Source organism: Algibacter sp. YIN40 (genome assembly GCF_057219435.1).
Map to the genome: position 1 here is coordinate 865068 of NZ_JBXVVC010000001.1, position 230686 is coordinate 1095753.

At 32.9% G+C, this 230686-nt stretch carries 210 protein-coding genes and 4 tRNA genes (2 of these 214 only partly in view); 118 read left to right on the forward strand and 96 right to left on the reverse strand.

Annotated elements, in window-relative coordinates:
- From AC2D6V_RS04125 to AC2D6V_RS04140, 4 genes are all read right to left on the reverse strand, one after another.
- Nucleotides 1-1419, reverse strand: partial view of a S8 family peptidase gene (locus AC2D6V_RS04125; RefSeq protein WP_484646785.1) — the 5' portion only. The gene continues 189 nt to the left of window position 1, outside the view; 1419 of the gene's 1608 nt are visible here — the first part of the coding sequence; its start codon is at nucleotides 1417-1419; its stop codon lies beyond the left edge, outside the window.
- A gap of 9 nt (nucleotides 1420-1428) precedes the next feature.
- Nucleotides 1429-2289: an MBL fold metallo-hydrolase gene (locus AC2D6V_RS04130; RefSeq protein ID WP_484646786.1), complete on the reverse strand. Its 861-nt coding sequence runs from the start codon at nucleotides 2287-2289 to the stop codon at nucleotides 1429-1431.
- Between the two features lie 91 nt (nucleotides 2290-2380).
- The gene (locus tag AC2D6V_RS04135; RefSeq protein WP_484646787.1) at nucleotides 2381-4579 is read right to left on the reverse strand and encodes a SulP family inorganic anion transporter; all 2199 of its coding nucleotides are present in this window, start codon (nucleotides 4577-4579) and stop codon (nucleotides 2381-2383) included.
- Nucleotides 4576-5424: a universal stress protein gene (locus tag AC2D6V_RS04140; RefSeq protein ID WP_484646788.1), complete on the reverse strand. Its 849-nt coding sequence runs from the start codon at nucleotides 5422-5424 to the stop codon at nucleotides 4576-4578. Before AC2D6V_RS04140 ends, AC2D6V_RS04135 begins: the two co-directional genes overlap by 4 nt.
- Nucleotides 5425-5524: 100 nt before the next feature.
- On the opposite strand from AC2D6V_RS04140, the gene AC2D6V_RS04145 reads away from it, so the two are divergent.
- The gene (locus AC2D6V_RS04145; protein ID WP_484646789.1) at nucleotides 5525-7390 is read left to right on the forward strand and encodes a cation:proton antiporter; all 1866 of its coding nucleotides are present in this window, start codon (nucleotides 5525-5527) and stop codon (nucleotides 7388-7390) included.
- Nucleotides 7391-7516: 126 nt separating this feature from the next.
- On the opposite strand, the gene AC2D6V_RS04150 is transcribed toward AC2D6V_RS04145, so the two are convergent.
- The 7 genes from AC2D6V_RS04150 to glgA all read right to left on the reverse strand — a co-directional run bounded on the left by AC2D6V_RS04150 (nucleotide 7517) and on the right by glgA (nucleotide 19220).
- Entirely contained in the window at nucleotides 7517-8380 is an 864-nt protein-coding gene (locus tag AC2D6V_RS04150) for an aldo/keto reductase (RefSeq protein ID WP_484646790.1), read from the reverse strand.
- Between the two features lie 208 nt (nucleotides 8381-8588).
- Nucleotides 8589-10991, reverse strand: a complete 2403-nt coding sequence (locus tag AC2D6V_RS04155; RefSeq protein WP_484646791.1) for a glycoside hydrolase family 31 protein — start codon at nucleotides 10989-10991, stop codon at nucleotides 8589-8591.
- Between the two features lie 140 nt (nucleotides 10992-11131).
- Nucleotides 11132-13039, reverse strand: coding sequence for a 1,4-alpha-glucan branching protein GlgB (glgB, locus tag AC2D6V_RS04160; protein WP_484646792.1), 1908 nt, complete (start codon nucleotides 13037-13039; stop codon nucleotides 11132-11134).
- A gap of 3 nt (nucleotides 13040-13042) precedes the next feature.
- On the reverse strand, nucleotides 13043-14671 hold the full coding sequence (locus AC2D6V_RS04165; RefSeq protein ID WP_484646793.1) for a trehalose synthase: 1629 nt from the start codon (nucleotides 14669-14671) through the stop codon (nucleotides 13043-13045).
- 3 nt (nucleotides 14672-14674) lie between these two features.
- Nucleotides 14675-16612 (reverse strand): alpha-1,4-glucan--maltose-1-phosphate maltosyltransferase, encoded by a 1938-nt coding sequence (locus AC2D6V_RS04170; protein WP_484646794.1) that lies wholly within the window; start codon nucleotides 16610-16612, stop codon nucleotides 14675-14677.
- A gap of 105 nt (nucleotides 16613-16717) precedes the next feature.
- Complete coding sequence (locus AC2D6V_RS04175; protein ID WP_484646795.1) at nucleotides 16718-17983, reverse strand: glucose-1-phosphate adenylyltransferase; 1266 nt, start codon at nucleotides 17981-17983, stop codon at nucleotides 16718-16720.
- A 34-nt stretch (nucleotides 17984-18017) separates the two neighbouring features.
- Nucleotides 18018-19220 (reverse strand): glycogen synthase, encoded by a 1203-nt coding sequence (gene glgA / locus AC2D6V_RS04180; RefSeq protein WP_484646796.1) that lies wholly within the window; start codon nucleotides 19218-19220, stop codon nucleotides 18018-18020.
- 579 nt (nucleotides 19221-19799) lie between these two features.
- Between glgA and AC2D6V_RS04185 the strand changes: the two genes are divergently transcribed.
- Nucleotides 19800-20072, forward strand: a complete 273-nt coding sequence (locus AC2D6V_RS04185) for a hypothetical protein (protein WP_484646797.1) — start codon at nucleotides 19800-19802, stop codon at nucleotides 20070-20072.
- Between the two features lie 50 nt (nucleotides 20073-20122).
- Here AC2D6V_RS04185 and lepA read toward each other — a convergent pair whose 3' ends face one another.
- The gene (lepA, locus tag AC2D6V_RS04190) at nucleotides 20123-21919 is read right to left on the reverse strand and encodes a translation elongation factor 4 (protein ID WP_484646798.1); all 1797 of its coding nucleotides are present in this window, start codon (nucleotides 21917-21919) and stop codon (nucleotides 20123-20125) included.
- A 126-nt stretch (nucleotides 21920-22045) separates the two neighbouring features.
- Here lepA and dusB point away from each other — a divergent pair, with 126 nt between their 5' ends.
- On the forward strand, nucleotides 22046-23041 hold the full coding sequence (gene dusB, locus AC2D6V_RS04195; RefSeq protein WP_484646799.1) for a tRNA dihydrouridine synthase DusB: 996 nt from the start codon (nucleotides 22046-22048) through the stop codon (nucleotides 23039-23041).
- A gap of 9 nt (nucleotides 23042-23050) precedes the next feature.
- On the opposite strand, the gene AC2D6V_RS04200 is transcribed toward dusB, so the two are convergent.
- Nucleotides 23051-24268 (reverse strand): ABC transporter permease, encoded by a 1218-nt coding sequence (locus AC2D6V_RS04200; RefSeq protein ID WP_484646800.1) that lies wholly within the window; start codon nucleotides 24266-24268, stop codon nucleotides 23051-23053.
- A complete protein-coding gene (gene rbfA / locus AC2D6V_RS04205) occupies nucleotides 24269-24664 on the reverse strand; it encodes a 30S ribosome-binding factor RbfA (RefSeq protein ID WP_484646801.1) in 396 nt (131 codons plus the stop codon).
- Nucleotides 24665-24787: 123 nt separating this feature from the next.
- Between rbfA and mce the strand changes: the two genes are divergently transcribed.
- The 3 genes from mce (at nucleotide 24788) to AC2D6V_RS04220 (ending at nucleotide 25932) form a co-directional block, all read left to right on the forward strand.
- A complete protein-coding gene (gene mce, locus AC2D6V_RS04210) occupies nucleotides 24788-25192 on the forward strand; it encodes a methylmalonyl-CoA epimerase (protein ID WP_484646802.1) in 405 nt (134 codons plus the stop codon).
- Between the two features lie 51 nt (nucleotides 25193-25243).
- Nucleotides 25244-25317, forward strand: a tRNA-Ile gene (locus tag AC2D6V_RS04215).
- A 402-nt stretch (nucleotides 25318-25719) separates the two neighbouring features.
- A complete protein-coding gene (locus AC2D6V_RS04220; protein ID WP_484646803.1) occupies nucleotides 25720-25932 on the forward strand; it encodes a PID-CTERM protein-sorting domain-containing protein in 213 nt (70 codons plus the stop codon).
- Here the strand turns inward: AC2D6V_RS04220 and AC2D6V_RS04225 are convergent.
- Complete coding sequence (locus AC2D6V_RS04225; RefSeq protein WP_484646804.1) at nucleotides 25929-26528, reverse strand: riboflavin synthase; 600 nt, start codon at nucleotides 26526-26528, stop codon at nucleotides 25929-25931. The genes AC2D6V_RS04220 and AC2D6V_RS04225 overlap by 4 nt on opposite strands.
- A gap of 65 nt (nucleotides 26529-26593) precedes the next feature.
- Between AC2D6V_RS04225 and pdxA the strand changes: the two genes are divergently transcribed.
- The 8 genes from pdxA to AC2D6V_RS04265 all read left to right on the forward strand — a co-directional run bounded on the left by pdxA (nucleotide 26594) and on the right by AC2D6V_RS04265 (nucleotide 33343).
- On the forward strand, nucleotides 26594-27655 hold the full coding sequence (pdxA, locus tag AC2D6V_RS04230; protein WP_484646805.1) for a 4-hydroxythreonine-4-phosphate dehydrogenase PdxA: 1062 nt from the start codon (nucleotides 26594-26596) through the stop codon (nucleotides 27653-27655).
- Between the two features lie 94 nt (nucleotides 27656-27749).
- Nucleotides 27750-28289, forward strand: coding sequence for a YceD family protein (locus AC2D6V_RS04235; RefSeq protein WP_484647512.1), 540 nt, complete (start codon nucleotides 27750-27752; stop codon nucleotides 28287-28289).
- Nucleotides 28290-28298: 9 nt separating this feature from the next.
- Nucleotides 28299-28502 (forward strand): 50S ribosomal protein L32, encoded by a 204-nt coding sequence (gene rpmF, locus AC2D6V_RS04240; protein ID WP_298237291.1) that lies wholly within the window; start codon nucleotides 28299-28301, stop codon nucleotides 28500-28502.
- A gap of 179 nt (nucleotides 28503-28681) precedes the next feature.
- Nucleotides 28682-29674: a beta-ketoacyl-ACP synthase III gene (locus AC2D6V_RS04245; RefSeq protein ID WP_484646806.1), complete on the forward strand. Its 993-nt coding sequence runs from the start codon at nucleotides 28682-28684 to the stop codon at nucleotides 29672-29674.
- 31 nt (nucleotides 29675-29705) lie between these two features.
- Nucleotides 29706-30188, forward strand: a complete 483-nt coding sequence (gene accB, locus AC2D6V_RS04250) for an acetyl-CoA carboxylase biotin carboxyl carrier protein (protein WP_484646807.1) — start codon at nucleotides 29706-29708, stop codon at nucleotides 30186-30188.
- 83 nt (nucleotides 30189-30271) lie between these two features.
- Nucleotides 30272-31624 carry an acetyl-CoA carboxylase biotin carboxylase subunit gene (gene accC, locus AC2D6V_RS04255; protein ID WP_484646808.1) on the forward strand — a complete coding sequence of 451 codons (1353 nt, stop codon included), beginning with the start codon at nucleotides 30272-30274 and terminating at the stop codon, nucleotides 31622-31624.
- A gap of 157 nt (nucleotides 31625-31781) precedes the next feature.
- Nucleotides 31782-32894 carry an NAD(P)/FAD-dependent oxidoreductase gene (locus AC2D6V_RS04260; protein WP_484646809.1) on the forward strand — a complete coding sequence of 371 codons (1113 nt, stop codon included), beginning with the start codon at nucleotides 31782-31784 and terminating at the stop codon, nucleotides 32892-32894.
- Complete coding sequence (locus AC2D6V_RS04265; protein WP_484646810.1) at nucleotides 32894-33343, forward strand: GreA/GreB family elongation factor; 450 nt, start codon at nucleotides 32894-32896, stop codon at nucleotides 33341-33343. The genes AC2D6V_RS04260 and AC2D6V_RS04265 overlap by 1 nt, the downstream gene beginning before the upstream one ends.
- Before the next feature lie 5 nt (nucleotides 33344-33348).
- Here AC2D6V_RS04265 and AC2D6V_RS04270 read toward each other — a convergent pair whose 3' ends face one another.
- The 6 genes from AC2D6V_RS04270 to AC2D6V_RS04295 form a co-directional block, all read right to left on the reverse strand.
- Complete coding sequence (locus tag AC2D6V_RS04270; RefSeq protein WP_484646811.1) at nucleotides 33349-34263, reverse strand: ABC transporter ATP-binding protein; 915 nt, start codon at nucleotides 34261-34263, stop codon at nucleotides 33349-33351.
- Between the two features lie 177 nt (nucleotides 34264-34440).
- Nucleotides 34441-36513, reverse strand: coding sequence for a prolyl oligopeptidase family serine peptidase (locus tag AC2D6V_RS04275; RefSeq protein ID WP_484646812.1), 2073 nt, complete (start codon nucleotides 36511-36513; stop codon nucleotides 34441-34443).
- A gap of 177 nt (nucleotides 36514-36690) precedes the next feature.
- Entirely contained in the window at nucleotides 36691-37680 is a 990-nt protein-coding gene (locus AC2D6V_RS04280) for an aspartate-semialdehyde dehydrogenase (protein WP_484646813.1), read from the reverse strand.
- Nucleotides 37681-37818: 138 nt separating this feature from the next.
- Nucleotides 37819-38229: a large conductance mechanosensitive channel protein MscL gene (mscL, locus tag AC2D6V_RS04285; protein ID WP_484646814.1), complete on the reverse strand. Its 411-nt coding sequence runs from the start codon at nucleotides 38227-38229 to the stop codon at nucleotides 37819-37821.
- Nucleotides 38230-38299: 70 nt separating this feature from the next.
- Nucleotides 38300-39421: an alanine racemase gene (gene alr, locus AC2D6V_RS04290; protein ID WP_484646815.1), complete on the reverse strand. Its 1122-nt coding sequence runs from the start codon at nucleotides 39419-39421 to the stop codon at nucleotides 38300-38302.
- Complete coding sequence (locus AC2D6V_RS04295; protein WP_484646816.1) at nucleotides 39414-40061, reverse strand: thymidine kinase; 648 nt, start codon at nucleotides 40059-40061, stop codon at nucleotides 39414-39416. Before AC2D6V_RS04295 ends, alr begins: the two co-directional genes overlap by 8 nt.
- Before the next feature lie 211 nt (nucleotides 40062-40272).
- On the opposite strand from AC2D6V_RS04295, the gene AC2D6V_RS04300 reads away from it, so the two are divergent.
- The 3 genes from AC2D6V_RS04300 (at nucleotide 40273) to AC2D6V_RS04310 (ending at nucleotide 42336) form a co-directional block, all read left to right on the forward strand.
- Nucleotides 40273-41016 (forward strand): hypothetical protein, encoded by a 744-nt coding sequence (locus AC2D6V_RS04300; RefSeq protein ID WP_484646817.1) that lies wholly within the window; start codon nucleotides 40273-40275, stop codon nucleotides 41014-41016.
- A complete protein-coding gene (rsmI, locus tag AC2D6V_RS04305) occupies nucleotides 41016-41687 on the forward strand; it encodes a 16S rRNA (cytidine(1402)-2'-O)-methyltransferase (RefSeq protein ID WP_484646818.1) in 672 nt (223 codons plus the stop codon). The genes AC2D6V_RS04300 and rsmI overlap by 1 nt, the downstream gene beginning before the upstream one ends.
- 76 nt (nucleotides 41688-41763) lie before the next feature.
- Complete coding sequence (locus tag AC2D6V_RS04310; protein ID WP_484646819.1) at nucleotides 41764-42336, forward strand: uracil-DNA glycosylase family protein; 573 nt, start codon at nucleotides 41764-41766, stop codon at nucleotides 42334-42336.
- Nucleotide 42337: 1 nt separating this feature from the next.
- On the opposite strand, the gene AC2D6V_RS04315 is transcribed toward AC2D6V_RS04310, so the two are convergent.
- The 3 genes from AC2D6V_RS04315 to AC2D6V_RS04325 are packed head-to-tail and all read right to left on the reverse strand — an operon-like array spanning nucleotide 42338 to nucleotide 43717.
- A complete protein-coding gene (locus AC2D6V_RS04315) occupies nucleotides 42338-42607 on the reverse strand; it encodes a hypothetical protein (RefSeq protein ID WP_484646820.1) in 270 nt (89 codons plus the stop codon).
- 41 nt (nucleotides 42608-42648) lie between these two features.
- Nucleotides 42649-43155 carry a toxin-antitoxin system YwqK family antitoxin gene (locus AC2D6V_RS04320; protein WP_484646821.1) on the reverse strand — a complete coding sequence of 169 codons (507 nt, stop codon included), beginning with the start codon at nucleotides 43153-43155 and terminating at the stop codon, nucleotides 42649-42651.
- The gene (locus AC2D6V_RS04325) at nucleotides 43127-43717 is read right to left on the reverse strand and encodes a carboxymuconolactone decarboxylase family protein (RefSeq protein ID WP_484646822.1); all 591 of its coding nucleotides are present in this window, start codon (nucleotides 43715-43717) and stop codon (nucleotides 43127-43129) included. Before AC2D6V_RS04325 ends, AC2D6V_RS04320 begins: the two co-directional genes overlap by 29 nt.
- 59 nt (nucleotides 43718-43776) lie before the next feature.
- Between AC2D6V_RS04325 and AC2D6V_RS04330 the strand changes: the two genes are divergently transcribed.
- The 3 genes from AC2D6V_RS04330 to AC2D6V_RS04340 are packed head-to-tail and all read left to right on the forward strand — an operon-like array spanning nucleotide 43777 to nucleotide 47195.
- Nucleotides 43777-44199: an OsmC family protein gene (locus tag AC2D6V_RS04330; RefSeq protein WP_484646823.1), complete on the forward strand. Its 423-nt coding sequence runs from the start codon at nucleotides 43777-43779 to the stop codon at nucleotides 44197-44199.
- 30 nt (nucleotides 44200-44229) lie between these two features.
- Nucleotides 44230-45924, forward strand: coding sequence for a single-stranded-DNA-specific exonuclease RecJ (gene recJ, locus AC2D6V_RS04335; RefSeq protein ID WP_484646824.1), 1695 nt, complete (start codon nucleotides 44230-44232; stop codon nucleotides 45922-45924).
- 2 nt (nucleotides 45925-45926) lie between these two features.
- Complete coding sequence (locus AC2D6V_RS04340; RefSeq protein ID WP_484646825.1) at nucleotides 45927-47195, forward strand: MFS transporter; 1269 nt, start codon at nucleotides 45927-45929, stop codon at nucleotides 47193-47195.
- Here the strand turns inward: AC2D6V_RS04340 and AC2D6V_RS04345 are convergent.
- From AC2D6V_RS04345 to AC2D6V_RS04365, 5 genes are all read right to left on the reverse strand, one after another.
- Complete coding sequence (locus AC2D6V_RS04345; RefSeq protein WP_484646826.1) at nucleotides 47192-47944, reverse strand: UDP-2,3-diacylglucosamine diphosphatase; 753 nt, start codon at nucleotides 47942-47944, stop codon at nucleotides 47192-47194. The two genes, AC2D6V_RS04340 and AC2D6V_RS04345, sit on opposite strands and share 4 nt — an antisense overlap.
- A 409-nt stretch (nucleotides 47945-48353) precedes the next feature.
- Entirely contained in the window at nucleotides 48354-48809 is a 456-nt protein-coding gene (locus AC2D6V_RS04350) for a 6-pyruvoyl trahydropterin synthase family protein (RefSeq protein ID WP_484646827.1), read from the reverse strand.
- A gap of 107 nt (nucleotides 48810-48916) precedes the next feature.
- On the reverse strand, nucleotides 48917-49087 hold the full coding sequence (locus AC2D6V_RS04355; RefSeq protein WP_484646828.1) for a hypothetical protein: 171 nt from the start codon (nucleotides 49085-49087) through the stop codon (nucleotides 48917-48919).
- A 26-nt stretch (nucleotides 49088-49113) separates the two neighbouring features.
- A complete protein-coding gene (locus AC2D6V_RS04360; RefSeq protein ID WP_484646829.1) occupies nucleotides 49114-50448 on the reverse strand; it encodes an MATE family efflux transporter in 1335 nt (444 codons plus the stop codon).
- Nucleotides 50445-50945: a GNAT family N-acetyltransferase gene (locus AC2D6V_RS04365; RefSeq protein ID WP_484646830.1), complete on the reverse strand. Its 501-nt coding sequence runs from the start codon at nucleotides 50943-50945 to the stop codon at nucleotides 50445-50447. Before AC2D6V_RS04365 ends, AC2D6V_RS04360 begins: the two co-directional genes overlap by 4 nt.
- A gap of 60 nt (nucleotides 50946-51005) precedes the next feature.
- On the opposite strand from AC2D6V_RS04365, the gene AC2D6V_RS04370 reads away from it, so the two are divergent.
- The gene (locus AC2D6V_RS04370; RefSeq protein WP_484646831.1) at nucleotides 51006-51800 is read left to right on the forward strand and encodes a universal stress protein; all 795 of its coding nucleotides are present in this window, start codon (nucleotides 51006-51008) and stop codon (nucleotides 51798-51800) included.
- 5 nt (nucleotides 51801-51805) lie between these two features.
- Nucleotides 51806-51882: transfer RNA gene (locus tag AC2D6V_RS04375), tRNA-OTHER, on the forward strand.
- A gap of 92 nt (nucleotides 51883-51974) precedes the next feature.
- On the opposite strand, the gene AC2D6V_RS04380 is transcribed toward AC2D6V_RS04375, so the two are convergent.
- The 4 genes from AC2D6V_RS04380 to AC2D6V_RS04395 form a co-directional block, all read right to left on the reverse strand.
- Entirely contained in the window at nucleotides 51975-52310 is a 336-nt protein-coding gene (locus AC2D6V_RS04380; RefSeq protein ID WP_484646832.1) for a hypothetical protein, read from the reverse strand.
- Between the two features lie 740 nt (nucleotides 52311-53050).
- Nucleotides 53051-54361, reverse strand: coding sequence for an NAD(P)-binding domain-containing protein (locus tag AC2D6V_RS04385; RefSeq protein ID WP_484646833.1), 1311 nt, complete (start codon nucleotides 54359-54361; stop codon nucleotides 53051-53053).
- Nucleotides 54362-54704: 343 nt separating this feature from the next.
- Entirely contained in the window at nucleotides 54705-55271 is a 567-nt protein-coding gene (locus tag AC2D6V_RS04390; RefSeq protein ID WP_484646834.1) for a sigma-70 family RNA polymerase sigma factor, read from the reverse strand.
- Nucleotides 55272-55674: 403 nt separating this feature from the next.
- On the reverse strand, nucleotides 55675-56436 hold the full coding sequence (locus AC2D6V_RS04395; RefSeq protein WP_484646835.1) for a DUF6090 family protein: 762 nt from the start codon (nucleotides 56434-56436) through the stop codon (nucleotides 55675-55677).
- A gap of 243 nt (nucleotides 56437-56679) precedes the next feature.
- On the opposite strand from AC2D6V_RS04395, the gene AC2D6V_RS04400 reads away from it, so the two are divergent.
- The 4 genes from AC2D6V_RS04400 to AC2D6V_RS04415 are packed head-to-tail and all read left to right on the forward strand — an operon-like array spanning nucleotide 56680 to nucleotide 61584.
- Nucleotides 56680-57249 (forward strand): TetR/AcrR family transcriptional regulator, encoded by a 570-nt coding sequence (locus AC2D6V_RS04400; RefSeq protein WP_484646836.1) that lies wholly within the window; start codon nucleotides 56680-56682, stop codon nucleotides 57247-57249.
- A 57-nt stretch (nucleotides 57250-57306) separates the two neighbouring features.
- Entirely contained in the window at nucleotides 57307-58134 is an 828-nt protein-coding gene (locus AC2D6V_RS04405; protein ID WP_484646837.1) for an N-acyl homoserine lactonase family protein, read from the forward strand.
- 56 nt (nucleotides 58135-58190) lie between these two features.
- Nucleotides 58191-61067: a M61 family metallopeptidase gene (locus tag AC2D6V_RS04410; protein ID WP_484646838.1), complete on the forward strand. Its 2877-nt coding sequence runs from the start codon at nucleotides 58191-58193 to the stop codon at nucleotides 61065-61067.
- A gap of 58 nt (nucleotides 61068-61125) precedes the next feature.
- Nucleotides 61126-61584 (forward strand): carboxymuconolactone decarboxylase family protein, encoded by a 459-nt coding sequence (locus tag AC2D6V_RS04415; protein ID WP_484646839.1) that lies wholly within the window; start codon nucleotides 61126-61128, stop codon nucleotides 61582-61584.
- A gap of 232 nt (nucleotides 61585-61816) precedes the next feature.
- On the opposite strand, the gene AC2D6V_RS04420 is transcribed toward AC2D6V_RS04415, so the two are convergent.
- The 10 genes from AC2D6V_RS04420 to AC2D6V_RS04465 form a co-directional block, all read right to left on the reverse strand.
- Complete coding sequence (locus AC2D6V_RS04420; RefSeq protein WP_484646840.1) at nucleotides 61817-62653, reverse strand: hypothetical protein; 837 nt, start codon at nucleotides 62651-62653, stop codon at nucleotides 61817-61819.
- 40 nt (nucleotides 62654-62693) lie between these two features.
- Nucleotides 62694-63743: a tetratricopeptide repeat protein gene (locus AC2D6V_RS04425; protein ID WP_484646841.1), complete on the reverse strand. Its 1050-nt coding sequence runs from the start codon at nucleotides 63741-63743 to the stop codon at nucleotides 62694-62696.
- 386 nt (nucleotides 63744-64129) lie between these two features.
- Nucleotides 64130-65692, reverse strand: coding sequence for an amidohydrolase family protein (locus AC2D6V_RS04430; protein ID WP_484646842.1), 1563 nt, complete (start codon nucleotides 65690-65692; stop codon nucleotides 64130-64132).
- A gap of 174 nt (nucleotides 65693-65866) precedes the next feature.
- On the reverse strand, nucleotides 65867-66286 hold the full coding sequence (locus tag AC2D6V_RS04435; RefSeq protein ID WP_484646843.1) for a hypothetical protein: 420 nt from the start codon (nucleotides 66284-66286) through the stop codon (nucleotides 65867-65869).
- 193 nt (nucleotides 66287-66479) lie between these two features.
- A complete protein-coding gene (locus AC2D6V_RS04440) occupies nucleotides 66480-66665 on the reverse strand; it encodes a hypothetical protein (protein ID WP_484646844.1) in 186 nt (61 codons plus the stop codon).
- Nucleotides 66666-66700: 35 nt separating this feature from the next.
- Nucleotides 66701-67513 carry a DUF2971 domain-containing protein gene (locus AC2D6V_RS04445; RefSeq protein ID WP_484646845.1) on the reverse strand — a complete coding sequence of 271 codons (813 nt, stop codon included), beginning with the start codon at nucleotides 67511-67513 and terminating at the stop codon, nucleotides 66701-66703.
- A gap of 325 nt (nucleotides 67514-67838) precedes the next feature.
- Nucleotides 67839-69260: a TolC family protein gene (locus AC2D6V_RS04450; protein WP_484646846.1), complete on the reverse strand. Its 1422-nt coding sequence runs from the start codon at nucleotides 69258-69260 to the stop codon at nucleotides 67839-67841.
- Between the two features lie 24 nt (nucleotides 69261-69284).
- Complete coding sequence (locus AC2D6V_RS04455; protein ID WP_484646847.1) at nucleotides 69285-71621, reverse strand: ABC transporter permease; 2337 nt, start codon at nucleotides 71619-71621, stop codon at nucleotides 69285-69287.
- Nucleotides 71622-71633: 12 nt separating this feature from the next.
- Nucleotides 71634-72317, reverse strand: a complete 684-nt coding sequence (locus AC2D6V_RS04460; protein WP_484646848.1) for an ABC transporter ATP-binding protein — start codon at nucleotides 72315-72317, stop codon at nucleotides 71634-71636.
- A 5-nt stretch (nucleotides 72318-72322) separates the two neighbouring features.
- Complete coding sequence (locus AC2D6V_RS04465) at nucleotides 72323-73579, reverse strand: efflux RND transporter periplasmic adaptor subunit (RefSeq protein WP_484646849.1); 1257 nt, start codon at nucleotides 73577-73579, stop codon at nucleotides 72323-72325.
- A 205-nt stretch (nucleotides 73580-73784) separates the two neighbouring features.
- Between AC2D6V_RS04465 and AC2D6V_RS04470 the strand changes: the two genes are divergently transcribed.
- From AC2D6V_RS04470 to AC2D6V_RS04495, 6 genes are all read left to right on the forward strand, one after another.
- The gene (locus AC2D6V_RS04470; RefSeq protein WP_484646850.1) at nucleotides 73785-75131 is read left to right on the forward strand and encodes a sigma-54-dependent transcriptional regulator; all 1347 of its coding nucleotides are present in this window, start codon (nucleotides 73785-73787) and stop codon (nucleotides 75129-75131) included.
- A gap of 193 nt (nucleotides 75132-75324) precedes the next feature.
- Nucleotides 75325-76488 (forward strand): sensor histidine kinase, encoded by a 1164-nt coding sequence (locus AC2D6V_RS04475; RefSeq protein WP_484646851.1) that lies wholly within the window; start codon nucleotides 75325-75327, stop codon nucleotides 76486-76488.
- Nucleotides 76489-76943: 455 nt separating this feature from the next.
- Nucleotides 76944-77017 (forward strand) — tRNA-Ala (locus AC2D6V_RS04480).
- Nucleotides 77018-77185: 168 nt separating this feature from the next.
- A complete protein-coding gene (locus tag AC2D6V_RS04485; protein WP_484646852.1) occupies nucleotides 77186-80491 on the forward strand; it encodes a DUF1553 domain-containing protein in 3306 nt (1101 codons plus the stop codon).
- Between the two features lies 1 nt (nucleotide 80492).
- A complete protein-coding gene (locus tag AC2D6V_RS04490) occupies nucleotides 80493-81914 on the forward strand; it encodes a DUF1501 domain-containing protein (protein WP_484646853.1) in 1422 nt (473 codons plus the stop codon).
- On the forward strand, nucleotides 81914-83323 hold the full coding sequence (locus tag AC2D6V_RS04495) for a DUF2231 domain-containing protein (RefSeq protein ID WP_484646854.1): 1410 nt from the start codon (nucleotides 81914-81916) through the stop codon (nucleotides 83321-83323). Before AC2D6V_RS04490 ends, AC2D6V_RS04495 begins: the two co-directional genes overlap by 1 nt.
- A gap of 39 nt (nucleotides 83324-83362) precedes the next feature.
- Here AC2D6V_RS04495 and AC2D6V_RS04500 read toward each other — a convergent pair whose 3' ends face one another.
- The 4 genes from AC2D6V_RS04500 to AC2D6V_RS04515 all read right to left on the reverse strand — a co-directional run bounded on the left by AC2D6V_RS04500 (nucleotide 83363) and on the right by AC2D6V_RS04515 (nucleotide 89884).
- Nucleotides 83363-84928 carry an FG-GAP repeat domain-containing protein gene (locus AC2D6V_RS04500; protein ID WP_484646855.1) on the reverse strand — a complete coding sequence of 522 codons (1566 nt, stop codon included), beginning with the start codon at nucleotides 84926-84928 and terminating at the stop codon, nucleotides 83363-83365.
- Between the two features lie 114 nt (nucleotides 84929-85042).
- Nucleotides 85043-86719: a glycerol-3-phosphate dehydrogenase/oxidase gene (locus AC2D6V_RS04505; RefSeq protein ID WP_484646856.1), complete on the reverse strand. Its 1677-nt coding sequence runs from the start codon at nucleotides 86717-86719 to the stop codon at nucleotides 85043-85045.
- 10 nt (nucleotides 86720-86729) lie between these two features.
- A complete protein-coding gene (glpK, locus tag AC2D6V_RS04510; protein ID WP_484646857.1) occupies nucleotides 86730-88211 on the reverse strand; it encodes a glycerol kinase GlpK in 1482 nt (493 codons plus the stop codon).
- Nucleotides 88212-88228: 17 nt separating this feature from the next.
- Nucleotides 88229-89884, reverse strand: a complete 1656-nt coding sequence (locus tag AC2D6V_RS04515) for a solute:sodium symporter family transporter (RefSeq protein WP_484646858.1) — start codon at nucleotides 89882-89884, stop codon at nucleotides 88229-88231.
- A gap of 370 nt (nucleotides 89885-90254) precedes the next feature.
- Here AC2D6V_RS04515 and pgmB point away from each other — a divergent pair, with 370 nt between their 5' ends.
- The 5 genes from pgmB to AC2D6V_RS04540 all read left to right on the forward strand — a co-directional run bounded on the left by pgmB (nucleotide 90255) and on the right by AC2D6V_RS04540 (nucleotide 98982).
- Nucleotides 90255-90920 carry a beta-phosphoglucomutase gene (gene pgmB / locus AC2D6V_RS04520; protein WP_484647513.1) on the forward strand — a complete coding sequence of 222 codons (666 nt, stop codon included), beginning with the start codon at nucleotides 90255-90257 and terminating at the stop codon, nucleotides 90918-90920.
- 5 nt (nucleotides 90921-90925) lie between these two features.
- Nucleotides 90926-93235 (forward strand): glycoside hydrolase family 65 protein, encoded by a 2310-nt coding sequence (locus AC2D6V_RS04525; protein ID WP_484646859.1) that lies wholly within the window; start codon nucleotides 90926-90928, stop codon nucleotides 93233-93235.
- An 18-nt stretch (nucleotides 93236-93253) separates the two neighbouring features.
- The gene (locus tag AC2D6V_RS04530; protein WP_484646860.1) at nucleotides 93254-95371 is read left to right on the forward strand and encodes a glycoside hydrolase family 97 protein; all 2118 of its coding nucleotides are present in this window, start codon (nucleotides 93254-93256) and stop codon (nucleotides 95369-95371) included.
- Nucleotides 95372-95481: 110 nt separating this feature from the next.
- Nucleotides 95482-97323, forward strand: coding sequence for an alpha-amylase family glycosyl hydrolase (locus AC2D6V_RS04535; protein WP_484646861.1), 1842 nt, complete (start codon nucleotides 95482-95484; stop codon nucleotides 97321-97323).
- A gap of 3 nt (nucleotides 97324-97326) precedes the next feature.
- Nucleotides 97327-98982: an alpha-amylase family glycosyl hydrolase gene (locus AC2D6V_RS04540; protein WP_484646862.1), complete on the forward strand. Its 1656-nt coding sequence runs from the start codon at nucleotides 97327-97329 to the stop codon at nucleotides 98980-98982.
- Nucleotides 98983-98985: 3 nt separating this feature from the next.
- Here the strand turns inward: AC2D6V_RS04540 and AC2D6V_RS04545 are convergent, their stop codons facing one another.
- The 4 genes from AC2D6V_RS04545 to AC2D6V_RS04560 form a co-directional block, all read right to left on the reverse strand.
- Complete coding sequence (locus AC2D6V_RS04545) at nucleotides 98986-99825, reverse strand: alpha/beta hydrolase family protein (protein WP_484646863.1); 840 nt, start codon at nucleotides 99823-99825, stop codon at nucleotides 98986-98988.
- 1 nt (nucleotide 99826) lies between these two features.
- Nucleotides 99827-102583, reverse strand: a complete 2757-nt coding sequence (locus AC2D6V_RS04550; RefSeq protein WP_484646864.1) for a PD-(D/E)XK nuclease family protein — start codon at nucleotides 102581-102583, stop codon at nucleotides 99827-99829.
- Nucleotides 102584-102662: 79 nt separating this feature from the next.
- A complete protein-coding gene (locus AC2D6V_RS04555) occupies nucleotides 102663-104039 on the reverse strand; it encodes an OmpA family protein (protein ID WP_484646865.1) in 1377 nt (458 codons plus the stop codon).
- A 197-nt stretch (nucleotides 104040-104236) separates the two neighbouring features.
- Entirely contained in the window at nucleotides 104237-107374 is a 3138-nt protein-coding gene (locus AC2D6V_RS04560; RefSeq protein WP_484646866.1) for a UvrD-helicase domain-containing protein, read from the reverse strand.
- Nucleotides 107375-107498: 124 nt separating this feature from the next.
- On the opposite strand from AC2D6V_RS04560, the gene AC2D6V_RS04565 reads away from it, so the two are divergent.
- Nucleotides 107499-108107 carry a superoxide dismutase gene (locus AC2D6V_RS04565; protein WP_484646867.1) on the forward strand — a complete coding sequence of 203 codons (609 nt, stop codon included), beginning with the start codon at nucleotides 107499-107501 and terminating at the stop codon, nucleotides 108105-108107.
- A 683-nt stretch (nucleotides 108108-108790) separates the two neighbouring features.
- On the opposite strand, the gene AC2D6V_RS04570 is transcribed toward AC2D6V_RS04565, so the two are convergent.
- Complete coding sequence (locus AC2D6V_RS04570; protein WP_484646868.1) at nucleotides 108791-110689, reverse strand: amidophosphoribosyltransferase; 1899 nt, start codon at nucleotides 110687-110689, stop codon at nucleotides 108791-108793.
- A gap of 51 nt (nucleotides 110690-110740) precedes the next feature.
- The gene (locus AC2D6V_RS04575) at nucleotides 110741-111667 is read right to left on the reverse strand and encodes a PfkB family carbohydrate kinase (protein ID WP_484646869.1); all 927 of its coding nucleotides are present in this window, start codon (nucleotides 111665-111667) and stop codon (nucleotides 110741-110743) included.
- 142 nt (nucleotides 111668-111809) lie between these two features.
- Between AC2D6V_RS04575 and AC2D6V_RS04580 the strand changes: the two genes are divergently transcribed.
- On the forward strand, nucleotides 111810-112430 hold the full coding sequence (locus AC2D6V_RS04580) for a hypothetical protein (RefSeq protein WP_484647530.1): 621 nt from the start codon (nucleotides 111810-111812) through the stop codon (nucleotides 112428-112430).
- Here the strand turns inward: AC2D6V_RS04580 and AC2D6V_RS04585 are convergent, their stop codons facing one another.
- On the reverse strand, nucleotides 112431-113072 hold the full coding sequence (locus AC2D6V_RS04585; protein WP_484646870.1) for a ribonuclease H1 domain-containing protein: 642 nt from the start codon (nucleotides 113070-113072) through the stop codon (nucleotides 112431-112433).
- A complete protein-coding gene (purN, locus tag AC2D6V_RS04590; protein ID WP_484646871.1) occupies nucleotides 113065-113631 on the reverse strand; it encodes a phosphoribosylglycinamide formyltransferase in 567 nt (188 codons plus the stop codon). Before purN ends, AC2D6V_RS04585 begins: the two co-directional genes overlap by 8 nt.
- A 185-nt stretch (nucleotides 113632-113816) precedes the next feature.
- Here purN and AC2D6V_RS04595 point away from each other — a divergent pair, with 185 nt between their 5' ends.
- From AC2D6V_RS04595 to pyk, 5 genes are all read left to right on the forward strand, one after another.
- The gene (locus AC2D6V_RS04595) at nucleotides 113817-114050 is read left to right on the forward strand and encodes an acyl carrier protein (protein WP_007647141.1); all 234 of its coding nucleotides are present in this window, start codon (nucleotides 113817-113819) and stop codon (nucleotides 114048-114050) included.
- 12 nt (nucleotides 114051-114062) lie between these two features.
- Complete coding sequence (gene fabF, locus AC2D6V_RS04600; protein WP_484646872.1) at nucleotides 114063-115313, forward strand: beta-ketoacyl-ACP synthase II; 1251 nt, start codon at nucleotides 114063-114065, stop codon at nucleotides 115311-115313.
- Nucleotides 115314-115320: 7 nt separating this feature from the next.
- Nucleotides 115321-116061 (forward strand): ribonuclease III, encoded by a 741-nt coding sequence (gene rnc / locus AC2D6V_RS04605; RefSeq protein ID WP_484646873.1) that lies wholly within the window; start codon nucleotides 115321-115323, stop codon nucleotides 116059-116061.
- A 116-nt stretch (nucleotides 116062-116177) separates the two neighbouring features.
- Nucleotides 116178-116663 (forward strand): IPExxxVDY family protein, encoded by a 486-nt coding sequence (locus AC2D6V_RS04610; protein ID WP_484646874.1) that lies wholly within the window; start codon nucleotides 116178-116180, stop codon nucleotides 116661-116663.
- Complete coding sequence (pyk, locus tag AC2D6V_RS04615; RefSeq protein WP_484646875.1) at nucleotides 116663-118105, forward strand: pyruvate kinase; 1443 nt, start codon at nucleotides 116663-116665, stop codon at nucleotides 118103-118105. The genes AC2D6V_RS04610 and pyk overlap by 1 nt, the downstream gene beginning before the upstream one ends.
- A gap of 95 nt (nucleotides 118106-118200) precedes the next feature.
- On the opposite strand, the gene dinB is transcribed toward pyk, so the two are convergent.
- Entirely contained in the window at nucleotides 118201-119313 is a 1113-nt protein-coding gene (gene dinB, locus AC2D6V_RS04620; protein WP_484646876.1) for a DNA polymerase IV, read from the reverse strand.
- A 111-nt stretch (nucleotides 119314-119424) separates the two neighbouring features.
- On the opposite strand from dinB, the gene AC2D6V_RS04625 reads away from it, so the two are divergent.
- From AC2D6V_RS04625 to AC2D6V_RS04635, 3 genes are all read left to right on the forward strand, one after another.
- Nucleotides 119425-119895 (forward strand): CYTH domain-containing protein, encoded by a 471-nt coding sequence (locus AC2D6V_RS04625; protein WP_484646877.1) that lies wholly within the window; start codon nucleotides 119425-119427, stop codon nucleotides 119893-119895.
- Nucleotides 119896-119905: 10 nt separating this feature from the next.
- Nucleotides 119906-120448, forward strand: a complete 543-nt coding sequence (locus tag AC2D6V_RS04630; RefSeq protein ID WP_484646878.1) for a YciI family protein — start codon at nucleotides 119906-119908, stop codon at nucleotides 120446-120448.
- A 176-nt stretch (nucleotides 120449-120624) separates the two neighbouring features.
- Nucleotides 120625-123309, forward strand: a complete 2685-nt coding sequence (locus AC2D6V_RS04635) for a T9SS type B sorting domain-containing protein (RefSeq protein WP_484646879.1) — start codon at nucleotides 120625-120627, stop codon at nucleotides 123307-123309.
- Here AC2D6V_RS04635 and pbpC read toward each other — a convergent pair.
- Both pbpC and AC2D6V_RS04645 read right to left on the reverse strand, forming a co-directional pair.
- Entirely contained in the window at nucleotides 123306-125669 is a 2364-nt protein-coding gene (gene pbpC, locus AC2D6V_RS04640; protein WP_484647514.1) for a penicillin-binding protein 1C, read from the reverse strand. The genes AC2D6V_RS04635 and pbpC overlap by 4 nt on opposite strands.
- A gap of 247 nt (nucleotides 125670-125916) precedes the next feature.
- Nucleotides 125917-126255, reverse strand: a complete 339-nt coding sequence (locus AC2D6V_RS04645) for an antibiotic biosynthesis monooxygenase family protein (RefSeq protein WP_484646880.1) — start codon at nucleotides 126253-126255, stop codon at nucleotides 125917-125919.
- Nucleotides 126256-126472: 217 nt separating this feature from the next.
- Here AC2D6V_RS04645 and AC2D6V_RS04650 point away from each other — a divergent pair, with 217 nt between their 5' ends.
- Nucleotides 126473-128320, forward strand: a complete 1848-nt coding sequence (locus AC2D6V_RS04650; RefSeq protein WP_484646881.1) for a T9SS type B sorting domain-containing protein — start codon at nucleotides 126473-126475, stop codon at nucleotides 128318-128320.
- Nucleotides 128321-128605: 285 nt separating this feature from the next.
- Here AC2D6V_RS04650 and AC2D6V_RS04655 read toward each other — a convergent pair whose 3' ends face one another.
- From AC2D6V_RS04655 to AC2D6V_RS04665, 3 genes are all read right to left on the reverse strand, one after another.
- Nucleotides 128606-130057, reverse strand: a complete 1452-nt coding sequence (locus AC2D6V_RS04655; RefSeq protein ID WP_484646882.1) for a serine hydrolase domain-containing protein — start codon at nucleotides 130055-130057, stop codon at nucleotides 128606-128608.
- Nucleotides 130058-130206: 149 nt separating this feature from the next.
- Nucleotides 130207-135765 (reverse strand): alpha-2-macroglobulin family protein, encoded by a 5559-nt coding sequence (locus AC2D6V_RS04660; RefSeq protein ID WP_484646883.1) that lies wholly within the window; start codon nucleotides 135763-135765, stop codon nucleotides 130207-130209.
- 123 nt (nucleotides 135766-135888) lie between these two features.
- Entirely contained in the window at nucleotides 135889-136938 is a 1050-nt protein-coding gene (locus AC2D6V_RS04665) for an isoaspartyl peptidase/L-asparaginase family protein (protein WP_484646884.1), read from the reverse strand.
- 121 nt (nucleotides 136939-137059) lie between these two features.
- Between AC2D6V_RS04665 and amaB the strand changes: the two genes are divergently transcribed.
- Nucleotides 137060-138613, forward strand: coding sequence for an L-piperidine-6-carboxylate dehydrogenase (amaB, locus tag AC2D6V_RS04670; protein WP_484646885.1), 1554 nt, complete (start codon nucleotides 137060-137062; stop codon nucleotides 138611-138613).
- A gap of 129 nt (nucleotides 138614-138742) precedes the next feature.
- Here the strand turns inward: amaB and AC2D6V_RS04675 are convergent, their stop codons facing one another.
- Together AC2D6V_RS04675 and AC2D6V_RS04680 are read right to left on the reverse strand one after the other, a co-directional pair.
- The gene (locus AC2D6V_RS04675; protein ID WP_484646886.1) at nucleotides 138743-139876 is read right to left on the reverse strand and encodes a DUF5929 domain-containing protein; all 1134 of its coding nucleotides are present in this window, start codon (nucleotides 139874-139876) and stop codon (nucleotides 138743-138745) included.
- 39 nt (nucleotides 139877-139915) lie between these two features.
- Nucleotides 139916-140674, reverse strand: coding sequence for an SDR family NAD(P)-dependent oxidoreductase (locus AC2D6V_RS04680; RefSeq protein ID WP_484646887.1), 759 nt, complete (start codon nucleotides 140672-140674; stop codon nucleotides 139916-139918).
- Nucleotides 140675-140941: 267 nt separating this feature from the next.
- On the opposite strand from AC2D6V_RS04680, the gene AC2D6V_RS04685 reads away from it, so the two are divergent.
- From AC2D6V_RS04685 to AC2D6V_RS04725, 9 genes are all read left to right on the forward strand, one after another.
- Nucleotides 140942-142039, forward strand: a complete 1098-nt coding sequence (locus tag AC2D6V_RS04685; protein WP_484646888.1) for a DUF4382 domain-containing protein — start codon at nucleotides 140942-140944, stop codon at nucleotides 142037-142039.
- 186 nt (nucleotides 142040-142225) lie between these two features.
- Nucleotides 142226-143227 carry an AAA family ATPase gene (locus AC2D6V_RS04690; RefSeq protein WP_484647515.1) on the forward strand — a complete coding sequence of 334 codons (1002 nt, stop codon included), beginning with the start codon at nucleotides 142226-142228 and terminating at the stop codon, nucleotides 143225-143227.
- A gap of 77 nt (nucleotides 143228-143304) precedes the next feature.
- A complete protein-coding gene (locus AC2D6V_RS04695) occupies nucleotides 143305-144171 on the forward strand; it encodes a DUF58 domain-containing protein (protein ID WP_484646889.1) in 867 nt (288 codons plus the stop codon).
- Between the two features lie 39 nt (nucleotides 144172-144210).
- Nucleotides 144211-145824, forward strand: a complete 1614-nt coding sequence (locus AC2D6V_RS04700; protein WP_484646890.1) for a BatD family protein — start codon at nucleotides 144211-144213, stop codon at nucleotides 145822-145824.
- Nucleotides 145824-146828 (forward strand): vWA domain-containing protein, encoded by a 1005-nt coding sequence (locus tag AC2D6V_RS04705; RefSeq protein ID WP_484646891.1) that lies wholly within the window; start codon nucleotides 145824-145826, stop codon nucleotides 146826-146828. Before AC2D6V_RS04700 ends, AC2D6V_RS04705 begins: the two co-directional genes overlap by 1 nt.
- Before the next feature lie 79 nt (nucleotides 146829-146907).
- Nucleotides 146908-147945, forward strand: coding sequence for a VWA domain-containing protein (locus tag AC2D6V_RS04710; RefSeq protein WP_484646892.1), 1038 nt, complete (start codon nucleotides 146908-146910; stop codon nucleotides 147943-147945).
- 57 nt (nucleotides 147946-148002) lie between these two features.
- A complete protein-coding gene (locus AC2D6V_RS04715; RefSeq protein ID WP_484646893.1) occupies nucleotides 148003-148833 on the forward strand; it encodes a tetratricopeptide repeat protein in 831 nt (276 codons plus the stop codon).
- A 65-nt stretch (nucleotides 148834-148898) separates the two neighbouring features.
- Nucleotides 148899-150668: a BatD family protein gene (locus AC2D6V_RS04720; RefSeq protein WP_484646894.1), complete on the forward strand. Its 1770-nt coding sequence runs from the start codon at nucleotides 148899-148901 to the stop codon at nucleotides 150666-150668.
- 7 nt (nucleotides 150669-150675) lie between these two features.
- Nucleotides 150676-151419, forward strand: a complete 744-nt coding sequence (locus tag AC2D6V_RS04725) for a tetratricopeptide repeat protein (RefSeq protein ID WP_484646895.1) — start codon at nucleotides 150676-150678, stop codon at nucleotides 151417-151419.
- A gap of 4 nt (nucleotides 151420-151423) precedes the next feature.
- Here AC2D6V_RS04725 and AC2D6V_RS04730 read toward each other — a convergent pair whose 3' ends face one another.
- A complete protein-coding gene (locus AC2D6V_RS04730; protein WP_484646896.1) occupies nucleotides 151424-151945 on the reverse strand; it encodes a CvpA family protein in 522 nt (173 codons plus the stop codon).
- A gap of 73 nt (nucleotides 151946-152018) precedes the next feature.
- Here AC2D6V_RS04730 and AC2D6V_RS04735 point away from each other — a divergent pair, with 73 nt between their 5' ends.
- The 4 genes from AC2D6V_RS04735 (at nucleotide 152019) to pheS (ending at nucleotide 154506) form a co-directional block, all read left to right on the forward strand.
- Nucleotides 152019-152375, forward strand: a complete 357-nt coding sequence (locus AC2D6V_RS04735) for a hypothetical protein (protein ID WP_484646897.1) — start codon at nucleotides 152019-152021, stop codon at nucleotides 152373-152375.
- A 93-nt stretch (nucleotides 152376-152468) separates the two neighbouring features.
- A complete protein-coding gene (locus AC2D6V_RS04740; protein WP_484646898.1) occupies nucleotides 152469-152873 on the forward strand; it encodes a lipocalin-like domain-containing protein in 405 nt (134 codons plus the stop codon).
- A gap of 87 nt (nucleotides 152874-152960) precedes the next feature.
- Complete coding sequence (locus AC2D6V_RS04745) at nucleotides 152961-153386, forward strand: lipocalin-like domain-containing protein (protein ID WP_484646899.1); 426 nt, start codon at nucleotides 152961-152963, stop codon at nucleotides 153384-153386.
- Nucleotides 153387-153486: 100 nt separating this feature from the next.
- Nucleotides 153487-154506, forward strand: a complete 1020-nt coding sequence (pheS, locus tag AC2D6V_RS04750; protein ID WP_484646900.1) for a phenylalanine--tRNA ligase subunit alpha — start codon at nucleotides 153487-153489, stop codon at nucleotides 154504-154506.
- Here the strand turns inward: pheS and AC2D6V_RS04755 are convergent.
- Complete coding sequence (locus tag AC2D6V_RS04755; protein ID WP_484646901.1) at nucleotides 154501-155493, reverse strand: serine/threonine dehydratase; 993 nt, start codon at nucleotides 155491-155493, stop codon at nucleotides 154501-154503. The genes pheS and AC2D6V_RS04755 overlap by 6 nt on opposite strands.
- 77 nt (nucleotides 155494-155570) lie before the next feature.
- Here AC2D6V_RS04755 and AC2D6V_RS04760 point away from each other — a divergent pair, with 77 nt between their 5' ends.
- On the forward strand, nucleotides 155571-155966 hold the full coding sequence (locus tag AC2D6V_RS04760; RefSeq protein ID WP_484646902.1) for a hypothetical protein: 396 nt from the start codon (nucleotides 155571-155573) through the stop codon (nucleotides 155964-155966).
- Nucleotides 155967-156067: 101 nt separating this feature from the next.
- On the opposite strand, the gene AC2D6V_RS04765 is transcribed toward AC2D6V_RS04760, so the two are convergent.
- Nucleotides 156068-157069, reverse strand: a complete 1002-nt coding sequence (locus tag AC2D6V_RS04765) for an NAD(P)H-dependent glycerol-3-phosphate dehydrogenase (protein ID WP_484646903.1) — start codon at nucleotides 157067-157069, stop codon at nucleotides 156068-156070.
- Between the two features lie 131 nt (nucleotides 157070-157200).
- Here AC2D6V_RS04765 and AC2D6V_RS04770 point away from each other — a divergent pair, with 131 nt between their 5' ends.
- A complete protein-coding gene (locus AC2D6V_RS04770; RefSeq protein ID WP_484646904.1) occupies nucleotides 157201-158148 on the forward strand; it encodes a nicotinic acid mononucleotide adenyltransferase in 948 nt (315 codons plus the stop codon).
- Nucleotides 158149-158239: 91 nt separating this feature from the next.
- Here AC2D6V_RS04770 and AC2D6V_RS04775 read toward each other — a convergent pair whose 3' ends face one another.
- From AC2D6V_RS04775 to AC2D6V_RS04790, 4 genes are read right to left on the reverse strand one after another with little or no spacing between them, the layout of a single operon-like run.
- Nucleotides 158240-159130, reverse strand: a complete 891-nt coding sequence (locus AC2D6V_RS04775) for a hypothetical protein (RefSeq protein WP_484646905.1) — start codon at nucleotides 159128-159130, stop codon at nucleotides 158240-158242.
- Between the two features lie 22 nt (nucleotides 159131-159152).
- Nucleotides 159153-159731, reverse strand: coding sequence for a nicotinate (nicotinamide) nucleotide adenylyltransferase (gene nadD / locus AC2D6V_RS04780; RefSeq protein ID WP_484646906.1), 579 nt, complete (start codon nucleotides 159729-159731; stop codon nucleotides 159153-159155).
- Between the two features lie 9 nt (nucleotides 159732-159740).
- Complete coding sequence (gene gmk, locus AC2D6V_RS04785; protein ID WP_484646907.1) at nucleotides 159741-160331, reverse strand: guanylate kinase; 591 nt, start codon at nucleotides 160329-160331, stop codon at nucleotides 159741-159743.
- 57 nt (nucleotides 160332-160388) lie between these two features.
- Nucleotides 160389-161246: a YicC/YloC family endoribonuclease gene (locus AC2D6V_RS04790; RefSeq protein ID WP_484646908.1), complete on the reverse strand. Its 858-nt coding sequence runs from the start codon at nucleotides 161244-161246 to the stop codon at nucleotides 160389-160391.
- 455 nt (nucleotides 161247-161701) lie between these two features.
- Between AC2D6V_RS04790 and AC2D6V_RS04795 the strand changes: the two genes are divergently transcribed.
- The 9 genes from AC2D6V_RS04795 to AC2D6V_RS04835 all read left to right on the forward strand — a co-directional run bounded on the left by AC2D6V_RS04795 (nucleotide 161702) and on the right by AC2D6V_RS04835 (nucleotide 168509).
- Entirely contained in the window at nucleotides 161702-161932 is a 231-nt protein-coding gene (locus AC2D6V_RS04795; protein ID WP_484646909.1) for a hypothetical protein, read from the forward strand.
- A gap of 763 nt (nucleotides 161933-162695) precedes the next feature.
- On the forward strand, nucleotides 162696-163088 hold the full coding sequence (locus AC2D6V_RS04800; protein ID WP_484646910.1) for a hypothetical protein: 393 nt from the start codon (nucleotides 162696-162698) through the stop codon (nucleotides 163086-163088).
- Between the two features lie 38 nt (nucleotides 163089-163126).
- Nucleotides 163127-163513: a DUF7670 domain-containing protein gene (locus tag AC2D6V_RS04805; protein WP_484646911.1), complete on the forward strand. Its 387-nt coding sequence runs from the start codon at nucleotides 163127-163129 to the stop codon at nucleotides 163511-163513.
- A gap of 395 nt (nucleotides 163514-163908) precedes the next feature.
- Nucleotides 163909-164232 carry a hypothetical protein gene (locus tag AC2D6V_RS04810; protein ID WP_484646912.1) on the forward strand — a complete coding sequence of 108 codons (324 nt, stop codon included), beginning with the start codon at nucleotides 163909-163911 and terminating at the stop codon, nucleotides 164230-164232.
- A gap of 565 nt (nucleotides 164233-164797) precedes the next feature.
- Nucleotides 164798-165850, forward strand: a complete 1053-nt coding sequence (locus AC2D6V_RS04815; protein WP_484646913.1) for a site-specific integrase — start codon at nucleotides 164798-164800, stop codon at nucleotides 165848-165850.
- 52 nt (nucleotides 165851-165902) lie between these two features.
- Nucleotides 165903-166469 carry a hypothetical protein gene (locus AC2D6V_RS04820; RefSeq protein WP_484646914.1) on the forward strand — a complete coding sequence of 189 codons (567 nt, stop codon included), beginning with the start codon at nucleotides 165903-165905 and terminating at the stop codon, nucleotides 166467-166469.
- A 278-nt stretch (nucleotides 166470-166747) separates the two neighbouring features.
- Entirely contained in the window at nucleotides 166748-166990 is a 243-nt protein-coding gene (locus tag AC2D6V_RS04825) for a helix-turn-helix domain-containing protein (protein WP_484646915.1), read from the forward strand.
- Entirely contained in the window at nucleotides 166987-167136 is a 150-nt protein-coding gene (locus AC2D6V_RS04830) for a hypothetical protein (protein ID WP_484646916.1), read from the forward strand. The genes AC2D6V_RS04825 and AC2D6V_RS04830 overlap by 4 nt, the downstream gene beginning before the upstream one ends.
- A gap of 101 nt (nucleotides 167137-167237) precedes the next feature.
- Nucleotides 167238-168509 (forward strand): hypothetical protein, encoded by a 1272-nt coding sequence (locus AC2D6V_RS04835; RefSeq protein ID WP_484646917.1) that lies wholly within the window; start codon nucleotides 167238-167240, stop codon nucleotides 168507-168509.
- Between the two features lie 600 nt (nucleotides 168510-169109).
- Here the strand turns inward: AC2D6V_RS04835 and AC2D6V_RS04840 are convergent.
- The 8 genes from AC2D6V_RS04840 to AC2D6V_RS04875 form a co-directional block, all read right to left on the reverse strand.
- The gene (locus tag AC2D6V_RS04840) at nucleotides 169110-170792 is read right to left on the reverse strand and encodes a hypothetical protein (protein WP_484646918.1); all 1683 of its coding nucleotides are present in this window, start codon (nucleotides 170790-170792) and stop codon (nucleotides 169110-169112) included.
- A gap of 15 nt (nucleotides 170793-170807) precedes the next feature.
- On the reverse strand, nucleotides 170808-170987 hold the full coding sequence (locus AC2D6V_RS04845; protein ID WP_484646919.1) for a hypothetical protein: 180 nt from the start codon (nucleotides 170985-170987) through the stop codon (nucleotides 170808-170810).
- A 53-nt stretch (nucleotides 170988-171040) separates the two neighbouring features.
- Nucleotides 171041-171181, reverse strand: a complete 141-nt coding sequence (locus tag AC2D6V_RS04850; protein WP_484646920.1) for a hypothetical protein — start codon at nucleotides 171179-171181, stop codon at nucleotides 171041-171043.
- A gap of 33 nt (nucleotides 171182-171214) precedes the next feature.
- Complete coding sequence (locus AC2D6V_RS04855) at nucleotides 171215-171745, reverse strand: DUF4160 domain-containing protein (protein ID WP_484646921.1); 531 nt, start codon at nucleotides 171743-171745, stop codon at nucleotides 171215-171217.
- A gap of 16 nt (nucleotides 171746-171761) precedes the next feature.
- Nucleotides 171762-172526 (reverse strand): DUF6090 family protein, encoded by a 765-nt coding sequence (locus tag AC2D6V_RS04860; RefSeq protein ID WP_484646922.1) that lies wholly within the window; start codon nucleotides 172524-172526, stop codon nucleotides 171762-171764.
- Between the two features lie 167 nt (nucleotides 172527-172693).
- Nucleotides 172694-173596, reverse strand: a complete 903-nt coding sequence (locus tag AC2D6V_RS04865; protein ID WP_484646924.1) for a hypothetical protein — start codon at nucleotides 173594-173596, stop codon at nucleotides 172694-172696.
- A 114-nt stretch (nucleotides 173597-173710) separates the two neighbouring features.
- Nucleotides 173711-174841, reverse strand: coding sequence for a hypothetical protein (locus AC2D6V_RS04870; RefSeq protein WP_484646925.1), 1131 nt, complete (start codon nucleotides 174839-174841; stop codon nucleotides 173711-173713).
- A 42-nt stretch (nucleotides 174842-174883) separates the two neighbouring features.
- The gene (locus tag AC2D6V_RS04875) at nucleotides 174884-175135 is read right to left on the reverse strand and encodes a hypothetical protein (RefSeq protein WP_484646926.1); all 252 of its coding nucleotides are present in this window, start codon (nucleotides 175133-175135) and stop codon (nucleotides 174884-174886) included.
- Nucleotides 175136-175506: 371 nt separating this feature from the next.
- On the opposite strand from AC2D6V_RS04875, the gene AC2D6V_RS04880 reads away from it, so the two are divergent.
- From AC2D6V_RS04880 to AC2D6V_RS04900, 5 genes are all read left to right on the forward strand, one after another.
- Nucleotides 175507-175773: a hypothetical protein gene (locus AC2D6V_RS04880; RefSeq protein ID WP_484646927.1), complete on the forward strand. Its 267-nt coding sequence runs from the start codon at nucleotides 175507-175509 to the stop codon at nucleotides 175771-175773.
- A 302-nt stretch (nucleotides 175774-176075) separates the two neighbouring features.
- The gene (locus AC2D6V_RS04885) at nucleotides 176076-177131 is read left to right on the forward strand and encodes an endonuclease (RefSeq protein ID WP_484646928.1); all 1056 of its coding nucleotides are present in this window, start codon (nucleotides 176076-176078) and stop codon (nucleotides 177129-177131) included.
- Nucleotides 177131-177361: a hypothetical protein gene (locus AC2D6V_RS04890; RefSeq protein WP_484646929.1), complete on the forward strand. Its 231-nt coding sequence runs from the start codon at nucleotides 177131-177133 to the stop codon at nucleotides 177359-177361. Before AC2D6V_RS04885 ends, AC2D6V_RS04890 begins: the two co-directional genes overlap by 1 nt.
- 17 nt (nucleotides 177362-177378) lie before the next feature.
- Nucleotides 177379-177549, forward strand: a complete 171-nt coding sequence (locus tag AC2D6V_RS04895; protein ID WP_484646930.1) for a hypothetical protein — start codon at nucleotides 177379-177381, stop codon at nucleotides 177547-177549.
- A 60-nt stretch (nucleotides 177550-177609) separates the two neighbouring features.
- Nucleotides 177610-177840, forward strand: a complete 231-nt coding sequence (locus AC2D6V_RS04900) for a hypothetical protein (protein ID WP_484646931.1) — start codon at nucleotides 177610-177612, stop codon at nucleotides 177838-177840.
- A 203-nt stretch (nucleotides 177841-178043) separates the two neighbouring features.
- On the opposite strand, the gene AC2D6V_RS04905 is transcribed toward AC2D6V_RS04900, so the two are convergent.
- Nucleotides 178044-178631, reverse strand: coding sequence for a hypothetical protein (locus tag AC2D6V_RS04905; RefSeq protein WP_484646932.1), 588 nt, complete (start codon nucleotides 178629-178631; stop codon nucleotides 178044-178046).
- 227 nt (nucleotides 178632-178858) lie between these two features.
- Nucleotides 178859-178996 (reverse strand): hypothetical protein, encoded by a 138-nt coding sequence (locus tag AC2D6V_RS04910; protein ID WP_484646933.1) that lies wholly within the window; start codon nucleotides 178994-178996, stop codon nucleotides 178859-178861.
- A gap of 558 nt (nucleotides 178997-179554) precedes the next feature.
- Here AC2D6V_RS04910 and AC2D6V_RS04915 point away from each other — a divergent pair.
- The 6 genes from AC2D6V_RS04915 to AC2D6V_RS04940 all read left to right on the forward strand — a co-directional run bounded on the left by AC2D6V_RS04915 (nucleotide 179555) and on the right by AC2D6V_RS04940 (nucleotide 185142).
- Nucleotides 179555-180058, forward strand: a complete 504-nt coding sequence (locus AC2D6V_RS04915; RefSeq protein ID WP_484646934.1) for a DUF4242 domain-containing protein — start codon at nucleotides 179555-179557, stop codon at nucleotides 180056-180058.
- Between the two features lie 220 nt (nucleotides 180059-180278).
- Nucleotides 180279-181961 (forward strand): tetratricopeptide repeat protein, encoded by a 1683-nt coding sequence (locus AC2D6V_RS04920; protein WP_484646935.1) that lies wholly within the window; start codon nucleotides 180279-180281, stop codon nucleotides 181959-181961.
- Between the two features lie 272 nt (nucleotides 181962-182233).
- The gene (locus tag AC2D6V_RS04925) at nucleotides 182234-183001 is read left to right on the forward strand and encodes a hypothetical protein (RefSeq protein ID WP_484646936.1); all 768 of its coding nucleotides are present in this window, start codon (nucleotides 182234-182236) and stop codon (nucleotides 182999-183001) included.
- A gap of 65 nt (nucleotides 183002-183066) precedes the next feature.
- Nucleotides 183067-183360 carry a hypothetical protein gene (locus AC2D6V_RS04930; RefSeq protein ID WP_484646937.1) on the forward strand — a complete coding sequence of 98 codons (294 nt, stop codon included), beginning with the start codon at nucleotides 183067-183069 and terminating at the stop codon, nucleotides 183358-183360.
- 6 nt (nucleotides 183361-183366) lie between these two features.
- Nucleotides 183367-183606, forward strand: a complete 240-nt coding sequence (locus AC2D6V_RS04935; protein ID WP_484646938.1) for a hypothetical protein — start codon at nucleotides 183367-183369, stop codon at nucleotides 183604-183606.
- 228 nt (nucleotides 183607-183834) lie between these two features.
- Nucleotides 183835-185142 carry a hypothetical protein gene (locus AC2D6V_RS04940; RefSeq protein ID WP_484646939.1) on the forward strand — a complete coding sequence of 436 codons (1308 nt, stop codon included), beginning with the start codon at nucleotides 183835-183837 and terminating at the stop codon, nucleotides 185140-185142.
- 107 nt (nucleotides 185143-185249) lie between these two features.
- Here AC2D6V_RS04940 and AC2D6V_RS04945 read toward each other — a convergent pair.
- Nucleotides 185250-185331, reverse strand: a tRNA-Leu gene (locus AC2D6V_RS04945).
- A gap of 190 nt (nucleotides 185332-185521) precedes the next feature.
- On the opposite strand from AC2D6V_RS04945, the gene AC2D6V_RS04950 reads away from it, so the two are divergent.
- From AC2D6V_RS04950 to AC2D6V_RS05075, 26 genes are all read left to right on the forward strand, one after another.
- Nucleotides 185522-186463 (forward strand): ribose-phosphate pyrophosphokinase, encoded by a 942-nt coding sequence (locus AC2D6V_RS04950; protein WP_484646940.1) that lies wholly within the window; start codon nucleotides 185522-185524, stop codon nucleotides 186461-186463.
- A 44-nt stretch (nucleotides 186464-186507) separates the two neighbouring features.
- The gene (locus AC2D6V_RS04955; RefSeq protein ID WP_484646941.1) at nucleotides 186508-187155 is read left to right on the forward strand and encodes a 50S ribosomal protein L25/general stress protein Ctc; all 648 of its coding nucleotides are present in this window, start codon (nucleotides 186508-186510) and stop codon (nucleotides 187153-187155) included.
- Nucleotides 187156-187236: 81 nt separating this feature from the next.
- Nucleotides 187237-187863: an aminoacyl-tRNA hydrolase gene (pth, locus tag AC2D6V_RS04960; protein WP_484646942.1), complete on the forward strand. Its 627-nt coding sequence runs from the start codon at nucleotides 187237-187239 to the stop codon at nucleotides 187861-187863.
- Between the two features lie 92 nt (nucleotides 187864-187955).
- Nucleotides 187956-189905, forward strand: coding sequence for a T9SS type A sorting domain-containing protein (locus AC2D6V_RS04965; protein WP_484646943.1), 1950 nt, complete (start codon nucleotides 187956-187958; stop codon nucleotides 189903-189905).
- A 78-nt stretch (nucleotides 189906-189983) separates the two neighbouring features.
- Nucleotides 189984-190919: a bifunctional riboflavin kinase/FAD synthetase gene (locus tag AC2D6V_RS04970; protein ID WP_484646944.1), complete on the forward strand. Its 936-nt coding sequence runs from the start codon at nucleotides 189984-189986 to the stop codon at nucleotides 190917-190919.
- Nucleotides 190909-192225, forward strand: a complete 1317-nt coding sequence (locus tag AC2D6V_RS04975) for an HTTM domain-containing protein (protein WP_484646945.1) — start codon at nucleotides 190909-190911, stop codon at nucleotides 192223-192225. The genes AC2D6V_RS04970 and AC2D6V_RS04975 overlap by 11 nt, the downstream gene beginning before the upstream one ends.
- A gap of 44 nt (nucleotides 192226-192269) precedes the next feature.
- Complete coding sequence (gene serS, locus AC2D6V_RS04980) at nucleotides 192270-193541, forward strand: serine--tRNA ligase (RefSeq protein WP_484646946.1); 1272 nt, start codon at nucleotides 192270-192272, stop codon at nucleotides 193539-193541.
- A gap of 158 nt (nucleotides 193542-193699) precedes the next feature.
- Nucleotides 193700-193822, forward strand: a complete 123-nt coding sequence (locus tag AC2D6V_RS04985) for a hypothetical protein (RefSeq protein WP_484646947.1) — start codon at nucleotides 193700-193702, stop codon at nucleotides 193820-193822.
- Nucleotides 193823-193991: 169 nt separating this feature from the next.
- Nucleotides 193992-195767 (forward strand): tetratricopeptide repeat protein, encoded by a 1776-nt coding sequence (locus AC2D6V_RS04990; RefSeq protein ID WP_484646948.1) that lies wholly within the window; start codon nucleotides 193992-193994, stop codon nucleotides 195765-195767.
- 4 nt (nucleotides 195768-195771) lie between these two features.
- Nucleotides 195772-196281: a GNAT family N-acetyltransferase gene (locus tag AC2D6V_RS04995; RefSeq protein ID WP_484646949.1), complete on the forward strand. Its 510-nt coding sequence runs from the start codon at nucleotides 195772-195774 to the stop codon at nucleotides 196279-196281.
- 49 nt (nucleotides 196282-196330) lie between these two features.
- Nucleotides 196331-196654, forward strand: a complete 324-nt coding sequence (locus AC2D6V_RS05000; protein ID WP_484646950.1) for a DUF4286 family protein — start codon at nucleotides 196331-196333, stop codon at nucleotides 196652-196654.
- A gap of 9 nt (nucleotides 196655-196663) precedes the next feature.
- Nucleotides 196664-197119: a GNAT family N-acetyltransferase gene (locus AC2D6V_RS05005; RefSeq protein WP_484646951.1), complete on the forward strand. Its 456-nt coding sequence runs from the start codon at nucleotides 196664-196666 to the stop codon at nucleotides 197117-197119.
- A gap of 19 nt (nucleotides 197120-197138) precedes the next feature.
- Nucleotides 197139-197915: a 16S rRNA (adenine(1518)-N(6)/adenine(1519)-N(6))-dimethyltransferase RsmA gene (gene rsmA / locus AC2D6V_RS05010; RefSeq protein WP_484646952.1), complete on the forward strand. Its 777-nt coding sequence runs from the start codon at nucleotides 197139-197141 to the stop codon at nucleotides 197913-197915.
- Nucleotides 197916-197974: 59 nt separating this feature from the next.
- Nucleotides 197975-199348, forward strand: a complete 1374-nt coding sequence (gene mgtE, locus AC2D6V_RS05015) for a magnesium transporter (protein ID WP_484646953.1) — start codon at nucleotides 197975-197977, stop codon at nucleotides 199346-199348.
- Between the two features lie 64 nt (nucleotides 199349-199412).
- The gene (locus AC2D6V_RS05020; protein WP_484646954.1) at nucleotides 199413-199778 is read left to right on the forward strand and encodes a cupin domain-containing protein; all 366 of its coding nucleotides are present in this window, start codon (nucleotides 199413-199415) and stop codon (nucleotides 199776-199778) included.
- Nucleotides 199779-200723, forward strand: coding sequence for a 2-hydroxyacid dehydrogenase (locus AC2D6V_RS05025; RefSeq protein ID WP_484646955.1), 945 nt, complete (start codon nucleotides 199779-199781; stop codon nucleotides 200721-200723).
- 70 nt (nucleotides 200724-200793) lie between these two features.
- Nucleotides 200794-201204 (forward strand): response regulator transcription factor, encoded by a 411-nt coding sequence (locus AC2D6V_RS05030; RefSeq protein ID WP_484646956.1) that lies wholly within the window; start codon nucleotides 200794-200796, stop codon nucleotides 201202-201204.
- A 114-nt stretch (nucleotides 201205-201318) separates the two neighbouring features.
- On the forward strand, nucleotides 201319-201690 hold the full coding sequence (locus AC2D6V_RS05035) for a VOC family protein (RefSeq protein WP_484646957.1): 372 nt from the start codon (nucleotides 201319-201321) through the stop codon (nucleotides 201688-201690).
- Nucleotides 201691-201786: 96 nt separating this feature from the next.
- Nucleotides 201787-202293, forward strand: a complete 507-nt coding sequence (locus AC2D6V_RS05040) for a DUF4199 domain-containing protein (protein WP_484646958.1) — start codon at nucleotides 201787-201789, stop codon at nucleotides 202291-202293.
- A gap of 7 nt (nucleotides 202294-202300) precedes the next feature.
- Nucleotides 202301-202765 carry a DUF1801 domain-containing protein gene (locus tag AC2D6V_RS05045; protein WP_484646959.1) on the forward strand — a complete coding sequence of 155 codons (465 nt, stop codon included), beginning with the start codon at nucleotides 202301-202303 and terminating at the stop codon, nucleotides 202763-202765.
- The gene (locus AC2D6V_RS05050; RefSeq protein ID WP_484646960.1) at nucleotides 202762-203148 is read left to right on the forward strand and encodes a VOC family protein; all 387 of its coding nucleotides are present in this window, start codon (nucleotides 202762-202764) and stop codon (nucleotides 203146-203148) included. The genes AC2D6V_RS05045 and AC2D6V_RS05050 overlap by 4 nt, the downstream gene beginning before the upstream one ends.
- Nucleotides 203149-203180: 32 nt before the next feature.
- Nucleotides 203181-203945: a sulfite exporter TauE/SafE family protein gene (locus tag AC2D6V_RS05055; protein WP_484646961.1), complete on the forward strand. Its 765-nt coding sequence runs from the start codon at nucleotides 203181-203183 to the stop codon at nucleotides 203943-203945.
- Nucleotides 203946-204055: 110 nt separating this feature from the next.
- On the forward strand, nucleotides 204056-204505 hold the full coding sequence (locus tag AC2D6V_RS05060) for a TM2 domain-containing protein (RefSeq protein WP_484646962.1): 450 nt from the start codon (nucleotides 204056-204058) through the stop codon (nucleotides 204503-204505).
- 99 nt (nucleotides 204506-204604) lie between these two features.
- The gene (locus AC2D6V_RS05065; RefSeq protein ID WP_484646963.1) at nucleotides 204605-204928 is read left to right on the forward strand and encodes an ArsR/SmtB family transcription factor; all 324 of its coding nucleotides are present in this window, start codon (nucleotides 204605-204607) and stop codon (nucleotides 204926-204928) included.
- Nucleotides 204929-204997: 69 nt separating this feature from the next.
- Nucleotides 204998-205492 (forward strand): DUF6428 family protein, encoded by a 495-nt coding sequence (locus AC2D6V_RS05070; RefSeq protein WP_484646964.1) that lies wholly within the window; start codon nucleotides 204998-205000, stop codon nucleotides 205490-205492.
- 12 nt (nucleotides 205493-205504) lie between these two features.
- Entirely contained in the window at nucleotides 205505-206128 is a 624-nt protein-coding gene (locus tag AC2D6V_RS05075) for an arsenate-mycothiol transferase ArsC (RefSeq protein WP_484646965.1), read from the forward strand.
- Here AC2D6V_RS05075 and AC2D6V_RS05080 read toward each other — a convergent pair.
- The 3 genes from AC2D6V_RS05080 to AC2D6V_RS05090 are packed head-to-tail and all read right to left on the reverse strand — an operon-like array spanning nucleotide 206125 to nucleotide 209726.
- Complete coding sequence (locus tag AC2D6V_RS05080) at nucleotides 206125-207957, reverse strand: GNAT family N-acyltransferase (RefSeq protein WP_484646966.1); 1833 nt, start codon at nucleotides 207955-207957, stop codon at nucleotides 206125-206127. The two genes, AC2D6V_RS05075 and AC2D6V_RS05080, sit on opposite strands and share 4 nt — an antisense overlap.
- A 22-nt stretch (nucleotides 207958-207979) precedes the next feature.
- Nucleotides 207980-209245, reverse strand: a complete 1266-nt coding sequence (locus AC2D6V_RS05085; RefSeq protein WP_484646967.1) for an aspartate kinase — start codon at nucleotides 209243-209245, stop codon at nucleotides 207980-207982.
- 1 nt (nucleotide 209246) lies between these two features.
- Nucleotides 209247-209726 (reverse strand): GNAT family N-acetyltransferase, encoded by a 480-nt coding sequence (locus AC2D6V_RS05090; protein ID WP_484646968.1) that lies wholly within the window; start codon nucleotides 209724-209726, stop codon nucleotides 209247-209249.
- Between the two features lie 124 nt (nucleotides 209727-209850).
- Here AC2D6V_RS05090 and fbp point away from each other — a divergent pair, with 124 nt between their 5' ends.
- Nucleotides 209851-210858: a class 1 fructose-bisphosphatase gene (gene fbp, locus AC2D6V_RS05095; protein WP_484646969.1), complete on the forward strand. Its 1008-nt coding sequence runs from the start codon at nucleotides 209851-209853 to the stop codon at nucleotides 210856-210858.
- Nucleotides 210859-210924: 66 nt separating this feature from the next.
- Here the strand turns inward: fbp and AC2D6V_RS05100 are convergent, their stop codons facing one another.
- From AC2D6V_RS05100 to AC2D6V_RS05110, 3 genes are all read right to left on the reverse strand, one after another.
- Nucleotides 210925-213414 carry a ribonucleoside-diphosphate reductase subunit alpha gene (locus AC2D6V_RS05100; RefSeq protein WP_484646970.1) on the reverse strand — a complete coding sequence of 830 codons (2490 nt, stop codon included), beginning with the start codon at nucleotides 213412-213414 and terminating at the stop codon, nucleotides 210925-210927.
- 240 nt (nucleotides 213415-213654) lie between these two features.
- Entirely contained in the window at nucleotides 213655-214638 is a 984-nt protein-coding gene (locus tag AC2D6V_RS05105) for a ribonucleotide-diphosphate reductase subunit beta (protein ID WP_484646971.1), read from the reverse strand.
- 281 nt (nucleotides 214639-214919) lie between these two features.
- The gene (locus tag AC2D6V_RS05110; RefSeq protein WP_484646972.1) at nucleotides 214920-215489 is read right to left on the reverse strand and encodes a DUF3109 family protein; all 570 of its coding nucleotides are present in this window, start codon (nucleotides 215487-215489) and stop codon (nucleotides 214920-214922) included.
- A gap of 104 nt (nucleotides 215490-215593) precedes the next feature.
- Between AC2D6V_RS05110 and AC2D6V_RS05115 the strand changes: the two genes are divergently transcribed.
- The 3 genes from AC2D6V_RS05115 (at nucleotide 215594) to AC2D6V_RS05125 (ending at nucleotide 217083) form a co-directional block, all read left to right on the forward strand.
- The gene (locus AC2D6V_RS05115) at nucleotides 215594-216175 is read left to right on the forward strand and encodes a MarC family protein (protein ID WP_484646973.1); all 582 of its coding nucleotides are present in this window, start codon (nucleotides 215594-215596) and stop codon (nucleotides 216173-216175) included.
- A 92-nt stretch (nucleotides 216176-216267) separates the two neighbouring features.
- Nucleotides 216268-216471: a hypothetical protein gene (locus AC2D6V_RS05120; RefSeq protein ID WP_484646974.1), complete on the forward strand. Its 204-nt coding sequence runs from the start codon at nucleotides 216268-216270 to the stop codon at nucleotides 216469-216471.
- A gap of 3 nt (nucleotides 216472-216474) precedes the next feature.
- Nucleotides 216475-217083: an FAD-dependent oxidoreductase gene (locus AC2D6V_RS05125; RefSeq protein ID WP_484646975.1), complete on the forward strand. Its 609-nt coding sequence runs from the start codon at nucleotides 216475-216477 to the stop codon at nucleotides 217081-217083.
- Here the strand turns inward: AC2D6V_RS05125 and AC2D6V_RS05130 are convergent, their stop codons facing one another.
- The 3 genes from AC2D6V_RS05130 to AC2D6V_RS05140 form a co-directional block, all read right to left on the reverse strand.
- Nucleotides 217084-218673, reverse strand: coding sequence for a S41 family peptidase (locus AC2D6V_RS05130; protein WP_484646976.1), 1590 nt, complete (start codon nucleotides 218671-218673; stop codon nucleotides 217084-217086).
- Nucleotides 218673-219104 carry a deoxycytidylate deaminase gene (locus AC2D6V_RS05135; protein WP_484646977.1) on the reverse strand — a complete coding sequence of 144 codons (432 nt, stop codon included), beginning with the start codon at nucleotides 219102-219104 and terminating at the stop codon, nucleotides 218673-218675. Before AC2D6V_RS05135 ends, AC2D6V_RS05130 begins: the two co-directional genes overlap by 1 nt.
- A gap of 97 nt (nucleotides 219105-219201) precedes the next feature.
- Nucleotides 219202-219792 (reverse strand): HupE/UreJ family protein, encoded by a 591-nt coding sequence (locus AC2D6V_RS05140; protein ID WP_484646978.1) that lies wholly within the window; start codon nucleotides 219790-219792, stop codon nucleotides 219202-219204.
- Between the two features lie 227 nt (nucleotides 219793-220019).
- Here AC2D6V_RS05140 and AC2D6V_RS05145 point away from each other — a divergent pair, with 227 nt between their 5' ends.
- Together AC2D6V_RS05145 and AC2D6V_RS05150 are read left to right on the forward strand one after the other, a co-directional pair.
- Complete coding sequence (locus AC2D6V_RS05145; protein ID WP_484646979.1) at nucleotides 220020-220538, forward strand: hypothetical protein; 519 nt, start codon at nucleotides 220020-220022, stop codon at nucleotides 220536-220538.
- 5 nt (nucleotides 220539-220543) lie between these two features.
- On the forward strand, nucleotides 220544-224005 hold the full coding sequence (locus AC2D6V_RS05150) for a T9SS type A sorting domain-containing protein (protein WP_484646980.1): 3462 nt from the start codon (nucleotides 220544-220546) through the stop codon (nucleotides 224003-224005).
- Nucleotides 224006-224053: 48 nt separating this feature from the next.
- Here the strand turns inward: AC2D6V_RS05150 and AC2D6V_RS05155 are convergent, their stop codons facing one another.
- Both AC2D6V_RS05155 and AC2D6V_RS05160 read right to left on the reverse strand, forming a co-directional pair.
- Nucleotides 224054-224767, reverse strand: a complete 714-nt coding sequence (locus AC2D6V_RS05155; protein ID WP_484646981.1) for a hypothetical protein — start codon at nucleotides 224765-224767, stop codon at nucleotides 224054-224056.
- Nucleotides 224768-224841: 74 nt separating this feature from the next.
- Nucleotides 224842-227124: a M28 family peptidase gene (locus tag AC2D6V_RS05160; RefSeq protein ID WP_484646982.1), complete on the reverse strand. Its 2283-nt coding sequence runs from the start codon at nucleotides 227122-227124 to the stop codon at nucleotides 224842-224844.
- A 123-nt stretch (nucleotides 227125-227247) separates the two neighbouring features.
- Here AC2D6V_RS05160 and AC2D6V_RS05165 point away from each other — a divergent pair, with 123 nt between their 5' ends.
- On the forward strand, nucleotides 227248-227715 hold the full coding sequence (locus AC2D6V_RS05165) for a CBS domain-containing protein (RefSeq protein WP_484646983.1): 468 nt from the start codon (nucleotides 227248-227250) through the stop codon (nucleotides 227713-227715).
- Nucleotides 227716-227717: 2 nt separating this feature from the next.
- On the opposite strand, the gene AC2D6V_RS05170 is transcribed toward AC2D6V_RS05165, so the two are convergent.
- The 4 genes from AC2D6V_RS05170 to AC2D6V_RS05185 are packed head-to-tail and all read right to left on the reverse strand — an operon-like array spanning nucleotide 227718 to nucleotide 230255.
- Nucleotides 227718-228068 (reverse strand): hypothetical protein, encoded by a 351-nt coding sequence (locus tag AC2D6V_RS05170; RefSeq protein ID WP_298237684.1) that lies wholly within the window; start codon nucleotides 228066-228068, stop codon nucleotides 227718-227720.
- Nucleotides 228061-228600: a GNAT family N-acetyltransferase gene (locus AC2D6V_RS05175; RefSeq protein ID WP_484646984.1), complete on the reverse strand. Its 540-nt coding sequence runs from the start codon at nucleotides 228598-228600 to the stop codon at nucleotides 228061-228063. Before AC2D6V_RS05175 ends, AC2D6V_RS05170 begins: the two co-directional genes overlap by 8 nt.
- Nucleotides 228597-229733 (reverse strand): serine hydrolase domain-containing protein, encoded by a 1137-nt coding sequence (locus AC2D6V_RS05180; RefSeq protein WP_484646985.1) that lies wholly within the window; start codon nucleotides 229731-229733, stop codon nucleotides 228597-228599. The genes AC2D6V_RS05175 and AC2D6V_RS05180 overlap by 4 nt, the downstream gene beginning before the upstream one ends.
- 12 nt (nucleotides 229734-229745) lie before the next feature.
- Nucleotides 229746-230255, reverse strand: a complete 510-nt coding sequence (locus AC2D6V_RS05185; protein WP_484646986.1) for a DinB family protein — start codon at nucleotides 230253-230255, stop codon at nucleotides 229746-229748.
- 182 nt (nucleotides 230256-230437) lie between these two features.
- On the opposite strand from AC2D6V_RS05185, the gene AC2D6V_RS05190 reads away from it, so the two are divergent.
- A protein-coding gene (locus tag AC2D6V_RS05190; RefSeq protein WP_484646987.1) for a single-stranded DNA-binding protein crosses the window boundary here: on the forward strand, nucleotides 230438-230686 show its 5' portion. Its footprint extends 84 nt past the window's final position; the window shows 249 of its 333 coding nt (coding positions 1-249); its start codon is at nucleotides 230438-230440; its stop codon lies off the right edge, out of view.

Genomic DNA, 230686 nt, shown 5'->3' on the forward strand with positions numbered 1-230686 from the left:
TCGCACTAATGCCGCAACACCTGCAAGAGCAGGAGCAGCCATAGATGTTCCTCCTTGGTATTCATATTCGTTTTCTGGCATTGTTGAATAAATCTCTCCTCCTGGCGCAAAAACATCTACATTCTGTTTCCCATAATTAGAGAAGTTAGCGACCATATTAGTGCCATATTTTGGTGCTAATGCGGCTACTCTAATATAGGTGTTTGAAACTTCAACGCCGTTTACATTATCATCTGGAAAATTTGGTTCAACATCTACATTGTTGCTATCGTTTCCTGATGCATGAACAAAAAGCACATCTTTATTGCTTGCATATTTAATAGCCTCTCGAACCCAATCACTATGTGGGGAATAACTTTTTCCAAAACTAGCATTGATAACTTTAGCGCCATTATCTACGGCATAGCGAATAGCTAAAGCGACATCTTTGTCGTATTCATCACCACGAGGTGTGCTGCGAATAGCCATGATTTTCACATTATTTGCAACACCTTTAATACCTTTATTATTTTTACGTTCGGCTGCGATTATACCCGCAACATGTGTGCCGTGACTTTCTGTTTTTTTCTTAGGCTTTACATTACCATCACCATAAGGTTTGTCGTTAATATCGTCTGGGTTGTCGCCTGTTAAACGACCTTTATGGTCAACATTTAAATAATAATTTAAGCGATCATTATATTGTTCTAACCCATCTTTTAGCTGTTGTTTAAATTCACTTACTGTACCAGCGTCTAAACTGTAAACATATTGAATTATGGATTTGGACTGTTGAAGCCCTTTATCTTCTGTTTTAATTGCATTAACCTCTGCTTTGGTATAGTCTTTTTTGCCTAAATGTTTTGAGATAGTCTCATCTGCACTAGAAAGCTGTACTAAAAATTGATCGTAATTAGTTTTATACTCAAGATACTTTTGACGCTCTTTTTCAAGTTCTGCTTTTGCTTCTTGAAATCTTGGGTTACTCGCATCTCCTTTCGCAACAATGCGGACATATTCTAGTTGTTCGTAATAGCCATCTCCAACAAAATTCCAGCCATGGATATCATCAACATACCCATTGTTGTCATCGTCTTTTCCGTTATTAGGCACTTCGTCGTTGTTTGTCCAAATAACATCATCTAAATCTTCATGATCGATATCAATTCCTGAATCAATTACAGCAACAATAACCGTTTTCCCTTTTTTGTTTTTAATAATTTCAGAATACGCCTTATCAACACTCATACCAGGAATAGTGTCTCGTATTAGATCTAAATGCCCCCATTTCTGTTTTTCGGATTCAGTAAGCTCCGAAACTTTTAAAGGAAGTTTGTCAATATTTTCTACAGGTGTTGCCAAAATATCGGCTGTACTTCCGCAGCTTGAGACTAAAACAGCAACAATAGTTAATAAGGGTAAAAATTTTAGTGTCTTCATTTTTAATATTTAGTTAAAGAACTCTTTTGTAGTATAAGCGTCTTTTAATCTGACCCCTTTTTCAGTATGAGTCACAGTTATAATTTCATTATGCGCATCGTGTTCTAGGAATAGATAATAATTTTTGTCTGCAGCTAAATTTAGAAACTTTTCTTTTTCATTTAGCGTAAGCAAAGGTCGTGTGTCGTAACCCATAACAAAGGGTAACGGCAAATGCCCAACGGTTGGTAACAAATCCGCCATAAAAGCAATGGTTTTCTCTTTGTAATGAATTAATGGAATCATTTGTTTTTCGGTATGCCCATCGACAAAAAAGATATCAAAACCCAGAGCGGAATTTTTTAATAAATCATTTTCGGGAAGTACCGTAAATTTTAATCGCCCAGTTTCTTCCATAGGAAGTATGTTCTCTTTTAAAAAGGACGCTTTTTCTCTTTTGTTAGGCTTTGTTGCCCATTCCCAGTGATTTTTATTGCTCCAAAAGTGTGCGTTTTTAAAAGCTGAATCATAACCAGTCCTATTTTTATTCCATTTTATGCTTCCGCCGCAATGATCGAAGTGCAGGTGCGTCATAAACACATCGGTAATATCATCAGGATGAAAGCCATGTTGTTTTAATGAGTTATCTATGGAATCGTTTCCCCATAAATGATAATAGCCGTAAAATTTTTCGGATTGCTTATTTCCCATTCCCGTATCAATCAGGATAAGACGATTACTTTCTTCAATAAGTAAACACCTTGCGGCAATATCGATCATGTTATTGGAATCGGCGGGATTGGTTCTTTGCCATAAAGATTTTGGCACAACGCCAAACATGGCACCACCATCTAGCTTAAAATTGCCTGCATTAATTGGGTATAAATTCATAAGGATTGCAAATTAAGAAATCTCTTTAAAACACTACGAATTGTTAAGAATATATTAAGAGTAGCACCAAAATTTCTTTTAGTATAAAAACTTAAGTCTTTGCAATAACATCTTTAAGTCGCTTACCGAAATCGAATAATGCCTTTATTTCTTTAACACTTGCTAAACGTTCTTTTCCAAAAATCAATAAAGCGTCACCATTGGACTCAACATGAAAATAAGGGTTGCTTTCAAAAAAGTGCGTTATCTCATCATTAAAAAACGCACCAATTTCTACTACATTTTCGCCTAACAAATAAAAGCGCTTAGAAAAATCTTCATGATTTTCTATAGGGATATCTTTAAAGCCAGCAAAAGCCGAAACTTTCTCTAAAAAACCTTCTCGGTCTAGGGTGAATTCTGGAATGTTTTGTTTTAAATCAATGTAAAGCATAGTGGTTCGCACAACTTCTTTCGCGATAAATTCACCTTCAGAAAATTCAATGTCAAATAGTTTAATTGCTTTATCACTGTGCGATAATTCGTTGTAGATGTGGTTGATTTGTTTGGTTCTAAAAAAGAAAAAACGATTTAAAAAGGACACTTCTTTTTTCTTTTCAGCACGATAATTTAGATCATAGTCTTTTGCTAAAACCTCCATACTTGTTTGACGCCTTGTAAGGCTGTTTTTTATGATTTTTGGTACAGGCAACAATCGTCTGGAAGCAAAAGGGTGTTTAGAATCGGTATCGTGTAAGTCCAAGCCAATAACATCAAAATGACCACCACGTTTTGCAAACAGCTCTTGATAGTTATTGATGTTTTCCATGATGGTGTCGTCCACAAACTCACACATCGAAAAATCAACGATAACATCCTCATCCTCTGGAACTGCATCTAAATGTTTTTTTAGCCTGAAATAGTTTAAAAAACTACAAAAATGTTTAACGCTTACATAGAAGTTGCCGCCTGTTTCTTCTTTAAACATGAGCACATTTGGTTTTAATACATTTCGCAAAAACAATCCTGCGCTTTTGTTTAAAACAATGTGAATGATTAGGGTTGTTATAACGCCTGCGACAATACCTGTAATTAAACCAATTTTTAAGGTAACAATAAGCGTCGCAAAAAATATAATTAGCTGTTCTTTTCCTATAGAGAACATTTTTGTAACAACTTTAGGTGACGCTAATTTGTAACCTGTATAAACCAAAATTGCCATTAAAGCAGGAAGCGGAATTCTTGTTAGTTGTGTACTAAAAAAGATTATAAATATTACTAAAAATAAGGCATGAAAAAAATTGGAAGAGCGATTGCTTGCCCCGTTATTAACGTTTACCGAACTACGGGCAATAACCGTTACCACGTTTAAGCCGCCTAAAAACCCACTGCCTATAGTTGCGACACCAAGAGCTTTTAGATCTTTATTTACATTAGAACGCCTTTTTTCTGGATCTAATTTATCAACTGCTTTTATACTGAGTAGCGATTCAATACTAGAGATTAATGTGAGCGCCATAACACTGCCTAAAAAAGACAGACTTAAAATCCCACTAAAATCTGGACGAGGGATATCTGCAATAATTTTTTGAATATTTGGAATACCAGAAATCATATATTCTTGTGCTATGGGGTTAGGTTCATGAAGTCCTAATTCGAAATAGTAACTAAACCCAATAGAAAGTATCACTATCCACATAGGAGCAGGAATAAGTTGTAGATATTTATTTCTAATTTTAGAATAAAACATCATGATAGCCAAACTTAAGACACCTGCTAGCGCAGCATATATTAGACTTTTATTTCCATAATGAAGCGCATCGTTTATGGTGTATGGGATTTCTAAAAGATAATCGACAGTGTCCTCTCTGTTTATTTTATGCGCTAGCATTATATGGAATTGTTTCCCGAGAATAATTAACCCAATAGCGGCTAGCATGCCTTGAATTGCTGAAGATGGAAAGAAGTCTGCCAAAGCCCCCATTCTAAAAACCCCTAGCAATAAAAGTAAAACACCAGAACAGATAATGGCGACGTAAGCACTTTCTAGTCCCAAAGTAGAAATAGCAATAAGGAGTACGCCAACAAGCCCGTTACCAGGACCCGCTATTGTAACATGACTACCACCTAATATAGAAACTATAATACCACCAACTATTGCGGCAATAACACCGGAAATGGGAGGTGCGTCGCTCGCCATAGCAAGACCTAATCCTAAGGGCAAAGCAATTAGGCTTACTACAAAACCAGAGAATATGTTTTTGGGTAAGGACTTAAAAAAGTCTTTTATGTTGTTTTTTCTCGGGCTCATTGAAGGATTAGCACATCGGTTGGTAATTCGGTTAAAATATGCTCTATGTCATGTGGAAATAGTCTGTCCCAAAACGTCATTTTTGAGGGCGCATTCATCACTAATAAATCTGCACGAGTTATTTGAGCATAATGACCAATAGAATACCCTTTTTTACCAAATATAGGCTGTAATTTTATGGTCTTTTTATTTGTAAATTCTTCTGGGATATGACTAATAATTTCCTTTATTCTTGAATTTTCTCTTAGCTTGATACGCTCTTTTATAATATTCGCTCGCCTTAAAGATTTATCGTCTTCTACCTTTACTGAAATTTGATCTTGCTTAATTTCTTCAACAATTGTAATTTTTTCAGAATTTAACTTGTTGGCAACATAAAAAGCAGTTTTTATGGTTTGTTCGGTTTTAGGATCTTTTAATCCGTTTACAACAATATGTTGACAAGCTATTCGGTCGACAGACGGTTTAATAAGAAGTAACACAGAACAATTAGCACGGCGCGTAATTTTTCTAGCAATAGAGCCTAAATAGTACCTTAATAAGCGCTCTCTTTGGACGGCGCCCAAAATCAATAAATCTATTTTTTTTTCTTCGGACGTTGATAAGATAACGTCAACGGGGTCGCCAGTTTTAAAAACAACTTCGTAATCGAGATTATCTTTCTTAAAAGTGTTAAGTATAACTTTTAAGGTCTTTATTTTGTCTTCGGAAGACGCGCCGACATGTATTAGAAATAGTTTGGACTGAAAAAACACCGATAGTCTTGCGGCCTCATAAAGGTTTGCTTTTAGGTTTGGCGAAAACGCAATCCCAATCCCGACACTACTAAATGGTTTTAAAGACACACAATACTCATTTATTGAAAAAGTTGAAAGATAGCATTTTTTAAAAACATGGAATCATCAGTTTTGCTTAAATTAGTCTTTTTAAAAAACAAAACAATCTATGTTAGAATTAGCAGGCATTATTATTTTAGGCATATTAGCTCAATGGTTTGCATGGAAATTTAAGATACCAGCTATATTACCATTAATATTAATAGGCTTATTGGTTGGACCAATTGCGGCCGAATTTCTATCTGATGATGGTGCCAAATGGATTGAACCGATTTGGAATGGTGAAAAAGGCCTGTTTCCTGGCGAGGGGCTTTTTTATTTTGTGTCACTTGCAATAAGTATTATACTTTTTGAAGGTGGTTTGACTCTAAAACGTTCAGAAATTAAGAATGTGGGTCCAGTCATTACCAAGTTAATTACTTTAGGTTCGGCGGTCACATTTTTTGGAGCGGGCCTGTTGGCTCACTTTATTTTTAATTTAAGCTGGGATTTGTCGTTTTTATTTTCAGGACTAATCATTGTAACTGGACCAACTGTTATAACGCCAATTCTTAGAAATATACCTCTTAAAAAAGACGTTTCGACAGTTTTAAAGTGGGAAGGAATTTTAATAGATCCAATAGGGGCTTTAGTAGCAGTATTGGTCTTTGAATTTATTAGTGTTGAAGGCGATAGCGGATTTACTAAAACAGCACTAATTGAGTTTGGAAAAATTATACTTTTTGGAACCACTTTCGGGTTTACTTTTGCTCACGCCTTAGCGTTTGCGATTAATAAAAAACTTATTCCGCATTATCTTTTAAATGTAGTTTCGCTTTCAACGGTATTATTAGTTTTTGTTGAATCTGAAATTTTTGCTCATGAATCGGGGTTATTGGCCGTGGTAGTTATGGGAATGGTTTTAGGAAACGGAAAATTGAAAAACATAAAAGAGCTTCTTTATTTTAAGGAATCTTTGAGCGTCCTACTTATTTCAATTCTCTTTATTTTACTGGCAGCCAATATTAACATTGAAGACTTGTTGCTATTATATACTTGGAAAACAGCTATTATATTTGCTATCATTGTATTTGTTATTAGGCCTTTAGGTGTTTTTTTAAGCACATCTGGATCGAAACTAAAGTTTAATGAAAAGCTTTTTATAAGTTGGGTTGGACCACGAGGAATTGTTGCCGCTGGAATTGCTTCACTTTTTGGAAGTAAATTAATTAAACAAGGGGTAGAAGGCGCAGAATATATTACACCACTAGTTTTTACCATTGTATTAGGAACCGTTCTACTTAATGCTACAACAGCTCGCTTATTTGCTAAATGGGTAGGTGTATTTTTGACAAAATCTGATGGAATATTAATTGTTGGTGGCTCACAAATTTCCAGATTATTAGGAAGTTATCTGGAATCTAACGGAAGACATGTTGTTATTATTGATAGTAACGAGAAAAACATAGAAAAAGCGCAAGAAATGGGATTAGAAGGAATTAGTACTAATATTTATTCAGACACCTTAATGGATAATATTGAATTGAATGACATGGGTTATTTAATGGCGTTAACAGGCAATTCGGATATTAATAAGTATGCCATTAATAAATTTGGCAAGCAATTTGGAGAAAACGGATCCTTTAGATTGGTTACCTCTCAAGAAATGTTGGACGACACAAATAATCCTAAAGAAGGTTTGTTTTCGCATACAGATGACTATAACACCCTATTGGATTTAACCGATAGTTACCCTTCGATACAAGAAAGCTACCTTCAAGACAAACAACATTACCTGAACCTAATAGAAATAACGAATAAGGATAACGATATAATTCCTTTGTTTATTAAAGATACGGATGGAGAACTTCATATTATATCGTCATATAACCTAGATGTTAAAAATATTGAAGCGGGTTACCAGCTTGTTTATCTGGGAAAACCTTTTGATATTGAAAATGTACCAACTGCAAAAACTAAAGTGTCAAAAGAATAATAGAAGGTATAGTTTTATTTGATGAATTTTAAAGACGCGTTTAAAGTTGTTCTGCACAAGGTTGATTGTGCAGTTAAGTCTTTAATTCTTGAGGAATGTTTAATGAAAAGGTATGGGTTTATTATTTTAGGCAACTTCATGGCCTTCAGCTTCAGCTAAAAGCATAAACCAATCTTCCAATTCAAGTTGAATTTTCAATGCTGTATTTGCGTTCTTAATACGTTCTTTATTTGTTGTTCCTATTACAGGAGAAACGCTCGCAGGATGTTTTAATATCCAACTTAAAAGTATAATTTCTTCAGGAGCCCTATATTTTTCTGATAATTTTTTTAGCGCTTTTTTTATTCTTAATGTTTGTTCATTTTCTTCTTTAAAAACATTTCCTAAAGGACTCCAGCACATAGGCTGAATGTTGTTTTGAAGCATTTGATCTAAAGCGCCATTTAACATTGCTTTATGTTGTGTTAGCGAAAACTCAACTTGATTTACTGAAACTTTAATTTTATCTGAAATTAAATCCACTTGAGATGGCGTGAAATTTGATACTCCAAATTGAAAAATTTTCCCGCTTTCTTTTAAATGGACAATTGCTTCAGCAATTTCATCAGGTTGCATTAAAGGGCTTGGTCTATGTAGTAAAAAAGTGTCTAAATAATCTGTTTTTAAGCTCTTTAAAGATTGCTCTGCGCTCCAAATAATATACTCTTTAGAATAGTTATAGTGTTTTATCTTATTATTACGAGTTTTTCCAACATGTTGAATTCCACATTTAGAAATTAACTGAATTTCTTTTCTAGAGATACCGCTTTCAGTTAATGCTTTTCCAAAATCAGCTTCAGTTGTATAATCACCATAAATATCTGCATGATCAAAAGTCGAATTACCATTTTCTATGCAAAACTGAATCATTTCAGCTTGCTCTTTGATAGATAATTTTTTTCCCCAAACACCCCAAGACATGCAACCTATAATTATTTTTGAACTCTTCACTATACTAATTTTTAAGTTTTTGAATTTAAATTTTTGATTTTGAGTTGTTTGTATAAAATTATTAGCAATGTTATTTACGGGTTTAAATTGTATTAATATTGTTTACGCCTAATGTTAAACGAAATTAGTAGAATTTTTCACAAAGTTAATAGCGCCTAAAGTTTTTCGTTTATAAGAAAGTATAGCTTTATTTTATATTGTTGTTTTTTTAAGCCATAATATGAAGTTCTGTAAACTCTTTATTAAGCACTAAAGTATTATCTCCATTTAGCTTAAGGTCTTTAAACGGAATAACGACATTATCAACTTCAACTTTAGAAATCTTAAACGGCAAACCGTGTAAGTTTAACATAAAGGTTTTATAGGTAGTAACAAATTTACCAGATTTATGCTGCTGAATAATAAGCTCGTCTTTTTTACCATGTAGCTTAAAGTTTCTTAAACTATACCGTCCTTTAATATAATCATAGCCATCTGTAGCATCTTCATAAACCATTGAGGTTTCTTTTCCTTGTTTATAAAACACATCAAGCAACAACTCGTCAATAGTTTTTTCACCTACATATTGCTGAATAGGGTATTTGGGTATGATAGCACCTTCTTTAATAAAAATTGGCATGCTATCTAAATCTGCATCAACCCATTGTTCCGAACCACCTTCAACTATCGTGTCATTCCAGAAATTATACCATTTGCCAAGCGGAAAATACATACGTCTTCCTTTTTGGTTTGGGCCCGTTATTGGGCAAGCCAAGATCTTTTCTCCAAACACAAACTCATCATTTCTATAATGCGTTTGAGGATCGTGCTGATCATATAATACAAGTGATTTTAAAATAGGAATACCTTCTTCAGCATATCGCCAAAAAGCAGTATATAAGTAGGGTAGTAGTTGATATCTTATTTCAATAAATTTTCTAACCACATCTGTAATGGTTGTTCCAAAAGCCCAAGGCTCTTGATCGCCATGATCACCAGATGAGTGAGTTCTACAAAAGGGATGGAAAATACCTAGCTGAATCCAACGAGCATACAACTCTCCGTTTGGCTGTTCTGCAAAACCACCAATATCAGACCCAATAAATGAGAACCCCGACATGCACATACGTTGTGCTTGTAAATTTGCAATGGATAAATGATCCCAAGTAGCGACATTATCTCCTGTCCAGCTTGAAGTATAGCGCTGTGTTCCGGAGTAAGCGGCTCTTGTAATTACGAAAGGCCTTTTAGGGTATGAGAATTTTTTTAACCCTTGATAAGTTGCTCTAGCCATTTGCATGCCATAAACATTATGTGCTTTTCTGTGACTACAAGGATTTCCATCATAATCATGTCTTACATCGTTCGGGAATGTTTTCCCCGGAACATCCATTACAGCAGGCTCGTTCATATCATTCCAAACACCTTTGACGCCTATATCTTCAATTAATTCTTTGAATAAATTAGACCACCAATCTCTAACCTCAGGTCTTGTAAAATCTGGAAAATAACATTCCCCAGGCCAAACCTTGCCTTTCATATAAGGTCCGTCTGCACGTTTGCAGAAATAATCTTTTTCAAGACCTTCTTTAAACACAGAATACTCCATATCTATTTTAATTCCTGGATCTATGATAACAATGGTTTTAAAACCGTCGTCAGCAAGCTCCTTTACCATTCGTTTTGGGTTAGGGAAATATTCATCACTCCATGTAAAACACCTAAAGCCTTCCATGTAGTCAATGTCTAAATATATGGCATCGCACGGAATTTGCAATTCTCTAAATTTCGCAGCGACTTCTTTAACGTTAGATTCTGGATAGTAACTCCATTTACATTGGTGATAACCTAAAGTCCAGAGAGCAGGCATAGCATGAGGCTTACCTGTTAAATCAGTATAATTTGCTACAACCTCAGACATTTCAGGTCCGTAAATGAAATAATAATTCATTTCACCGCCATGTGCCCAGAAGCTTGTTATGTTTCTGCGCTCATTACAAAAATCAAAGAACGATCTAAAGGTGTTGTCGAAAAATATACCGTAAGCTTTTTTATTATGTAAAGCTGTGTAAAATGGAATTGCTTTATAAATAGGGTCAGTGTCACGACCATAAGCGTAAGAATCTGTTACCCAGTTTTCAAAACGCTTCCCTTTTAAGTTGTTGTCAACAGGCTTATCTCCTAGTCCGTAGTAACTTTCTCCTAGTTGTGCGGTTTTTGACATTTTGACAACATCTCCACCGTATTCATAACTTTCTTCCCAGTGAAAACCAAGTTCGTCCTCACAAATCAAACTTTTGTCCTTAGCGTCAAAAATAGAGATTCTCAAATCCTCTTTTGAAACATTACAGATTAGTTTTTTTGTCGTTATAATATAATTTGTATCGTCTTCGGTTACTTCAAGGTGATTATATCCTCTACTGGCATATTTTGTTATAGCATATGAAAAATCATTCTCAAAAATACCTGTGGTAGTATATCGAAATCTTAAAATACTATCTCTGCGCACGGTTACTTGTAAAAGAACGCCGTTTTCCGCCTCAAAAGAAAGGACATTTAGGTTCTTTTCGTGCTTAATGATTTTAGAAGGGAATAAGTTTCCTTTATATTCTAATTCGGTATTTAATATCATAAACTCGTAAATTTATCAATCAACGAAAATAACAAATATATTAAGCATAAAGCGCTTATTTTATGCAAAAATACCATTGATTATTTATGTAAAAAACAAACAAACAATGGTATAATTATAAAAATGCTAATTTATGGTCTTTATTGAAATTTAAAGACCGTTACGGCTAATGGCGGAAGTGTAATTTCTACAGAATAATCTTTACCATTCCAATCCTGTTTTTTTATTTTGATGACTTTTTTGTTTGAAATACCGCTGCCTCCAAATTCTTCCAGATCACTATTAAAAATTTCTTTAAGTGAACCTTTTAAAGGAACGCCTATTTTGTAATTTTCTCTAACCGTGGGTGTTAAATTGCAAACTACAGCCACATAGTCTTTAGGGTCTTTTCCTTTTCTAATATAGGAGATAACGCAATTTTGATGGTCGTCGTAGCTAATCCACTCAAACCCTTCTTGACTAAATTGTTTTTCAAAAAGCGCAGGTGTTTCTCTGTAGAATTTGTTTAGATTTTTAAAGTAATTTTGAAAATTTTTATGAGAATCAAATTCTAATAAATTCCAATCTAAACTACCCTCAAAGTCCCATTCACTATATTGTCCAAATTCACCGCCCATAAAGAATAAGTTAGTGCCCGGATGTGTAAACATATAGCCATAAAGCAAACGAAGGTTTGCAAATCGTTGCCACTCATCGCCAGCCATTCTTCCTAATATAGAGTTCTTTCCGTAAACAACCTCGTCGTGAGACAATGGAAGCATGAAATTTTCTGTAAATGCATAAGCTAAACTAAAGGTGATATCGTTTTGGTGATATTGTCTGTAAATAGGGTCTTTTTTAAAATACTCTAAAGTATCGTGCATCCAGCCCATCATCCATTTCATTCCAAATCCAAGACCACCTAAAAAGACTGGCTTAGAAACACCTGAAAATGCGGTAGATTCTTCGGCAATGGTTTGTGTATCCGGGAATGATTTGTAAATTTCTTCATTAAGCTCTTTTAGAAATTCAATGGCGTCAAGATTTTCTCTACCACCATAAATGTTTGGTTCCCATTCACCCTCTTCTCTGGAATAATCTAAGAAAAGCATAGAGGCAACAGCGTCTACTCGTAAGCCATCTGCGTGGTATTGATCCATCCAGAAAGCCGCATTGCTTATTAAGAAAGATTTCACCTCATTTCGACCGTAATTAAAAATTAAACTTTTCCAGTCTTGATGATATCCTTTTCTTTTATCTGGGTGTTCATATAGGTTTGAACCATCAAAAAATCCTAATCCATGAGCGTCATCCGGAAAGTGTGACGGCACCCAATCTAAAATGATTCCAATGTCGTTTTGATGTAATTTATCTACTAAATATTTGAATTCTTCGGGATAACCAAACCTGGATGATGGCGCAAAATAACCAGTAACTTGATAGCCCCATGAAGGATCATAAGGAAACTCCATAATTGGCATAAGCTCCACGTGTGTAAAATTCATTTCTTTTATATAGCTAACCAGCTCTTCTGCAAGCTCGAAATATGAAAGAAAGCGATTTTCTTCTACATGTTTTTTCCAGGAACCTAAATGGACTTCGTAAACTGAATAAGGCGCGTCTAAAGCGTTATGGTCCTTACGCTTTTTCATCCACTTAGTATCTTTCCATTTATAGGAGTCGTCCCAAACTATTGAGCCCGTTTTTGGAGGGTGTTCCGCACGACGTGCATAGGGATCGGCTTTTTCGGTTTTTATATCATTATTGTGGCTCTGTATTTTGTATTTGTAAATATTGCCTTTTCCAACTGCAGGAATAAAACCTTCCCAAACACCACTTTCGTCCCATCGAACATTCAATTGATGTTCACCTTCAATCCAATAGTTAAAGTCTCCAATTACAGAAACTTGCTTTGCGCTTGGCGCCCAAACCGCAAAATATGTACCCTCAATGCCGTTTACGGTTACTAAATGCGAACCAAATTTTTCATAAAGACGATAGTGCTTACCCCCTTTAAAAAGGTTGATATCGAATTCTGAAAATAAACTATAAGGTGTTACTTGTGCCATAAATTAATGATTTATTATGTTAGATATTCCTTTTAATGGAATAACAGCCCATTGAGGGCGGGAGTTAAGCTCGTAACCTAACTCATAAACTGCTTTTTCTAGTAAGCAGTATTTTAAAATGAAAATACGTTCTTGATTGTAGCCTAAATTTAAATTGGCATTTTGTGTTTCTGTCACATATGTGCCTAAAAACAAGCCTGTAATATAGCGATATAGAATTTCACCAGCTTTAAATAATTGATTTTGACCAGCAGGATAATTTTCTTCGTTGTTAAATATTGTAGCATAAATAGCATAGTGGAATGACCTAAATAGCCCCGCAACATCTTTTAAAGGTGGTTGTTTTACTTTTCTGTCTCTAATGGTGCTCTCTGGTTCTCCTTCGAAATCTAAAATATAAAAATCATCATCTTTAACTAATACTTGGCCTAAATGGTAATCGCCATGGATTCTAATACGCTCACCCTTAAGCATGGTCCAATCAAAATCTACAAAACTTTTTCGAATACTATTTTTTTTGCTAAGAAATTCGTTAGCCAATTCTAGAGCTAGCCCGTCAATTTTATGCATGCTATTTTCAACGGTATTCAACCTATTTTGAAATTGATAAAGCATTTTGTTTTTTAACCAAACTTCGTAATCACCATTATAATGTGCTGGTGTAAAAGCAGTTTCCTCAAACTCAGACCCTAGAGCAATATGCATTTCTGCAGTTCGTTTTGCGAGTGTTTGTGTTTTTAAAAATAGATCTAAACCTACCCAATCTATAATTTGAGGAGGTACATCATGAACCGTTAAACGTTGATACAGCTCAGTGTTTGGAAGCGCATCAACATCAATTTTTTTATACTCTAAATTCGAAAACACTTTATTTAATTCATTCAGCATATAATCCCATGCATCCCCTTGGTTGGGAATCATTTCTTGCATAAGGCCTATGGTAATATTAGTATTTTCAGAATCAACCAAATTAATACTACCAAGGTAAGACGGGGTGTTTTGGTATTCCTTTTTTTCAGATAAAAAGCGGCTCATTTCATAGTCTGGATTCTTATTCGCAAAAATTCGCCTAAAGAATTTCAAAACATATTTTTCATTATAAACTAAAGAGGTGTTGCTTTGTTCAAGCCCCATAAATCTGGAAGACTCATAGGTCTTGTTTTCAAACAAATGACTTTTATGATATTGTACTTTTGTCTTGTCTATTGGTTGCGCAGTTGCAATTCGTTCAAAAACCAATTTCCTAAATGCCTCTAAATTGATAGCATCAATTATATAACCGTGTTGGTCATTAATTTCAATAGGCAGAATTCTGTTTTTGTGTGCAAAATTCTCATCGGTTACAAACGCAATTGGCAAAAAGTAATGTTGATAAAATGCTTCAACAAAATTGACTTCTAAAATAAGCCCGTAATAGACTTCTCCTTTTTGTTGAATTTTAAAAAACTCAGAAAGTTCAATATATTTTAATTGACTCGCTTTACCCCCGTACCAGCGTTGTTTGATGATATAATCTTCTAAAACGTCCGACAAAAAAACTTTCACAAAGTCGTTATTATCTAACAACTCTTCCCATGTTTTTTTAAACTTAAAAGGAGTGTTCTTGTTTGCCGCTGACGCTTCTATTGTCATTTATTATTTATTAATTTGAAAGATATGAAACGGGAGTGTTGGATGCAATTCCACAAAATTCCATTCATTATGCCAATTGTAGCGACTATCCGTGATTAAGTCATGCATTTCTATGTGATGGCCTGCATTTAACCCCAATTCATGAAGCGGCAATCTCACCGTGCCTTGCTGCGAGTTATAAGCGTCTAAACTAATAATTACAAATATTTCGTTCGTTTTGTCGTCATTCCATTTGTAAAAAGCAATAAGGTTATCGTTTTCTATGTGACAAAATTTAATATTGTTGGTTTGCTGTAAGGCTTCATTGTGATTTCTTATATAATTAATCTTAGCAATTATCATAATAAGTTTATTTTGAAGTGTCCAATCGTAATTTGTTATTTGGAATTTTTCCGAATTCAAATACTCCTCTTTTCCTAATAGGGAGTCTGACAACATATATTCAAAAACAGGCCCATAAATCCCAATACTGGAACTTAATGTTGCCGCAAGAGCGTACCTTTGAATATGTTTAGACTCATTAGAACCTTGAAGGTGATAAGGATTAATATCTGGTGTGTTTGGCCAGAAGTTAGGTTGCATATATTCTTTTAACTCACTTTGTGTAAGCTCGGTCATGTACTCTATTAACTCGTGCTTAGAATTACGCCAAGTGAAATAGGTATAAGATTGGGTGTAACCTTGTTTTGCTAATTGCTGCATTACTTTAGGAGCAGTAAACGCTTCGGCTAAAAAAATAACATCAGGATGGTTGGCTTTAACGTTTTTAATAATCCAGTTCCAAAACACAAAAGGCTTTGTATGTGGGTTATCAACTCTAAAGATCTTGATACCACAATCTATCCAGTATAATAAAATATCTAAACACTCGTTCCAAAGAGCTTTGTAGTCTTCACTTTCCCAATAAATTGGTAAAATATCTTGGTATTTTTTAGGTGGATTTTCAGCATATTGAACGGTGCCATCTGGTCGCCACTTAAACCACTTAGGATGATCTTTTACCCAAGGATGGTCTGGAGCTGCTTGCAAAGCATAATCCATGGCAATTTCGAGGTTGTTTTCTTTTGCTTGTTGAATTAAAGATTTAAAATCGTCAATCGAACCTAATTGGGGATGGATATCTTTATGTCCGCCAAACCGAGACCCAACACCCCATGTAGACCCAACATCACCTTCTTTAGCTTCGGTTGTGTTGTTTTTGCCTTTTCTATTAACCTCCCCTATTGGATGAATAGGAGGTAAGTAAACAACATCGAACCCCATATTTTTTACTCGCTCAAGTAAACGCTCACAATCTTTAAACGTTCCATGCCCCCCTTCTGTTTTTGAAGCAGAGCGCGGGAAAAATTCATACCAAGTACTAAATCTAGCACGTTTTCTATCTACATAAACTTGATACTCTGCAGACGCATTATCAAGGACTTTTATTGGGTTATTAAAAAATAGTTGATATAATTTATCTGAAACGGCTTCTGTTATTGACTCACTATAGTCATTTTCAATTTTAAAAATATCATACAAGCGATCTAAGTAAGCTTTATCCTTGACGTTTACTTTTTTAGAGATGGATTTTACATACTCTGCTCCTTCTAGCAACTCTGATGACACGTGTTGTCCATCATCAATTTTTCTAATAAGTCCGTGCCTCCAATTAAGAGCATAATCCACCCATGCTTGAACTTTATAGCTGTAAAAACCTTGCTTTTCAACTTTAAAGGAGGCTTGCCATTCATCATTTGAATCAAGCGTCATTCTAATTTCTTTCCAAGCCTTGCTACTTTCGTGTTTAAATAATACTGAAGCAGCTAGCACATCGTGTCCGTCTGCAAGAATATGAGCCTCAACATTAACTATTTCATTAACTACACGTTTAACGAAAAATTTACCGCAATTAATGCTTGGCGACACATAATCAATTACAACCCTTTTTTGGTCTTTCATACTTTATTTAATTGGTTTTACAGAGTGCAAAAATAGTACATTCTACATATGCGTTTTTTAATGCAAAAAGATAAAAAACAACGAAAACGTTTGATTGTTAAAAAGTTATATAACAGTTCCTTTAGGGATTGTTGCGTCTTTCTTGATAACAACAATACCATCTTTTACTAAATAGTTTTCCGTTTCTGTATCTGCTAAATGCTTACCGCCATTAATTCTTACATCATCACCAATGCGGCAGTTTTTATCTATAATAGCATTCTTTATAAAGCAACGCTGTCCTATCCCCATAAGAATATCTATTTTGTTACTATCAATTTCGGCCAATGTTTCGTAATAATCACTTCCCATCATGTAGGTATTGATTATAGTAGATTCGTCTCCAATTCTTGAACGGATACCAATTACAGATTGTTCAATTTTTGCGGCGCTAACAATACACCCTTCTGAAATCACTGCTTTTTCTAACATGGTTCCAGAAACTTTAGTAGTTGGTAACATTCTTGCTCTGGTGTAAATGCGTTTTTTCTTGTCGTATAAGTCAAACTTTGGGATATCATCGGTCAAGCCAAGATTGGCTTCGAAAAAGGATTCAATATTTCCAATATCTGTCCAATAGCCTTCATATTGATAACTTACTGTTTTATGTTTATCAATAGCCTGAGGAATAATTTCTTTTCCAAAATCATTCGTGTCCGGGTTTTTCATTAAATCTTTTAACAAATCTCTATTAAAAACATAAATACCCATAGACGCTAAGTAGCGTCGTCCTTCTTTTTTCATTTCATCACTTACATCTGATGTCCAATCTGGTAATAAGCTAGAATCTGGTTTTTCTATAAAGGAAGTGATAACATTTTTATCATCTGATTTTAAAATACCAAATTGAGTAGCGTCTTTTGCGTTTACTGGAATAGTGGCTATAGATATTTTGGCATTACTTTTTTCGTGCTCATTAATTAAGTGATCGTAGTCCATTTGATATAATTGATCACCAGAAAGAATTAAGAAATAATCAAATTCATGACTTAAAAAATGATGCATACTTTGGCGAACAGCATCTGCTGTTCCTTGAAACCAAGTTTTATTATCCGGTGTTTGCTCTGCTGCAAGCACATCTACAAATGCACTGCTAAAGAAACTGAAGTGATACGTGTTTTTTATATGTTTATTTAGGGACGCCGAATTAAATTGTGTTAGAACAAACATGCGTTTAATATCAGCATTAATACAATTAGAAATTGGGATATCCACCAATCTGTATTTCCCCGCTATGGGAACTGCGGGTTTAGATCTTTGCTCTGTTAATGGATATAGTCTAGAACCTTGACCGCCGCCTAAAATTATGGCTAAAACCTTATTGTTTATCATGTTTTTTAGTTTTAATTCGTATAAATGTTTGTTCTTATAGTAAAGTCTTGTATAATTCTTCAACTTGTTTCGCAATAGCAACCCAGTCAAAATAATCTTCCACGCGTTTTCTGCCATTTCTTGCCATAGATTCCCTAAGGGCTTTATCGTTAATTACTTTGTTGACTCCATTAGCTAAGTCTCTTGAAAATGTATCAGGATTAATAGGCTCAAAAGGCGCTTCTTTTTGTTGTTCTAACGGTATTAAAACACCTGTTTCTCCATCTACAACAACCTCTTTAATACCTCCCACAGCACTGGCAACAACAGCTGTGTTACACGCCATGGCTTCAATGTTTATTATACCGAAAGGCTCATAAATAGAAGGACAGCAAAACACATCTGCATGAGAGTAAAGTTGTATAATTTCTTCTTTGGTAACCATTTTATCAATCCAAATCACATTGTCACGAGTCATTTTAACGTCGTTTACAGCCTCCTCCATTTCTTTACCTATTTCAGGTGTGTCAGGCGCTCCTGCGCACAATACAATTTGAGTGTCTGGGTCTATATACTTAATAGCGTTTACCAAATGAATGATTCCTTTTTGGCGCGTTATTCTTCCGACAAAAAGGACATATGGTTTAGCTTTATCAACGCTATATTCGTCTAAAGTTGAAGTTTCAGGTGTGGCAATATATTGCTGAAGATTGATGCCATTATAAATAACATGAACCTTACTTTCGTCTACATTAAAGTGTTTAATTACGTCTTCTTTTGTTTCTTCTGAAACCGCAATCAAAGCATCTGCCATTTCGATGGCTGTTTTTTCAATCCACGAGGACGCGTCATAGCCTCTGCCTAGTTGCTCACGTTTCCATGGCCTTAAAGGTTCAAGAGAATGTGTGGTTATAACCAAAGGAATACCATAACATAATTTAGCCATTATACCAGCAAAATGAGCATACCACGTATGACAATGTACAACATCTGCATCAATGGTGTCGGCATTCATATGAAGACAAGTGCTGAGGGTTTTGAAAACTGATTTTAATTTATCGTCAGCATTTTCAAATACGCCATCTTCAAACGGAAAACCTCTTACTGATAAGTTTTCAGATTTATCCTTTTGATCCCCAAAACACCTCACTTCCATCTCTATTAATTTAGCCAACTCTTCCGCTAAATATTCAACATGCACTCCAGCTCCGCCATAAACGTAAGGAGGAAATTCTCTAGTATAAAAAAGTGCTTTCATATAAAATCTTCAAAATTTAAGGAGTAAATACCTTGTTTGCTTGTTTAGTTAAAAAGCAAGACCTAAGTTTATAAACATACAAAAATATTGTTAATAACTTTGTTGAAATAATATTTTTGAAGAAAAAAGATGATTATTGTGAATATTCAAAATAATCACTAATAAAAAACAAGAAACAGCCCTTTTTAGTTTTAATTTTTAAACAAATATAAAGACACTAACCTTTATCAATTAAACAAAATATCTTAAAAAGAATAATAATTAGAGGATTTTAAAAAACAAAGCTACTTCAGCTTAATACGAAACCGTTATTTTCATATTAAACAAATAATCAAATTAAAACATATATTTTATTGTTTTACTTAAAAGAGTATAGATTAAAGTGAGCGTTGAGTTTTAACAAATTCTTTAAACAGTAGTAAATTTTAATAAGGGACTCGGTTTTCATAGTTAAATATAAAATTCTCACTGAAATAGTTTCAAAATGCAGATTTCGCAAAACAGCTAAAATTAGTTAGATCATATCATACTATATGATTAAAAAGGGTTTAATTGTAGATTAATTTTAAAACCAACCACATGAAAAAGTTAGCTTTAGGTTCATTCGTAATTGGATCACTATTATTTAATTCTTGTAGTAGTGATGATGATAAAAACTCCTCAATCGAAGAATGCCAAACCTGTAATTTAGAACTTCTAGGGGAGTCTATAACTTCAGAAATTTGCGATAATGGAGATGGAACAATAACACTTACAACATTCGGTCAGGAAGAAGTTCAGGAGCTTGATGAAGGCGTTACATTTGCTCAATTTATTACTGCTTATAAAGAATTTGGTGCTACCTGTAATTAATAATTTATTGTTTTAAAAAATCCATCAATTATTGGTGGATTTTTTATTTATTAATCATTCAACTTCAATACAGCCATAAATGCTTGCTGTGGGATTTCCACATTACCCACTTGACGCATGCGTTTTTTTCCTTTTTTTTGTTTTTCAAGTAATTTACGCTTACGAGAAATATCACCACCATAACATTTTGCTGTAACGTCTTTTCTCAGTGCTTTTATGGTTTCACGAGAAATAATTTTAGCACCAATGGCGGCTTGAATTGGAATATCAAATTGTTGGCGAGGAATCAATTCTCTTAATTTTTCACACATTTTTTTACCAATATTTTGAGCATTATCAGCGTGTATTAAAGCAGAAAGCGCATCAACAGGTAATGCGTTTAATAATATGTCTAAACGGACAAGTTTAGAGGTTTTCATTCCTATTGGGTGATAATCAAAAGAAGCATAACCTTTAGAAACTGTTTTTAAACGATCATAAAAATCAAATACAATTTCTGCCAGAGGCATTTCAAAAGTTAACTCTACTCGCTCGGTCGTTAAATAGGTTTGATTTAATACAATTCCTCTTTTTTCAATACAAAGAGACATCACGTTACCAACAAAATCAGCTTTAGTAATTATAGTAGCTTTAATATATGGTTCTTCAACGCGGTTCACGGTTGAAGGGTCTGGCAAATCTGATGGATTATTGACAATAAAAGCTTCATCAGGGTTTTTGTTTGTAAATGCATGGTAAGATACATTGGGCACGGTTGTTATAACCGTCATATCAAATTCTCGTTCTAAGCGTTCTTGGATTATTTCCATGTGAAGCATTCCTAAAAATCCACAACGAAAACCAAACCCAAGAGCTGCAGAACTTTCTGGAGCAAATACCAACGACGCGTCGTTTAATTGCAGTTTTTCCATAGAGTTACGAAGCTCCTCATAATCTTCAGTATCCACAGGGTAAATACCTGCAAAAACCATAGGTTTTACATCTTCAAAACCCTCAACAATATTTGTTGTTGGTTTTGCAAAGTCTGTTATGGTATCACCAACTTTTACTTCTTTAGCAGTTTTAATACCAGTGATTAAGTAGCCAACATCACCCGTTTTCACACTCTGTTTAGGAACTTGAGTTAATTTTAAAGTACCAACTTCGTCTGCATAATATTCTTTATCTGTAGCAACAAATTTAATTTTTTGGCCCTTCCTAATTTCTCCATTAAACACTCTGAAATAAGTTTCAATACCTCTAAAGGTATTGTAAACGGAATCGAATATTAATGCTTGTAGTGGCGCATCTGGATCTCCTTTAGGTGCTGGAACTCGCTCGATAATTGCGGCTAAAATATTTTCAACACCAAAACCTGTTTTTCCACTGGCATGAATAACTTCTTCTGGATCGCAACCTAAAAGATCCACAATATCATCGGTCACTTCTTCAGGGTTAGCACTCGGTAAATCTACTTTATTAAGAACAGGAATAATCTCTAGGTCGTTTTCTAAAGCTAAATATAAATTAGAAATGGTTTGGGCTTGTATACTTTGCGCGGCATCTACAATTAACAGCGCGCCTTCACAAGCAGCAATAGACCGCGACACTTCGTAACTAAAATCTACATGGCCAGGTGTGTCGATTAAGTTCAAAACATATTCTTCGCCCTTATAAGTATATTCCATTTGGATGGCGTGTGATTTAATGGTTATACCACGTTCGCGTTCCAAATCCATACTATCTAATAATTGGTCTTGTTTTTCTCTAGCAGTTACCGAGCCTGTAAAATCTAATAAACGATCTGCGAGTGTGCTTTTACCATGATCTATATGTGCAATAATGCAAAAATTTCTAATGTGCTTCATAAAAGGAATCTATACCTAGATTTAAGGTGCAAATATAGATAATTTCTAATGCTAAAACCCTTATCATTATTAGGGATTATTCAATTCTTGAAAAAAGATGTAATTTTGCGCCAAAATTAATTTTACTTGATAAAAATAGATAAAATACAACTACCTGATTTTCCACTTCTATTAGCACCAATGGAAGATGTAAGCGATCCTCCGTTTCGTGCTTTGTGCAAGGAGCAAGGAGCCGATGTTGTATATACTGAGTTTGTCTCTAGCGAGGGCTTAATACGAAATGCCGCGAAGAGTGTTATGAAACTTGATATTTATGAAAAAGAACGACCTGTAGGGATTCAAATATTTGGAGCAAATCTAGACAGTATGCTTCAAACTATTGATATTGTTGAAAAGTCAAATCCAGATATTATTGATATTAATTTTGGTTGCCCCGTAAAGAAGGTAGTTAATAAAGGTGCTGGTGCTGGTATTTTAAAAGACATCTGCTTGATGGAAAAATTGACTGCTGAAATGGTTAAACGAACTAATTTACCTATCACTGTTAAAACCCGTTTGGGTTGGGATCATGATTCCATTAAAATTGTTGAGGTTGCAGAAAGATTACAGGACGTTGGATGTAAAGCGATAGCAATTCATGGTAGAACACGAGCTCAAATGTATAAAGGCGATGCAGATTGGAAACCTATAGCACAAGTAAAAAACAATCCAAGAATGCATATTCCTGTATTTGGAAATGGGGATGTAGACACTCCAGAAAAAGCAATGGAAATGCGTGATAGCTATGGGTTAGACGGTGCCATGATAGGAAGAGCGTCTATTGGCAACCCATGGTTTTTTAAACAAGTAAAATACTTTTTTGAAACAGGGAAACAGTTAGCTCCAATTTCGTTGGAAGAACGTGTTGAGGCTGCTCGTAGGCACTTGCAAATGGCTATTGATTGGAAAGGAGAAATCCTAGGTGTTTTTGAAACTCGCCGCCACTATACGAATTACTTTAAGGGCATTCCTCATTTTAAAGAATATCGCATGAAAATGGTAACTAGCGATCATTCTGAAGATGTTTTTGCCGCTTTTGATGAAGTTTTAGAAAAGTTCTCAGATTATCAGTTTACTAAATAAAATCTAATACTAACTTGTTCTAACCAAGTTTTTGGTAATTCTAGAAGACGCTATTCTAGAAGCGATTATTCCCAGAACGGAAATTGTAACAAATACTATCAGTAAATTACTAATTTTCACTTTAACTGGATAAGGAAGTGAAGGTGTAATAAATATTTTTAATGTTTCTGGACCGTAAATTTGATTTAAAGTGAGCAAAAGGCCAATACCAATACCAATCAATCCGCCCAAAACGCTCATTAAACTACCTTGATAAAAAAATATTTTTCTAATATCTTTAGTTGTAACTCCAATATTAAAAAGGGTATTTAGGTTTTTCTTTTTATCTAAAATCATCATGATTATAGAGCCTATAACATTAAAAAGAGCAATTATTAACACCAGAGTAAAAATAAGATAGACAGCTAAATTTTCAGTATTTAGCATTTTATATAATGCATCATTAAGTTGCGCTCTATTTTTTAATACAACAGAATCCCCTAGAATGACAAGGATTTTTTCTCGAGCTATAGCTTCATCAACTCCTTCGTTTAGCTTAAATTCTATTGCAGAAATTTGATTGGCGTCATAACCTAAAAGGTGCTGCGCTAATTCAATAGGCGCATAAACATAAGTATCGTCTAATTTTTCGTTTATCGAGAACACCCCAACATTAATCGCTCCAACAGTATTAAAAGCTTTTTTTGTTGAGGTTATAGCTCCTTTTCCTGGTTTGGGCACATAAATATTAATTGATTTAGCATAGTCTAAAACACCAAAAGACAGATTTCTAGAAATGCCAGAGCCAACAACTATTTGGTTGGTTTTCTCATTTAACCAACCTCCCTGTTCAATAATGGAATCAACTGGGTTAACTTTTTCAAAATTAGAATCTACCCCCTTAATAAATGCGCTAGGATATGTCTTATCGTCTGCTACAATGAAAACCCGTTCTTCAATAATTTTTGAAAACAAAGCAACTTCGCTAATGTTTTCTAGTTTTGAAATTCTTTCCTCGGTTAATAAAAAAGATTTACCAGTAGTAGTTTCAGCTTTTAAATCGGGATCAACAATAGTAGAAAATTGAAGTGTAAAATCTTTTAATCCTGCAAAACCAGAAAGCACAATAAATAAGGAAGCAGCACCCAAAATAACACCTATAATAGCTATGATGGTAATAAAATTAATAGCATTGTTACTGCTTTTAGATCGCAAATAACGTTTCGCTATGTATAGTGAAAAATTCAACTAAGATTTTTTTCTTTTGTCAAGTAGGTCTGGATTGCTAAGCGGGTTTTCTTTTCCTTTTAAAGACTGCTCAATTTTGTCTATGTACTCTAGAGAATCATCAATAAAAAATTCTAATTGTGGCATGCGTCTTAATTGATGTTTGGTTCGTTGAGCCAGCTCATGCTTTATAAGGGAGCTATTAGACTTTATTCCTGTTAGAATTTCGGCGCCTTTATTATTTGGAAAGACACTCAGGTAAACTTTAGAAACAGATAAATCTACCGTAACTTTTACTTTGGTTACAGATATTAAAATGCCTCGCATACCACCTTGAGTTGCGGCGTTTTGAAGCACTTCTGCTAAATCGCGCTGCAATACCGATGCAATCTTTCTTTGTCTTTGACTTTCCTCCATGTTGCAAAAATAAAGGATATTTAAAGATTATGTTACTTTTACTTTGCTATTTTCATATCTTGATAAAGAATTTGAGTTAAAACGATAAAATTTCTGTTAACACAGAAAAAATAGAACACATTGATGAAAAAAATAGAACACATTGGAATTGCTGTAAAGAATATTGAAAATTCCAATGATTTGTTTTCTAAGTTGTTTGGTAAACCTCACTATAAAACAGAAGTTGTTGAGAGTGAAGGCGTAAAAACCTCTTTTTTTAAAGTTGGTAGAAATAAAATCGAACTACTAGAAGCCACTAATAAGGAAAGTCCAATTGCTAGGTTTATAGAAAAAAAAGGAGAAGGTATACATCATATAGCTTTTGAGGTTAGTGATATTGAATCTGAAGTAGAAAGACTCAAAAATGAAGGCTTTATTGTATTAAATGATAAACCAAAAAAAGGAGCCGATAATAAGTTGGTAGTTTTTTTGCATCCAAAATCAACGAACGGCGTTTTAGTTGAACTATGTCAAGAGATAAAGAAATAGTTTTTTCTTGCTAACAATTAAAATAAGTATTAATATTGCACTCCAATTTCGGGTCCTATAACTCAGTTGGTTAGAGTATCTGACTCATAATCAGAAAGTCCCTGGTTCGAGCCCAGGTGGGACCACTAATAGAAATTGTAAAGCCTTGTAAATTTAAAGTTTACAGGGCTTTTTTAATTGTTGATTTATTTCTCAAAAAAATCTTATATTTATCCTAACGAAATAGGTAGCTCTATTTTTTCTCCCTAGAAAGAATCTTTTTAATAGCAAACAGATGGATACTTAATATTAATTTAATTAGTATGTATTAATTAAATGATATATTTGTTACGTAATTGTAAAAAAAGAGGGATTACTTTTTTATCAAGACAAATCTTTTTGTTTAACAATGTTGTTTTAAAAAAATGACCATTAATATTAATAATATTGCATTTTGTCGATGATTAATGTTTTTTGTCGGTGTTTTTTTTATGAAAAGCGATGAGATTTTTTAGTTAGACCGCTTTTTTTTATACATTTGCCACCCCATGACGCTACAAAATAAAAGAATATTTGCCTCAATCTTATTTGTTTTAATAAGCGTTGTGTGTATTGCCCAAACTAAAGACGGTGATATTCCGCCGCCACCACCACCTACACCACCACCTGGTCTTTCTGTTGGGGTTGACGCAACATTCCTAATATGTTTAGCGCTAATTTATGGCACTTGGAGATTATTAAAAAAAGAAGCAAAAATTTAAGTAGCATTTTGGTTTAACGACAAAAGTTTAGCTACATATTTTCCTAAAACATCAAATTCTAAATTAACAGTTGTTCCTATTTCAAATTGATTGAAATTGGTATGTTCGTAAGTGTAAGGGATAATTGCAACACTAAACTTGTTTGTTTCAGAATTAATTACCGTAAGACTAGTGCCATTAATAGTAATAGATCCTTTTTCAATAGTTATATTATTGAGACTAGCATTATAACTAAAGCTAAACACCCAACTACCGTCAGTAGGTTTTATGCTTGTACAAGTAGCCACTTGATCTACATGCCCTTGTACTATATGGCCATCAAGTCTATCGCCCAATTTCATAGCGCGCTCTAAGTTTACTTTATCATTAATTTTTAAAAGCCCTAAATTGGTTTTATCTAGGGTTTCTTTTATTGCTGTAACGGTATACTCATCTGCATCAATCGAAACAACTGTTAAGCACACACCGTTGTGGGCCACACTTTGGTCAATTTTCAGTTCAGAAGACACATCGCTTTTAATAGAAATATGTAGATTTTCTAATTCGTGTTCCAATCGTGTTACAGTACCAATAGACTCAATAATTCCGGTAAACATATTATTATCTGTTTATTTGGTTAAATTTGCCACATCAAAATTACAAACAAAACTTATCATTTTTAATGGAGAAAGCAGAAAATATTATTGTAGGAATATCTATTGGCGATTTAAATGGTATCGGTGGCGAAATAGTTTTAAAAACTTTTGAAGACCAACGAAGCTTAGAATTTTGCACGCCAGTAATTTTTGCTTCAATAAAAACTACGACCTTTTTAAAGAGCCATTTTAAATCTGAAATTAACTTTAACAGCATAAATGCTATAGAGCAATTAGCTCAAGGAAAAGTGAATGTTCTTAATTGCTGGAAAGAGCCTGTTAATATAGACTTTGGTAAAGAGGATCCTAAAATTGGAGAACATGCTATAAAGTCTTTAGAATGTGCCACCAAAGCTCTAAAAAACAAAGAGATTGATGTGCTTGTAACAGCGCCAATTAATAAACATAATATACAATCTGAAAAGTTTAATTTCCCTGGACATACAGATTATTTAGCAGAGCAATTAGAAGGAGAAAGCTTAATGTTTATGATTACCGATACCTTACGTGTTGGGTTGTTAACAGACCATGTTCCAGTTAAAGATGTTTCAAATCACATCACTGAAGACCTAATAAACAGAAAACTTAACATTGTCTATGAGTCACTAAAAAAGGATTTTAGAATTAGAAGACCTAAAATAGCCGTGCTTGGCATTAATCCACATACTGGAGATAATGGTGTTATTGGAAATGAAGATGATGAGGTTATGCGACCAGCGTTGAAAAAAATTCAGGAATCAGGAAAATTAGTTTATGGACCTTATGCTGCAGATAGTTTTTTTGGCTCCAATAACTATAAAAACTTTGATGCAGTTATAGCATCATATCATGACCAAGGTTTAATTCCTTTTAAAACACTCTCATTTGGTCAAGGTGTTAATTTTACAGGAGGGCTTAATAGAGTACGTACTTCTCCAGATCACGGTACTGCTTATGAAATTGCAGGAAAAGGAATTGCAGACGAAAACTCCTTTAAAGAAGCTGTGTTTGCTGCAATAAGAATATTTAAAAATAGATTTGATTTTGAGGAACTTACTTCAAACCCATTAAAAAAAGCACCAAGAAATATACGCAAGGAAAGCAGGTAAATAGGGGCATAAAAGATATAAACAAAAAAATGTTTATAAGTAATGTAACGTAAATAAAAATTTATATATTTGCAGGCTCAAAATAGATGTGATGATGAAGGCATTGAAAGAGTTTACAATTCCATTTGTAGGGCTAAAAGAAGCGATACATCATTTTGAGTATAAGATAGAACAATCGTTCTTTGAACATTTTGAGTATGAAGACTTTAACAATGTAGAAGTTGATGTAAAAGTTGATTTAACAAAAAAATCAACTTTATTAGAACTGCATTTTAAAGTATCAGGAGCAGTTAATATTAATTGTGATGTAACAAACGAACCGTATAATCAAAACATAGAAAATGAGTTTGAATTGGTTGTAAAGTTTGGTGATGAATATAATGACGAGAATATAGATATTCTTATTGTGCCACATGGTACGTACGAAATCAATATTCAGCAATATATTTATGAACTGATTATTTTAGCTGTACCAATTAAGAGAATTCATCCTGGTGTTGAAGATGGCACCTTGGATTCAGATATACTTGAAAAATTAGAAGAATTAAGCCCAAAGCTTAAAGAAAATAGAAAAACCAAAGAAGATATAGATCCTCGTTGGGATACATTAAAAAAATTATTAACGGATAAATAAAGACATAAAATGGCACATCCTAAAAGAAAAATCTCGAAAACAAGAAGAGATAAAAGAAGAACACATTATAAAGCAACTGCGCCACAGATTGCAACATGTCCTACAACAGGAGAGGCTCATTTATATCATAGAGCGCATTGGCATGAAGGAAAATTGTATTACAGAGGTCAAGTATTAATTGACAATTCTGAAGAAATAGAAAATTTAGCATAATTATTATGCAAGCATATTATAAAACGCTCACATGTGAGCGTTTTTTTTATGAACAATTTTTCAAAAAAACAAAAACGCATAATTTTGCGTATTATTACATTAAAATTTAGTAGTTTTCACAAAAATTTGGGCTGTTTAGCCCAATTTTTATGATTTTTTGGTCAAATTAACTATAAGTTATGAGTAAAATCTCAGCGGCAATTACAGCTGTAGGCGCTTATGTGCCAGAATACGTATTAACCAATCAAATACTTGAAACGATGGTTGATACAAACGACGAATGGATTACTTCTCGTACGGGAATTAAAGAGCGTCGAATCCTAAAAGATGAAGGCAAGGGAACTTCTTTCCTCGCAATTCAAGCAGCAAAAGATCTTATAAACAAAAAGGGAATTGACCCAAAAGGTATCGAATTGGTTATTGTTGCCACTGCTACACCAGACATGAAGGCGGCTTCAACAGCGTCCTATACTGCTTCAGAAATTGGAGCTACAAACGCATTTTCATTCGATATGGATGCCGCATGCTCAAGTTTTTTATATGGCATGTCTGTAGCTGCAAGTTATATTGAATCTGGCAGGTATAAAAATGTATTACTTATTGGAGCTGATAAGATGTCATCTATAATTAATTATAAGGATAGAGCGACATGTATTATTTTTGGAGATGGAGCAGGAGCTGTTTTATTTGAACCTAATACTGAAAATTTAGGGTTTCAAGACGAGTATTTAAGAAGTGATGGCAGTGGAAGAGAGTTTTTACAAGCTACTTACGGAGGGTCCTCATTTCCTCTTACTCACGAAGCCATGGATGAAGGTGGTCAATATGCTTTTCAAGAGGGTAGAACGGTTTTTAAAAATGCTGTTTTTAATATGGCAGATGCCACAGTTAAAATATTAGAACGAAATAACCTGACCAAAGAAGACGTCAATTGGCTAGTTGCTCATCAAGCAAACAAACGTATTATTGATGCAACAGCGCAGCGTATAGAATTAGAAGAAGAAAAGGTAATGATGAACATACATAAGTATGGTAATACAACATCAGCCACCTTACCATTACTTTTAAGTGATTATGAATCTCAACTAAAGAAAGGCGATAATTTAATATTTGCTGCTTTTGGAGGAGGGTTCAATTGGGGTTCCATTTATTTAAAATGGGCATATAATTAATTAAACTAACCATTAACTAATTAGCATAATTATGGATATTAAAGAGATTCAAAACTTAATCAAGTTTGTCGCAAAATCTGGGGCAAGTGAAGTTAAATTAGAGATGGATGATATTAAAATCACCATAAAAACAGGATCTGATTCAGAAACAACAATTCTTCATCAAGCTCCCGTAGCTCAGATGCCACAAATAGCAACACCGGCACCAGCAGCAGCAGGATCTGAAGCACCGGCACCTGCAGCGCCAGTAGCAAGTGGACAAGACGATTCAAAATATATTACAATTAAGTCACCAATCATTGGTACGTTTTACAGAAAACCATCCCCCGATAAACCTTTATTTGTCGAGGTAGGGCAAACCATTGCAGAAGGTGATGTGTTGTGTGTTATTGAGGCTATGAAACTTTTCAATGAAATTGAATCTGAAGTTTCAGGTAAGATAGTTAAAGTATTAGTTGATGATTCTTCTCCAGTAGAATTTGATCAGCCATTATTTTTAGTAGATCCATCTTAATATAAATCCCAATTTTCAATTCCCAAATTTTAATATATAGATTTTGAAATTTGTTTTTTGAATATTGAAAATTTGAAGAATTTATGTTTAAAAAAATATTAATAGCCAATAGAGGAGAAATAGCACTACGTGTTATTAGAACCTGTAAAGAAATGGGCATAAAAACAGTGGCTGTATATTCCACTGTTGATGCAGAAAGTCTACATGTTAAGTTTGCAGATGAGGCCGTTTGTATTGGGCCAGCTGCTAGTAGTGAGTCTTATTTAAAAATGTCAAACGTTATATCTGCTGCAGAAATTACTAATGCAGATGCGATTCATCCAGGGTACGGATTTCTATCAGAAAACGCTAAGTTTTCAAAAATTTGCGAAGAACACGGAATAAAATTCATAGGTGCTTCAGCAGAAATGATTGATAGAATGGGCGATAAAGCGAACGCAAAAGAAACCATGAAAGCGGCAGGTGTGCCATGTGTACCAGGAAGCGATGGCATTATTAAGGATTTTGCTGAGTGTCAAAAATTAGCTAAAGAAACCGGTTACCCATTAATGCTTAAAGCTTCTGCTGGCGGCGGCGGTAAAGGTATGCGTGGCGTTTTTAAACCAGAAAACCTTAAAGACGCATGGGATTCTGCAAGACAAGAATCTAAAGCAGCATTTGGAAATGATGATATGTATATGGAGAAGCTTATTGAAGAGCCAAGGCATATCGAAATTCAAATAGTTGGGGATTCTCGTGGTAAAGCATGTCATTTATCAGAGAGAGATTGCTCGATTCAACGTCGCCATCAAAAACTAACCGAAGAGACACCATCTCCATTTATGACGGATGTACTCCGTAAAAAAATGGGAGATGCTGCAGTAAAAGCTTCAGAATATATTAAATATGAAGGCGCTGGGACTGTCGAGTTTTTAGTTGACAAACACCGTAATTTCTATTTTATGGAAATGAATACGCGTATTCAAGTAGAGCACCCAATTACCGAGCAGGTTATAGATTTCGATCTAATACGGGAACAAATATTAGTAGCTGCGGGTGTTCCAATATCTGGTAAAAACTACACACCTAAATTACACTCTATTGAGTGTCGTATAAATGCAGAAGACCCGTATAATGGGTTTAGACCATCACCAGGAGTTATTCAAACGTTGCATGCCCCAGGAGGTCATGGTGTTCGTTTAGATACGCATGTTTATGCAGGTTACGCGATTCCACCTAACTATGATTCAATGATTGCTAAGTTAATTACTACAGCGCAAACAAGAGAGGAAGCTATAAATAAAATGAAGCGTGCTTTAGATGAGTTTGTAATAGAAGGAATTAAAACAACCATTCCATTTCACAGACAACTCATGGATCATCCAGATTATTTGGCTGGTAATTATACCACGAAATTTATGGAAGATTTTGTGATGAAGCCGCAAACAGAAGAATAGACAAAAACTCCGGAAGTAATTTCGGAGTTTTTTTATGGTGTTACTGCGCCGAAAATGACGATCAGGCTATTCATTATATATTTTTGTAAAAAAAAATGACGCCATTTCTATCCTTAACACAGAGTAAAACTTCAATTTAAAATTTTAACTTAGCTCAATGAACTTTTCATATTGGGAAATAAAAACGTGGCTTTCAAAAACAGATTTCTGCATTGTTGGAAGTGGTATTGTTGGTCTTAATTGCGCACTTCATTTAAAAGAACGTTTTCCAAAAGCTAATATTCTTGTTTTAGAGAAAGGAGTGTTACCACAAGGAGCAAGCACAAAAAATGCAGGGTTTGCTTGCTTTGGAAGTCTTAGTGAGATTCTAGATGATTTACAATCGCATTCTCAAGAAGAAGTTATAAAATTGATTAAAAAGCGATTCGACGGATTAAAATTGCTAAGAAAAACATTAGGAGATAATGTAATAAATTATCAAAATAATGGCGGATTTGAGCTCTTTACCAAAGAGGATATCGAGTTATTTGAAAGTTGCTTGGAAAATAGAGAAGCAATTAATAAAATGCTGTTTCCAATTTTTAAAGAGGATGTGTTTTGTATGAAAGAGAATGTTTTCAATTTTAAAAATATTAATAATCAATATATTTTTAATGCTTTCGAAAGTCAATTGGACACTGGAAAAATGATGGAGGCTTTGTTGCAGAAAGCACAATTAAATAGGATTAAAATTTTAAATAATACAGCCGTAGAAGAATTTATCGAAAAAGATGGTTCAGTAAAAATAAAAACGAACCAATTTGAAATTTCAACGGCTAAGCTTCTAATTGCTACCAATGGTTTTGCCTCAGAACTCATTGGTCAAAAAGTTAAACCAGCAAGAGCTCAGGTTTTAATTACGAAACCGATTGAAGGTTTGCACATAAAAGGCACATTTCATTTAGATAAAGGGTATTATTATTTTAGAAATATTGAGAATAGAATTCTATTGGGTGGAGGACGAAATCTTGACTTTAATGAAGAAGAGACTGTAAAGTTTGGATTAACAGATCTAGTTCAAAACAAACTAGAAAACCTTTTAAAAACTACAATTCTGCCAGAAACCCCTTTTGAAATAGAGCATAGATGGAGTGGAATTATGGGAGTTGGTAATAAAAAGGAAGCTGTTGTAAAGCAAATTAGTAATCATGTATATTGCGGGGTTCGACTAGGCGGGATGGGTGTTGCCATAGGCAGTATAGTTGGTAAAGAATTATCTGATTTAGTATAATGTCTATAAAGCAAGAACTATATAATCAATGTCTGGAGTTTATAGATAATCGTCTTCAAACTGTTCAAAACACCATTAAAGACATTCAAAAATCTTTATTATCCGAAACTAAAAGTAGTGCAGGCGATAAACACGAAACTGGTCGCGCTATGTTACAACTTGAACGCGAAAAAGCAGGCCATCAATTAGCCGAAATCACTAAAGTAAAAGAAATGCTTTCTAGAGTTAATATTGAAAAACCCTCTCAAATTATAGGCTTGGGTAGTGTTGTTTACACATCTAGTACAAATTATTTCATTGCTATTAGCACTGGAGAATTGATAGTTAATAATGAAAAATTTTATGCAATTTCGCCAAGCACACCAATTGGTCAATTATTGATTGGGAAACAAGTTGATGAGGTCATTGTTTTTAGGCAGCAGAAGTTTATTGTTCAGAAGCTATTTTAGGGAAGTTACTTTAAAACAGAAAGGCAAATAGACAACCCTTTTTTTAATTCTTTATCATGTTCAAAAAACACCGTTTTACCATCCAAATCGGCTTCAATCAAACAATAATGGCCTTTGTAATAAGAACGTTTTACAATGGCTTTTAAATGGGACTTTTCAACCACTTTTAGTTGATGCGCATAAACCATACCCTCAGCTTTCAATTCGTTAAACTCACCAAAAAAAGAAGCGATAAGCTTGTCTTTTGGGTTGTTGTATAAGTGTTTAGGAGTGTTGTTGGCTAAAATTTTAGTGTCATGCAAAACAAGCATTTTATCTGCAAACCCTAGCACATCTTCTTTGTCATGGGTTGCGACAATACAAGTAATGTTTTTATCTTTTAAGTATTTAAAAACACTACGCCTAAGGCTTTGCTTCTTAAAATTATCAATATGACTAAAAGGTTCGTCAAGCAATATGATTTCAGGTTGTTTAGCTAAGGCACGAGCTAATGCCACACGTTGTTTTTGGCCACCGCTCAAGGTTTTTACTTTCGTTTTTGCCAAAGAGGTAAGTTCAACTACCTCAAGTAATTCCTTAGTGCGCCTTTGTTTTTCTTCAGGATAAAAATTAGAAATGAATTTACCAATATTTTCTGCGACACTTATAAAAGGCATTAAATCAAATTCCTGTGCAACATACTTCATAAAGTTGTAACCGACAACCAAGTTATATTTTGGCCCTAGAATCTCGTTATCATTCCAAAATATATTTCCTTCGTCTAAATCGTATTCGCCGTATAGAACTTTTAATAATGTGCTTTTGCCAGAACCACTTTCGCCTATAACAGCTATGTTTTCACCTGTTTTAACTTTAAAAGAAACAGCTTTTAAAACAGGTGTTTTGTGATAAGAAAAACTCAGGTTTTTAACGTCTAACATGGTGTTGCTAAAATAGTATAAAAAAAGAGATTGCCATAAAAGTCATTTGCTCTTAATTTGTCAGGTTGAGCTTGTCGAAACCGATATTGATTATCAGTATAATAAAATATTTCGACAGGCTCAATATGACATAGAATTAGACTTTAAGGCAGCCTCTTTTAAGAGGTATATTTAATTTTAAACTTTAATTTTTTCAGTTGCTTTACTAGGTAAAACCTTAAAGCCCATGTTGTATAATGTAAATCCAAAAATATCAGCATATTGTTCAATAGTTTTACTCACAGGTGTACCTGCTCCGTGTCCAGCATCTGTTTCTATACGAATTAATGTCGGGTTACTACCTGTTTGTTTGCTTTGTAATTCCGCAGCAAATTTAAAACTATGTGCTGGTACCACACGGTCATCATGGTCTCCAGTTGTAACTAAAGTTGCAGGGTATTCCACACCAGATTTTACATTATGAACTGGTGAATACCCTTTTATATATTCAAACATCTCTTTACTGTCCTGTGCAGTTCCATAATCGTAAGCCCAACCTGCTCCAGCCGTAAATGTGTTATAACGTAGCATGTCTAAAACACCAACAGCGGGTAAAGCTACTTTGGCTAAATATGGGCGTTGTGTCATAGCTGCACCAACTAACAAACCACCGTTTGAACCACCGCGAAGAGCTAAATAGTCTGATGAGGTATAATTGTTTTCAATTAAATATTCTCCAGCAGCAATAAAATCATCAAACACGTTTTGCTTTTGCATTTTTGTTCCAGCATCATGCCATGCTTTGCCATACTCACCACCACCTCGTAGATTAGGAACGGCGAGAATACCACCTTGTTCCATCCAAACAGCATTAGTAATGCTAAAACTTGGGGTTAAACTAATGTTGAAGCCACCATATCCGTAAAGAATTGTTGGGTTTTTACCATTAAGTTCTAATCCTTTTTTATGGGTAATCATCATGGGTACCTTAGTCCCATCTTTTGATGTGTAGAACACCTGATTGCTTTCATAATCAGCATTATTGAAGGCTATGGCTGGTTTCCAGTATAGTTCTGATTCACCCGTTTCAATATTCAATTTATAAATACTTGGTGGCGTGTTATAATTTGTAAAAGAGAAATAATCTGTTTTCTCTTCTTTTTTGCTTCCAAATCCGCTAGCTGTTCCAGAACCAGGAAGTGTAATGTCTCTAACTAAAGTTCCGTCATAATTATACTGTTTTACTTTTGAAATGGCATCAACCATATAATGAGCAAACAAAGAACCTCCGCTAGTGGACGGAGACAATACGTTACCTGTTTCTGGAATTATATCTAACCAGTTTTCTGGCGTTGGGTTTGACACATCTACTGTAACTATTTTTTTATTAGGAGCGTTTAAATTGGTAACGAGGAATAATTTAGTAGCATCATTATCTAAGATATAGGTGTCACTATTTGTATGGTCTAAAATGGTAATTAATCCACTGTTAGGAGTCGATAAATCTTTAATGAATAATTTGTTTCCCGAGGTTGATACGCTCGGTGTTATGACTAAATAGTTGTCGTCTTCAGTAACATTCGCATAGATATAGCGATGTTTTTCCTCTGGCGTTCCACCATAAATTAGGGCATCTTCTTTTTGAGGTGTTCCTAATTTGTGATAATATACTTTATGCTGATCTGTTTTTGCAGAAAGTTCGCTTCCTTTAGGCTTATCATAGCTTGAGTAATAGAAGCCTTCGTTTTTATACCATGAGATCTGTGTAAATTTTACATCGATTAGCGTGTCTTTGACAATTTCTTTAGTTTCGGTATTCATGATTAGAATTTTCCGCCAATCACTACCGCTTTCAGAGATAGAATAAGCTAATTTTTTTCCGTTTTTTGAAAAACTCAAACCACCTAAGGAGATCGTTCCGTCTTCTGAAAATGTATTTGGGTCTATAAACACTTCAGCATTGCCATTATCTTTTTTTCTATATATAACATTCTGATTTTGTAAACCGTCATTTTTAGAAAAGTATGTATAATCGCCTTCTACAAAAGGAGCTCCTACTTTTTCATAATTCCATAAACTAGATAAGCGCTCTTTTAAATCTTCGCGAAAGGGAATCTGGTCTAAATAGCTATAAGTCGCTTTATTTTGTGACTTTACCCAAGCTTCTGTTTCTTTACTTCTATCATCTTCCAACCAACGATATGGATCTTTTACTTCTACATCAAAATATGTGTCTACAGTATTTACGGATTTTGTTTGCGGGTAATTCAAGGGTTACAGTATTTAAATTCAGAAGATCATTTGTGTATGCAACTAATAAGCGAAATTAAAAATTAAGATCGTAGTCTTTTAAATGATAGATGAATTTTTAATTTATCAAAAATACACAAAAAAACTCCTGCATTTTAACACAGGAGTTTCTAATATAAAATCTAAGATTTTAAATAATTACACTAATTTATTTTCGATTAAATATTCAGCAATTTGGATGGTATTTGTTGCAGCTCCTTTGCGTAAGTTATCGGCAACAATCCACATATTTAATGTATTAGGTTGTGTTTCATCTCTACGAATACGGCCTACAAAAACATCATCTTTTTCATGAGCGTATATTGGCATTGGATATGTGTTTGTATCTGTATTATCTTGAACTACGACACCAGGAGTTTGACTTAACAATTTACGAACATCAGCTAAATCAAAATCATTTTCAAACTCAACATTTACAGATTCTGAATGTCCTCCGGCAGTCGGAATTCTAACTGCAGTTGCAGAAACAGAAAATGTGCGGTCATTCATTATTTTTTGAGGCTCTCTTGCTAATTTCATCTCCTCTTTTGTGTATCCGTTATCTTCAAATACATCGCAATGCGGTAATGCATTTCTCCCAATCGGATATGGGTAAGCCATTTCGCCATCAACGCCAGCGATCTCATTTTCTAATTGTCTTACAGCTTTTATACCTGTACCAGAAACTGATTGATATGTCGAAACAACAACACGTTTCATTTTGTATTTTTTGTGAAGCGGATTTAGAGCCATCACTAATTGAATAGTTGAACAATTAGGATTTGCTATAATTTTATCTTCTTTTGTTAATTCACTTGCATTGATTTCAGGAACTACTAATTTTTTAGTTGGATCCATTCTCCACGCAGAAGAATTATCAACTACTGTTGCACCAGCTTCGGCAAACTTAGGAGCCCATTCTAACGAGGTGCTTCCGCCTGCAGAAAATAAGGCAATATCTGGACGCATAGAAATCGCAGTTTCTAAACCAACTACTTTAAAATCGGTTCCTTTATAGGTAATTATTTTCCCCACTGAGCGCTCTGAAGCGACAGGGATTAATTCTGTTAATGGGAAATTACGTTCTTCAAGAACTTTTAGCATCACTTCGCCTACCATTCCTGTGGCACCAACAACTGCTACTTTCATTGTTATTTTATTTAAATCAAGTTTCGTTGAGCAAAACTAAGTATTAATTCTATTTTACAATCTAAAAAAAGCCCTTGTTTTGATAAAACAAAGGCTTTTTAACAACAAATAACACAATGTTATTTAATTAACTCATAGTTATTTTTTTAACAAATCTCTAATTTCTCCTAATAACTCTTCTTGTGTAGGTCCTGCTGGAGCCTCTGGAGCTGGCTCTTCAGCCGGTTTTTTGCTTTTATTGTAGGCTTTTACAATTAAGAACATAACAAAACCAACAATTAATAAGTTCACAATTGTATTAATCCAAGAACCCCACATAATGGCATTTTCAGGAGTTGTTACAGCGCCTTCTGCATTAACGATAGCTTCATCTAGAACTATTTTTAATTCCGCAAAATCCATACCGCCAGAGAAATGACCAACAACTGGCATTACGATATTGTCAACAAAACCTTTTACAACACCTCCAATAGCTCCTGCCATTATAACGGCAACTGCAAATTCCACAACGTTACCCGTCATGATAAATTCTTTAAATTCTTTAAGCATAATTATAAATTATTAGTTAGTAATCCCCTAAAATAGTAAAAAAAGATAAATTAAACATTTGATGTGAAACTTATCTGATGAAGATCCTTTTAACACGCTGAGAAATAGACGTAATTAACTCGTAGGAAATGGTGTTTACTGTTTCGGCTAAGGTTTCGGCAGTTGCTTCTTGTCCAAAAACAATAACTTCGTCACCTTCTTTGCAATCAATGTTCGTGATATTTACCATAATCATATCCATACACACATTTCCAATTATAGGTGCTTTTTGTCCATTTATGATAACAAAACCATTGCCGTTTCCATATTGCCTACCAATACCATCGGCATGACCAATTGGAAGCGTTGCTGTTTTAATAAAATCATTGGATTTAAACGCACGATTGTATCCAACAGATTCGCCTTTTTCGATTTGATGAATTTGAGAAATGATCGTTTTTAATGTGCCAATTGGTTTAAGGTGTTTGTTTTCTTTTTCAGTCCCGATAGCTATCGGGATACCAAAACCATATAAACCAATGCCGCTTCTAACCATGTTTAAATGTGCTTCAGGATAGTTTAAAATACCTGAAGTATTACACAAATGAAGCATTGGTTTATAACCAATAATATTTACAAAATTATCTGTAATCGATTTAAATGTTTTAATCTGATTTAAAGAGAACTCTTTTTCTGCTAAATCTTCGCTTGCTGCCAAATGGGAAAAGATTGAAGCTACTTTTATTGCTTTCGTTTGTTTCAATTTAGACGTAATAAACGCTACATCATTTTCCCAAAAACCAAGACGATTCAATCCTGTATTAAATTTTATATGCACAGGGTATTCGGTTTGATTTTCCGCGGAAGCGATTGTAATAAATTCTTTTAAAACTTTAGCGTTGTATAAACTTGGCTCTAAGCAATTGGCAATAAGCTTTTTAAAATTTAAAGTTTGCGGATGCAGAACTAAAATAGGTTTTGTAATACCAGCTTCTCTTAAAAGGGCACCCTCATTTACATAGGCCACTGCAAAATAATCGACTTCCAGTTCTTGAAGGTGCTTTGCTACTTCACATGCATCACTTCCATAGCCATAGGCTTTAACGACAGCTAAGAATTTAGTCTCTGGTTGTAGTTTAGATTTAAGATAATCAAAATTATGTTTGAGCGCGTTTAAATCTATTTCAAGAATGGTTTCTAGTGCTTTAGGCATTCGAGTTTTTAGTTTTAGAAGTAATTTCTTCGGCATCGTTCACTTTCATATTGCGAACTTTGTCGCGCATAGTGGCTTTGTAATATGCGGCCCTACTTAAAGGTTCATACTCGTCAACTTCACCCAGAAGGACCAAGTTATCATTTTTAGATTTCCGATAACTATATTGTGCTAAGTTCCCAGTTCTCGTACAAACAGCATGCACCTTAGTAACGTATTCTGCTGTCGCCATAAGATTTGGCATTGGTCCGAAAGGGTTTCCTTTAAAGTCCATATCAAGTCCAGCGACAATAACTCGCACGCCTTTATTGGCTAAGTCGTTGCATACACGAACAATTTCATCATCAAAAAACTGTGCTTCATCAATGCCAACTACATCACAACCGTCGGCAAGAATAGGAATATTTGCTGCTGCGGGAACTGGTGTAGAACGAATTTCGTTGGCATCATGAGAGACAACCATGTCTTCATTATATCTTACATCAATGGTGGGTTTAAAAATTTCAACTTTTTGTCTTGCAAATTGAGCACGCTTAAGCCTTCGGATTAATTCTTCCGTTTTTCCAGAAAACATTGAGCCACAGATAACTTCTATCCATCCAAATTGTTCTTTATGATTTACCGTATTTTCAAGAAACATTTCGTAATTTTAACACTAAAAGGTAGCAATTATTCGTTTGTATAAAGGTGGCGTAAATTTATTAAAAATCAAAAGCCTAAAACGCATTTAATTTTAAAAATTGTAAAAAATGAAACATTCATAACCAACCCCAATAGCTATCGGGATGAAACACAAGAATAGTGTTTATATAAATGTTATATGTGATTATAAAAATATTAAAAACAAACACATGAAAAAGAAGCTAGAGTCAGAGTTAATTAGCATCGCACATAGAATATTGAAGCTTAAAGGAAAAGAAGATGTTCTTAAAATGCACACTGAAGTTGCTGCTCTCTACGAAAAGATATCGGTATTAAAATTTGCTCATGAAAACTTTGAAGACGATATTCCAACTATTGGGAATGACTCATCATTTTTTGACATGTTGGATACTGCTTTCAATAATAAAGTGAGCGATAACATTGAACGCGAAGATAAAATTTACATTAATTTAGATGAAGTAGAGGATGACAATATCATGGAGCCCGTTATGGAAACCATTAAAGATATGGTTGCCCAAATGCCACACGAAGCGCAGCAAGTCGACACTATTTTTGAAGAAGCCATTCCAAGAAAACAAGTGAGTAAAAGTAATTTAGAAGATATAACTGCTGGATTTAATGAAATGCCTGTTTTCGAACCTATTTCTGAGGTTCAGAAACGACAAGCAGACGAAAAAAAATCGCTTAATGACAAACTAAAAAGTGGCGGACTAAATATTGGACTGAACGATAAAATAGCATTTATTAAGCATTTGTTTAATGAAAAAAACGAAGATTACGAGCGTGTGATTTCACAATTAAACACCTCAACGTCATTTAAAGATGCGAAGCGTTTTATTGAAGATATTGTTAAACCAGATTATAATAATTGGATAGACAAAGAGGGGTTTGAAGAGCGCTTTATCGCTATAGTTGAAAGTAGATTTAACTAATGAGTAAACTGTATATTGTTCCAACGCCTATTGGGAATTTAAAAGACATCACTTTTAGAGCAATTGAAGTTTTAAAGGAAGTCGATTTAATTTTAGCGGAAGACACACGTACCTCTGGGAAATTACTCAAACATTTTGAAATTTCAACTCATATGCAATCGCATCACATGCATAATGAGCATAAAACGGTTGAAACGATTATTCAAAAACTTAATAGCGGCACTATGGTTGCTTTAATAAGTGACGCCGGAACACCAGCAATTTCAGATCCCGGCTTTTTGCTCTCACGGGCATGTATTGAAAACAATATTGACATTGAATGCTTGCCTGGAGCAACCGCATTTGTGCCAGCATTAGTGAACTCAGGATTGCCAAACGATAAGTTTGTGTTCGAAGGGTTTTTACCAGTAAAAAAAGGAAGGCAAACCAGATTGCTACTTCTAGCTGAAGAAACCAGAACCATGATTTTTTATGAAAGCCCACATAAATTAATCAAAACTCTTGGGCATTTTTGCGAGTACTTTGGAGAAGAGAGACCTGTTTCGGTATCCAGAGAACTCACGAAGTTATTCGAAGAGACCATACGCGGAACAGCTAAAGAAGTTTTAGAACACTACACCAACAAACCACCAAAGGGAGAGATTGTTATTGTGGTTGGCGGGAAAAAGTAGCCTATAATGGACATTTAATTATTTGTTAGTTCGAAGATCAAGCTTTAGCTCGATGCATCGAGAACAATATCATTTAATGAAAAGATTACTTCAAGACATAAAACAATGTGTCATTTGTGAAAAATATTTGGCTCTTGGCCCACGACCTGTGGTGTCTGCTCATCCAGATTCTAAAATAGTCATTATTGGGCAAGCCCCAGGCACAAAGGTACACGCTTCAGGAATTCCATGGGACGATGCTAGTGGTAAACAATTGCGAAAATGGTTAGATGTTTCTGTTGAAGATTTTTACGATGAAACAAAATTTGCGATTATTCCCATGGGATTTTGCTATCCAGGAAAAGGAAAAACCGGCGATTTACCACCACGACCAGAATGTGCTCCGCAATGGCACAAACCATTATTTGACGAACTTAAAAATATCGAGCTGGTTATTTTAATTGGAATGTATGCTCAAAATTATTATTTAGGAAAGGCGGCAAAGAAAACTTTAACGGAAACAGTTCGAAATTATAGTGAGTACTTGCCTAAATTTCTTCCATTACCGCATCCATCACCACGAAATCGGTTTTGGTTGACTAAGAACCCTTGGTTTGAAGTTGAGGTTTTACCAAAATTAAAGGTAAAGGTGAAAGACTTGCTTCCTTAGCTTATAGCTCCTGCATATATTGAAAATACTTCATAGCTTCTTGCGGGTTCGCTTTAACATCAATACGTTTTATTTCTTCACCATTTTCATTCAACTCTAATAAGAAACTTTTATCTTCTTGATCTAACATTCTTAAATAAACATTTAAGGAACCATCTTCATTATAAAATTTCATGGCTTCAAAATCATCGTATGTGGACGAAATCTGTTCAGAAAAAACTTTACCGCTTTTAATTTGTTGGGTAATTTTTCTTCCTTCTTTAATAAACATTTGAGAGACTATTTCGCCAATAATATTATAGTAAATAGATTCTATAAGTGCTCATTCTCATACTTGGATTCAGATTGTATTTCACCGCTTTCAAAGTAAGCTATTTTCTTTCCATAAGGCACGCCTTGTTTGTATGTTTTAAGGGACTTTAACTTTCCAGAGAGTGAATACATTTTTTCCTCACCATGTAGTTTGCCATTTAAATATTGTGAATGTGAAAAGATCTCGCTATTAGAATGAAAAATAATATAATCGCCATTTAGAACACCTTCTTTTACACTAAACTCTTCCCATTTAGATGTCTTATTACCAATCACATAATACCCATCCATGACTTTATTTGAGTCATTAAATCGGTAAACGCCAATATCGTTATAAGAATCTACATAATAGGAATTCCTTGGCAGTAACTCAAACTCTGAAGATTTGTCTTTTGGTTCTTGCCTGCAACTTGTCGAAGTAATAATTAAGCATCCAATAAAAATGTATTGAAGCTTTACAAATTTTAAAACCATAGTATTAAATGTGCTTTCCTTTTTCCCAACCATGTTTGCCTAAATATTGGTCACCGCTTTCTACGGCGCCATCTTCAATAGAAGTACCCATGCTGTCGTTCCAGCGGTTGAGGTATCCGAATAATGAAATAACACCTAACATTTCTACTATCTCTCCTTCATTCCAATATTTGTATAAGCGCTTTTTTATAGTTTCATCAACACCATTTGGAACTTGACTTGCCAATAACGAAAAATCTAGAGCAGCACGTTCGGCTTCACTAAAAGCAGGGTGAGTTCGATACTCCCAAATATTATCTAATTGCTCTTGTTCGGCTCCGTAGCGTTCCGCAGCTCTAATAGCGTGGGCTTGACAATATCTACATCCTGTTGAGTTACTAGACACCCATGCAATCATGCGTTTTAAGGCTGAAGTGACCCTGCCTTCATTAGCCATAACCGCTTTATTCAAATTAATAAAAGCTTTGCTAATAGCTGGACGGCGTTGCATGGTCAATACCGAGTTTGGGCAAAATCCAAGTGTTTCATTAAAAAACACCGCAAGCTTTTTAGTCTCTAAATCATGGTCGGCAGATAATGGTGTTACTAAAGGCATAATTTTATTTTTTTAAGTAGTATTTTTGAATTTACAATTAACAAAAATAATTCTATATAATGGCAGTTAAAGTTTCTACAAAATGGCTTGGTGACATGCGATTTGAAAGTACAAACCCATCAGGGCATAATTTATTTATAGATACAGGCGAAGAAAACGGAGGCAAAGGAGAAGGGTATCGCCCTAAGGCTTTAATGTTATCTGGTCTTGCAGGTTGTGCTGGTTTAGATGTAGCAATGCTTATAAAAAAAATGAAATTAAAAGTTGATAATTTCAATATTGAAATTGAAGCAAATTTAACAGAAGAGCACCCTAAATATTATGATAAAGTAGCGATGCATTTTCATTTTTATGGTTATGATTTAAGCGAAAAGAAGCTGAAAAGAGCAGTGGATTTATCTGTTGAAAAATATTGTGGTGTCATGGAAATGTTTCGTCAATTTGCTGATGTTAAAGTTGAAGCACATTATCATAAAAATTAAAACAGTTCAAATAGGTTTTCAGAATATTTTATGCGTTGGACACTCAAACCAAAACCAGATTCAAATAAAGTAGAAGCACTTAAGAAGGCGCTAAAAGTTGATGATATCACAGCTGGGTTAATGGTTCAACGAGGGATAGAAAATTACGAGCAAGCAAAACTTTTTTTTCGTCCTAGTTTAGATGATTTACACGACCCGTTCTTGATGAAAGATATGGAAAGCGCGGTAGATAGAATTGAAGCGGCGTTTCTTCAAAACGAGAATATCTTGGTTTATGGCGATTATGATGTAGATGGTACAACTTCGGTAGCGCTTATGAGCTCTTATCTTAAAACAAGAACAAATAATGTCGCAACCTACATTCCAGATCGTTATGATGAAGGTTATGGAATTTCTTATAAAGGAATTGATTTTGCCAACGATAATAGTTTTTCATTAATAATAGCGCTTGATTGTGGTGTTAAGGCTATTGATAAGGTTAAATTCGCAAAGGAAAAGGGGATTGATTTTATTATTTGCGATCATCATAGACCAGGAGAAAGTATTCCTGATGCGATTGCTGTTTTAGATCCAAAGCGAGAGGATTGTAATTACCCATATAAAGAACTATGCGGTTGTGGTGTTGGTTTCAAACTAGCGCAAGCCTTAGCCTCTAAACAAGGCAAATCGACTGAAGATTTAACCGAGTATTTAGACTTGGTTGCTACTGCGATTGGAGCTGATATTGTACCAATTACAGGGGAAAATCGCGTATTGGCCTATTTTGGACTTCAAGTCATTAATCAGAACCCAAGAATTGGGATTAAGGCTATGATAGCTCAAGTAAAGAAAAAAGAATTCACCATTACCGATGTTGTTTTTATAGTGGCACCAAGAATTAATGCTGCTGGACGCATGAAGCATGGTAATTATGCAGTAACACTTTTAATTGAAGAAGATTATACTTTAGCTGAAGAATATGCTTCTGAAATAGAAACTTTTAATACAGATAGACGTGAGGCAGATAAACAAATTACTGAAGAAGCTCTCAAACAAATTGAAGAACAAGAAGAACAGAAACGTTTTACTACTGTTGTTTACCATGAAACTTGGCATAAAGGTGTTATTGGTATTGTGGCTTCTCGATTAACAGAAACCTACTATCGTCCTACTTTGGTTTTTACCAAAAGCGGTGATATGCTGGCTGCATCAGCGCGTTCTGTTTCTGGATTTGATGTTTATAATGCTTTGGAAGCGTGCTCGGAATATATCGAACAATTTGGCGGGCATAAATATGCTGCTGGACTAACTTTGAAAGAAGAAAACTATCAAAGTTTTAAGAATAAATTTGAAGAAGTTGTAAAAGACACCATTGATGTTAATTTGCTTGTTCCAGAAGTTAAGGTCGATTATAAAATCGATTTAAATAAAATCGATAGCCGTTTATGGCGAATTATTTGTCAGTTTGCGCCCTTTGGACCAGGTAACATGACGCCTGTTTTTATGACTGAAAACCTTTTAGATACGGGTTATGGTAAATGTGTTGGTGAAGAAGGTAAACACTTACGAGTCACAGTTACTCAAAGAGGTGCTAATAATAAATTTGTATGTATAGGTTTTGGAATGGGTGATAAAATTGATTTAGTGTCCAATAAAAAACCATTTGACGCAGTTTATTCTATTGATGAAAATGAATGGCAGGGACGTATTTCGCTTCAACTTAAATTAAGAGATATTAAAGGATAGCTATGGCTAAAAAAGATCCATACGCAGCATTAAGAATAAAAGAATTCAATATTTTTTTATTAGTGCGATTTTTATTGGTTTTTGGATGGTCTATGCAGTTTATTGTTATTGAGTGGCAGGTGTATAGCCTAACAAAAGACCCATTATCACTTGGAATAATAGGCTTGATGGAAATCATTCCTGCTTTTTCAATGGCTTTATTTGCAGGGCATATTGTTGACCAAAAAGAGAAGCGAAGTTTGTTTGCGCTTTGTATTGCTGCGTTCTCATTAATTAGTTTAGGGCTGTTTTTGCTGACTTGGGAAAAAGTAATAGGCGATTGGCAAACTAAATGGATTTTGTATGCAATTTACGCATTAGTGTTTTTTGGTGGTTTTTTACGCGCCTTTTTTGGGCCAACTATTTTCTCATTAGTGGCGTTAATAGTTCCAAAAAAAATATACCCAAATGCTGCAACATGGAGTACAAGTACATGGAAAACAGCGGCTGTTTTAGGGGCTTTATTTGGCGGATTTTTTATTAGCTGGATTGGAGTGGATATGACTTTGTGTGTTGTTTTTGTATTAGTAATGCTATCGTTAATTTTAACTTTTTTAATAAAGAAGAAGCCTATTTTAAATAAAAACATAGGAGAGCCTTTAAAAGAAAGTCTAAAAGCAGGTGTTCGTTTTGTATTTAAAAACAAAGCTATTCTAGGCGCATTAACCTTGGACATGATTGCTGTATTGTTTGGCGGTACCATAGCTATTCTAGCGATTTTTGCACAAGATATTTTAGAAGTAGGAAGTCAGGGTTTCGGAATTTTAAATGCATCAATATCCATGGGGAGTATTGTAACGATGTTTGCAACAACATATATACCAATTAGTAGAAATACAGGTAAAAAATTACTCATTTCGGTATTTGTATTTGGTCTTAGTATTATTGCTTTTGGACTGTCGTCTATTTTTTGGGTAAGTGTATTGATGTTATTTATTAGCGGTGCTGCCGATGGAATTTCTATGGTAATTCGCCAAACTATTTTACAATTGAAAACACCAGATAATATGCGTGGGCGTGTGTCTTCTGTTAATTCTATGTTTGTTGGATCTTCTAATGAATTAGGTGCTTTTGAAAGCGGGTTAGCTGCAAAATTAATTGGGCCTGTCGCCGCTGTAGTTTTTGGAGGAACTATGACATTAGTGACCGTTTTTGCAATTGGAATTAAAAACCCAGTACTTCGAGATTTGGACTTAACAGAAGATGTGGAAGCCCATGAAAGTGATTCTTAATATTCCTTTAATTCCATAGTGTCACCATCAAAAACACCATAGGTGAAATACTGAATCCAGTCTCCAAGATTGATGTATTTAGAATTTCCGTTGAGATCTATATTTAAGGGTAGATGTCTATGGCCGAAAACAAAGAAATCACGATGGTTATCTTCAAGTTTCCTTTTGCAGTATTGTACTAGCCATTCGTTATCTTCACCTAGAAATATAGCATCATCATCACCAGAAATAAGTTTGTTTTTAATAGACATATATTGCGCTAATCGTACGCCTAAATCGGGGTGAAGCCATCTAAATAACCATTTCGAAAACGGATTAGTAAAGACTTTTTTCATGCGTTTATAACCTTTGTCTCCGGGGCCTAGCCCGTCGCCATGCCCAATAAAAAAAGTTTTGTTATTGAATACAAATTCTTTTGGTTTATGGTACACAGGAATACCGAGTTCTTCTTCAAAATAACCATTCATCCATAAGTCATGATTGCCAACAAAGTAATGAATTGGAATACCAGCATCTGAAATTTCAGCAAGCTTCCCTAAGGTTCGTGTAAACCCTTTAGGGATTACTTTTTTGTATTCCATCCAAAAGTCGAATAAATCACCTAAAAGGAAAATTGCAGCAGCATCTTCTTTTATTTCATCCAACCAGGCCACGAACTTTTTTTCACGTGGTAAAGAGGCTTCTTTTGTTGGGGCGCCCAAGTGATTATCTGATGCGAAATATATTTTTTTGCCTTTAAGAATTTGCATGTTGTAAATATACTAATTCCTGCGAAGGCAGGAATCTCATTTTTTGGAGTTAATTATTTTATTTGTTCATTTTGCCTTGATGCTAAACGAACCAAAAAATCAAATCAATCTAAGGAAATTGCTAAAGCACCATTCGTTTTCGAAATTTCACGCTTAAAGCTGCGCTTTGCGATTCCATTTCTTCACTCATTATTTCTGCAGATTGATGATTCCGACTTTATCGGAATTTGGGACTTTCTATTTTATCGTCTATTCGCTTATGGGAAGTTACCTTTTATCGATATTATACTGATAATTGTACATGGTTTAGCGTTAGGGATTGAGGTATTGTTGAAGCTCTTTTTGTGTTGTTGCACCTATGCAACACAAGAAAGCGACTACCGAATGCCCGACCTGTTAAGGTAACGCCCTAAATATTATCGTAAGCAAACCATTCTGCAAACGAACTTTCTGTTTCTTGAAGTTTTAACGAATGTAAATTAATGTGATTAGGTAAACGTTTTTTTATTTTTTGAGCGAAATCTATAACCATCATTTCACTTGTTGGTTGATAGTCTACTAGCAACACATTGTGCCCACGATCTTGTAATTCTTTAGCAAGCTCTACGTGTGGTGTGTTTTTATTAAAAACGGTGGCGTGATCGAAAACATTTACGATTTCTTCTTTCGCGATTTTTTTTAAATCGCTAAAATCGATTACCATACCGTATTTTACATTGTTTTTATCGCGAATAGGTTGTCCAATTACAGTAACATCTAGCTTATAACTGTGACCATGTACGTTTTTGCATTTACCGTCGTAACCGTATAATGCGTGACCTGTTTCAAAAGAGAACTGCTTTGTGATTCGAATGTTATTGCCCATTATTTTCTTTTTCTTCTATTTACTACGTAAACAATTATTAAAACTAAGGCTAAAAGCAGAAAGAGTCCATTTCCGCTTAAAAATGATAAGATATCCATAATGTTGGTTTATTGATTCTTTTTTTTGCTATATCGATACATTAAATAGGCTAATAGAACAAGAACAACAAAGGGAATCATGGCTCCAATAAAAACACCAATTTCATAGCCTTTATCTGGCGCGTTTTTTATTTTTTCTTCGATATCTACTTGCTGAAGTATAACGTTAAATAGACTCATGTTTTATGTTGTGCTATATTGCAAAGTTAATTGTTTTGTGAAAGCGGCATAAACATTTTTCTAAATTTTATTAGAAGCGGAAAGCCCCTTGCAATCATCCAAAAGGTTAATGCTATAAATATGCCGTTTAGTTTAAAATTAAAACTGTCGAGCAAATAAAGTATTGGGATAAAAATTATAAACGTCGATAGGAGAAGCAAATTCCTTAAGATTTTCATATGCCCTAAGCCTTTAAAAACGCCATCAAAAATAAATGCTAAAGCACAAATAGGTTGCATTATAAGCACTATCCAGAAGACGTTATAGAACTCTGCTAAAACTTCTGGTTCTTTTGTAAAGAGTAATCCAATTGGCTTATAGGTTATAGCGCCCGCTAAGGCCAGCACTAAACCTATAACAATACCTATTTTTATTAGTTTGTTACTTAGCTTCATTAAACTTTTGTAGTCTTTAGCTCCTAATAATTTACCAGAAAGAATGTTTCCTGCACTTGAATACCCATCAATCATGAAGGCACCTAGAAACCACAAATTAATGGCTATAGTATAAGCTGCTATATAGTTGTTACCATAACCCGTAGCAAATCGTGTTGCTAAGTATAGTGTAATATTTAAAGCCAATGTTCTAACAAAGAGGTTTAAAACCATGCTTATAAATCGCCTGATTTCTTTATTAAAAGGAAAGCTAAATCTTAATGGGACACTTGTTTTTGTTAGCAAATAATAAACCGAAAAAGAAGCCATTAATATTTGTGCAATCACACTTGCATAGGCTGCGCCTTTAATATTCATTGCTGGAATGTAGCCTGTTATACCATAAACAAAGACAAAGTCTAAAACAATGTTTGCTAATGCACCAATAATAGCAATTAACATAGGATAATAGGTGTTCTGGAGCCCTCTAAATGTTCCAAAAACAGCTATAGTAAATAAGGTGAACGGAAACCCGAAAACTCGAATTTTATAATAATCTACACTATAATTTAATATTAGGTCTGAAGCGTTATAAAGTTTAAATATTTCACTAGCAAAAGGGTATGTTCCTGCAATGATTAAAACACTTAACGAGGTTATAATAAAGATAGCTTGCGCAGGAAGATTCTTTACAGCGTTCAAATTATCTGCTCCAACATATTGCGAAACAATAGATGATATGGCACTTCTTGTTTGGCCTAAAATCCAAATGAGCATAGATAAAAATGTGCCAACAATACCAACGGCAGCTAAAGATTCAATAGGGTTTATGTCAACATTACCAACAATTGCAGTGTCTGTAATAGATAAAATAGGCTCTGCAATACCAGAAATTAATGCTGGAATAGCGAGTTTGTTTATATGTTTAAGGCTAATATTTGTTTTCACAATATGAGTTCGTAACAATAAAACGGATGGTTGCTTTGTTTAGGGAAGAAGATATCACCTAATCGCTTATAGCCTCTTGATTCATAAAATTTTTGATTTCTTTTATTTTGAGAAAAAGTATCTAATCTAACTGACACATAATTATTTTCTTTGGCATATGCTTCAGCATAATTCATAAGTTTTTTGGCATATCCTTTTTTTTGATGTTTGGGGTGAATAGCGAGTCTATGAATATAAATATTGTTGTCGTTCTCGGACAACCATGAAATAGGGAGGTATTCATCATCCATCAATGTAGAAATCACGACGCAGCCTATTATGTTGTTTTCTAATTCCAGTATATACAATTCATCACGTTTAACATCTTTTAAAAAAGCCTCTTTACTTGGATAAAATTCATTCCATTGAAATATGTTTTTCGAGATCATATCTACAGCGCAGGCTTTAGTTAATCTTATAATATTATCAATATCTGTCCAGGCTCCTTTTCGAATCATATAAATGTTTTACTTTTGCATAAATATCGCTAAAAATTTAGTCATCAAACTATAATTATTATGAAGAATATTTTAGTACCTGTAGGATCCTCAAAAAACGCTTTAAGTCATTTGCAATATGCGACTGATTTTGCCAAAGCTTTTGACGCTAAACTTTATGTTGTACAAGTATATAATGTTTATACAAAAGCTGGGACAATGATTAAAGTAGATCATATCATTGAAAGAGAAAGCAAAGATTTTTTAGACAATCTGGTTTCTAAAATTGACACAAAAAATGTTGATATAGTAGTAAAGGTTTTAAAAGGGAAGCTTGTTGATACTTTAGAGTTAGCATGTAGAGCAGCTGAAATTGATTTAGTTTTAGTTGAACCCCGCACAAACTCAATTAAAGAAGAAGAATATTTAGGAAAAACATCTGGTAAAATTATAAAGCAAACAAATGTCCCGGCACTAATAGTTCCTGAAGGCCATAAATTCACTTCGCCTAAAAATATTTTAATGGCTGTCAAGTCTGCTATTATAAAGAAAGAGAATGTGTTGGACCTACTTAAAAATATAAAAGATAATTTTAAGGCCAACGTAGATTTACTTTTAGTAAAAACACCTTATCATAATGATGGTGATTTTGACTTAAAACCTGAACTATTGGGTCTTGTTAATAAGATTACTAAAACAGAAAACGCGACTACCTTTCAAGGTGTTTTATTGCATTTTGAATCTCATAAGCCAGACATGCTTTGTGTTGTAAGGCGGAAACGAGGTTTCTTCGCTAAGAAATGGGAGAAGAACACCATTCTAAAGAAAGATTTCCATAGTAATATTCCTGTATTAGTTTTAAGTGGACTTAAATAGTAAAAGGGGATGTAGCTCAGTTGGCTAGAGCGTTTGACTGGCAGTCGGGAAAAATCAAAATCTTCAAACTCTATTATCCTTTTAATATCAATGGTTTTCAAGGATTTTAAAAATTGATTTTATCATGGTGGTGGACTATGGAGGTGGGTTTTGAATTATCTTCCAGCTTTAAAATTATCTGTCATAATCGTCAGGTTCATAAGGTAAAAAGCCAATGCTGTTATAAAAAATCATAAGGGCAGTATTGCAATAAGAACATTCAAAGTTGTAACCGTGATACACATCTTCTAAATAATTTTCTGCATCACAGTTGGGACAATAATCGTTTAAACCTTCAAAAATGTTGACAGCTTCATCGTACTGAATATACCATGGCGATTCAATCCATTTTCTTCCACTAGATTCATAGACTGGTTTATTTTTACCTCTTCTTTTTTCATCAAATTTTGGGACTAACCCTGAGTTTATGATTGTGTCTTTATGTTTTTTTATATAAGACTCATATTCCATTTTACAATAAGGACATTGAAATATTTCATTTAGCCTTGTTATTACTGTTCCAGTTTTCTTAATAGCTTGAGATTAGTTCAATGTACTGTAATTATTAAAGTATTTGTAGTTGGTCTAATGCGTATAGAATCGGGTGTCTCATCTATACAAGGACATTCTTTGATACTATTATTTCTCAATGATTCATATTCAAGCCCCATTATACTATTTATTGATTGGTAAACTTATTTTTAATTTCATAGTGAATTAATGAAGGCTAACGCTGCGCTATGTGCAGTCACGTTTTGGATTTTAAATTTATGCAATTTATTGGAATAAATTTAAAATACAGATTAAACGTGATCAGAATGCATTTAGCGACCAGATATGTACAGTTTTCCTCGATGGCACCCAAAGGTGATTGCCAGTTATATGCCTAATGCAATCTGGCATAGCGCAGCGATGATGTACATATCCCAAAGGGCGGGAATCGAACGTAGTGAGATGTAGCAATTTGGGTTCACCTTTTGGTGAATTGTACATCATCGTTTAGTATAAAAGCAGTAGCGGATTTAATCGCACTTACTTTTCAGAGATCTAGATACTGAATTAATCACAGAAACGGTTCAGGTAAACACCCAAACCGCTATTGCTTTTATACATTGTTGTAGCTAGTTCTTCATTAATACTTCCTCTCCGTTTGATGTCTTTTATTCAGTAAATTACTGGTAATTAAATAGAATATTAGGATAACTATTAATTTATACACCGCAACTCGTAGCACAGCTGCTTTTTACTTTGGAAATAACTTCATTACCAATTCCTGAACTACAAACACCCGTTTCCGGTAAATTTAATTCTACCCGTTTTGCACTTTCAAAATCACCGTTCATAAAAGCCACGATAGATCTAACTTGCTCATAGCCTGTTGTCATTAAAAAGGTTGGAGCACGTCCATAACTTTTCATGCCAACGATATAGAAATTTTTTTCCTTTTGCCTTAATTCTGCTTCGCCATGTGGTCTTACAGTACCACAGCTATGAATATTTGGATCGATTAAATTAGCCAGCTTAGGAACGCTTTCAAGAGCTGAATCTGAGTCAAATCGAATTTCTCTTAAGAAATTAAAATCGGGACGAGAGCCCGTATTACTAATTATTTCATCTATACCCTCCAAAACAAAAGCGTCTTTGTGTTTTAAGCCTTTAATTACTAATTGGTCCTTATTTTTTTCAATTTCATGAATATACACAGGCGTATGAATCTCAACAGCTCCTGAATTCACTAATTTTTCAATTTGAATACCTAAAGCACCTCTTGCCTTAAATTTATCAGCCTCTTGACCACCATACACCTCACTCACTTGCTTTTTTCGCAATACCCAATGAATTTTTGTCTTTGGATATTTATGGATAAGATCATTTAACGCTAAAATGGTTCCAATAGCCGAATGGCCTCCACCAACGACTAATGTCGTTTTATTGGCATATTTATCTGCATCTGCTTCATTGATATTGGGCATGCCATAATATATTTTGGCTCTACTATCCACTTCACCAAGTGCAAATATTCCACCAGATCCTACAGGATTTGGACTTTGCCATGTACCTGAAGCATCAATTACTGCTTTAGCTTCATACAGCTTAAATTTTCCATTTTCAATAACTTGAATAGAAAAAGGAAGCTCTTCTCTCTTGGCATCTTTCATTTTATCTAAACCGCTTCTTCCAATGGCGATTACCTTCGAATTCAAATTAATATGCTCTTTAATGCCTGGTAAATTTGCAAGTGGCTTTAAGTAATCTTCAATAAATTCCTTTCCATAAGGAACATCTGCTTTGTTTGGAATTGGCAATTGCGCTTCGCGTAATAAGGTTTCTGCTGCCTTGTCAATATTATATTCCCAAGGAGAAAACAACCTTACGTGTCCCCATTTTAAAATATTGGCACCAATTTGATTACCTAGTTCAAAAAGAATAAATGGTTGATTGCTTTTTTTAAGATGTGCTGCTGCAGACAACCCTACTGGGCCTCCTCCAATTATTGCTACTGGTAAATCGTTATTGTTCATTATTTCTTAGTTTTAGATTTAATATCATAACCAAGACTAATTAGGGTACAAAAAGACGCAAAATTTATTGATTAAATATTTTATAACTAAAAAAGCTTCCTAATAAGGAAGCTTTTTGAAGTATTATTAAAGAAATAATAGGTCTCAACAAAATCTACGATTCGAGCTAAAATTGCCTTTAGATGATTGTATACATAATGATCGGGTTGCTGAATACAATCTATAGTTTCTGTTGTTATTCCATGTAGTTCTTCTTGAATATTTTATTGATTCCATTTTGTGAGATTTTTAAATTAATAATCACAACCAAGACTAATTAGGGTACAAAAAGACGCAAAATTTATTAATTAATTTTTTTTAAGGGTATACAATCTGCTTTAATTTCAATAGAAATAGGCTTTCCTTTGGCATTTATTTCCAAATTGCTACATTCAATGATTTTCTCTTTCAATAATTTTCTTGCACGTTGAATTCTACTTTTAGTGGCCGTTAAACTCAAATTCATTTTTTTGGAAACGTCGATTTGGTTAATTCCTTCAATATCTGATAATAAAAGAGGGAGCGCATATTTATCAGGTAATAATTTTATAAGTGGCTCCACGAATTTTTCAGCCTCTTCATAAGTATTATTTTCAATCGATTCGAATTTTTCAGTGACTTCATTTGTGAATTTATTTTCTGATTTTAAATAATCAATCACAGTATTGTGGGCAATTTGATACATCCATGATTTAATATTTTTTATTTCATTCCCCGAGCAACAGGAATTGTAAATTTTCATTAAGACCTCATGAGATAATTCATCGGCTAGATCTTCATTTTTAATCCTTTTTAAAATATAATATTTTAATCCACTTTTATATTCAATCCAAAGGGAAGAGACTTCTTTATATTTTTTGATATTCATCATTATATTAATTAGCTACAACGCTGCGCTATGTGCAGTCACGTTTTGGATTTTAAATTTATGCAATTTATTGGAATAAATTTAAAATACAGATTAAACGTGATCAGATTGCATTTAGCGACTAGATATGTACAGTTTTCCTCGATGGCACCCAAAGGTGATTGCTAGTTATATGCCTAATGCAATCTGGCATAGCGCAGCGATGATGTACATATCCCAAATTGCGGGAATCGAACGTAGTGAGATGTAGCAATTTGGGTTCACCTTTTGGTGAATTGTACATCATCGTGTTCGTGTATGGTTAGTTGCGTTGGCTGGAACTGAGTTAGCAAAAGAAAATGAGCCAGAGGAAAACCCGTAGGATTTTCCGAGTATACACAGAACCAGCAATTAATTAAACACGTTGTTAGCCTTTCGTTATTTTTTTCAATTCTTGTTCTAAAGTCATACTAATTTCATTATTCTTTTTTATGAGGTCTTCTAAATTAAAAATAGCCCATGAAGTTCTAATTCTTAATTCAACTAATAATTGAGCGAACTCCACATTCTCATATTGGGATTTTAGTCTATCATATCGAATAAAGTTATTCTGAACAAGCGGTGAAAAATTATATTTTTCAGATTCAAACACTGCTTTACTATCATATATACCATGGCGAATAAAAAATGGAATCATTGTTTCATTTTTATAGTCATTAAAAGACTGATTTGCTTGCGAAACTGAAACTTCTATATTGGCTTTCTCAATTAGCAGTTCTGTGATATTATTACTACTAATTTCAGAGATGGCTATTTTATGTTTATTGGTAACTATCAAATCGAATATGATATGCCATCTTAAATTGTTGTATCTAAGACTAGTTGAATCATGTCTTGCCTTCCCTATTGTTTCATTGTAAATATGGTAATATGAATCTGAATGTTCTTTATAATAAACCAAAGTATTATTCAATAATTTTTCTTCATTATCCAAATCGATTAGTATGTTTTGGTAAAGCACATCTTCTTTAATTTTGGCTTTTCTTAATTCATTCCTATTATTTATGGAGAGCGCAATTAATATACCAATAACTACTAGTATAATTTCACCTATTGCATATTTAAAATACTTTCCAGTCTTATTTTTCTCTATGAGGTTGTAGCGAATTTTTCTAAAGAATTTTATCATTGTTTATTGGTTGGTCATAATGAAGGCTAACGTGTTTGTGTATGATTTCGTTGCGTCGGGACTAAAGTTAGCAAAAAGGGATGAACCTGAGGAATATTCGGAGAATATTCCGATTAGAACATACCATACTCTAGCAATGAATTATACACGTTGTTGGCGGTAGTTTTTTTATTTAAAGTTTGGAATTATAGTTTTTTTTAATATATTTGTACCATTAGAACTAAAATAGTACACATTAGATTTATGAATGTTCGAACGAGAATATTAAAAACAGCAAAGAAAAAGTTTTTAAAAAATGGCTTCTATAAAGTTTCGATGGATAGCCTTGTTAAAGAACTAAGGACGAGTAAAAGTAGTCTCTATAATCATTTTTCTTCTAAAGATGAACTTGTAAAAGCTGTTATTGATCAATTAAATATTGATATTAATTCTGCTTTAGATGAAATAGTAAATAATGATAAATTAAGTTTTAAAGGAAAGTTAATTGAAGTTTCTGAATTTACTAAAAATTTTCTTAGTAATGTAAGTGAAGAGTTTTTGAAGGATTTAGAGATTAACACTCCAGACATTTGGGACTATTATCAACAAACAAGAATTGAAAGAATCAACAACTATTATAGAAAACTATTTGTAAATGGTATTGATGAAGGCATTATAAGAGATGACATTAATATTAATGTCGTTCTTACGGTATATATGAATTTGATGGAATTGCCTTTAAAAACGCAATATCAAGAATTTTTAGATCTCCACAATCAAAACATTTATGAGTTAACCACCGATATATTTTTAAATGGAATTATAAAGGAATAAAATTTTTTAGTCATATAGGTACTAAAAAAACCATAATAGTACATAAATATTAACATTATGAAAATACTTAAAATACAAACAGGAAAAGTTAGAATTAAAGAAAACCAAATAAGTAAATCCAAAGGATATGTACCTCAAATGCTTAAAGTTTTATCTGGTAAAAAATGGGCTGATTGGGCACCAATATATGCTTGGGTAATTGATCATAAAGAAGGTATAATTGTTGTAGATACAGGAGAAACTTATAAAACAAGTATTAAAGGATATCTTCCAAAATGGCATCCATATTATGCTTTAGCTGTAGAGTTTGATGTTAAACCTGAAGATGAAATTGGCCCGCAGCTATTAAAAATGGGAATCAATCCTGAAAAAGATGTTAAAAAAGTAATAATGACACATCTACATACGGATCATGCAGGAGGCTTACATCATTTTCCAAATTCAGAAATAATCATTGATAAGAATGAGTTTAAAGACGCCTCAGGATTAAAAGGAATGTTAGCTGGTTATTTACCTCATAGGTGGCCAAAGTGGCTTAAGCCCACATTAATAGATTTACCAAACGACCGTTATTTTACATTCAGTAAGAGTATGCCGGTAACTAAAGACGGCAAAGTAATAATTGTTGCAACTCCAGGTCATGTAGCAAACCATATATCGGTTATTGCAGAAGTTGATGGGCTATATTATTTTTTAGCAGGAGATACTTCATATACACAAGAAAATTTGCTAAATGAAATTCCAGATGGCATCGGAACCATAGAAAGTGTAAACACACTTAAAAACATAGTCAACTTTTCAAAGATTAAACCTACAATTTACTTACCAGCACACGACCCTCAAGTTCCAAATAGAATTAAAAATAAAGAGCTGGTTTTTAGTTAAAACGAATCGATAAAAAAGCTTAGGATTTTAATATATCAGAATCAGAATCACGAAAAATGAAAAACAGGGTAATTTTAACTTTATTGGCTTTAGTACTAGTAGGTTGTGTTTCTCAAAAGAAATCAAATTCTCCGACTACGAACACTTCTATTAAGGCCTCAATAGACCTGACAAAAGTTGTTGATGATAAATTGCCAATAATTATAAATCCCGGCATAATAACAACCAAAGTTGCAACCTATAGATTGCCACGAATAGTTCAAGGAACATATGCTATTAGCGATTTCGGTAGATTTATAGAAGATTTTAAAGCTCTTGATTATTATGGAAAAGAATTGACAGTCACAAAGTCTGGTATAAATACATGGGTAATTACTGATGCAAAAAAATTAGACAAGATTGTATATTTAGTAAATGACACCTTCGATATTGAAAAGTCAAGTGTTTCTTTAATTCCACTTTCTCCTTCTGGTACTAACATTGAACCTAAAAATTATGTTCTGAATCTTCATGGTCTTATAGGATATTTTGATTCTTTAAAAGAAGCTCGATATGAATTGAGTATAACTTCTCCAATCAATTTTAAACGTACTTCCACGTTGAGAAGTGTTAACGAAAAGTTTTCTGATGATGGGGAAGAAGTGACTTCAAAATATATTGCTTCACGCTATTTTGATATTACAGATAACCCTATGATGTATGGTGATTTAGATATAGAAAATTTTAAAGTTGGTAAGATGAATTTTGAATTAAGTGTTTACTCGTCGAACAAATTACATACTGCTAAAAAAATTAAAAATAGTCTACTTCAAATGCTTGAGGCTCAAGTTGCCTATATAGGAGATATTAATAGTACTCAAAACTATACTATTATGGTTTACTTCTCTGATGGCAAAGACAAATCTCCACATGGTTATGGAGGTTTAGAACATAATACCTCTACAGTAATTGTAATGCCTGATTATTGGGAAGAAAAAAAGCTATATAATATCATGTTTGATATGATGGCTCATGAGTTCTTTCATATTGTAACACCTATGACCATCCATTCTGAAGACATTCATGACTTTGATTACAATAACCCAACATTTTCAAAACATTTATGGCTTTATGAAGGGGTTACTGAATATTTTTCAAAACTATTTAAAGTTGACCAAAAGCTAATAACGAAAGATGAATTTTACATCTCATTACTAGATAAAATCAAAGGTGCTAAAAATTATGATGACGATATAAGTTTCACTTTTATGAGTGAAAACATTTTAGACGAAAAATATAAAGTTAACTATCCGAACGTATACAGTAAGGGAGCATTAATGGCTATGTGTATGGATATCTTAATGCGTGAAGAAAGCAATGGAGAAAGAAGTTTATTATCGTTAATTAAAGAATTGTCTAAAAAATATGGAAAAAACACTCCATTTAAAGATGACAATCTTATTAATGATATTACAGAGATGACATATCCTTCTATTGGAAAGTTTTTGCAGCTACATGTAGTTGGGAATACTCCAATAAATTATCAAGAATATTTTGATAAAGTTGGATTAATTTTTAATGAGAATAGTTTAAAACAGATTAAAAATCCAATACCACTACAACAGTTTTTACAAAATATGTGGTTGAACAAAAAGGAATGTAACATTACTAGGATTGAGAATGTTAATGTAATTCCTATGAATGAAGAAATTATTCTAAAAAACCAAGATGTGGTAATTGTAAACGACAAAATTGTTAGCATCCATTCCAATGGTGCCAAGAAAATTGATTTACAAGTTGATTTCCGTATCGATGGTACTGATAAATACCTAATTCCAGGGCTATCCGAAATGCATTATCATTGGAGAAATAATGATAGAAATATAGAAACTGACTTCAAACTATTAATTGCAAATGGTATTACTACTGCGAGAAATATGGCAGAATATGATGGGCAAGATCATGTTATGGTAAGAAATAAGATTAATAAAGGTCAATTGTTGGGCCCAAATTATTATACCACTGGTCCTTATTTACAAGCAGATATGTTACAGTCCGTTGAAGATGCCATTAAAGTAGTTAAACAGCATAAAGACAAAGGGTACGATTTTTTGAAAATTGGAGATGGTGATGAAATTTCTAAAGAGGTTTATTTAAAAGTACTGGAAGAGGCCTTAAAATATAAGTTGGATATTATCGGGCATGCACAACACAATTTACCTTTGGAATATTCTCTAAGGATGAAATCAATCGAGCATGTCGAAGAATTCATATATATATTTAATACGCCCGATGATTATAAATATTTAAATAACGATCCGGCTTTTCTAAATAAAAAGGCGCAACAAATTAAAGACAGTGGTATTTATGTAGCCCCCACTTTAGTAATATTTGAAATGATTACACAATACCTTGATGAAGATAAGTTCTCAAAATTAAAGGCTAATATCCAAGCTAAATATTTACCAACAAAAGATTCCACCTATTGGTTATCAGACGAAAATCACTATAGAGCAGATTTCGCAGGAGGCAAGGACAATATTGGATTAGGAATGAACTCATTAGATTTTTTTAACAGTTATTACGAATGGATGAAAAAATTCACAAAAATATTATCTGACCACGACGTACCATTACTTTCAGGCAGTGATACTTTTGGAATGGTAATACCTGGGTTTTCACTACATAAAGAGTTCGCGTTTTTACAAGAAGTAGGATTAACACCTTATGAGATATTAAAAACAAGCACAATTGCACCTGCTAGATATTTAAATGTAATGGCTACAGAAGGGACAATATCTGACGGCAAAAATGCTAACCTAGTTTTATTGAATAAAAATCCTCTTGAAGATATTAAAAACACAAAAACGATTGAAGGCGTAATGCTTAAGGGTAAATGGTTCAATAGAAAAAGTTTAGACAAGTTGCTATTAGAAGTAGAACACTCAGATTGATAGTAGCTAGTCACATCAATTACAATTAGAATAATTATTAACTATAAAAACAATTATTATGGAACGAATTTCATATCGAGATATTCCAAAAGGAATGTTCGAAAATTTAATGACAACTGAAGACTACATTAATAGCTCTTCATTAGAAACACATTTGCTCGAATTAATAAGATTAAGAGTAGCGCAAAAAAATGGCTGTGCCTATTGTGTAGATATGCATCACAAGGAGCTTAAACATCTTGGAGAAACTGATTTAAGACTGTCATCCTTATGTGTCTGGAAAGAGACACCATATTTTACCGAAAAAGAAATGGCAGTGCTCAGTTTAACAGATGTGCTTACTAAATTAAGTAGAGACCCTTTACCAGAAATAGTTTTTGATGAATTGATTCCTCATTTTAACAAAGAGGAAATCTGTTATCTAACCTTAGCTATATCTCAAATCAATACATGGACTAGATTAATGAAAACATTCAAATTTACACCTGGAAATTATCAGGCCAAAGAATTGGCATAGTCAGAAAATGTAGATTAGTAATAGCGGTCTGAAATTAATTAAACCGCTATTACTTTTTGAAAACTATTTCTTAATTGAAGTCATAAATTACTGCCAACGGTCTTGTGTATGGTTAGTTGCGTGGTTAAGCAACTAATTTAGCAAATAAATCACAGATAGAATATTCCGAAGGAATGTTCGTAAGTCGGCAGTGAACTAGCAATTAATTATACACTTTGTTGGCAACAGTTTTTTATTCCTTTTTAAACGAAATATTATTTGGTTTTCTTAATGCAATGAATATTACAAAAAGCAGCAGAAACGAAATTCCAATAATTTTCCATAACCAATTCAGCTTCTTACCATCATCCACTCTTATCCAAGTCTCTTCATTGAATAAGGAAGGTTCTTCCAATAGATTAAAAAGTTCTTCGTCTGAAGGACTAGCTAAATAGGTCTTGTCTCTGATCATATTGATTGTTGTAAGTCTATTATAATAGTCCAGATTTTCAACAAATGAGGTGTCCGCAATTTGACTGTTCCATATAAATAAACCATCATTTTTCATTTCAAACCATACTGCAAACCATTTTTCTTTCTGGTCAATAATATTTAGAAAGTACTTGTTATTGTAAGTTTTTAATAAAACCCTCTTTTCAAGTTTTTTGTCAAAGTCATCAATGAAGTATCCTTTTTCTAGGTTTATTTCATATGTCGGTTCTTTTTCAGTATAATAGAAATCTTCTTCCAACCTCAATAATATTTTTTGAGTGGTGTCATTTTCCTTAATTATTAATGTGCTTTCTTGAAATTCTACATGAGTAGAATCATTTTTTATACTTTCTACAAGAGCATAGATTGAATCCTTATGTACCCAATCGGTACTATAAATAATACAGTGCTTATCATTTATTCTTTCAATATCATAATAGGTCTGTTCTCCTTTTTTTAGATATTGGCCATTGAGGAAATCAGGCAACACTTGTACAATTTCCCCTTTGTTCGGAATCGGGCTTTCAAATAAAAGTACTGTGCATCCAAAGAAGAGTGTTAATAGCAATGATAAAAAGAAGAGCCTTAGTGTTTCCATTTGGTTTCAATAAAAAGGTTTATACCTGTGAATACAAATCCTAAAATGGTGAAAAATACGATTTGTATTGATATGCAACGATATTTGGTGGTTGATCAACAACGGGTATAGCAGTAAATCTTGGATAATTTGGAATCAATTTTTCTGCTTTAGCAATAAATTCATCGGCTTGTTTATTTTTCCCAAGTCTACCTTCAGCCACTCCAAGCCAACCATAACACCAGGCTTCTATTAACTTAGGTTTTTTAACCTCTGCATTTAAATAGATATGAATATTCTCTTTAAATTTCTTCAATTCTTTGTCGTGCTTATCTCCACCTCTCTTGGCTTTGTATAAATGTGCACGAGCAATATCAAGATGCAAGATAATTTGCTCAGGATTTCTTTTAATTACCTTATTAAAACATTCTTTAGCTTTAGCCCTATCATCAGTCATTAAATAGGCTTTACCCAATTTTATAAGAGCTTCGTTGTTATCGCCATTGGTATTGATATAAGTTTTCCAATGGTTAACAATGTCAAAATTTGATTCTTTGGATTTTAAGATGAGCAGACCTTGAGCCACATAAAGCGAATCCACGCTCATTAGAGTTTTAAGGTATGTCTGTGCTATATCTATATTACCACCCATGTCCTCTGGTAATGAACCATAGATATCTATTAGAAACAATAAGGTTTCTTTGCAATCTGGTTTTATGACTAAAATACTCTTGAGTGTTTTTTTACATTCATCCAGGTTTTTAGCTATCAATTCTTTATTATTTGATTTCATGGCTTTATAAGCCTCTAACATCTCTAAATTGGCTTGATAGAATTTGTACATTAAATTTTCTGGGTCATAGTCTAGTGCCTTCTTGATGTGGTCGATTTTCTTATTATTTTCCAATGATCTAGCCATTTCGTAATGAGCCAAAGCATTTGTTGAATCAATTGATATAACTTTAGACAAAACATTTATTGCCTCTTCGGTATGGCCATCCATTCTAAGCTCGTAGGCTTTGATTATATCATTAGTATTGTTTTGGCAGTACACTAAAAATAAGGACTGCATAACCAATACAATCATGAGGTATGTTCTAATCGTTTTCATGACTTTTATTTTGATGTTAGTTAAGAAACTAACTTAAGTTTAAGTTATATAAGTTAATTCTTTGAGTAACGGTATGAAATGACATTAGTCAGTATTCGATATTTTATTCTGGATGTATTGCTGAAATTGAGATGCCGGTAGGAATTATAGTATTTGTTTTATCTAATACTAATTCTCAAATTGTTGCCAACGTTTAGTATAAGAAACGTAGGGCAGTTAATAAGCACTTTCGTTTCGGTTTATTACTTAGCTAAATATAAATATTTTGCTTTTATCTTTTCTTCTATAAACGCCATATTTTATATTTAGCGGACTTTGTTAACACTCACAGACCTTTCTATTTAGCACAAATGCCCTATGTTTTTTATACATTGTTAGCAAACGTTTTAATCCGCAAACTGTACTCTAACTAGAGGACTACTTATGAGACTATAAAAAACTTTAACGTTCATATGAAAACTTGACGAAATCGATTGTGTAAAGTTTTTTAGTTCATTTAATTTATCCGAATCATAATAAATTCCATTCATAATAACACCATCGATTGTTTTGGAATTGGCAATATTTTCTAAAGGATTTTTATTTAAAATAATTAAATCTGCAATTTTACCATTTTCGATTGTTCCATAATCTTTCTCTTTTCCAATAAACTTTGATGGAACAATAGTAGCACTTTGCAAAGCTTCAAGGTTCGACAAACCGCTTTTTGTTAAATCTTCTAATTCATCATGTATACTAAATCCAGCAAAAGTATAGGAATCTGTCACATCTGTTCCCGTCATAATCGGGACACCGATATCATTGGCCATTTTAATTTGTTTTTTTACCGCATTGTAAAAATCCGTGCTCAATCCATTTCCTTCTTCAGATAAATTCTTTTTCTTATTATTTCTTACATCAATTCCCCACCATATGTCTTTTCGTGCAGAGGTGACATATTTTAAGTTAGGATTGTCTATAAATGCGAATTTATGAGCATATGCCTCGAATTTGAGGGTTTGAAGTGTTGGTGTCCAATACGCGTTATTTTCTTTCATTAACGTCATTAATTTAATCGCAGTTTTTGGATTAAAATCTTCAACTATTGATTTTTTTGATTTCGAAAAGAATGCTTTCCAGTTTTTGGGATTTCGTAAACTATCTGCTTTAGGAAAAGACTCAAACATAAAAATACGTCCGTGTTCAAAACTTCTTTGCCCGAATACAACCGCTTCTTCAAGACTTATAAACATTGGTTTGTGGCCTGCAAGATGTAATCCATATTTTGGTGCAGCTAAAGCCAATTTTTTATATATATCGGGTTGTATTTGTTGATATACTTTAATAAAATTCACTTTTTCATTTTTATAAAAACTTAAAAGAGAATCAACATGTTCTTCTTTCTCAAGCTTAAAAAATTCGGGAAAGTTATCGGGAACAGAAGAAGCTCCGTCAATTTGGTAACTACTTTGTAAAACATATCTTGGAGTTATTCGATTATTATTGCTTAATTCTGTATTCCACTCTAAGCGTTCTTTACTGCCAACCCAATAACTATCTCTTTTATTAAGTTGGCCTGACATATCTCGAATACCTGTAACCCCATTTGCAATATAAAGAGGATGATGAAGCCATTCTGAATGTTGATTTGAATGCGTGTGCATATCCCACAGACCTGGTATTATATATTTACCAGAGCCATTAATAATCAAAGAAGTTGAATTTGCTTTTAGTATACCAGAGGTGTCGATTGCGCTAATAATATTATTTTTTATAAGAATATCTCGATTTTCTAAAATGTCTCCCGATTTCACGTCAATTATCTTCACAGATTGTATTAAGACTGTATCAAACTTTTTAGATAGGTTTAATTTGGGCATTGGCCATAGAACAGCAGATATTATAACTAATAATAATAGAAGAAAGATTACTGAAAATATTTTAAGAAATTTAAATATCTTTTTTTTCATATTTAATTTAGTAGGTTAAAGAAGAACGACGCTTCAAGCTATAAAATGTTACTTGCTTGGCTCAAATGTTGGGTAACGGTCTCGACTATGATTTCGCTTCGCACAGGCGTAGCGAAATCATAGCCATTGCCAGAAGTTTTTATCAATTTAATTCTTCTGTCTTATTGTCCTAACCTAGTCATTCATTGTCACAAAGATTAATAATAAAGTCAGGACTCCAACAACTGTAGTAAATATTCCAATTTTCCTCGACTTTGTCCATCCTGATAATGAAATCATTATAGTCAAAGAAAAAAGACCAATCATAAAAGTCGACTGTCCAATTAGTCTAGGAATAAAAAAATCGCTTGCAACTACTTCCTTTAAAATTCCTCCAGGTGTAGTTGCAATTGAAATTTGTATCATTGCGAATACTGTCACAAGAAAACAACCTGCTGATAGGGTTGCAGATATTAAAATCATATTCGTTAGTTTATCTTTTTTATCAGAAACTAATAAATTAGCTACTATTGCAATAGAAAATCCACTCAGTAAAGAGCTTATTAGAATAGTTTGGTTCGCCAATGTATTCCAATATTCTAATGTTATTTCCATATTTTATTCAAGATTTTTCTAATGTTTGCTAACGGTTTTGTGTATGGTTAGTTGCGTGTTTAAGCAACTAATTTAGTAAACAAAAACGAACGCGAGAAAATTCCGAAGGAATTTTCCAAATAAGCAACGACCAAAGCAATTAATTATACACGGTGTTGGCAAATCGTATTTTTTGAATTCTAAATTGTTTTTATCACTCCGATTTTTTTTCGTTATTTGAAATGTCTTCAATAATAACAGTAGGATATGCTTTTTCGGCAATTTCTTTAATTTCTAACCAAAGTTTTTCTTTTTCAGGACCTCCAGGTAAAGACTGATATTTTTTGGATATTTTATCCATGTATTCTTGTAAACTAATTGGATATATCATTTTTTTCATTTTTCTTGATTATATATGTTGTTGGCAAACGTAATTTATTCTAATTCCTCAAAATCTAGTTTAACTGCTAGGTGATGCGGTTTTACTACAAATCTTTTGGCATGTTTATATTTCGAATCTAGAATCTCTATCAGATTATTATAAAATTGCGGATCCTCATCTCTCATTCTGTGACCTATGTAGATTTCCTCTATAGTATTTTCTTCGAACTTTAATTCTCTGTTAAAATTATTTGTTGTCCAAGAGATTGCTCTAAATTCTTGTTCGTATTGCCAGTCATAATATTTCCAACAGTAATTGTATAGAATGCCAAGTATTATCTCATATAGATGTTTACCATCTTTATCTAATTCCGAAAGTTTTCTCAATTCTGAGATGGCATTATCAAATTTTTCATTTGTCGGTTTATAGTCTTTCAGATAAGCTACATGGGATTTAATTTGAACATCGCCATTTTTTAAAAGAGATTCATTATTATATTTTATGCAATATCCTTTATAATTATTAGTATAATGTCCCCACATTAGTGGGTTATTATTAACAACACTAAAACTACATACTCCTAAAAGTTCTCGATGATTAATAATACCCTCTCCACCTTTTAAAATGTATTTTTCTCGATTAGTTAAGCAATCAAAAGGGTCATTAAAATTTCTTGGATTAGAGAAATAAAGATAATTATTTGAAAGTGCTTCTAAATTATACTTTGAATTACTGTAAAACTTATATAAAATATTTGGTTTAATTAATTCAACATTGTTTCGTATTGTCCGATTTATATAGGCTCCTACGTTTTCCAGACTAAGACTATGTCTAAATTCATACTCCTCTAAAAACCACTTTACCAAAATTGTTTTTACTTGTTCGATTTTAAATTAATTTTAGGTTGTTTTTATGTTTGCCAACGTGTTCGTATAAAAATCAGTAAGGGATGGATATCCTTGGGATTTCAATCCGAAACTGAAAGATAATAAGTTTGAGATTATTTTCGGCAATAAATAAAGCCATTATTGTTTTTATACGTTGTTGTGCGTTGGTTTTTATGTTAGTTTACTATTCAGTTTTTCTTTAACTCTTTCCGACATTGTCATATTGCAATCAATTAACGAAATTCGAATAAAGATAGCGTTAAATTAACTCTTCCACTAAAACCATAATTAGGAATTAAAGTAATTAAATTCCTCTATAGTAATCCAATATTTTCACTCTTAACAAATACTCATATTTAGTTTTATTGAGATTCAATCTAGAAGAATCCATATTATTCTTGCTGGTAATATAATCCACAATATTTGAAACGCCATTATTAAATCTAACCTCATTAACACGGAATGATTCTTCATAGGCTTTTACCTGATTTATTAAAATATGATACCTATTGTAAGCAGATTCCATGTTATTATATGCTTCTTCAATAGATTGTTTGAAATTGAATTTGGTTTGTTCCAGTTCAACTTCTGTTTCCTTAACCTGAATTTTCTGGAGTGCCACAGTATTTTTGGCACGAAATCCATTAAATAACGGAATCCGAACAGATATACCGGCAACCGAATTAAGATTGTTTTCAAACTGTTTGTTGTAATCGATTTTTGTGCTTTCAAATTGTGGCTCGTTTCTTAAAACCCTATACTCCTGATTATCAATACTAACAAAATCTCCAGTTTGTACGATGGAACTTCCCGTTTCATTAAAGACATTGGCCAAACTGGAATAGTTTGTATTTAATTGCCCAAATAGTGAAACTTCTGGATAGTAATTCGATTTAGCCACTTTAACACCGGATAATGCAGCATCAGTTTTAAATTGTTTTGATTTAAAGGTTGCCAGATTTTGTAGAGCCTCGTTGTAAACTTCAAGAGGTGAAAACTGATATTTTTCTACTCCGATTAAACCAACAATATTCTCAAAACCATTTCCTGGATCTATATTTAAGTTCAACAGTTTTGTGAGGCTTAATATCGCAGATTTCAAACTAATCTCAGCATCAATAATACTGGATTGATCTGAAGCAAATTGACCTTGCATATCTGTATAATCAACAGGATTTCCTGCCTCCTCTTGGTAATTAATTTTGAGTCTGTTCAATTGAATCTCTGTGGTTTGAAGATTTGATTTGGCCAATTCTATCAAATCTCTATTATTCAATATCTGGATATATCGAAGCGTAACTTCCAAGATCAAATTCTGCCGGGTCTCTTCTGTTTCCATTTCCGAAGCCTGCATTTTAAACCTATTTTGTTTAACTTCATTCTTTAATCTAAAACCACTGAATACATTTAAATCAAGAAATAAACCTGCGTTAGAAAATGTAAGTTCTTGGTTGATATAGTTATTGGTAAATGGATCTATACTGCGACCACTATTAGTTCCCAAATTGTAATCCATATTTAAGGTCGGAAGTATATTAGTCTTCGATTGTTTGTAATTTATTCCAGAAGATTCTACTTTTAGCCGATTAACTTTTAAGTCCAGATTATTCTTAATAGCCATCTCTATACAATCGTTCAATGTTAATATTGTTTTCTGCTCATTTTGAGAAATTCCAGTAAAAATACCTAACCAAAGGAAAATTATAAGTGTTACCTTTTTATTCATAATCTTTGTTTTAATTTCAGTGTACTATTCGTTTCTTAAACTTTTTATCGGATTTGCAATAGCTGCTTTTACAGACTCGAAACTGACAGTAAGCAGGGATATGCTAATTATTAGTACTGCAGTTAGACCAAATACCCACCATGGCATATTTATTCTATATTCATAATCTGCGAGCCATTTGGTCATGAAGTACCAAGAAATTGGGGTTCCAATTACTACTCCAATCAGGATTAATTTCAGAAAGTCTCTTGTTATAAGAGAGGTAATGGTGAAAACAGAGGCGCCTAATACTTTTCTAATACCAATTTCTTTGGTCTTTTGTTCTGCTGTAAATATGACCAGACCAAATAGGCCCAAGCAGGAAATTAGAATGGCCAAAATTGAAAAGAAGGTTGATAATTTGTAAAATGTAGATTCGCTCTTATAGAGTTTATTATATTCTTGATCTACAAACCGATACTCAAAAGGGAATGCCGGATTTAAATTTGTATGAAGCTGTTCTAAAGCCGCCAATGTCTGTTTTTCAGTACCAGAATTATATTTGACGAAGGCTATACCAAATTCTGAATACCCCTCACTTCTAATAATCATGGGGAAGATAGATTCTTTTAAGGAGCCAAAGTGAAAATCTTTTACCACCCCAACAATGGTTCCTGGATTTCCCCAAAACGATAGTGGTTGACCTATCGGATTTTCCATCTTCATTTTATTCAAGGCCGTCTCATTAATGAGATACTCAATGTTTTCCGGGTTATTATGAATAAGTTCTCTTCCCATAAGTAATTCAACACCATAAGTGCCAACAAAGTCTGCACTTGCAACCATTCCTGTAAATAGCGAAGGATCATCAGAGGTCTTACCGTTCCAAATAACTTCTGGTGACGTACCATATTCTCCTAGAGGAATATGCGATGTTTTTGTGACCGATGTAACTCCGGAAATTTGTAAAGCGCCACTTTTAAAAGCCTCAAAATTATTTTGTAAGTCTTTTGACAGCGTGATTGCCAATAAATTTTCTCTATCGAAACCGATATTTTTATGTTGGACAAAATCAATTTGCTTTGAAATAATGATCATACTACTTATAAAGACAACCGAAATGGTAAACTGAAATACAACCAAAGCTTTTCTAATCCATTTGGTGCTAGAGCTGGTTTCAATTTTTTTCTTAAAAATATCGGTAACCCTAAAGGAAGAGAGCAAAAATGCAGGGTAACTTCCAGATAGAATTCCTGTGAAAAGTGTAATTACGAAAACCATTATCCATGTGGATACGGGCAAATTTAACAGGTCTATGTTTTTATCTGTAATTTGATTAAATACAGGTAGCGCAAATACAATAAAGATTAAAGCGAAAAACAGACTTGAAAGAGAAAGAAGCGTGGCTTCTCCAAGAAATTGAGCTATCAAACTACTTTTGCTCGCTCCTAAAACCTTTCTAACCCCAATTTCTTTAGCTCTTTTCATATAGCCTGCAGAAGCTAAATTCATGAAATTAATGCTTGCAATCAGCATGATCAAAAAAGCTATTATTCCAAACAATCTTACATATACAATTTTCCCATTACCTTTTTCAATGTCTGCATAAAGATAGCTATCTGCGTAAGGTTGAAATCGAATGTCTAAGCCTAATTCATATTCGTCTAGGAATGATTTTAGTTTTTGCTCTAACTGATCAACATTTGTTCCTTCGGCCAATTGAACAAAGGTATAGGTGGCTAAATTTTTCCAATCATACATCCACGAATTTTCAGCAAAAAGAGAATTAAACGATAAATAATAATCACTCTTCTCGGTTGAATCTTCACTGCCTATTTCAAAGACCATAGATATTTTTAGCTCTTTTGAGTTTTCGTAAGTGAGTGTTTTCCCAATGGCACTTTTTGAGTTTCCAAAGAACAATTCGGCCATTTCCTTTGAAATAGCAATTTGGTTTGGAGCATTTAATGCCTTCGAAGCATTCCCTTCTAGAATATTAAATGAAAACATATCAAAATAGTCTTCACTTACAAATTTTCCATCTTGCTTTAAAACCTTATTCCCATTAGAGAAGGTGCTTTTTTTGCTATAGTTAGATGTTGCCGAAACTTTCTCAATCTCTGGCACTTTTATCTTTAACTCCTTATATAGAAGTGATGACGTGCCATAACCAAACGCTGGGCCATCAGATGATTCCAGATATACAGAATGCAGTTGATCTATGTTTGTATGATACTTATTAATGCTATTTTCACTTGATATCCATAAATAGATTAGTAAAAAGCAAAATAACCCGGAAGTTAAACCTAAAATATTGAGAAAGGACAAAACTTTATTACCTATAATATTTCGCCATGCTAACGTGATATAATTTTTGATCATAATATTGTATCTCTAATGGTTAACTAATATGTTTTCGGTTACTTTTTCTCCATCAAGCATTCGTATAATACGATTACTGTATTTGGCATCATGCTCACTATGGGTAACCATAATAATTGTAGAACCCTGATTATTTAATTCGGTAAGTAGTTCCATAACTTCATTACCGGTTTTACTGTCCAGGTTTCCAGTTGGCTCATCTGCAAGAATAAGTTTAGGATCGTTTACCAAAGCTCTGGCAACCGCAACTCTTTGTTGTTGACCTCCAGAAAGTTGTTGTGGAAAATGACTTCTTCTATGCATTATTTGCATTCTTTCCAGAACCTCATTTACTTTTTCTTTTCTTTCACTCTTTTTTATTCCTGTGTAGATTAGTGCCAACTCAACATTTTCAAAAACAGTAAGTTGATCAATTAAATTGAAGCTCTGAAATACAAAACCTATATTATGCTTACGTAAACCTGCTCTCTTGCGTTCATTATAATTAATAACTTCATGATCATTAAAAATGAAACTCCCGCCATCTGCATCATCCAACATCCCAAGAATATTAAGTAAGGTCGATTTTCCGCTTCCAGAAGGCCCCATAATTGAGACAAATTCTCCTTCCTGTACTTCAAATGAAATCTTATTCAATGCTATTGTTTTATACTCTTCCGTCGTAAAATATTTTTCTAAGTTTTTAATTTTTATCATTCGTTCTATTTTTTGTTTATTATCAATTCATCTTTATCACCGTAATTTTCATAGCTTGAAGTAATAATTTTATCTCCAGGCTCAAGTCCACTTATTACCTCATAGTACTCGGTGTTTTGACTTCCTATTTCGATATCTACTCTATATGCCATGTCACCATTATCACTTAGTTTAAAAACCCAATTGCCTCCTGTTTTTTGAAAGAAACTTCCTTTCGGTATTAATACCGCTGATTTCTCATCGCTTAAAGCCAATCGAATCTTTAAAGATTGTCCTCTGCGAATCCCTTCTGGAATTTCGGATTCAAAGTGCATATCTACTTGAAATCTTCCATTAGTAACTTGCGTAAATACTTTTTTGATACTAACACTATAGTTGTTTCCATTAAAGATGAAGCTACCAGATTGCCCTGAATAAATTCTGGAGATATAATACTCATCTATATCTGCACGTATTTTAAAGCCGCTTAAAACATCCAATTGTCCTAAACGCTCCCCCTTATTTTTTGACTGTCCAATTTCGGCATCGAGTGAAGTTAATTGCCCATCTACAGGAGCTCTAACAATTAAATCACCAACTTTTTTACGCATTAGATCTAATGCGATTTGAGTCCGAGCATATGAGTTTCTAGACTGCTCTGATTCTTGAGTAATTGAAAGTGAATCTTGTTGCAATACTTGTAAAGCTAAAGCCATGCGTTGTTTTTGATAATTATAATTATTCTCGGCCTCTTTAAATTCATGCTTGCCTATAGCTTTTTGATCATAAAGTTTTTTATTGAGTTTGTATTTTCTATCAGCTTCGATAAGTTCATTCTCCACATCTGTCAACCGATTTAATTTATTAATGGTGTTTTGACGCGCAGCATTCTGTGAAATTTGCATTTGAATTAGCAAATTGTACACTGAAGTTTCTTGATTTACGAGACTTAATTCCAAATCGGTATTTGAAAGACGCAATATTGGTTCGTTTTGTTTCATGATTGCCCCATCTTCAACAAATATTTCTTCAACCCTGCCACCTTCAAGGGCGTCCAAATAAATGGTTGTAATTGGCAAAACTGTTCCGTTCACAGGAATGTTCTCCTGAAAAGCCCCCTCTTTTACTGAGCTGACTATAATTCTTTCTGCATCAATATTTAATTTTGAGTTTCCTCGGAAAGCGGAAACCATAAACATTATAAATATTATTAAGGCGAATAGCCCAACTGCTATTATGATTTTAGATTTTGTAAATTTTTTCTTTGTTATAGGTATATCCATGTCTTCACTAATATTTTCTATTTCTAATGTGATAACTGTGCCAAAAGTATAATAATCTGATAATTAGATAATTATAATTTTTAATTTAACTTAAGGTGTTCGGTTTTGATACAATCACTGTACGTTTAAAGGACACTTATTAAGGGATTTATGTTTTAGGTATAAATTTTTAGTTATCAAATTATTATAGTGTAGTTTTGTGATTATGCTTTTAAAAAATGCTTCCATTCTGGTTATTGATGATGATCACGACGTTTTAATCGCTATGAGGATCTTACTGAAATCTCAGGTCAAAGAGGTGGTTATCGAGAAGAACCCTGAAAATATTTCGTCTTTACTAAAAGATCATAATTTCGATCTTATCATTCTTGACATGAATTATAAAAGTGCTGTACATACTGGTAATGAAGGTATATATTGGCTTAATAAAATTAGAGAAATTGATAAAGATATATCTGTTATTTTAATAACTGCCTATGGGGATTTGGAATTGGCCATTCGATCTCTAAAAAAAGGAGCCTCAGACTTTTTAGTAAAGCCATGGAAGAATGAAAAATTATTAGAATCTATTAATGATATTCTGACAGATAAAAAATCGAATCGAACAATAAAATGGAACCCACTGGTAAATGGGATAAAATTATTGGGAGAGAGTAAAACAATGACGGATGTATTCTTCAAAATCAAAAAAATCGCACCCACCGATGCTAATATCTTGATTCTTGGAGAAAATGGAACAGGAAAAGATCTTATCGCAAAAGCCATTCACGACAACTCCTTCCGAAAAGACAAGGCTTTTATAAAAGTGGATGTAGGCGCTTTAACTTCATCTTTGTTTGAAAGTGAATTATTTGGTTATAAAAAAGGTGCTTTTACAGATGCCAGAGAAGATAGACAAGGTAGATTCGAATCAGCAGAAGGGGGTACTCTCTTTTTAGATGAAATTGGAAACATTAGCCTGCAGCAACAAGCACGATTGCTAACGGTACTTCAAAATAGACAGATAACCCCTCTGGGTTCAAATGAGCCAATCAACGTGGATATTAGGCTGATTTGTGCCACAAACTCTAGTCTCGAATCACTGGCTGATGAAGATAATTTTAGAAAAGACTTAATTTATCGAATCAATACTGTTGAAATAATGATGCCTCCCTTGAGAGAAAGAGAGAAGGATATCGTTTTACTGGCAAAACATTTTATAGAACTTTACACAGAAAAATATCTTAAGCCTAGTATTTCTGTTGATGAAAGTTTTATGAAGAAACTAAAGACCTATGATTTTCCGGGAAACGTCAGAGAACTTCAATATGCCATTGAAAGGTCTGTAATAATGTTGGATGGTACTATTTTAAAAGATTGTGATTTAATGTTTTCTCCGATTGAAAGGCATACTATATCAATGAAACCAAAAGACATGAAACTCGATACTGTAGAAAAAAACACTATTATGGAAGTGATAGAAAAAAACAACGGTAATATTTCTCAGTCGGCAAAAGAACTCGGAATAACAAGAACTGCACTATACAGAAGACTCAATAAATATGGCTTATAGAAATTACAAAGTGTCGCTTTTTGTTCGGATCTTCGTTTTGGCCTTTTTGATAACAGCTTTTTTATTAGCAATTTATAAACTGGATTTTGGTTTAGATATGCTGAAATCTATGATCATTTCTGCACTACTTCTTTTAATTATATTTTTATCGATTTATAACATTTTTAGATTTACAATTCGAAGATATTCTGAAATGATTCATTTCTTTGAGTCTATTAGGTACAGAGATTTTAATCAATTTTTTAATGAAGATTCCGGACCAAAAGATATAAGGGAACTTCATAGAGGATTTAATAGTATTAACGAAACCATTAAATCAGTTAATAAGGAAAAAGAAGTTCAATACCTATATCTTCAAAAAATATTGGAATTGGTTGATACTGGAATTATCGCTTATAATATTGAATCCGGAAGCGTTCTATGGGTCAATGATTCGTTTAATCAAATTCTAAATATTCCCACTATTAAAAACATTCAATTTGTAAAAAAAAGGAATTTAAAGATGTATATGGATGTTTTTGAAACAACTCATGTAAAGGGGAATACTATAAGCATTGATTCTGAAAATGACAAAACCAAAATATTAATATCAAATGCTTCTTTTAAGGTGAAAGATGAGGCGTTTAAATTAATTGTACTTCAAAATATTGAGAATACTTTAAATCAAAATCAGGCAGAAGCATGGAACAAATTGCTAAGAGTAATGACACATGAAATTATGAACTCAGTTGCCCCGATTTCATCCTTAGCCGATACTTTGCAAACTAAAATTAGATTGTCTTTAGAGGATCCCATTAAAAATCGAGTTGATACTAATGACCTTTATTTGGGGATTGACAGTATTCGTAATCGAAGCGAAGGTTTAATGAAGTTTGCAAATACTTTCAGAGGTCTAAATAAAATTGCTAACATCGATGTAACTAAAGCTTCTATTCATAACTTGTTTGAGAGTATTTCTAACTTAATACAACCATCTCTCATTAGTAAGAATATAGAATTGCAGTTTAAACTTGACGACCCTGAGTTTCAAATTGAAATGGACACTTCTTTAATAGAACAGGTTTTGATTAATTTGATTCTAAACTCTGTAGAAGCTTGTAAAAATGTTCAAACTCCATTGATCAAAATATCTGCTGAAAAAAATATTGAAGGCATTGCCATTGTAAAAGTTTCTGATAATGGCTTAGGAATACCGAATGAAATCTTGGATAATATATTTATTCCATTTTTTAGCACTAAAAAGAATGGTAGCGGAATAGGGTTAACCCTTTGTCAACAAATCATGTTTCTTCATAAAGGAAAGATTCAAATTAATTCTGTTGAAAACAGTGGCACTGTTATTCGATTGATATTTTAATGTGCTACATTATTTCACAATTCATTGAGTTTATTTTTTTCAACTTACGCACAACTTGTTTATATGCGCATGTTTGTTCAGCATATTATTTTAATTTGGTTGGCTATGCTGAAGTTTTTATTATTTCTATTCAGCATATTTAATTTTCTATTTGTAGAAAAAATCATATAAATAAAAGTAACGCTATTTTATAAATTATCATAGGGATTATTAATTTTTATAATGATAAATTCTATTCCATTTTTTAATCAATCTTGCTTAGCATTATAAATGATTAAAATTTTATAGAAATTGAGACTACGACCCTCGAATTAATCTATTATGGTGGTGGGTTTTGGTGGTGGGTTTTTGCACTTAAAGGCATACATTTGCATCCAAATGCTGTTAAATGCATACACTGGAAATATCATTTAAAAGCATTCATATCCTAGTAAACACAGTGTTTAAAGGGAATTGGGGATGTAGCTCAGTTGGCTAGAGCGTTTGACTGGCAGTCAAGAGGTCGTCGGTTCGAGCCCGATCTTCTCCACGAAACAATAGAAAGGCTTTCAAGGAATTGAAAGCTTTTTTATTGGAATCAATTTAATTCCCAAAAATGAATCAAATAAACCTAAGTTCTAGAATTAGAAAAGCACTAAAATTATTACAAAATAAATTCTTACCTTGCTAGTAACCAATTAACCAACCATTGCAAGTAGTGTCTTATTTTATTTCTTCGTTTTTTCATACAATTCGAACACGGCAGATTGTTTATTGGCTTCTGCTGGTAATTTGTAGTTGTTCCGGACCTTTAACTGAGGAAGTTAAAAAGGAATATGCCTCATTACCAGAGTATATAGATTATAATTTTCACATCAAGCCAATCCTTTCAGATAGGTGCTATACTTGCCATGGGCCAGACCCACAAACAAGGAAAGCAGGTTTAAGATTAGATACCGAAAGCGAAGCATTTAAAAAATTGCGTTCGGGAAATTACGCGTTTGTTAAGGGGAATATTGGTAATAGCGAAGTTATACATCGTTTGACGACTAACGAGCCAGATAAGGTTATGCCGCCCCTTGAATCGGATCTTTCTGTTTCTAACAGAGAAATAGCCATGATTGCTAAATGGCTGGAACAAGGCTCTAAATGGAAGGAACATTGGTCTTTTTTTTCAATTGCCAATCAGCAAATTCCTGAGGTTAATAATGATTGGACTAGGGTTAATAAAATAGATGACTTTATTCAAAAAACATTATTAGAAGAAGGTTTAACACCTTCGAATGAGGCAGAAAAAGAGCACTTACTACGCCGTGTAACAATGGATCTTACCGGTTTACCTCCTTCAATTGAGGAAATAGATAATTTTCTTAAAGATGATTCTGTTGATGCTTACGAGAAAATCGTAGATAGACTTTTAACCAGTGAAGCTTATGCAGAAAGAATGGCAATGGAATGGATGGATGTGGCTCGTTATTCAGATTCGCATGGTGTTTCATTCGATGGTTATCGTACCTCATGGCCATATCGCGATTGGCTTATTGCGGCATTTAATAAAAATCTGCCCTATAATGAGTTTATCACACATCAGATTGCAGGTGATTTAATTGAAAATTCCGATCAAGAATCTAAGATTGCAACAGCATTCCTTCGAATGAATCCTCTAGAGGCATCAGCAGGATCGATACCGGAAGAATTTCGAATTGAATATGTGAATGAAAGAACCGGTGTTGCTGGCACTGCTTTACTAGGGCTTACGGTTGAATGTGCAAAATGCCATGACCATAAGTTTGATCCTATCTCTCAAAAGGAGTTTTATCAAATGTCTGCGTTTTTTAATACAACCGAAGAATACGGATTAGCCCCAACAGATGCAGATCGGGCACCTACCTTATTGCTTTTAAATGATGACGAGAAATCGCAAGTAGACGCCTATCTCAAGAATTTAGAACAGGCTGAACTAAATATAGCGGACGATATAAATACTCAGATATTAGGTAAACTCCCCAAACTTAACGAGGTTAAAGGACATAGTGAGTATTTTGCTTTCAATACTATAAAACCTTATAAGAAAGAGATAAAACTAAGAAAGAAAAAAGAGGACAAGAAAAAAGCCAAGAAAAAGAAAAAAGAGGAGGTTGAAAAACCTAAGAAAATATTTCAAGAGTTACAGATGCTCGACGATAATAAAAATGCTGAAGCTAATTTGAAAATCACCCTAACGGATGGAAAATATGGTAAAGCAGCATATTTTAACGAAGAATATGATTTTATAAAACTTCGAAAAACGGGAGAATTTAATCACTATGATGCCTTTTCAACAAGTTGTTGGGTAAATACGGAATTAGATTCTGTTGGGTCCTCTCAAACCATCATGGGAAATGCAGGGAATGTTTTTCAATATCATCGTGGTTGGGATATGGCTTTAGATTCCACAAAACATGTAAGTGTTCGATTAATACATAGGCTGCCAGATGAAATCATTTCGGTAAGTACCTTAAACCCAATTAAAGCTAATGCATGGCACCACATAGGTTTTACTTACGATGGTAGTAAATCGGCGAAAGGAATACAAATATTTGTAAATGGCAAAAAAGTTAAAACTAAAACTAATTTCGATCAACTAAAAAGATCCATTATTCCAATTAGTATAGAAACCATGGAGCCTGACAGTATTCCTCTTCTTGTGGGTAAAAGCTATAGGAAATTTATGGACGATTTAGGGCTTTTTAAGGGCCGTATTGATGAAATTAAAATATATAAGCGGCAATTATCCCAATTGGAAATGGCCATATTAGGAGAGACCACAATTGATAAAAACTCAGAAGACATAAAGAAAGATTATTGGGCTTTGCATGATGACAATATTTTAATTGAGCAATCAAAAATAAAAGACACTAGGCAAAAATTGGCATCGGTACTTGATAGTGTGAGTGAGTTAATGGTTATGAAGGAAATGAAAAATCCCAGAAAGACTTATATACTTGATAAAGGGTTGTACGATCAACATTTAGAAGCGGTTGAACCGGGTGGTATTAGCAAAGTTCTTCCGTATTCGAGCGATTTACCTAAAAACCGCCTTGGATTAGCAAAATGGCTTTTCGATTCAAATAATCCACTTGTTTCTAGAGTGGCCATAAATAGATACTGGCAAATGATTTTTGGTCAAGGTCTTGTTAAAACAGCCGATGACTTTGGAAGCCAAGGGGAACGCCCAAGCCATCCAGAATTATTGGATTGGCTAGCAAAGGATTTTATGGATAATAACTGGGATATAAAGCGGGCCATTAAACAAATGGTTATGTCTCATACCTACAGACAATCGTCCTATTGTACCGAAGAAAAAAGAATAGAAGATCCTCTAAACAAATATTTAGCAAGAAGTTCTTCATACAGATGGCCTGCGGAAATGATTCGAGACAATGCACTTAAAGCGAGCGGTCTATTGGTTGAAGAAATTGGGGGTCCAAGTGTTAAGCCATATCAACCCGAAGGCCTGTGGAAAGAGGTTTTTATGGCTTCCAAAAAATTAGCAGAATATGTTCCAGATACTGGCGATAACCTATATAGGAGAAGTTTATATACATACTCAAGAAGATTTGCTCCCAATCCATTTATGGTAAATTTTGACGCAACTTCTAGAGAAATTTGTACCATTAGAAGAAATGTTACGAGCACGCCATTACAAGCACTATCTCTTTTGAATGATCCTCAAATAGTTGAAGCATCTAGAGTGCTTTCTGAAAGAGTCCAAAAAACGCATCCAGATTCTGTTGAAAACCAGATTATTGATGCTTTTAGGTTATCAACAGGACTTAAACCAGACCAAGAACAATTGAAAATTTTGAATAATTATTATCAAAAATCAATTAGTGAATTTATGGACAACCCTAAAATAGCTGATTCAATATTATCTGTAGGAAGTAAACAATTTGATTCCTTACTGTCCAAAGAAAAAACTGCAGCCATGACGCTTGTAGTTAGTACGATATTTAATTTTGACCAATCATATATGAAACGATAGCATGAAAGATCATCACCACAACCCTATTAGTCGAAAAGATTTTCTCTCGAAGGCAACACTTGGTCTTGGAGCAATTTCAATGGCTTCTTTAATGAATCCATTAAATGCGTTGGGGTCTTCTTTCGGATTATTTAATGGACCGCATTTTGCGCCAAAAGCGAAAAGAGTAATTTTCCTGAATATGATTGGAGCGCCTTCTCAATTGGACTTGTTCGACTATAAACCCATTCTTACGAAAATGCACGGGCAAGAGTTACCAGATAGTGTAATGGGAGGACGGGTTACTGGAACCGTTGCCAAACAAGCAACCAAACCTGTTGTAAGACCATTATACGATTTTAAGCAAAGAGGAAATAGTGGTATGTGGATGAGTGATCTGCTACCACATATGGGGCAAATAACAGACGAAATATGCATGATAAATTCTATGTATACAGAATCTGTGCAGCATGAACCAGCTCAAATGTTTACACATACGGGCTCGGAAATACCAGGAAGACCAACAATTGGCTCATGGGTAAGTTACGGGTTGGGTTCAGAGAATGAAAACCTGCCTAATTTCATAGCGCTTATGACTAAAGGTAATGAGGGAGGTTCTACACGGTTATTATCAAGTGGGTTTTTACCAGCGGAATATCAAGGTGTGCAATTTAGAAGCGGAAAAGATCCCGTTTTATTTTTAAGTAATCCACCAGGGGTTACGGGTGAAATTCGAAGAGAACAGTTAGACCATTTACAAAAATTACAAACTCAGAATTATAATAAATGGGAAGACCCTTCAATTAAATCTAAGATGGCTCAATACGAAATGGCGTTCAGAATGCAAACTTCTGTACCTGAAGTTATGAATGTTGAAAATGAACCTGATTATATTTATGAATTATATGGAGAAGACAGTAAAAAACCAGGAACATTTGCTAGCAATTGTCTTTTAGCTAGAAGATTAGCTGAAAAAGGCGTAAGGTTTATTCAGTTGTATCATGGTGGTTGGGATCATCATAGTAATTTGCCGAAGCAGATTCCTAAAAGATGTAAAGAAGTAGATCAGGCTTCAGCAGCATTAATAATGGATTTAAAACAACGAGGGCTTTTAGAAGACACATTAGTTGTTTGGGGAGGAGAATTCGGAAGAACGAGCTTCTCTCAAGGGCAACTAACTAAAGACAACTTTGGTAGGGATCATCACCCAGATGCGTATACCATGCTAATGGCTGGAGCCGGTGTAAAAAAAGGGTTAACCTATGGAGCTACCGATGATTTTGGATATCATATCACCAAAAACAAGGTACACGTACACGACCTTAACGCAACAATCTTGAATCTGTTAGGGCTAGATCATGAGAAATTGAATTATAAATATCAAGGGCGTAGATTCCGCTTAACAGATGTACATGGATCTGTGGTTAAAGATATTTTGAGTTAATGAATTGGGATATTTTTATTGGTCGTTTTCATCCTCTGCTGGTACACCTGCCTATAGGCATATTCATTTTAGGCTATGTGTTTGAAATATTTCATCAATACGGTTATCACAAACTTATTGAATCTAGAAAAACCGTTATTGTTACTTATATTATTGGGCTTTTGTTTGGCCTATTCGCAGCCATAACTGGCTGGTTGTTGTCTTTTAGTAACGATTATGGCATAGAGTCTTTAAGCAATCATAAGCTATTAGGAATTATGACACTTGTGGTTATGTTACTTGTAATTATTTATCAAGTAAAAGGGCCTTCAACAAAAGGCAAATTAAAACTTCTTAGTTCAACTTTTGCTATTATTTTAACTGGAATTACTGGGCATTTAGGAGGGAACTTAACGCATGGATACTCTTATTTAACCGAGTATGGACCTGCTATGTTAATGCCTAATAACAATTTATCGGTTATTGATTTAAGTAGCGTGAATCCTGATTCGGTTGAAATTTACTCGGGTATTATAAAACCAATTATTGATAAAAAATGTATTGCATGTCATAATAGTCAAGATTTTAGAGGTGGTTTAATTATTGATAACCATAGTAATTTGTTTAAAGACGCAAATCACGACACACCTATTGTTGCTGGAGACCCTGATAAAAGTGAATTGTTAAAAAGAGTGAGTCTTCCATTGACACATGAAAAGTTCATGCCACCGAGAGCTGGTGGGTTTAGTTATACAGAAATCCAGATTTTAAGGTATTGGATTGAAAACGGCGCAGATAGTTTAACAAGGTTTAATTCTGATAACATGAGCAAAGAATTAATTGCACTTGTTAATCGTGATTACGGATTAGACTTTAGCATGAAGCCATATTACGAAAAGATTAAAAGTGATAGTCTTGATACAAATATTTTTACCGAAATAAGAAATTCTAACTTTCGAGCAAATTACTTGGGAGCAGCAAACTTCCTGTTAGATATTGAATTCAAAGGAGATTCAATTGCAAGTGAGCAAATTTCCATTCTAAATAAGGTTTCAGAACAAATCACATTTTTGAAGCTATCGAACTGTAAATTATCAGATAATCTTGTTAAGAATATGAATAGCTTTACTCATTTAACAAGAATAGATTTAAGCAAAAATAGCGTTACAAACGATGTCTTGAGTTTTCTTCTTAAGCATCCTAATTTAGAGTCTATTAATCTAAATGGGAATGATATTGATAAGGATGCATTAGAACAAATTTTAGGATTAAGTAATTTGTTGAGAGTTTATGTGTGGAACACAAAAGTTTCTGCTGAAGAAATATCTAGCTTGGCTCAGAAATTCTCTAATATTGAAATAATATCTGAATTTAAATTCGATGAGGTTATTAAGGCTAAATCTGTTTTTGAACAAATGGAAACTCAATAAAATAACCCATTGTACATTTGAATTAAAATGTACAATGGGTTATTTTACTTGTTTACAGGCCTTATTACCAGAGTAATCAGTAGCACAAATTTCCAAATCTGTGGCTTTGTATTTCATTTCCAAATCTGCAACCCATAAATTTTCACCATACCATGTCATTGGGATTGAATCTCTTTTTTCATTAAAAACAACAAATATAGATTTCCAATCTTGAGGCATATTTGGACTTTTATTATCATGAATTCTAGCTTTGATATTTAGCATATTTTCTTCAGAATTCTCTGTAATTTGAAAATGTGAAATTACGGGAGTCGCGGTATCTGGGTCTAAGTTTTTTCCTATAAAGATTCTTTCTTCTATACCATTTTTACCTTCGCCTTGTCCCATGATAATATCCAACCTATTGTCGTTATCAATATCACCCAAAGCTAAAGAGAGCGTAAGTGGCGTTGGTTCTCCTTTAAGAACTGGTTCTTTTAATCTAAACTTACCTGTTCCATCATTTATTTGTAAACGATCTTCACCAGTTAAAGAGCTAATTAGAAAGTCGGGATCATTATCAGAATCAAAATCGAGAAAAACAATGTTATTATCGTCTTCTCCAATATTTTCTGAATCTCCCCAAAGCATTTCTGTAGCATCAATAAATCGCTTTCCTTCTTGATTTAAAAAGATATGTTCTCTTCGTGAGAAGGTTTCTCCAGAAACAATTTCACCATCATTAATTGTTATTAGGTCCAGAAAGCCATCATTATTAATATCTAGGGTTTCAAAATCATAATTGTTAGTGTAAGCTGGTAGCAATCGCTTGTCTGTGAAAACACCATTTCCATCATTTACAAAAATCCTACTTGTGGGGCATCGTTTGCATGAGATAGCTATATCTAAGTCAAAATCGTTATCAAAATCTATAAATTCTAAATCCCAAGAAAATTGGATTAAAATATTCGGCATTTTATTTTGGGTAGCGTCGGTAAAATACCCTTTGCCGTCGTTTAGCCATAACATGGTTCTTCCTCCCGAGTTATTCATGTTGGATCCTTCTCCCCAATCTGAAAGCACTATATCTAAATCACCATCGTCATCAACATCTCCTAGTTCCAAATCGCCTATACTAGCCTGTATTTTTGGAAAATGAGTTGATGTAACCTTTTTAAACGTACCATTTCCAATGCCTAAATAAAGCTGACTTTGTGTTTGGTAAGTGGTACCTACTATAATATCTGGAATACTGTCATTATTTATATCACGGACTTTAATAACTCTAGAAAGATATTTTTCTCCATCAAAAATTTGACTTGTAATTTCATGAAATTTGGTGTTTGGACCTTTATTTATAAATACTCTGCTAAGTTCTAGATCACCAGGCTTAGAATAATCACCTCCGTTAGCAAAGAGAATATCAATCATTCCATCGCTATTTATATCGGCAACCTCAACTCTATTGGTCCATTCTGCTGTTTTAGGTAGATAGGTTTCTGTCGCATCAACCCAATATTCATTAACACTATTGGCATGATCAGGCTCGTTTTGCGGATTTGTTTTTTTACATGAAACAAGGAACAGGAAAAATAAAATAGCAAATAAAAAGGATAATTTATTCATGAAAGGTAATTCTTGAATTGTTATCTGTGAAAGTTAAACAAAATAAATTAGGCATATACTAATTTATTATTACTCATAATGTTAAATACAAACGTGAAAAGATTAATGTATTTTTTAATAGAATTCTTTATCGTAATAAGTTGTAGCATCTTGTATAAGTAACTCAAGCTTTTCGTTTTCTGTAGTCATACGTTTGGTATCCCAATTTAAATAATTTACACAATCATTAGTAATGATTTTCTTGTACTTTTTTACACTTGAAATATTAAAATACAATCTACCAGTGCGGCGTACAAAGAAATCGGTTAAGCTATAAGTCATTTCGTAGTGGATGCAATACCAAAGTTCTGCCCTAATAATGCGCTCTAAGGCATTTTTGTTTTCGAATGTTGTTGATTTATCTAAAATAAGATCAGATTGCTTACCATAGGTTGTACATAAATACCAAGCATGATACGTGTCTGTAATACCGAATTCTAGAAGTTTTATTTCTAATTCTTTTTGATAAATTTTTACTTCATGAGAATTTTTAAGTGAAGGAGAAACTAAAGGAATTTTTTCTGTTTCAGAATTTTTCAGATTTTTCTTGTGTTTTTTCTTCATTGTTTTTAAAACTGCTTCAATAACACGATGAGCCATTTTACGATAGCCTGTAAGCTTACCACCTGCGATTGAAATTAATCCGCTATCTGAAACAAACAATTCATCTTTTCTAGATAACTCAGAAGGATCTTTGTCTTCTTCATGAATCAATGGCCTTAATCCCGCCCAATTAGATTCTACATCAGAAATTGTTACATTTACTTTTGGAAAAGCATTATTAATGGCGTTTAATAAATATGTAGCATCCTCTTTTGTTGCAATTACCCGCTCTAAATTTCCTGAATAATTGGTATCTGTTGTTCCAGCGTAGGTAGCTCTTCCTCTTGGTATGGCAAAAATCATTCTACCATCGGAAACATCAAAATAAAGAGGTTGCTTTATAGGTAGTTTTTCATAAGGAAACACAATATGAACCCCTTTAGTTAAGTGTAAATATTTGTCATTCATGGAGTGATCTTTGACACGAAGATCATCCACCCAAGGGCCTGCGGCAGAAACATAATTTCTTGCTTTTATTTTGAATGTATTTCCAGTATTTCTATCTGCACAATTCAAACTTTTGATTTTAGAATCATCATTATAACTAAACGATTCCATTTCACAATAATTGATAATAGTTGCTCCAAAAGAGGCGGCCTTTTTTAACACTTCAATGGTCAAGCGCGCATCGTCTGTTCTATATTCTGCATAAAGACCACTACCTAAAACAACTTCTTTGTTCAGCAACGACTCTTTTTCTAAAGTCTCTTCTTTATCTAACATACGACGCCGGTCATCACCTTTAACATCTGCTAGAAAATCGTAAACTTTTAAGCCAATAGAAGTCATCATTTTACCGTAAGTTCCACCTTCAACAAGCGGCAACAACATTTTTTCTGGGATGACTAAATGAGGCGCTAGGTTGTGTACTATAGCACGTTCTGATCCTGATTCGCGTACTAGGCCTATTTCAAACTGTTTAAGGTAACGTAGTCCTCCGTGAATTAATTTTGTGGACTTATTACTGGTTCCAGAAGCGAAATCATTCTTTTCTACAAGGCATACTTTTAAACCGCGAGAAGCCGCATCTAAAGCTATTCCTGCTCCCGTAACACCACCTCCAATAATAGCCAAGTCAAACTTTTGTGTTTGTAATTTTTTGATTTGAGATTTTCGATTTAAAGCTGAAAATTCTACGGTTTTTTCCATCATCAAGATCTTACTTGCTTTTTGTTCGTTTAACAGCCCTTTTCCAGCCTTTGTATTTCTTTTTTCGTATTTTATTTTCCATTTTCGGACTAAATACGATATCAATTTCTCTAATTTGTTCTATATCGTTTTTGGTCCAAACCCCTGCTTTTATACCTGCTAAAAGTGCAGCCCCAAAAGCGGTAACTTCAATCATTTTCGGTCGATCTACTTCAACATTTAATAAGTCTGATTGAAATTGCATTAAGTAGCTGTTCGCTGTAGCTCCGCCATCTACTTTTAGAGTTGTTATTTTCTCACCACAGTCTTTCTCCATAGCGCCTATAACATCTTTGGTTTGATAGGCTAAGGCATTTACAGTTGCTTTTATTAATTCTTCGCGCCCTGTGTCTAAGGTCATACCATATACGCTACCTTTTGCTTTACTATCCCAATGAGGCGCACCTAAACCGGCGAAGGCAGGCACCACATATACGTTTTTTAGAGGAGGAATGCTGTTACAAATGGCTTCTGTGTCGCTTGCTTTTTCTATAACCTTCATGCGGTCTCTCAACCATTGAATTGAGGCACCACCAGCAAAAACACTGCCCTCTAAAGCGTAATTTATAGGTTCTGAATCTAGACTACATGTTAAGGTTGTTAATAATCCTTTCTTTGATTTTACTTGCTTTTTACCAGTGTTTAAAAGAATAAAACAACCTGTACCGTAGGTGCTTTTTGCAACACCTGCTTTGAAACCGCCCTGTCCAAATAATGATGCTTGTTGATCGCCAGCTACACCATAAATTGGTATTTGAATGCCTTTATAGTCTATTGTACCAAAATCTGATGATGAGTTTTGAACAGTTGGTAACAATGATAAAGGGATGTTTAATTCTTTGAGTAACTTTTTATCCCATTCTAATTTTTTAATGTTATAAATTAAAGTTCTTGAAGCATTAGTATGATCGGTTACATGTTTTTGACCGTTTGTGAATTTATAGATGAGCCAAGAATCAATTGTACCAAACATTAATTGTCCATTTTCTGCCTTTTCTTGAGCGCCTTCAACATTGTCTAAAATCCATTTTAATTTGGTGCCGGAGAAATAAGAATCTACTACTAAACCAGTGTTTTTTTTAATGTAGCTGGAAAGCCCTTTGTCTTCTATGTCCTTGCAGATATCTGTAGTTCTTTTATCTAGCCAAACAATAGCTTTATGAATAGGTTTCCCTGTTACTTTATCCCAAACAACAGTTGTTTCCCTTTGATTTGCTATACCTACCGACGCTATTTCCTCTGGGTTAATTCCAGAATCTGAAACAACTTGGTTAAAAGTTTCTAGTTGATCATTGTATATTTCCATAGCATCATGCTCCACCCAACCTGATTGTGGGTAGTATTGTTTTAATTCTTTTTGTGAAATAGAAATAATGTTACCTTTTATGTCAAATAAAATAGTTCTTGTACTAGTGGTACCTTGATCGAGTGCTACAACATATTTTTTACTCATATTTTAGGGCGTTCAAATTAGAAGATTAAAAAAGTGCTTATCACCAATATTGTTATAGCTAACCCTACTATTTTAGCATATTTCCAAGGTGTGATGTCAATTTGATCTGTAACTTTTGGTGAGTATATTTTTTTGCTTGGGAAGAGTTTTCCTAAGAGTAGCATAATACATATGTTGATAACAAATAAAATCCCCATAATATGTAAAAAATGTGGATATGCTTTTGCTTTAATAATTCCTAGTGTTTTAGCATCTGTAATGTCATTATTAGCAGCCTCAGTAAGTGCGGTTTCTATAAAGTATGGAGCCAAAATAAATTGACTTACCAAGTACATTAATACACCTAAGGTAAGAACAATTTTAGCGGCTAAAGCAGGGACTTTTTTGGTAGCCATACCGACAGCAACAACAGCTAAAATAGGAACACTTAAACTCCCTAATGATTCTTGAATATATGAAAACAAGCCATCTGGCGCATTGGCTATAAATGGGGCAATCACCATAGACAGTATAGCTAATAAAATACCAAACATTTTTCCTGCTTTAACAGTTTTAAGTTCAGATGCGTTTTTATCGAAAAATTGACGAAATAAGTCTACACCAAAGAGTGTTGAACTGCTATTGAGTAAGCTGTTAAAAGAGCTTAATACTGCCCCGAATAACACCGCGGCAAAGAAACCTAAAAAGGCTCCTGGCAACACTTTTCTAACTAAAGCTGGGTACGCTTGGTCTGCATTGACTAAGTCATTTCCAAATATATGCCATGCTATAACGCCAGGCAATACAACTATTATTGGAATTAAGAATTTAATGAAGCCAGCCAAAAGCATTCCTTTTTGCCCTTCTGCTAAACTTTTAGCACCAAAAACACGTTGTAAAATCGATTGATTTGTTCCCCAATAATACATTTGAGCAATCATCATACCAGTAAAAATTGTGCCAAAAGGAATAAAAGAATCAATATCTCCTTTAGCGTCAAATTTGTCTGGATTTTGAGCCCATAATTCATTTAAACCATGAGAAACACTACCATCTCCAATTAGCATTAAACCAAAAATAGGGATTAAAAGACCTCCTATTAATAAGCCTATTGCATTTACCAAATCGGAAACAGCAACAGCTTTAAGTCCTCCAAAAATGGCATATATTGAACCAATAATTCCAATAGACCAAACACTTATCCATATAACCATAGATTGTGAAACACCTAAAGTGTTTGGCAAATCAAACATCGTACTAAATGCTAAAGATCCGGAGTATAGGATTGTTGGTAATAATACAACGCCGAATGCAATTAAAAATAATATAGATAAAATAGATTTTGTTTGAGAATCAAATCGTTCTTCTATAAATTCTGGAATAGTAGTTATTCCTGAGCCCATGTATTTTGGTAATAAAAAAATTGCAGTTGCAATCATTGAAATTGCAGCTAAAGTTTCCCAGGCCATCACTAGAATACCTTGTGCAAATGATTGACCATTAAGGCCAACAATTTGTTCTGCGGAAAGATTAGTTAATAGTAACGAACCAGCTATAGTAATAGCACCCAAGCTTCTTCCACCTAAGTAATAACCATCGGCTGAACTTTCATCTGTATTTCTTGTTGCGTACCAGGCGATAATGGCTACTAAAGAAGTAAATCCTAAAAATGAAACAATCGAAAGTGCGTCCATATATATTTTTAAAGTTAATATATCAAATTACTCTAGTAGGTATTCATCTAAAATACTTTATGATCTAGTTTAAATATTTTAGTTTAACATCCAACATAGTATTAAAACTATAATTCTTGCTAGTTCCTTAATTTTGCTATATTTTATAGATTAAGAAAGATACATAAAAATTGAAAGTTAATTATTTTGGATTAATTAAATGACCAAAGATTCTCGGCGAAAACGTTTTCGCGCCAATTATCATTCGATTTTTTCCTCAAACAGCTTAGTTTCCTCTATTAGTTTTATTTTTATTGTTCAAGTTGACAAGTATTAATTTGGTTGTCGATTGTAAATGAAAGGTGCTGGCAATTAAATAGAGCTGTAAATGATTAATAAAAAAGGAGTCATATTCGATTTGGATGGTGTTATAGTTGACACGGCGAAGTATCATTTTTTGGCTTGGAAAAACCTTGCGTATAAACTAGGATTTGAGTTTACAGAAACACACAACGAATTATTAAAAGGAGTGAGCCGCGTTAAGTCCTTAGAAATTTTGCTAGATATAGGAAATGTTAAGCTTTCAGAAGAAAAAAAGCAAGAGATTTTAGTGAGTAAAAATGAAGAATACCTTAAGTATATTACTAAAATGGGGCCAGAAGAAATTTTACCAGGAGCAAGTGAATTATTGGATACACTCGATGAGATGGGAATTCAATATGTGCTTGGATCAGCAAGTAAAAATGCACCACTAATTTTAAAGCAAGTCAATTTATATGAACGTTTCATTGGAATTGTTGATGGAAACAGCGTTTCTAAAGCAAAACCAGACCCGGAAGTGTTTTTGATTGGGGCCAAAAAATTAAATTTAAAACCAGAGCAATGTATTGTTTTTGAAGATGCTATTGCAGGAGTAGAAGCAGCAAATGCGGCAAATATGATATCCATAGGTATAGGAGATAAAAACACGCTGAGTCAAGCCTGTTTTAATTTTAATAATTTAACTGAAATTCCAGATAATTTTTTTACAGAGGCTATTTCAGAAATAAATATTTAAGAGTAATGAATCAAGATTATATAAAACCAGACAATTGGTCTATTATAGAAGAAGGTTTTGATGCTAGTCGGGTTAAATCTTCAGAAAGCTTATTTAGTATTGGTAATGGCGCTATGGGGCAACGGGCTAATTTTGAAGAGCAATATTCTGGACCTACCTTTCAGGGTAGTTATATCGCTGGCGTTTATTATCCCGATAAAACCCGCGTAGGCTGGTGGAAAAATGGCTATCCAGAGTATTTTGCTAAAGTATTAAATGCGCCAAATTGGATTGGTATTAATGTAGATGTTAATGGCGAACAACTGGATTTATTTAGATGTAAGACCGTTAAAAATTTTAAAAGAGAGCTCAACATGCAAGAGGGTTGGCTGTTTAGAAGTTTTAGAGCTACATTGAAAAACGATACAACTGTTGAGGTTAAAATAAAGCGCTTTTTAAGTTTAGATTTGGATGAAATAGGTGCAATTAATTACCAAATTAAACCGATTAATAAGGACGCGAAAATAACCTTTCAACCTTATTTAGATTCGGGTATCACTAATGAAGACACCAATTGGGATGATAAATTTTGGGATACAATAAATGTAAGGCATAAAAACCATCAAGCATTTATTGAAGCTAAAACGATGAAGACTGATTTTTACACATGTACTTTCATGGAATCTAAAGTGTTTATCAATGAAAAGACAATTTTAACCGAACCCACAATAGAAGCCGATGTAAATTTAGCTTCCTTTAGTTATCAATACCCTGTAAAAAAAGGAGAAACCTATGCCATCCACAAGTTTGGTGGTTATGTTGTAGATACAAATCATAACAAATCTCAAGTAGTTGCAGCTTCAAAAAAAGTTTTAAGGACTGCTACAAAAAAAGGATTTAGTCAATTATTAAAAGATCAAAAACAAGCTTGGGCTAACATTTGGGAAATGGCCGATATCACTATTTCTGGAGATGTAAAAGCGCAACAAGGAATTCGATTTAATATTTTTCAACTAAATCAAACGTATTTAGGAAAAGATTCTAGGTTAAATATTGGGCCAAAAGGATTTACAGGAGAGAAATATGGAGGTAGTACTTATTGGGATACAGAGGCTTATTGCATTCCTTTTTATATGGCAACCAAAGACCAAAAAGTTGCTAGAGCATTACTAGAATATCGTTACAACCATTTAGAAAAAGCCATTGAAAATGCCAAAAAGTTAGGTTTTAGTAATGGAGCAGCTTTATATCCTATGGTGACAATGAATGGCGAAGAATGTCATAACGAATGGGAAATTACTTTTGAAGAAATCCATAGAAATGGAGCCATAGCATTTGCTATTTATAATTACTACCGCTATACAGACGATTATAGTTATATTCCAGAAAAGGGATTAGAAGTTTTAATAGGAATTGCTCGTTTTTGGCAACAACGCGCAACTTTTTCTACAGATAAAAACAAGTATGTTATTCTTGGAGTTACTGGGCCAAATGAATATGAGAATAACGTTAATAATAATTGGTATACTAATTATTTGGCAAAATGGTGCATTGATTATACGCTTGAGCAAATTGAAAAAATTGAATCTGAATATTTTGATGATTTTTTAAGAATAGCTAAAAAAGTAAAGCTTTCCAAAAAAGAATTGGCGTTATGGAAAGCAGTTGCCGATAATATGTATTTCCCGTATTCTGAAAAGCACCAAGTATATTTGCAGCAAGACGGCTTTTTGGACAAAGAACTAATTACAGTCTCCGATTTATCTAAGTCACAAAGACCAATAAATCAAAAATGGAGCTGGGATAGAATTTTGCGTTCACCATATATAAAGCAAGCCGATGTTTTACAGGGTTTTTACTTTTTTGAAGATAAATTTTCTAATGAAGAATTAGAACGACATTTTGATTTTTACGAACCATTTACAGTTCATGAAAGTTCATTATCTCCTTGTGTGCACAGTATTCAAGCTGCAAAATTAGATAGAATGAAACAAGCGTATACTTTCTATTTAAGAACATCAAGATTAGATTTAGATGATTACAATCACGAAGTGCATGAAGGCTTACATATTACATCAATGGCAGGAACATGGATGAGTATTGTTGAGGGCTTTGGTGGTATGCGCGTTAAAGATAATAAGCTTTCGTTTACGCCAAAAATTCCTAAACAGTGGAAAGGGTATTCATTTAAAGTGAATTTTAGAAACCATATTATAAAAGTTGACATCACTCAAAAGCAAACAAATTTTGAATTGATTTGTGGTGAAGGTTTAGAAATTTTGGTGAATGAAAAACCACATTTACTGAAGAATAAAGTACTAAAAGCGGTAAGCTAATCGTGTAATACAAAAAAAATGAAAAAGTTAATAATACTAAGTATAGCTATATTTTTATCGGTTTTAGAACTAGCCAATTGTCAAGAGTTAAAATCACCCAATGGCGAGTTTAATATGATTTTCTCTTTGGAAAATAACGGTACTCCTACTTATAAATTGTCTTATAAAAATCAAGACGTTATAAAACCTAGTCACTTAGGTTTGGAGTTAAAGGATGATGAAAAATCGTTGTTGAATGATTTTGTAATTCTCAATACCGAGAATTCAACTTTTGATGAAATTTGGAAACCTGTTTGGGGAGAAGAAAAAGAAATAAGAAACCATTATAACGAATTGGCAGTAAGTTTAAAACAAAATGTAACGGATAGAGAACTAATTATTCGTTTCAGATTATTTAATGACGGATTAGGTTTTCGTTATGAATTTCCTCAGCAGGAGAACCTAGTATATTTCGTAATCAAAGAAGAAAGATCACAATTTACTATGACAGGCGATCATACTGCTATTTGGATTCCAGGAGATTACGATTCTCAGGAATATGATTATACAGAATCAAAATTGTCTGGAATACGTGAAAAATTTGACAAATCAGTTACAGATAATGCATCACAAGAGCAATTCTCCAAAACAGGGGTTCAAACCGCGTTAATGATGAAATCTGCAGATGGATTGTATATTAATTTACATGAAGCTGCATTAATTAATTATTCATGTATGCATCTAAATTTAGACGATAAAAATATGATATTCGAATCGCATTTAACACCAGATGTAAATGGCGATAAGGGTTATATGCAGGCACCATGCAATTCGCCTTGGAGAACGATTATGGTAAGCGATGATGCGCGCGATATTTTGGCATCAAGAATGACATTGAATTTGAATGAACCTTGCGCTATCGAAGACACTTCTTGGATAAAACCAGTAAAATATATTGGTATTTGGTGGGAAATGATTACTGGAAAAAGCTCTTGGGCATATACAGATGAATTGCCGGCGATTCAATTAGGAGTAACGGACTATTCGAATGTAAAACCTAATGATATGCATGCCGCAAATAATATAAAAGTAAAGCGCTATATCGATTTTGCTTCAGAACACGGATTTGATGGTGTTTTAGTTGAAGGTTGGAATGAAGGTTGGGAAGATTGGTTTGGGAAATCTAAAGATTATGTATTCGATTTTGTAACACCATATCCAGATTTTGACGTTGATGAGATTCATAATTACGCCAAATCAAAAGGCGTTAAAATGATTATGCATCACGAAACATCTGGTTCTACAAGAAATTACGAGCGCCACATGGATCGAGCTTATAAATTTATGAAAGACAACGGATATGATGCAGTAAAAAGTGGTTACGTTGGAAATATTTTACCAAGAGGTGAGCATCATTACAGTCAATGGGTTGTAAATCATTATCAATATGCTATTGAAAAAGCTGCAGAATATAAGGTTATGGTGAATGCTCATGAGGCGGTTCGGCCAACAGGAATTTGTAGAACCTATCCTAATTTAATAGCAAATGAATCAGCTCGAGGAACAGAGTTTCAAGCATTCGGTGGTTCAAAACCAAATCATGTTACTGTGTTGCCTTTTACCAGATTAATTGGAGGGCCAATGGATTATACACCAGGAGTGTTTGAAATGGATATCAGCAAGTTAAACCCAAATAACGATTCTCATGTAAATAGTACGATTGCAAATCAATTAGCACTATATGTAACCATGTATAGCCCATTACAAATGGCAGCAGATTTACCGGAGCATTACGAGCAGTTTATGGATGCCTTTCAGTTTATAAAAGATGTTGCGATAGATTGGGATAAAAGCGTCTATTTAGAGGCAGAACCAGGAGATTATATTACAATTGCTCGACAAGAAAAAGGAAGCAATAATTGGTTCGTTGGAAATGTAAATGGAATAACACCCAGAACATCAGACATTAATTTAGAATTCTTGGAAAAAGGAAAAAAGTACAAAGCAACTATTTATGCTGACGCCGAAAAGGCACATTATAAAACTAACCCGCAAGACTATAGAATTACAACCAAAAAAGTGACAAGCCAGTCTAATCTGTCTTTGTTTTCTGCTTCTGGAGGGGGTTATGCAATTAGTATTATGGAATTGGAGTAAAATGAAAATTGCATTTAGTATTAAATAAATTGACCTTTTTCAAAAACAAAAATTAAATTAAATCCTGAATGAGAGCGCATTCAATAAAACATCTATTAATAATAATTACAATGTTTGGAATAAGTTGCGAACGAGATAAGGGAGTAATTAATAAGCCTCCGAAAGAAGTAAAAACTGCTACAAAAAAATATGTAGTATATCAAGTGTTTACCCGTTTGTTTGGCAACACAATTACGAATAATAAGCCTTGGGGGTCAATTGAAGAAAATGGTGTTGGTAAATTCGATGATATTACTGAAAAAGCTTTAGAAGAAATTAAAGATTTAGGAGTAAGTCATATTTGGTATACTGGTGTACCTCATCATGCAGTGATTAACGACTATACAATGTATGGAATTTCGAAAGATGACCCCGAGATAGTAAAGGGACGTGCGGGCTCACCCTATGCGGTTAAGGATTATTATAATGTAAACCCTGATTTAGCGGTGAATGTTGAAAACAGGTTAGAAGAGTTTCAAGCACTTATTGAACGAACTCATAAAGCAGGAATGAAAGTCATTATTGATATCGTTCCAAATCATGTTGCCAGAAATTATAAGGGCTTATCAAATCCAGAAGGTATTAAGGATTTTGGAGAAGACGATGATAGTTCAATAGCATATCATAAAAACAATAATTTTTATTATAATCCAGATGAAACTTTTAAAGTTCCTGAGTGGAAAAATGGATATTCGCCTTTAGGAAAGCAGAAAGACACTCTAGAGGATGGAGTATTTTTAGAACAACCCGCGAAATGGACAGGGAATGGATCTAGGTTGTCTCAACCGGATATGACTGATTGGTATGAAACCGTAAAAGTCAATTATGGTATATCACCCGATGGAAAAAAAGATTTTGACGAACTTCCAGTAGGTTTTGAAAATGAAGATTATAAAAGACACTATGATTTTTGGAAAGGAAAAATCGTTCCGAATTCTTGGATAAAGTTTAAAGATATTGCGCTGTATTGGTTAGAAATGGGTATTGATGGATTTCGTTATGATATGGCAGAAATGGTACCTGTAGAATTTTGGAGTTATATGAATTCTAACATCAAAATGAAAAATCCAGATGCGTTTTTAATGGCAGAAGTTTATAATCCATCACTTTATAGAGAATACATTAAAAAAGGCAAAATGGACTATCTGTACGATAAAGTTCAATTGTATGATACTATAAAAAGTGTGATGCAAGGAAAAGGGAAAACAGATTATATTCCTCTAATTCTTGATGATTTGAAAGACATAGAACATCATATGTTACATTTCTTGGAGAATCATGATGAGCAAAGGATAGCTAGTCCTGATTTTGCAGGAAATGCTGAAAAAGGAAAACCAGCAATGGTGGTTTCTGCAACGTCAACAACAGCACCTACCATGATTTATTTTGGGCAAGAGGTAGGTGAAGATGGCTCAGAGAATGCTGGTTTTGGCTTACCCACTAGAACCTCAATTTTTGATTATGTTGGCGTGCCTTCACATCAACGTTGGGTAAATAATAAACAGTTTGATGGAGGTCAATTAAAACCAGAGGAAAAGAATTTAAGAGACTTTTATAAAAGGCTATTAAATTTTACAATAAATAGTTCGGCCTTAGTCGAGAACTATCAAGATATTCATGAGTTTAATAGAAAATATACTGAGAATTATAATGATAAAGTATTATCCTTTGTGCGTTGGAGTGATAATGAAAAACTTATTGTTATATCAAATTTTGATGATAATAAACCTTTCGAATTTGATTTAAAACTTCCAAAAGAAATTATCAAAAAATGGAAATTACTAAATGGAGATTATCAATTTGAAGATCAATTATTCAATAAATTTAAATCAACTTTAAAAGTTAAAAATGAGTTAGGGAGTGTTAAAGTAAAATTAAAACCACTAGAGTCTTTTATTTTGAAACTAAGATAAATCATGAAGAAATACATATTCATTTTGTTATTCGTTTTTGTTCTTTTCGGTTGTGAAGAAAAAAAGGAAGTTATAAAACAAAAACCCGAAACTCATTTTGTTTGGGAAGGAGCTAATGTGTATTTTTTATTAATTGATAGATTTAATAATGGAGATGTTTCAAATGATGTAAATTTTGATAGAAATGAAGAAACTGGAAAGCTTCGCGGGTTTGAAGGTGGTGATATAAAAGGTGTTACTCAAAAAATTAAAGAAGGCTATTTTTCAGATTTGGGTATCAATGCCATTTGGATGACACCAATTGTTGAGCAAATTCATGGTGGAACAGATGAAGGTACAGGCTTGAGTTATGGGTTTCATGGTTATTGGGCAAGTGATTGGACGGCGATAGATCCAAATTTCGGAACCAAACAAGATTTAAAAGAATTAGTTGAAACGGCTCATAAACAGGGCATACGTGTATTGTTAGATGCTGTTATCAATCACACAGGCCCTGTTACAGATAAAGATTCTGTTTGGCCAGAGGAATGGGTTCGTACAGAACCGCAATGTGATTATCAATCCTTTACAAATACCGTAACCTGTACTTTGGTGAAAAATCTTCCAGATATTAGAACAGAAAGTAATGAAGAAGTTGAGTTACCTGCACAACTTATTGAAAAGTGGAAAAGAGAAGGTAGGCATGAGCAGGAGGTTGCAGAATTAGATGCGTTTTTCAAGAGAACGGGATATCGAAAGGCACCACGTTTTTATATCATGAAATGGCTCACAGATTATATATCAGAATTTGGAATAGATGGATATCGAGTTGATACTGTTAAACACACAGAGCCATATGTTTGGCAAGAATTTAAAGAAGCGTGCGATTATGCTTTCGCAGAATTTAAAGAGAATAATCCTAAAAAAGTAATGGATGACAATCTTTTTTATCTTGTAGGAGAGGTTTATAACTATAATATTTCTCATACTAAAGCCTTTAATTTTGGAGACAGACAAGTTGATTATTTTGATAAAGCTTTTAGTAGTTTAATAAATTTTGAGATTAAAGAGGATGCTGCACAACTGCCAATTGAAGAGATGTTTAATAAGTATTCTAATATATTACATTCAGAACTAAAAAATTATGGTGTTTTAAATTATTTAAGTTCTCACGATGATGGAGCACCATTTGATCCTATTAGAGTTAAACCGTTTGAAACTGCTACAAAATTATTATTATCTCCAGGTACTTCGCAAGTATATTATGGAGACGAATCTTCTCGTTCGTTAGTAATTGAAGGTACTCAAGGTGATGCTACATTGCGCTCTTTTATGAATTGGGAAGCTATACGTAAGGATACCGAAACGCAGCAAGTGCATGCACATTGGCAAAAACTAGGAAAGTTTAGAGCAAATCATCCCGCCGTGGGAGCTGGAATACATCAAATGATTACACAAGAACCATATTTGTTTTATCGAAGCTATCAAAAAGGAGATTATAGTGATTTAGTAGTTATTGGGCTCGACCTACCTAAAGGACAAAAGTTATTGGATGTGTCAAAAATATTGGATAATGGAAAAACTCTAAGAGATGCTTATTCTGGAATTGTAACTAAAGTTAAAAACGGAAAAGTCTTAATTGACTCTGTATTCGATATCGTGCTATTGGAATTAATATAATTTCTACTTTACAAATTGTATCATGCAGCTGATAGCTCTTAATAAATGTTCTGGCAGCTGATTAGTTTTCCAAGGATGTTTTGCACCAAAAACATGATTAGCGCCTTTTATTATTTCAAATTTACTATCTGGATGCCATTTATGAAGATATTTAGCTTCTTCGATTAGAACACTGGTATCACCATCACCATGAATAATTAAATACGGTATTTTTAAGTTTGAAACAGCTCTTTTTATAGTAAGTCGTTTTTCATTGGCTATAAAATCTTCGTAAAACTGATAAAAATGAGGCATTTGCTGTTTTGTGCGCCCATTTAAAACATATTTTACGCCATTTTTTTTCCATTTCATTAAATCTCCAGTGGTTGAGGTTCGCTTACCATAACTTGATACCCCAGCTAGACTTATTACTTTTTTAATTCGATTATCTTCTTCGGCTTTAATAGTTACTATACCGCCACCTCTGCTATGACCAATCAACGATATGTTTGATAAATCACCTGCTTCTTTAATATTTTCATTTTGATGAACCCAATCAACTACAGTTTCTAGATCGTCTAATTCTTTTGTATAATTGTTGTTTCCAAAAGCTTCCAAGTCTGGAAAATCTAGTGGTTGTTTAATAGTACCTCCGTTATGCGAAAAATTAAATTTTATAAACAAAAAACCTGCATCAGCAAAAGAAGTTGCCATTACATTCCAAGCGCCCCAATCTTTAAAACCTTTATAACCATGGCAAAATATCACTATTGGTTTTAAAGGAGTGTCATCTATATAAAAAACATCAGTAAGTATGGGTTTACTATGTTTTCCCTGTAAGCGTATGTTTTTGGTAATTATCATTTCAAACTTCTTTTTCAGTAAAATCGATATCAGGATTACAAATTTCTATAATAAGCTTTCTTAATTCTGTTTCAAAAGAAGACAAAGTCTCTTTTGTTATTGATACATCTTTAGTTCTGCTGTAAGTACTTTCTTTTTTACCAAATTTTAAGAATCCAGAATTAAGGTTTTTAAAAGAAATAATTCCAGCTTCTATTGGAAGTTTAATAGTATCAGTTTTTTGCATCATATAGGCATAAGTTAGAACTTGAAAACTTTTACTATACTTTTTATAATCCGAAATAATATCCTCCCAGTTTACAATTTCTACTTGATTTTGTTGCACACTGCCGGTTTTATAATCTATTATACGAGTTACCCTATTATATTCATCTATTCTATCAACTTTACCAGTTAACCTTATAGGAAAATTGAGCTCTGGCACATCAATTGAAATATCGTTATTTGCTTCAATGGCTATAATTTTAATTTGGTTTCCCGCTTTCAAATTTTTTATTTCTAAATCTAAAAAATTTGAAACATAGCGTTTCGCAATTTCAAAAATAATTAAGTTTTTGCCTTTGGTAATGTCACCTTCTTTGTATTCATTTTTAAAATGAAGTGTTACTTTATTTTCAATAGCGTGTTTTAATTTTTTGATAGATTCAACAGATAAAAATTCACCAACAAATGGTTTGTAAAAATCTTCAAGGGTGTTATGAACTACTGTTCCTAGTGTGTTAGATGCAACTGTTTCTTCTACATCAGCATGGTCTTTTATCTTTAATATTTTCTGATAGTAGAAATCGATAGGGTTTCTAATATAGTTGGTTAAAGATGACGGGGAAAACCCTTTTTTAGCAACTTCAATGATTTGCTTTTCTAACAATTCGGTTTTTTTAACAATATTTAATTGTTGTTTAACAACCGGTACATATGGCGCTATTATTTGATGCTTGATTTTATGTACGCCTTCTAGTTCTAATTGTGTAATGAATCTACTTTTTTCACCGCCTGTTAATATATCTGCTTCAGTATTGTATAATATGTAAATATTTTTGGCACGTTGTAATAGCCTATAAAAATGGTATGTATAAACAGCATCCTTTTCCTTGAATGTTGGTAAATTGTTTTCAATTTTCACGTCAAAAGGAATGAATGAATTATTGCTTTTTCCAGATGGAAGGACGCCTTCATTTACTGAAGAAATAATGACAGTTTCAAAATCTAAAACACGAGATTCTAACATACCCATTATTTGGAGACCTTGTAATGGTTCGCCCTGAAAATCTAAAGTTTCAGTACTCAATAATTCTTTATAAATGGCATATAACGTTTGAATATCTTTTATGTGTTGATTTTCTGAATTTAATCTTGAAAGCTCATTAAATAGTTCGTTAAAGCGAAACAAATATTCTAATAGTAACAAGTTAGAGCCTTTCTTTTGGTTTAAATTGTTTTTTATAACTAGTATTAATTGAGAACAATTTTTTAAGATTTTTTCAATAGATTCAGACCAGTTTGAAAACAACAATTCAATAATAATCTTGGCTTCACTCGCTATTTCTATTAAACGATCTATTTTTAAATATACTAGATTGTTGTTATCTATAGTCTCAATAAGTTTAGTAGCATAATCTACATTATCAATAAGTAATAGGGGGCGTATGAATTGATGTGATATAATGTTAATTATGTCTTTGTAGTAGTAGGATTTAGCAGTTGTTTTATGTAAAAGGAAGAGCGAATCAAAAAGAGGAGCTAAAGGGATGGATTTTAAAGGTAACCCCATTGTGATATTTAGGGCTTCGATATTTGATGGTAAAGAGTTAAGCAATGGCGTCAATAAATTTTCATCGCCTAAAACAATTGCTGTATTTTGCAACGACTCCTTCTCTTTTTTTATTTTTTTTAATAGCGAACCAATATATTTAGCTTGTCCTACATTTTTTGGAACGCCAAATACCGAAATATTTTTTTCACTTGAATAATTCTTAGTTACCCAATTAAAAGGATTGCTTTCAAAGAAGAACCAATTATTTTTATGATGACTCATGAATAATGCAGCATCATGTTTTGTATTATTCATAAAAACAGCATCTATATCCCAATATATTAGCGCTAGTTCGTTTTGAAGTAGTTCTTGTATTATGGTTTCTTCTGATGTGTTTAACGCATTAAACCCTAAAAAAACATGTTGTTTGTTTAAATTATCTTGACGATAAAACTCTAGGTTTTCAACTGCCTTTCTATAAATCAAACCTTGATAACCAATGCATTTGTTTAATAGGTGTTCGGCAAATTCTTCGTAATAGCTGTGGAGTCTATTCCAAAAAGCTAAATAATTTTTAACGAAATCTGTTTTGTTTTCCTCTAGCGACCAATGATTTAAATCTTGTATGGCACTTAAATAATTAAAGATATGTTCTTGTGGAATCAGGTATCTATCAATTTCATTAAAGTCTTGAAGTAGTACCTGTGCCCATTTGGAAAAGGATTCAAAGGAATCAAGAGATTCTTTATTGGCTAATTTAGAGTAACAAGTGTAAAATTCAAAAAGAAGTTCGGTATTCGAAATGCTTTTAAGCTGTGATAATTCTTCAACAAATTCCTCAATACTTAGAAAATTTGGCGAGAATATAGGTTGTTTTATAAAATGCGAAAGTTGATGTTTTAAAAATAGCCCAGCCCTTCTACTTGGTAATATAAATGTTACCTCGCTTAAGTTTATGTCTTTTTCTTTTAAATCAGCTAAAACATCAAAAATAAAAGTTGTCATTATATAAAAATAAAAAACGCTTCGGATATCCGAAGCGTTTTTTCTAAAAGTTTATTTTGGTAATTAACTTCTTACTAAATTATTTAGATAAGTTAATTTCAACACGTCTGTTATTAGCTCTACCAGCTCTAGTTTTGTTAGAATCGATTGGTTTAGATTCTCCATACCCTAGAGAAGAAAGTCTAAACTGATCAATACCTCCATTAATTAAATACTCTTTTACTGCGTTTGCACGAGCATCAGATAATTTTTGGTTAGAGTCTTCTCTACCTACACTATCTGTATGTCCTTCAACTGTAAATTTAGAAGTTGGGTATTCTTTTAGAATATTGATAATGTCACCTAATACAGCTTCAGACTGCTCTTTGATACTAGATTTACCAGAATCAAATAAGATAGTTTTAGCATACTCGTTTAAAGTTTTTTGAACTTCCTCAGAAACTTCTGGACATCCGTTGTTAGCAACAGTTCCTTTAACTTCTGGACATTTATCATCTTTGTCTAAAACTCCGTCACCGTCAGCATCTGGCCAAGGGCATCCTTTGTTTGCAGCAGGACCAGCAGTGTTAACACATGCATCGTCACCATCAGTTACACCGTCACCGTCAGCATCTGGACAACCAGCTAAAGCTTTTAGACCAGCAACAGTTGGACAGTTATCATCTTTATCAGCAACACCGTCACCATCACCATCAGGGCAACCATTAAACTCAGCAGCACCTGCTTCGTTTGGACAATCATCTTTACTATCTTCAATACCATCACCATCAGAATCTGGGCAACCGTTGAAAGCTTCTAAACCAGCAACATCTGGACAAGCATCATCTTTATCATATATACCATCGCCATCTGTATCTGTTCCTCCAAATTTGATAGAGATACCAGCAGTATGTTGGAAATGTGTTTGTAAGTAATCTTCAAAGGCATGTTTGTATGTTGACTGAAGAGTTAAACCAACATTTTCACTAAACCATAAGTTAAAACCTAAAGTTCCGTTTAATGTTCCAGCTCCAATTTCATCAACCCAAGTATAACCACCACCAAGACCTAAATATGGGTCGAAAGTGTTAAGGTTAAGTCTTTCACCAAGGCTGTACTTGATAGTTCCATCTACACCATAGTAAGATAAATCATCCACCCCAATAGATTCCCCGGCAGCATCTTCACCCCATTTGGTAATTTTGTTTAAAGAACCAGTAACTCCAAAAGAAAACCCATCTCCAACATATTTAGATACAGAAATAGTTGATAGTGAAGGTAAAATGTTGTAGTTGTCAACATCAAAGAATTTACTAAAAACAGTTTCGCTAAAAGGAGTATCATCTCCAGAAGGATAAGCGTCAACCGCATTTACCCCAATAGTAATTTGCCATGGGTTGTTTTCGTCTTGTGCATTTACGTTGCTATAACCAAGTACAAGCAACATAGCGAACAATAATCTGCTAAGATTTTTCATATTCAAAAGTTTAATTTTTAAGTGTTAATTGTCAGCAAAAGTAAGTTGTTAAATTTTATTAACAAAGACAAATATATAAAAATATTAGAGATTCCTTTTGTTAATCGATAGTTCAGAATGATTTTAGATAAAATTATAGCTAAGAGTGACTAGATATTACAAAATCATCTTATTATCTTGTGGTAGCTTGATACCATCTAAAGGACAGTTATATTTATATCATTATTTATATATATAAGAAGCTTGTTTATAACTTGTATCCCCATGTTTTCTAATACATCTTGATAAATCTGTAATTGTTGTGCATGTTTTTTGTTTTCAGCTCCGGTTTTATAGTCCATAATAATAACTTCATTTTTATGATTTAAGCAAACCCTATCTGGTCTTAGAATCATTCCGTTTTTGCATATAATATCACGTTCATTATATATAGTGTAATTTGAACTATAATATTCTTGGAGTTTAGGATGATTAATAATAGTTAAAATAGTTTTTTTAATTAAGTAAGCTTGGTTTTTATCTATGACTGATGACTTTATAAAATTATTAATAACAAGTTCAACATCATCTTGAGTATAAATTTGCGCCATGATATTATGAATAAGATTCCCTTTTTCTATAGCTTCTTGCTGATTGGTATCCCATAAATAGCCGGATTTAGTAACGACCTTAATATTATGATCTTCTTTTGAAGTTGAAATAAATTCATGTGTTAAACATGTATTATCTTCAATTTCTGCAATTGCTGAAACTTTTTGTTGATTTCCAAATTGATATGTTAACCCTAATTCATTCCAAAGACCTGCTTCTTTTAAGTAATTAATCAACAAACCTGAATATTTTTTATCGTTTACAACACCTTTTGAAGATGCATCTTTAGTTGATACAACATATAATTGCTCTATAGCTCTTGTTAAGGTTACATATAATAAATTAATATTATCTAATTCTAATTCAGATTGGTGTCTATTATAAATGTCAAACCCTTCCTCTCCAAATTGCTCAAAATCTTTGTTGTAATTTAATAGGGTATATGAAAAACCATTGTATTTTCCCTTATCTAGTTTAAACCATTCCCTAGGTTCTAGCTCCCGATAAATATCTAAATCGGCATAAGGGAATATTACCACAGGAAATTCCAGTCCTTTCGATTTATGAATAGTCATAATTTGGACAGCATTTTGCCCTTTTGGGGATATAACACTTAAACTTTCTTTTTTCTTTTCGAAGTAATCTAAGAATCCTGATATATCAGACCCTTTTTTTTGTGAAAAATCAAGAACGATATCGAGAAAAAACTGAATATAAGCATTAGATTTTTTAACCAAATCGAAACTTCTAATAATATCCTCTGTTAAATCATAAAGCGAAAGTTGCAATAAACTGTTGCTGTTAATAAATATGTTATAATTCACGAGGCTTTTAAATAATTCAGCTAATGGAAGATTTATGTGATTGATGAAAAAATTATGTTTGTCTTTAATATTGAATAAAAATACAAGGTAATTTAAAACCTTTATTTTTATGTCATTGTTTTTTGGCTGAATTAAAAGACCTAATAAGTCATTTATAAAAACGACCTCTTTGGAGTTATTAATAAGTAGGGTTTCGGAAGAAATAATAGGGATGCTATGTTGGCTTAAATAATTTGCAACAGCTACTCCTTCCTTTTTCTTTCTAACTAAAACGCAAATATCTTCAAGCAGAAACCCGTTATTAAGACAAGTTTTAATCTTATTTAAAACCTGTTCTGGGAATAATTCGTCTCTATCATCATCCTTTGTAATTTCTAAAAATGACAATTCTACATAGCCATCTTTCTCTTTGGTTATATTTTGTTGAGACCTTTCATAAAGGTCTTTATGTTCATCTGTAATAAGTGCAGTATTCGCTAAAAAATTGAAGAAACTATTGTTAAAGTTCACAATTTCTTTAAAACTCCTATAATTATTTTCAAGATTTTTAACATTTTGCTTTACTTGGAAGGGAGATGTTTTTTTATTAAATAAATCTATAAACTGTTCTGCTTTACCACCACGCCAACGATAAATAGCTTGTTTCGCATCGCCTACTAACATTGTGCTACCATTAATGCCTGACAAGGAATTGTCAAGCAGCGGAATTAAGTTTTCCCATTGCATGATTGATGTGTCCTGAAACTCATCAATGAAATAGTGCTTAAATTTTTCGCCTAACCGTTCATAAATAAAAGGAGTTGGCTGGTTTTTTATTTCGTCACTTATAATAGAGTTAAATTCTGAAATAAGCATTTTGTTTTGCTCTACTTTAAGCGCTTGTAATTCTTTATTTATAGCATTTAAAACAGATAGCGGTGTGATATTTCTATAGAATGCTTTTAAGAATTTTAAATGATAAACATCTGTTTTAATTCTTTTGAATTCGACTTCAATTTCAGGCAATAACGATTCGATAGTGCTTGCTAAATCAGGATCTAAAGTTTTGTTATAAATGCTTTTTCTTTCAGATATATTTTCTTCTAGCTTGTTGTCGTAAAGGTTATTTAAATCTAATTTTGAAGCTTTTTTAAAATGATTTGGAAGCGTTCCTCTACTAAAATCTGTATGTTCTAAGCCAGCTTCTTCAATTAAGGAAAGTACATTTTGAGCCTTCTCAATAGTGGTTTGTTCAGTGCTTGAAATTTCTACTCGCAATTGCGCCTTAAGTTCTTTAAAGTCATCTAAGGTTTTGTCTTTTAAAGATGCTATAAAAAACATATCGTTTTCATTAACTAGGAGTTTCGCAATCTTATTAAAATCTAAAGATACATCCCAACTTTTGTCGTCATCCGCTTTTTCAATTGCAAAATCCACAAGCGTTTTAGTAAGCATTTTATTTGTGCCAGCTTTAGCAATTAAACTTTCTACAGCTTCGCTAAGCATTGCATCCTGATCTAGTTCTACTTCAAAATTTAATGGTAGCTTTAGGTCGAAAGCAAATGTTCTAATTAGTTTATGCGTAAAACCATCAATAGTGCTAATATCGAAAGCTGCATAGTTATGTACTATATTGTTTAATAATTTTTCCGATTTATCGTGAAGCAGCTTTGGCTCTATTTGCAATTCTTCACAAATTGAATCAAACATGCTATCATGTTGAACCAGAATTGATTCATCTGAAAACGTTTTTAATGTATCTATTATACGTTCTTTCATTTCGGCCACAGCCTTATTTGTGAAAGTAATAGCCAGTATGCGCTTAAAAAGCTTATTGTTATTAGATTGGAATAAAATTTTCAAATATTCTTTTACAAGGGTATAGGTCTTCCCGCTTCCTGCAGAGGCATTATATATTGTGAAAGAATGATTTATTGGCATGAAGAATAATTTGCATACAAGATAAAAACTATCGATGGTTCCATAGCAATATATTATTTTTAATTGACCTGTTTTATGTGTAAATTTGAATGAAAATAAATACTAATATTTAAAACAAAAAATTATGGCTTTTGAATTACCAAATTTAGGATATGCCTATGATGCCTTAGAACCTCATATAGATGCAAGAACTATGGAGATACACCATACAAAGCATCATCAAGGATATACTAATAACTTAAATAATGCTATTGCAGGAACCGATTTAGAAGAAAAATCTATTGAAGATATTCTTGCAAATTTAGATATGAATAATGGAGCTGTTAGAAATAATGGAGGAGGATTTTTTAATCACTCATTATTTTGGACAGTTATGAATCCTGATGATAGAGGTTATTTATCTGGTGAATTAAAAGACGCTATAGAAGCTGCTTATGGTTCTAAAGATGAATTTATTGCTGCTTTTAGTAAAGCTGCTGCCACACGTTTTGGGTCAGGTTGGGCTTGGTTATGTGTACATAAAGGTGGGAAGGTAGAAATTTGTTCTACACCTAATCAAGATAATCCATTAATGCCAGGAGTAAGTTGTGGTGGCACACCAATCTTAGGGTTAGATGTATGGGAGCATGCATATTATTTAAATTACCAAAACCGTCGTCCAGATTACATTAATGCTTTTTTTAGTGTTGTTAACTGGAATGAAGTTGAAAGACGCTACGCCGAGGTAAAATAAAACACAAAATATTTTGGATAATAGAATCGCTTGGACTTTATGTTTAAGCGATTTTTTATGCACTTACACCAAAATATTTAAGTAATATAAAATGAAAAAGCTGAACTTTCGTTCAGCTTTTTGCCCCAAATCTACCATAAACTTAACCTACTTATGTTATGGTGACAACAAATTTAGGCAGGAGGTACTGTTTAAAAAAATATTTTAGTTAAACTACTAATATATTGGCTTAAACGGGTTTTGATGAAGTTTGAGAGTGAATATTGGAGAGCAATAATTATTAACAAAGCATAAAAAAAAGGTGAACGAGAGTTCACCTTTTTAGCCCCAAATCTACCATGAACTTAACCTACTTATGTTATGGTGATTCGAATATATATTACTACTTAGATATCTTAAAATATTTTGGCTAAACGACTTAAATATCGGCTTAAAAGAAATTGAGTGTTTAATGTGAGGACTTTATAGAATATATGGGAACGTAAGTTTAATGCATAAAAAAAGGCGAACAGAAGTTCACCTTTTTTTGCCCCAAATCTACCATGAACTTAACCTACTTATGTTATGGTGGTACCAATGTAGATGTATTTGCTAGAATTTGATTATTTTTTAGATGAACAGCATTTTTTTAAGATTAAATGTAGGTTTTATGGATTAACTGACAAAAATTTAATATTTTAAAATTAATAAGCACGTTCCTTATTGCCTTCATAAAAATTGATAAAAGCCTTATTTACAACCCTATTGCCTCCCACTGTTGGATAGTCTCCAGTAAAGTACCAATCACCTTTATGATTTGGGCATGCTTGATGAAGATTTTCAACAGTTTGAAAAATGATTTTTACCTCTGCATTTATAGAATCATCACTTAGTAATTCTGAAATTTTATCTGATATTTGTTCGTCTGTGAAAGAATTGTAAACTTCCTTTACAAAGTTCTGTACATCTTTGTCATCTAAACTTTCTTGCGCTTTACACTTATTATAAACATTGTCTATAATATGATAAGTATTGTTGTCTTTTAAAAGTGCTAATGCTGCTCTAAATGCCACTAAACTTTCAAGGTTAGCCATATCTATGCCATAGCAATCTGGATATCGTATTTGAGGAGCAGAAGAAACAACAACTATTTTTTTAGGGTTTAAACGATCTAACATTTTAAGGATACTTTTCTTTAATGTAGTTCCTCTTACAATACTATCGTCTATAATTACAAGGTTATCTTGGGGTTTTATTACTCCATAAGTAACATCGTAAACATGAGCTACTAAATCGTCACGGCTACTATCTTCCGTAATAAATGTTCTAAGTTTTACGTCTTTAATAGCAATCTTTTCAACTCTTGTGCGCTCAGATAATATCTCAGTTACTTTTTTAGCAGAAAGAGAACGTTGGCCATTTAATATTTGAGCTGTTTTCTTTATATTTAATAGCGCTTCTGCTCTTTCAATCATTCCGAAAAAAGAAGTTTCAGCAGTATTAGGAATATATGAAAACACAGTATTTTTGGTGTCATTATCTATGGCTTCTATAACTTTCGGCATCAATAATTCACCAAGCTTTTTACGCTCTTTATATATTTCGGCATCACTTCCTCTAGAGAAATAAATGCGTTCAAAAGAGCAGGCTTTTCGTTCTAGTGGGTCTAATATTTTCTTGATAGCAACCTCTCCAGATTTCTTTGTAATTATGGCATGTCCAGGTTCAAGTTCTTTAACATCCTCAAATTTCACATTGAACACTGTTTGAATTACAGGGCGTTCTGATGCTACAACCACCACTTCGTCATCTTGATAATAAAATGTTGGTCTAATACCGGCTGGATCTCTCAATACAAATGAATCGCCATGACCAATAAGCCCCGCCATAGCATAGCCACCATCCCAATTTTTTGCAGCTCTTTTTAATATTTTAGATACTTTTAAACGTTCAGCAATTAATGGAGATGCTTGTCTTTTATTATAGCCTTCTTTTTTTAAATCCTTATAAATTTTGCTTACGGCATCATCTAAGAAGTGACCAATCTTTTCCATAATAGTTATGGTATCGGTATATTCTTTAGGATGCTGGCCTAGTTCAATTAGATTACTAAATAATTCTTTAACATTTGTCATGTTAAAATTTCCAGCCATAATTAAATTTCTGTGCATCCAGTTATTTTGCCTTAAAAACGGATGTACACTTTCAACACTGTTTTTACCAAAGGTACCATAGCGTACATGTCCTAATAAAAGCTCTCCTATATATGGTAGATTCTTTTTTTGTGCAGCTACGTCTTCTTTATACTCAGGATGTATTTCAAATTCTTTATTAACGCGATCATTAATTTGAGCAAAAATGTCTTGAATAGGTTGTTGAGCAATGGATCTAACTCTACTTATGTAACGTTCGCCAGGATTGGTATTTAACTTAATGCTTGCAAAACCAGCGCCATCTTGACCACGATTGTGCTGCTTTTCCATCATTAAGTACATCTTGTTTACACCATAAAAAGCAGTTCCGTATTTTTCCTTATAATACTCTAGAGGTTTTAGTAGTCTAATTACTGCAATTCCACATTCATGTTTTAAAGCATCACTCATTTTGGAGTTTTATTTCAAATTAAAAACGCGCTCAATTTTGAGCGCGTTGGTTTATGTTAATTCTATTTCAAATTGTGTTAGTTGTTTAAACTGCAACAATCGTTTGTGTACTTCATGATCAGATAAATTTTGCATTCGCTCAGTTCCAAATTTTTCAACACAGAACGACGCTAAAGTTGAGCCATAAATAACTGCATTTTTCATGTTTTCAAAAGAAGTGTCGCCAGTTTTTGCAATATAACCTGCAAATCCTCCTGCAAAAGTATCACCTGCACCTGTTGGATCAAATACTTCCTCTAGTGGCAATGCTGGGGCATAAAACACATGGTCATTATTAAATAATAAGGCACCATGCTCTCCTTTTTTTATTACTACATATTTTGGACCCATTTCATGAATTTTTCTAGCTGCTACTACAAGAGAATATTCTCCAGTTAATTGTCTTGCCTCTTCATCGTTAATTGTAATAACATCTATTCGCTTTATAACGTTTAGTAAATCATCAAGAGCACAGTCCATCCAAAAATTCATAGTATCTAAAATCACAAGTTTAGGTTTGACTTCCATTTGATCTAACACACTTGCTTGAACTAAAGGGTGTAAATTGCCTAACATAACAACTTCGGCATCTCTATAATTTATAGGAACAACTGGATTAAAATCTGCTAGGGTGTTTAACTCTGTAACGAGTGTATCTCTAGAATTCATATCATTATGATAGCGCCCACTCCAAAAAAAGGTTTTGCCTTCTTTTACAATTTCGACACCAGATACATCAATATTTTTATTAGAAAGTAAATCTAAATATGCTTGTGGAAAATCTCCTCCAACAACAGAAACAGCGGCAGTATTAATATTAAAATGAGAAGCAGCTAATCCTATAAAAGTAGCTGCGCCACCTAGAATTTTGTCGGTTTTACCAAAGGGCGTTTCAATCGCGTCAAAAGCCACTGTTCCGACAATTACTAATTTACTCATGAAAAGGAGTTATATTTTTGTGCAAATATAATATGATTAAAATTAAAATGAGCATAAAAATCTAACTCTATCATATGCAATTTCTTATGTTATAAAATTTTTATATTTTCGTACGGTAAATTGTTTTATTTAAAGCCTCTCTATGAAACTAAACACTATTATAGCACTTTTTTTGTGTCTTAATACTTCTATACTTTGGTCTCAAGTTGGTATTGGGACTACAGATCCTTCTTCAGAATTAGAAATAGAAACAACAAACACGGGAATTCCTGCTTTACAATTAAATCCCCAATCTGCTCCAAATGGTGATGCGGATGGTCAGTTGGCTGTTATTGGAGATGCAACAAATGGTTATAAACTTTATCTGTACGATGATGTTAGAGATAAATGGTTAAGTGTTGAGGTTTCTGTTTTTCCATTTGGTAGAAACGGAAATGTTGATAACACGCCCATGAAGACAGCTGGAAATGTTAGCAATAATAGAGTTGGGTATCGTATGCCATTTAATGGAACAATTATACATGCATCAGTTAGGACTAACGATAATAGTGGTGCGCAAGCTAAACAGTTTGATATTCAAGTTAGAACTGGAAATGCAAATATTTCTAGTACACCTATAACAACCGTAGCGGCTGAAGCTACAAATACAACATTGAATGTAGATTTTTCTGCTGGAAATTATATTAATGTTCGGATTAATAATGACGGGAATGGAAATGTTAACAACCCTGTTATAACGCTTTGGGTTAAATGGCGTCAGTAATTATTTTCTTCCAAAATCCGCAGGTATTTCTCCCCATGCTTTAGTTTCCCATTTAACAATAACGGTGTAATAAGTATTTGTTTTCAGCCATTCTATTGCTCTATCTACTAGATTGAAAAGGGCTTTGTTTTTGTCGTTGCGTTTTAATTTGGTGTTGCATTTTTTCTTTTTAACCCAACTTATTGCTGTTTTAGAATCTGTATAAAGGATTCTGTCACTATTATTTTTCTTTAAAATTGCTAAGCCATGTACAATAGCAAGAAATTCACCTATATTATTTGTGCCTTCTTCAAACGGACCTTGAACAAATAATTGCTTTTTGGTTTTGGTATCAACACCGCGATATTCCATTTTACCTGGGTTACCACTTGACGCCGCATCAACAGAGATAGAGTGGTAATTGGGGAGTCCTATTTTTTTAAGTTGAGCTTCAGTAAGGTCACTTTTAAATTTTGAAGTTTTGCCAATATAATCTTTATAATGACCTTTCAGTGCTGTTTTAGCGGCTTCAAAAGTTGCAAATGATTTATATATAGCGCCTTGAAAATCTTTTATTTGAGCTTTACAGTCGTCCCATGATTCAAAGACACCAGTATGATGTCCTTTCCAAACGGTATAGTATTTTTTTTTCTTTTTACTCATTTAAAAGAGTTTCAACCACTTTTGGAAAATATTCCATTTCTAATCCATGAATTTTAGCAGCAACGTCATTAGCTGTATCATTTGATTCGACATCACATTTTGCTTGAAAAATTATAGCACCTTCGTCATAATATTCATTTACATAGTGTATAGTAATGCCAGTTTCAATTTCATTATTTTCAACTACCGCTTCATGAACATGCATTCCGAACATGCCTTTTCCTCCATATTTAGGTAAAAGCGCTGGATGGACATTTATAACTTTGTTAGGAAATTCATTTAAAATGTTTTTAGGAAATTTCCATAAAAACCCTGCTAATACTATTAAATCTGGATTTGATGCTTTTAAAATATTGAGTACGTCATTAGTTTTTGTAAATGCCATTCTATTGAATGTTAGTGCGCTAATTTTTAGTTTTTTTGCGCGTTCTAAAACTTTGGCATGGGGATTGTTAGTTAGCACTTGAATAACAGACGCATTATCGCTGTTGTGAAAAAACTTAATTAAATTTTCAGCATTAGTACCACTTCCGGACGCAAAGATTACAATACGTTTCATTTACAGACTATAATGTTATTATTATTCGAACAAAAAAAAGAATAATTATTAACAATTAGAAGGGAAAATATAAATACTTAAAGGTTATTTTAGTAATTTACCAGCACATTTTTATAGTAAAGATGTGTTTTAAAAATAAAGTTTTTTATTTTTGCCAACTAATTAAAACTTAAAATTAAAAGATTATGTCAGACATTGCATCAAGAGTAAAAGCGATTATCGTAGACAAATTAGGAGTTGATGAGAACGAAGTTGTAACTGAAGCTAGTTTCACAAACGATTTAGGAGCAGACTCATTAGACACTGTTGAATTAATAATGGAATTTGAAAAAGAATTTGATATTCAAATACCAGACGATCAAGCTGAAAATATTGCTACAGTTGGTCAAGCTATCTCTTATATAGAAGCTGCAAAATAAGTAAAATACTTTATGGAATTAAAGCGAGTTGTAGTCACAGGATTAGGGGCTTTAACACCAATTGGCAACACCAAAGATGAATTTTGGGACGGTTTAATTAGTGGTAAAAGTGGTGCTGCGCCTATAACATATTATGATACCGAGAAGTTTAAAACTAAGTTCGCTTGCGAATTAAAAGACTTCAATGCAACCGATTTTCTTGATAGAAAAGAGGCTCGAAAAATGGATAAATTTGCGCAATATGCTATGGTAGCTGCAGATGAAGCTATTGCAGATGCCAAATTGAATTTTGAAGAAGTCGATAAGTTGCGGGTAGGTGTTATATGGGGAGCAGGAATTGGTGGATTAGAAACTTTTCAGCAGGAAGTATTAAACTTTGCTGATGGTGATGGATCACCAAGATTTAACCCATTCTTTATTCCTAAAATGATTGCAGACATTGCACCTGCAAACATTTCTATTAAGCATGGTTTTATGGGGCCTAATTATACCACGGTTTCAGCATGTGCTTCTTCAGCTAACGCTATGTTTGATGCTTTAAACTCTATACGTTTAGGGCATTGTGATATTGTCGTTACAGGAGGAAGTGAAGCAGCTGTTACTATTGCTGGTATGGGAGGTTTTAACGCAATGCATGCACTGTCCACTAGAAACGAAAGTCCAGAAACAGCATCTCGACCATTTGATGGTTCAAGAGATGGGTTTGTTTTAGGAGAAGGTGCAGGAGCACTAGTTTTAGAAGATTATGAGCATGCTAAAGCAAGAGGAGCTAAAATATATGCTGAATTAGCTGGAGGAGGATTATCTTCTGATGCTTACCATATGACGGCACCTCACCCAGAGGGCATAGGTGTAATTGCAGTAATGAAAAATTGCTTAGAAAACGCTGGACTTAAGCCAGAAGATGTAGACCATATTAATACACATGGTACATCGACTCCTTTAGGGGATGTGGCTGAGTTAAAGGCGATTTCTAATGTATTTGGAAAACATGCAAAAAACATAAATATTAATTCAACAAAATCAATGACTGGTCACCTCTTAGGTGCAGCGGGAGCTATTGAAGCTATCTCGGTTATTATGGCCATGCAACACGGTATTGTTCCACCAACAATAAACCACACTACCGTTGATGAAAACATTGATCCAGAATTAAATTTAACACTAAATAAAGCTCAAAAAAGAGATGTTAAAGTAGCTATGAGTAATACATTTGGATTTGGCGGTCACAACGCCTGTGTAGTATTCAAAAAAATTAATTAAATCCCGAATGAATCTCATTCGTAACATACTAAATTCCCGTTTTCAACAAAACGGGAATTTTTTTATAGAATTAACTAAAATACTTGGGTTTAAACCTAAAAAAATCAAGGTTTACCAAAAGGCATTTACACATCGTTCTATGAATATAAAAGACAGTAAAGGAAATGCTGTTAATTATGAACGATTGGAGTTTTTAGGTGATGCCATGTTAAGTTCTGTAATTGCTTCACATTTATATCTTGAAGTCCCAAGTGGTGATGAGGGTTATTTGACTAAAATGCGATCTAAAATAGTAAGTAGAGAGCACTTAAACGAGTTAGGTAAAGACCTTAATCTTATAAACCTAGTCGAAAGTAAAATCCCTTCAGGACAGTTTGGAGACAATATTCACGGTAATTTGTTTGAAGCTTTGGTCGGAGCCATCTTTTTAGATAAAGGATACAAATACTGTGAAAACTTTATTTTTAAACGAGTTATTATTCCATATGTAGATATTGAAAAACTGGAAGGTAAGGTGATAAGCTATAAAAGTTTACTTATAGAATGGTGTCAAAAGGAAAAGAAAACTTTTGGATATAATGTTTATGAAGATACTGGCAATGATGAAGTACGCCATTTTTCGGTTAAGCTTTCTATAGATGATAAAATTATTGCCAAAGCTAGAGCAACATCAAAAAAGAAAGCTGAAGAGAAAGCTTCTAAGCGTGCATTTTTTGCTTTTCAAAGTAAAATGTCTCAAATGCTATAGGTTGTTTTTATATAAATTTCACTATAACGTTTTAGTTACAATTCTTCTTAACATCGGTTAGTTAGTATCATCTATAAGTTTTAGAAATACTATATTTACGCCGATAATTATAAGTTATGGCTGTTCACAAACTTATTCTTGATGATGTTTTTGATGAGGTAGATTATTTCTTAATTGGAATACATTGTACCATAGAAGATTATCGAGTCGCTTATCTTTTAAATAAAAATTTAGGAATAAATTTAGTAAGAAAGAAACACGATTTAGACTTTAATAATAGTAAATCAAACTATGCTATTTTTGGTTGGGAAGATAAAAAGCACATGACTACATGGAACTTAGTGTCAAATATTAGTAAGCGAGAAGACATTCAAAATAGTAATGTAAAATCGTTATTTGATTTACAAGGACCTATTACCAAAACATTTAATTTAGTACCGGAATACAAACAGGTTAACTATTTATTAAAAGTCGATAATGAGTATAATCAAACAAAAGAAAGATACATTCTAAACCGAATTTTAAGCATTCCTCAAATTATAACAGCCTATACTATTGACATAAGTCAATTAAAATCTAAGGACAATTTAATTTTTTACTAATGCCAAGAACAAAGAAAACCAAAATAGTAGCAACATTAGGACCTGCTTCAAGTACCCGAGATGTATTAAAAGGGATGCTAGATGAAGGGGTTAATGTATTCAGAATAAATTTCTCTCATGCAGATTATGCAGACGTTACCGAAAGAATCGAAATGATACGTTCACTTAACGATGAATTTGGATATAATGCCTCAATATTGGGTGATTTACAGGGCCCAAAGCTTCGTGTTGGAGTTATGAAAGAGGAAGTTGTAGTTAATCCAGATGATGAAATCATTTTCGCTACAGGTGAACGTTTTGAAGGAACTAAAGAACGTGTTTATATGACATATGATCGTTTTCCTCAAGATGCAAAACCAGGAGAACGTATTCTATTAGATGATGGAAAGTTAATATTTGAAGTAGTTTCAACAGACAAGAAAAGCGAAGTAACCGCGAAAGTTATACAAGGAGGGCCTTTAAAATCTAAAAAAGGAGTAAACCTCCCAAATACAAATATTTCACAGCCTGCACTTACAGAAAAAGATATTGAAGATGCAATTTTTGCAATAGGTCAAGATGTTGATTGGATTGCTTTGTCTTTTGTAAGACATGCGGAAGACCTTATGCAGCTTCGTGATTTAATAAATGAACATAGCGACCATAAAATTCCAATTATTGCAAAAATTGAAAAACCAGAAGCAGTAGAGAATATAGATAAGATTGTTGCACATTGTGATGGTTTAATGGTAGCACGAGGTGATTTAGGTGTGGAAGTGCCAGCTGAGGAAGTCCCATTAATTCAAAAACAATTAGTACTTCGCGCTAAAAAAGCTAGAATACCTGTTATCATCGCTACTCAAATGATGGAAACTATGATTTCTAGTTTAACGCCTACTAGAGCAGAGGTTAATGACGTAGCAAATTCGGTTATGGATGGTGCAGACGCCGTGATGCTTTCGGGAGAAACATCAGTTGGAAGTTATCCAATAGAAGTTATCAGACAGATGTCGGATATTTTAAAAAGTGTTGAAGATTCAAATCTTATTCAAGTCCCGCAATTACCGCCACATATTAGAACGAATAGGTATATTACAAAATCCATTTGTTATCATGCAGCAAATATGGCAAACGAAATAAATGCCAAAGCCATTTCAACGTTAACAAACAGTGGGTATACCGCGTTTCAAATATCCGCTTGGAGACCATCATGTCATATTTTAGTATTCACCTCTAACAAACGAATTTTAACAAGACTTAGTTTGCTTTGGGGCGTAAAAGCCTTTTATTATGATAAGTTTGTAAGTACCGATGAGACAATAGAAGATGTGAATGCGATAGCCTGTAAAAAAGGATATTTAGATGTTGGTGATATGTTAATTAGCTTAGCGGCAATGCCAATTCAAGAAAAAGGAATGGTTAACACCTTGCGTGTTACCGAAATAAAAACCTGTAGTTTTTAAATTATAATTTTTAAAATTTCACACAATTAGAAAGCTATCAACTTAAAGTTAAGTTGATAGCTTTCTTCATTTTGCCTGAATGAACTGGTGTTTTTTTAAAACTCAAACTTCAATTGAACACTTACGCTTTTTTTATCATTTTCTGTGGATACTTTTTTTTGTGAAATTTCAGTATTTAAATTAGATAAAGAAATACCCAGCAAACGCACAGAATTACTCAACGTGTCTTGATATAATAAGTCTTTAGCCGTTTCTAAAATAACACTTTTATCACTTAAATAATAAGGCAATGTTTTACTGCGAGTTTGTAATGTAAAGTCACTATATTTTATTTTAAGAGTCACTGTTTTTCCAGCAACATTACTTTTAATTAAGCGTTTAGAAACCTCTTCAGCGATATGTTCTAATTTTTCAAGCAGAAATATTTCGCTAGATAGGTTTTCACTAAAAGTGCGCTCTGCAGCTAGAGATTTTCGAATTCTATTAGGTTTTACTTTGCTGTTATGTATACCTCGAACAATATTGTAGTAAGACCGTCCTGACTTTCCGAAATGTTTTTCTAAATAATCTGCAGATTTCAGTTTTAAATCTAACCCAGTAAATATCCCTTTTTGATACATTTTTTCAGCAGTTACTTTGCCTATTCCATAAAACTCCCGAATATCTAAATGCTCAAGAAAATCAATTACTTCTTCAGGATTTACGGTTTTTTGTCCGTTAGGCTTGTTGTAATCACTGGCTATTTTAGCGATAAATTTATTAATTGAAATTCCAGCCGAAGCTGTTAGTCCAACTTCTTTAAAAATACGCTCTCTAATCTCACTAGCAATCAAAGAGGCACTCGGGTTTCCTTTTTTGTTTTCAGTAACATCTAAATAAGCTTCGTCGAGGGATAAAGGCTCTACCAAATCGGTATAATTATAAAAAATGCTTCTTACTTTTTTTGAAATTTCAGAATATCTTTCAAAATGAGGTCTCACAAAAATAATTTCAGGACATAGTTTAGCCGCTAAATTTCCAGCCATAGCACTTTTTACCCCAAACTTTCTTGCTTCATAGCTAGCCGCACTTACCACACCTCTTTTTCCACCACCACCAACAGCAACAGGCTTACCTTTAAGTTCAGGGTTATCCATTTGTTCAACAGAAGCATAAAAAGCATCCATATCTACATGAATAATTTTCCGAATTGGTAAATCGCTAGTCATAAAACAAAATTATGCTAATTTTGAATAATAAAATCTTAAATTTCAAAAACCAAATTCCAAATATTAACTTTTGAGTTTTGGTATTATAAAAGTTGAATCTGTTATTAAAGTATGGTTGAAATTGAGCGTAAATTTTTGGTGAATTCTGAAGTTTTCAAGGAAGAAGCTTTTCAAAAAACTAGAATAACTCAAGGGTTCTTAAATACTCATAAAGAAAGGACGGTTCGGGTAAGGCTAAAAGGAGAAAATGGGTTTTTAACAGTAAAAGGAAAGTCTTCTAATGATGGACTATCTCGATTTGAATGGGAGAAAGAAATTAGCGATACAGAAGCCAAATCACTTTTAAACTTATGTGAAAAAGGAATTATTGATAAAATAAGATACGAGATAAAAGTTGGGTTTCATATTTTTGAAGTTGATGAGTTTTTTGGGGATAATGAAGGTTTGATAATAGCAGAAGTTGAATTGAATACTAAAAATGAAACTTTTAGTAAACCTGATTGGCTTGGAGAAGAGGTGACAGGAGATATAAAATATTATAATTCACAGATAAGTAAACATCCGTATAAGAATTGGCAATAAATTTAATATTATGAAAAAATTAATTTTCCCTTTAATGTTATCTATCATTCTTTTTTCTTGCAAGGAAGAAGCTAAAACAGTAACCCCCGATTTAAATGAAATTGAAACGGAAGTTATTGAAGAAAGTAATGATAATGAAGCAATCGAAGTTGAAGAGATTAAAAAGTCAACAAAACAAATAAAAGAAGAATTAATCTCAAAAGGATTTAAGACTTTTGATTATGTTGATGAAAAAACACAGGATACAGTTTTAATGCAGCAATATTTTATTGCATTTTTAAAAAGAGGGCCAATTCGTGGGCAGAACGAAGAAGAAGCAGCTGAACTTCAAAAAGAGCATTTGGCTCATTTAACTAAAATGTACGAATTAGGATATGCAGATATTTCTGGACCTTTTGGTGATGATGGTGATATCCGCGGAATAACTATATATAATGTGCCTACACTTAAAATGGCAGATAGTTTAGCTAATGCAGACCCTATGGTAAAGGCAGGAAGATTAGAGATAGAATTACATCCTTGGTGGGCTGGAAAAGGATTTCCGTTGAGATAGAGAGTATTAGATAACACTATTGATGTTTTATTTTGTGCTTGTATAGTATTTGTATGGGTGAATATGTTGCTTCAAAACTTCTTATTTATATAATTTTATGATTTTGACTCTCGCAAGAGTTAATATTACTAAAATTATATATTATCAATAGGAATAATTTTTTAATCGTTTTTATCGTGGCATTTTGTGCCGTTTCTAATTCTTATGCACAACTTGGGTTTTGTACTGGGAACTCAGGAGCTCCCATTTTTACAGAGACTTTTGGAGTAGGAGTAACTAATAATTCGTTACCAGTAGGAATAACAACCTACCCATACTCCTCTGGATACCCTAATGATGGTTTTTATACAGTTTCTAACGGTACAATTGGCAATCCTTTTGATTGGCATCAAACACAAGATCATACAACTGGAGATACAAATGGCAAATGCCTTATTGTAAATGCGGCTGCATCTGCGGGAGAATTTTACAGAACTACAGTTTTAGGGCTTTGTGAAAATACTACATATGAGTTTTCAGCTTGGGTAATTAATTTGGTTCGAGCGAATACTTTTTGTTCAACACAACCAGGAGGAACGATTCCTATTAATGTTAGGTTTGAAATTTGGGATAGTACAGATACTAATTTATTAGCAAGCGGGAATACTGGAAACATTATCGAAACTTCAACACCAAACTGGCAAGAATACGGGTTAGTTTTTCAAACGTTGGCATTACAAAGCACAGTTATTCTTAAAATGATTAATAATGGTCAAGGTGGTTGTGGGAATGATTTGGCAATAGATGATATAGAGTTTAAAACTTGTGGTGATTTAATCACTGTTGAAGATTCAGCTAGCAATAATAGCGTAAGTCTTTGTTCACAGCAAGCACCTTACTCAACTACATTAACAGCTATTCCTGATAATACAGTTTTTAGTTCTCATTTTTACCAATGGCAAGAAAGTATAGACGGGATTTCATGGATTGATATTGCAGGTGCAACAAATTCTAATCTTAATGTTTCTGGGGTCACTACAACGAGGTATTACCGCTCAAAGGTAGCTGAGTCAGTAGTCAACGTTAATAACACTTCTTGCAATACATTGTCGAATGAATTTATAATTACAGTTAACCCTGCGGTTTTCCCTTCGTTCACTCAGATAGCTGCTATTTGTAACGGAGACACATTATCAGCATTACCAAACATTTCAACCGAAGGTATTACAGGAATCTGGAGTCCCGCTTTAGATAATACTGCTACCACAACTTATACTTTTACGCCAGATGTTGGCCAATGTGCAACAAGTCAAACAATGACTATTACAGTGGGTTCTATTATTACTCCTACCTTCACTCAAGTCGCTGATATTTGTAGTGGAGATACATTGTCTCCGTTACCATCTACCTCTAATGAAGGTATTACAGGAACTTGGAGTCCATTTGCAGACAACACAATGACCACAACTTATACATTCACACCAGGTGCTGGGCAATGTGCCAATAGTCAAACAATGACAATCACAGTTAATCCAATTGTGATACCTACTTTCACTCAAGTAGCTGCTATATGTAGTGGTGATACATTATCTGCATTACCTACCAGTTCAATTGAAGGTATTACAGGAACCTGGAGTCCAGCTTTGAATAATACTACTATCACAACCTATACTTTTACACCAGATGCAGGACAGTGTGCCAATAGTCAAACAATGACAATCACAGTTAATCCTATAGCGACACCCATGTTTACTCAAGTTACTGCTATTTGTAACGGAGATAGTTTGTCTGCATTGCCTACAAGTTCAATTGAAGGTATTTCAGGAACCTGGAGCCCTGCAATTGATAATACAATGACCACAACATATACATTCACTCCAGATGCTGGACAATGTGCTAATAGTCAGACAATGACTATTACAGTCAATCCAAATGGCACACCTACATTCACAGAAGTGGCTGCAATTTGTAATGGAGAAGCGTTGTCTACTTTACCAACAACATCGATAGAAGGTGTTACAGGAACATGGAGTCCAGCGTTGGATAATACAAAAACTACAACTTATACTTTTAACCCAGACCCAGGGTTTTGCCCTACAGCAGTTACTTTAACTATTGAAGTATTTGAGAATCCAGTTTTTTCTTTGGAAAACGAATATTCTATTTGTTTCGAGTTGAATGGTTCCATATTCATACCAACAATTATCGATACTGGCTTAAGCACTCCAGCCTATAGCTTTACATGGTTTTTAAATGGGGTACAAATAGTTGGTGCAGATCAAGGAAGTTATGTGCCTATTCAAGAAGGAAATTATGAAGTTTTCGTTCAAAATACGAGTACCATCTGCGAAAGTAGTTTATCAACTACTGTGACTGCTTTATTTGAACCAGATTTTGAAGCTGAAGTAGTTACTGATGCTTTTTCAGATATTCAAACCATTCAAGTAAATACTAATAATAGTGGGGGTTTTGAATATCAATTAGATGATGGTTCATGGCAGGATAATCCTATTTTTAGTAATGTTTCAATTGGTGAACATATTGTAGCTGTGAGAGATAAAAGAGGTTGTATAGAAAGTAATAGAACCGTAGTAGTTATGGGTTACCCTAAATATTTTACACCTAATGGTGATAATACCCATGATACCTGGAATATAGTAGCTCCAACAAGCCCAATAAACTATTTAGCTTCAGCGAAGGTTTTAATATTTGACAGATATGGAAAATTATTAAAGCAAATATCTCCATCTGGAGATGGATGGAGGGGAACTTATAATGGTATACCAATGGCCACAGACGATTATTGGTTTATTGTGGAATATAATGAACCAAGGACTGGAGAACGAAAGATTTTTAGATCTCACTTTACATTGAAGCGCTAGTTTGAAATTTCTATTCGGCGTTTAACTTCATTTCCAAATTCATCCATCACGGTAACAATATGTTTTCCAGTATTGGGCTTTATTGCCATCTCATGCATATCTTTTGTGCTACCAATAAAAGTCTCATCAATATACCAAAATACCGTACTTTCAGGCTTGGAGTGGGCAATTTTTAAAATAAGGTCATTCGTTTCTCCATCAAAATCTTTTGGTAAGAAAATAGTATTATTTGCTTTGGGGTAGATAAATTCAATAGAAATAGTATTTTCTCCTATACAATCACTCCTAAACTTTGGAACAGCTTTGTAAAAAGGATTTTTAGCTTTATAATAATGAGCCATTAAAGGAGGTAAGACAAACCAAGATTTATGTTTGATATTATTCAGATCTTCACAAGAAGAATTCACTTGAAAACCTTCATTTTTATCTAAATGAATTAAAACATGGTAGGGGCAAGGTTTCGTTTTTAAACCATTTATTTGAATAAATTTTTCTTCAATATTATTACAGTTTTGTGATGCTCTATGGCCACTTTCTTTGCATACAGAAACTTGTTGCATTTCATCGAAAGGTTTATCAAACCAATTGCTATTCGGCAGTAAATCAAATACATCAAACAAAATTGGCGCAGCCGTTTGCACACCAATTAAACCTGGTCTGCCCTCGCCATCGGCATTTCCAACCCAAACACCAACTACATAATCTTTGGTTGTACCAATAGCCCAAGCATCTCTAAATCCGAAACTAGTGCCTGTTTTCCAAGCTATTTGTTTCGAACCATCAAAGAATTTCCAATTTTCATCACTTTCAGGTCTGTTTACTTCCTTTAAACTTTCATAGGTTAAATATATTGACGCGGCATCAAAAAGAGTTTTATCTGAAATTGTTTTTCCGAAGTCAATTTTATTCGAAGAAAAAAAAGTAGGTTCACAAAATTCATTAGAAAAGTATTCGCTTGAAGATTCAGAGAAGTGATTTAAGGTTGAAGAGAGTGCAGCATAACTTTTACATAAATCCCAAAGATTGCTTTCTGCACCACCAAGAATAAGCGACAAACCATAGTGATTTGCATTATATTTTAAATCTTTGAGTTGCAATTGTTTTAGATAATGGTGAAATCGGTCTAGTCCAAATTCTTGTAACATTCTTACAGCAGGAACATTTAGAGAACGTGATAATGCTTTGCTCGCTGGTATTGCCCCTGAATATACTTTGTCATAGTTTTCAGGATTGTAACTTCCATATTGTGTCGGGACATCTGCTACTAATGTGTTTGGAAGCAATTCCCCAGAATCTAACATGGCAGCATATAAAAAGGGTTTTAAAATGCTACCCGTACTTCTGGGTTTGTTAATAATGTCTACATCTTTTTGGTGGGCTTTATCGGTTGGAGTATTACCAATATAAGCTAATACCTGTCTTGTTTTTACATCCAAAACTAAAACGGCAGCATTATAAATTTCATTTTGACTTAATTGATTGTAATGTGTTTTTACAATGTGATTAACATCGTTTTGAAGTTTTGCATCAACGGTTGTTTGAACATGACTTCCATGATGAGTTTGTGCAATTTTTTGCAATAAATGATGAGCTATTTGAGGTAACGGGTAAGGCTTTTTAGGTAAACCTTCAGCAATGGATAATTCATAAGTTAAGGTGTCAATAATCTTACTGGCTAATAGCTTTTTGAGCAATCGATTACGTTTTTTTAATAAGCGTTGTTGGTTTTTACCTGGATAAATTAAACTTGGGGCATTTGGTAAAACCGCTAAAGTGGCACTTTCTGCCCAAGATAATTCGTTAGGATTTCTATTGAAATACCGCCATGAGGCTGCATCCAAACCAACAACATTACCGCCAAAGGGAGCATTGTTACTGTAATAAGCTAGAATTTGTTTTTTAGAATCTCGTAACTCCAAACGAGTGGCGAGAATAATTTCTTTAATTTTTTCTGAATAAGTTCTGGGTTGCCCTTTTCTTGAGAGTCGAATAACTTGTTGTGTTAAGGTGCTTCCGCCTCTTTTTATAGAACCAGATTTTATGTTGTTCCTTAAAGCTTTGAAAATAGAAAATGGATTAAACCCAGGGTGCTTATAAAAATAAGCATCTTCAAATTGAATAATACAAGTTTCAAATTTTCTTGGAATAGAATCATTATGTGGAAATCGCCACTGCCCATCATTTGCAATTTGGGCACCCAACAATTCATTCTTTAAATCTGTAATAACCGTTGCCGTAGGGTCATTAAAAAGTTGTTTAGGCAAAGAGAAAGCATAAACAATTAATAATACAGCAATAATAGCCGACTTAATTTTATGTTTTTTTATGTACTTTGTTATTCTTGTCAACCCGTTGTGCATTTTGAAAAATTCTGTCAATTCGAGTGAATTTTACGATTGAAATGCGTGAAATTTGTCTCGAGAATAAGAATTTTAGTATCAGAATTAGTTCTCGATACGATTTTTTATCAAAAAAATCACTCGAACTGACATTTTGGTAACTACTTTAACTCAAAATGCCCAACGAGTTCTTGTCACTTAAAATATATACTCTAAACGTTTGAGATTAGATGTATTTTAAGATAATTTTATAATAGTGTTGTTAAATTTATTTTCTGAAAAAATCGTACTCGCGTTCTACTTTGCAAATCCTTACGTTATACCAACCATACCAATCTGTTCTTCCTTTTTGTTGTGCTTGTAAATGCTCACTTTGTTGCTTCCAGTTTTTAATATCATCCAGAGTTTCCCAATAACTCACCGTAATTCCAATCGCCCCGCTGAGCGCAGTCAAAGTGTTGTTTCTTGCACTATCCAATCCAAGAAAACCATTTTGTTGTTTAGCTAGATGTTCCATCCTATAAGCCATTTCAGAGTAACCTTCAACATTTTCATTTTGAGTTGAGGTGAAAATAACAGCGTAGTAAGATTCGAAATTTTCTTTCATGTTTTATTTTTTTTATCCTAGGTTAATAGTAGAAATCTATTGGAATAATGATTTTTATCGCTTAAAATATTTTTTAAATAGTCAAATTACACATAATTCAATTATAGATTTCCATATTTGAGACGATTTCATAAATTAAACCCTATTTTTCACTAATATAGCAGATTCTATTCTTTAAAGTATCATTAATAAAAAGCTAAACATACTATTTTTTGTCTTGCTAAGTATTTCAGTTTCAAAATTGAATGCGCAGTTAGGTTTTTGTGCAGGCAACTCTGGCGATCCTATTTTTACAGATAATTTTGAATCAGGAACTACTAGTACGCAACTACCTTCGGGAACTACTAGTTATATCTTTAACCCAAACAATCCATTTGATGGACAATATAAAGTATCGAACAACACAAACTCTTTTGGATGGTTCGATATTAATGATCATACACCTAACGATACCAATGGTAAGATGCTTATTATTAATGCAGATTTTACTGCTGGAGAGTTTTACAGGACAACAATTAATAATCTTTGCGAAAATACTTCTTATGAGTTTTCATCTTGGATGATAAATTTATCGCCTTCTTTTGATTGTAGCGGCTCTCCAATTCCTATAAACGTAAGATTTGAAATTTGGGACATTACGGACACTATTTTATTGGCAAGTGGAGATACTGGAAGTATAAATGGGACTTCAAGTCCAAATTGGCAACAGTATGCGTTGGTTTTTCAAACGGTTTTTGGTCAGTCTTCAGTCATATTAAAAATGCGAAATAACGGTGTTGGAGGCTGTGGAAATGATTTAGCTTTAGATGATATCGTGTTTAAAACTTGTGGAGACAGGATAATAATTCAAGACCCTATGGGAGATAATTCTGTTTCAATATGTGAAAATAGTGTTCCTTACACAACCACTTTAACAGCGACACCTGATTTTGCAATTTTCTCATCCCACTTTTACCAATGGCAAGAAAGTACAGATGGGATTAGTTGGATTGATATCATGGGAGAAACTAGCGACACATACACCACAGCTCCAGTAAATAATACAACATATTATCGCGTAAAAGTAGCGGAAGATTTAGTTAATGTAAATAATGATTCTTGTAATTCTTCTTCTGAAATTTTTGAAATAAATATCATCCCATTCCCTAATGCACCAATAAGTAATGGTGATCTAGCGATTTGTGAAGACGACACAACACCGCTTTCTGTTACTGCTCCTAATGCTGTTATAGTAAATTGGTACGATGCCCCTGTTGCAGGTAATCTGCTCCTTGCAAATAGCCAAACTTTTAATCCAACGACTTCAGGAATTTATTATGCCGAAGCAGAAACCATAAATAGTGCATGTCTATCAGATTCAAGAACACCAGTAGAAATTACATTTTTTGAAACACCAGAAGTAGAAGATGAAGCCTTAGAGTTTTGTGAGAATGTCACAACAACTGTAAATGCGAATGTTGCTAATACGGCGTCAATTAACGAAAGTTATTTTTGGAGAGACACAGGGGAAATTACTGAAAGTATCGATGTTTCTAACGCAGGCACTTACACGGTTGAAGTCTCAAATGGAAGTTGTATAGTAACCAAATCAATTGTACTTTCTCAAATAAATAACCCGATAATTGGTTCTGTTGAATCTGATGGTAGAGATATTATTATTACAACCACAAATACAGGAGATTTTTTATATTCTTTAAACGGAACTACATTTCAGTCGAGTCATATTTTTAAAACTGTCGAGGGTGGATTGTATACAATTTATGTGAAACATCGCGATTGTGATGAAGTTATAACAACAAATCATATTCATTTTTACATACCTAAATTCTTTACGCCAAACGGCGACCGTGTTAATGATACATTTAATTTAAAAGGGATTGAGTTTTATACTAGCTCAAGTGTCTCAATTTTTAATCGCTACGGTAAATTATTAAAAAATGCGACTAATAGTGCATTCGCATGGAATGGGAGTTTCAATGGAGAAAAATTACCAACCGATGATTATTGGTATGTAATTGTTATTGATGGTCAGAAGTTTACAGGGCATTTTACTTTAAAGAGATAATTTGATTACCCTGAACTTGTTTCAGGATTTCAACTAAATAATTTTATTTGGGCGTTACCAATCCCGATAGTTAACGGGAGGTCGGGCTGGAGTTTATCCTGAGCGTAGTCGAATGGTTTCAAATCCTCGCTCTTACCTCGCTGTGTACTTTCCACAGCAATCTCTTAGGTTTGTATTTGAAATAAATATTACATTTAGCTTCAAAAAATTAATCAAGATTAAACTGTTAAAGGCGCATAAATATTGCATACTGTTAGTTATCTCAAATATCTCTATCCACTTCCACTACTGATCTGTCGCTTTATATCCAACAGGAAATGCTTTCAATATTTCTCTTGTCAGGTCCCATTCATTGAACCCTTGTTTGCCATAATCAAGACCTCTTCTAACGATTACCAGATCATGTGAAGGAACTACAATCACATATTGTCCTCGATTTCCGGCGGTAGTATAGGCATCTTTGGGTATGTCATTACGATGATCTGGAACCAGCCACCATTGACCTCCATAAAAATTGCCGCGTTCTGCAGTGGATGATGCTGGTGTTCTCACAAAGTCTATCCATTTCATGGAGATGAGCCTTTCTCCATTCCAAACCCCATTTTGCTCATAAAGCAAACCAAATCGGGCAAGATCTCGAGCGTTGGTGTATACCTGACTACTAAAAATAAAATCGCCAAATCTGTCGGTGCTAGCGAAAGTATTTCTCATCCCAATTTTATCAAACAAAGCTTTCCTAGGAAATTCAATATAGGTCTTGTCATTACCTAGGGCATTCTTCATCGCCAATACACCTAGAATTGTATCATAGTTCTCATAGTCCCAGTAAGTACCAGGTTTTCTGATTAGCCCTCTATTCCTTGCTCCGTTGATCGAACTAGCTCCTGCCCAATAGGAAAGTCCAGACCCAGTGGCATATTCCATCTTGCGACTGTCTACTGTATATAAACCACTCGACATGTTCAATACGTTCCTTAATGTGATATCTGCACGTGGATCATTTTCAGAAGATTTTTCAATTGGGAGCCATTCTATTCCCAGTGGGGCATCTAGTTCCATTATTCCTTGATCTACCAATATTCCTATCAAAGTCACCGCAATACTCTTGGCTGTCGACCAGGTTCGGGTTTTGGTGTAGATGTTAACACCTTCTGCATACCGTTCATGAATGATCTGACCTTTATGTACAACAATCAAACTGAGCGTGATTTGCTCGGGAGATTCCCTTTCAAATGACCATTTTGAAGCTCTAGCCAATAAATCTGCATCGATATATTTAGGTAGTTTTTGTTTTTTTACCAAATCACCTTCAGGCCAAGGTATGGTGGCAGTATTGCCAGAAAGGGGAGGAAGGCTTTGTGTGGGAAGATTATCAATTACCTCAAAAGTTTGATTGGGTGCTAAAATGATACAACCAATACCTTCTCTGAATACCGCACGCATCACCGGAGTATCTTTTGTAGGACCGATGGTGACAGTTTTTCTATCCCAATCTATAGTGTAATCTCCACCTTGTGCACTTCCAATAGTTCTTTTTAGATATTTAAGCTCTTGATTATAGACTAGCTCAAGAGTTCTGCTAGAGGTGAAAAGTCCATTACAACAGAGAATTGCTTGAACCCCCGATTGAATCATTTCTCTATTTGACTTTGAATAATCATAAGATTCACTCTGCTGTGTGAACCCCCGATAGTTAGAAAACATAAGCATAACGACTAATAGAACGATTTTTTTCATATTTTATATAGTCGCTTATGTTTTTACGGATATGCTTGCTTTATTGACTTATACCTTACGTTAAACGAATTTATCGTTTTTTTCTGATAAAGTCAAACCATAGCCCAAGCGAAACAAACCTAGGATTCTAGCAAATAAGATGAAATTCATCACTTTTCAACCGTAACCCATTTTCCTTTAGTTCTAACCAAAAACTCATCATCATACATCGCTTCCGCTTGCACACCAGGTAAATAATACGTCCCTAAATATGATGCGTTTAACATTACATTAAAGGTTTTAGTACTATGTTTCCCCTTTTTAGGTAAATCAAAATAGAAATTCACGCGGTCGTCTCTAATATCGGTATGTCTTGCGGCACTTGTTGTTGTGTTTCCAAAAGCCGTAAAACGGGTATTCACAATTTCCCAACCAGATGGGAAAATTTGAGTTAAAGCCACATCATTAACCGATGCATTTTTCAAATTACTCACACTAAGGGTTGCAACAAAATCCTGACCTTGCATCAACTTTGAGACATCAATGGTGTTCCCTTTTAAATCTTTGTATTGCACCGAAATACTTAATCCACGCTGTTCTACCAATTCTTGTCCAAGCGGTAATTTCCCAGAATTCAATACTCTTACATAAACCACATTGTCTTTTGAGTTATCGAAGATTAAATTATTCTCACCATCAATAACATTTAAGTCACGTTGAGCAATTGCACTCTTGGTGTCTATGCTTTCGGTTTTCCCGTTAATGGTATAATTCACTTTTAATGCTTTTCCGCCATTAGCGTTAACCATTTTTGCCATGGACAATAAGCTATAAGCTGTGGTTTGTGTACTCATCCATTGGTTGCTCGATAAATCTCTAGCAATATCTTCAGCGAGTTCTCGCATTTTAGAATCTTTTGTTAATACCATAGTTTCTAAAGCCATCGCACGATTTCTATCTACTGAGCCATAGGTGTAATAATTATAACGCTGAGGTTTAAAATTAATGTTTGCCGATTGCGAAATTTGATTACTCGCTTCTTTTTGTCCAGCCAAAGCATAAGCGGCAGCTAATCGCCATTTAGCTTCATTTGAAATTTCACTAAATTCTCTAAGTCTATTCATGCTTGCTAAATCTGGATTTCCAGCCAATGCCAAAGTGTAAAGCCTATAAGCCTGTGCTAAATCAGAGTTATAAGTACGATAACTTGGTCTCCAATTTCTAGCTGCCTGTTTTTGGTACATCAACCAATTGCTTTTAAATGTTAGTGGTAAAACATAGCCTTTCTTTTCGGCTTCAATCATAAAATGACCAGCATAACTTGTACCCCAATCGTTGGCACTAGATTCTTCAATCCAATAACTCAATCCGCCATGAGACCTTTGGAAATGCCCTAAACGCTTGATGCCATTTTCAATATTAGTTTGAATCTGTTTCTTTTTATCAAAAGTCAAATCGAAAATATCAGCTAAAAATAACTGTGGAAACACACTCGATGTGGTCTGTTCCACGCACCCATGCGGATAACGAATTAAATACTGTAAGCGTCTAGAAAAATCCATCGGAGGTAAGGTTGAAAACTCAACATTTGCCGAATTTGTACCAGCAACCCCAAATGTTGAAAAGGCTAAAGTTTCAGTAGCATTTCCAGCTAAGGTTTTATCTAAAACTTTTGACGTCATTGGATTAGTATTCACAACATCCAATTCCACTTTATAGGTCGATTTCTCGCCATTCCCGGTCGCAATAACTTCAACAGTATTAATACCTTTAGCTTTGCTAACGTCCAATTCAAAATACGTCATTTGCTCATCGGGTTTGGCAAAAGATAGCGATTTAGATTTTTCTCCAACAACCGAAATACCATCACTTAGTTTTAAACTGATATTTACGTTTTTCACTTTAGGTTCCATCGCAAAAACGGTAACAGGTAAGGTTACTTTTTCACCAGGGCTCAACTTTCGTGGAAGCGTTGCTAAAACCATCAACGGTTTTTTAACCTCAACTGCTTTATCTGTGCTTCCGTAAGCTTCATTAGTATTGTTTCCAGCAACCACCATTGTACGAACAGAACCTATATAATTTGGTAATTTTATTTGATGCGTTTTCGTTTTTCCAGCATCCAATTTAAACGGTCCTAAATACGTAATCACAGGTTTAAAGCGGTTAGCTTTTTTGTTTTTACCACCTGCAGCACTACCATCGCCACCAATAGCAAATACTTGGTCGATGCTTCCTGAATATGCGCCAATAACATCATCAAAAACATCCCAAGTTTTTACACCCAGAGCTTGACGTTTATAAAACTCATTCCAAGCATTTGGGGTTTTAAATCGGGTTAAATCTAGCAGTCCTTCTTCAACCATGGCAATGGTATAAGTCATTCCTTTGTTGTTTTTTTCAGAAACTTTCATTTCAAAAGTTTGCTCTGGACGCAATCTATCTGGCATGCTTAATTCAGGATACAATTTTGTGTCTGGATTTTCAACCATAATTGGAATAACTCCGTATAATCGAATTGGTAAATCGTTTGCTGTAATCGCATGCGGTTGTAATAATGAAATATTTACAAATACGTTTGGTGCCATTTCTTTACTGATTGGAATATCAACAGTAGTTTCGCCTTTACTCGTTTTCACCCATTTATAATCCAAAACTTCGGTGCCATTTTCAATACTTACCAATGCACGTCCTTCACTTCCTGAAGCAAAGCTTACTTTAGCTGTTTCACCTACATTATAGTTTTCTTTATCTGCAGAAAAGACTAACATTTTAGCAGCTTCTTTATCAGATGATGGCGCTTTTTTCCACCAGTTTTTATAGAAATATGCGGTTCTTCCTGTGGCGTGTCCACTCACTGGATCTACAACTCTTATGAGGTAACGCCCACGGTCATTATCTGGAATTTTTATGTTGAAATTTGCTTTTCCGCTGGCATCCGTGTTCACTTTTAAAGACTTGTATAGTCTGTGATAACTACTAGATACATAACTCGCTAAATCATCATAAGACGAATTCCACCACCAACGCCATTCAACTTTATAAACTTTAACTTCAAGATTATTTCGCTTAATAGGTTTTCCATTTTCATCAACCACAACCAAATCAAAAGTTTGGTTTTCATCTGTAAAAAAGGAGCCATAAGCATTTCCTTTTGGTGATTTTAAACCAACGAACGAACTGTAAGGCGCATATTTTTTGGTAAACGCATCCATAGAAAAATCGCCACCATTTTCAAAAGCACGAACTAAAAATTGTACATTCAACATGCCTGGAGCATTTTTACCAACATTTAGTTTTTTATTTATTGAAGCTAAACCTTCTTCATTCACTTTATCTTCAAACACATTAATTTCTTCGGTATTGAATTTTCGCGTTGGGTCATTAAACCTGTAGTTTTTATAGTTTTCAAAAGAGGCATAAGCGGAACTAAACTTCGCTTTAATTTCAGCTTTTAAATTTTTTCCGGGAGCACCATGAAGCCATTTTATATCTAAATCGCCTTTTAATGGTTCGTTATTTGAAAGTATTTCATTCTCAAAATCAACCTTAATTTTTAAGCGATTGGGTTTTACGGTTTCAATTTTTAAGCCTTTATAAAAGGTTGCACCTCCAACTGAAACTTTAGCGCTGTAATTTCCTGTTTTGTCTTCTGTGGAAGTTGGAACAGTAAATTTGTAGAAATTATTTAAGTTATCTGCAGTTACTTTTTTGTAAACCAATTTCCCGTTAGGGTTAGTCATTTCTAGATTTACTGGATGCCGTTTTGGTAGTTTGTTAGCGTTGTCATTTAGCATGAATGTTAAATGCAAAGTATCTCCCGGTCGCCAAACTCCGCGTTCGCCATAAATATAACCTTTGAGACCTCGTTGTAAGCGATGCCCAGAAACATCAAATTTGCTAAGCGACAAGGAGTTGCCATCATGAAGTTTAACGTACGTTGTGTTTTTTCCTTTTGAAACGATAGCAAACGCCGCATTTTTATCTGAATCAATTAATGTTAAACCTTCTTTATCTGTGTTTCTGCTTGCCAATTCTTGCTGCTGAAAATTATAAATAGCAACTTTTGCACCTGCTTCAGGATTGGTATTTAAAATATTGGTAACGGCAAAATAATACGAATTGTTCGCGCCTTGTTTTACAATAACACCTAGGTTTGAAGCGAGTAAGTTTTGAGATACAATTTTACGCTCGTTATAATACGCTTCATGACACGGATTTTGCTCTTCGCGCCAATTGTAAGCGTAATTTTTGTAGCGATAGGCTTTGTTATCCCAATAGGCTTCTTCACGTAATTCTTCATCCTCACTATCTATTTCAGCATAATCGCCTTCATAGTAATCTTCCTCGTAATCATCATTTTCAGAATTAGACATACCCGCATTCGCTTCGCAATCGTATAAAGAATAACGTTTTTCAAAACTTAACTCTACACGATAAATAGCGCCAGCATCTGCTTTAAAAAACTTTGATAAATCGATGCTGTAAGCTTTCCACTTTCCTGTGTTTTCTGCAGCAGTTTGCAATTGAATTGTTTGTTTTGCAATGCGTCGCCCCACTTTTTTTATAGCATTTCGATTACCACTGGAGAGGTTATTGTCTTGAAGAAATTGAAGTATATTATCTTCAAATATTTTAATCACGCGAACATCAACAACACTTAAATTAACCGCTTCAAAATTGAATTTTAATTGTTCTGAGTTTGGTAGAATCGTACCATTACTTATCAGTTTTATTTGTGGCTTTAAATCTTCAAAAGCAATAGTTTTAGAAAACGGTTTTTTCAATTTAAAACCTTCCTTGTTTTTTATGCCTTGAAATACATCCACTTGAATATTGCCTGCTAATTTGGTGTCTGGATAGACTTTCAACACATTGCCATCAACAACATATTTTGGGTTTTTAACTTTTTGAATGGACACCAAACCATCAAAGTTTTGCTGCTTTTTAAGCGGGTCTGAAAAATTAATGGATAAATGTTGTTCTGGAGATTGCGTAACATTGGCCTCAACAATTGTGAAGTTATTTATCCCCGGAATTAAAACGGTGTTTTCACCTTCATTTTCTGCTTTAATAGCTTTTCCATTCCATTTTACATGAATGTTGTCATCTTCAATTTTTCGATTTATACTATCAATTTTAAATTCAAAATGCTTCGAACTTACATTAGCTTCATTAAAAACGAGTGCTAAATTTTTGCCGTTTTGAGAGACAACAACCAATGTTCTTGCATCTTCAATTGAAATAACATCAGCACATTTAATAACTCCTTCAAGGTATTGCCAATTTTTGCTATAAGATTGTAAATGATTAGTTTCAATATTAAAACCTGGTGTGATGGTTTTAAACTTAAACGTATAACCTTCAAAGCCATCTGGCATATTTTTATAAATGTCATTCAGCTTAACAGTAACAGTATATTCCGTATCTGGTTCTAAATGTTCATCGGGTTTAAAAAGTAATGTGTGTTTGTTGGTAACGGTTAATTTACCTTCAACATGTGGTTTGATGGAGACGATATTATCTGTAATTTCCTGTTCCATTTCCCAACCCTCTACGGCGTTGGCTAAATTAATTTGAATTGGGTTTGCTACTGAAGTTATTCCTGATGTGGTATAACTAATATAATCTCGGAATTTGAAAAGATTATCGGTTTCTACTATTTTCTTTTTACAAGAAACAACAAATGAGAAGAGACATACGAAAACAATAAACTTTTTTAATGACATGTAGATGAAGATTTAGATGAACAAAATAACTAAAAAACGAAAGTGTAGGTAGAATATCGTTAATTAAGTTACGCCTTAGCTTTGTACTTTAGATTTTTAGTTGCTGTTAAATTGTTCTTAAAGTTATTCCTTAAACATCCCAATATATAATTCGCCCTTATCATTCATAGTGGCTCTAAACATGCCTTGAGTATTAAATTCCATAACCATATTGCCATTTTTATCAATAGCTATAATACCTCCTGTGGCGCCTTGATCTCCAATATTTGGTAATTTGTTTTGAATAACTTCTTTGGAAGCTTCAGCTAAAGAAAGTCCTTTGTAGTCTATTAAAGCAGAAATATCATAAGCCACCATACCACGAATAAAAAACTCGCCCCAACCTGTGCATGATACAGCACAGGTATTATTGTTGGCATAAGTGCCTGCACCAATTATTGGAGAGTCCCCAATACGCCCCCAGCGTTTGTTAGTCATGCCACCTGTGGAAGTTCCAGCAGCTAAATTTCCATGTTTGTCTAGAGCAGCACAACCAACGGTTCCAAATTTTGAATCTTGTAGGTCTGCATCATAAAACGAAGCCACTTTATTTTTTTCGGATGCTTTTACACGTTCTAAGGATTTTAATTTTTTTTCGGTTGAAAAATAACTAGGGCCTACAATCTCTAAACCCTGTTCTTTGGCAAAGGCTTCAGCGCCTTCTCTAGAAAGCATCACGTGTGGTGAATTATCCATAACTGCTCGTGCTAAATTAATTGGGTTTTTAATGGTTTTTGTGCCTGCTGAAGCTCCAGCATTAAGCGTTTTTCCATCCATGATTGAAGCGTCATGTTCGTTAGTGCCTTCATGCGTAAAAACAGCACCTTTACCTGCGTTGAAAAGCGGCGAGTCTTCTAAAATGTTTATGGTGTTTTGAACCGCATCCAAACTTGTACCACCATTTTTTAGAATACCATAACCAACACGAATTGCTTCTTCTAATTTTTTGCGATACTTGGCTTCGCGTTCTTCAGACATATTATCGCGTTTAATACTTCCAGCCCCACCATGAATTACTATTGAAAATTCAGTTTTTTTAGGTTCATTTTGAATATTTTCGGGTTCTAATTTTGATTCATTTTTACAAGAAAAAACTATAGTTAAGATGGCGAGTAAATAGATATACTTTTTCATTGAAATTTAGATTGATTTGTAGACGAAGTTAATAATTTTAGTGTTAGTAAATTTTAATAAAAACGACTTTTAATTACTATATTCGCAGTTAATTTCGATATAAATAATAAATCAATAATTAATGAATAAAATAGCGACTGATTTTGGTATAGATAAAGCACTTGAAATTCTAGGCGTAAAAGCTATAAATGAAGGCACTTCTACAGGCTCAAATAATTTTTCTAGCGGAGATATTATTGAAAGTTATTCTCCTGTTGATGGACAGTTAATTGGTAAAGTAAAAACTACTACTAGGGAAGATTACGAAAAAGTAATGGATGCGGCAACAAATGCATTTTTATTCTTTAGAGATATTCCAGCACCACAACGTGGAGAAATTGTGCGTCAATTTGGAAACAAATTGAGAGATTTAAAAGAGCCATTAGGTAAATTAGTGTCTTACGAAATGGGTAAATCTTTGCAAGAAGGTTACGGAGAAGTTCAAGAAATGATTGACATCTGTGATTTTGCAGTTGGATTGTCTAGACAATTAAACGGGCAAACTATCCCATCTGAACGACCAGGACATGTTATGAGAGAGCAATGGCACCCAATTGGTGTTGTTGGTATTATCTCTGCGTTTAATTTCCCAGTAGCTGTTTGGGCGTGGAATACAGCTTTAGCATGGATTTGTGGCGATGTATGTGTTTGGAAAGGCTCTGAAAAAGCTCCTTTATGCTCTATTGCCTGTCAAAATATTATTGCTGATGTTTTAAAAAACAACAATTTACCAGAAGGTATTTCTTGTATCATCAACGGTGATTATAAAGTAGGCGAAATGATGACTACCGATTCTAGAATTCCTTTAGTTTCTGCTACAGGTTCTACAAGAATGGGGAGAATTGTTGGTGCAACTGTTGCAGGACGCTTTGGAAAATCATTATTAGAATTAGGAGGAAACAATGCCATTATTATAACACCAACTGCAGATTTAAAAGTAGTGGTTCCTGGTGCTGTATTTGGTGCTGTTGGAACTTGCGGACAACGTTGCACATCTACACGTCGTTTAATAATTCATGAATCTGTATATGATAAAGTAAGAGATGCGATTGTTGGTGCTTATGGTCAATTAACTATTGGGAATCCATTAGATGAAACCAATCATATTGGACCACTAATCGATCATGATGCTGTAAACACTTATTTAGCTGCTATTGAAAAAGCAAAAGTTGAAGGCGGAAATGTACTGGTTGAAGGTGGAGTTATAGAAGGTGAAGGTTACGAAAGCGGATGCTATGTGAAACCAGCAATTATTGAAGCTGAAAACCATTTTGAAATTGTACAGCACGAAACATTTGCACCTATTTTATATTTAATGAAATATTCTGGAGAAGTTGAAAATGCTATTGCTAAGCAAAATGCTGTTGCTCAAGGATTATCGTCGGCAATCATGACTAACGAAATGAAAGAAGCAGAGAAGTTTTTATCTTATGCTGGTTCAGATTGTGGTATTGCTAATGTAAATATTGGAACTTCTGGGGCTGAAATTGGAGGCGCTTTTGGAGGCGAAAAAGAAACAGGTGGTGGACGCGAATCAGGTTCTGATGCATGGAAAGTGTATATGAGAAGACAAACAAATACTATTAATTATTCTGATGAGTTACCTTTGGCACAAGGGATTAAGTTTGATTTGTAAAAAAGTAATAAAGAAAAAACCTTGCGTCAAATCCAGAATGTCTGGCAGATGCAAGGTCTATCTCATAAAAGATTAATAGCAATACAAATGTAAGAATAATTAATTAACATATGTTAATTAATTGTAAAATTAACTGTATTTTACTTTCCTTAATATGCGCATTGTTTCTTTGTAAAGATTAAAGATAGTTTGACTATGTGTTTTTAAATAAGGTTTTGCTTCATTAAGCTTTTCAATAGCATCTGGAAAAGAATTTAGGTAACAAATTAAATAGGTTATTGGAAGGTTTTTAAGGTCGCGTTCTTCATTTTTTGTAAAAACCAATCCTTTTTTCAGTTTATCAAGAATAGCATTATTGTTATTGTAAATGTGGAACAAGGTTTTTTTATCAAACTGAGGCGGTTCAAATAAAAGTTTGGTTTCTATATTATAATTGACATTGTTTTCAAATCGAATAATAGTTTCTTCTAGTTGATAATATTTATTAGTGTTTTGAAGCCCTAGATTTACATATTCTATTATTTTAAAGCTATCGTCGTTAATTGAAATTGAAACCTCGTCCAAAGCAGAAAAGAAGAGTCGAACTTGTTCATTAATTAGTTCAATATCAACTCTAGAAAAGAAGGCTTCACCTTTAACTTCTTTTTTTTGTCCTGCCCAGCAAACAACGAAATATTCTTTAAATACTTTGTATTGCGGATTGAAATCCACTCGTTTATTCATAAAATCAAAAACACCATTTAACGTATGCTCAATATTATTTTGAGCATGTTTTTCAATGGCTGCGACAATTTTAGAGTTAATGTCTTTAATTTCAATATCAAAAACTTTAGGCATACTCATGCTACCATCTCTAAAAAACACCGAACCACCATAATATTTCCAAATGTTTTTTCTGAGCGAAGTTATGTCGTCAATAGGTCTAATAGTTACAAGACCAACTACCTTATCGTCTGGCAGATGTGGAAAAGGAATGTTTTCGTATTGCACAATAGGCGGGTTGGACAAATATGCATTAATGAGGTTCTGTATTTTACTATCGTCAAAAAAATCGACTCCAATAATTTTGTTATCCTCATCTTCTACCCCAATTACTATGTAAGAATTATTTTTTGGGTTACTGTTAGAGAGCGCACAAATATGTTTTAAGAATTTCGCCTTACCTTCTTTATGGCTAATATCTATTTTACGCTTTTTATCATAAAAACTGTTCTCGTCGTTATGAGCTAGAAGGTGTTTAATAAGAAGGCGTTTGTTAATCATAATTGTCATTCGTGAGAAGGCAGGAATCTCATGTTAATATTATTCCTTTTTCACAATTGTACTATTAGCTTGTGCAGTGCAGAACATTAAAACATCTGCTATGTTTACATGTGGTGGTCTAGAGATAGCAAAATAGATTACTTCAGCAACATCTTGCGCCTGTAATGCTTTGAAACCTTGATATACTGTTTCGGCAATTTTATCTCCTTTAAATCGAACTTTTGAGAATTCTGTTTCAACCAATCCGGGGTTTACGGCTCCAACTTTAATTCCATAAGGATTTAAATCTATGCGCATGCCTTCCGTAATAGCTAAAACAGCATGTTTACTACCACAATAAACGTTACCCTTTGCATAAACTTCCTTTCCAGCGGAAGATCCAATATTTATTATTTGACCAGATTTGCGTTCTGTCATTTGCGGAATTATGGCTCTGCTAACATAAAGCAACCCTTTTACATTTATGTCCATCATGGCATCCCAATCATCAATACTCCCTTCGTTAATAGGGTCTAATCCATGGGCATTACCTGCATTGTTAATTAGGATATCAATTTTTTTAAATTGATTGGGGAGTGATTCAATAGCTCTAAAAGTTTCTTGTTTATTTCTAACATCAAAATTTAAAATATGCACATTGGTCAACTTCCTCAATGCTTTTTGTATGGTTTCAAGCCGATTTAATCTACGACCGCATAGAACTAAATCTATTTCATGTTTAGCAAATTCAAATGCTGTAGCATGACCAATACCACTTGTTGCACCTGTAATTAGTGCTACTTTTTTTGTTTTTTTCATCGTATTAAATTACTCTTTATCGATAGGCTTTGCGACTTATATATTTTTTTATGCCATTCACGTATAAAAATACTCTAAGCAACTATTATTCTGTATCATTGTTCGTAATATATAGCTGTTCTTCTAGTGGAAAATTAATTCAAAAAGTTGAACAATAAAGTTACATTTTAATAGTTAATATTTGGACTCTTTTCTGGAATTAGTAATCCAAAGGGAGCAATTTAGACGTAAATACAAATACATAAAAAAAATTAAACCATGAATATTTTGAACAAATTAAAATTAATTCTACCATTATTAGTTGTCACATTTTTATTCTCTTGTAACGATAACGAATCGACTCGTATTAATCAAGGAGATGCAACAATAACTGTAAGGCTTGTTGATGCACCAGGAGATTATGAAGCTGTTAACGTTGAAATCGTTGATGTTATGATTAAAATGGATGACGATAGTGAAGATGAAAATGGTTGGATGTCTCTAGAGGCAAACTCAAAAACAGTAAACTTATTAGATTTTACTGGCGGATTTAGTGAAGTTTTAGTTGACAGATTTGCAGTTCCAGCAGGAACTTTAAGTCAAATGCGATTGGTTTTAGGAGATGGTAATACCATTGTAATTGAAAAAGAAGAAGGAGAACCATCTTCAGAGTACGATTTAAAAACACCTAGTGGCCAGCAATCTGGTTTAAAATTAAAAATGGATACAGCCATTGAGGAAGGTTTTACGTATGATTTTATTATAGATTTTGATGTAGAAAAATCAATTGTTCATGCGGGTAATTCTGGAAATATTATATTAAAACCTGTATTATATGGAAGCGTAAAAGCAAACTCTGGTATTATAGAAGGTACAGTAACTCCAAGTGACGTTTCGTCTGTGGCCTCTGTTTTAGTCGATGATATGGGAGACGATGATCCATTAAATGATTTTGTAATTTCTGCTTATACAGATGAAAACGGTGCGTTCGCACTATGGGGAGTACCTGCTGGAACTTATGAGGTTTTGGTTGAGCCTACAGATGCAGAATCTGATTATGAAAGTGCAAGCGCGACAGGTGTCATTGTTGTTAATGGTGAGATTACAACCATAGTAGACCCTATTGTGTTGATGTTAAAGAAAGGCTCTATTAGTGGAACAATTACTGGCTTAGCTGAAGGGGTTGTTGCTAACGTAGCTATAAATGATGATAATTCAACTAATGTGAATACTAATGATGAAGGGGTTTATGCCATTGAAGAAGTCACTCCAGGAGACTATGCGGTTACAATTACTGCAGAAGGGTATGATACTCAAATTATTGATGTTACTATAGATCCCGATGAAGATGAAGTTCTTGATGTAGTTTTAGTTTTAACTCCGTAATTTGTAGAGAACATATTTTTAAAAAGAGCAGTTTCGAAAGAAACTGCTCTTTTTATTTTAACCAATTATTAACGGAGTTCCCAGAATATTTTAACCAATTGTTAACAAGGTTTAAAGAAAAATTTTAACAATTTGCAATGCTCAAATAAGGACAGTATATTCGAGCTTTGAATTAAAAAAATAATGATGGAAGAAACAGGTACAATTGATATTAAGACGATTAACGAGAAAATTGAAAAGGAAAGCGCTTTTGTTGATTTACTTATCCTAGAAATGAATAAGGTAATCGTTGGTCAAAAACATATGGTCGAACGTTTGCTTATTGGGTTGTTAGGACAAGGGCACATATTATTAGAAGGTGTTCCAGGATTGGCAAAAACACTAGCAATTAATACACTTGCTCAGGCAGTAGACGGGAGTTTTAGTAGAATTCAGTTTACGCCAGATTTATTACCAGCAGATGTTACGGGGACATTAATTTACAACATGAAGGTTAGTGATTTCTCTATTAAGAAAGGTCCCATTTTCGCAAACTTCGTATTAGCAGACGAGATTAATAGAGCACCAGCAAAAGTGCAATCGGCTTTATTAGAAGCTATGCAAGAGAAACAGGTTACCATTGGAGATGAAACTTTTGTACTAGATAAACCATTTTTAGTAATGGCTACTCAAAACCCTGTTGAGCAGGAAGGGACGTATCCTTTGCCCGAAGCTCAGGTTGACCGTTTTATGTTAAAAACCGTGATTGATTATCCTAAAATAGCAGAGGAACAATTAATCATGAGAGCGAATATGAAAGGCGCCTGGGAAAAAGTAAACCCAGTAGTTTCTATAGCACAAATTCTTAATGCCCAAAAGGCAGTAAGAGAAGTTTACATGGACGAAAAAATTGAAAAATATATCCTGGACATTATTTTCGCTACACGCTATCCAGAAAAATATAAACTAGCCGATTTAAAACCATTAATCTCATTTGGAGCATCGCCTCGTGGAAGTATAAATTTAGCAACTGCTGCTAAATGCTATGCATTTATTAAACGTCGTGGTTATGTAATACCAGAAGATGTTAGAGCTGTGGTATATGATGTTTTAAGACATAGAATAGGTATAACCTATGAAGCAGAAGCCGAGAATGTCACTTCAGAAGACATCATTAATAAAATCGTAAATGAGATTGAAGTACCTTAAAATTGACAATTGATAATTGACAATTGATTATTAAGACATAATTAATTAATCATAAATACTCAATAGACAATTGAAAAATGGATACTAAGGAATTACTAAAAAAAGTACGAAAAATAGAGATTAAGACACGTCGTTTGTCTGATCATATTTTTGGAGGGGAATATCATTCTACCTTCAAGGGACGAGGTATGACTTTTAGTGAGGTGCGCCAGTATCAATTTGGAGATGATGTAAGGAGTATTGATTGGAATGTTACAGCACGCTATAGTGAACCTTATGTGAAGATTTTTGAAGAGGAACGAGAGCTTACCATGATGCTCATGGTAGATGTTTCTGGCTCTGAGTTGTTTGGAACATCAATTCAGTTTAAAAATGAAGTAGTTACTGAAATTGCTGCTACTTTGGCGTTTTCAGCTACTCAAAATAACGATAAAATTGGATTGATTTTATTTTCTGATAAAGTCGAACTTTTTATTCCACCAAAAAAAGGGCGTTCTCATGTGCTTAGAATTATTAGAGAACTTATAGAATTTAAGCCAGAAAGCAAACATACTAATGTAGCCGAGGCCTTAAAGTTTCTAACCAATGTTATGAAAAAGAAGGCAATTGTATTTGTACTATCAGATTTTATTGCAGATGATTACGAACATACCATGAAAATTGTTTCAGGAAAACATGACGTAACAGGTATTCGAGTTTATGATAAGCGAGAGGAAGAGATTCCAAATTTGGGAATGGTACAGATGCAAGACGAAGAAACAGATGAACTTATGCTAGTAAACACATCATCTAAAAAGGTGAGGCAAAATTATGGTAAGTTCTATCAAGATAAAGTAGTTTATTACAAAGAAAGTTTTTCGCGCTCAGGAGCTGGAACTATTGATTGTAGAGTTGATGAGAGTTATGTCAAAAAGTTGTTAGGATATTTTAAAAGAAGAGGATAAGTGAGAAGGTTAAAGTTTAAAAATAGTGTTAATGGTGAAATGAAGTTTTCAGTTTTGTTTGCTGTTGTCTTTATGCTGTTTACTTTAATTTCTTATTCTCAAGTTTCATCTGCAATTGATTCAACATCCATAAAAATTGGAGAACAAATCACTTATAGTATCCAAGTAGAAACAGATACCACCAGTTTGGTGGTTTTTCCAGAAGGGCAAACATTTTCGCCACTAGAAATGATTGAGTCTTACAAAACAGATACTTTAAAAAATAATGATAAGTATAGCCTTATTAAAAAGTATGGATTAACCCAGTTCGATTCTGGTGCGTATACTATTCCACGTCAAAAAATAATTATTGGAGATAAAACCTTTTTCACAGATTCTCTAAAAGTAGAAGTTAATAATGTGGTTGTAGACACTACCAAGCAAGGACTTTACGACATCAAACCAATAATTCATGTAAACAAAAAAGGCAGCGATTGGTGGAAATACTTGTTAATTACCCTTTTAATAATAGGTGTTATAGCTTTTATGATGTATTGGTTTATTTGGAGGCAAAAACCATTAACAGAAAACGAGCAAATAGCCTTACTTCCTCCTTATGATAGAGCAAAATTAGCATTAAAGAAACTAGATGAGTCTCATTATTTAGAACATCAAGAAATTAAAGAATATTATTCTGAGCTTACCTTTATTATTAGAAAGTATCTAGACGAAAAGGTTTATGATCGTGCTTTGGAAAGTACTACAGATGAACTTATTTCACGACTTAAACTACTTAAAGAAGGGAATCAAGTTGATATTAGTAAGGATGATATTAAAAATTTAGAAAGCATTTTAAAAAGAGCCGATTTAGTGAAATTTGCTAAGTCAGCTCCAGATATTGAGTTGGCTAAGTTAGATCGAAATACTATTGATGTAGAAATTGATCATGTAAAGGAAGCATTGCCTGAACCAACTGAAGAAGAAAAACTTCTGGACGAAAAGTATAGAGAAGAGTTAGAACGTAAAAAGAAGCGCAAAAAAACCATTATTACCATAGTTATAGGTGTACTTTTACTCATGATGACTTTTGCTGGCTTTTCAATAAAATATGGATTTAACTATGTGAAAGACACAATTATTGGGCACGATAGCATTGAGCTTTTGGAAGGTGATTGGGTTACGAGTGAGTACGGATTTCCTCCAGTAACCATCTCTACTCCAAAAGTATTGAAACGCACAGAACTAACTATGCCTGATGAAATGAAAGGTCAAGTCAAAATGTCTTCATTTATGTATGGAACATTACTAGATGTTTTTAGTGTTACAGTTAATACAACGACATACCCAAATTCTGGTGATAATAAATTAAATCTTGAAGCTATCTCTGAAGGATCTATTAAAAACATGGAAGCTGTTGGGGCAAAAGATATTGTTGTTTTAAGAGACAAATTTACCACACCTAATGGTGCTGAAGGTCTGAAAACATCTGGAACAATGAAGATGCCTGGAATTGCTTCAGAAGAACTACGTGATGCAGAATATGTATTACTTCAATTTGCTTCAGAAAATGTACTGCAACAAATTATAATGACTAGCCCAGAAGATGATGTGTATGCCGACCAAATAATTGGACGTATTATAAATTCAGTAGAACTTAAACCTGCAGAAGAATAATGTTAGAAGGTGTTGAATTTTTAAATAAAGAATTTTTCTGGTTGTTTTTAATACTACCTCTAGTTATAGTTTGGTATTTGTTTAAATACAAAAAACTAACAGCAGAACTTAAAATACCTAGTTTAAAAGGATTTAAACTTACAAATTCATTATTGCCTAAATTCAGACACGGCTTATTCGTTTTAAGATTAATAGCTCTGGCTTTATTAATAATGGCATTGGCAAGACCTCAAACGGTAGACGTATCTACTAAAACCAAAACAACTCGAGGAATAGATATTGTTATGGCAATTGATGTTTCTGCAAGTATGCTAGCTAAAGATTTATCGCCAAACAGGTTAGAGGCGTTAAAAAATGTTGCTGCAGATTTTATAAAAGGACGACCTAACGATCGAATTGGACTAGTAGAATATGCAGGAGAAAGCTATACAAAAACCCCAATAACCAGTGATAAGGCGATAGTACTTCGCTCACTAAAAAGTATAAAGTATAATACGATTATAGAAGGAGGAACCGCCATAGGAATGGGTTTAGCGACTTCGGTAAATCGACTAAAAGATAGTAAGGCAAAAAGCAAGGTTATTATTTTGCTAACAGATGGCGTTAATAATTCTGGTTTTATAGATCCAAAAATTGCCAGTGAATTGGCTTTAGAATATGGTATAAAAACATATACTATTGGTTTAGGAACTAATGGGATGGCGCTTTCTCCTGTAGCGATTTTACCAAATGGCGATTTTCAATATAGCCGTGTACAGGTAGAAATAGACGAAGAATTGCTAAAAGAAATTGCGGAGGTTACAGGCGGTAAGTATTTTAGAGCGACAAATAACAAAAAATTAGAAGAGATTTACGACGAAATAAATAAACTAGAAAAAACAGAAATAGAAGAGTTTAAGTTTTATAATTATGAAGAAAAGTATAGACCATTAGCTATATTAGCGGGTTTATTATTGCTTTTAGAACTGCTTTTACGTTTCACCTTTTTTAGAAGTTTTATTTAATATATTATAGAAAAACAAATAAAGAGAATAAATTATTTGTGGCTAAACGACTCCACAAAAAACAAACAAACATTAGAAAGTGTATCAATTAGATGAGAAAATATGGTTTTGGGTTTTAGGAATTATTCCTGTCATAATTCTATTCTTTTTGGTGTTTCAAGCATGGAAGTATAATGCTCAAAAAAAGTTTGCAGATAAAGCATTGCTTAAAAAATTGAGCCCTAATAAATCTTTATTCAAATCTGTTTTAAAGATAGCTGTGATAAGTTTGGCATTCGTCTGTTTAAGTTTGGCATTAGTAAATCCAAAGATTGGTACTAAATTGGAAACCGTAAAACGCGAAGGAATCGATATAGTATTTGCTGTAGACGTTTCAAAAAGTATGTTAGCTGAAGATATTGCACCAAATCGTTTAGAGAAATCGAAACAACTGGTAACACAAATAGTTAATAATTTGGCTAGTGATCGCATTGGTATTATAGCCTATGCAGGAAAAGCATTTCCGCAATTACCTATTACTACAGATTATGCTTCGGCTAAAATGTTTTTACAAAATATGAATACCGATATGCTGTCTTCCCAAGGAACAGCGATTAATGAAGCCATTAATTTGGGAAGGACTTATTTTGATGATGAAGAGCAAACTAATCGTATTTTAATTATTATTTCAGATGGAGAAGATCATAGTGAAGAAGCGGCTGCGGTGGCAGAACAAGCTCATGACGAAGGTATAAGAATTTTTACTATAGGTGTAGGTGATGTTAAAGGTGGCCCTATTCCAGAGAAAAGGAATGGCGTAGTAATTAGTTATAAGAAGAATAATGCTGGAGAGACGGTTATTACCAGATTAAACGAAGAAACCTTGCAAAACATTGCTAATGAGGCGGACGGAGCTTATATAAACGGTAAGAATACTAATGATGTTGTAGAGGCTATTCGAGAGATTTTGAATAATATGGATAAAACCGAATTTGAAGCGAAGCAATTTGCCGATTTTAAAGATCAGTTTCAATGGTTTTTAGGCTTTGCTATTTTCTTTTTGGTGTTGGATATTTTCCTTTTAGACCGAAAAACTGCATGGTTAAAGAAGTTGAATTTATTTAATGAGAATTTATAAAATTTTTAACTAACAAAAAATCAAGGTTTTATATCTTAGAGTACATAATTAAACATAATGAAACATTTAATTTTATTATTAATTGCTGTTATAACAAGCATTTCTTTTGCTCAAGAGAAAGAAGAACTTCTTGCATTAAAAAAGGCAAACAATTATGTGTATGAAGGTAATCAGTTAGCTGAAGAGGATTTTGTTTCAGCAGAAATGGAATATAGGAAAGCGCTTTCAAAGGAACCAACCAGTGTTGCTGGTGTTTACAATTTGGGGAATTCCTATTATCAATCAGGAAATTATGAAGAAGCATTATATCGCCATCAGCAAGCAATAAAAAACACAACTTCAAAAGACGAAAAACATAAAGCGTATCATAATATTGGGAATATTTTAATGAAAAACAAAAAATGCAAAGAAGCGGTTGGAGCTTTTAAAAATGCATTAAGAAATAATCCAAATGACGATGAAACGCGCTATAATCTTGGGTTAGCTAAAATTTGTGCTGAAGAACAAAAAGATCAAAACAAAGACGACGAAAACAAGGAGGATAAAGAAGACAAAGACGAGAACAAGGATCAGGAGAATAAAGATAAAGAAGGAGCGGATAAAGAAGACCAAAAAGATAAAGGCGAAGAAGATAAAAAAGAAGGTGATGATGAAAAAGATAAGGATGGTGAGCCTAAAGATGAAAAAGATAAGAAAGAAGATAAAGGAGAAGGCGATAAGGAGGAGAAAAAGGATGACCAAAAACCTAAACCACAGCCTGGACAATTATCACCACAACAAATTAAGAGTTTGTTAGAGGCTATGAATAACCAAGAACAAAAAGTTCAAGAAAAAATGAATGCCGAAAAGCAAAAAGGTGTTAAGATAAAGACCGAAAAAGATTGGTAATTAAGTAATAATATCAAATTCAAATTTGTCATTCCTGTTTAGATAGGAATCTATTTTGAAAGAAAATGAAACTGACAAAACACATATTCATAATGCTATTTACGCTTTCTACAAGCTTTGCTTTCACGCAAGTAAAGTTTGAAGCCAAAGTTAGTAAGAAACAATTGGGGGTTAACGAACGACTGCGTATTGATTTTGAAATGAATCAGGATGGCGATAATTTCAATCCGCCTAATTTTAATGGTTTTACAGTTGTTGGTGGCCCTAGTCAATCTGTAAAAAACTCATGGATAAATGGTGTTAGGACATATAATAAAACGTATACTTATTTCTTAGCTCCTAAAAAGCGAGGTAATTTTACTATTAGTCAAGCAAGTATTTCAATTAAAGGAGAAACTTACAAGACATTACCTATAAAAATTATTGTTACAGCCGCTGTAGATAAACCTAAAGACCCTAATGACCCCAATTATATAGCGTCTGAGAATATTCATTTAGTTGCCGAGGTTTCCAATAGAACACCGTATTTAAATGAAGCCATTACAGTTGTTTATAAATTGTATGTATCTCCAAATACTGGTGTTGATAATTGGCGCGAAATTGATACCCCACGGTACAACGATTTCTGGAGTCAGAATATAGACATGAAGGGGCAGAAAGTGCAAAACGGTACTTATAAAGGGGAAGATTATCGTTATTTGATTTTACGAAGAACAGTGTTATACCCTCAAAAAACAGGAAAATTAAATATTGAACCATTAACACTTGATATTTCCGTTCAGGTTCCAACAAATCGACGGGATATTTTTGGCAGTCGACTCATGTCTCGTGTTCATAAAACGGTTTCTGCAGGAAATGTAAATATTAATGTGAAAGCACTTCCAGAAGTAGGGAAACCTATAGATTTTAATGGAGCTGTTGGAGACTTTAATTTTAAGGTTTCAACCTCTAAAACAGAACTGGATGCCACAGAATCTTTACAGGCAAAAGTTGAGGTAAGAGGTAAGGGAAATTTAAAGTTGTTTAAGCTTCCTAAAATATCATTGCCAAGTTCTTTAGAAGTTTACGAACCCGAGCACACCGAAAGCGTCAGAACAAATTTAGAAGGTATGCAAGGCAGCATATCAGATACTTATACGGTAGTGCCACAGTACAAAGGTAAATATCCAATACCAAGTATTTCATTTTCATATTTTGACTTAAAAACAGAAAGCTATAAACGTTTATCGTCAGATGAACTTATTATTGATGTACTTGATGGTCCTCTTAATAGTTCCGATTCAAACAATCCGATATCTAGTAATACAAAACAACGTGTTGTTTTAAATAATGATCAATTTGCTTTTATTAAAACAAAGACAATTTTTTCATCTATTGAGACTATACATTTTTTCAAGACTAATATGTTCTGGTCGTTGTTGCTAAGTCCATTTTTAGCAATTCCATTAGCCATTTTTATTAGAAGAAAAAAAGCCGATAGAGATGCCGATGTATATGGAAATAGGATAAGAAAAGCCGATAGGTTAGCTAGAAGATATTTGAAATCTGCTAAAAAAGCACTTGGTAAAAAAGAAGCATTTTATATAGCTTTAGAAAAGGCTTTACACAATTATTTAAAAGCGAAACTTCACATAGAAACAAGCGATTTAAGCAAAGATAAGATTCAATTATTACTGGGAGAGAAAGGCGTTGATTCTGATACTATTTCAAGTTTTAATTCTATTATGGAAAGTTGCGAATTAGCACGCTACACGCCAATAGATATTGTTACAATGCAAGATGATTATGAAAAAGCGGCAAAAACAATTTCTTTAATCGATAAACAAGCTCGATAAAATGAAGATGATTTTATACATAATTACGTTTTTATTAAGTCTAAGTTTTTCGGCTCAAAATACAACCGTATTTGACAATGCGAATACCTTGTATAATCAAGGAAAGTATGCAGAGTCTATAGACGCTTACCAAAGTATTTTAGATAGTGGTAAGCACTCACCAGAGTTATATTATAACTTGGCTAATGCGCATTATAAATTGAATAATATTGCTCCTAGTATATATTATTACGAGAAAGCGAAACAATTAGCACCTAATGACGCAGATATAAAAAATAACATGGCATTTGCAAAAAACATGACCATAGATGCTATAGATATTATTCCTGAAGCGGGGTTTTCTAAATTACTTCGAAATATCGCGAACTTTATGACTTTTGATAGTTGGGCTAAAACAGCAGTTGGTCTCGTTTTTTGTTTCGTCGTATTGTTTTTATTTTATTATTTTGCTTACTCTACACTTAAAAAACGCTTAGCTTTTATGGGGAGTATTGCTTCCTTGTTTTTAATATGCATTACTTTGGCTTTTGCTTTTCACAAGTTTAATTTAGATCAAATCGATAAACCAGCTATTGTTTTTGCCGTTGAAAGTAAAGTTAAAAGCGAGCCTAATACGCGTAGCGAAGAATCTTTTAGGCTTCATGAAGGAACTAAGGTTCAGGTTTTAGATACTGTACAAAATTGGAAAAAAATTAAATTAGCCGATGGTAAAACGGGTTGGGTTGTGAACGTAGATATTAAAGAACTTTAATTTCTTATACTTCTTTATCCATAGCATTTTCATCATCTTCCTTTTTAGGTTCAAGAATATAGGGAAATATTGATGGCGCTAAAGATTTTACAGGTATATAAAGTACAGATGCTTCTAAATCTTTTTCATTGGCAAAAGGAATTGTACTATTCATTCTATCAAAAATAATAAGCACTACACTTAGTATAAGGGCTATCTTTAACGCACCAAAAACACCGCCAGCTAATTTGTTTATAATTCCCAAAGCAGCAAAATCGGCAAGTTTAGTTAGAGCCTTTCCTGCTAGAGCAATGGCTAACACAATGATAATAAAAGTTACAGCAAAGGCAACTATGTTCATGGTTTTCTCGTTCCAATCGACTTTACTTTCTAAAAATTCGGCAGCAAAGTTGCTAAAATGAATCGCTCCATAAACTCCAGCAATTAACGCAATTATTGAAGCTATTTCAACAAAAAGACCTTTCATGAATCCACGCACTAGTCCAAATAAGATTAGAGCTCCTAAAATAATATCTAACACACTCATAAATAATGAATTTAAACAAATATAAAATAATACTACCAGTTAGGTTTATTAACTTTGCATCTTTAAAATTATTATGTCTAGAGACGAACAATTAAAAGAACGCTGGGGGTTGGTGGTTGAAAAATTATCAAATCAATTTGCTGATGGAGATATTTTAGATCTCGATGCTATTATCTATTTAATTGGAGTTCAAGAACTCGGTCAATTAGATAGAAGTTTTAAAAAAGACCAAAAGTTAGACCTCATGCACATAGCTATTTGTAAAGTATTGACGCCTTATGGGTATTATGAACTGGATTTTGTAGATGATGAGGGTTGGCCACATTATAAAGCTAAAGCTGAATTACCTCATTTAAAAGCGGGAGAACAGAGTATATTAATGAAAGAAGCCATTGTTAATTATTTTCTGGAGACCGATTTTATAGTATAGTTTTCTACAACAGATTATATCTTTAAATTTTCATAACAAGCGTCTCTATTCGTTAGGAATAGTATATATTCGTGCCTCAAATTTTAATCTATAATGAAAAATAGAATATTACTTTTTAGTACTTTAATATTTATATTAATCGCATGTAGTAGCGATGATAATTCACAATCAATAGATCCCTTAATAGGAACTTGGACTTTTTACAAAAGTTTTGATGATGATCTTGAAATTTCTTCTGAATTTTGTGATTTAAAAGACACTCTTATTGTGAATGCAGATGGATCCTCTAGTTTCACTGTATACACCAGCGAGTCACTGGATGTTTGTAAAATTTTGGACTCAGATATAGGTACTTGGGAGAATAATGAAGATGGTTCTTATACATTTGTCTTTGGAGAAGTGACATCTATTTTAGAGATAACTTTTGAAGGAAATACTTTTTATTTTGAAGAAGACGGAGGTTTAAGTATTTATAGAGAAGTTTATTTAAGAAATTAATTCGTCCATTTATTAAATGCTATTTTTAGTAAGAATAACCGTATAAATTCACTACCTTTTAAGTTTTTAACTTAAACCAACCATTTTATGAAAAAAGCAATTTTATTCTTCACATTAGCAACATTTCTTTTAACTTCTTGTAGTAGTGATGATGGTGATAATTCTTCGTCTTCACAAGACTTATTAATTGGAACTTGGACATGGCATCAAAGTTTTTTCAATGGGGAGGAGCAGAGTTTGGACGATTGCGACAAAATGGATACAATTGTTATAAACTCTGATGGAACCTTTAATGAAAGTTATTTTTATGATGATAATGGAACCTGTGTGTCTGATGGTACTGACTCAGGGACATGGCAAAATCTAGGAAATAATGTTTATAGAACTGTTTATGGTGCTGGAACTCCAGACGAAGAAACATTAGACCAAACAATTTTGTTCGAAGGGAATACTTTTTATATAGAAGAAGTAGACGGACAGTTCTCATTTAAAATTGTATATATTCGAAATTAGTTTGTAAGAGAAACTTTTTAACAAATAACACTCCTTCGATTAGAAGGAGTTTTTTATGCATAAAAATCACTAAATTTGCATTCATTTTTGAAACGATATCATGATAGATAAGTTAAAAGAACTCATAATAGAAGCTGAAGCTTTTAAAGCACAATCTAAAGAAGAGGTTGAGGCATTCCGTATAAAGTATTTAGGTAAAAAAGGATTACTAAATGATTTTTTTGCTGAGTTTAAAAATGTAGCAAACAATCAAAAAAAAGAGTTTGGTCAAACCATTAATAAGCTTAAAAAAACAGCTGAAGATAAAGTAAATGCTTTAAGGGATGAGTTAGAGAGCAAGGAAGAAGTTAAAGGCGTTTATGGAGATTTATCAAGACCAGGCGAGCCTATTCAAATTGGTGCTCGTCATCCTATTTCTATCGTAAAAAATCAAATTATCGATATATTTTCAAGGATTGGTTTTAATGTTAGTGAAGGCCCAGAAATTGAAGACGATTGGCATAACTTTACGGCTTTAAATCTTCCTGAATACCACCCTGCTCGCGATATGCAGGATACGTTTTTTATTCAAACAAATCCAGATATACTTTTGCGCACACATACGAGCTCTGTACAGGTTCGTTACATGGAAAACAACAAACCGCCAATTCGTACTATTTCACCCGGAAGAGTATATCGTAACGAAGCTATATCGGCGCGTTCACATTGTTTCTTTCATCAAGTGGAAGGATTGTACATTGATAAAGATGTAAGCTTTGCTGATTTAAAACAAACTTTACAACACTTTACAACTGAAATGTTTGGTAAGAGTAAAATTCGTTTGCGACCTTCTTATTTTCCATTTACTGAGCCTAGCGCTGAAGTAGATGTGTATTGGGGACTTGAAACAGAAACCGATTATAAAATGACAAAGGGAACCGGTTGGTTAGAAATTATGGGTTGTGGTATGGTAGACCCAAATGTATTAGATAATTGTGGAATAGACTCAAACGAATATTCAGGTTTTGCATTCGGAATGGGAATCGATCGTATCGCCTTATTACTTCATCAAATTAGTGATATTCGTTTGTTAAGTGAAAATGATGTTAGGTTTTTAGAGCAATTTAAAAGTGCTTTATAATTTAGGTTCGGTTACTAAATAATCTTTTTTCCAGATTTTTTGTGTCGTTTGTTGGTCTATATTTCCTCCCGACAAAATAATTAGGATTCTTTTCTTTTGCGATTGATTTTTTAACCATTGGTAAGCTGCTTCCATGGATAAAGCACTTGTTGGTTCGATTCGTAATTTTAATAAATGTGTTAACCATTGTGTCCAATAGATCATGGCTTCCTCGGTGATTTCATAAAAGGCATCCAATTTTTTTAAGTATTCAAAAGTAATATCGCCTACAGCTAATGTCATCGCACCGTCGGCAAGGGTTTTTGGGGCTGTATCCAGACGCTGTATACTCTTTTGCCGTAAAGACTCTGCCGCGTCATTTCCTAATAAAGGTTCTGCGCCTATCACTTTAACGTTTGGTAATATGCCTTTTGATGCGATTAAGGATCCAGATAGGAGCCCACCGCCACCACAAGGTGCAAAAACGGCATCTATATTGCCAATTTTATTAATAGCATCATAAGCGGCTGTTCCTTGACCCGATATCACTTGTTCGTGATTAAAAGGAGGAATCCAATAAGTACCTTCTTTTATTGAAGCAAGTTTAACTTGTTTATCGGCTTCTTGTCTTGTTTTGCATAATACCACTTTAGCTCCATATGCTTTTGTTGCTTGTATTTTCACTTTTGATGAATAATTGGGCATATAAATAGTAGCAGGAATATCAAAGATTTTTGAAGCCCATGCGACGGCCTGGGCATGATTTCCTGAGCTATTAGCTACTATATGCTTTGGTTTTTTATTGTTTTCAATTAACCATGAAATGGTATTACAAGCACCTCTTGCTTTAAAAGCGCCAATTTTTTGCAGGTTTTCGGCCTTAAAGTAAATATAGTGCCCAAGCCAATTGTTTAATTTAGAAGATGTAAATATGGGCGTATCATTAATAAGCTTTTTAATTCGCTCTTTAGCGTTGATGATATCTTTTAAAGTTAAGACGCTTTCCATAGTATCAAATATAGAAATAATGAAACACAAACAATTAAAAACTAGTATTTTTGAAGACTTTTAAAATGTTTTGTTAAATGAAGAAAGATATCCATATCCCAAAAGTTGATGGTGTTTATATTGCAGTTGTAAATGAGTATAATGCAATCTATAAAACCCAAGATTGGAATGCTTATATTATAAATACTAAAGAAGTCGATTTAGAGATGGTATTAATAGTGACCAGTGGCTATTCTGAAGACAAAACAACTTCAGTTTTCAGAAAAAAAATTGATGTATTGCCCAAGAAAAGCTATGCTAAAATAGAACTTATGCAGGAAGATTTATTTGTGTTAAATAATTCTTTTAAGGTTACTTTTTTTGAAGGAAATGCCATGTTTGATAAAACGTATTTATTTCGAAAAAACACGATTAATCAAAAAGCGTTGCAAGAAATTCCTTTGATGGATGTTAAGGGTATTTTGGTAAAATAACTTCTTCCTCTCTAATCCAAACTGTTTTCGAGAAAAGTAACAATAAAATTATAAGCATGTTTAATTTGGATTCCGGTTTTGGTGCTGAATTACTAAAGTGATTAATCCAGCCTATCGGTTAACTTTTTAAATATTTTTTTTGGATTCGCCCTACTGTATAGAATTTCGTAAACAGCATCAATTATAGGGGTGTCTGCTTTTTTTTCATTCTTTTCATTTAGTAAATAAGCACTTTTAGTAGCATAATACCCTTCTGCAATCATGCTCATTTCCATTTGAGCGGATTTGACGGTATAGCCTTTGCCAATCATGTTACCAAACATACGGTTTCTAGAAAATGTAGAATAACCTGTTACTAATAAATCACCTAAATATGCCGAATTATTAATGTTGCGTTTCATTTTATGGACCTTTTTAATAAAACGCTTCATTTCACGAATCGCATTACTCATTAAAACACTTTGAAAATTATCACCATATCCTAATCCGTGAGCAATACCTGCAGCAATAGCATAAATGTTTTTCAGCATAACTCCGTATTCCACACCAATAACATCATCGCTTATTTTTGTGTTGATATAATTGCTGGATAAACTATCTGCAATATATTGCGCTTTTTTGGAGTCCCAGCAAGAAATGGTTAAGTAAGATAAACGTTCCAGAGCAACTTCTTCTGCATGGCAAGGTCCGGCTATAACGGCAATACTTTCAAAAGGGACTTTATAGTTTTGATTAAAATGTTCACCAACCAACAAACCAGTTTCAGGAACAATGCCCTTTACAGCAGAAACGATGGTTTTATTCGTGATATCAATATTTAATTTTTCTAATTCGCTATACATAAAAGCCGATGGAATAGCGAATATGAGAACATCGGCATAATCGGCTATTTCATTTATATCGTTACTTAATTTTAATTGTTCAACATGAAACTCTACGGAGCTTAAATAATTGGGATTATGTTGTTCTCGAATTAAGTGTTCTTTTGTATAAACGCTGCGCATGTACCAACCTACTTCTTCTAAATTTTCACAAAGCATTTTCACGATTGCGGTTGCCCAACTACCTGCTCCAAAAACTGCATATTTCAAAGGTTTGTCCATAAATATTGAATCGTTATAATTTCAAAAATACATAAAATTTAAGTCAATGTAAGTACTACAAATAATTGCTTATCTATTTTTTGGCACGCGTTTTGAAACCCTGTTTGTATAAACCCTAAAATGATGACGATATGAAAACGATAAAATTACTTTTAAGCTTCGCTTTAACGGCAACGCTTTTCACATCTTGTTATACCGAAGTAGTAGTTGATGAATACATTATAGATGACCCCGGAATTTCTATTAATCAATTATTGGGTTCGCATGAGTTGTGGTACGTTGATATAAATGCAACGCAAGGTTATGGAGAAACTCCATTTTTACAAAAGGCCTTTACTATCTCATTTAGAAATGGTGTAGTTTATGCAAACAATAATATTGTAGGATTAGGAGACAGCGGAAATGGATTTGGAATTGATGTTGGCGAGTACGATGCATACGAAATGATTTTAGATGTCTTTCATGATGTTGATGGATTTAGCACATTTGATATCTTTCAAATAGATAGTAATACCATTGAATTATACAATCCAAATAACGATACTTCTTATTTTCTGGATGGTTATCAAAGAAGTAATTTTGATTACGATTTTGTATTCTATGATAATATTCACTACTTCTTGCAAGAATATGAAGCTTGGGAAAAAAATTATACCAGTGAAATGGGTGTTCTAAATGAATTTGACAATGAAAACTATTTACAGTTTTTAGCTGGCGGAAATGATTCTACCTTTCGGAGTTCACAAGACGAAATTGGCACTAATGTAGGTAGTTTAATTTGGGATTATACAGGTGTTTATGGTGTAGGTGATATTAGTGGTAATATGTATTTAAAAACTTTAACATTAGATTATGATTCTTTTGACAATGAATATTTTGAATTGAGCGTTATAAATGACGGTAAGATAGAGTTGTTCCATCCAACATCTGAAACGGTTTATGAGTTTGAAGGACGTGGTTATATACAGTATTTAAAAACAGCCAACACTAAAGGTAAAACCTCTAGTATTAAAGAAGATAAGAAACGTAAGTTTAGAAAAGATAAAGTTGACAACCCAAGAGAAAACACACGTGGGTAAATAAAAATTTTGGTTGGTTATTTAGTTAGAAACCGTTTAAAACACAATGCTTTAGGCGGTTTTTTTTAGGTATAATAAACTATTAAAATTTTTAATTAGCTATTATATTATTCACATAATATGTTCTAGACCACTCATCTGTCTCTCCGGGTTTTATAAATATATTGAAGAATAATTCTGGGCTTACTACATGTCCACATCCCCATAGATTTACTTTAGTAGTTTTAAAACTTGCGACTTCGCTAATAGCTATATTGTTCGCTTGGTTTAGTAATTTCCATTTTGCCTCAACTTCTTTTCCACCAGAAAGATTGCTAAAAAAAAACGGGGTAGCTGGAGTACTCTTAAAGGCAACGTTATTTTTTTTAATATCTACTTTTTGTTCTGGGTTAACATAATCGTTAAACAACTTAGAATTTAATTCAAATGGAAATTCCAATTTATAATTTGGCCCTAGTAAATCGTTGTTTATTGAAGTGAAATTGTGAACGTATTCATCAGTAATAATATTTTTTTTACCTGTGTTTTTTAAGGAGTATTTAATTATAAAATTGGTTTCGTGCAGTTCGATTTTTTTTGTTAACTCATAAGAATACCCATTAATAGAATCTGATTCGCACGAATTAATAAGACAGTTATGTTTAATAGTAGTTTTAAATTTTGCAGGTTTAATCTGGTGTTTTTTACTAAAGAGATAGTCATTGCTATCTTTTTTTAGGAGTCCAATTCCAATTTTATGAAACCACCCACCTAATTCCGTATCATCAAACCCCAAAGCATTATCAATCCCGAATTCATTATAAAAAGCCTTTCCAAAAAGGTGTTCATTTTTGTTGTCATTTTTTTCATAGGTCGATACAAACACATTCTTAAACTTAACAGCTATAATTTTACCAGTCCAATCAAAACGTGAAAAATTGTAATTTTTATTTGGAAGATCGATATGGATTTCAAGATTATTGTTTTTTAAAATATGTGGCATGTTCGATCTTTAATATTTAGCTCTATTTATAGAAGTTCATTTCATCTAAATACTCCCAGACAAATTCTGGCAACATAGGTCTTACGTTTTTACCCGCTTTTATAGACTCACGAATAAATGTAGAGGAAAGTTCCATATTAGGTGCATCTATAAAATGTACTTTACTATGGTCATGAAATGGTGTTTCATTGGTTCCTTTAGAAATTCTAGGATACACGTATAAATGATGATTTTCAAGAATAAGTTTGTAATTTTTCCACTTGTGGAAACTTTTCAAGTTGTCTTCACCCATGATTAAGGCAAATTCATTTTCTGGGTACTTTTCTTGTAAATGGGTAAGTGTATTTATGGTGTAATTAGGTTGCGATAAGTTAAATTCTATATCACTTGGTTTTAGTTTCGTGTAGTCTTTAGTGGCTCGATAAACCATTTCTAGTCGCTGGTAATTGTCTAGTAAACTACTTTTCTTTTTAAACGGATTGTGAGGCGTCACAACAAACCAAACTTGGTCTAAATCACTATGTTCAGCAATATGGTTTGCTATAACTAAATGCCCAATATGAATTGGATTAAAGGAGCCAAAATACAATCCGATTTTCATTCCAATAATTTAAGAATTTATAAAAGTATTTACATGGTTATAAGCATCCTCCAGGGCATTTTCTAAATTATCGTTAACAACAATAACATCAAAAAGTGGAGCAGTAGCTAACTCTGCTGAAGCTTTTGCAACCCGCATGTTAATTTTATCTTCACTTTCTGTTTTACGCTTTTTTAAACGAATTTTTAATTCATCAATACTTGGTGGCTTAACAAAAACCGCCAATGTTTCATTTGGGAACTTACGCTTTATGCGAAGTCCACCAGAAACATCTATATCAAAAATAACGTTTTTACCTTTTGCCCAAATACGTTCCACTTCGGTTTTTAAAGTGCCGTAGAAATTGTCACGATATACTTCTTCCCATTCTAAGAATTCATCGTTTTTAATTTTGTTCTTAAACTCTTTTGCAGATAAAAAATAATAATCTTTAGCATTAATTTCTTCACCTCGTTTTTCTCTGGAAGTGGCCGAGATTGAAAATTCTAAATTTAAATCTTCAATATCCAATAGGTGCCTTACAATAGTTGTTTTTCCCGAACCCGATGGCGCTGAAAACACTATGAGTTTCCCTTGTTTGTTATTTTGTTGTTCTGACACTAATTTTCTAAATATATTGCTAGTTACTGATAATGTAAATTAAGACTGTAAACTAAATTATAGCACATTCAATAATTGTTCCTTAATTTTTTCAAGTTCGTCTTTCATTTGAACCACCAATTGTTGCATAGAAGCATAATTACTTTTTGAACCAATGGTATTAATTTCCCTACCCATCTCCTGACTTATAAAACCAAGTTTTTTACCATTTGAGTCTTTAGAGTTTAAACATTCCACAAAATAGTTTAAGTGATTTTTTAAACGGACTTTTTCTTCTGTAATATCGAATTTTTCTATGTAGTAAACCAATTCTTGTTCAAAACGGTTTTCGTCGTATTTCTCTCTTAATTCTTCAACACCCTTAAGTAGTCGTTCTCTAACTCCTTCAATACGTTCTGGATCCATATCTATAATTGCTTCCAATATAGAGTCTATGGTTTTAAGACGGTTTTTAAAATCTAATTCTAATACCTTACCTTCATTTAAACGATGATTATTTAAAGCGGTTACAGCAGTATCAATTTGCACTTCAATAAGTTTCCATTCATTTTCATCGATTTCTTCACGAACTGTGTTCAAAGCATCCGGGAATCGAACAGCCATTTTAAGTAATTCAATATCATCACCATCTGCGACATTTTTTAATTGCTTAATATATTGTTTAACAACTGGCGTGTTTATTTGGGTAGATGTGTCTTCTGCAGTCGTTTCTACATATACTGAAAAATCTACTTTCCCTCGTTCTAATCGATTAGCGAGAAGTTTACGAATAGTAAGCTCCTTTTCTCGATAAATCGAGGGCATTCGAGCATTTATATCAAGATTTTTGCTGTTTAGAGATTTTAACTCTATCGTTAATTTTTTGGTTGGTAATTGCAATACAGATTTTCCATAACCTGTCATTGAATGTATCATATGTGCATATATTAAGTTGCACAAAGGTAATTAAAACCTAAGGTTTAGAAAACATATAGATGAAGAGGAATTTGGTTTTCGCGAAAATATATTTTCCTATTGTAAAAAGAGACGACAAAATTACAGGAAACTTGTGAATAGAATGTTGTGATGAAGAAAATAAGAATTATCAGATTGATTTTTTGAAATTTAAAATATTAATACCTTTCGTAAAAATAAAATACTACATATTTATGAGATATAGGTTTAATTTTATCAATCTTCTTTTAGCTTTTTCATTTTTGTTGAGTTCATGTGATGTAAAAAAATATTGGAAGATAAGTTCTTTGTTGAGGTTATTTATGATGGTGGACATAATGTTATTACAGAAGATAGGAGTTTTAAGATTGGAAAACATTTAGAGAAATATGCCCCGAAACTCTAATACCGACTATATTTATAATAAACACCAGTAAATGAGTAGCGAACAGATAATTAAATTGAGGACATTTATAGAAGCAGCTATTTCGAGAATGCAACCATTGAAATCTTTAATGCGTGAAGATGAACTTGAAGATTTTGAATATTACGAAAGCTTTGACATTACTAATTGCACTGAAAAAAGAATATGTTTATCAATGTTAGACAGATTAACTATTATAGAAACAAGACTCCTTAAAAAGAATAAATCCAACTTTTTTCATTAGAGCGCAGTATCATATAGAAGATAAAAAAACAACCAAAATAAGAAGTTTTAAATATGACCATAGTCTAGATAAGTGCGCTCCAAAGTTTCAATAAAAAAAAGGATGTGAATTAACAGCATCCTTTTTTTAGATTTATTATGATTGATGATTTATCTGAAGCGTCTTTTAGTATTCCAAACAGAAGCTTTTGTTGAGTTTAATTTATTGGTAATTTGATTGTTATTTAAAGTTCTCATAATTTCTATATTTTGATGGTTTATTGTAATATTTAAATTTCCTAAAAGAATTATTTGTAACGTCTTTTGGCATTCCACACGTAGGCCTTTGTTGAGCTTATTTTTTGTGTAATTTGATTGTTGTTTAAAGTTCTCATAATTTCTATATTTAAAATGTATTATACTCAATAGACGACAATAATCAAATATTGTTACAGTACTATGTATAACACAGTAATGTTTTAACATATTTTAACAGTATTGCGCAAATTAATCTAGATAGTACCAATAGCAGCAAGTATAACAAAAGAGGTTGCATCACAAAAAATCATTGAAAATACTCAATAGATTCTTTTGTTAGATATTTTTATGATTTAGAGCATCATGTTGTAACAGAAATAAGAAGTTTTAAATACGATCATAGTCTTGACAAGTATTCTGCCAAGTTTTATAATCTTTCTTAATTCAGATAACTAACCTTAAATGACTTTCCTCATTGTAAGTTACTCGTGAAACAATTAAATTTATCAGTAAATCAAAATTGTATCATGAAAACAATATACAAGCATTTGAAAGTAGTCGCCCTTTTTTTTGCAACATTAATATTGTTCCAAGGTTGTACCGTATACAAATCAGCATCAGTAACACCTGATGAAGCATCAAAATCTTACACAAAAGGTAGAGTTAAAACTATTGATAATCAATCTTTAAAGTTTGAAGGAATTGAAGTTACAAATAACAAAATTGTTGGCGTTAAGATAAAAAATGGAGAAAGGATTATAACCCCAATTAAAAAAGATAATATAGATGAAATTCAAGTTAAAGATAAAAAAGGATCAACTATTGTTTCCATTGCAGTTCCTTTTGTTATAGGAGTTGTTATGTTAGGAATAATAGTTAACGAAAGTTTAAACAATATGGGCTTTGATTTATCAAATTAGAATAATATAATATTGTAATTATTAGAATAAAGGATTAAATGAAAATAAGCATTAAAGTAATTAGTTGGTTGCCTAGAATTATTTGCATACTTGCTATTGTGTTTATAAGTATTTTTGCACTTGATGCTTTCAATCCTGAAAAAACGCCCTGGCAACAGATTGGTGATTTTCTCATGCATCTCATTCCTTCTTTTATATTAATCTTGTTTCTCATCATTGCATGGAAACGAGAATTTATTGGCGGTATGATATTTACTATAATTGGTCTTGGGTTTAGCCCTTTTATTTTTATTCATAATTACAGAATGAACCAATCTATTTGGGTGAGCCTTTTAACCATTCTTCTCATTACAATACCGTTTGTTATTGCGGGAATTCTTTTTATGTTGAGTCATAAAATAAAGAAAAGGAATCCTTCTTTTTAAATAAATAATTATAGTTTAAAGGTTAATAAACAAACCTTTAAAAAGACTATAATTAATAGGGTAGTTTAAGAATAATATCTCGAATATGATTGTAAGGTAGAAATTATAATTTATTATGTTAAAAATAAGTTCTTTGCTGACGCCTAACAGTCTGTAATGTTATGATGCCAAATCAATGAAAAGCCTTGTAAACATTACTAAAAGGAGTTCTGATTTTGTCTTTATAACCTACTATTATTCATACTCTGATTTATTTACTATTAACTTAATTATTGCATTAGGTTTTACTTCTATATCTTTTCATAAAAACACTTCGCTCTGCTGCTTGCTGAATATTAATAGTCTACCTTGCAAGAAATTAACTCAAAACTATAAGAAAATTAATCTTCTTTTTATTGACCACAATTTTAATCAGTTGTGATTCTGCGAGTAGAATTAGTGATGTTTTTTCAATTGACGCTTTCTGCCACCCAGAAATACAATATCATTTATCAAGTGATTGTGATGATAGCCCTGAAATTACTGCTTCAGAAATTGTAAGTGTACTTGATTTCAATACTACAATTGATGGTATAGAAGTTATATTGAATGAAGCTGAAATTGGAGAATGTGTTCTTGTGAATTTAGTCGGTTTTGTTAGTAATAATGGCGAATATTTAGGCAATGTATATATTGTTAATGACGCAGAGAAATCATGGCTCGTTAAAGACTGCAATTAATTCACTCTTCTATATCTTTTCATAAAAACGCTTCGCTCTGTTGCTTGCTCTAGGCTAAAACAACTTTCAATAAGTTAAATTATAATTGTAAAAGTTTCAATATTATATTAGTGTCTACTTTTGATTAAACATTGAACAATATCATAAAAAAATAATATAATATATTGATATTTAGTAAGTTAAGTAAATAATATAGATTAAACAATTTATTGAACACCGATTAAACAGTAAATTCTTTAGAACAGGAGAATAGCACTCGATTGTTATTTGTTTCAATCTTATTAAATACTATGCACTATCTATATTGGAATAATAATAAAACGGCTTTAATCGTTACAAAAACCGCAACAGTAAAAAAGCCAGCTACCTAATAATAAGATAATTGACTTCATATTTGTACTCAAGGTGGGTACATAACCTAGAAAACAAAGGATAAAATAAGTTATCTAAAGTTAAAGATAATCAATTAGTTAAATACAAATAACCTCATCTTTGTTTTCTTTTTATTTCCTATATTTGTTATTAATACCGCTACTATAGCGCTACTAATTATAATTAGGTCTTCATGGGTGTTAAGTTAAATGAAAGAATACTTGCTAAAGGTGTTAAGAGATATTACTTAGTCATTTGGAATAATGGTATTAGAAGTTATGAATGGCTGCATACTGTACAAAAAGGTGATGATAAAATACAAAAGAAGAAATTAGCTGAATCTATAAGAGCGCAAAGAGCTTTAGAAATTGAAAGCGAAGGAACTAATTTTGTGCCTAAACATAAAAAGAAGATTACAATAACACAGTACTTTGATAATTATACCAATAATTACAAGAAAAAGGATTTAAGAACTATTGAAGGCGCTCTTAATAAATTCAAAGATTATCTTCAAAAACCTAAACTAGCATTTAGTAGCCTTAATCAACTTCATATAGAGAATTTTAAGTACTATTTAGTCCATGAAGCTGGAATAAATGGAGAAACACCTTATAGTTATTGGAGAAGGTTTAAAAAGGTCTTAATTCATGCTGAAAGGGAAGGCTACATTAAGGAATCTGTTTATAAAAATATAAGGTGGGAATCTAAAAATAAAAAAGCTGAATCTACACTAACAAAACAAGTGCTTACTGAAGATGAGATTGCTTTATTAAAAGAAACTAGATGTGGTAATGCTGAGGTTAAGAGGGCTTTCTTATTTGCTTGTTATACTGGCTTAGGATATGCTGAATTTAAAAAGCTTACTTGGAAAAATATTGTAAATCAAAAGCTTGTTATTGATAGGGCTAAAACTAATAGTGAGATAAATATAAAACTTAGTAACTCAGCCCTTAATTTATTAGGGGAAAGAAAAACAGGGCTAATTTTTGACTTAAAGCATGAAGGTAAGTTCTTAAGTGATACTGCAATAAATAAAAACCTAAGAAATTGGGTAGGTAAGGCTGAAATTGAAAAGGACATTACTTTTTATTGTGGAAGGCACACTTTTGCAGTTAGATTATTAATAAATGGGGCTAATTTAAAAACTGTGTCAGATGCTTTAGGGCATAAAACCTCAGCCCATACAATAAAGTACTTGAATCATGTTAATAGCCTTAAAGATGATGCTACATTTAATTTAGATTAGTAGATTTATACTAACAATTGGTTTGTATTTGATAATCAAAAACTTTATTAAAATGAACAATTTAGATCATAAAGGAAGTAGTTTTTCAAAAGATGAAGAAAGAAGATTATGGGTTGAGGCAAGAAGGTATCAATTAGAGCATGACTATTCATTACTAACTGATAAAGAACTAAAGACAAAGTATAAATATCTGAAGAAAAAACTGTTTAAAGATAATAGGTGGAATATTGAAGAATTTAAAACATATTGTAATTATCTTAAAACAAGAGAAGAAGTGGTTTTATTTTATTTAAAACTTTTTGAAACTGAATTTTCTTCAAGAATCTCATCTTTAAAATCCTTTAAATCTTTTATAAAGACTTTAATTGGAGCAAATGAACAAGATACTAAAGCGATGTTGCAAAGGCATAAAAACTTAGAAAGGAAATGGAAGATGTTCAAGTTTCAATTAAAAGAAGATGTTCACATTGGAGATTTTTTAATTGCTGTTAAACAGTTGAAAGTTTTTCTAAACTGCAATAATGAAGAAATAATTGAATTTATGCAGAAGAATATATATACTGGTTATAGTAAGGAAACGTTGTTAAAATACTATTATTCTTATAATTCAGAAAATTAACAATTTTTAAGATAGAGTATATAAGGGGTAATTTATTAACAATTCAATATAGTATGAATGTATAAATATTTTAAAATCAATTATTTATAATATTGACTATCTGAAATTTATTATTATTTTATTTAACTTATTGAAAAACAAATAATTAAAATTTTATATCTGTTAATGGTTTTGTTACTCAATCCTTTCCTTTCTTTCCTTTTCTAATTAATTTTATCCTATCGATATATAAGGGATAAGCTTATCCATTTTTATTAATCCATTAAAAAGATTATAGGATGGAAAAAAACATTTTTAATTTAAGTGATGCTGCAAAGTTCACAGGCTACAGTAAGAGCCATTTATACAAACTTACTCACTATAGAAAAATTGAACATTACAAGCCTAATGGCAAAAACATTTTTTTTAAGAAGGAACACTTAGAAAACTTCTTATTAAAAGGAAAAAAAGAGGTGCTGCCTAGTCAAGATATAGAAACGCTTGCTGCAAATTATATGCTAACTAAAAATTCTAGCAAATGATAGCAGCATATTACAAGTTAAGTATGCTTTCAGATGATTTGAAAGCAGCTAATAAGATAAAGGTAGGGGCTAAAATACCTAGATATGATTGCATAGAATTTACTGGTGATTATAAAGGATTTAAGCAGGGTTTTACCATTAGTTAACTCATAACACCAAAACAAAAAAGAGGGCGTTAAAACCCTCTTTTATTTTGTTCAAATATGGTACTACGGCAACACAAAAAACCTCTACACAAATATAACAAATGTTTGATAATTTACCTTTTACAGTTACCGATAAAAAGCAAATAGAAAATTTCTTGTCTAGTGGATTATTAGAGCGTGTTTCTGAAAGTATAGATTATTGCATGGAGACAGGAGAACAATACACTATTAAGAGAATATATAAGTTCTATAATTTGTATTTCTCCTTGACATATTCAAGTAAGGATGTTTATGATACATTGATTTGTAAAGGCTCATTTCATTACCTAATGAACAAAGGAAAGCACAATGCTAACAAAATTAATTTTGCTCAGGCTAAAATCTTTTTGTTGCAATTCGCTAGTCTTTTTAAAGTGGATTTATTTAAGTTAAAATTAAGGCCACCAGAGTTTGGTTTAAATATAACAATACCATTTGACGTGGTAGAAGTTGTGCAGCACGCATTTTGTGAACAGCGCAAAGAATTTAGTTTTAATCCACCACATATAAAAACTTCAAAAATTTCAGGAAGCCCTGCCAATGAAAGCCGTTTGAAATTTTATAGCAAATATCACGATTGCCCCAAATATGCGGAAAAGGACCTATTAAGAGCAGAACTACAATTCAAAAAAATTAGATGGTTGCATAGTGTAGATGTTTTTTCAATAGGAGATTTACTTAACGTGGATAATTTGAAAAAAATAAGTAAAAAGCATATTGAAATGTTTGAGCATATAATTGTCTATGATTACACTATAAATCCACCAAATAACAAACGTGTTAAGGACAAATTAAGAGATTATAAGTCTGAACGATACTGGAGAAAGTTAATTCAAGATTGCAAGCAAGGTAAGTGTTACAAAGACAAGTATAACGACAAAAAAGAGGACTTAAACAAGTTATCTAAAAAATATGGTTCTGACCTAACTCATAAAATACTTGAAATCATACGCAAACAGTGGGTTTGGTTTTTTGAAAAAGAAAAACATCCGAACTATGCACCAGTTTTCAAACCGAACTATGCACCATTTATAGAGTGCATTACTACTACTCCTACTAAAAAATGTCTTGTGACTGGTTTGGATATTTCCATGCAAAAAAAAGACAGTTACTTATTAAGTCACACTGGTTTAAAGTATCTCTATGTAACTAATAGACCGTTATATGATAATATTAAGAAAAAGTATTTGTCTATTCTTTGGGTTAAAGTTGATTTAAATGTTGAGATACGAGAGATTGCACATAACATTAGGAACGCACACAACAACCAAAGAATTAAACAACAAAGACTATATCCAAAACATCAATTCTCTTTAATACATTCTCTGCAATAAGATTATATGCCCCCATACCCCCCAATTCTCAAAAAGGGGTGGAGTGTTATAATGTAACGTACTAATTTTTTCTGAAATCCCAATAAAAATGGTGACTTTGAGAGGTTTCAATGCCTCTAAACCATTTATAATAGTTCACTTATAACTTTTTCATCAATAAAATAGATGTAATTTGTATTATATCAAGTAGTTACAGCTTTAACCTAATAGAAGACTTCTTAACAAATTACCACAGTCAAAACAATAAGTATAAATGATGATTTTATGTTAAAAGTGTGGTTTATTGGTGGGATAATAGCCTAACACACACATTAATTAAAATCTAAAAAAAATTGGTGGAGGTTAGAAGGATTGTGCTTTAGACTTTTAACAAGCTTTTCTTTCCAGCTCTTTCCCTTTGGCCAATCAGTCGCTTTTTTTGTTTTCAAATATTTCATTCAGAATCCAGTTTGTAAATTACCGCCAACGTTTATGTATAAGATTTTTTGCGTTGGTTAAGCAACTAATTTAGCAAATAAATCACAGATAGAAAGTCCTTGTGGACTTTCGTTAGTAAGCTCTAACTAGCAATGAATTATACACGTTGTTGTGTGTAGTTTTTTAATTTTTAATTACCTCTTTAAATTTATCAACTAAAAGATTCATAGGAAATCGATAGTTGTTGAGTCTTGTGCTTATAGGTGCAATTTGTTTAGTTAAATTCTTATTTGCAATCATTTTTCCTTTTTCCATATTGGAATGATTCACTTTTTTTCGAGTATTCATATTTTTTAGATGATCATCAATTATTTTTCTAAAATTAGAATCATTTTTCTCTAAATGAGGTTGCCAAAAAATTAAAGTATCTATGTCAATTATTGTAAGGTTTTTTATGAAATTGGAATTGTATTTATCTCCAAGCTTTTCTTTTACAGACTTCATATACCATTGATTTAATCTGTAGTTAGCTCCTAGAATCTCGAAAATTCTGTCATTTATTATTAAGATTGGATAAATGGTTATATTCTTTTTATTATTTACAAAGTCATCAAATTCAAAACTATTTTCTACGATTTGAACAATCGAGTTAATCAGTTGACCTGCACCAATCGGTTTACCGTTTACTTCAAAAAACTTAGATTTTAAAACTTGATTAATTTGGTCAATATCTCCTGAACTTTTTATTTTTTTTGCAATAAGCACATCCTTATTTTCAAATAAGTATACTCGTTTATTATGGCGAATGTAATAATCAGGTTCATTGTCAGCTTTAATATTTTTTTTCTTTATTAAATACGACTTATCAAAAATTCTATCAAGAATTTTCTTCATTAAATAATCCTCGGAAAATTTAGTATTAAAAAACTCAAAAAAAGTTCTGTCTTTTGCAGGTAACTTATGATGTTTATGAAAAGAACTTTTTAATATAAATTTTACACTTTTATAGAATTTATCCACAACAAAAAAGAAGTCAATGATTGAAAATGTATCAGCATCTAATTTGTATAGAGGGTAGTTTTTTAGGTTAGTAAAGTCATCATCTTCGACAATTTTATTTGATGACAATGTATCTAAAAAAGCAATTGAATCTTTATCCGATACTTTAAATTTGAAACCGTTTTTAACTTTAAGCTCAAGTAGTTTACCAAAAAGATATTTCATCTGAATAGTCAATTCTTTAGAACTACTTTGTGAGAAATATTCATAAAGGTCTTTTTCTAAATAATTATATTCTGCATTTGACTGCAGAAATTCTATTAGGTACTCAAACCGAACAATAGTTGCATACAAAAGCTTTGCAAATTCTAGGTCATTGTCCTCAAAGAGACCTATATCAGCAGTAGAAAATGACATAGCAATTGACATATCTACCATCTTTTCAAGATTATCCTTTGAAGAAGTAAGCTTTTGTTTTGAATTGACTTCTTTATTGATTACTAAAAATGCTTTAAACAAGTTTAACTCGTCTGAATCTCTGTCATTATTTTTATTTTTGTCAATAAGTTCAGTACGATTTGATAAGATTATTTCAGCTAACCTCAAACTTGCCTCGCGAGAAACTAACTGTGGTTTTTCTCCAAGCTTAGTTTCTTTGGCATACTTTATAACTCGCTTAACAACATCGTCGTGTATTAATGGATTTGTAGCAAATCGGTCAAAGTTTGGTTGTGGTTTTGTATTCGAAAACCCAATAATATTCAATAGAGTAAAAGGCGAAATTAATTTTAAATATTCAATTACATCTTTTATTTTCTCGTCTGGATAAACGTGTTCAAATTCTAATCGAAGTATTGTTTTAATCATTTAACCTTGTAGTTTTTATATTTTTCTTAGTTCATAAGTCAATAACTCATCTTTTGGATAATCGCCAAGCTTATTCCAAATTTCGACACAATCAATTATTCCGTTAGAGAAATGAACTGTCAAATCAGCTAGAATGTTTTCATTCTGATTTATAAGTTTAAATTTTGTTAATTCCTGATTATGTTCTCCGAACATTTTTTCAAGTTGTGATCTTGATAATCTATATTTTTCAATTCCACTCTCAGGTTTTAAATAAACATATAATCCAACACGCGTTTGTTCAGTTTTTTTTCGGTTAATAGTTCAATTTGTTCAAACAATTGGTTTTCAAATTCTTCTCCCTCAACAGTGAATTCAATTATGTTTGATATGAGTTCTGATTTTATCATTTCTAATTAGTTTGAACTGGCTCTAACTATTCTTTAATTTAGAGTTGATAGATTAACAACTTCTCCATCTTGCATTTTATTCCAAACAATCAGCAAGTTCTCTTGATTTTTTTCAATCCATTTCAGCACTTTTTTTTCGTATTTTCTTTCAATTTGTCCAGCTAGGACTTGCTGATTTCTAATAGCTATACTTGCATTATGATTGCCTCTACCAATGTCAACATGAACATGAGGTTCTTTATGATTTTCCTGATACATTTTTATTTTCACATTTGTGTCAGGTTTAAATATGAGGTGCTTAATTACTGGTTTGCCAGAATGAGAATTAGAGCGTTCACTTAACATGTCTATTAATTGTATAGACTTTTTTAAACTCAAAGATTCTTGGTTTAATATTTTTATTGCTTCTTCCATCAAGTCTAAATGTTGTGTTAAGAGTTCATTTAAATTACTGCCAACGTTTATGTGTAAGGAACGTTGCGTGTTTGTGTGCGAGGATTTTCCGAAGGAAAATAAGAAGCCAGCAAAAGCGCAACTACCAAACGGCTTAACTAAAATAAGCAATGTTTTTTACACGTTGTTAGCCTTTGTTTTTGATTTCCCTTTTTATGAGTTCCAATGCCTTCTCAGTTTGCTTTAACAATTTTTCTGTAAGGACATATACTCTTTCCATTCGCCAATTATGTATTGACATGATATTGGAAAATTCGAATTCTTGCAACATGACTCTTGGATCAATTTCGAATTTTGATTTAAAATTTCTTGGATTATTAGGGGAACTAATTTTATCTACATCATCCCAAGATAGCCATTTGTTGGTATATGGATAAAATTCAGCAGAAAACTCACTAGCCCAATCATCTTCTTCCCTTTGAAACACTTGTAAGCTAGAAGTCCATTTCCCTATATTTCTCCTAATATCAGCTCTTGAAATAATCTTTAAATTTCCAGAACTACGAACATCTTCAAGAATATCTGTGGAAATTTCGCACCTAGTTGTTGCTCCAATTTGTCCAAACCATTTGTTCATCTCATCAACTGATAATGTTGGTTTATTTGGACCAAGTTGCATTCGTACGCTATCAGCATACATCATATCCTCTTTTAAAATATCCAAGTAATTTCGGAGAGAAATTTTATTTGTTTCAAATTCACCAATCAAAGCATTTAGCGTTGATTTTTCTAATTTATTCAGTTGTTTTTCTTCTTTCCAATTATTTAAGCTCAAGGCAATTAGAATTCCAATAACTACCAGAATAATTTCTCCAATTGCGTAAATCAGATACTTGCTGAATTTATTTTCAGAGAGCAATTTTTGTCTAATTTTCCTAAAGAATTTTATCATGGGTCAAAGGTTGGTCATAATGAAGGCTAACGGTTTTGTGTATGGTTAGTTGCGTGTTTGAGCAACTAATTTAGTAAACAAAAACGAACGCGAGAAAATTCCGAAGGAATTTTCCAGATGAGCACTTGCCAAAGCAATTAATTTTATACGTTGTTAGCATACGTTATTTATAGTTTCTTTAATAATTCATAATCATTATCGAAGTCCTCAACTTTTAATATTCTTTTTGGATTACAAGAACTTTCTCGATAAGCAATTTCAGGATTTCCATAGTCGACTTTAGTTCGATTAAAACACCCTTGCTTTTTTAGTACGACATAGATTGTTCCACTTTTCAAGTCATCATTCGATAATTCCAAACCACAATTGAAAGGTATTGTTTTAGAATGAGCAAAACTATTTCCATAATCGGCAGTATTTCCAAGATATGAACCGTAATCTTCCCATCTTCTAAATTTATATCCAAGTGTTCCTAAAAGTTTCAATTCTCCATTGTTCATTTGATATACCAAAATTGGTGGTAACGATGGATTATTATTGTCAGACGTTATTGAAACTCTTGCCATTATATGACTGTTTCCTCTTTTCGCATCTCTCAAAAAGTATTGACTTCCATAATCGTCAAAAGACCAACGTTTTCCTTTCCAAATCTTATCAAAACGTAGTGATAAATCTCCGAATTTAACTCTTGTAGTTGGTTTTAAAACTTTATATCCAAGTGCTTTTTTTCTTTCCGCATCAATTCTTTTTTGTTCAATTGTTCTGTCAATCTTTGCGATTTCTTTTGTGGCAATTGTTGCATCATTAGTTCCTTTGAAATTATCTACAATTCCTCTAAACTCTGTTTTCGCTCCATTCAGATTATTTTCGGTAAGTAGTTTTTTTGCTCGAATAAATCTGTTTTCTGCAGTATTCTTTATTTCAGTCAATTCAGCCGAACAGTTATTCAATTCCGCTTTTGTTTTTTCAAGTTCAGTTTTTAATTCAGATAACTGCTTTTGGGTTTCTCCATCTGAACAACTAAATAATGTTAATAATCCGAAAGTAAGTGCAAGTAATTTTCTTTTCATTCTGTTAATGCTTTGTAATAATTGTAAATCTATCACGAAAAATTTAATGGTTATTGCGGATTTCCGTAATGTATGCTAACGGTTTGGCTATGAGCAGTAGCGCCCTGCAGGGAGCTATTGCTTATAGGTTTTGTTAGGCAAAGTATTTATATACTCCTCTAGATATTCATGTAGCCCTTTTTCTGGTTGATCTAGCAAGTTTTTTTTGTACTCAAATTGTAGCTTATCTAATAGACGCATAGTGTTGAAACCAATTGTATAATGATAATCAGTTGCACCAGCATATACGAGGTAGTTAAAAGCATCATTATTCAAGTCTATTTCTTCAAATTCTGTATAATTAATAAACTTTGGATCATTAATGATTACTGGCGCATCTGGATTGTTAAAATAGCTGTTAAGAATAAACATACTTTTATATTCAATGTATCTGGCTGACCCTTCTTGAATGACGTAATAGTTTTCTACTTGTTCCAAATGTGGGTGTTCTTTATTGTATTTTGTAATCCTTTTATTTCGTGTATTTAAATACGCTGAAACCAATGAGTCACATATGGCTTTATCTTCTTCAGTAAGCGCAGTCATTAAAATGTTATTCTCATTTCGAATCATGGACAAGAACTGTTTATCTTCCTGACAAAGGGCGACTAAATTTCTGGAGTCGAAAGGTAAAACTCCGATTACTGTTTCCGCATATTTTACGTATTTCGAATTGTTATACTGAAAATGATGAAACATTTCATGAACAACCATGGTTGACCACATTTCTGTGCTTTCAACAGAAGGGATGTATTTTCCAATTTCTTCAACAGAAGAATATTGCTCTACAGGATTCTTAAAGAAGAATTCTAAAGAATCTTCTTCATTGAAACTAATCATTACTTCCATATGATAAGGAATACTGTCTGTCCTTTTTGTTAGCCAGTAATTGTCACTGTGTTTTTTGGATTTGTGTAATTTATTAACCACTTCCGAGTCTGGGAAGAACACTTCAGACCAATCTGCATCGAAGTAAATTAAAGTTCCTTCGTTATTCTTTGTCCCAAAGTCAGACCAAGTACTTTCAGCAACGGATTTTTTTAGGTCAAGAACTAAAGAAATTCTTCTTGTTGACAAACTATCAGGCAAGTCAAATTGACTCTCTAATTTCTTGCTTTCAAAGCTCGATTGAGAATCATTCTTCTGATTTTGGCATGCTGTTATCAGAATACAAACTCCAGCAATTAGTAAAAGGTTTATTTTCATTTTGTTCTATTTTGCCTAACTTGTTTATATGCGTATGTTTGTTCAGTATATTACTCTATTTTGGATGGCTATACTGAAGTTTTTGAAATTACTTACAACATTATTTATAACATCAAAAAAGGCAATGAGTGGAATAATGATGTAAAGGCCCCATCTTGCTTTTTTCCATAATTTTTCATTTTGTTCATCTTCTTTACTTATAAATTCTGATTTTTTGTTTTTGAAATATTTATAAATAAAATATCCAACAATAATCATTAATATAATTGGCAGAAAACCGATGAAATGTTCCATAATTGTTTTTGATAATACCGTGTTTGAAATTATTAGATAAACATTTATTTCTTGATTTTATCATTATAGAATTTTGATAAAATTCTTTTTCCATTAAAAATGAATAGAATTGCTAAAACAAGAAATAGATATATTTTGTACTGAACTTTACTTTCCAAATATGAAATAGTGTCAAAAAGATAAATAGCACAAACAATACCCAAAACAATTAAGACAAAACCTAAAAGCACAATTAAATAATATGCTAAAACTTTATTTTTTTTGTTCATAGTAGTATGTTTTCTATAAAAAACTGAATTTATTAATTGCTACAATATTAAGCTATCAATAATAACTTATCTAATAAATTTTTATTTAAATTAACTCTCTAAATGCAATACACAAAATATTTTTCTTTCATGGTCAAGGAGAACGGACAACCCAATTTTGATAATTACCAATTTAGGCGCATGATGAACATTATCTATTTAGAGGGTGTTATAAATGGTTTAAATAAGGTTAAAAGTGCCAATAAAGGAACTGACCAGTTTTACAAATATGATATTATTATTCATAAAGAAGAAATCAAACTAACCGAACAAACAGGAAATTTAAAACCTGAACTTTTATTCAAAGAAATGATACTAAATATTGAATAGATAAATAGATTTCTTTTTATCTTTAAATCATGGATGACGAGAAGCATGATAAAATCTTATTTATACTTTTTATTATTGTGGTAATATTGGCTGGGATAACATTACGCTAAATTAGTATGAAACAAAAAAAAATAACATTAAAGACTATTTTAATAATTGTTTTAATATTCATTGTTTTGGCAATTGGTCTACTCTTTGTTTGCAAAGATGCTTACGAAAATGTGAAGAATTGTCTTTATTAAATCGTTTAAAATGACCTTTTACATTGTAACGTATTTACAAAAAAAAGTTACTTTTAAGTAATGAACAAACTCTTACTCTTACTATATCTATTTTCATTTGTTTCATTTGCTCAAATTCCAGCATATTACGATGGTCTAGATTTTAGTCAAAATGGTGCTGAATTGGAAGAAGACCTTGTGATTTTAATTGGTTCTACACATACCAATCCGTTGCCTTATACATCAAGTTCGCCTGATACATGGGATGCTGTAAAGCAAACAGATTTAGTTCCTGGAGACACTCAAAATGTTCTGCTATTTTATGGGTTTGATAATGATGATGGTGATTCTGAAACTGATTATACTAGAGATAAAGATTTGTCCTGTCACACATCATCTTGTGGAGGTCTTTGGAATAGAGAACATGTTTATGCTAAATCCATTGCAAGCCCTTCTTTAACAACCGATGATCCAGGCTCTGGAACAGATGCTCATAATTTAAGAGCATGTGACGGAAATATGAATAGTACAAGAAGTAATAGATTATTTCAAGAAAGTAATGCAAATGTAAATTCTCACATTACTAGCAGTGGTAACTGGTATCCTGGAGATGAATGGAAAGGAGATGTTGCTCGCATAATTATGTACATGCACCTAAGATATCCTGCTCAATGTCCTGCTAATGATATTGGAACTGGAACTAATACAAATCATGCTGACATGCCTGATGTTTTTCTGCAATGGAATGTTGAAGACCCAGTATCTACTTATGAAACTCAAAGAAATACTGTTTTAGAGTCAATGCAAGGCAATAGAAACCCTTTTATTGACAATCCGTACCTAGCAACTAAAATTTGGGGAGGAGATTCTGCTGAAGATAAATGGGGTATATTAAGCACAATGGAATTAAATCTTAATCATGTGAAAATTTATCCTGTTCCTGTGAGTGACCGTTTATACATAACTAACAACACTTCAACTTATATTGATATAACAGTTTATAATGTTAATGGACAAAAAATAAGACTACCACAAACAAACAATTATTTAGATGTAGGGAAATTAAAAAATGGTTTTTACTATTTGCAAGTGAAAGAGCAAGAGGAAGTATCCACTTTTAAGTTTATTAAGAACTGATGACCTTATACGAGTTTAATACATTAGAACTAAACGAACGAATGGAAGCAGTTAACCAATACGGTACTTTTTTAGACAACTATGCAACTAAAGACATTCGCATCAACTGTTATGCAATAGATAAATTCTTTGTTGAGGTTGTTTATGATGGAGAGAATAACACTATTACTGAAGTAAGGAGTTTTAAATATGGTCATAGTTTAGATAAGTATTCAAATCTTAAAATTTAGGTTTATATTTATCTAATATGAAGACTAAAGAAGATAAGCAACCAAATGAACCTTTGAAAAAGAATATTGAGTACCAACGTGATATTTTAAAACCTATTAGAATAATTAATAATATTGAGTCTGTAATAGTTATTGTAATTGTTGTTGTTATAGTTGTTGGCTTAATATTAATCTACACACTTAATTAGTAACTAAACCCGTTTTTCTGTTTTTTTAAATAACTTACTTGAGAATTAATAATACTGAATATGGATTTTTTAGATATACTTACTAATTTATTTGTTTTGTTTTTTATCATCCTGTTGCCTTTGATGATATTTGGTTATAGAAATGGTTTAAGAAAAAAAAGTAGCGAAAATGAAAATAGAGGATGCTGGAAAGTTGTTTTTTTTATCACTTTGGTTATAACTATTATTTCATTATGTGGAATTGCTATTGTAGTTCTAGCAGTTGGTGCTATGAGTGGTGAATTTAGTTAATGTTATAAAACTCATTTTAAATATTTCTTGATAGAAAAGCGGTCATCTTCTTGACAAGTATGCTCCAAAGTTTCAATATAAAATCACAAGGCTTAAATAGTTTCAATAAAAAAAAGGATGTGAATTAACAGCATCCTTTTTGTAGATTTATTATGATTGATGATTTGATTGTATAAATATTCTTTTCTTTAGATGCTATACTATTATAGCGAACAGTAGATTTTCTTGGTTAATTTGTAACCCAATTCTTGCTCAATTTCTAATAATACCATATTAGCTATAGACTGACCTAAAACATCTTCACTATATAAAGCATTAAAGCCTTTTGGTAAATACTGCTTTGTATCAAAATTAAGTTCTACATCCTCTTCAATTTCAACAAGTTCAATAGTATTCCAATCTAAATCATCTTTACCCTTTAAAGCGTTAAAGCCTTTTGGCAAATATTGCTTTGTATCAAAATTAAGTTCTACATCCTCTTCAATTTCAACAAGTTCAATAGTATTCCAATCTAAATCATCTTTACCCTTTAAAGCGTTAAAGCCTTTTGGCAAATATTGCTTTGTATCAAAATTAAGTTCTACATCCTCTTCAATTTCAACAAGTTCAATAGTGCTGATATCTAAATTACTGGCTTGAAGGTTTTCGTTACTACTGAAAAGAGTTTTTCTTAAAGTACATTCTTCAAAGTTTTCGGTTTTGCATTCTGAACAAAGGTCAGAAGATTTCTTTGAATTAGCATTTGCATTAAATGTAAGCAACATGCTAAAAAGGAAAGCTAATTTATACATGACTTTTTGGTTTTAAGTTCTTTTAATCTATATATCAAATGACGAACAAAAATTTAATTTATTACACTATATCTATATTTTTAACCAATATTTAACGAATATTATTATAAATTAACATAATAAAAGTGTTATCATAAAAAAAAGTGTTCATAATTGAGAATATTATAATTTCCATCTAAAATACCATCATAGAACTGTAAAACACTCTAATTGGTCGATGTGTAAGGTTAAAACAAGCCCCATGCCCCCCAAATATCAAAAGAGGGTACAGGAATATAATGATGCATAATAATTTTTTCTGAAATCCCAATAAAAATGGTGACTTTGAGAGGTGTTAATGCTCTAAACCATTTATAATAGTTCATTTATAACTTTTTCATCAATAAAATAGATGTAATTTGTATTATATCAAGTAGTTACAATTTCAACCTAATAGAAGACTTCTTAAAACATTACCAAAGACAAAATAAAAAATTGAAGTGTTGATTTTTAGTTAAAAGTGTGGATTTTAGGTGAGATTATACCCTTTTACACATACTTAAAATAAAATCTGAAAAATTGTGGTGGATGTTATGAAGATTATATATTAGGTTTATTCTTATCTACTTTCTCAGTTAACATTTAATCGATTTAAGTAACTAACCCATTAAAAGTTAACTTTTTGTTGACGTCTAACACGGGATACAACAACTCTCTTCTTAGAGATTTATATAATTGTTAAAAGTTAACAAATTATAATACTATGCTTACAAAAATTCATTATTTTAGTTCATTACAAAAATATAAAAAACCTCTTAGATTTCGCTGTATTGAGGAAAAACCAAAATGATAAAATGGAAATAAACGCAATTGTATTTATTCCCTAGTTATGGGCAAGTGAAAAATTAAAGACTAAAAAATTCATATCTTTATAAGAATTAAAAATGGAAGCAAGAAACCATCAAAAAACTGGGCGAAACCGAAAAGCCAAACGAGTAGGAACACTAAATATAATTACGATGGAAATATTATTATGTCAAAAGAAGAAGCTCCCCAATAATGTATTATTTTTAAAATTTATATTTATTTTAACCTTGACGTTTACTCTAATTAATTGCACATCGAATAAATCGTCCTCCGCAGATATTATTAGGTCTGAAGCAGTAGAATCAAATCAGAATATGTATGTCATTGAAAGAGAAATTCCAGGAGCAGGTAATTTAACAGCCGAAGAACTAAAAGCTATTTCGCAAACATCTTGTGGTGTGTTAGAAGAAATGGGGTCAGAAATACATTGGATGCATAGTTATGTGACAGAAGACAAAATTTATTGTGTGTATACTGCTCCAAACGTGGAGATGGTTCGTGAACACGCAAAACAAGGAGGTTTTCCTGCTAATTCTGTAAGTAAAGTAGAAACGGTCATTGACCCAACTACTGCTGAATGAATCAATAAGCTAGCCATCTACTCAAACTGTATCATTAGAATCAAAAACCAGCCCATAACAACGTGTATAGTTCATTGCGTCGAAATTCCTTTCGGAATTTCCTCGCTGCTGAACAATGGTTTTCTTTCTTTTTGCTAACTTAGTACTCAACGCAACGAAACCATACACGAACACGTTGTACCCAATAGCAGCAAAAAAAAAATAATTAAATACCTTAACTATGAAGCATTCAAAAAAAATATGGTTAACCTTATCCACAATTTTATTAGTTTTTTTATTTGCCTGCAAAAATAATACTCAAAAATTTAATACGGAGTTAACCTCTTTAAATTTGCTTCAAGGTGATATTCTTTTATGTGGTAATGGTGATTTCGGAAAAGTTGACTGGGCACTTTCTTGTAGTTATGAAACTCGTGATAACTTTAATTTAGCTATTTCATTATTACACTCTTTTGAACACGATGAAGCTCAAAAAGCATTTGCGAAAGTAATTGCTAACGACCCTGAATGTGCTATGGCATATTGGGGTGTAGCTATGTGTAAATTTTATTCATTATGGAGGCCTCCCACAAATGCACAATTTAAAGAGGGAGCTTCCGCTATTAAAATTGCGCGTGCTATTTCTAATAAATCCGAAAAAGAAACAGATTATATTGAGGCTCTTGCCGAATTGTACACTAATTGGACTGAGGTTAAGCATAAAACCAGAATGAATAATTATGCAAACGCCATGGAAAAAATTCACACAAAATATTCTGATGATATTGAAGCTGCTATTTTCTATTCGTATGCTTTAGTCGCAGCCGCAGCCCTTACAGACAAAACTTATAAAAACCAATTGAAAGCAGCTGCTATTTTAAAGGATCTTTTTGCCGACCAACCAGACCATCCAGGAATAACGCATTACATCATTCATAGTTTTGACTATCCTGGGTTAGCTAATCAAGCTTTAGATGCAGCTAGAAGATATGCCGCTATAGCCCCAGCTTCAGCACATGCACAGCACATGCCATCTCACATTTTTACTCGCTTGGGGCTTTGGGAGGAATCCATTCAATCAAATAACAATGCTACTAATGCAGCTAAATGCTATGCTGAACAAGTAGAAATGGATGGCCATTGGGATGAAGAAATACACGGAACAGATTATTTAGTTTATGCTTATTTACAGGTCGGAAAACTCGAAGAGGCTCAAAAATTAGTCAACTACTTAAAATCAATAGATAATATAAGTCAAGTAGAACGTAAAGCTGCATATGCCTCTGCTTCCATTCCAGCACGTTTTTATTTAGAAACTAGACAATGGACTAAAGCTTCAGAACTAGAAATGATTTCTGATAAATATACAACAGAGAAATTCCCATGGCCCAATGGAATTACACATTTTGCGCGAATTTTAGGAGCTGTGAATACCAATAATATTGACGACGCAAAAGAAAATTTTGAGTTGTTAAAAATATGTCATCAATATTTAGTGAAAAGAGAAGATAATTATATGGCTACCCAAGTATTAATTATGGTAAAAGCGGCCGATGCCTGGATTAAATTTTTAGAAGGAAACAATCAAGAAGCATTAGCATTAATGAGAACATCTGCTGAATTGGAATATAATACAGAAAAACAACCTATAACACCAGGTGAGGTTTTATCTGCTCAAGAACTCTTAGGAGATTTATTAATGAAGCTGGACAAACCTGCTGAAGCCTTAGATGCCTATGAACTAAATTTAAGAATTCGACCAAACCGTTTTAATGGTATATATGGTGCAGCTATTGCAGCTAAACAATCTGGTATAACTGAAAAGGCTGAAACCTATTTCAAAGCATTAATAACACTTACAGAAAACTCGTCTAGTGACAGACAAGAAATAAAGGAAGCGAAAGAGTATATTGAAAAAATATAATTTGACATGAAAACTTAAACAAACTGATTTAAAGAAAAAAACAAAAATCTACTGGGTACAACACCGTGTATAAAACATAGTTGTTAAGTGCTAAATCACAAGTTATGTGCTTATTTACAAATACCGCCAAATTTTTAAATTTGGCTTATTGAAAAAAATAAAAACAAAGCATAAAAATTCGGCTCTGTGTTTAATCCGAAAATTAAGCGTCTTTTTACACGCTACGTTTCATACACAAGACCGTTAGCCACAATGCGAAAAAACCACCAACTATGAACAAAGCATTAATATTTGCAGTAGTTATTTTCATCACAATTACTGCGTGTAAGACGGAAACAAAAAAAGAAGAACCTGTCAAAATCGAGAAAGTCGAAAAGATTGACGAAACGCAAAAGATTGATGAATCTCAAAAAATTGAAAACGCATTTAATGTATTTAAAAATTTGTACGCAGAATTAATCGGATTTAAAAACGATGCTGACTTCAAAAAATTCGGATTTGGAGAAGGTGGAAAATATAGTGAATGGCTTAAAAAAGTCAGAGAATTTAAGCAAAATCCAGATTCCAAACTCTTAATAAAAAAAGGTATTTTAATTGAAGATTTAGAACAATTAGGAATGGCTTATGTTGGCTCGAAAGGAAGCGAAACGGAAGTCACAAAGACGTTCAATAAAATATTCAACGAAGCTATTTCGGACAAACCAATTACAGACGAAAAACCAACTTCTTCTGAAATTTCAAGTTACGACCAATTGAAAAAAGATTATGAGTTCTTTGGGAAATGGACAATATCAAATAGTACACTCAAAGAAAGTTATCCCTACGAAATTTATAAAAAAGGGAATGAATATATTGGAGTAATAATAAAAGACGTTCTTGATAAAAAAACTGAAATACTTATTAAAAAAGGTTCGGATTATTACGTGAAAGGAAGTAAATACGGAGAATATTATACAATTGACCAAAATCTTAATATGGCACTATTTGACAAAGACGGAGATTTGGCAAGTGTAGGATATAAAGCTACAAAAACGAATTAAGTACAGTGGCTAACACTGGCTATAATCCATTGCTCGCTAAATGGTAAACCAAAAAACATAGCATAATGAAAATTCATTCGATTTTTTCCAAACAATATATCCTTTGGTGGTTTATAATGGCAGTTGCGATATTTTTAAAAGTTATCCTTTTTGGATTTAACCCAAATGGTTTATCTAAAATGGAAGGATATGAAGAACGAGGTTTAATGTTTTGGATTATCGGAACTATGTTTTGTGCCATTATATTTTCTGCACCTTTTTATTTATTGTCACGCTTATTTTTGAAAAAGTGGAATCATAGAGTGTTTATGATTTTAATATCCATTTTTGTAGGTTTACTTGTCATCTTTAGTTTATAAAAGAATATGTTAGAATTCACAAAAGAAAATAAAAATATGATTGGTGTAATTATGGGAATTAGTTATACTCTTTATTTTAATTGGCAAAATAGTCAATACCCAATAGGTAGTACAATAGCATATTCCTTACCTTTTTTATTAGCCTCTGCTTTAATTGGTTTCGGGATTTCGAAATTTAGAAAGGATAATAATTTTGGAATTTACTTTGCTGTGATTTCTTTAATATTTGTAATAGCAAACATTTGAAATGACAAAAGAATTTCCAAAAGTAAAAACGTTTGCCAACAATGTATAAAAATAATAGCGGTATAATCTTTAAACGAAAGTAAGTAAATATAAAAAAGGTCTGTGTTCAACCGAAAATTTAGTACGTGAAAATCCGCTGATATTCTTATACTAGACTGTTAGATCTAATTAACCACAATAATAATAAAGACAGATATGATTCAAAAAAAACTAACCAAACTTGTCGGAATGAAAAAAACTGACTTTGACTTATTTGTTCAAAGCGGTCAAATCAAATTACAACAAGCCAAGTTAATTCCGACTTTGAAAACTGGTGATGAAATGGCTCTAACGTCAATATTTTTATCAACAGTAAGATTAGTTAAAGAATATAGAGACGGAATCTTTAAAAGTATCAAGTTAAGTAGAGCTGGGAAAGCATATTATTATACCGAAGCCTCTTTTCCTGACATCAGTTCATCTCGAATAGATGGATTAATAATAGTTGTTACAAAAGGAATAATTGCCGATGCTGTTTTCTTTGAAATGAAAAACAAAAACAATGGAATTGACCATAAACAAGTCGAAGACTATCTTTCAATTTCAAGAAACTTAAAGGTAAATAAGTTAGTAACTGTATCAAACGAGTTTGTTGCAGACTCGACACATTCACCTGTAAAAGTTAAGGTTCCTAGAAACATTTCATTGTATCATTTCTCATGGACTTACTTAATAACTAAAGGCAGGATATTACTTTTCAAAAATGACGTTAATATACAGGACGATGACCAAGTGGAGATAATGTCAGAAGCTTTGCATTATTTTGAAAGTTCAGTGTCTGGTATATCTGGTTTCATACAAATGAAGGCAGGTTGGAAGGAACTTGCCGAAAGTATCAGAGCGCAAAAAGCTCTAAAACAATCAGATAAATTTATTGAGGAAGCTGTTCTAAGTTGGTATGAGGAGGAAAAAGATATGGCTTTACTTTTAAGCAGAAAACTTGGAGTTTTAGTTAAATCCTCATCTAAAAATACAGAAAGCCTCAAAAAGGACATTAAGAAAGTTATAAACGATAATTGTATTACAGGAGAATTAATTATTAAAAATGCAGCTTCTGACATAAAACTTATCGCTGAATTTGAAAGGCGAATGGTCGCAATGTCAGTTAAGTTGACACCACCTTTAGATAGAGGTAATAAGGCAAAAATTACTTGGATTGGAAAACAATTGGAAAATTGCAAAAAGAAAAATGATGTTTTGTTTTCAAAATTGGAAAAGGAATTAATAATCGAAGCTGACATTAAATATGCTAAAGCCAACATAAAAGTCAAATTATCGGAATTAGACGAGTTAATTGAATTGACTAAAGACAAAGATATTCAAGCATTCAAAATCACTTTGAACAGAGGATTTGGGGCAGGTTTTGCGAGCGTGAAAAAATTTATAGTTCTGATTGATAATATGGTTTTAGAATATTATGAGGGTATTGTTCAGTACGTAAGTACTTGGACAAGACCAACACCGAAAATTGTAAAAACAGAAATAATAAATAACTAGAGCTAATAATGGAAGGATAATGAGAGAATAAGCACTAAGCCGCTACTATACCGCTACTATAAAAATAATAAAACCCTGTATATCAAATGATTAACAGGGTTATTTAGTACTCAAGGTGGGAATCGAACCCACACTTCCGAAGAAACTGGATTTTGAATCCAGCGCGTCTACCAATTCCGCCACTTGAGCATTTCAGCGTTTACCTCCCGATAGCCATCGGGATCGCCACTTGAGCATTTTGGACAGCAAAAATATAGATTTTTTCAATATTAATCGTAAAAATACCAGTCAATATACTTTTTAGGTTAAAATAAATGTATAAATTTGCACCTCGCTTAAAATAAGGTGCTGTTTAGCACTGCAAAACAACTAGTTAACTATGCCTATTGTAATTACAGAAGCTAAAATTTTTGCATGTACACAAAGTATGATTCTTGGTAAAAAAATTGCTAAGGCTTTTGGAGCAGATTTAGGTAATGTAATTACTTCTACTTATAGTGATGGTGAGTTTCAGCCGTCTTATGAAGAATCTATTAGAGGAACTAGAATTTTTATTATAGGTTCTACCAATCCAGGACCAGAAAATTTAATGGAAATGTTGTTAATGATTGATGCAGCTAAGCGTGCATCAGCAAGACATATAACAGCAGTATTACCATATTTTGGATGGGCAAGGCAAGACAGAAAAGATAAGCCGAGAGTGCCAATTGCAGCTAAGTTGGTGGCCAAAATGCTTGAATCAGCCGGCGCAACTCGCATTATTACTATGGATTTGCATGCCGACCAAATACAAGGCTTTTTCGAAAGACCTGTTGATCATTTATTTGCATCTACTATTTTCTTGCCTTATTTAAGAAGTTTAAATTTAGATAATTTAACAATAGCTTCTCCAGATATGGGAGGTTCTAAAAGAGCCTATGCGTATTCTAAGGCATTAAAAAGTGATGTAGTTATCTGTTATAAACAAAGAGCAAAAGCTAATGTGATTTCTCACATGGAACTTATTGGTAATGTAGAAGGAAAGAATGTTGTATTGGTGGATGATATGGTTGATACCGCTGGCACACTAACAAAAGCAGCAGATTTAATGATGGAGCGTGGAGCACTTAGTGTAAGAGCTATTTGTACACATCCTATTCTATCTGGTAACGCATATGAAAATATAAACAATTCAAAATTAGAAGAATTAATAGTTACAGACTCTATTCCGGTTAAAACTTTAAGTGATAAAATTAAAGTTTTAAGTTGTTCAGATTTATTTGCACAGGTAATGGAGAAAGTTCACAACAATCAATCAATAAGTTCAAAATTTGTGATGTAAAGTCACTTAAAAAAAGAATATTAATTAAATTATATAAATAGAAAATGAAATCAATTACAATCAACGGATCTCAAAGAGAAAGCGTGGGCAAAAAAGCAACAAAAGCCTTACGTAATGCTGGTCAGGTTCCTTGCGTATTATACGGAGGAGACAAGCCAGTGCATTTCTCAGCACCAGAATTAGCTTTCTCAAAACTAGTATATACGCCTAACGCGCATACAGTTGTGATTGAGCTAGACAACGGCGAAACTTTAAGCGCAGTACTTCAAGACATTCAATTTCACCCAGTAACAGATAGAATTTTGCACATAGATTTCTATCAATTATTTGAAGATAAAGAAATTGCATTAAACATCCCAGTACAACTTGTTGGTAACTCTAAAGGTGTTAAAAATGGAGGTGTTTTAAAAAGAAATAACAGAAAACTTCGTATTAAAGCTTTACCAGCAAACTTACCAGATTTTATAGAGATAGATATTACACCTTTAAAAATTGGTGATAAAGTTGCTGTAGGTGATTTACCTAGTGGAGATTACACTTTTTTACATAACGATAACACTGTAGTATGTCGAGTTAGTACATCTCGAGTTGCGATTGAAGATGAAGAAGATGAAGAAGAGTTAGAAGAAGGAGCAGAAGGAGCGGAAGCACCAGCAGCAGAAGGGGCGGAAGCACCAGTAGCTCAAGAATAGAAATTATTCTCAATTAAATAGTAAAAAGCATCCTGATTTATTCGGGATGCTTTTTTATTTTTGTTAAAAGAAGAAACTTTTATGTGTCAGTTTTTAATCAATTTATTTAGAAAAAAAACATATGTAAAAGAGCAAAATCCTATGAAGAAATTTTTGATTGTTGGCTTAGGTAATATTGGCGAGGAATACGAAAATACGCGTCATAATATAGGCTTTAAAATATTAGATTATTTTGCTAAAAAGGAAGATCTAACTTTTGAAACCCAAAAGTTAGGAGATGTGACCACCTATAAACTAAAAGGGAGAACCTTCATTTTTTTAAAGCCAAGTACCTATATGAATTTAAGCGGAAAAGCTGTTCAGTATTGGTTAACGAAGGAAAAAGTTCCTTTAGAAAATCTATTGGTCATTACTGACGATTTAAATTTGCCTTTCGGAAGCATTCGTGTAAAAACTAAAGGTAGTGATGGAGGACATAATGGATTAAAGGATATTCAAGATAAATTGAATACCACAAAATATAACCGATTTAGATTCGGAATTAGTGATGCCTTTGGTAAGGGGAGGCAAACTGATTATGTCTTAGGTGAGTGGTCCAAAGATGAAAACGAAAAACTACTCGAACGATTTGAAAAATCGGTTGGTCTAATAAAATCGTTTGTTTTAGCAGGTGTTAACAATACTATGAATGCTTTTAATGGAACGTAAAAGGGCTACTGTAATTAATCAAACATTTGATAGACTCTTATTAAAATCGTATTATTGTTAGTAAGTACCCTCAGAATCAAAAAAATATTATTATGAAAAAACCTATTGGTATAATCTTCACCATTCTGTTTTTTGCGAGCTTTTTAACTTTCGGTCAAAATGATAAAAAGCCAAGGAAATTAGATCGTTGTGGGACCTATGAATATAACCAACAACTTTTAAAAGAACACCCCACAATGATGGGGAGTAAGGTTTTTGAAGATAAATTGAGGCTGTTAATTGACGCATACAATGTTCAGAAGTCTTTAAATTCAAGTAAAAGAGCAGTAATAACAATTCCCGTAGTAGTGCATATATTGCATAATGGAGAACCTATAGGTAGTGGCCCCAATATAAGTGATGCTCAAGTGATTTCACAAATTAAGGTGCTTAATGAGGATTTTAGAAAAATGAATGGATCTAGAGGAGATGGCGGTGGCGTTGATGTGGAAATAGAGTTTGTTTTAGCTAAAACAGATCCAAGTGGTTGCACAACCAATGGAATAGATAGAGTGAATATCGGGCAAGATGGTATAAGTGAAAGTAGCCAATCAGATGCTCAAAATCAAATGAATGCGCTAAAACCGACATCCATTTGGGATCGTGATTTATACCTAAATATGTGGACAGTAAAGTTTAAAGGTGGGTCTCAACTTTTAGGTTATGCTCAAGGACCTGGAGGGCCATCAAATACAGATGGAGTGGTTACAGATTATAAGTTTTTTGGAAGCAATGATGACCCAAACGTTACGGTATTCGGCCCCTTTAACTTAGGAAGAACTACTACTCATGAAGTAGGACATTTTTTAGGGTTAGCCCATATTTGGGGAGATGGTGATTGTAGTGTTGATGATGGTGTTTCAGACACACCTATTAGTGGTGAACCTAATTATGGTTGTCCTACAGTTATTCCTGATACCTGTCCGCTCGAAGTAGATGATGATATGATTGAGAATTATATGGATTATTCTGATGATGTCTGTTTTGACACCTTTACAGATGGGCAAAAAACCGTAATGCAAGCTATTTTAGCTGGAAGTAGGTCTAGTTTAGTTTCATCAACGACTGACGATTTAATTTCTGGTGTTAATAATGATGCAAATGTACAAGTCGTATTTTTAGATACGCCTAGTTGTACCTTTAATATGACTCCTACGATTAGAGTTACAAATTATGGAGATGTTATTTTAAGTAGTGCAAGTATTTCATATAATATCGATGGAGGTTCTTCTTTAATATATAACTGGACAGGATCGTTAGCGAAAGGTGCTTCCGAGCTTGTTAATTTACCATTGGCTACTTCAACGGCTGGAAATCATATCTTTAATATTAATGTTACCAGTGCTAATGGATCTGCAGACCAAAGAAGTTGTAATAACACTGATAGCGCTAATTTTATAATAAGTGACATTTACGGTTCAGCTTCAAAAGTAATTTTAACGCTTGTTTTGGATGATTTTGCTGCAGAAACAAGTTGGGAGTTTAGGGATGGTAGTAATACTCTTTTGGCGTCTTCACCAACTTATAGTACTTCTGATAACAATAGCACTAAGATTGAAGAATTTAATGTAAATCTTAATGAATGTTATAAGTTTACAATTTTCGACGCTGAAAATGATGGTATTTGCTGTGCCTATGGAAATGGTTCATATGAGCTTAAAACAGATAATGACGATATAATTGCAATTGGTGGTAACTTTACTAATTCAGAAATAACAAACATTTATACAGCAACTTTAGGAGTAAATGATTATTTTGAGAAGAATAAAATAGTGTTATACCCTAACCCAGTTGTAAGTAAGTTGAATATTAAATTACCTCAGAATAGTGATTTACCAGACACTTACAAAGTTTATAATATGCTGGGACAATTGGTCAAAGAAAATCGTGTGGATGCAGCTTCTCAACTTAGTATTAATGTTGAAAGTCTTAGCGAAGGGTTTTATTTTATGAAAATAATTAAAGATGGTCAATCTATATCCTTACGATTTATCAAAAAATAGAAGTATTGAAATTAATAATACAACAAAAGAGGACTCTATAATTCAGTCCTCTTTTATATTTTTGTAAAAACTTCAAGCTTGAAAATCAGCAATAGTCTTAATTTAGTATCTAATACAGAAACAGTAGTTACCATCGGTACCTTCGATGGTGTTCACATTGGGCATCAAAAAATTATATCTCGTCTTGTAAACACAGCTTCAGAGCACGATTTAAAATCGGCAATCCTCACTTTTTTTCCGCATCCTAGAATGGTTTTGCAAAAGGATTCTAATATAAAATTAATAAATACAATTGATGAGCGTTATGAGATTCTTGAAAGCCTTGGGTTAGATTTCTTATTTATTAAAAAGTTTAGCAAAACCTTTTCACGAAAGAGTGCAGAAGATTTTGTAAAAGAATTATTGGTTGATAAATTAAATGCTAAAAAAGTGATTATTGGTTACGATCATAGATTCGGTAGAAATAGAAACGCAGACATAGAGGATTTAAAACATTTTGGTGTTAAGTATAATTTTGAGGTTGAGGAAATTTCAGCCCAGGATATTGATGAGGTTTCAGTTAGCTCAACAAAAATTAGACATGCTTTATATGAAGGAAATGTAGCGAAAGCCAATAGTTATCTGGGTTATAAATTCATGCTTACAGGTATTGTTTCAAAAGGAAAAGGATTAGGTAGACAAATAGGGTTTCCAACAGCAAATATTAAAATTCAAGAAGATTATAAGTTAATACCAAAACAAGGATCTTATGTAGTGTGCACTATTATTGATAGTAAAACTACTTATGGCATGATGAATATAGGAGTTAACCCCACAGTTAATGGTGAAGAGGAGTCTATTGAAGTTCACTTTTTTGATTTTGATGAATACATCTATGATAAAAAACTTAAGATTGAGTTGTTAGAGCGTTTACGAGATGAGAAAAAATTTGATTCAGTTGAAGATTTAAAAACTCAATTATCGCTAGATAAAGCAACAGCACTTAATTATATAGCAATCAACTATGCTAAATAAACTGTTATTTAGACATATTGATAATTCTGCATTAGTAGTTTTTCGAATAATTTTTGGGCTATTATGTTTTTTAGAATCCTTTGGAGCTATTTTAACTGGCTGGGTTAAACGTGTTTTGATTGACCCGAAATTCACATTTTCATTTATTAATTTCGAATGGTTACAACCACTTCCTGGGAATGGCATGTACATATACTATGTAGTCATGTCGGTTTTTGCATTACTGGTTATGGTTGGTTACAAATACCGTTTAAGCATAATAAGTTTTACACTATTATGGGCAGGAACTTATTTCATGCAAAAGTCGGCTTATAATAACCACTATTATTTGTTGATGCTTTTAAGTGCCATAATGGTCTTTTTACCAGCAAATAAATTTGCTTCAGTTGATGCAAAATTAAACCCTCAAGTAAAAAATATCTCCATGCCCAATTGGTGCGGCTTGGTGTTTATTTTTCAGCTTTTCATAGTTTATACCTATGCATCAGCAGCAAAATTATATCCAGATTGGTTAAATGCCAATGTTACAGGGTTACTTATGAGCGACAAAGCTGATTACTTTTTAATTGGTGAGTTACTTCAAAAAAAATGGCTACATTATATTTTGGCGTATGGGGGGATTTTATTCGATGGATTAATTATACCCTTGTTGCTTTTTAAGTCTACGCGCAAATGGGCATTTATAATTTCTATTTTCTTCCATTTATTTAATTCAATAGTATTCCAAATAGGGATTTTTCCTTATTTGTCATTAGCATTTATATTATTCTTTTTTGAACCAAAAACCATTCAGAGGCTATTTTTAAAGAACAAATTATTTTATGATAAGGAAGAAATAATCCTGCCGTCTTATCGTAACATTTTAATTGTTGTTGGCGCTGGGTATTTCATAATACAATTAGTGCTACCAATAAGACATCATTTTATTGAAGATAATGTGTTGTGGACCGAAGAAGGTCATAGAATGTCATGGCGTATGATGTTAAGAGCCAAATCGGGAATTACAACATACCGAGTTGTAAATAATGAGACTAAAAAAGTATTTGTAGTAGACATGGATCAGTATTTATCTAGAAAACAAAAACAATCGGCAAGCACGAAACCTGATGTAATTTGGCAATTCGTACAATATTTGAACACAATATTTGAGAATGACGGACAAGATGTTTCAGTGTATGTTGATTCTAAAATAAGCATCAATGGAAAACCTTTTAAAACACTAATTGACCCCGAAGTGGATTTGACGAATGCTTCATGGAATATGTTTAAACATAACGACTGGATTTTACCTTCAAAAGAGGACTAGTTTTCTGCGTAATTGATTAAATTTGTCCCTTAAATCTTTAACTCATGTTACAAGTTCCGTTTATTAGAGAAAACAAAGATTTGGTAATTTCTCGATTAGCAAAAAGAAACATTGATGCTACCGATATGATTGACCAAGTAATTGTTTTGGATGAGGATAGAAGACGTATTCAAACAGAATTGGATAATACGTTGGCTGAGTCGAATACCATTTCTAAAGAAATTGGGAATTTGTTTAAAGGGGGTAAAGCTCAAGAAGCTAATGATTTAAAAGAAGGAACGAAAAATAGAAAAATAAACATTAAGAATTTAGAATCTAGACTTAAATCAATTGTAGAGAATTTAAACGAGTTATTATATAAAATACCTAATGTTCCAAACGAGCTTGTCCCTGCAGGAAACACCGATGAAGATAATGAAGAAATTTTTAAGGAAGGAGATATCCCTGTGTTACATAGTGATGCTTTACCGCATTGGGAACTTGCTAAAAAATACGACATTATAGATTTTGAATTGGGGAATAAAATTACGGGTGCTGGATTCCCTGTTTATAAAGGAAAGGGAGCTAGATTACAACGTGCTTTAATTGCTTATTTCTTAGACAAAAATACAGAAGCTGGCTACACAGAGTATCAATTACCACATTTAGTAAATGAAGCGTCTGGGTTTGGTACAGGACAATTGCCAGATAAGGAAGGGCAGATGTATCATGTAACTGAAGATAACCTGTATTTAATCCCAACTGCAGAGGTTCCTGGCACAAATATTTTTAGAGACACTTTACTTAACGAAGAAGATTTACCTATTGGAATAACTGGCTACACACCATGTTTTCGTAGGGAAGCCGGTAGTTATGGCGCACATGTAAGAGGTTTAAATAGATTACATCAATTTGATAAAGTTGAAATTTTACGAATTGAACACCCAACACAATCTTATAAAGCTTTAGATGGTATGGTAAATCATGTAAAGTCTATTCTACAAGAATTAAAATTACCATATAGAATCTTAAGACTTTGCGGTGGTGATTTAGGGTTTACATCTGCTTTAACTTATGATTTTGAGGTGTTTTCAACTGCTCAAGACCGCTGGTTAGAAATATCATCTATTTCAAACTTTGAAACTTTTCAAGCTAATAGGCTTAAGCTTCGATTTAAGAATGCTGATGGTAAAAATCAATTAGCTCATACGCTAAATGGGAGTTCGTTAGCATTACCTCGTGTATTAGCTGGAATTTTAGAAAATTACCAAACAAAAGATGGTATTGTAATCCCAGAAGTTCTTCAATCTTATACAGGGTTCAGTATTATTAATTAAATAAGAAAGAAAAATCTTTCAAATTAATGATAATTCATAAAATAAATCGATAAAATGCAAATTATCGATGCTGTTTAACGATTTTTATTCAATTTTCTTTGGTCTTACGTAGATATTCCTGAATTTAGCTATACCAAATCGTTTAAACTTAACCTACCATGAAAAATATTAAGCGCATAGTATTGCTTATTACTTTAATTTTCTTCGTTAGTAAGGTTTTATTTTCAGATTTCGAAATCGTAAAATCTGAAAATAAAACAACAGCAGTTGTAAGTAAATAGGGATTATTTCATTTAAAATTACTGTCCCCAATCGAGTAATTATATCGTTTTTAACTAGCGGTAGTTAATAGCAAGTTTATTTTTGGTTGGTAAATGCCCGAATTATATTCGGGCATTTTTTATGGAAACATTTGCAATATTGGCGCTTCACATTTGTTATATTTACCATATGAGAATTCTTTTCTTCATTTGTTTTTTATTCGCTGTTAGTGTAAATGCACAAGAGGATATTATTGCTAAAGATTATTTTAAAAAGGGAGATTATGAAAAAGCCCTTTTTGAGTATAAGAAACTCTATGCGCAATCACCTACTAATATTAATTATATAAATCAACTTGTAAAAACGCATCAGCAGTTAGAAGAGTATGTCGAGGTAGAAACTTTCTTACTCAAGTTAATGGAACGCATAAAATATCCTTCATTTATAGTGGATTTAGGGTATAATTTTCAGCTAAAAAATGATGATCAAAATGCTAAACTTTATTACGATAAAGCCATGTCCAGCATAGATAATAATCCGAATAATGTTTTTGCTGTAGCTAGGAGTTTTCAAGGTCATGCATTATTGAATAGAGCTGTTATGGCTTATGAAAAAGCAATGATTTTAAAACCCGACTTTAATTTTAATTTACAATTAGCCCAGTTATATGGTGAACAAGGCAACATAGAGAAAATGTTTAATAGCTATGTTAATTTTGCTGAGACTAATCCAGTTTCATTAAGTAATATAAAACGAGCTATAAATGATTTTATTAGTGAAGACGCTACAAATGAGAATAATATGCTTCTCAGAAAGATACTTCTTAAAAACACACAGCAAGAACCTAATGTGCTTTGGAACGGCATGTTAAGCTGGCTGTTTGTTCAGCAAAAAGACTTTAAAAAAGCCTTCATTCAAGAAAAGGCAATTTTTAATAGACAACCAGAAAGTCTTGATAGTATTGAAGAGTTAGCCTCAATTTGCATTATTGATGGCGAAGTAGAGGTGGCAAAAGAAATTTATACTTTTTTAATTGAAACTGCTCAAGATTTAGAAACACAATTAAGTGCTTACCAGAATTTACTTCAACTAAAAACAAAAGAAAGCTCTAAAGAAGCATATAACAACATCAATGATGAATATTTAGAACTTTTTAATCACTTTGGTAAGTTCTCTCAAACTTTAGATATTCAAATTGCTTATGCTCATTTTTTAGCGTTTTACATGAATAAAACAGAAGAGGCAACTAAATTTCTAGAGAAAACACTTGAACTCCCTTTAAATCAATTACAAAAGGCAGCAGTTAAGTTAGAACTAGGAGATATTTTAGTTCTACAAGAAAAATTTAATCAGGCCCTAATATATTTCACGCAGATACAACGTAATTTAAAGAATAGTACTATTTCGCAAGAAGCACGTTTTAAAGTGGCTAAGGCGAGTTATTACAAAGGAGATTTTAAATGGGCAGAATCTCAGCTAAAAATTTTAAAATCATCAACCTCTCAGTTAATTGCGAATGACGCACTTGATCTTAAATTACTTATTTCTGATAATAAGTATGAAGATTCTTTACAGACTGCTTTAAAATTATACTCTAAAGCTGATTTGTTAGCTTTTCAAAATAGAAATGATGAAGCGATTTCAGTCTTAAATAAAATATTAGAAGTACATAAAACAGAACCCATTATTGCCCAAACTTTATATAAGCAAGGGCAGTTATTCGAGGCTAAATTTCAATTTGAAAAAGCCAAGTCTAATTATCAAGCAATTATTGATAATTATCGCGATGGCATTTTAATTGATGATGCGCTTTACAGATTAGCGAAAATTTATGTGAAGCATACTAATGAGCCTGAAAAGGCAAAAGCATTATATGAGCAAATTATTTTTAATCATGCCGATAGTATTTACTTTGTTGAAGCTCGAAAAAACTATAGAGCTTTAAGGGGAGATGCTATTAATTAGAAAAATGGTAGCAGAAACAGAACGCCTTATTATTTCCAAATTTAAAATTGAGGATGCCCTATTCTTTTTAAAGTTGACTAATTCTCCAAATTGTTTAAAATACATAGGGGATAAAAATTTAATAAGCATTGAAGATGCTGAAAATTATTTAGCGAGTAAAACAATTAAAAGTTATTCGGATTTTGACTTCGGGTTTTATAAATTGGAGTTAAAAAGTGAAAATAACAAAGCTATTGGCACATGTGGTTTGGCGAAACGTGATGAATTAGAACATGTTGATATAGGTTTTGCGTTTCTTCCAGAATATGAAGGGCAGGGTTTTGGTTATGAAGCTTCAATCGCAGTATTAAAATTAGCGAAAGAAATTCACAAACTTAATAGAATAGCTGCGATTACAGTTCCTTATAATAAGAGTTCAATTAATTTATTAGAAAAGTTAGGGTTGAAATTTGAAAAAAAGATAAAACCCTTTGAAGACGATGAAGAACTAATGTTATTTGCAAAAAATTTATAAACATTTGTCATTTCGAGCATAGTTAGAAATCTCATAATATTTTCAATATATGATTATATATAACGTAACAATAAATATAGATGAATCCATTCACGATGATTGGTTGGTTTGGATAAAAGAACACATTCCGCAAGTATTAGGTACAGGTAAATTTGATAAGGCAACGCTTACAAGAGTTTTAGTTGAAGAGGATATGGGTGGTTTAACATATTCTGTTCAATATCGTTCTTATTCACGTGAAGCATTAGACGCTTATTATAAAGAAGACGCAGATAGATTAAGACAAGATGGATTAAAAAAGTTTGCAGATAAATTGTTGGCTTTTAGAACAGAACTTCAAATTATTGATGAGTACACCGTGAATTTTAAATAGTTTAAAAATATGATTTTTAGAAAAGCTATTGAAAAAGATGTTATCCAAATTGTTGAAATGATAGCCGATGATGAATTAGGAAAAACAAGAGAAAACTTTCAAGTTCCTTTACCAATTGAATATATCAATGCCTTTAGAAAAATTAATGCAGATGAAAATCAAGAACTTATAGTTGTGGAAGATGAAAAATCTGAAATAATTGGCACTTTACAACTCACATTTATACAGTATTTAACTTACTGTGGCGGAATTAGAGCTCAAATTGAAGCTGTAAGAATAAGAAAGGATATAAGAGGTGTTGGTCTTGGAAGAAAAATGATTGAGTGGGCGATAAAAAGAGCACAAAAGAAGAATGCTCATGTTTTACAATTGACTACGGATAAAAAAAGATTAATAGCCATTAAGTTTTATGAAGACTTAGGTTTTAAATCATCACATGAGGGCATGAAAATGCATTTCAATTAAACAGAAATATATAAGTTTCATGACAGTAAAAGCAAAAAAATATTTAGGACAACATTTTTTAAAAGATGAAACTATTGCCGAACAGATAGCTGATACCTTGACTTTAAAAGGATATAAAAACGTACTTGAAATAGGTCCTGGAATGGGTGTTCTTACAAAGTATTTATTAAGAAAAGAGGTCACTACACATGTTATTGAAATTGACACTGAGTCTGTGGAATATTTGCAAGCCAATTATCTAAATTTAGCATCGAGAATAATAGAAAAAGATTTTTTAAAGTATGATTTAAAAGATGTTTTTAAAGAAGAACCATTTGCCATCATTGGTAATTTCCCATATAATATTTCTACGCAAATAGTATTCAAAACACTAGAAATGCGCGATCAAATTCCTGAGTTTTCTGGGATGTTTCAAAAAGAAGTCGCACAGCGTATATGCTCAAAAGAGGGCAGTAAGGTTTATGGCATACTTTCGGTTTTAACACAGGCATTCTACGATGCAGAGTATTTGTTTACCGTTTCGCCATCAGTTTTTAATCCGCCTCCCAAAATTGATTCGGGGGTGTTAAGATTGATTCGGAAGGAAAATTATTCATTACCATGCGATGAAAAAATATTCTTCAAGGTTGTGAAGACAGGGTTTCAACAACGACGAAAAACACTTCGTAACAGTTTAAAAACATTCAATTTATCAGATAATTTAAAAGCAAATGCTATATTTGGCAAACGTCCAGAACAGTTAGCTGTTTCAGAGTTTATTGAACTCACGCAATTAATTGAAAACGATAAAAATTAAATCTCACTTCTAGTGATTTTCAAAGTAATTTAGAAATAGTATCGAGAATTTTTAATCTCATGTCTGAAGAGAAAGAAAACATACAATTTGAGCTAACCGATGAACTTGTTAATCGAGTAGCGCAACTCATTGAAGCTAATGGCGATAAGGAACTCAATAAACTACTTAAGGAGTTTCACTACGCCGATATTGCCGAAATTCTAGATGAATTAGATCTAGAAGAAGCTGTGTATATTATAAAGCTTTTAGATTCTGATACGACTTCAGATATTTTAATGGAACTCGATGAAGACAATCGAGAAAAAGTTTTAAAAAATCTTTCGGCAAAAGAAATAGCCGAAGAAGTTGAAGAATTAGATACCGATGACGCTGCAGATATTATTGCCGAACTTTCAGAGGAAAGACAAGAAGCAGTTATTTCTAAAATTGAAGATGAAGAGCATAAATCTGAGATACAAGAACTTTTAGCTTATGATGAGGATACCGCTGGTGGACTTATGGCAAAAGAACTGGTAAAGGTTTATGAAACTTGGACTGTAGCAGGTTGCATGCGTAGAATTCGCGGTCAAGCCGAAGAAGTAACAAGAGTCCATTCTATTTATGTGGTAAATAAGGAAGAAAAACTTATAGGACGCCTGTCTTTAAAAGATTTAATTGTTGCTAAAAGCGAACAAAAAATTGCAGACTTAGTTAAAGTGAATGTAGATTATGTTAATGTTCATGATGATGTAGAAGATGTAGCTAAAGTTATGGCTAAATACGATTTGGAAGCTATTCCTGTTGTTGATGATTCACAAACATTATTAGGGAGAATTACTATTGACGATATCGTTGATGTTTTAAAGGAAGAAGCAGAGAAAGATTATCAATTGGCTGCCGGTATTACAGGTGATGTAGATTCAGATGATAGTATCATTGAACTCACAAGAGCACGCCTACCATGGCTATTTTTAGGATTAATTGGAGGTATTGGTGCTTTTTTAATCATGGAAGGTTTTGAAAGTCTTTTTACTGGGAAAGCTGTCATATTATTTTTTTTCACACCTCTTATTGCGGCAATGGCAGGAAACGTTGGGGTACAATCAAGTGCCATTATAGTGCAAGGTCTAGCCAACGACGAAGTTCGTGGTAGCGTAAATAGTCGTTTAATAAAAGAGATGTTACTTGCCGCACTTAATGGTGTAATTCTAGCCTTATTTTTATTCTTGTTTGTTTGGGCAATAAAAGGGGAACTAAATACCGCCTTTGCCATTTCGGTATCACTTGTTGCCGTAATTATTGTTGCCGGACTTATAGGGACTTTTGTTCCATTATTTTTAAATAAGCGTGGGATTGATCCAGCAATTGCAACGGGGCCATTTATAACAACAAGCAATGATATTTTAGGTATTCTGCTTTATTTTTGGATAGCAAGAATGATTTTAGGGATATAGAATTAATTTATCTACTGCATTTATACCTTAAAATTTCTAGTGAAAAACTTTGTAATTTTATACAATGAAAGCAATAAACATAAAAGACAAATTTTCAAGATTTGATAAAAACTGGCATCCACATCAAATTGCAATAGTTGATGATATGCAAGTTATATTAGCAAAGCTTAAAGGAGAATTCGTATGGCATAGCCATGAAAATGAAGACGAACTTTTTCAAGTAGTAAAAGGTACTTTATACATGCAATTTCGCGATAGAATTGAAGTAGTCAAGGAAGGAGAAATTATTGTGGTTCCAAAAGGCGTTGAGCACAATCCTTTTACAAAAAACAATGAAGAAGTCCATGTTTTACTTTTTGAAAAACAATCGACAGCACATACAGGAAAAGTTCAACATGAAAAAACCCAAACACTTTATCCGGAAATTTAAATGAAAATACTTCATCTAGATACTAATCACGAATTATTATTAAATCAGTTAGATGCCTTGGGCCTGGTTAATCACGAAGATTCTATATCTTCAAAACAAGCTATTGAATCTAAAATTCATGAATATGATGGAATAATCATAAGAAGTAGATTCATTATCGATAAACAATTTTTAGATGCAGCAAAAAACCTAAAATTTATAGGACGAGTAGGTGCAGGTTTAGAAAATATAGATTGTGATTATGCCAAGGCGAAAGGTGTTTATTTAATCTCAGCGCCAGAAGGCAATAGAAATGCCGTTGGCGAGCACACGCTTGGGATGCTTTTATCACTATTTAATAAATTTAATAAAGCAGACGAAGATGTTAGAAATGGGCAATGGCTACGCGAGGATAATCGCGGTGTTGAATTAGATGGCAAAACAGTTGGAATAATTGGCTATGGTAATATGGGAAAAGCCTTTGCTAAAAAGCTATGCGGATTTGATGTTAAAATTTTATGTTATGATATTCAAGATAATGTAGGAGACAATAATGCGGAGCAGGTGTCGCTTTCAGAATTTCAAAAAAGGGTAGATATTGTGAGTCTACATACCCCACAAACGGCTCTAACTTTAAACATGGTTAATTCGAAATTTATTAATGCTTTTAGTAAGCCATTTTGGTTTGTAAATACGGCTCGAGGCAGGAGTGTTGTGACTAAGGATTTAGTTTCTGCTTTAGAATCTGGTAAAATACTTGGTGCTGGACTGGATGTTTTAGAATATGAAAAAGCTTCTTTTGAAAACTTATTTGCCAGTGAAATGCCAGAAGCATTTCAATATTTAATAAAAACCAAAAATGTTTTATTATCACCTCATGTAGCTGGTTGGACAGTTGAAAGTAAAGAGAAATTAGCACAAACCATTGTTGATAAAATTAAAGCATTTGTCCTTGGGAGGATTTAGAGGACGTGGTAATCTTTTTGTATTTTTAAATGGTCTTAATTATTAGTAAGACTTACTTTCATTATATAATATGAAGAAAACCATTCTTGTTTTTTCTTTACTCATATTAGCTTTGTTGCTATTATTTCAATTTGGCAAATACACTTTTATAACAGGTGAAACGCAGATTGAATATATCATGGCGGTTGTTGCCATAGTTTTTTTAGTCATTGGATTGTTCATTAATAAAAAAACCCAAAAGAAACAATCAATAGCTACCCCTGAAATAGATTTAGAAAAAGTAAAAGAACTAGAAATCACAAATCGAGAATATGAAGTTCTAAAGCACATATCTTCAGGTTTATCAAATAAAGAAATAGCCGAAAAATTGTTTCTTTCAGAAAGCACAATTAAGACTCACGTTTCTAATTTACTAGTTAAGCTTAATGCCAAGCGAAGAACACAAGCAATACAGATAGCACAAGACTATCAAATCATTTAAACTTATTTTTTTATATTTTTAGAGAAAAGCACAAATGGTTGGTACTTTAGTATGAAGCATTTGTTTGTTTGATATTTAGCTTTGTATTGAATTTAATTATCAAAAATATTATATATGGAATTAGGAGCATTTTCAGTCAGTTTAAGTGTGAAGGATATTCTCAAATCAAAAACATTTTACGAAACTTTAGGGTTTAGTGTTTTTGCAGGAGATATAGAAAGAAATTATCTTATTATGAAAAATGGTAATGCATTGGTGGGGCTTTTTCAAGGCATGTTTGAGAACAATATCTTAACTTTTAATCCAAGGTGGGATGAAAGTGCTAATAAATTAAAGGAGTTTACAGATGTTCGTGATATTCAAAAACATCTTCAAAAGAATGATATTAAACTTGAAAGAGAAGCAGATGAAAGTACTTCTGGTCCTGCAAGTGTTGTTTTGTTAGATCCAGACGGGAATACCATTCTTATAGATCAACACGTGTAGAATTATACTAAAGTATTATCAATTTAGTACTTTAGTATGAGTCCTTGATCTTAACATCTCACTACTTTTGGCTAACTAATCAATACATATAAAAAAATGAAAAACACAGTAATTAAGTATGGAATTTATGCTATAATAAGCGGATTTTTATTCTTCGGATTACCTTTTTTATTAGGTATGGGAGTAAATTATGACTACGGAGAACTTATAGGGTATACCTCTATGATACTCTCTTTATTATTTGTTTACTTCGGAATCAAACACTATCGAGATAAAGTAAATAACGGAAAGGTATCTTTAAGCAAAGCTATTGCAATTGGTATGCTTATAGCTTTATTCTCTGCAATTGGAGTTGCTTTGTTCGATTATATTTACACCACTCAAATAAACCCTGATTTTGCAACTGAATACATAGACTATTCTATAAAAAAGATGGAAACTACGTTATCGCCAGAAGAATTAAAAGTTAAAAGTACAGAACTTATACAGCAAATGAAGGATTATGGGAGTCCAGGGTTTATGGCTTTTATGATGTTTTCATCAGTAGTGATTTTAGGATTCATTATATCCTTAATTTCAGGTCTTATACTTCAACGTAAATAATATTAATATGCAATCTAAAGCAACATCCCCACAACAATATCTGGACGAATTACCAGAAGATAGAAAAGAACTTATCCAAAAATTAAGACAGCAAATTTTAGATAATTTACCCAAAGGGATGGAAGAAACCATGAATTATGGCATGTTAGGCTATGTAATTCCGCATTCGGTATATCCAGATGGGTATCATTGTGATACTAAATTACCATTACCATTTATGAATTTGGCGTCGCAGAAAAACTTTGTTGCAGTTTACAGTATGGTTTTATATGCAAAACAAGAACTTATGGATTGGTTTGTATCTGAATATGCTAAACGTTGTAAGTATAAACTAGATATAGGGAAAAGCTGCATCAGGTTTAAAAGAATGAATGATATCCCTTTTGATCTTATTGGAGAGCTTACGGGTAAAATAAGTACTGAAGAATGGATTAATATTTACGAATCTGCCGTTAAAAACAGAGAAAAATGAAAAATCGTGTAACAGGTATTGGCGGTTTGTTTTTTAAAACTAAAAATCCAAAAGAAACAAAAGACTGGTATAACAAACATTTAGGGTTTAATACCGATGATTACGGATGTACCTTTTGGTGGAAGGATAAAGAAGGTAATAAGTGTTCAACACAATGGAGCCCATTTGCTCAGGACACTAAATATTACGAGCCTTCTAAAAAAGACTTTATGTTTAACTATCGGGTAGAAAATCTGCATGAATTACTTGAAACACTAAAAGAAGAAGGCGTTACTATTGTTGGCGAAATAGAAGAATATGAATATGGAAAATTTGGATGGATTCTAGATAACGATGGGAACAAAATAGAATTATGGGAACCTGTTGACAGTGCGTTTTTGTAAATTCGTTTTTTAATTAAGTAGAACTAGCTTTTTTGAATTATTTAGAAATTCTACAATCCTATAATTTGTCAATTATCCAATGGGCTGCAATTTGCATTGCAGTCTTTTTATTGGGTTTATCTAAGGCGGGCATTAAGGGAATTGGCATTATTATAGTAGTGATTCTAGCTTTTGTTTTTGGCGAAAAAGCTTCAACAGGAATTTTACTTCCTATGCTTATAACTGCCGATATTTTTGCTGTTATTTATTATAATAGGCACGCACGGTGGGATTATATAAAAAAACTTATCCCATGGATGATTATTGGGGTTTTAGTAGGTGTATGGATAGGTAACGATATTTCTGAAATCATTTTTAAACGGATGATGGCAATTATTATAATAGCTTCCGTTTTAATTATGTTTTATACTGAAAACAGAAAGTCAAATAGAGTTCCTAGTAACAAATTATTTTCGAGCGGTACAGGATTTTTAGCCGGCTTTACAACCATGATAGGTAATTTGGCAGGCCCTATTTCAAATATTTATTTTCTAGCAATGCGCTTTCCAAAAAACGAATTTATTGGTACGGCTGCATGGTTATTTTTCATTATCAATGTATTTAAATTACCATTTCATTTTTTTGTTTGGGAAACCATTACATTACAAACCTTAGTGTTAAATTCAATAATGGTTCCTGTAGTAATTATTGGATTTTTTATCGGGGTTGCCCTTGTTAGACGTATATCTAATGTAAATTATAGGCGGTTTATATTGATTGTGACTGCCATTGGGGGAGTTATTTTATTATTTAGATAAGGAATCCATTGCTATTCTTGTAACAATATTCTAATTAGAAGTACATATATGTAGTGGAGAATTTAAATTTTCACTATTTTTATTTTCTAATCAAAACAATATTATAGATTATGTCTGATGAAAAAAATTTAAGCGACGACCTTAACGATATGTTAGGAGATGCTAAAGAAGGCGCAAAAAAGGCGGCCGATAAAGCTGGAGAGTTTGCAGAAGAAGCAAAAGAGAAGGCAAAAGAATTTGCTAGTGAAGCTAAGGAATCTGCATCAGAGTTTGCAGAAGAGGCTAAAGAAGCATTTGATAAAGCAGCAGGTGACAATAAAAAAGTACTTGCAGGTGTTTTAGGTATTCTTTTAGGCTGGATTGGAATTCACAAGTTTATTTTAGGATACCAAAAAGAAGGTATTATTTTACTAGTTTTAGGTCTTTTAGGATTTGTAACATGTGGAATTACATCTGCAATCTCTGGAGTAATTGGATTAATAGAAGGAATCATATATCTTACAAAGTCTGATGCTGATTTTTATAATACATATCAAGCAGGCAAAAAGTCTTGGTTCTAATTAATTTGTAACAATATATAAAAACAAAAGCCAAAAAAACATGTTTTGGCTTTTTTAAATCATTTTAATATCGTAATATTGCAATATTAAAATGATATAATGGGAATTACGAAAACTCAAATATTTACCGATAAGCAAAATGATTTAGCACAAGTTTTTAAAGTCTTGGGGCATCCAGCACGTGTGTCCATATTGCAGTATATAAGTAATCAGAATGCGTGTATTTGTAACGATTTAGTTGTCGAAATTGGTTTAGCGCAAGCAACGATTTCTCAACATCTAAAGGAGTTAAAAAGTGTTGGATTACTTAATGGACAAGTAGAAGGTAAAAGTATGTGCTACTGCATTAACATAGATAGATGGGTAGAAATTCAAAATCAATTAAACTCATTTTTTAATACAACAAAATCAAATTGCTGTTAAACATTAATATGCTTAGCTGCTACACTGAGCGCAGTCGAAGTGAAAACTTAAAATAAAAATTTAAAAATCATGAAAACACAAGAATTATTTAAAGTACTTGAAGAGAATCAAGATAAATCTTTATTATTTGAATACGCACCTAATTTATTGGTTGGTGCTAACTACCATATAACCGAAGTAAAACATCTCACAATAGACTCTGTTGATTGTGGTTCGCAAACCGATGCTTGGAAAGAGACAATAATTCAACTATGGGAAAGCCCAAGTGAATTTGGTAAAACTGAATATATGTCGGTTTATAAAGCATTGGCAATTCTTAAAAAGGTTGGTAAAATGAAGCCTTACGAACTTGATGCAGAAGTTAAATTTGAATATAGCAATGCTAATTTTCACACAGCACAACTATTTGTTAACGATTTCGAAATACGAGGTAACAACTTAATAGTTAAATTAGCTGTCGAAAAAACAGATTGTAAGGCCAAAGAAACTTGTGGTGTTCAAGACGAATTAGAGACAGTATCTACTGGAGAGCCATGTTGTACGCCAGATGGGAATTGTTGTTAAGATAAATTATAAATGAGTAATAGAATATTATTTGAAGCTATATCTAATGTTATAGAAACATTAGATATAGCCCTTATTTCTGAAGAAAGAAAAAAAATACTTCAACCTTTAATAGATTATTTAAAAGAAAGCATTAATGCAAATAAATCAATACGATTGAATTTTATTTGCACACATAATTCGCGTCGTAGTCATTTGTCTCAAATATGGGCACAAACAATGGCTGCTTATTATAATATAAATAATGTGTCGTGTTATTCTGGAGGAACTGAGGCAACTGCCATGTTTCCAAAAGTTGGAGAAACTTTAGTGAATCAAGGATTTAAAGTTGTTGCACTTTCAAAAGAAAATAATCCTGTGTACAGTGTTAAGTTTTCTGAAAATGAACCTGCTATTATAGCTTTTTCGAAAGAGTTTAGTAGCGACTTTAATCCTACGTCAGAATTTGTAGCGATTATGACTTGTTCTTCCGCAGATAAAGGTTGCCCAATGGTTTTTGGATGTGATAAACGTATGGCAATAACTTACGAAGACCCTAAAAAATCTGATGGTACACCACAACAAACGAAAACATATTTAGAAAGAAGTTTGCAAATAGCTACCGAGATGAAGTTTGTTTTTTCTAGTTTAGGTTAATTTGTTCCATTATTAGTCATAAACTTACGCTCCAACTCTGCTTGAAATTCTTCCATAACAGGACGTACGGTGCTTTCTGGTAAGTCAGCAATTTTGATATACATCAACCCATCAACCGAATTATTAAAAAGCGGATCTACGTTAAAAGCGACTAGACGCGCATTTTGTTTTATGTACTTTTTAAGTAATACAGGTAAGCGCAAAGCACCTGGTTCTATTTCATCAATAAATTTATCGAACTTATTTAAATCGGCCTCAGCTTCATCAAACACAAAATCTTTATCTGCGTCTTTTAATTTTACCTTAAATTCTTTTTTAGGATGCACATATTGCGCAATATAAGGGTCGTAGTAATGCGATTTCATAAACTCGACCATTAATGATTTTGAGAAATTTGAAAACTGATTACTAATACTTACACCACCAATTAAATATTTGTGTTCTGGATAACGCAATGTTATATGTACAATACCTTTCCAAAGCAGAAATAAAGGCATCGGTTTTTGCTGATATTCTTTAATAATGAATGCACGCCCCATTTCTATAGACTGGCTCATCATTTTGTACAATTCTGGCTCAAATCGAAATAAATCTTGAAGATAGAATCCATCGATACCATATCGTTCAAATATTTGAGATCCTAGCCCCATTCTATAGGCGCCAACAATAACCTTTCTGTCACTATCCCAAAGAAACATATGGTGGTAGTAACTGTCAAAAGCATCTAAATCAATAGCTTCATTCGTGCCTTCACCTACTTCTCTAAAAGTAATTTCACGCAATCTACCAATTTCACGCAAGATATTTGGAATTTTATCTTCTTGCGCCAAAAAAACTTCATAATTTTTACTTTGCAAAAGTCTTAAATCGTCTTTCCGAAGCACAGCAACTTCATTAACCATTAATTCAGAATCCACTGGAGTAACAATACGTTTAGGCGTTTTCGTGGTTTTTAATGATGATGATAAATTATCTAATATTTTAGGCTTATCCTCAAACGCATTAGATAGCATATATGTTTTTCGTCTTAAGAAATCAGAAAATTCATCAAGCGAAGTGTGTTCTTTTTGATCGTTTACAGAAATAGGTCTTCCAATTCTAACCTTAATAACACGACGTTTTTGCGTTAATAATTCAGAAGGTAATTTAGCAGTTCTAAATGTGTCACTAATTTTAGAAAGCTTATAAAACAACTTACTGTTTTTGGCATGAAAATATATTGGAACTACAGGGATCTCTGCTTTTTGAATAAGTTTCATCGCAGCTTCTTCCCAAGGTTTATCTACCACTAGCTTGCCATCTCGATATGTTGAAACTTCACCAGCAGGAAAAACACCTAGAGGGTGTCCGTCTCGTAAATGAAGAATAGAATTTTTAAAACCAGCAATACTAGATTTTGCATCTTTTCTGTCCTCAAATGGATTTACAGGCATGATGTAAGGCTTTAAAGGCTCAATGCGATGTAATAAAAAATTGGCAATTATTTTAAAATCTTTGCGCTGTTCTAACATCAGTTTTAAAAGTAGAATACCATCTATTCCTCCTAATGGATGATTCGATACGGTTATATAAGCACCATCTTTAGGTAAACGCTTTAAGTCTTCTTCAGGGATTTCGAATTTAATTTGAAAATCGTCCAAAACCCCATTTAAAAATGATAATTCTTCTAAATGCTTGTTTCTATTGTAAACTTTGTTTAGTGTAGAAATTTTTAGGACCTTCATTAAAATCCAACCTAGAAAAGTGCCTATAAAACCATACTTATCCAATTGGATAGCCTTTGCTACTTCCTTTGCAGTTACTAAGCCAGAGTTTTGTTGTTTGGTCATGGGTGTAAATGTACTAAATAAACTATTTAGTTACTACTTGAACGGTTTCAGGTGTTAATTGTTTTAGCAACACTGTTTTGCCTGTTTCTATTTGTACAATTGCTTTTTCGTTATAATGACGAATGGTATAAAGAGAGACGTTTTCATAACAAGTAACTTTGAATTTAGCTTTCAAGTGATGTAATAATTTTTCAAGATTATTGTAAATATTATCTATGCATACCGAAAAACTAATTGCCGAATTTTGAATAACATCAACTTTCATTTTATAAAGGTGCAATAGATTGAAAATTTCACTTATATTCTCTTCAACTATATATGAAAAGGCCAATGAAGATAATTGAATAAGCACTTGGTTTTTCTTTACTATAAAACATGGAATCATTGGTTCTAAGACAACTTCTTTGCCAATTCGTGTTCCTGAATCTTCTGGATTTAAAAAAGATTTCACAAATAAAGGAATCTCCTTTCTTTGTAAGGGCTGTAGTGTTTTAGGGTGAATAACCGAAGCTCCGTAAAATGCTAATTCTATAGCTTCTCTATAAGAGATTTTATTTAAAAGTTTTGAATTTTCAAAATAACGTGGGTCTGCATTTAAAACCCCTGGAACATCCTTCCAAATGGTAACGCTATTAACGTTTAAACAATAGGCAAAAATCGCAGCTGTATAATCGCTTCCCTCTCTTCCCAGCGTAGTAGTAAAGTTATTTGCATCGCTACTTAAAAACCCTTGTGTAATATTTAAAATAGATTTTTTATAGTTCGAAGTTATTCGGTTTTGGGTCTTTTCCCAGTTTACGTTAGCACATCTATAATAACTGTCTGTTTTAATATAATCTCTTACATCAATCCAATTGTTTTTTAATCCAACTGTATTTAGATATTCACTAATAATTGTAGTTGATATCAGTTCTCCAAAACCAATTACTTGATCGTATACAAAATTATAATCAGGGGATTTATTGGTTCGTAGAAATCCGTTTAATTCTTTAAAAAAGGTAGAAATTTTTTGAAAAACTGGATGATTCTCATCCCGATAGCTATCGGGATCAAATAAATCGATTAAAATGGCATTATGGAATTTAATAACGTCTTGTAAAGAGCTTTGTAATTTTGCTTTGTGGTTAAAATAATTAGTTATTACAAGCTCTAAAGCATTTGTGGTTTTACCCATTGCGGAAACCACAACCAAAGTATTTTTATAGCCTATTTTTTGTAAAACAGAGGCTAAATTTTTAACACCTTCAGCGTCATTTACTGACGCTCCACCAAACTTAAATACTTGCATATTATAATTTTGCTATATAATTTTTAATGCCTTCTTCATTTAATTGAACAACATCCCAATCTCGCATAACATTAGCTCCCTTTTTCTCGTAAAAGGCTATTGCAGGCTCGTTCCAATCTAATACCTCCCAATTAACACGTTTTACACCTAAATTGTGTGCATATTTAATAACTTCATCTAAAAGAGCAGTGCCCATTCCTGTCCCTCGCATTGTTTCACTCACAATTAAATCTTCTAAATGAATGGCTTTTCCTTTCCATGTCGAGTAACGATTATAAATTAAAGCAATCCCCTCTACTTTTGAATTCACCTCAGCTACAAAACAATGAAACTTTGGGTTTTCGCCAAAACCGTCTTGTTGCAAATCTTGCACAGTCACTTCAACTGCGTGTGGTTCTTTTTCGAAAAGCGCTAGTTCCTTAATGAGCTTAAGGACTTCGGGCATATCGTATTTTTTAGCGGGTCTTATTAAGAAATTCATAGTTTATTTAAATAATTTCAAATATAGTTGAAAGTTCATTATGTTATAGTACTTATCTTTAGCGAAATCGTTGTAGTTATACAAAAATTACAGATATTTGCACTAACAAAATCAATCTTTAAATATGTCTCATAAAAAGCAAACTCTTGGGGAGTTTATTATTGAAAATCAATCATCATTTAAATATTCATCTGGAGAATTATCTAGCTTACTTAACTCTATTAGACTAGCAGCTAAGGTTGTAAATCATGAAGTTAATAAAGCAGGGTTGGTAGACATAATAGGAGCAGCTGGAGATACAAATATTCAAGGTGAAGATCAACAAAAATTAGATGTTTATGCTAATGAAAAGTTTATCCAAACCCTTACAAAAAGAAATATTGTTTGTGGCATAGCTAGTGAAGAAGAGGATGATTTTATTACAATTAACAGTCAAGATGAAAACCATCAAAATAAATATGTAGTTTTAATTGATCCTTTGGATGGGTCTTCGAATATTGATGTTAATGTATCCGTGGGAACAATTTTTTCAATTTATAGGCGAGTAACACCAGTAGGAACTCCCGTAACATTAGAAGACTTTTTACAACAAGGAAATAAACAGGTTGCTGCAGGTTACGTAGTATATGGGACGTCTACCATGTTAGTTTATACGACTGGAGATGGAGTGAATGGTTTTACATTAAACCCAGCAATAGGCTCTTTTTATTTATCTCACCCCGATATGCAATTTCCTAAAGATGGTGCTATTTATTCGGTAAACGAAGGGAATTATATCCATTTTCCACAAGGTATTAAAAATTATATAAAATACTGCCAACAAGAAGAAGGGGATCGTCCTTACACATCTCGATATATAGGGTCTTTAGTTTCAGATTTTCATAGAAATATGATTAAAGGAGGAATCTATTTATATCCGCAAAGTTCTAAGAATCCTAAAGGAAAACTAAGACTACTTTACGAGTGTAATCCTATGGCATATCTAGCAGAACAAGCTAATGGAAAGGCAAGTGATGGGTTTACAAGAATTATGGATATCCAACCTACCGAATTACATGAGCGGGTTCCGTTTGTTTGTGGTAGTAGAAATATGGTTGAAAAAGCCGAAGAGTTTATGGAAGCTTCTAAATAAAAAGAAAAAAGCATCTCAATTGAGATGCTTTTTTTAACACTTAATTTAAATATTAAAGAATCTTTATTAAGATCCACACATTAAACAATCATCATCTTGTCCAGCTTTCGATTGTGCAATAAGTGCCTTCATTTCTTCTGCAGACATTGGCTCAACATCTACTTCTGGCGTACTTTGTTTTGCGAACTTAGCCGCATTTTGAGCTGCTAATTTCTTTTTCTTTGATTCCTCTTGTTCTACAGCTACCGTGTTAACCTCTACAACTTCTGCTATAGTATCTTCTTTTTTTGTGGTTTTTAATGTAAACTTAATAGCATCCACAGCACTCTTAGTACGTAAATAGTACATCCCTGTTTTCAAACCGCTTTTCCATGCATAAAAATGCATCGATGTTAATTTAGACATAGTTGCTCCTTCCATAAATAAGTTAAGCGATTGCGACTGGTCTATAAAGTAACCTCTTTGGCGAGACATGTCTATAATGTCTTTCATGCTTAATTCCCAAACGGTTTTATAAAGCTCTTTTATATCTTGAGGAATAGTGTCAATATCCTGTACAGAACCATTGGCACGCATAATATCTTGTTTGAGACTGTCATTCCAAAGACCTAATTCTACTAAATCTTCTAATAAATGTTTGTTTACAACAATAAATTCTCCCGATAATACGCGACGTGTGTAAATATTAGAAGTATATGGTTCAAAACATTCATTGTTTCCAAGAATTTGAGAAGTAGATGCTGTTGGCATTGGTGCTACTAATAACGAATTACGCACACCGTTTTTAAGCACTTGTTTACGCAATTTACTCCAGTCCCAACGACCACTTAACTCCTCATCTTTCATACCCCAAAGGTTATGTTGAAATTCTCCATTACTTATAGGAGAACCTTTATAGGTTTTATAAGGGCCATCTGTTTTAGCTTCTTCCATACTAGCTGTAACAGCTGCATAGTAAAGCGTTTCAAAAATATCTTGATTTAACTTTTTAGCCTCATCACTTGTGAAAGGTAAACGTAATTGAATGAATGTATCTGCTAAACCTTGAACACCTAAACCAATTGGTCTGTGTCGCATATTTGAATTTTCTGCTTCAATTACTGGATAGTAATTCCTGTCAATTACTCTATTTAAGTTTTTAGTTACGCGCTTAGTGATTTTGAATAACTCTTTATGGTCGAATTCTCCATTTTTTACAAACATTGGTAATGCAATGGATGCTAAATTACAAACAGCTACCTCGTCTGGAGATGTATATTCTAAAATCTCTGTACATAGATTTGATGAACGAATAGTACCCAAGTTCTTTTGGTTAGATTTGCGATTAGCTGCATCTTTATACAACATATAAGGTGTCCCTGTTTCAATTTGAGATTCTAATATTTTCTCCCAAAGCTCACGTGCTTTTATAGTTTTACGACCCTTACCTTCAGCTTCATATTTTAAATATAATGCCTCAAATTCCTCACTATGCGTTTCAGGTAAACCAGGACATTCGTTAGGGCACATTAAAGTCCACTCGCCATTTTCTTGAACACGTTTCATGAATAAATCTGAAATCCACATAGCATAGAATAAATCACGTGCACGCATTTCTTCTTTTCCATGATTCTTTTTTAAATCTAGGAAATCAAAAATATCTGCATGCCAAGTTTCTAGATACATAGCGAAACTTCCTTTACGCTTTCCACCACCTTGATCTACATAACGTGCTGTATCATTAAATACTTTTAACATTGGTACGATACCGTTAGATGTCCCATTAGTACCAGCAATGTAACTGCCAGTTGCACGGATGTTATGCATTGCTAAACCAATTCCACCAGCAGATTGAGATATTTTTGCTGTTTGTTTTAATGTGTCGTAAATACCGTCAATACTATCTTCTTTCATAGTTAATAAGAAACAAGATGACATTTGTGGTTTTGGTGTACCAGCGTTGAATAATGTAGGTGTAGCATGTGTAAAATACTTTTTAGACATCAACTCGTAAGTTTCAATAGCAGACTCTAAATCGTTTAGATGAATACCTACTGAAACTCTCATAAGCATGTGTTGAGGTCTTTCTGCAATTTCACCATTTAGTTTTAGAAGGTAGGAACGCTCTAAAGTTTTGAAGCCGAAATAATCATATCCAAAATCACGGTTATAAATAATTGTGGAGTCAAGACGGTCTTTGTTATCCATAATTACTTTGTATACTTCATCAGATAATAACGGGGCATCTTTTCCTGTTCTTGGGTTTACATAAGTGTACAAGTCGTGCATAACCTCACTAAAGGTTTTCTTCGTGTTTTTATGCAAGTTAGAAACGGAAATTCTTGCTGCGAGACGCGCATAATCAGGATGTGCTGTAGTCATGGTTGCTGCAATTTCTGCCGCAAGATTATCAAGTTCGCTTGTGGTTACGCCATCATACAAACCTTCAATAACACGCATGGTAACCTTTAATGGGTCTACCAATTCGTTAAGTCCATAACACAGTTTCCTCACTCTAGCAGTGATTTTGTCGAACATTATTTGCTCTTTTCTTCCGTCTCTTTTTACTACATACATTGTTTACACGTTTTTTTTAGTTTTTCTGATACACCTTCAGAAAATGGGTTAATTGGTTAGCCTAAGTTTTTCTAATTGTCGATTAGTTGAAACTTAGTTGTTTTGTTAGCTTAATAAACTTAAAGTTAATTCCTTCAGATAGATTATACCGTAAGGCTACTTTTGTTTATTGGCAATAAAATTTGTTTAATTTTCCATTAGTATGGAAATGTACTTTTAAATATTTTTTACAGAAAACATTTAAAAATCGGCATCAAAACTGAATTTATCTTTTTCTTCTTCTTTATTAAGGACACCAGCTTTTTGGTATTCAGAAACACGTTTTTCAAAGAAATTGGTTTTTCCTTGTAACGAAATCATATCCATAAAATCAAATGGATTTGCTGTATTGTATTCCTTTTCACAACCTAACTCGTATAATAATCTGTCTGTTACAAATTCTAAATACTGTGCCATTAAAACGGCATTCATACCTATTAAACTTGCCGGTAAAGATTCTGTGATAAATTCTCTTTCTATATTTAAAGCGTCGATTAAAATCTCTCTAATACGTGCTTTAGGTACTTTATTAACTAAATGTTCATTGTGGAGGTGAACTGCAAAGTCTGCATGTACACCTTCATCTCTTGAGATTAACTCGTTAGAAAATGTTAATCCTGGCATTAACCCTCTTTTCTTTAACCAGAAAATTGAGCAAAATGCGCCTGAAAAGAAAATGCCCTCAACCGCTGCAAAAGCAATTAATCGTTCAGCAAAACTTGGTGATTCAATCCATTTTAATGCCCAATCGGCTTTTTTCTTGATAGCAGGAAAGTTATCAATGGCATTAAATAAGATATCTTTTTCTTTTTCGTCTTTTACGTAAGTGTCAATTAAAAGGGAATAGGTCTCACTATGAATGTTTTCCATCATAATTTGGAAACCATAAAAGAATTTTGCCTCACTATATTGTACTTCGTTTACAAAATTCTCTGCTAAATTTTCATTTACAATACCATCACTTGCTGCGAAAAATGCTAGAATGTGTTTGATAAAGTAGCGCTCGTCATCATTTAACTTAGTAGCCCAGTCAGTAAGATCTTGATGTAAATCTATTTCCTCAGCTGTCCAAAAACTTGCTTCAGATTTTTTATACCATTCCCAAAGGTCATGATGTTGAATAGGAAAAATAACAAAACGATCTTTATTTTCTTGAAGAATAGGCTCTACTGCTGTCTGCGACATTGTTTCTGAATTTTATAAAAGTTTGACGAAAATTTACTTCGGTTTCGGGTTAACAAAGATTCAAAATAGAACTTAAAAAAGAAAGGTATAGTTATAAACATTGTCAACAAGTTTTTAACAAAGCTTAACATTTGTTAATTAAACCTGTTTAATTATAAGCGATTGATAATCAAAGTTTTATAATTAACAAGATTCGCTTAGCGCCTATAAAGATTGAGGTTTTGATCTTTTCGCTAAATGAAGAAAATACTGATTTTAATGAAGAAAAATTAAATAAATTTTTAACGATTTGAAGCTTGAGCTATTTTTTCTAACTCCATATACCAATCTTCTCCAAATTTTCTAATGAGTGCTTCTTTTACAAATTTATAGATAGGAATTTGAAGTTCTTTACCGAGTGTGCATGCATCATCACAAATTTGCCATTTATGATAATTAACCGCTGAAAATTCGCTATAATCTTTTATGCGAACGGGATATAAATGACATGAAAGGGGTTTTTTCCAAGCAATCTCACCTTGATTATAGGCTTCTTCGATACCACAAAGTGCTACTTTTTTATCATCAAAAATCACATAAGCACAATCTGCACCATTAATTAAAGGTGTTTCTAATTCGCCATCTTCGGTTGCAACATAAGCTCCTTGAGATTCAATTGCTTTTATACCCTCTGTACGTAAAAACGGTTTAACTTTTGGATATATGTCTTCAAGAATTTTGGCTTCGTCCTTTTCTAAAGGTGCACCAGCGTCACCATCAACACAACATGCGCCTTTACATGCAGAAAGATTGCACATAAAGTCTTTTTCAATAACATCTTCTGAAACAATGGTTTTACCTAACTGAAACATAAAAAGAATACTTAAGTGGCAAAAATAGAGAAACTTTCGATTTATTATGTCTTGTTATTTAATAATTAATATAGACCTTTGCAGCGCATTAAAAACTAAAAATCATGCAATTTAACTTTAAAGAAATATTTACAGCTTTTATGGTATTGTTTGCCGTAATTGATATTGTTGGTAATATTCCTATTGTAATTGATTTACGTAAAAAAGTAGGACATATTCAAAGTGAAAAAGCTTCAATTATTGCTGGAATTATTATGACGCTTTTTTTGTTTTTAGGAAAAAGTATTTTAAACCTTATAGGTATTGATGTTAATTCTTTTGCGGTTGCAGGGGCGTTTATCTTATTCTTTATTGCTTTAGAAATGATTTTAGGAATTACCCTTTATAAACAGGAAGATACCAGCCCTCTGACGGCTTCTGTTTTCCCTCTGGCCTTCCCTTTAATTGCTGGCCCAGGAAGTTTAACCACATTACTTTCTTTACGAGCAGAATTTAACATAGAGAATATTATTGTGGCGATTATACTTAATGTTATATTTATTTATATTGTTTTAAAAACGTCTTCTAGAATAGAACGCTTTTTGGGACCAAACGGAATAAATATTATTAGGAAAGTATTTGGTGTTATCCTTCTGGCAATTGCTGTGAAGCTATTTGCTAACAATATAAAAGTATTATTTAATTAACTTTAATATATGAAATATCCAGAACTAAGAGTATGGCCTTAGAAAAGTCTTTTATATAGATGTTACCTTTTGAAAAAAATAAATATGCCCTCATGAAATATTTTGCCATCACTATTATAATTATTGCCGCAGTTTTAGGGGTTTTTAATGTGTCTAAAATTGATACGCAAGCTCCTTTTGAAGGTGAAAGTATTATTGCTCTAATTACATTGTTAGCATCACTTTGTGCTATTATTTTGATGTGGATTTTATTAGTTTCTAAGCGGATAGAAGAAAAAGTAAAAAAGCACCGTTAAAACATGTATGATGCTTTAATAGTTGGTGGTGGCGCTGCAGGTTTATCTTGTGCATTAGTATTGGGGTCTGCAAAAGAAAAACCTTTTGCAAAAGATAAAAGGGTTTCTATTATCACTCACCAAAAAACATCCCACTTACAAAACGCTTTATTTAATAATGTTCTAGGTTTAGAACCTGAAACTACTGGTGCTTCTATATTAGAAAGCGGTAAAGAACAACTATCTCAGTTATATCCTCATATTGAACAAATTGAAAATGAAAAAGTTTTAGCTATTAATAAGTTAGAAAACTATTTTGAGGTAAAAACTAATAAAAGCAGGTATACTGCTAAAATTGTTGTGATTGCTGTTGGTTATACTAATTTAATGCACATTAAAGGTTTGGAGCAATATGTTGAGCCTCATCCAAGAGCTGCTATTGAAAAAAACCGTATCTGGTTGAGAAACACAGATCATCTTATTGAAGAGAATTTATATGTTACTGGAACTTTGGCTGGTTGGCGTAGTCAATTTGCTATAGCTTCTGGAAGCGGCGCTCATGTTGCCACAGATATGCTAACGCTGTGGAATGACGGGAAACACACGAAGGTGCATGATAAAGTTGAAGGTTAATTATTTTCCTTCACTCAGCTTAATAACCTCATCAATCATAATATCGCGTTGATTGAAAACTTCTTCGAAAGCGCCGTTGCCAAAAAGTTGATCGGCTAATGTTGCTTTTATGTATTGTCTTACCTCGTCGTAGTAAGCAACGAAAGTTATTTTAGAGTCGGTACGGACATTTAAATAATCTTGAAAGGACATGACAAAATCGTCACTTATTTCGTAGTTATTTATAAAATCATCTCTCGAGATACCATCATAGAGATGTCTGTCTTTTTCTAATTCTTCAAACACGAAATAGCCTATAAATCCGCTACGCTGCAGGTAAGTCAATGTCTCATTGTACATGCTATTATCTATTGGCACAAACACATCTGGAATGATGCCACCACCACCATATACAGTTTTACCTTCAGGGGTTTTAAATTTTAAAGAATCAGCAACTTGTATTTTTTCAGGGTCAAGTAATTCGCCACTCTCCATACGTTCAAAATACTCGTCATAATAATCCTTGTTGCCATTTTCGTAAGGCCTTTGAATAGAGCGCCCCGTTGGTGTATAATATCGTGAAACCGTTAAACGAACAGCGCTACCATCTCCTAAGTCCATTTCTCGTTGTACTAACCCTTTGCCGTAGGACCGTCTTCCAATAATAGTTCCTTTGTCATTATCTTGAAGTGCTCCAGCAACAATTTCGCTAGCAGAAGCAGAGTTTTCGTTTATGAGTACATAAACCTTGCCATCTTCAAAATCACCTTCACTTGTAGCAAAACTTTTTTCAATATTACCGCGCTTGTTTTTAGTGAATAAAATGAGTTTATCATCTTCCAAAAACTCGTCGACCATACTTTCAGCAATATCTAAAAAACCTCCTGGGTTATCGCGCAGGTCTAAGGCAATTTCTTTGGCACCTTCATCTATAAGCCTATCTAAGGCTTCCTTGAATTCTTTGTATGTAGATTCAGCAAATCGATTGACTTTAATGTAGCCTAATTTTTCGGTGAGCATGTAAGCGGCATCGACACTTCTTATTGGAATCCTGGCTCTTTTAACAGTAACATCTAACAACCTAGGCTCTCCTTTTCTAAATACTTTTAAATCAACTTTGGTATTAATTGGACCTTTTAATTTTTTTATGATGTCGCCATCATTTATGCTATCACCAAAAAGAGAATCGCCATTAGCCATGATGATTCTGTCCCCTCCAATAATGCCCGCCTTTTCACTTGGGCCATTTTCTAACGACCTAATAACCGCAATGGTATCTTTATAAGTGTAAAAGCTTACGCCGATACCTACAAAATCACCTTTCATATTTTCAGAAACACGTTCCATATCTTCTTTAGGGATATAAACCGAATGTGGGTCTAAATTTTCCAGAATACCATTAACAGTAACATCCACAATACTATCTGTATTGATTTCATCTACATAATCGTAATCTATATAATCAATAAGTCTGTTTAGTTTGTCTTTCTTACTATTTGTTGAAAATAAGCGGTCTGGTGAGTCGGTGAAATTTAGTTTCCCACCAACAAAAATACCTGTCGCTATAGCAACACCTACAAGTAATGGTAAATATTTTTTTTGGTAAGGCATTATGCTTTTAAGTCTTCAATTAATTGTAATTCTATCCCAGCTCTTTTTAAAAATTGTAATCCGGAATCATCTTTATATGCTTTATTATATACAACACGTATTATGCCAGCTTGATGGATTAATTTACTACATTCCTTACAAGGTGATAACGTAATGTATAAGGTAGCCCCTTTACAAGACTGTGTAGATGCTGCGACTTTTAAAATTGCATTAGCTTCTGCGTGTAAAACATACCATTTGGTATAGCCTTCGTCATCTTCACAAAAGTTTTCAAAACCAGAAGGTGTTCCGTTGTAACCATCAGAAATTATCATTCTATCTTTAACAATTATGGCTCCTACTTGTTTGCGTTTACAATAAGATAATTTACCCCATTCTTTAGCAATTCTTAAGTATGCTTTATCGTATTTAAGTTTTTTCTTTTCCGGCATTTATCTTTTTTCTGATTCTTTTGTGCGAATCTATATAACGAATATACTGGCTTCGTATTTTAATTACAACGTATGATAGTTAAAGTTTTATGAAAGTTTAGCTCAGGAAGTCACTACCAAGAAGCATAGGAATTACAAGTCCTATTACTATTGCAGATACAACCATTACCCAATCGCGTTTAGAAAACCTGAAAATGGTCTGTCCGAGATACCCTAAAAATAACACAATAAATACAATAATAACTTGTGAAAGTTCTATACCAAGCGCAAACTCAAGAAGTAAAACCAGTTTATTATCAGATTCTCCTAAAAACATACGGAACTCTCTCGCAAATCCAAGACCATGAATGAGTCCGAAAAACAAGGTGGTAAAAAATAAAACACCAACACGCTCTTTCTGTGCCCCTTTACCTGCTGTAAAAACATTAAAAACAGCGACTATTAAAATGGTGATGGGTATTAAAAATTCTACTAATTGCGCATTTACGCTTACAACACCATAGGCAGCTAAAACAAGTGATAGCGTATGACCCAAAGTAAACATAGAAACTAATAACAATACGCGTTTCCAGTCTTTAAAAACATACGGAACGGTAAGGCTTATTAAAAAAAGAACATGATCGTAAGCGTTAATATCTAGAACATGGTTGATTCCGTATTCTACATTAAACCAAAAATTTTCAAGCATACTATTGATTTTTTCGAAGTGGATAAATATACAATTTCTACTGAAATTTTTAGAAACGTGCTGCTATATTTAGGAAAAATTAACGCACTATTTGTAATACTTCCTTCTTAACTCCAGAAATAAAGCAATAAAAATCTGTATTTTACTATCATCGAATATCTTATGAAAAATTATGACAAACGAACTATTCCTATATCTTTGTAATATACCAATGAAAAAAATCTACTATGAGTGCTAAGTTTTTAGGCATCCTATGCTTGCTAATTATTTGTTTTTCTTGTAAGAATACTCAAGAAGAAAATCCCCGAGAAGTTGTTGAGGAAAAACAAAGCGAAGCGATTACCGAAAGTGATATTTCTAAGTTAGATTTTATTGAATTTGTTCCTAGCCAAGAAACAGAAAAAATAACCGAAAATTGGCTAGAGTATATTCAGCTAAAGGAGCAAGTTTCGCTCATAAAAAAAGGAGATTTCAGCTATTTTAATGATAATAAAGAGGCAGTAGATGAACTTTTTAAGTCCATAATTGAAACAATACCTGAGGAATTAAATAACAGCTCTATACTTGCAAGAATAAAAACTGTTGAAACTAAAATTTACAAACTTGGAAGTTTTGCGAATCTAGAAACAACTTCGAAAAAAGAGCTATTGTCAACGATTAAAGAGTTTTTGATATCTATTTCTAATCTAGACCTACAAATGAATAAAACCATTGAATTAGAAAATCAAAACATTGAAAAGCCCTAAATATTATGAAAAAACTACTATTCCTACCACTATTGATTTGGTCCTTAAGTGTACAGGCGCAATATAATCCTGATGCACCTTGGATGAAAACGCTTAATGTTAATTCAAAGCAAACAAACTTAAAAGCTAAAAAAGCTACTTTTCAAGAAGTTGTAAGTGCCTTTAATAAATATTGGGAGACGCATGATGCAAGTATAAAAGGTAGCGGTCATAAACCATTTAAGCGTTGGGAAACCTATTGGCAAAATTTTGTAAAAGAAGATGGTGCTTTACCTACTGCTGCCGAGTTATGGAGTGTTTGGCTTGAAAAAGAGCAGTCGAACCAAAGCAATCTTTTGGTAGATGTTAGTAATTGGCAACCTGTAGGTCCTTTTAGCCATACAAATACGGGGTCTTGGAGTTCTGGTCAAGGGCGGATAAATGCCATAATTGTTGACCCAAATACTTCAACAACATATTACGCAGGCGCTCCAGCAGGAGGGATTTGGAAATCTTTAGATTCAGGATCTACTTGGACACCGCTGTCTGATGATTTACCTCAAATAGGTGTGTCTGGTATTGCCATTGATTATGCCGATTCTGATATTATATATATTGCTACTGGAGATGATGATAATGGGGATACATCCAGTGTTGGTGTTATGAAATCTACAAATGGCGGATCTACATGGGATACTACTGGTTTGAATACAAGCATGAGTAACCGACCTACAAATATGAATGATATTTACATGCATCCTTCTAACTCTAATATGCTTTGGGTCGCAACTAACAAAGGTGTGTTTAAGACTATTGATGGAGGCACAAATTGGGATAACACTAATGGAACTGAAAACTTAAACATAAAAGATATAAAATTAAAACCGGGAGACCCAAATACCATTTATGCAGTTACAACTAATTCGCTTTACGTGTCTAACGATACAGGCGAGACCTTCACTAATACTGGATTTGGAGCTGGATTGCCAGCATCATCTAGTCGTTTGGTTATTGATGTAACACCAAACAACAGCAATGTTATTTATGTTTTAAGTGCTATAAGTAATGCATTTCAAGGGATTTACAAATCTTCTGACTCTGGTGTAAACTTTACCGAGAAGGATGCTAATGTACCCGCCACAATTCCAGATTACGATGATGACCTTTTTGACCATAGTACCCAAGCTTATTACGACATGGCTTTGGCAGTGTCTAATATTGATGAAGATGAAATATATGTGGGTGTTTTAAATATATGGAAGTCCATTAATGGTGGTACAGATTTTACTAAAGTGAATAATTGGTCATCACCAAATGCAGCTTCATATTCTCATGCCGATATTCACTTGTTACGTTTTTATGATGGTACTTTATTCGCGGGTACTGATGGGGGCTTTTATAGAACTACCGATGGAGGAACTAACTTTACCGATTTAACCAGTGGACTTCAAATAGGTCAGTTCTACAGGTTAGCAGTATCCAATCAGTCTTCTCAAAAAATGGTGGGAGGCCTGCAAGACAATGGTGGTTATGCCTATAATAATAGTAATTGGCAAGTGTATTATGGTGCCGATGGTATGGATACCGCTATAGATCCTATTGATTCAGATTTAATGTTTGGATTTATTCAATATGGTGGGGGATTATATGTTTCAGAAACAGGGGGCTCAGAGCGAAGTTATTCAATTCCTGTACCTGAAGAAGAAACAGGAACAAATGATAGCGGTGGTAACTGGATTACACCATTAGTTATGAATCGTGATGGAGAGTTGTATGCAGGATATTCTAGCCTTTATAAGTTATGTGGTTCAGGTTGGAGTAAAATATCCCCAAGTTTTGGAGCTAATAATAATATAGATGTTTTAGAAATAGACCCAATTAATACTGATAATATTTTTGTAGGTTTAAATAAGGATTTAAGAAAGAGTATAGATAAAGGGTTTTCGTTTTTAAATGTCGAAACCTTTGCATCAAACATCACATCTATTGAAGTTAATAATAATGACAATAATATTGTTTATGTTACTACTTCTGGGTTTGGAGGTGATGTCTTAAAATCTATTGATGGCGGACTTTCATTTAATAGTATAAAAGGGACTTTGCCTAATGTGACAAAAAACATTATAAAACACCAAGGTTTGCATAGCGACAACCCCTTGTTCTTAGGAACAAGTCTCGGTGTTTATAGGTATGATGATGTTTTAGGAGATTGGGAAGCATTTGAAAACAACTTACCAACAGTTCCAGTAAGAGATTTGGAAATCAATATCAATGATGGTAATATTACTGCTGCCACTTATGGTAGAGGTATTTGGCAATCTAATATACCAACGGAGTTCGTAAACAAAGAAATTAGTTTAGTTGCGATTAATGATGCTAAAGCTCGTGTATCTTGTGGTAGTTTAAGTAACGTTAAAGCATTGGTAAAAAACTTAGGAACTAATAATATTAATTCTGTACAAGTAACTTACACTTTAAATGGCAATGCCAGTAATACGGTATGGACTGGTACTATAATTCAAAATGAAACATCTTTAATAGATATTCCATTAATTCCTTTAACCGGTAGCGGTTTACAAGAATTAAAAATAAATACGACAATTGCGAATGATTCCTATACTAGCAATAATGAATTGATTACTACTTTTTACGCCAATGAATCAGGGATCTTAAATTCGGAAAATGATTTTGAAGACCCATCAGATGCGTTAATTGTTTATGATGAACTTGGTGCTTGTTCTGGCTATTGGGAACGGGGAGAGCCAACAGGCACACTCTTGGGCACCGCAGCTTCTGGAAGTAATGTTTATGGAACAAATTTAACAGGAGAGTATGATAATGCTGTAAAAAGTTATTTAGTTACCAATTGCTATGATTTATCTGTGTTAAGCAATCCCATATTTAAGTTTAAAATGGCTTATGATTTAGAATTTAATTGGGATATTATGTATGTGGAGTATACTACAGATTCAGGCATTAATTGGAATGTTTTAGGATCAGCCAATGACCCAGATTGGTATAATAGCGACAAGCTTCCAGGTTCTAATTGTTATAACTGTCCAGGAGCTCAGTGGACAGGAACAAATGCATCTATTCTTGATTATAGTTATAGCTTAGCGGCACTAAATAACGAGAGCAATATTGTTTTTAGATTTGTATTTCATTCGGATGCTTTTACAACTAATGAAGGTGTTATTATTGATGATTTTAGTATTGAAGGCACATTAAATGTTTCTAGTTTTGATTCTCAGGTTTTTTCAATTTATCCTAATCCGTCAAAAAACATATTTAATATTAAAACAAAAGCAATTTCTAACTTTGATTTTAGTGTAACAGATATTACTGGTAAAATGGTAATGAAAGAAAGACGTGTTAGCTCGAAAAATAATGTTCATAAACTGGATATGAGTGCTTATGCATCAGGAGTTTATTTCTTAAATGTAACTTCCGGTAGTGATAAAATCACAAAAAAGCTTATTCTTAAATAGAAAAAAGCGCAAACTTTTAAAGTTTACGCTTTTTGATTACTATATTTTTTAGTTTTTTGGTTGCTCCGCTTGCGCTTGCAACACTTGTTTTTGTCTTAATAATTCGTTTTTGGTAATTTGAATTAAATTAAAATTTGGAGATTCTTTATAGGCCGCATCCAAAATATCAATGGCTGCATCAATATTCGCTTTTGTATCTTTATTATAAACAGATAAAGCATTTAAATATTTAAAAGCAGATTTAAGACTTACTTGATAAGGTGTTTGAGTTTCATAAAAAGCCTTCTTTTCTTCATTTTTTGCATTGGCCAATCCATAAGTTATATGTTTATTGGCTTCATCCAATTTCTGTAATTGCAAGTTAAGTTCGGCTAATTCATAAGCAATAAGTGCATTCGGATTTCTTTTAAACATTTCGTCAAAATGCTGTATAGCTAATTTCGGTTGTTTTACAGCTTTTAAAGCTATTGCTTTAACTTCAACAGCGATATCGGAATCGTCTAAAACTTTATCAATCCCAATGGTATTTAAGGCCTGCATATTTTGTCCTTCACTCATATAAATATATGCTAAAGTATCTTTTCTAGCTTGAGAAGGAGCAATAACATTTAAGTGAGTCATGGCATTTATAATCCCTTGCACATCACCTTGTGCTTTCATTTGCTTATAATAAGCTTCGTAATGCTTTAATAATTCTGTATTACCTTGTGCGTTTAATTGAGACCCAGCTACTAATAAAATCAACACCAAAAATCGTTTCATCTTTATTATTTTAAAATTTTGCTAAAACTATAAAAAATTAACATTTAAACTCTTAAAAGTATGCTAATATTTTATTAATCGATTGCTATTGTTTTCTTTACTAAAATAGCATCGTTAAGTACAAAGGGTTTTGGAATCATATCAGATTCGCGTTCTGGGAGATCAAATAAATCATTATGCAATAAATCATAAGAAGCTTCTAGAATTGTGAAACTTGTTTTTTGATTTTTTGGCACGTTAAATTCCAGTTCTAAAGGCGCGTCATCTGTAACAAAATAACTTAATAATCTGCCTTGATTTGTTAACTTTAAGTCTTTTTTTAGCTCAATACCATTCGCCTTAAATGACGAAAAGACATTTGTAGAATCGGAAAATAGTTCGATTCTATTTACACAACGTTGAGGTGTTATGATAAGTTTTATGTTTCTAACACCGCTGATTATAGTATCATTTATAATATCAACAATAGGTTCGTCGATCACCTTTAGTGATGCTTCTTTAGCAAAGGAAAACCATGAATTGTATTTGCTGTCTATAATCTTATCGTTTAAAACTGAAGCCAATTGTGGATTTTCACCTAATAGGTTTTTAGTCCAATTATCAAGAATACGATCGTAAGTAACCCAATTAGCTTTTTTAGCGTCTGCATTTAAAATATAGAGTAAGCTATTTGGTTTAGGATTTTCTTCTGAAAAACTGGATGCAGAATGAGCTGAAATCATAAAATATAAAAACATGAAAATAAACAGAAAAGACCATCTTTTTTTATGTTTAAAAAACCCAAATACCGAAATAAGTAAACCAAACATTAAAATGGCTAGTGCAGAAGAGCCAACTAGAATTTTCAAGCCTAAACCTACAGGGAATAACTGTAAGAATGGTGAAAATATACTTAAGCAAGGGGTTGCGAGTAATGCTAATAGAATAATATTAGGTTTTGCTTGACGTATTAAAACAAACAAACTTAGTAACCCAAAGATAAGTGGGATAATGAAAAAACTAGCGCCTTCTAGTTTTATGGCGACTCCAATGCAAACAATTAGCCATAACCCCAAGGGGGCTATTAAAAGGTTCGCAACATTATCTGGTTTATATACTTTGTGATAAACAAATAAGGATATAGCAATCGCTAAACACACGAAAGCTGCGATGTAGTCGTGTCCATTATAGGTGAAGCCTTGTAAAATTTCATTGTAATGAGGGTATACTGACTTTATTCCTTCCCAAAGTAGAAAACCAATGACACTAAAAATTATTAATGTGCTTATAAGAGCAATGGAGCCTTTGCCTATTTCTTTGCCAACAAGCACTTTCTTTTTGAAACCATAAAATATAAGTGCTATATAAGTAAGAAGAACCAAAATAGTCATTGGCAGTATCCAAGAAAACGGATATATTACTGTTTTAAATAAGGGGATATTAAAATACACATAGTCTTCGCTACTTTTTAAGGTGCTTAGGTTTGCTTCACTAAAATAATTAAGCAGCGACATTAAATAACTGCCTTGATGCTCTAAAGAATTTCTGTCTATACGTTTGTAATTATCTAAAGCGGTATGGTAATCAAAATGGTCATCAATAAAAGCAAAATTGAATCCGTCAATATCGCCATCTTCTCTAAATACAGTCGAATCCGTATCGTTAGGAAACGTTTTGTAAATGCTATAAAACAGTGAATTACCTACGGGAAACTGTGGATTAGCATTTACATACCCTTTAATTAAATTAGCGTTTCCTTGATTAGTTTCAATAAACATAATGCTAGGGCCGCTACTACCACGAGCTTCAAAATTCACAACTAATCCAACATCTTTTGACCAATGGTGATTATTTACAAAAATATTGGCGCCAGTAAGTCCTAATTCTTCACCGTCAGAAAATAAAATAATAATATCATTTTTTGGAGTTTTGTTTGAATTTAAAAAAGCGCGTAATCCTTCTAGTATTGTTACTACGCCAGAACCTGCATCACTTGCTCCAAATGATGAATGTGGGTCGCTATCATAATGGGTTAGTAAGAGGAGTGTTTTTCCTTGCTCTGTTCCTTTAATCCGTGCCAGTATATTTTTTGCCTTGGCAAGGTTTCCGTTGTCATCAAATGCATAGCCTTCTTGAATTTGAGGTTCAAGACCAAGCGTCTTTAATTCGGCTATAATATAATCTCGAACTTTAGTATGTGCTTCACTTCCTAAATAATGTGCTTCCTTAGAAATTTCTTTTAAATGAATAAGTGCTCTGTGCGTAGAGAATTTATTTTCAGCAGTATCAATAGTACTTATTTCACTAGGAATTAATGCAGAAAAACTCCAGTAAACAGCTGCAAGCATTAATAATAAAGCAATTGCTTTTTTAATCATGTTTTTAATTTTTTTACGATTATAAATGTACATAAATTCAAGATGTTCACATAAACCATATTTTTTCCTTTTAGGAAATCTAAAAAAAAAGAAGTATATTTAAGATTACTAAATTTTATAATTATGGGTATAAAGAGCTTTCAAGGTGCAAGAAGACAACAGTCGAATGCGGCAGATGATACACCACTAAAGGTGAGCGACTATATGACTAGAACTTTAATAACTTTTACACCAGATCAAACTATTGAAAGTGTAATGCAAAAGCTTATTAAAAACAGAATTTCTGGTGGACCTGTTGTTAATGAAAAAAATGAATTAATTGGGATTATTTCTGAAGGCGATTGTATAAAACAAATTAGTGAAAGCCGCTATTATAATATGCCGATGCAAGACAAAACCATTGAAAAACATATGGCTACCAATGTTGAAACCATCGATGGTAATATGAATATCTTTGATGCTGCTAGTAAATTTGTAGAAGCCAAACGCAGACGATTCCCAATTGTTGAAAATGGTAAGTTGGTTGGCCAAATTAGCCAGAAAGATGTTCTTAAAGCAGCAATGAAATTAAAGGGCCAAACTTGGAAATAATATCAACTATCTCTTTTCACCAAAGCATAATAGTCACCTTCTAAAGGCAAATACCCTTGGTCGTAAACAAAATAATAAACGGTGCCGGCTTTGGTCTTATAAATACTTGTAAAATAGTTAAAGTCGAATCCAGCTTCAATAAGTTTAGCTCTCGAGGTTTTTGTTTTTTGCTGGGGGTTTAGCATTTCAAGAATACGGTAATTCTTTCTTAGCCTATTGTTAGTATTTCGTATTAGGTTTTTACTGTCCTTATTTACTTTATTATTGTAAGCATTTCGGCAACCGTCGCTACAGAATTTTTTATCCATTCTACCAACAATTTTATCGCCACACTCTAAACATTGTTTATCCATAATTTTCTTTCTTTAATTGATACCAATTTATCATTTCATTGTCATAAATAAACTGTTCAATATACTTTAATCCTATTTTTTGTAATACTTTATTGGAGGCAACATTACCCATTTCTGCTGCACCACACATGGTTTCAATGTTTAGCTTGGCAAAGCCAAAATCTAAAACAGCTTTCGAAGATTCTGTAGCATAACCTTTACCCCAGTATCGCGGGATAAATCTATAGCCAATGTCATAAAAATCTCTTTTAACTCCTAACTCTTCTTTATCACCAATATTATATTTAATACCAGACCAACCTATAAAGTCACCCGAAGATTTTTCTATAGTCGCAAAACGTCCAATAGACCTTTCTTCATATTGTTTTCTAATAAATTTAATAGAGTCTCCAGCTTGTTTTAACGTTTTAATAGGATTTTTACCCAAATATTTATGCACATCTGGATTGGAGTCTAATTCGAAAATCCCTTGAGTATCTGACTCTAATAAATCTCGCATTATAAGGCGTTCTGTTTCTATGTAAAATGTCATTTTTCTAATGATATTAAAACCAAGTTGTCAATTAGTTCGTTCATGTTTAATGACGTTGCTGCGTAATCACAATTAAACTGAATAGCGGCAGCAATTTTTTTATTCGGATAGTAGATAAATATAGAATTAAACCCAGGCATAAATCCAGAATGGCCATAGGCTTCCCCTAATTTAGAGTCGTATATAAAACTTCCCATACCGTACGAGCTTTTATTTTCTATATTAAGACCATTGGAATTTGGTGTTGTTATTTTTTTTAAAGCAGATTTTGAAAAAAGTTTTCCTTCATAATATAGTTTTGCCCATTTTGCTAAATCCGATGTTGTGGAAGCCATTCCGCCTCCAGTCCATTCAACTTGTGGATTAATAAAATACTTCCCATTTTCAACAGTTTTGTTTGGAACAAAGAATGTTTCAAGTAATTTTGAATAGCCAACAGCCAGATTTGGAATTGATCGGGTTAACGATGGATGTGTATTAGGCAGTTGATTAGGTTTTAGTAATTTAGATTGTACCAAATCATAATAATTTTCCGAAGTCATTTTTTCAATTAACATCCCAATTAAAATGTAATTCGTATCTGAATAAGCCCAACTCTCTCCAGCTTTATGTGCAGAATCTTCATTAAAAATAAATGAGAGCCTATCTTTGTAGGACCATATTTTATTTGGGTTATTATAAAGGGTTTCCCAAACTTCTGTTTTAAGAACATATCTTGGTAATCCGCTAGTATGTTGAAGCAACATTTCAATGGTAATGTCTTGTATGTTAGCCAGTTTTTTTAACCAATCTATTTCTGGGAAGTAATTTATTAGCTTTTCTTTTAAATTTACCTTACCTGCATCAACCAACTGCATTAATAGTGTCACGGCATAGGTTTTGCCTATACTACCAGAAAAAAGTGTATGACTGGTTAATAATGGTAGTTTTTCTTCAACATCGTTAAACCCAAAAGCATAATTTTTACTTGTTCCATCGCTATGGATAATTGAAAAGCACAATCCGGTTAGATTATTATCCTTTAAAGTTTTTGTAACTGTATCAGCAAGAAGTTGCTGTTCTTGTGCTACAATAAATTCGCTAATGATTAAGCTTAAAAGAAGAAATATAAAAGAATGTAATTTATGTTTCATTTGTTAATTTGTTTACCAATTTCCAGCATATTGTAAATCAATACCTGATTTCTCTGCTAAATATTGGTATTGATATCTTAAAATTTGACGCATATGCAAATAATCGTGGGCAAGCCAATTGGTTAAAAATAATTTGACAGACATATCGCCAAGAATCCGATGTACAAATATGTTATCCCAATTAGCTTCAGTTTTAGATTTTAACCATTCAATAGATTTATCGCGTTCTTCTAGAAAAGTATTTACCGAAGCTTGGTAATTTCGAGAGGCATAATTACGTTCTTTTACCCAATCATTAGGGCTTATTGGTATCATGTCCTGTGCAGGAGATTCGAGTACATGATTTGCTCTTGCTCTAAAATCTTCAACTTCTTCATCTATTAAATGGCAAACAATTTCGAGTAAACACCATTTTTCAGGTTGTGGTTTCCATAAATATTCCGCTTCAGTTTTATTTTTTAGAAGGTTTTTAAAAACACCTTTATTCGTTTCTAACTGCGTAGTAATAGCTTCAATAATCATACTATTCAATTGATATTGATGCTAATATAGGAAAAATCTATTCGTTTACAAACGACTACAAACATTTACAAACGATTTTAAATAAGTAACAACCGAATATTATTTGGAAGCCGTCGCATTTTTGCCATGTCGAAACATAAGAACTCGATAGTATTAACTGTTTAACGATAAAATTTAAAATTATGAACACACTTAGAAACAAAGTACAGTTGATTGGTAACTTAGGAAACGATCCAGAAATCATCAATCTAGAATCAGGAAAAACGCTTGCGAAATTTAATATTGCAACTAACGAGAGCTATACAAATAATAAAGGTGAAAAAATCACCGATACGCAATGGCACAATGTTATCGCTTGGGGGAAAACGGCACAAATAATTGAGAAGTATGTAACCAAGGGAAAAGAGGTTGCCATTGAGGGAAAATTAACT

Coding starts and splice junctions, on each gene's coding strand:
- AC2D6V_RS04130 (WP_484646786.1), bottom strand. CDS start 2,289: ATGAATTTATACCCAATTAATGCAGGCAATTTTAAGCTAGATGGTGGT.
- AC2D6V_RS04135 (WP_484646787.1), bottom strand. CDS start 4,579: ATGAGCCCGAGAAAAAACAACATAAAAGACTTTTTTAAGTCCTTACCC.
- AC2D6V_RS04145 (WP_484646789.1), top strand. CDS start 5,525: ATGTTAGAATTAGCAGGCATTATTATTTTAGGCATATTAGCTCAATGG.
- AC2D6V_RS04155 (WP_484646791.1), bottom strand. CDS start 10,991: ATGATATTAAATACCGAATTAGAATATAAAGGAAACTTATTCCCTTCT.
- glgB (WP_484646792.1), bottom strand. CDS start 13,039: ATGGCACAAGTAACACCTTATAGTTTATTTTCAGAATTCGATATCAAC.
- AC2D6V_RS04165 (WP_484646793.1), bottom strand. CDS start 14,671: ATGACAATAGAAGCGTCAGCGGCAAACAAGAACACTCCTTTTAAGTTT.
- AC2D6V_RS04170 (WP_484646794.1), bottom strand. CDS start 16,612: ATGAAAGACCAAAAAAGGGTTGTAATTGATTATGTGTCGCCAAGCATT.
- AC2D6V_RS04175 (WP_484646795.1), bottom strand. CDS start 17,983: ATGATAAACAATAAGGTTTTAGCCATAATTTTAGGCGGCGGTCAAGGT.
- glgA (WP_484646796.1), bottom strand. CDS start 19,220: ATGAAAGCACTTTTTTATACTAGAGAATTTCCTCCTTACGTTTATGGC.
- AC2D6V_RS04185 (WP_484646797.1), top strand. CDS start 19,800: ATGAAAAAGTTAGCTTTAGGTTCATTCGTAATTGGATCACTATTATTT.
- lepA (WP_484646798.1), bottom strand. CDS start 21,919: ATGAAGCACATTAGAAATTTTTGCATTATTGCACATATAGATCATGGT.
- rbfA (WP_484646801.1), bottom strand. CDS start 24,664: ATGGAGGAAAGTCAAAGACAAAGAAAGATTGCATCGGTATTGCAGCGC.
- mce (WP_484646802.1), top strand. CDS start 24,788: ATGAAAAAAATAGAACACATTGGAATTGCTGTAAAGAATATTGAAAAT.
- AC2D6V_RS04220 (WP_484646803.1), top strand. CDS start 25,720: ATGACGCTACAAAATAAAAGAATATTTGCCTCAATCTTATTTGTTTTA.
- AC2D6V_RS04225 (WP_484646804.1), bottom strand. CDS start 26,528: ATGTTTACCGGAATTATTGAGTCTATTGGTACTGTAACACGATTGGAA.
- pdxA (WP_484646805.1), top strand. CDS start 26,594: ATGGAGAAAGCAGAAAATATTATTGTAGGAATATCTATTGGCGATTTA.
- AC2D6V_RS04235 (WP_484647512.1), top strand. CDS start 27,750: ATGAAGGCATTGAAAGAGTTTACAATTCCATTTGTAGGGCTAAAAGAA.
- rpmF (WP_298237291.1), top strand. CDS start 28,299: ATGGCACATCCTAAAAGAAAAATCTCGAAAACAAGAAGAGATAAAAGA.
- AC2D6V_RS04245 (WP_484646806.1), top strand. CDS start 28,682: ATGAGTAAAATCTCAGCGGCAATTACAGCTGTAGGCGCTTATGTGCCA.
- accB (WP_484646807.1), top strand. CDS start 29,706: ATGGATATTAAAGAGATTCAAAACTTAATCAAGTTTGTCGCAAAATCT.
- accC (WP_484646808.1), top strand. CDS start 30,272: ATGTTTAAAAAAATATTAATAGCCAATAGAGGAGAAATAGCACTACGT.
- AC2D6V_RS04260 (WP_484646809.1), top strand. CDS start 31,782: ATGAACTTTTCATATTGGGAAATAAAAACGTGGCTTTCAAAAACAGAT.
- AC2D6V_RS04265 (WP_484646810.1), top strand. CDS start 32,894: ATGTCTATAAAGCAAGAACTATATAATCAATGTCTGGAGTTTATAGAT.
- AC2D6V_RS04270 (WP_484646811.1), bottom strand. CDS start 34,263: ATGTTAGACGTTAAAAACCTGAGTTTTTCTTATCACAAAACACCTGTT.
- AC2D6V_RS04280 (WP_484646813.1), bottom strand. CDS start 37,680: ATGAAAGTAGCAGTTGTTGGTGCCACAGGAATGGTAGGCGAAGTGATG.
- mscL (WP_484646814.1), bottom strand. CDS start 38,229: ATGCTTAAAGAATTTAAAGAATTTATCATGACGGGTAACGTTGTGGAA.
- alr (WP_484646815.1), bottom strand. CDS start 39,421: ATGCCTAAAGCACTAGAAACCATTCTTGAAATAGATTTAAACGCGCTC.
- AC2D6V_RS04295 (WP_484646816.1), bottom strand. CDS start 40,061: ATGTTTCTTGAAAATACGGTAAATCATAAAGAACAATTTGGATGGATA.
- AC2D6V_RS04300 (WP_484646817.1), top strand. CDS start 40,273: ATGAAAAAGAAGCTAGAGTCAGAGTTAATTAGCATCGCACATAGAATA.
- rsmI (WP_484646818.1), top strand. CDS start 41,016: ATGAGTAAACTGTATATTGTTCCAACGCCTATTGGGAATTTAAAAGAC.
- AC2D6V_RS04310 (WP_484646819.1), top strand. CDS start 41,764: ATGAAAAGATTACTTCAAGACATAAAACAATGTGTCATTTGTGAAAAA.
- AC2D6V_RS04315 (WP_484646820.1), bottom strand. CDS start 42,607: ATGTTTATTAAAGAAGGAAGAAAAATTACCCAACAAATTAAAAGCGGT.
- AC2D6V_RS04320 (WP_484646821.1), bottom strand. CDS start 43,155: ATGGTTGGGAAAAAGGAAAGCACATTTAATACTATGGTTTTAAAATTT.
- AC2D6V_RS04325 (WP_484646822.1), bottom strand. CDS start 43,717: ATGCCTTTAGTAACACCATTATCTGCCGACCATGATTTAGAGACTAAA.
- AC2D6V_RS04330 (WP_484646823.1), top strand. CDS start 43,777: ATGGCAGTTAAAGTTTCTACAAAATGGCTTGGTGACATGCGATTTGAA.
- recJ (WP_484646824.1), top strand. CDS start 44,230: ATGCGTTGGACACTCAAACCAAAACCAGATTCAAATAAAGTAGAAGCA.
- AC2D6V_RS04340 (WP_484646825.1), top strand. CDS start 45,927: ATGGCTAAAAAAGATCCATACGCAGCATTAAGAATAAAAGAATTCAAT.
- AC2D6V_RS04345 (WP_484646826.1), bottom strand. CDS start 47,944: ATGCAAATTCTTAAAGGCAAAAAAATATATTTCGCATCAGATAATCAC.
- AC2D6V_RS04350 (WP_484646827.1), bottom strand. CDS start 48,809: ATGGGCAATAACATTCGAATCACAAAGCAGTTCTCTTTTGAAACAGGT.
- AC2D6V_RS04355 (WP_484646828.1), bottom strand. CDS start 49,087: ATGAGTCTATTTAACGTTATACTTCAGCAAGTAGATATCGAAGAAAAA.
- AC2D6V_RS04365 (WP_484646830.1), bottom strand. CDS start 50,945: ATGATTCGAAAAGGAGCCTGGACAGATATTGATAATATTATAAGATTA.
- AC2D6V_RS04370 (WP_484646831.1), top strand. CDS start 51,006: ATGAAGAATATTTTAGTACCTGTAGGATCCTCAAAAAACGCTTTAAGT.
- AC2D6V_RS04380 (WP_484646832.1), bottom strand. CDS start 52,310: ATGGAATATGAGTCTTATATAAAAAAACATAAAGACACAATCATAAAC.
- AC2D6V_RS04385 (WP_484646833.1), bottom strand. CDS start 54,361: ATGAACAATAACGATTTACCAGTAGCAATAATTGGAGGAGGCCCAGTA.
- AC2D6V_RS04390 (WP_484646834.1), bottom strand. CDS start 55,271: ATGATGAATATCAAAAAATATAAAGAAGTCTCTTCCCTTTGGATTGAA.
- AC2D6V_RS04395 (WP_484646835.1), bottom strand. CDS start 56,436: ATGATAAAATTCTTTAGAAAAATTCGCTACAACCTCATAGAGAAAAAT.
- AC2D6V_RS04400 (WP_484646836.1), top strand. CDS start 56,680: ATGAATGTTCGAACGAGAATATTAAAAACAGCAAAGAAAAAGTTTTTA.
- AC2D6V_RS04405 (WP_484646837.1), top strand. CDS start 57,307: ATGAAAATACTTAAAATACAAACAGGAAAAGTTAGAATTAAAGAAAAC.
- AC2D6V_RS04410 (WP_484646838.1), top strand. CDS start 58,191: ATGAAAAACAGGGTAATTTTAACTTTATTGGCTTTAGTACTAGTAGGT.
- AC2D6V_RS04415 (WP_484646839.1), top strand. CDS start 61,126: ATGGAACGAATTTCATATCGAGATATTCCAAAAGGAATGTTCGAAAAT.
- AC2D6V_RS04420 (WP_484646840.1), bottom strand. CDS start 62,653: ATGGAAACACTAAGGCTCTTCTTTTTATCATTGCTATTAACACTCTTC.
- AC2D6V_RS04425 (WP_484646841.1), bottom strand. CDS start 63,743: ATGAAAACGATTAGAACATACCTCATGATTGTATTGGTTATGCAGTCC.
- AC2D6V_RS04430 (WP_484646842.1), bottom strand. CDS start 65,692: ATGAAAAAAAAGATATTTAAATTTCTTAAAATATTTTCAGTAATCTTT.
- AC2D6V_RS04435 (WP_484646843.1), bottom strand. CDS start 66,286: ATGGAAATAACATTAGAATATTGGAATACATTGGCGAACCAAACTATT.
- AC2D6V_RS04440 (WP_484646844.1), bottom strand. CDS start 66,665: ATGAAAAAAATGATATATCCAATTAGTTTACAAGAATACATGGATAAA.
- AC2D6V_RS04450 (WP_484646846.1), bottom strand. CDS start 69,260: ATGAATAAAAAGGTAACACTTATAATTTTCCTTTGGTTAGGTATTTTT.
- AC2D6V_RS04455 (WP_484646847.1), bottom strand. CDS start 71,621: ATGATCAAAAATTATATCACGTTAGCATGGCGAAATATTATAGGTAAT.
- AC2D6V_RS04460 (WP_484646848.1), bottom strand. CDS start 72,317: ATGATAAAAATTAAAAACTTAGAAAAATATTTTACGACGGAAGAGTAT.
- AC2D6V_RS04465 (WP_484646849.1), bottom strand. CDS start 73,579: ATGGATATACCTATAACAAAGAAAAAATTTACAAAATCTAAAATCATA.
- AC2D6V_RS04470 (WP_484646850.1), top strand. CDS start 73,785: ATGCTTTTAAAAAATGCTTCCATTCTGGTTATTGATGATGATCACGAC.
- AC2D6V_RS04475 (WP_484646851.1), top strand. CDS start 75,325: ATGATTCATTTCTTTGAGTCTATTAGGTACAGAGATTTTAATCAATTT.
- AC2D6V_RS04490 (WP_484646853.1), top strand. CDS start 80,493: ATGAAAGATCATCACCACAACCCTATTAGTCGAAAAGATTTTCTCTCG.
- AC2D6V_RS04495 (WP_484646854.1), top strand. CDS start 81,914: ATGAATTGGGATATTTTTATTGGTCGTTTTCATCCTCTGCTGGTACAC.
- AC2D6V_RS04500 (WP_484646855.1), bottom strand. CDS start 84,928: ATGAATAAATTATCCTTTTTATTTGCTATTTTATTTTTCCTGTTCCTT.
- AC2D6V_RS04505 (WP_484646856.1), bottom strand. CDS start 86,719: ATGGAAAAAACCGTAGAATTTTCAGCTTTAAATCGAAAATCTCAAATC.
- glpK (WP_484646857.1), bottom strand. CDS start 88,211: ATGAGTAAAAAATATGTTGTAGCACTCGATCAAGGTACCACTAGTACA.
- AC2D6V_RS04515 (WP_484646858.1), bottom strand. CDS start 89,884: ATGGACGCACTTTCGATTGTTTCATTTTTAGGATTTACTTCTTTAGTA.
- AC2D6V_RS04525 (WP_484646859.1), top strand. CDS start 90,926: ATGAATCAAGATTATATAAAACCAGACAATTGGTCTATTATAGAAGAA.
- AC2D6V_RS04530 (WP_484646860.1), top strand. CDS start 93,254: ATGAAAAAGTTAATAATACTAAGTATAGCTATATTTTTATCGGTTTTA.
- AC2D6V_RS04535 (WP_484646861.1), top strand. CDS start 95,482: ATGTTTGGAATAAGTTGCGAACGAGATAAGGGAGTAATTAATAAGCCT.
- AC2D6V_RS04540 (WP_484646862.1), top strand. CDS start 97,327: ATGAAGAAATACATATTCATTTTGTTATTCGTTTTTGTTCTTTTCGGT.
- AC2D6V_RS04545 (WP_484646863.1), bottom strand. CDS start 99,825: ATGATAATTACCAAAAACATACGCTTACAGGGAAAACATAGTAAACCC.
- AC2D6V_RS04550 (WP_484646864.1), bottom strand. CDS start 102,583: ATGACAACTTTTATTTTTGATGTTTTAGCTGATTTAAAAGAAAAAGAC.
- AC2D6V_RS04555 (WP_484646865.1), bottom strand. CDS start 104,039: ATGAAAAATCTTAGCAGATTATTGTTCGCTATGTTGCTTGTACTTGGT.
- AC2D6V_RS04560 (WP_484646866.1), bottom strand. CDS start 107,374: ATGCCAATAAATCATTCTTTCACAATATATAATGCCTCTGCAGGAAGC.
- AC2D6V_RS04565 (WP_484646867.1), top strand. CDS start 107,499: ATGGCTTTTGAATTACCAAATTTAGGATATGCCTATGATGCCTTAGAA.
- AC2D6V_RS04570 (WP_484646868.1), bottom strand. CDS start 110,689: ATGAGTGATGCTTTAAAACATGAATGTGGAATTGCAGTAATTAGACTA.
- AC2D6V_RS04575 (WP_484646869.1), bottom strand. CDS start 111,667: ATGAGTAAATTAGTAATTGTCGGAACAGTGGCTTTTGACGCGATTGAA.
- AC2D6V_RS04580 (WP_484647530.1), top strand. CDS start 111,810: ATGAAACTAAACACTATTATAGCACTTTTTTTGTGTCTTAATACTTCT.
- AC2D6V_RS04585 (WP_484646870.1), bottom strand. CDS start 113,072: ATGAGTAAAAAGAAAAAAAAATACTATACCGTTTGGAAAGGACATCAT.
- purN (WP_484646871.1), bottom strand. CDS start 113,631: ATGAAACGTATTGTAATCTTTGCGTCCGGAAGTGGTACTAATGCTGAA.
- AC2D6V_RS04595 (WP_007647141.1), top strand. CDS start 113,817: ATGTCAGACATTGCATCAAGAGTAAAAGCGATTATCGTAGACAAATTA.
- fabF (WP_484646872.1), top strand. CDS start 114,063: ATGGAATTAAAGCGAGTTGTAGTCACAGGATTAGGGGCTTTAACACCA.
- rnc (WP_484646873.1), top strand. CDS start 115,321: ATGAATCTCATTCGTAACATACTAAATTCCCGTTTTCAACAAAACGGG.
- AC2D6V_RS04610 (WP_484646874.1), top strand. CDS start 116,178: ATGGCTGTTCACAAACTTATTCTTGATGATGTTTTTGATGAGGTAGAT.
- pyk (WP_484646875.1), top strand. CDS start 116,663: ATGCCAAGAACAAAGAAAACCAAAATAGTAGCAACATTAGGACCTGCT.
- dinB (WP_484646876.1), bottom strand. CDS start 119,313: ATGACTAGCGATTTACCAATTCGGAAAATTATTCATGTAGATATGGAT.
- AC2D6V_RS04625 (WP_484646877.1), top strand. CDS start 119,425: ATGGTTGAAATTGAGCGTAAATTTTTGGTGAATTCTGAAGTTTTCAAG.
- AC2D6V_RS04630 (WP_484646878.1), top strand. CDS start 119,906: ATGAAAAAATTAATTTTCCCTTTAATGTTATCTATCATTCTTTTTTCT.
- pbpC (WP_484647514.1), bottom strand. CDS start 125,669: ATGCACAACGGGTTGACAAGAATAACAAAGTACATAAAAAAACATAAA.
- AC2D6V_RS04645 (WP_484646880.1), bottom strand. CDS start 126,255: ATGAAAGAAAATTTCGAATCTTACTACGCTGTTATTTTCACCTCAACT.
- AC2D6V_RS04655 (WP_484646882.1), bottom strand. CDS start 130,057: ATGAAAAAAATCGTTCTATTAGTCGTTATGCTTATGTTTTCTAACTAT.
- AC2D6V_RS04660 (WP_484646883.1), bottom strand. CDS start 135,765: ATGTCATTAAAAAAGTTTATTGTTTTCGTATGTCTCTTCTCATTTGTT.
- AC2D6V_RS04665 (WP_484646884.1), bottom strand. CDS start 136,938: ATGAAAAAGTATATCTATTTACTCGCCATCTTAACTATAGTTTTTTCT.
- amaB (WP_484646885.1), top strand. CDS start 137,060: ATGAATAAAATAGCGACTGATTTTGGTATAGATAAAGCACTTGAAATT.
- AC2D6V_RS04675 (WP_484646886.1), bottom strand. CDS start 139,876: ATGATTAACAAACGCCTTCTTATTAAACACCTTCTAGCTCATAACGAC.
- AC2D6V_RS04680 (WP_484646887.1), bottom strand. CDS start 140,674: ATGAAAAAAACAAAAAAAGTAGCACTAATTACAGGTGCAACAAGTGGT.
- AC2D6V_RS04690 (WP_484647515.1), top strand. CDS start 142,226: ATGGAAGAAACAGGTACAATTGATATTAAGACGATTAACGAGAAAATT.
- AC2D6V_RS04695 (WP_484646889.1), top strand. CDS start 143,305: ATGGATACTAAGGAATTACTAAAAAAAGTACGAAAAATAGAGATTAAG.
- AC2D6V_RS04700 (WP_484646890.1), top strand. CDS start 144,211: ATGAAGTTTTCAGTTTTGTTTGCTGTTGTCTTTATGCTGTTTACTTTA.
- AC2D6V_RS04705 (WP_484646891.1), top strand. CDS start 145,824: ATGTTAGAAGGTGTTGAATTTTTAAATAAAGAATTTTTCTGGTTGTTT.
- AC2D6V_RS04715 (WP_484646893.1), top strand. CDS start 148,003: ATGAAACATTTAATTTTATTATTAATTGCTGTTATAACAAGCATTTCT.
- AC2D6V_RS04720 (WP_484646894.1), top strand. CDS start 148,899: ATGAAACTGACAAAACACATATTCATAATGCTATTTACGCTTTCTACA.
- AC2D6V_RS04725 (WP_484646895.1), top strand. CDS start 150,676: ATGATTTTATACATAATTACGTTTTTATTAAGTCTAAGTTTTTCGGCT.
- AC2D6V_RS04730 (WP_484646896.1), bottom strand. CDS start 151,945: ATGAGTGTGTTAGATATTATTTTAGGAGCTCTAATCTTATTTGGACTA.
- AC2D6V_RS04735 (WP_484646897.1), top strand. CDS start 152,019: ATGTCTAGAGACGAACAATTAAAAGAACGCTGGGGGTTGGTGGTTGAA.
- AC2D6V_RS04740 (WP_484646898.1), top strand. CDS start 152,469: ATGAAAAATAGAATATTACTTTTTAGTACTTTAATATTTATATTAATC.
- AC2D6V_RS04745 (WP_484646899.1), top strand. CDS start 152,961: ATGAAAAAAGCAATTTTATTCTTCACATTAGCAACATTTCTTTTAACT.
- pheS (WP_484646900.1), top strand. CDS start 153,487: ATGATAGATAAGTTAAAAGAACTCATAATAGAAGCTGAAGCTTTTAAA.
- AC2D6V_RS04755 (WP_484646901.1), bottom strand. CDS start 155,493: ATGGAAAGCGTCTTAACTTTAAAAGATATCATCAACGCTAAAGAGCGA.
- AC2D6V_RS04760 (WP_484646902.1), top strand. CDS start 155,571: ATGAAGAAAGATATCCATATCCCAAAAGTTGATGGTGTTTATATTGCA.
- AC2D6V_RS04765 (WP_484646903.1), bottom strand. CDS start 157,069: ATGGACAAACCTTTGAAATATGCAGTTTTTGGAGCAGGTAGTTGGGCA.
- AC2D6V_RS04770 (WP_484646904.1), top strand. CDS start 157,201: ATGAAAACGATAAAATTACTTTTAAGCTTCGCTTTAACGGCAACGCTT.
- AC2D6V_RS04775 (WP_484646905.1), bottom strand. CDS start 159,130: ATGCCACATATTTTAAAAAACAATAATCTTGAAATCCATATCGATCTT.
- nadD (WP_484646906.1), bottom strand. CDS start 159,731: ATGAAAATCGGATTGTATTTTGGCTCCTTTAATCCAATTCATATTGGG.
- AC2D6V_RS04790 (WP_484646908.1), bottom strand. CDS start 161,246: ATGATACATTCAATGACAGGTTATGGAAAATCTGTATTGCAATTACCA.
- AC2D6V_RS04795 (WP_484646909.1), top strand. CDS start 161,702: ATGAGTAGCGAACAGATAATTAAATTGAGGACATTTATAGAAGCAGCT.
- AC2D6V_RS04800 (WP_484646910.1), top strand. CDS start 162,696: ATGAAAACAATATACAAGCATTTGAAAGTAGTCGCCCTTTTTTTTGCA.
- AC2D6V_RS04805 (WP_484646911.1), top strand. CDS start 163,127: ATGAAAATAAGCATTAAAGTAATTAGTTGGTTGCCTAGAATTATTTGC.
- AC2D6V_RS04815 (WP_484646913.1), top strand. CDS start 164,798: ATGGGTGTTAAGTTAAATGAAAGAATACTTGCTAAAGGTGTTAAGAGA.
- AC2D6V_RS04820 (WP_484646914.1), top strand. CDS start 165,903: ATGAACAATTTAGATCATAAAGGAAGTAGTTTTTCAAAAGATGAAGAA.
- AC2D6V_RS04825 (WP_484646915.1), top strand. CDS start 166,748: ATGGAAAAAAACATTTTTAATTTAAGTGATGCTGCAAAGTTCACAGGC.
- AC2D6V_RS04830 (WP_484646916.1), top strand. CDS start 166,987: ATGATAGCAGCATATTACAAGTTAAGTATGCTTTCAGATGATTTGAAA.
- AC2D6V_RS04835 (WP_484646917.1), top strand. CDS start 167,238: ATGTTTGATAATTTACCTTTTACAGTTACCGATAAAAAGCAAATAGAA.
- AC2D6V_RS04840 (WP_484646918.1), bottom strand. CDS start 170,792: ATGATTAAAACAATACTTCGATTAGAATTTGAACACGTTTATCCAGAC.
- AC2D6V_RS04845 (WP_484646919.1), bottom strand. CDS start 170,987: ATGTTCGGAGAACATAATCAGGAATTAACAAAATTTAAACTTATAAAT.
- AC2D6V_RS04850 (WP_484646920.1), bottom strand. CDS start 171,181: ATGATAAAATCAGAACTCATATCAAACATAATTGAATTCACTGTTGAG.
- AC2D6V_RS04860 (WP_484646922.1), bottom strand. CDS start 172,526: ATGATAAAATTCTTTAGGAAAATTAGACAAAAATTGCTCTCTGAAAAT.
- AC2D6V_RS04865 (WP_484646924.1), bottom strand. CDS start 173,596: ATGAAAAGAAAATTACTTGCACTTACTTTCGGATTATTAACATTATTT.
- AC2D6V_RS04870 (WP_484646925.1), bottom strand. CDS start 174,841: ATGAAAATAAACCTTTTACTAATTGCTGGAGTTTGTATTCTGATAACA.
- AC2D6V_RS04875 (WP_484646926.1), bottom strand. CDS start 175,135: ATGGAACATTTCATCGGTTTTCTGCCAATTATATTAATGATTATTGTT.
- AC2D6V_RS04880 (WP_484646927.1), top strand. CDS start 175,507: ATGCAATACACAAAATATTTTTCTTTCATGGTCAAGGAGAACGGACAA.
- AC2D6V_RS04885 (WP_484646928.1), top strand. CDS start 176,076: ATGAACAAACTCTTACTCTTACTATATCTATTTTCATTTGTTTCATTT.
- AC2D6V_RS04890 (WP_484646929.1), top strand. CDS start 177,131: ATGACCTTATACGAGTTTAATACATTAGAACTAAACGAACGAATGGAA.
- AC2D6V_RS04895 (WP_484646930.1), top strand. CDS start 177,379: ATGAAGACTAAAGAAGATAAGCAACCAAATGAACCTTTGAAAAAGAAT.
- AC2D6V_RS04900 (WP_484646931.1), top strand. CDS start 177,610: ATGGATTTTTTAGATATACTTACTAATTTATTTGTTTTGTTTTTTATC.
- AC2D6V_RS04905 (WP_484646932.1), bottom strand. CDS start 178,631: ATGTATAAATTAGCTTTCCTTTTTAGCATGTTGCTTACATTTAATGCA.
- AC2D6V_RS04910 (WP_484646933.1), bottom strand. CDS start 178,996: ATGAACTATTATAAATGGTTTAGAGCATTAACACCTCTCAAAGTCACC.
- AC2D6V_RS04915 (WP_484646934.1), top strand. CDS start 179,555: ATGGAAGCAAGAAACCATCAAAAAACTGGGCGAAACCGAAAAGCCAAA.
- AC2D6V_RS04920 (WP_484646935.1), top strand. CDS start 180,279: ATGAAGCATTCAAAAAAAATATGGTTAACCTTATCCACAATTTTATTA.
- AC2D6V_RS04925 (WP_484646936.1), top strand. CDS start 182,234: ATGAACAAAGCATTAATATTTGCAGTAGTTATTTTCATCACAATTACT.
- AC2D6V_RS04930 (WP_484646937.1), top strand. CDS start 183,067: ATGAAAATTCATTCGATTTTTTCCAAACAATATATCCTTTGGTGGTTT.
- AC2D6V_RS04935 (WP_484646938.1), top strand. CDS start 183,367: ATGTTAGAATTCACAAAAGAAAATAAAAATATGATTGGTGTAATTATG.
- AC2D6V_RS04940 (WP_484646939.1), top strand. CDS start 183,835: ATGAAAAAAACTGACTTTGACTTATTTGTTCAAAGCGGTCAAATCAAA.
- AC2D6V_RS04950 (WP_484646940.1), top strand. CDS start 185,522: ATGCCTATTGTAATTACAGAAGCTAAAATTTTTGCATGTACACAAAGT.
- AC2D6V_RS04955 (WP_484646941.1), top strand. CDS start 186,508: ATGAAATCAATTACAATCAACGGATCTCAAAGAGAAAGCGTGGGCAAA.
- pth (WP_484646942.1), top strand. CDS start 187,237: ATGTGTCAGTTTTTAATCAATTTATTTAGAAAAAAAACATATGTAAAA.
- AC2D6V_RS04965 (WP_484646943.1), top strand. CDS start 187,956: ATGAAAAAACCTATTGGTATAATCTTCACCATTCTGTTTTTTGCGAGC.
- AC2D6V_RS04975 (WP_484646945.1), top strand. CDS start 190,909: ATGCTAAATAAACTGTTATTTAGACATATTGATAATTCTGCATTAGTA.
- serS (WP_484646946.1), top strand. CDS start 192,270: ATGTTACAAGTTCCGTTTATTAGAGAAAACAAAGATTTGGTAATTTCT.
- AC2D6V_RS04985 (WP_484646947.1), top strand. CDS start 193,700: ATGAAAAATATTAAGCGCATAGTATTGCTTATTACTTTAATTTTCTTC.
- AC2D6V_RS04990 (WP_484646948.1), top strand. CDS start 193,992: ATGAGAATTCTTTTCTTCATTTGTTTTTTATTCGCTGTTAGTGTAAAT.
- AC2D6V_RS04995 (WP_484646949.1), top strand. CDS start 195,772: ATGGTAGCAGAAACAGAACGCCTTATTATTTCCAAATTTAAAATTGAG.
- AC2D6V_RS05000 (WP_484646950.1), top strand. CDS start 196,331: ATGATTATATATAACGTAACAATAAATATAGATGAATCCATTCACGAT.
- AC2D6V_RS05005 (WP_484646951.1), top strand. CDS start 196,664: ATGATTTTTAGAAAAGCTATTGAAAAAGATGTTATCCAAATTGTTGAA.
- rsmA (WP_484646952.1), top strand. CDS start 197,139: ATGACAGTAAAAGCAAAAAAATATTTAGGACAACATTTTTTAAAAGAT.
- mgtE (WP_484646953.1), top strand. CDS start 197,975: ATGTCTGAAGAGAAAGAAAACATACAATTTGAGCTAACCGATGAACTT.
- AC2D6V_RS05020 (WP_484646954.1), top strand. CDS start 199,413: ATGAAAGCAATAAACATAAAAGACAAATTTTCAAGATTTGATAAAAAC.
- AC2D6V_RS05025 (WP_484646955.1), top strand. CDS start 199,779: ATGAAAATACTTCATCTAGATACTAATCACGAATTATTATTAAATCAG.
- AC2D6V_RS05030 (WP_484646956.1), top strand. CDS start 200,794: ATGAAGAAAACCATTCTTGTTTTTTCTTTACTCATATTAGCTTTGTTG.
- AC2D6V_RS05035 (WP_484646957.1), top strand. CDS start 201,319: ATGGAATTAGGAGCATTTTCAGTCAGTTTAAGTGTGAAGGATATTCTC.
- AC2D6V_RS05040 (WP_484646958.1), top strand. CDS start 201,787: ATGAAAAACACAGTAATTAAGTATGGAATTTATGCTATAATAAGCGGA.
- AC2D6V_RS05045 (WP_484646959.1), top strand. CDS start 202,301: ATGCAATCTAAAGCAACATCCCCACAACAATATCTGGACGAATTACCA.
- AC2D6V_RS05050 (WP_484646960.1), top strand. CDS start 202,762: ATGAAAAATCGTGTAACAGGTATTGGCGGTTTGTTTTTTAAAACTAAA.
- AC2D6V_RS05060 (WP_484646962.1), top strand. CDS start 204,056: ATGTCTGATGAAAAAAATTTAAGCGACGACCTTAACGATATGTTAGGA.
- AC2D6V_RS05065 (WP_484646963.1), top strand. CDS start 204,605: ATGGGAATTACGAAAACTCAAATATTTACCGATAAGCAAAATGATTTA.
- AC2D6V_RS05070 (WP_484646964.1), top strand. CDS start 204,998: ATGAAAACACAAGAATTATTTAAAGTACTTGAAGAGAATCAAGATAAA.
- AC2D6V_RS05075 (WP_484646965.1), top strand. CDS start 205,505: ATGAGTAATAGAATATTATTTGAAGCTATATCTAATGTTATAGAAACA.
- AC2D6V_RS05080 (WP_484646966.1), bottom strand. CDS start 207,957: ATGACCAAACAACAAAACTCTGGCTTAGTAACTGCAAAGGAAGTAGCA.
- AC2D6V_RS05085 (WP_484646967.1), bottom strand. CDS start 209,245: ATGCAAGTATTTAAGTTTGGTGGAGCGTCAGTAAATGACGCTGAAGGT.
- AC2D6V_RS05090 (WP_484646968.1), bottom strand. CDS start 209,726: ATGAATTTCTTAATAAGACCCGCTAAAAAATACGATATGCCCGAAGTC.
- fbp (WP_484646969.1), top strand. CDS start 209,851: ATGTCTCATAAAAAGCAAACTCTTGGGGAGTTTATTATTGAAAATCAA.
- AC2D6V_RS05100 (WP_484646970.1), bottom strand. CDS start 213,414: ATGTATGTAGTAAAAAGAGACGGAAGAAAAGAGCAAATAATGTTCGAC.
- AC2D6V_RS05105 (WP_484646971.1), bottom strand. CDS start 214,638: ATGTCGCAGACAGCAGTAGAGCCTATTCTTCAAGAAAATAAAGATCGT.
- AC2D6V_RS05110 (WP_484646972.1), bottom strand. CDS start 215,489: ATGTTTCAGTTAGGTAAAACCATTGTTTCAGAAGATGTTATTGAAAAA.
- AC2D6V_RS05115 (WP_484646973.1), top strand. CDS start 215,594: ATGCAATTTAACTTTAAAGAAATATTTACAGCTTTTATGGTATTGTTT.
- AC2D6V_RS05120 (WP_484646974.1), top strand. CDS start 216,268: ATGAAATATTTTGCCATCACTATTATAATTATTGCCGCAGTTTTAGGG.
- AC2D6V_RS05125 (WP_484646975.1), top strand. CDS start 216,475: ATGTATGATGCTTTAATAGTTGGTGGTGGCGCTGCAGGTTTATCTTGT.
- AC2D6V_RS05130 (WP_484646976.1), bottom strand. CDS start 218,673: ATGCCTTACCAAAAAAAATATTTACCATTACTTGTAGGTGTTGCTATA.
- AC2D6V_RS05135 (WP_484646977.1), bottom strand. CDS start 219,104: ATGCCGGAAAAGAAAAAACTTAAATACGATAAAGCATACTTAAGAATT.
- AC2D6V_RS05140 (WP_484646978.1), bottom strand. CDS start 219,792: ATGCTTGAAAATTTTTGGTTTAATGTAGAATACGGAATCAACCATGTT.
- AC2D6V_RS05145 (WP_484646979.1), top strand. CDS start 220,020: ATGAGTGCTAAGTTTTTAGGCATCCTATGCTTGCTAATTATTTGTTTT.
- AC2D6V_RS05150 (WP_484646980.1), top strand. CDS start 220,544: ATGAAAAAACTACTATTCCTACCACTATTGATTTGGTCCTTAAGTGTA.
- AC2D6V_RS05155 (WP_484646981.1), bottom strand. CDS start 224,767: ATGAAACGATTTTTGGTGTTGATTTTATTAGTAGCTGGGTCTCAATTA.
- AC2D6V_RS05160 (WP_484646982.1), bottom strand. CDS start 227,124: ATGATTAAAAAAGCAATTGCTTTATTATTAATGCTTGCAGCTGTTTAC.
- AC2D6V_RS05165 (WP_484646983.1), top strand. CDS start 227,248: ATGGGTATAAAGAGCTTTCAAGGTGCAAGAAGACAACAGTCGAATGCG.
- AC2D6V_RS05170 (WP_298237684.1), bottom strand. CDS start 228,068: ATGGATAAACAATGTTTAGAGTGTGGCGATAAAATTGTTGGTAGAATG.
- AC2D6V_RS05175 (WP_484646984.1), bottom strand. CDS start 228,600: ATGACATTTTACATAGAAACAGAACGCCTTATAATGCGAGATTTATTA.
- AC2D6V_RS05180 (WP_484646985.1), bottom strand. CDS start 229,733: ATGAAACATAAATTACATTCTTTTATATTTCTTCTTTTAAGCTTAATC.
- AC2D6V_RS05185 (WP_484646986.1), bottom strand. CDS start 230,255: ATGATTATTGAAGCTATTACTACGCAGTTAGAAACGAATAAAGGTGTT.